General features: G+C 38.9%; 138 protein-coding genes, 1 tRNA gene and 3 pseudogenes (1 of these 142 cut by a window edge). 90 read left to right on the plus strand and 52 right to left on the minus strand.

Going from position 1 to position 163,100, the window contains the following annotated elements:
- The 5 genes in view from mnmE to ME3_RS01075 are tightly spaced (at most 50 nt apart) and all read left to right on the plus strand, a layout consistent with a single transcriptional unit that may run on beyond the window.
- Positions 1 to 876, plus strand: the 3' portion of a protein-coding gene (gene mnmE / locus ME3_RS01055; RefSeq protein ID WP_007476304.1) for a tRNA uridine-5-carboxymethylaminomethyl(34) synthesis GTPase MnmE. The gene continues 432 nt to the left of window position 1, outside the view; 876 of the gene's 1,308 nt are visible here — the last part of the coding sequence; its start codon lies off the left edge, out of view; it ends in the stop codon at positions 874 to 876.
- Positions 877 to 921: 45 nt separating this feature from the next.
- Positions 922 to 2,790 (plus strand): tRNA uridine-5-carboxymethylaminomethyl(34) synthesis enzyme MnmG, encoded by a 1,869-nt coding sequence (mnmG, locus tag ME3_RS01060; protein WP_007476306.1) that lies wholly within the window; start codon positions 922 to 924, stop codon positions 2,788 to 2,790.
- On the plus strand, positions 2,790 to 3,437 hold the full coding sequence (rsmG, locus tag ME3_RS01065; protein ID WP_007476307.1) for a 16S rRNA (guanine(527)-N(7))-methyltransferase RsmG: 648 nt from the start codon (positions 2,790 to 2,792) through the stop codon (positions 3,435 to 3,437). Before mnmG ends, rsmG begins: the two co-directional genes overlap by 1 nt.
- Positions 3,438 to 3,443: 6 nt before the next feature.
- Positions 3,444 to 4,241, plus strand: coding sequence for a ParA family protein (locus tag ME3_RS01070; RefSeq protein WP_007476309.1), 798 nt, complete (start codon positions 3,444 to 3,446; stop codon positions 4,239 to 4,241).
- A gap of 50 nt (positions 4,242 to 4,291) precedes the next feature.
- Positions 4,292 to 5,200: a ParB/RepB/Spo0J family partition protein gene (locus ME3_RS01075; RefSeq protein WP_007476312.1), complete on the plus strand. Its 909-nt coding sequence runs from the start codon at positions 4,292 to 4,294 to the stop codon at positions 5,198 to 5,200.
- Here ME3_RS01075 and ME3_RS01080 read toward each other — a convergent pair whose 3' ends face one another.
- From ME3_RS01080 to dapF, 5 genes are all read right to left on the minus strand, one after another.
- Positions 5,201 to 5,683: a hypothetical protein gene (locus ME3_RS01080; protein ID WP_007476314.1), complete on the minus strand. Its 483-nt coding sequence runs from the start codon at positions 5,681 to 5,683 to the stop codon at positions 5,201 to 5,203. It lies immediately after the preceding gene.
- A gap of 527 nt (positions 5,684 to 6,210) precedes the next feature.
- Entirely contained in the window at positions 6,211 to 6,894 is a 684-nt protein-coding gene (locus ME3_RS01085; RefSeq protein WP_007476316.1) for a septation protein A, read from the minus strand.
- Positions 6,891 to 8,111, minus strand: coding sequence for a signal recognition particle-docking protein FtsY (gene ftsY / locus ME3_RS01090; RefSeq protein ID WP_007476318.1), 1,221 nt, complete (start codon positions 8,109 to 8,111; stop codon positions 6,891 to 6,893). The genes ME3_RS01085 and ftsY overlap by 4 nt, the downstream gene beginning before the upstream one ends.
- Positions 8,112 to 8,125: 14 nt before the next feature.
- Positions 8,126 to 9,412, minus strand: coding sequence for a tRNA (N(6)-L-threonylcarbamoyladenosine(37)-C(2))-methylthiotransferase MtaB (mtaB, locus tag ME3_RS01095; protein ID WP_007476320.1), 1,287 nt, complete (start codon positions 9,410 to 9,412; stop codon positions 8,126 to 8,128).
- The gene (gene dapF, locus ME3_RS01100; protein ID WP_007476322.1) at positions 9,412 to 10,263 is read right to left on the minus strand and encodes a diaminopimelate epimerase; all 852 of its coding nucleotides are present in this window, start codon (positions 10,261 to 10,263) and stop codon (positions 9,412 to 9,414) included. Before dapF ends, mtaB begins: the two co-directional genes overlap by 1 nt.
- Before the next feature lie 308 nt (positions 10,264 to 10,571).
- Here dapF and ME3_RS01105 point away from each other — a divergent pair, with 308 nt between their 5' ends.
- From ME3_RS01105 to lpdA, 8 genes are all read left to right on the plus strand, one after another.
- Entirely contained in the window at positions 10,572 to 11,099 is a 528-nt protein-coding gene (locus ME3_RS01105) for an AprI/Inh family metalloprotease inhibitor (RefSeq protein WP_007476324.1), read from the plus strand.
- A 76-nt stretch (positions 11,100 to 11,175) separates the two neighbouring features.
- The gene (gene zapE, locus ME3_RS01110) at positions 11,176 to 12,354 is read left to right on the plus strand and encodes a cell division protein ZapE (protein ID WP_039952434.1); all 1,179 of its coding nucleotides are present in this window, start codon (positions 11,176 to 11,178) and stop codon (positions 12,352 to 12,354) included.
- A gap of 273 nt (positions 12,355 to 12,627) precedes the next feature.
- On the plus strand, positions 12,628 to 13,593 hold the full coding sequence (mdh, locus tag ME3_RS01115; protein ID WP_007476328.1) for a malate dehydrogenase: 966 nt from the start codon (positions 12,628 to 12,630) through the stop codon (positions 13,591 to 13,593).
- 82 nt (positions 13,594 to 13,675) lie between these two features.
- Positions 13,676 to 14,872 carry an ADP-forming succinate--CoA ligase subunit beta gene (sucC, locus tag ME3_RS01120; protein WP_007476330.1) on the plus strand — a complete coding sequence of 399 codons (1,197 nt, stop codon included), beginning with the start codon at positions 13,676 to 13,678 and terminating at the stop codon, positions 14,870 to 14,872.
- A 3-nt stretch (positions 14,873 to 14,875) separates the two neighbouring features.
- On the plus strand, positions 14,876 to 15,778 hold the full coding sequence (sucD, locus tag ME3_RS01125) for a succinate--CoA ligase subunit alpha (protein WP_007476332.1): 903 nt from the start codon (positions 14,876 to 14,878) through the stop codon (positions 15,776 to 15,778).
- A gap of 142 nt (positions 15,779 to 15,920) precedes the next feature.
- The gene (locus ME3_RS01130; protein WP_007476334.1) at positions 15,921 to 18,911 is read left to right on the plus strand and encodes a 2-oxoglutarate dehydrogenase E1 component; all 2,991 of its coding nucleotides are present in this window, start codon (positions 15,921 to 15,923) and stop codon (positions 18,909 to 18,911) included.
- A 33-nt stretch (positions 18,912 to 18,944) separates the two neighbouring features.
- Positions 18,945 to 20,141: a 2-oxoglutarate dehydrogenase complex dihydrolipoyllysine-residue succinyltransferase gene (gene odhB / locus ME3_RS01135; protein ID WP_007476337.1), complete on the plus strand. Its 1,197-nt coding sequence runs from the start codon at positions 18,945 to 18,947 to the stop codon at positions 20,139 to 20,141.
- A gap of 32 nt (positions 20,142 to 20,173) precedes the next feature.
- Positions 20,174 to 21,580 carry a dihydrolipoyl dehydrogenase gene (gene lpdA, locus ME3_RS01140; RefSeq protein ID WP_007476339.1) on the plus strand — a complete coding sequence of 469 codons (1,407 nt, stop codon included), beginning with the start codon at positions 20,174 to 20,176 and terminating at the stop codon, positions 21,578 to 21,580.
- Positions 21,581 to 21,671: 91 nt separating this feature from the next.
- On the opposite strand, the gene ME3_RS01145 is transcribed toward lpdA, so the two are convergent.
- Together ME3_RS01145 and nspC are read right to left on the minus strand one after the other, a co-directional pair.
- A complete protein-coding gene (locus ME3_RS01145) occupies positions 21,672 to 22,910 on the minus strand; it encodes a saccharopine dehydrogenase family protein (RefSeq protein ID WP_007476340.1) in 1,239 nt (412 codons plus the stop codon).
- Between the two features lie 58 nt (positions 22,911 to 22,968).
- On the minus strand, positions 22,969 to 24,066 hold the full coding sequence (nspC, locus tag ME3_RS01150; protein ID WP_007476342.1) for a carboxynorspermidine decarboxylase: 1,098 nt from the start codon (positions 24,064 to 24,066) through the stop codon (positions 22,969 to 22,971).
- 822 nt (positions 24,067 to 24,888) lie between these two features.
- Here nspC and ME3_RS01155 point away from each other — a divergent pair.
- Genes ME3_RS01155 through mnhG form a run of 6 tightly spaced genes read left to right on the plus strand, consistent with a single transcriptional unit; the run spans position 24,889 to position 30,922 of the window.
- A complete protein-coding gene (locus ME3_RS01155) occupies positions 24,889 to 27,810 on the plus strand; it encodes a monovalent cation/H+ antiporter subunit A (RefSeq protein ID WP_007476344.1) in 2,922 nt (973 codons plus the stop codon).
- On the plus strand, positions 27,810 to 28,151 hold the full coding sequence (locus tag ME3_RS01160) for a Na+/H+ antiporter subunit C (RefSeq protein WP_007476346.1): 342 nt from the start codon (positions 27,810 to 27,812) through the stop codon (positions 28,149 to 28,151). The genes ME3_RS01155 and ME3_RS01160 overlap by 1 nt, the downstream gene beginning before the upstream one ends.
- Complete coding sequence (locus tag ME3_RS01165) at positions 28,148 to 29,773, plus strand: monovalent cation/H+ antiporter subunit D (protein ID WP_007476348.1); 1,626 nt, start codon at positions 28,148 to 28,150, stop codon at positions 29,771 to 29,773. The genes ME3_RS01160 and ME3_RS01165 overlap by 4 nt, the downstream gene beginning before the upstream one ends.
- Positions 29,770 to 30,252, plus strand: a complete 483-nt coding sequence (locus tag ME3_RS01170) for a Na+/H+ antiporter subunit E (RefSeq protein ID WP_007476350.1) — start codon at positions 29,770 to 29,772, stop codon at positions 30,250 to 30,252. Before ME3_RS01165 ends, ME3_RS01170 begins: the two co-directional genes overlap by 4 nt.
- Positions 30,252 to 30,533: a K+/H+ antiporter subunit F gene (locus ME3_RS01175; RefSeq protein ID WP_007476351.1), complete on the plus strand. Its 282-nt coding sequence runs from the start codon at positions 30,252 to 30,254 to the stop codon at positions 30,531 to 30,533. The genes ME3_RS01170 and ME3_RS01175 overlap by 1 nt, the downstream gene beginning before the upstream one ends.
- Positions 30,530 to 30,922: a monovalent cation/H(+) antiporter subunit G gene (gene mnhG / locus ME3_RS01180; RefSeq protein WP_007476352.1), complete on the plus strand. Its 393-nt coding sequence runs from the start codon at positions 30,530 to 30,532 to the stop codon at positions 30,920 to 30,922. The genes ME3_RS01175 and mnhG overlap by 4 nt, the downstream gene beginning before the upstream one ends.
- A gap of 26 nt (positions 30,923 to 30,948) precedes the next feature.
- On the opposite strand, the gene ME3_RS01185 is transcribed toward mnhG, so the two are convergent.
- The 3 genes and pseudogenes from ME3_RS01185 to ME3_RS01195 all read right to left on the minus strand — a co-directional run bounded on the left by ME3_RS01185 (position 30,949) and on the right by ME3_RS01195 (position 33,509).
- Complete coding sequence (locus tag ME3_RS01185) at positions 30,949 to 31,353, minus strand: MliC family protein (RefSeq protein WP_007476353.1); 405 nt, start codon at positions 31,351 to 31,353, stop codon at positions 30,949 to 30,951.
- Positions 31,354 to 31,767: 414 nt separating this feature from the next.
- Complete coding sequence (aroB, locus tag ME3_RS01190) at positions 31,768 to 32,904, minus strand: 3-dehydroquinate synthase (RefSeq protein WP_007476354.1); 1,137 nt, start codon at positions 32,902 to 32,904, stop codon at positions 31,768 to 31,770.
- Positions 32,870 to 33,509, minus strand: a pseudogene (locus ME3_RS01195) (shikimate kinase). Before ME3_RS01195 ends, aroB begins: the two are co-directional and overlap by 35 nt.
- A gap of 254 nt (positions 33,510 to 33,763) precedes the next feature.
- Here ME3_RS01195 and ME3_RS01200 point away from each other — a divergent pair.
- The 3 genes from ME3_RS01200 to ME3_RS01210 all read left to right on the plus strand — a co-directional run bounded on the left by ME3_RS01200 (position 33,764) and on the right by ME3_RS01210 (position 36,528).
- The gene (locus tag ME3_RS01200; RefSeq protein WP_007476356.1) at positions 33,764 to 34,702 is read left to right on the plus strand and encodes a site-specific tyrosine recombinase XerD; all 939 of its coding nucleotides are present in this window, start codon (positions 33,764 to 33,766) and stop codon (positions 34,700 to 34,702) included.
- 74 nt (positions 34,703 to 34,776) lie between these two features.
- Entirely contained in the window at positions 34,777 to 35,733 is a 957-nt protein-coding gene (locus ME3_RS01205; protein ID WP_007476357.1) for an acetyl-CoA carboxylase carboxyltransferase subunit alpha, read from the plus strand.
- 45 nt (positions 35,734 to 35,778) lie between these two features.
- Positions 35,779 to 36,528 (plus strand): L,D-transpeptidase family protein, encoded by a 750-nt coding sequence (locus ME3_RS01210; RefSeq protein WP_007476358.1) that lies wholly within the window; start codon positions 35,779 to 35,781, stop codon positions 36,526 to 36,528.
- Between the two features lie 222 nt (positions 36,529 to 36,750).
- Here the strand turns inward: ME3_RS01210 and ME3_RS01215 are convergent, their stop codons facing one another.
- The 3 genes from ME3_RS01215 to ME3_RS01225 all read right to left on the minus strand — a co-directional run bounded on the left by ME3_RS01215 (position 36,751) and on the right by ME3_RS01225 (position 39,355).
- Positions 36,751 to 37,830, minus strand: coding sequence for a D-alanyl-D-alanine carboxypeptidase family protein (locus ME3_RS01215; RefSeq protein WP_007476359.1), 1,080 nt, complete (start codon positions 37,828 to 37,830; stop codon positions 36,751 to 36,753).
- 97 nt (positions 37,831 to 37,927) lie between these two features.
- A complete protein-coding gene (locus ME3_RS01220) occupies positions 37,928 to 38,734 on the minus strand; it encodes a lysophospholipid acyltransferase family protein (protein WP_007476361.1) in 807 nt (268 codons plus the stop codon).
- A 546-nt stretch (positions 38,735 to 39,280) separates the two neighbouring features.
- Positions 39,281 to 39,355 (minus strand) — tRNA-Gly (locus ME3_RS01225).
- An 845-nt stretch (positions 39,356 to 40,200) separates the two neighbouring features.
- Here ME3_RS01225 and holA point away from each other — a divergent pair.
- Both holA and ME3_RS01235 read left to right on the plus strand, forming a co-directional pair.
- Positions 40,201 to 41,244 (plus strand): DNA polymerase III subunit delta, encoded by a 1,044-nt coding sequence (holA, locus tag ME3_RS01230; RefSeq protein WP_007476364.1) that lies wholly within the window; start codon positions 40,201 to 40,203, stop codon positions 41,242 to 41,244.
- A 533-nt stretch (positions 41,245 to 41,777) separates the two neighbouring features.
- Complete coding sequence (locus ME3_RS01235) at positions 41,778 to 42,620, plus strand: YihY/virulence factor BrkB family protein (RefSeq protein ID WP_007476365.1); 843 nt, start codon at positions 41,778 to 41,780, stop codon at positions 42,618 to 42,620.
- Between the two features lie 534 nt (positions 42,621 to 43,154).
- Here the strand turns inward: ME3_RS01235 and ME3_RS01240 are convergent.
- On the minus strand, positions 43,155 to 43,844 hold the full coding sequence (locus ME3_RS01240; RefSeq protein ID WP_007476366.1) for a TlpA disulfide reductase family protein: 690 nt from the start codon (positions 43,842 to 43,844) through the stop codon (positions 43,155 to 43,157).
- A 34-nt stretch (positions 43,845 to 43,878) separates the two neighbouring features.
- Here ME3_RS01240 and argH point away from each other — a divergent pair.
- The 5 genes and pseudogenes from argH to ME3_RS01265 all read left to right on the plus strand — a co-directional run bounded on the left by argH (position 43,879) and on the right by ME3_RS01265 (position 50,344).
- Positions 43,879 to 45,246 (plus strand): annotated as a pseudogene (argH, locus tag ME3_RS01245) (argininosuccinate lyase).
- Positions 45,247 to 45,308: 62 nt separating this feature from the next.
- Positions 45,309 to 45,488 (plus strand): LPS translocon maturation chaperone LptM, encoded by a 180-nt coding sequence (gene lptM / locus ME3_RS01250; protein ID WP_007476373.1) that lies wholly within the window; start codon positions 45,309 to 45,311, stop codon positions 45,486 to 45,488.
- An 8-nt stretch (positions 45,489 to 45,496) separates the two neighbouring features.
- Positions 45,497 to 46,771, plus strand: coding sequence for a diaminopimelate decarboxylase (gene lysA, locus ME3_RS01255; protein ID WP_007476374.1), 1,275 nt, complete (start codon positions 45,497 to 45,499; stop codon positions 46,769 to 46,771).
- A 114-nt stretch (positions 46,772 to 46,885) separates the two neighbouring features.
- Entirely contained in the window at positions 46,886 to 49,315 is a 2,430-nt protein-coding gene (locus ME3_RS01260) for a TIGR02302 family protein (RefSeq protein WP_007476376.1), read from the plus strand.
- Between the two features lie 267 nt (positions 49,316 to 49,582).
- The gene (locus ME3_RS01265) at positions 49,583 to 50,344 is read left to right on the plus strand and encodes a class I SAM-dependent methyltransferase (protein ID WP_007476378.1); all 762 of its coding nucleotides are present in this window, start codon (positions 49,583 to 49,585) and stop codon (positions 50,342 to 50,344) included.
- Positions 50,345 to 50,386: 42 nt separating this feature from the next.
- On the opposite strand, the gene ME3_RS01270 is transcribed toward ME3_RS01265, so the two are convergent.
- Complete coding sequence (locus tag ME3_RS01270; RefSeq protein WP_007476380.1) at positions 50,387 to 51,070, minus strand: response regulator transcription factor; 684 nt, start codon at positions 51,068 to 51,070, stop codon at positions 50,387 to 50,389.
- A gap of 66 nt (positions 51,071 to 51,136) precedes the next feature.
- Here ME3_RS01270 and ME3_RS01275 point away from each other — a divergent pair, with 66 nt between their 5' ends.
- Entirely contained in the window at positions 51,137 to 51,700 is a 564-nt protein-coding gene (locus ME3_RS01275) for a L,D-transpeptidase family protein (RefSeq protein ID WP_007476382.1), read from the plus strand.
- Here ME3_RS01275 and ME3_RS01280 read toward each other — a convergent pair.
- A complete protein-coding gene (locus tag ME3_RS01280) occupies positions 51,692 to 52,126 on the minus strand; it encodes an EVE domain-containing protein (protein ID WP_007476384.1) in 435 nt (144 codons plus the stop codon). The two genes, ME3_RS01275 and ME3_RS01280, sit on opposite strands and share 9 nt — an antisense overlap.
- 95 nt (positions 52,127 to 52,221) lie before the next feature.
- Positions 52,222 to 53,316, minus strand: a complete 1,095-nt coding sequence (gene tsaD, locus ME3_RS01285; protein ID WP_007476386.1) for a tRNA (adenosine(37)-N6)-threonylcarbamoyltransferase complex transferase subunit TsaD — start codon at positions 53,314 to 53,316, stop codon at positions 52,222 to 52,224.
- A 649-nt stretch (positions 53,317 to 53,965) separates the two neighbouring features.
- Between tsaD and ME3_RS01290 the strand changes: the two genes are divergently transcribed.
- From ME3_RS01290 to ME3_RS01300, 3 genes are all read left to right on the plus strand, one after another.
- Positions 53,966 to 55,153, plus strand: coding sequence for a COG4223 family protein (locus tag ME3_RS01290; protein ID WP_007476388.1), 1,188 nt, complete (start codon positions 53,966 to 53,968; stop codon positions 55,151 to 55,153).
- Positions 55,154 to 55,165: 12 nt separating this feature from the next.
- A complete protein-coding gene (locus ME3_RS01295) occupies positions 55,166 to 56,698 on the plus strand; it encodes a heme biosynthesis protein HemY (protein WP_007476389.1) in 1,533 nt (510 codons plus the stop codon).
- A gap of 112 nt (positions 56,699 to 56,810) precedes the next feature.
- The gene (locus ME3_RS01300; protein WP_007476391.1) at positions 56,811 to 57,536 is read left to right on the plus strand and encodes a glutamine amidotransferase; all 726 of its coding nucleotides are present in this window, start codon (positions 56,811 to 56,813) and stop codon (positions 57,534 to 57,536) included.
- A gap of 830 nt (positions 57,537 to 58,366) precedes the next feature.
- Here ME3_RS01300 and ME3_RS01305 read toward each other — a convergent pair.
- Entirely contained in the window at positions 58,367 to 63,079 is a 4,713-nt protein-coding gene (locus ME3_RS01305) for an NAD-glutamate dehydrogenase (protein WP_007476393.1), read from the minus strand.
- A gap of 265 nt (positions 63,080 to 63,344) precedes the next feature.
- Between ME3_RS01305 and ME3_RS01310 the strand changes: the two genes are divergently transcribed.
- The 4 genes from ME3_RS01310 to rpsP all read left to right on the plus strand — a co-directional run bounded on the left by ME3_RS01310 (position 63,345) and on the right by rpsP (position 66,559).
- Entirely contained in the window at positions 63,345 to 64,004 is a 660-nt protein-coding gene (locus ME3_RS01310; protein ID WP_007476394.1) for a carbonic anhydrase, read from the plus strand.
- Positions 64,005 to 64,240: 236 nt separating this feature from the next.
- Positions 64,241 to 65,803 (plus strand): signal recognition particle protein, encoded by a 1,563-nt coding sequence (ffh, locus tag ME3_RS01315; RefSeq protein WP_007476396.1) that lies wholly within the window; start codon positions 64,241 to 64,243, stop codon positions 65,801 to 65,803.
- 19 nt (positions 65,804 to 65,822) lie between these two features.
- Complete coding sequence (locus tag ME3_RS01320; protein WP_007476397.1) at positions 65,823 to 66,101, plus strand: chorismate mutase family protein; 279 nt, start codon at positions 65,823 to 65,825, stop codon at positions 66,099 to 66,101.
- Positions 66,102 to 66,160: 59 nt separating this feature from the next.
- Positions 66,161 to 66,559, plus strand: coding sequence for a 30S ribosomal protein S16 (gene rpsP, locus ME3_RS01325; RefSeq protein WP_007476399.1), 399 nt, complete (start codon positions 66,161 to 66,163; stop codon positions 66,557 to 66,559).
- Between the two features lie 135 nt (positions 66,560 to 66,694).
- Here the strand turns inward: rpsP and ME3_RS01330 are convergent, their stop codons facing one another.
- Entirely contained in the window at positions 66,695 to 66,922 is a 228-nt protein-coding gene (locus ME3_RS01330; RefSeq protein ID WP_007476401.1) for a DUF1674 domain-containing protein, read from the minus strand.
- 81 nt (positions 66,923 to 67,003) lie between these two features.
- On the opposite strand from ME3_RS01330, the gene htpX reads away from it, so the two are divergent.
- From htpX to ME3_RS06770, 5 genes are all read left to right on the plus strand, one after another.
- Complete coding sequence (gene htpX, locus ME3_RS01335) at positions 67,004 to 68,059, plus strand: zinc metalloprotease HtpX (protein WP_007476403.1); 1,056 nt, start codon at positions 67,004 to 67,006, stop codon at positions 68,057 to 68,059.
- Positions 68,060 to 68,092: 33 nt separating this feature from the next.
- Complete coding sequence (locus ME3_RS01340; protein ID WP_007476404.1) at positions 68,093 to 69,460, plus strand: RsmB/NOP family class I SAM-dependent RNA methyltransferase; 1,368 nt, start codon at positions 68,093 to 68,095, stop codon at positions 69,458 to 69,460.
- A gap of 78 nt (positions 69,461 to 69,538) precedes the next feature.
- Positions 69,539 to 71,263 carry a heparinase II/III family protein gene (locus tag ME3_RS01345; RefSeq protein ID WP_007476406.1) on the plus strand — a complete coding sequence of 575 codons (1,725 nt, stop codon included), beginning with the start codon at positions 69,539 to 69,541 and terminating at the stop codon, positions 71,261 to 71,263.
- 163 nt (positions 71,264 to 71,426) lie between these two features.
- Positions 71,427 to 73,043, plus strand: a complete 1,617-nt coding sequence (gene purH, locus ME3_RS01350) for a bifunctional phosphoribosylaminoimidazolecarboxamide formyltransferase/IMP cyclohydrolase (protein ID WP_007476409.1) — start codon at positions 71,427 to 71,429, stop codon at positions 73,041 to 73,043.
- A gap of 169 nt (positions 73,044 to 73,212) precedes the next feature.
- Complete coding sequence (locus ME3_RS06770; protein ID WP_007476411.1) at positions 73,213 to 73,365, plus strand: DUF1127 domain-containing protein; 153 nt, start codon at positions 73,213 to 73,215, stop codon at positions 73,363 to 73,365.
- 237 nt (positions 73,366 to 73,602) lie between these two features.
- Here the strand turns inward: ME3_RS06770 and ME3_RS01355 are convergent, their stop codons facing one another.
- Positions 73,603 to 74,376: an SURF1 family protein gene (locus tag ME3_RS01355; RefSeq protein ID WP_007476413.1), complete on the minus strand. Its 774-nt coding sequence runs from the start codon at positions 74,374 to 74,376 to the stop codon at positions 73,603 to 73,605.
- Positions 74,377 to 74,693: 317 nt separating this feature from the next.
- Here ME3_RS01355 and rpmB point away from each other — a divergent pair, with 317 nt between their 5' ends.
- The gene (rpmB, locus tag ME3_RS01360) at positions 74,694 to 74,987 is read left to right on the plus strand and encodes a 50S ribosomal protein L28 (protein ID WP_007476415.1); all 294 of its coding nucleotides are present in this window, start codon (positions 74,694 to 74,696) and stop codon (positions 74,985 to 74,987) included.
- A gap of 120 nt (positions 74,988 to 75,107) precedes the next feature.
- Positions 75,108 to 75,761 carry a VUT family protein gene (locus ME3_RS01365; protein ID WP_007476417.1) on the plus strand — a complete coding sequence of 218 codons (654 nt, stop codon included), beginning with the start codon at positions 75,108 to 75,110 and terminating at the stop codon, positions 75,759 to 75,761.
- A 132-nt stretch (positions 75,762 to 75,893) separates the two neighbouring features.
- On the opposite strand, the gene cobT is transcribed toward ME3_RS01365, so the two are convergent.
- From cobT to ME3_RS01380, 3 genes are all read right to left on the minus strand, one after another.
- Complete coding sequence (cobT, locus tag ME3_RS01370; protein WP_007476419.1) at positions 75,894 to 77,816, minus strand: cobaltochelatase subunit CobT; 1,923 nt, start codon at positions 77,814 to 77,816, stop codon at positions 75,894 to 75,896.
- Between the two features lie 28 nt (positions 77,817 to 77,844).
- Positions 77,845 to 78,816: a cobaltochelatase subunit CobS gene (gene cobS, locus ME3_RS01375; RefSeq protein ID WP_007476421.1), complete on the minus strand. Its 972-nt coding sequence runs from the start codon at positions 78,814 to 78,816 to the stop codon at positions 77,845 to 77,847.
- A gap of 209 nt (positions 78,817 to 79,025) precedes the next feature.
- Positions 79,026 to 79,643: a J domain-containing protein gene (locus ME3_RS01380; protein WP_007476423.1), complete on the minus strand. Its 618-nt coding sequence runs from the start codon at positions 79,641 to 79,643 to the stop codon at positions 79,026 to 79,028.
- Between the two features lie 125 nt (positions 79,644 to 79,768).
- Between ME3_RS01380 and ME3_RS01385 the strand changes: the two genes are divergently transcribed.
- Positions 79,769 to 80,047 (plus strand): BolA family protein, encoded by a 279-nt coding sequence (locus ME3_RS01385; protein ID WP_007476424.1) that lies wholly within the window; start codon positions 79,769 to 79,771, stop codon positions 80,045 to 80,047.
- On the opposite strand, the gene ME3_RS01390 is transcribed toward ME3_RS01385, so the two are convergent.
- Positions 80,014 to 81,042 carry a tyrosine recombinase XerC gene (locus tag ME3_RS01390; RefSeq protein ID WP_007476425.1) on the minus strand — a complete coding sequence of 343 codons (1,029 nt, stop codon included), beginning with the start codon at positions 81,040 to 81,042 and terminating at the stop codon, positions 80,014 to 80,016. The two genes, ME3_RS01385 and ME3_RS01390, sit on opposite strands and share 34 nt — an antisense overlap.
- 2 nt (positions 81,043 to 81,044) lie before the next feature.
- The gene (locus ME3_RS01395) at positions 81,045 to 81,872 is read right to left on the minus strand and encodes a SapC family protein (RefSeq protein ID WP_007476426.1); all 828 of its coding nucleotides are present in this window, start codon (positions 81,870 to 81,872) and stop codon (positions 81,045 to 81,047) included.
- Positions 81,873 to 82,013: 141 nt separating this feature from the next.
- Here ME3_RS01395 and rimM point away from each other — a divergent pair, with 141 nt between their 5' ends.
- The 7 genes from rimM (at position 82,014) to ME3_RS01435 (ending at position 88,451) form a co-directional block, all read left to right on the plus strand.
- Complete coding sequence (rimM, locus tag ME3_RS01400) at positions 82,014 to 82,541, plus strand: ribosome maturation factor RimM (RefSeq protein WP_007476427.1); 528 nt, start codon at positions 82,014 to 82,016, stop codon at positions 82,539 to 82,541.
- Between the two features lie 57 nt (positions 82,542 to 82,598).
- Positions 82,599 to 83,297 (plus strand): tRNA (guanosine(37)-N1)-methyltransferase TrmD, encoded by a 699-nt coding sequence (gene trmD, locus ME3_RS01405; RefSeq protein ID WP_007476428.1) that lies wholly within the window; start codon positions 82,599 to 82,601, stop codon positions 83,295 to 83,297.
- 238 nt (positions 83,298 to 83,535) lie between these two features.
- On the plus strand, positions 83,536 to 83,973 hold the full coding sequence (gene rplS / locus ME3_RS01410) for a 50S ribosomal protein L19 (RefSeq protein ID WP_007476429.1): 438 nt from the start codon (positions 83,536 to 83,538) through the stop codon (positions 83,971 to 83,973).
- Positions 83,974 to 85,000: 1,027 nt separating this feature from the next.
- Complete coding sequence (gene sdhC, locus ME3_RS01420) at positions 85,001 to 85,402, plus strand: succinate dehydrogenase, cytochrome b556 subunit (protein ID WP_007476432.1); 402 nt, start codon at positions 85,001 to 85,003, stop codon at positions 85,400 to 85,402.
- 18 nt (positions 85,403 to 85,420) lie between these two features.
- Entirely contained in the window at positions 85,421 to 85,807 is a 387-nt protein-coding gene (gene sdhD / locus ME3_RS01425) for a succinate dehydrogenase, hydrophobic membrane anchor protein (protein ID WP_007476434.1), read from the plus strand.
- A 5-nt stretch (positions 85,808 to 85,812) separates the two neighbouring features.
- Positions 85,813 to 87,657: a succinate dehydrogenase flavoprotein subunit gene (gene sdhA / locus ME3_RS01430; protein ID WP_007476436.1), complete on the plus strand. Its 1,845-nt coding sequence runs from the start codon at positions 85,813 to 85,815 to the stop codon at positions 87,655 to 87,657.
- A gap of 14 nt (positions 87,658 to 87,671) precedes the next feature.
- Positions 87,672 to 88,451, plus strand: coding sequence for a succinate dehydrogenase iron-sulfur subunit (locus tag ME3_RS01435; protein ID WP_007476438.1), 780 nt, complete (start codon positions 87,672 to 87,674; stop codon positions 88,449 to 88,451).
- Positions 88,452 to 88,727: 276 nt separating this feature from the next.
- Here ME3_RS01435 and ME3_RS01440 read toward each other — a convergent pair whose 3' ends face one another.
- On the minus strand, positions 88,728 to 89,960 hold the full coding sequence (locus tag ME3_RS01440) for a ubiquinone biosynthesis hydroxylase (RefSeq protein WP_007476440.1): 1,233 nt from the start codon (positions 89,958 to 89,960) through the stop codon (positions 88,728 to 88,730).
- 222 nt (positions 89,961 to 90,182) lie between these two features.
- On the opposite strand from ME3_RS01440, the gene ME3_RS01445 reads away from it, so the two are divergent.
- From ME3_RS01445 to ME3_RS01470, 6 genes and pseudogenes are all read left to right on the plus strand, one after another.
- A complete protein-coding gene (locus tag ME3_RS01445) occupies positions 90,183 to 92,669 on the plus strand; it encodes an FtsK/SpoIIIE family DNA translocase (protein WP_007476442.1) in 2,487 nt (828 codons plus the stop codon).
- A gap of 147 nt (positions 92,670 to 92,816) precedes the next feature.
- Positions 92,817 to 93,452 carry a LolA family protein gene (locus tag ME3_RS01450; protein ID WP_007476444.1) on the plus strand — a complete coding sequence of 212 codons (636 nt, stop codon included), beginning with the start codon at positions 92,817 to 92,819 and terminating at the stop codon, positions 93,450 to 93,452.
- Positions 93,452 to 94,268: pseudogene (locus ME3_RS01455) on the plus strand (exodeoxyribonuclease III). The gene ME3_RS01450 and the pseudogene ME3_RS01455 overlap by 1 nt, the downstream one beginning before the upstream one ends.
- Positions 94,269 to 94,324: 56 nt before the next feature.
- Positions 94,325 to 95,827, plus strand: a complete 1,503-nt coding sequence (locus ME3_RS01460; protein ID WP_007476450.1) for an efflux transporter outer membrane subunit — start codon at positions 94,325 to 94,327, stop codon at positions 95,825 to 95,827.
- On the plus strand, positions 95,824 to 97,035 hold the full coding sequence (locus ME3_RS01465; RefSeq protein ID WP_007476453.1) for an efflux RND transporter periplasmic adaptor subunit: 1,212 nt from the start codon (positions 95,824 to 95,826) through the stop codon (positions 97,033 to 97,035). The genes ME3_RS01460 and ME3_RS01465 overlap by 4 nt, the downstream gene beginning before the upstream one ends.
- Positions 97,036 to 97,038: 3 nt before the next feature.
- Complete coding sequence (locus tag ME3_RS01470; protein ID WP_007476455.1) at positions 97,039 to 99,012, plus strand: MacB family efflux pump subunit; 1,974 nt, start codon at positions 97,039 to 97,041, stop codon at positions 99,010 to 99,012.
- Positions 99,013 to 99,516: 504 nt separating this feature from the next.
- Here ME3_RS01470 and ME3_RS01475 read toward each other — a convergent pair.
- From ME3_RS01475 to ME3_RS01495, 5 genes are all read right to left on the minus strand, one after another.
- Positions 99,517 to 100,194, minus strand: coding sequence for a YdcF family protein (locus ME3_RS01475; RefSeq protein WP_007476456.1), 678 nt, complete (start codon positions 100,192 to 100,194; stop codon positions 99,517 to 99,519).
- Positions 100,195 to 100,198: 4 nt separating this feature from the next.
- Positions 100,199 to 101,173: a cell division protein FtsX gene (locus ME3_RS01480; RefSeq protein ID WP_007476459.1), complete on the minus strand. Its 975-nt coding sequence runs from the start codon at positions 101,171 to 101,173 to the stop codon at positions 100,199 to 100,201.
- Complete coding sequence (gene ftsE / locus ME3_RS01485) at positions 101,166 to 101,825, minus strand: cell division ATP-binding protein FtsE (RefSeq protein WP_007476461.1); 660 nt, start codon at positions 101,823 to 101,825, stop codon at positions 101,166 to 101,168. The genes ME3_RS01480 and ftsE overlap by 8 nt, the downstream gene beginning before the upstream one ends.
- 168 nt (positions 101,826 to 101,993) lie before the next feature.
- Entirely contained in the window at positions 101,994 to 103,958 is a 1,965-nt protein-coding gene (gene acs, locus ME3_RS01490; RefSeq protein ID WP_007476463.1) for an acetate--CoA ligase, read from the minus strand.
- A 314-nt stretch (positions 103,959 to 104,272) separates the two neighbouring features.
- Complete coding sequence (locus tag ME3_RS01495; RefSeq protein WP_007476465.1) at positions 104,273 to 104,953, minus strand: YggS family pyridoxal phosphate-dependent enzyme; 681 nt, start codon at positions 104,951 to 104,953, stop codon at positions 104,273 to 104,275.
- 150 nt (positions 104,954 to 105,103) lie between these two features.
- Here ME3_RS01495 and leuS point away from each other — a divergent pair, with 150 nt between their 5' ends.
- From leuS to ME3_RS01550, 12 genes are all read left to right on the plus strand, one after another.
- The gene (gene leuS / locus ME3_RS01500) at positions 105,104 to 107,728 is read left to right on the plus strand and encodes a leucine--tRNA ligase (RefSeq protein ID WP_007476467.1); all 2,625 of its coding nucleotides are present in this window, start codon (positions 105,104 to 105,106) and stop codon (positions 107,726 to 107,728) included.
- Positions 107,715 to 108,311, plus strand: a complete 597-nt coding sequence (gene lptE, locus ME3_RS01505; RefSeq protein WP_007476469.1) for an LPS assembly lipoprotein LptE — start codon at positions 107,715 to 107,717, stop codon at positions 108,309 to 108,311. The genes leuS and lptE overlap by 14 nt, the downstream gene beginning before the upstream one ends.
- A 575-nt stretch (positions 108,312 to 108,886) precedes the next feature.
- On the plus strand, positions 108,887 to 111,088 hold the full coding sequence (locus tag ME3_RS01510; RefSeq protein ID WP_007476471.1) for a primosomal protein N': 2,202 nt from the start codon (positions 108,887 to 108,889) through the stop codon (positions 111,086 to 111,088).
- Positions 111,089 to 111,161: 73 nt separating this feature from the next.
- Positions 111,162 to 111,608, plus strand: a complete 447-nt coding sequence (locus tag ME3_RS01515; protein WP_245256334.1) for a hypothetical protein — start codon at positions 111,162 to 111,164, stop codon at positions 111,606 to 111,608.
- Entirely contained in the window at positions 111,598 to 111,801 is a 204-nt protein-coding gene (locus ME3_RS07125) for a hypothetical protein (RefSeq protein WP_245256335.1), read from the plus strand. The genes ME3_RS01515 and ME3_RS07125 overlap by 11 nt, the downstream gene beginning before the upstream one ends.
- Before the next feature lie 185 nt (positions 111,802 to 111,986).
- A complete protein-coding gene (atpH, locus tag ME3_RS01520; protein WP_007476476.1) occupies positions 111,987 to 112,571 on the plus strand; it encodes an ATP synthase F1 subunit delta in 585 nt (194 codons plus the stop codon).
- Positions 112,571 to 114,106 carry a F0F1 ATP synthase subunit alpha gene (gene atpA, locus ME3_RS01525; protein WP_007476477.1) on the plus strand — a complete coding sequence of 512 codons (1,536 nt, stop codon included), beginning with the start codon at positions 112,571 to 112,573 and terminating at the stop codon, positions 114,104 to 114,106. The genes atpH and atpA overlap by 1 nt, the downstream gene beginning before the upstream one ends.
- 22 nt (positions 114,107 to 114,128) lie before the next feature.
- Positions 114,129 to 115,040: a F0F1 ATP synthase subunit gamma gene (locus tag ME3_RS01530; protein ID WP_007476479.1), complete on the plus strand. Its 912-nt coding sequence runs from the start codon at positions 114,129 to 114,131 to the stop codon at positions 115,038 to 115,040.
- Between the two features lie 19 nt (positions 115,041 to 115,059).
- A complete protein-coding gene (gene atpD, locus ME3_RS01535) occupies positions 115,060 to 116,670 on the plus strand; it encodes a F0F1 ATP synthase subunit beta (RefSeq protein ID WP_007476481.1) in 1,611 nt (536 codons plus the stop codon).
- A gap of 92 nt (positions 116,671 to 116,762) precedes the next feature.
- Positions 116,763 to 117,179 carry a F0F1 ATP synthase subunit epsilon gene (locus ME3_RS01540; RefSeq protein ID WP_007476482.1) on the plus strand — a complete coding sequence of 139 codons (417 nt, stop codon included), beginning with the start codon at positions 116,763 to 116,765 and terminating at the stop codon, positions 117,177 to 117,179.
- 22 nt (positions 117,180 to 117,201) lie between these two features.
- Entirely contained in the window at positions 117,202 to 118,878 is a 1,677-nt protein-coding gene (locus ME3_RS01545) for an MFS transporter (RefSeq protein ID WP_007476484.1), read from the plus strand.
- A complete protein-coding gene (locus ME3_RS01550; RefSeq protein ID WP_007476486.1) occupies positions 118,875 to 119,858 on the plus strand; it encodes an HlyD family secretion protein in 984 nt (327 codons plus the stop codon). The genes ME3_RS01545 and ME3_RS01550 overlap by 4 nt, the downstream gene beginning before the upstream one ends.
- A 193-nt stretch (positions 119,859 to 120,051) precedes the next feature.
- Here ME3_RS01550 and ME3_RS01555 read toward each other — a convergent pair whose 3' ends face one another.
- Positions 120,052 to 120,339: a hypothetical protein gene (locus tag ME3_RS01555; protein ID WP_425338847.1), complete on the minus strand. Its 288-nt coding sequence runs from the start codon at positions 120,337 to 120,339 to the stop codon at positions 120,052 to 120,054.
- A gap of 272 nt (positions 120,340 to 120,611) precedes the next feature.
- Between ME3_RS01555 and ispG the strand changes: the two genes are divergently transcribed.
- Entirely contained in the window at positions 120,612 to 121,853 is a 1,242-nt protein-coding gene (gene ispG / locus ME3_RS01560) for a flavodoxin-dependent (E)-4-hydroxy-3-methylbut-2-enyl-diphosphate synthase (protein ID WP_007476487.1), read from the plus strand.
- A 109-nt stretch (positions 121,854 to 121,962) separates the two neighbouring features.
- On the opposite strand, the gene ME3_RS01565 is transcribed toward ispG, so the two are convergent.
- Complete coding sequence (locus ME3_RS01565) at positions 121,963 to 122,865, minus strand: polyprenyl synthetase family protein (RefSeq protein WP_007476488.1); 903 nt, start codon at positions 122,863 to 122,865, stop codon at positions 121,963 to 121,965.
- Between the two features lie 693 nt (positions 122,866 to 123,558).
- Here ME3_RS01565 and rpmF point away from each other — a divergent pair.
- Positions 123,559 to 123,738: a 50S ribosomal protein L32 gene (rpmF, locus tag ME3_RS01570; protein ID WP_007476489.1), complete on the plus strand. Its 180-nt coding sequence runs from the start codon at positions 123,559 to 123,561 to the stop codon at positions 123,736 to 123,738.
- Positions 123,739 to 124,108: 370 nt separating this feature from the next.
- Here the strand turns inward: rpmF and ME3_RS01575 are convergent, their stop codons facing one another.
- The 3 genes from ME3_RS01575 to ME3_RS01585 all read right to left on the minus strand — a co-directional run bounded on the left by ME3_RS01575 (position 124,109) and on the right by ME3_RS01585 (position 126,910).
- On the minus strand, positions 124,109 to 124,693 hold the full coding sequence (locus ME3_RS01575) for a CarD family transcriptional regulator (RefSeq protein WP_007476490.1): 585 nt from the start codon (positions 124,691 to 124,693) through the stop codon (positions 124,109 to 124,111).
- Between the two features lie 306 nt (positions 124,694 to 124,999).
- On the minus strand, positions 125,000 to 125,338 hold the full coding sequence (gene fdxA, locus ME3_RS01580; RefSeq protein ID WP_007476491.1) for a ferredoxin FdxA: 339 nt from the start codon (positions 125,336 to 125,338) through the stop codon (positions 125,000 to 125,002).
- Between the two features lie 21 nt (positions 125,339 to 125,359).
- Positions 125,360 to 126,910 (minus strand): hypothetical protein, encoded by a 1,551-nt coding sequence (locus ME3_RS01585; RefSeq protein WP_007476492.1) that lies wholly within the window; start codon positions 126,908 to 126,910, stop codon positions 125,360 to 125,362.
- 566 nt (positions 126,911 to 127,476) lie between these two features.
- Between ME3_RS01585 and ME3_RS01590 the strand changes: the two genes are divergently transcribed.
- The gene (locus tag ME3_RS01590) at positions 127,477 to 128,388 is read left to right on the plus strand and encodes an RNA polymerase factor sigma-32 (protein ID WP_007476493.1); all 912 of its coding nucleotides are present in this window, start codon (positions 127,477 to 127,479) and stop codon (positions 128,386 to 128,388) included.
- A gap of 141 nt (positions 128,389 to 128,529) precedes the next feature.
- On the opposite strand, the gene ME3_RS01595 is transcribed toward ME3_RS01590, so the two are convergent.
- Positions 128,530 to 129,936: a M48 family metalloprotease gene (locus ME3_RS01595; RefSeq protein WP_342399227.1), complete on the minus strand. Its 1,407-nt coding sequence runs from the start codon at positions 129,934 to 129,936 to the stop codon at positions 128,530 to 128,532.
- Positions 129,937 to 130,216: 280 nt separating this feature from the next.
- Between ME3_RS01595 and ME3_RS01600 the strand changes: the two genes are divergently transcribed.
- The 4 genes from ME3_RS01600 to ME3_RS01610 all read left to right on the plus strand — a co-directional run bounded on the left by ME3_RS01600 (position 130,217) and on the right by ME3_RS01610 (position 133,968).
- Positions 130,217 to 130,855 carry a thiamine diphosphokinase gene (locus ME3_RS01600; RefSeq protein WP_007476495.1) on the plus strand — a complete coding sequence of 213 codons (639 nt, stop codon included), beginning with the start codon at positions 130,217 to 130,219 and terminating at the stop codon, positions 130,853 to 130,855.
- Between the two features lie 92 nt (positions 130,856 to 130,947).
- Complete coding sequence (locus tag ME3_RS06915) at positions 130,948 to 131,109, plus strand: hypothetical protein (protein ID WP_007476497.1); 162 nt, start codon at positions 130,948 to 130,950, stop codon at positions 131,107 to 131,109.
- 649 nt (positions 131,110 to 131,758) lie between these two features.
- On the plus strand, positions 131,759 to 132,145 hold the full coding sequence (locus tag ME3_RS01605) for a glycine zipper domain-containing protein (RefSeq protein WP_007476499.1): 387 nt from the start codon (positions 131,759 to 131,761) through the stop codon (positions 132,143 to 132,145).
- On the plus strand, positions 132,145 to 133,968 hold the full coding sequence (locus ME3_RS01610) for an ABC-F family ATP-binding cassette domain-containing protein (protein WP_007476501.1): 1,824 nt from the start codon (positions 132,145 to 132,147) through the stop codon (positions 133,966 to 133,968). Before ME3_RS01605 ends, ME3_RS01610 begins: the two co-directional genes overlap by 1 nt.
- Positions 133,969 to 133,981: 13 nt before the next feature.
- Here the strand turns inward: ME3_RS01610 and ME3_RS01615 are convergent, their stop codons facing one another.
- Positions 133,982 to 134,239, minus strand: coding sequence for a DUF2312 domain-containing protein (locus ME3_RS01615; RefSeq protein WP_007476503.1), 258 nt, complete (start codon positions 134,237 to 134,239; stop codon positions 133,982 to 133,984).
- A gap of 270 nt (positions 134,240 to 134,509) precedes the next feature.
- Here ME3_RS01615 and ME3_RS01620 point away from each other — a divergent pair, with 270 nt between their 5' ends.
- Together ME3_RS01620 and pyk are read left to right on the plus strand one after the other, a co-directional pair.
- On the plus strand, positions 134,510 to 135,055 hold the full coding sequence (locus ME3_RS01620) for a DUF1036 domain-containing protein (protein WP_007476504.1): 546 nt from the start codon (positions 134,510 to 134,512) through the stop codon (positions 135,053 to 135,055).
- Complete coding sequence (gene pyk / locus ME3_RS01625) at positions 135,052 to 136,488, plus strand: pyruvate kinase (RefSeq protein WP_007476506.1); 1,437 nt, start codon at positions 135,052 to 135,054, stop codon at positions 136,486 to 136,488. The genes ME3_RS01620 and pyk overlap by 4 nt, the downstream gene beginning before the upstream one ends.
- Positions 136,489 to 136,687: 199 nt before the next feature.
- Here the strand turns inward: pyk and ME3_RS01630 are convergent, their stop codons facing one another.
- Positions 136,688 to 137,053: a cell division protein ZapA gene (locus ME3_RS01630; RefSeq protein ID WP_007476508.1), complete on the minus strand. Its 366-nt coding sequence runs from the start codon at positions 137,051 to 137,053 to the stop codon at positions 136,688 to 136,690.
- Positions 137,054 to 137,064: 11 nt separating this feature from the next.
- Positions 137,065 to 137,340 carry a DUF4164 domain-containing protein gene (locus tag ME3_RS01635; RefSeq protein ID WP_007476510.1) on the minus strand — a complete coding sequence of 92 codons (276 nt, stop codon included), beginning with the start codon at positions 137,338 to 137,340 and terminating at the stop codon, positions 137,065 to 137,067.
- Positions 137,341 to 137,691: 351 nt separating this feature from the next.
- Here ME3_RS01635 and tkt point away from each other — a divergent pair, with 351 nt between their 5' ends.
- From tkt to ME3_RS01655, 4 genes are all read left to right on the plus strand, one after another.
- The gene (tkt, locus tag ME3_RS01640; RefSeq protein WP_007476513.1) at positions 137,692 to 139,698 is read left to right on the plus strand and encodes a transketolase; all 2,007 of its coding nucleotides are present in this window, start codon (positions 137,692 to 137,694) and stop codon (positions 139,696 to 139,698) included.
- Entirely contained in the window at positions 139,695 to 140,702 is a 1,008-nt protein-coding gene (gene gap / locus ME3_RS01645; protein WP_007476514.1) for a type I glyceraldehyde-3-phosphate dehydrogenase, read from the plus strand. Before tkt ends, gap begins: the two co-directional genes overlap by 4 nt.
- A gap of 277 nt (positions 140,703 to 140,979) precedes the next feature.
- Positions 140,980 to 142,173, plus strand: coding sequence for a phosphoglycerate kinase (locus ME3_RS01650; RefSeq protein WP_007476516.1), 1,194 nt, complete (start codon positions 140,980 to 140,982; stop codon positions 142,171 to 142,173).
- 84 nt (positions 142,174 to 142,257) lie between these two features.
- A complete protein-coding gene (locus tag ME3_RS01655; RefSeq protein WP_007476518.1) occupies positions 142,258 to 143,289 on the plus strand; it encodes a class I fructose-bisphosphate aldolase in 1,032 nt (343 codons plus the stop codon).
- Positions 143,290 to 143,758: 469 nt separating this feature from the next.
- On the opposite strand, the gene tolB is transcribed toward ME3_RS01655, so the two are convergent.
- The 10 genes from tolB to ME3_RS01705 all read right to left on the minus strand — a co-directional run bounded on the left by tolB (position 143,759) and on the right by ME3_RS01705 (position 153,053).
- Positions 143,759 to 145,093 (minus strand): Tol-Pal system beta propeller repeat protein TolB, encoded by a 1,335-nt coding sequence (tolB, locus tag ME3_RS01660; protein WP_007476520.1) that lies wholly within the window; start codon positions 145,091 to 145,093, stop codon positions 143,759 to 143,761.
- Between the two features lie 96 nt (positions 145,094 to 145,189).
- Positions 145,190 to 146,266 (minus strand): hypothetical protein, encoded by a 1,077-nt coding sequence (locus tag ME3_RS01665; RefSeq protein ID WP_007476522.1) that lies wholly within the window; start codon positions 146,264 to 146,266, stop codon positions 145,190 to 145,192.
- 91 nt (positions 146,267 to 146,357) lie between these two features.
- A complete protein-coding gene (gene tolR, locus ME3_RS01670) occupies positions 146,358 to 146,810 on the minus strand; it encodes a protein TolR (protein WP_007476524.1) in 453 nt (150 codons plus the stop codon).
- A gap of 10 nt (positions 146,811 to 146,820) precedes the next feature.
- Positions 146,821 to 147,534: a protein TolQ gene (gene tolQ / locus ME3_RS01675; protein WP_007476525.1), complete on the minus strand. Its 714-nt coding sequence runs from the start codon at positions 147,532 to 147,534 to the stop codon at positions 146,821 to 146,823.
- A gap of 172 nt (positions 147,535 to 147,706) precedes the next feature.
- Positions 147,707 to 148,186, minus strand: coding sequence for a YbgC/FadM family acyl-CoA thioesterase (locus tag ME3_RS01680; protein WP_039952442.1), 480 nt, complete (start codon positions 148,184 to 148,186; stop codon positions 147,707 to 147,709).
- Positions 148,187 to 148,304: 118 nt separating this feature from the next.
- Positions 148,305 to 149,393, minus strand: coding sequence for a Holliday junction branch migration DNA helicase RuvB (gene ruvB, locus ME3_RS01685; protein ID WP_007476529.1), 1,089 nt, complete (start codon positions 149,391 to 149,393; stop codon positions 148,305 to 148,307).
- A 62-nt stretch (positions 149,394 to 149,455) separates the two neighbouring features.
- The gene (ruvA, locus tag ME3_RS01690; RefSeq protein ID WP_007476532.1) at positions 149,456 to 150,091 is read right to left on the minus strand and encodes a Holliday junction branch migration protein RuvA; all 636 of its coding nucleotides are present in this window, start codon (positions 150,089 to 150,091) and stop codon (positions 149,456 to 149,458) included.
- A gap of 3 nt (positions 150,092 to 150,094) precedes the next feature.
- A complete protein-coding gene (gene ruvC, locus ME3_RS01695) occupies positions 150,095 to 150,598 on the minus strand; it encodes a crossover junction endodeoxyribonuclease RuvC (RefSeq protein WP_007476534.1) in 504 nt (167 codons plus the stop codon).
- Between the two features lie 608 nt (positions 150,599 to 151,206).
- Positions 151,207 to 151,725 (minus strand): DUF1465 family protein, encoded by a 519-nt coding sequence (locus tag ME3_RS01700; RefSeq protein ID WP_007476537.1) that lies wholly within the window; start codon positions 151,723 to 151,725, stop codon positions 151,207 to 151,209.
- 167 nt (positions 151,726 to 151,892) lie between these two features.
- Positions 151,893 to 153,053, minus strand: coding sequence for an OpgC family protein (locus tag ME3_RS01705; RefSeq protein ID WP_007476539.1), 1,161 nt, complete (start codon positions 153,051 to 153,053; stop codon positions 151,893 to 151,895).
- Between the two features lie 98 nt (positions 153,054 to 153,151).
- On the opposite strand from ME3_RS01705, the gene ME3_RS01710 reads away from it, so the two are divergent.
- From ME3_RS01710 to ME3_RS01725, 4 genes are all read left to right on the plus strand, one after another.
- Positions 153,152 to 153,814 (plus strand): thiamine phosphate synthase, encoded by a 663-nt coding sequence (locus ME3_RS01710; RefSeq protein WP_007476541.1) that lies wholly within the window; start codon positions 153,152 to 153,154, stop codon positions 153,812 to 153,814.
- Positions 153,815 to 153,858: 44 nt separating this feature from the next.
- Positions 153,859 to 154,941: a tetratricopeptide repeat protein gene (locus ME3_RS01715; protein WP_007476543.1), complete on the plus strand. Its 1,083-nt coding sequence runs from the start codon at positions 153,859 to 153,861 to the stop codon at positions 154,939 to 154,941.
- Positions 154,942 to 155,326: 385 nt separating this feature from the next.
- Positions 155,327 to 155,899, plus strand: coding sequence for an elongation factor P (gene efp / locus ME3_RS01720; RefSeq protein WP_007476545.1), 573 nt, complete (start codon positions 155,327 to 155,329; stop codon positions 155,897 to 155,899).
- A gap of 3 nt (positions 155,900 to 155,902) precedes the next feature.
- Positions 155,903 to 156,694 carry an inositol monophosphatase family protein gene (locus tag ME3_RS01725; RefSeq protein WP_007476547.1) on the plus strand — a complete coding sequence of 264 codons (792 nt, stop codon included), beginning with the start codon at positions 155,903 to 155,905 and terminating at the stop codon, positions 156,692 to 156,694.
- Positions 156,695 to 156,953: 259 nt separating this feature from the next.
- Here the strand turns inward: ME3_RS01725 and ME3_RS01730 are convergent, their stop codons facing one another.
- A complete protein-coding gene (locus ME3_RS01730) occupies positions 156,954 to 158,771 on the minus strand; it encodes an ABC transporter transmembrane domain-containing protein (RefSeq protein WP_007476550.1) in 1,818 nt (605 codons plus the stop codon).
- A gap of 202 nt (positions 158,772 to 158,973) precedes the next feature.
- Between ME3_RS01730 and rpmE the strand changes: the two genes are divergently transcribed.
- Complete coding sequence (rpmE, locus tag ME3_RS01735) at positions 158,974 to 159,195, plus strand: 50S ribosomal protein L31 (protein WP_007476551.1); 222 nt, start codon at positions 158,974 to 158,976, stop codon at positions 159,193 to 159,195.
- A gap of 415 nt (positions 159,196 to 159,610) precedes the next feature.
- On the opposite strand, the gene ME3_RS01740 is transcribed toward rpmE, so the two are convergent.
- Positions 159,611 to 160,357, minus strand: a complete 747-nt coding sequence (locus ME3_RS01740) for a YebC/PmpR family DNA-binding transcriptional regulator (protein ID WP_007476552.1) — start codon at positions 160,355 to 160,357, stop codon at positions 159,611 to 159,613.
- 397 nt (positions 160,358 to 160,754) lie between these two features.
- On the opposite strand from ME3_RS01740, the gene ME3_RS01745 reads away from it, so the two are divergent.
- Both ME3_RS01745 and pal read left to right on the plus strand, forming a co-directional pair.
- Positions 160,755 to 161,471, plus strand: coding sequence for a DUF1013 domain-containing protein (locus ME3_RS01745; protein ID WP_007476553.1), 717 nt, complete (start codon positions 160,755 to 160,757; stop codon positions 161,469 to 161,471).
- A gap of 555 nt (positions 161,472 to 162,026) precedes the next feature.
- Complete coding sequence (pal, locus tag ME3_RS01750) at positions 162,027 to 162,545, plus strand: peptidoglycan-associated lipoprotein Pal (RefSeq protein ID WP_007476554.1); 519 nt, start codon at positions 162,027 to 162,029, stop codon at positions 162,543 to 162,545.
- The last annotated feature ends 555 nt before the right edge of the window (positions 162,546 to 163,100 follow it).

The raw sequence follows: 163,100 nt of genomic DNA on the forward strand, positions 1-163,100 counted from the left end.
ACAAGTGGACATTTAACAAAACTTTATCGTAGTTGGCGTGATGAGCTTATAACAGCACGTGCTTTAATAGAAGCAGAAATTGATTTTTCTGATGAAGACGATATTCCAGATTCTATATCTGATAAAATTTGGAAAAATATGAAAAAACTTAGCTGTTCTCTTTGTGAACATATTGCTGCAGGAGAACGTGCAAATATTTTACGTGATGGATTGCGAGTTGTTATTGTAGGTGCTCCAAATTCTGGAAAATCAAGTATTATTAATCGTTTGGCTGGAAGACCTGTTGCTATTGTGACAGAAGAAGCAGGAACAACTCGTGATGCTTTAGAAATTAGATTAATACTTGGCGGTTTACCAGTTTTTTTAACAGATACTGCTGGTTTTAGAAAAACAGAAAGTAAAGTTGAACAATTAGGTATAGAAACTGCAAAACAACATATTATAGATGCTGATTTAGTTATTTTGGTTGATGATATGAATAATCCTCAAGAAATTCATTTACCAAAAACATCAGCTGAAATATGGCGTGTTGGTAATAAACTTGATCTTTATAAAGGAGATAAAACACGTTGGTTTATACAGTTTTCAGCATTAAGTGGCTTAAATTTTGATTATTTTGTAAAGGAAATAGAATCATTTTGTCTGCATCGTGTTGCTGAAATTGGTAATGTTGTTTCAGCACAAAAAAGACAACTCCAATTATTAAAAGAAGCTGTTAAAGAAATTGATGCTTCAATAAATCATATTTCTCTTGATTTAAGTTTACGTGCAGAACATCTTCGTCGTGCAAGTGATGCACTTGGACGAGTCACTGGTGATATTAATGTTGAAGATTTACTTGATGTTATTTTTTCACAATTTTGTGTTGGTAAATAAATGATTCACGTGAAACTTTAGATAGTTTGATATGGAATAAAACAAATGCAGTTGTATGATGTTATTGTTGTTGGAGGGGGTCATGCCGGTTGTGAGGCTGCTTCAGCTTCAGCACGTGTTGGAGCAAAAACAGCACTTGTTACTTATCAAATATTAGAACTTGGCACAATGTCATGCAACCCTGCTATTGGCGGACTTGGAAAAGGACATCTCGTTCGTGAAATAGATTCTTTGGGCGGTTTAATGGGGCAGGCTGCGGATGCTGCTGGAATACAATTTCGACTTCTTAATCGACGTAAAGGACCAGCAGTCAGAGGACCACGCACACAAGCTGATCGACAATTATATAAAAAAGCAATTCAAGGTTTTCTACAAAAGCAAGAAAATTTAAAGCTCATTGAAGATGAAGTTATTAATCTAATTGTTGAGAATGGTCATGTTTCAGGTGTTTGTTTAAAAAAACAAGGGAATATTTTTTCTAAAGCTGTGGTTTTAACAACAGGTACATTTCTACGTGGTCTTATTCATATTGGTGATAAAACGTGGCATGCCGGTCGTATGGGTGAACAATCAAGTATGCAACTTGCTGAGTGCTTGAAAGAATATGATATAAAGCTTGGACGATTAAAAACAGGAACTCCCCCTCGTCTTAGTAAAAAGACAATTCGTTGGGAGATACTTCCCAAACAACAAGCTGATGAATATCCAGTACCTTTTTCTTTTTTAACAGAAAAAATAAAGCAACCTCAGATTGAATGTGCAATCACACGTACAAATGCGCAAACACATCAAATTATTAATGAAAATATACATCGGTCTGCCTTATATTCAGGAGCTATTGAAGGGCTTGGACCACGTTATTGTCCTTCAATTGAGGATAAAATTATTAAATTTGGTGAAAGAGATGGACATCAGATTTTTTTAGAACCAGAAGGATTAGATAGTAATGTTATCTATCCAAATGGTGTTTCTACCTCTCTTCCTGAGGATATACAGATTTCTTTTTTAAAAACTATTGAAGGGTTGGAAAATGTAACAATTTTACAGCCGGGCTATGCTATTGAATACGATTTTGTTGATCCAAAACAACTTACCAGAGCTTTAGAATTAAAATCTTTACCAGGATTATTTTTAGCAGGTCAGATTAATGGTACAACAGGATATGAAGAAGCTGCAGCACAAGGACTTTTGGCAGGGCTTAATGCTGCCCGTCAAGTAGCTGGTTTAAAGGAAATTATTTTAAGCCGTTCAATAGCTTATATTGGTGTTATGATCGATGATTTAGTTTCACGCGGGGTTTGCGAACCTTATCGAATGTTTACATCACGGGCAGAATTTCGTTTATCTCTACGCGCTGATAATGCTGATACTCGTTTAACTCCTTTAGCACAACAATGGGGTATTATTAGTAATACTCGATGGAACTTCTATCAGCATAAACAAAAATGTCTTGATCAAGCACGATCACTTTGCCAAAAACTCTTTTTGACTCCTAACGAAGCATCTACTCATGGGTTACATATAAATCATGATGGAATTCGACGATCGGCTTATGATCTTTTAGCTCATCCTGGTATGAGTATAGCACGTCTTTCGTCTTTTTGGCCACAATTGCAATCAATCGATACTAAAACCGTTGAAGCCCTAGAAATTGAAGCGCAATATGCAGTTTATTTAGAAAGACAGGCACAAGATATTGCTGCTCTTCAACGAGATGAATGTTTAGAAATTCCTACTTCTCTTGATATTCAAGCAATTTCTGGTCTTTCAAATGAATTAAAAACAAAAATTCAACAAGTATCGCCACGTTCAATTGCTGATGCACAAAAAATTGACGGTATGACACCAGCAGCATTATCATTAATTATTACATCTATTCAGCGTCAAAAACGTGAAAAGGCAAAATCAGCTTAATGACTTTCTTGATAGAACAAAAATATCAGGATCTCTTAAATCTAGTTCCTTCTGTTTCACGTGAAACGATAGAAAATTTAATGAGATTCGAATCTCTTGTAATTCAATGGAATAAACGCATTAATTTAATATCTACTGCGACAGTACCAGTTTTATGGACGCGTCATATTTTAGATTCTGCTCAGATTTATCCTTTACATAATCAGTGTTTGCATTGGTGTGATTTTGGATCAGGAGGGGGTTTTCCCGCAATTGTTATTGCTATTCTTCTCAAAAATAAGGAAGGAGGACATATTGATTTGATTGAAAGCAATGGAAAAAAAGTAGCTTTTTTACGAACAGTCATTGCTCATCTGGATCTTCCAGCAACAGTTCATCATTGTAGAATTGAAGATGTATATCAGAAAATAAAAAAGCCAGAAGTTATAACTGCGAGAGGTTTGGCTTCGTTGGATGTTCTTTTACAACTTTTATCTCCTTTGTTAACGCAAAAAACAATTGCTCTTTTTCAAAAAGGTCGGGATTATATGACAGAAATAAAAAATGCCTCTGCCAATTGGCATTTTGATCTGCTAAAACATAAAAGTAAAATTGATACAAGCTCTGTTATCTTAGAAATTTCTCATGTTCGATCATGTAAAGGGTAAAGCAAAATGAGCGAAACACGAATTATCGCTATTGCAAACCAAAAAGGTGGGGTGGGTAAGACAACGACAGCTATTAACCTTGCAACAGCTTTGGCAGCTATAGGTGAAAATATTCTTATTATGGATATTGATCCACAAGGTAATGCAAGTACAGGACTTGGAATTGATCGTAATAGTCGTCCTTTATCTTCTTACGATGTTTTAATTTCTGGAATCTCTGTGGTAGATGCTGCTTTAAAAACAGTTGTACCTAATTTGTATATTGTACCTTCTACACTCGATCTTTTAGGTGTTGAAATGGAAATTGCTTCATCGCAAGATCGTATTCAGCGGTTACGCAAAGCTCTGTGTGATGATCAGATGGTGTCTCAAAAATTCAGTTATATTTTAATTGATTGTCCTCCTTCACTTAATCTTTTAACATTAAATGCTATGGGGGCGGCAGATTCTGTTTTGGTGCCAATGCAATGCGAATTTTTAGCACTTGAAGGTTTAAGCCAATTGCTTGAAACAGTAAAACAAGTACGGTATGCTCTAAATCCATCTCTAGAAATTCAAGGTATTGTTTTAACGATGTACGATGGACGTAATAACCTTTCAAATCAAGTTGCTGAAGATGTACGCTCTTTTATGGGAGAAAAGGTTTACCGTACTGTTATTCCACGTAATGTACGTGTTTCTGAAGCTCCTTCTTTTGGTAAACCGGTATTACTTTATGATCTTAAATGTGCTGGTAGTCAGGCCTATTTACGACTGGCAACAGAGGTTATTCAACGCGAAAAACAAGCAAAAACTGCTGCTTAAAAAGCGTGAGAAAAGTAATTTATTGTGAAGTTAGTTCAAAGAGTAAAATCATGAATGATGATCAATCAAAAAAAAGACTAGGTCGTGGATTGGCAGCATTAATCGGAGATGTCAGTTTAAATAATGATCCTGCACATCTATTAAATTCTGCAAGATTCACAATGAAGTCAAATATGGATTCTATCGTTTCTGAACGATTGGTATCTATTGAACTTATTTCACGTAATCCCAATAATCCACGACGTCACTTTACGGATTTAGAACTTGAAAATTTAGCTCAATCAATTCGTCAACATGGTGTTGTTCAACCTGTTCTTGTAAGGCCTTCACCTCATCATCCCGGTCGGTTTGAATTAATCGCTGGTGAGCGACGGTGGCGTGCTGCACAACGAGCCAATTTAAATCAATTACCCGTTATTATTCGCGATGTAGATGATAAGACAGCTTTAGAATTAGCTATTATTGAGAATATTCAACGTGCTGACCTTAATCCTATTGAAGAAGCAATGGGATATGAAATGTTGCTTAATGAACATGGTTATACTCAGGCAGATTTGGCACAAGTTATTGGAAAAAGCCGAAGTTATGTTACAAATATTCTTCGTTTGTTAAAACTTCCACCAGAAGTACAGAAATTTTTGATTGATGGCCAACTTTCAGCTAGTCATGCACGTTGCCTCATTACCGTCAACAATCCACAAGATTTAGCTGAAAAGATTATTCATGAAGGACTCTCTGTTCGTCAGGCAGAAGTGCTTACACATGAACAGGCAAGTCCTAAATTTAAAAAACGAACTTTAGTGGAAAAAGATACGGAAACAAAATCTTTAGAAAAATTATTGACTGATATGATCGGAATGAAAGTAGCCATTCGACACGGTAAAGATGGTGGTGATTTAAAAATACATTATTCTTCACTAGAAGAATTAGATGATATTTGTCGGCGTTTACAAAGCTAATCAGTAAATAGTCCACAAAAGAGCACGAATTCGATTGATATGTTTTTGACCAAATTCTAGATTACTTTGAGATAAAGTAATTTTTTCATCAAAATTATCGTTGTCGTCAAGTGCTGATACTGCAGCTAATGTTGCTTGAAGTGCCATAAAACCAATAACATACTCTCTTGGTGTAATATTATGTTTTTCTAAAACGCCAACAAATTTTGGTCGACCAGATACAGAAGCGACAAGCCCTTCGATACTATTATCATTTCCAGTACCAGGTGCATCTGGTTCTGCGGGTAAATCCGCAACTTCTATTTTAATTTGTTCCATTTTTACAAGAAAATCTTCTGTTAAAGGATAATTAGCAACGATATTTAAGGGAAGAGTAGATGTTATAATAGAATGATAATCTGTTTCATTTGTTATTGTTTTTTGAGCATATGTTGCAAAAGGAGAGAGTAAAATAAAAAACGCATACAATGCAAATTTCAACATGGTTAGAACTATTCCCTTCTTTTACAGTTTTCAGCAAAAACTTTTTTTTATTTGCTTTTTTTGTTGGTAAAATTTTTCTCCAAAATATTATTCATTCCAGTAATGAAAGGAATTTATAATTTTTCTTGTTCTAAAATCGCTAGTAGGATTATAGCATTGTTGCATTGTGACAAAAAAGATTTTTCCATTCTTTAGATAATAAGTATGGATCAGTAATTAATGCAAAAAGGGCATTAATTTTAATATCTTTATGACTATAATAAAAAAATGTTTCAGCAAAGAAGCTGCCGAATCTTTCTTAGATTCTAATATTTATAACGCCTTTTTGAAAGAATATATACCAATGATAAGTTGGTATTGTGGATTTCTTTGTCTTCAGAAAATCAAGTTAAATTATATTTTTATGAATGAATAAGCTTATCAAAAATTTTTCCTATAAATAAATTGCTCGATTAACATAAACTTTCTTTATAAATAATACTGGGCAAGAATTTATAAAATCATTCAATGATAATAGGTATTTCTGCTTAAGAATTAGATTTATCCTTTTTTATCAAAGGGGCTGTTGAATGTTTCATAATGATAGTTATTTGTGATAGCATAAATATGAGAGTTATGGACATAACACCAAATACTTTAAAACTAGCCCAAAAATTATCACTGAAATTACGCCAAATTATTTCATTTAGAACAGCAAGAAAAACGAAAAAAAATGCCCACCGATAGGTCAATTTTTGCCATCCTGTATCGTTCATTTTAAGAGTAGAATCAAAAACATAACGCAATAGTGGTTTTTTGAACAATAGGCCACCAAAGAGAATAAGCGCAAATAAGCTATTGATGATTGTGGGTTTCATTTTGATAAAAGTGTCATTATGAAGCCAAAGAGTTAAAAATCCAAAGACCAAAACGAATATCCCTGAAATAAGTGGCACTATGGGAATTTTGCGCATAATGAACCATGATAAGCTTAAAGCAATAATAATCGCTATCATAAAAACAGCAGTTGCAGGAAAAATAGGTTTGTTAAAGTTTTTAAAGAGTCCAATATTATTAATCAGCCATTGCCCTTTATAATTGGCAAGAAAAAAAACAACTAATGGACCCATTTCTAAGAGAAGTTTAAGTGTTGGTGAACAGGATATTTCTCGACTGTTTTTGATATTCTTCAGATCGGGGTTATTGGATGAATTAGATTTAGAGTGTTTCATGAAGATTTTCCTACAATAGCTTTAGCAAAATCAGAGGCAGAAAAAGGTTCAAGATCCTCAATCTTTTCTCCTATACCGATAAAATAAACGGGTAATTTATATTTATTTGCAATGGCGACTAGAATTCCTCCTCGTGCAGTACCATCAAGTTTTGTCATAACTAAACCATTAACATTAGCAACATTATGGAAAATATCTACTTGATTGAGTGCATTTTGCCCGGTTGTTGCATCAAGTGTTTGAAGGACTGTGTGGGGTGCTTGAGGATTATGTTTCTTTAAAACACGAATAATTTTTGCTAATTCATCCATTAATTCACTTTTATTTTGTAAGCGTCCAGCTGTGTCGATAATTAAAATATCACTTTCTTCCTTTTTTGCTTTTTCATAAGCATCAAAAGCTAAACTAGCAGCATCTGCACCAAGTTTAGTTGAAATAACATTAGCTCCTGTACGTTCACCCCAAATATGTAATTGTTCAATGGCTGCAGCACGAAATGTATCACCAGCAGCCAACGTAATTTTCAGCCCGCCTTCTGCTAATTTAGCAGCTAATTTTCCAATAGTTGTTGTTTTTCCTGTTCCATTGACACCTACCAGCAAAATAACATGAGGTTTATGACTAAGATCAAGTTCCAGCGGGATAGCAACAGGTTCAAGAACTTTTTTGATTTCATCAGCCATGATAGTATAAAGATCATTTAGAGATAAATCTTTCTCGTAACGACTGGATGCTAAGATGTCGGTAATGTGTGTGGCTGTTTCTACACCAAGATCTGCTTGGATAAGAATATTTTCTAATTCTTGCAATGTGTCTTCATCAAGTTTTTTTTTAACAAAAAATGCACCAAGGGAATCACTTAATTGCTGAGAAGAAAGAGATAATCCTTTTTTAAGACGCTCAAACCATGCTTCTTTTTTTTCAATAGGTAAGGGAGGTAAGTGTTCTTCAATTGTCTTTTCTTTAATTGTATCAGTGACAATTACTTTTCCAGAAAGAGATTCAAAAGATGAAAATTTTTCACTGTTCTGTGTTGGTGTTTCCTTTTCTTTTTCAATATGGGTATTTTCAGATGTAAAAGCGTGATTATTTTTTGTGGTTTGTTCAGCTGTATCAGCTGTATAAATTTCATGAAGGGCAGGAGCTTGTTTTTGTTTGGTAGTTTGCTCTCTAGGTTTACGGAAAGAGAATATTTTTTTGATAAAAGACTGTGTCATAAGAGCTTTCCTATTTAATAAGCTGCATTCCATTTAGTATGTTCAGCGATTAATTTATTGCCATCATGGCCAATAATAAGGGCTTTAATGATTGTTCCAGCTTTAGTACCTTTGATGTGTGTGAGTGTGTAATCTTCAATTCGTCCAATCTCGTTTTTTTCAACAAGGATTATTTGTTGACTGTTTTTTAAATGAGCAAGATGTTTTTGATAGGCTTTTTTTCCTGCATTACGGAGCTTTTCTGCACGAATCTTTATTATTTCGCGGTTAACTTGAGGCATACGGGCAGCAGGTGTTCCTTTTCTTGGGCTAAAGGGAAAGACATGAAGATGCGTTAAATTACACTCATCGATCAAAGCTAAACTGTTTTGAAACATTTCTTCTGTTTCGGTTGGAAAACCAGCAATTAGATCGGCACCATAAACCATTGTAGGGCGTTTAGCACGTAAGTCTTGACAAAACTGGATTGCGTTTTCACGCAAATGTCGCCGTTTCATTCGTTTTAGAATCATATTACTGCCAGCTTGTAAAGATAAATGCAGGTAGGGCATTATTCTTTTTTCATAAGCTAGGAGATCGATTAATTCTTGATCTATTTCAATAGAATCGATTGATGAAAGACGTAGTCGTGGTAAATCAGGTACATGATGCAAGATGGCTGAAACTAATTTTCCTAACGAGGCTTTTCCTGGCAAATCGGCACCATAACTTGTAAGGTCAACACCTGTGAGAACTACTTCTTGAACACCATTGCCTATAAACTTTTTAATTTGTTCAATGATAGTACCCATAGGAACTGAGCGTGATGGTCCACGGCTATAAGGAATAATGCAAAATGTACAGCGATGATCGCATCCATTTTGCACTTGTACAAAAACACGCGTACGTCCTTCTATTGCACCAACCATGTGTGGGGCAATGTTGCGCACCTCCATAATGTCATTAACACGCAATTTTTCATCGTGATTTATGCCAAAATCAGGAAATTGACGATAGGAATGGGTATGGAGTTTTTCTTCATTCCCTAAAACAAAATCCACTTCTGTCATAAGAGCAAAATTTTCTGCTTCTGTTTGAGCTGCACATCCTGTTACAACAATACGGGCATAAGGATTTTCACGTTTAGCTTTACGGATAGCCTGTTTAGCTTGTCGCACCGCTTCAGCAGTGACAGCACAAGTGTTAAAGATAATGGCATCACCTTTGAGCTTATCAAGACCAGCAGAAGCGCTTTTTTCACGAATGACTTCTGATTCATAACTATTAAGTCGACAACCAAATGTTACAATTTTTATAGCCATCAGGAATAATCCTTTTCATAAGCTCCTGTTAAAGGATCAAAAAGACCGTTGAATTCATATTCTGCTTGACCTGTCATGACAATATGGTTATCTTCTCGATAATGAATAGCAAGTGTTCCTCCTGGTAGATTTACATCAATATGGCGTTCAGTTAATCCACGTCGGTAAGCGGCTACAGCACTAGCACAAGCAGCACTCCCACATGCTTTTGTTAATCCAGCTCCCCGCTCCCATGTGCGTAAGGTTAGACTTTTTTGTGATGTTACAAAAGCAGTAGAAATATTACACCGTTCTGGAAAAAGTGGGTCATGTTCAAGCTTTGGTCCATATTTTTCTAATGGAATAGATTGAATATTGTGATCAACGAAAAAAATAGCATGCAGATTTCCGACAGATACAAGGCAGGCATCTTGTAGGGGGCCGGCAGTTATTTTTACATGATTAGTATCGGCTATTTCGCGTGAAACAGGCATATCTTTTGCATTAAGATGTGGACACCCCATATCAACGCAAATAAGACCATTACTTTGGCGTTCACCTTCAACAATTCCGGCAGGTGTTTCTAATCGAAAGCTTTTATTAAGGGTGTGATTTGAGAGCCATTCGATAACACAACGTGTACCATTACCGCAGGCTTTTGCTATTGAACCATCAGCATTCCATATTTCGATGCGAAAGTCTGTATCATTTTGAATTGGTGGATGAATAGCCATAATTTGATCAAAATGTGTTTGGGGATCTACAGCTAAGGTAAAAATTGCTTGTGGTGTTATGTTATGTGCGCTTTCACGCATATCAGCAACAATGATTTGATTTCCAAGACCATTCATTTTGCTGAAAGGTATCTTCATAAGGTTTCTCTATTTTAAGTGGTAAATGATAAGCACAATAAGGCAATATATGACTGAAAATCTTTCAGATTACTAGTATTTGTTCAAGATAAAACTAAATAAGAAGAGGCATTATTATTAGAGATTGATGATTTTCATCGCACTTCCATGTTTTTTGCCTTTATTTCACGAGTTTTTTTTATTTATTAATTTATCTTAATATAATGGTACATATAAATGGTAGTACATATAAGAGTGCTTTCACGTCTTTTGAGTACGTCCATTTATTATTACTTATGGGAGGTTATTATTATGGGAAGGAGTAAAATATGATCTTTTCAAGAATTTCAGCTTTCATTGCATTATCAGCTATAACTATTTTAAGTGGTTGTTCAACATCCCGATTTGGGAATAATGGTAACGCACGAGAAGTTGTTTATCCTGTTCAGCAGATGTCGGAATCTGTAATAGAATCTGATCTCCCAGAAATTGAAACGCCTGTTTCTTCAATAAGTGAGAGTGAATATCCTAGTAGTGAAATACAAGAAGCGAATATTGAGCTACCAGGTAATACTGTTGATTTGTTTCCTGCCAGTATTGCTGGTGTGTGGAACTTGTCTGTAAACGGTAAGGTTTGCCGAATTGCAACCCCACAGACGAAATTTGGTCAAGGGTACCGTGCTGGTCCTTTACTTTGTCCAAAAATATTTTCCGGAGTTAAATCATGGGCTGTCAAGGGAAAGAGATTGTATTTCTATGATGACTCAGGGCACGCTGTAGCTGCTTTTTATTCCACCAATGAGAATTATTTTGAGGGGCGTACATTTGATAACCAGCCAGTTTTTTTAAGCCGTTGATAAAAAAGAAAAATTATTCATAAATATGTGTGTGAATTTTTCTTTTACTGAAAATGATTTCAAAGGAGATGCTTGGATGGTTTTAGTTTCGACGCGCTATGAAAGTTTAGTTTCCAAAGGAGAAATTAATTCGGATCCAGCTCAATTAGCTTTAATAAAATATTTTGATTGTTTGCTGCAAGAAATTTCGGCGCAAAATACTTTTCAGTTCTGGACATTCTGGCGTTACTTTAAAAGCAAAAAACAACCCCGTTTGTGTATTTCAGAACAAGATGGTAATCATGGTCGCATTCAAGGGTTATATATTTATGGTGAAGTAGGGCGTGGCAAAACCATGTTGATGGATTTGTTTTTCTCTTGTTTACCGCAAGGCAGTAAAAAGCGCACCCATTTCAATGATTTTATGGCTGATGTCCATGAACGTACCAAAATACATCGTCAGATGTTTAAATGTACAAAAACTAAACAAGATGATCCTATTTTAGCTGTTGCAAAAGATCTTGCACAAGAAGCATGCGTGTTTTGCTTTGATGAATTTAGTGTAACAGATATTGCAGATGCTATGGTACTCTACCGCCTTATTACAGCTTTGTTTGATCATGGGGTTATTTTTGTTGCCACTTCGAATGTTGCTCCTGATGAGCTTTATCGTAATGGTTTGAATCGAGAGCTTTTTTTGCCTTTTATTCAAATTTTAAAGACCCATGTTAACGTTGTTAATCTTAATGCAAAAACAGATTATCGTCTTGAAAAGTCAAATCTACACCATGTGTATATAACACCATTAGGGCCTGCGGCAGATGCAAGCATGGATCAAGCATGGGAGTTTGTGCTGCAAGGTCAAAAAGAAGTGTCTGATACTCTATCTGTAAGGGGGCGCTTTATTCATATTGCACGTTCTGGTGCAGGGTGTGTACGCTTTGATTATCAAGATCTGTGTGCAAAACCTTTGGCAGCGGCTGAGTATTTAGCGTTAGGAGAGCGTTATCATACAGTTTTTATTGATAATGTTCCGGTGATGGATGATACACATCGCAATGAAACAAAACGATTTATTTTACTTATTGATACCCTTTATGAACGCCACATAAGACTGTTTATGTCGATGGCAGCAGAACTTGAAGATTTATATCAAGGGTACTGGCAAACAACAGAAACATTTGAGTTTCAAAGAATACAATCACGTCTTTTTGAAATGCAAAGCCAAGACTATCTAGATGTTTGGAAAAAACAGTTTTTGGATAAAATAAAATGATTATTACCTTGTCTTTAGGTAAACTATAAAAATAATAGTTCTTTGAATTTAAAAGTATTGTAATAATCTATTGTATTTTTTTAAGATTCATCTTATCGGTAAAATGCAATAAATTTCTAATTTTTGATTTATAGAGGGATTTTATGTCAATGAAGAGAGAAATGTGATTAATTTCATACTTTCCCATTTTTGATAAATCTAGAGGAAATATTCAATCTTATTGGCGTTGGGAATTTTGCGCTTGGTTATCTGATAAAAATTGAGAAAGAAAAAATGGCACGAAAGAAAATAGCTCTTATTGGCTCCGGTATGATTGGGGGTACTTTAGCACATATGATTGGGCTTAAAGAACTTGGTGACGCCGTCTTATTTGATATTATGGAAGGGATGCCACAGGGTAAAGCTCTCGATGTAGCTGAATCCTCTCCAGTTGATGGTTTTGATGTTAATTTAACAGGCTCTAATGCTTATGAGGCAATTAAAGGAGCTGATGTTATTATCGTAACTGCAGGTGTTGCGCGCAAGCCTGGTATGAGTCGTGATGATCTTTTGGGAGTTAACTTAAAAGTCATGGAACAGGTTGGTGCAGGAATTAAAAAATATGCATCTTCAGCATTTGTTATCTGTATTACTAATCCTCTTGATGTAATGGTTTGGGCATTACAGAAATTTTCAGGTCTTCCGGTGCAAAAAGTTGTTGGTATGGCTGGTGTTCTTGATTCAGCACGGTTTCGTTATTTCTTGTCTGAAGAATTTAACGTTTCTGTTAAAGATGTAACAGCGTTTGTTTTAGGGGGACATGGTGATTCAATGGTGCCTTTGGTGCGCTATTCGACTGTTGGTGGTATTCCTTTGCCTGATCTTGTTAAGATGGGTTGGACAACTCAAGAAAAACTTGATCAAATTGTTCAACGTACACGTGATGGCGGTGCGGAAATTGTAAATTTGCTCAAAACAGGTTCTGCTTTTTATGCGCCAGCTTCTTCTGCCGTTTCTATGGCCGAAGCTTATTTGAAAGATACTAAGCGTGTTGTTCCTGTTGCTGCTTATCTTTCAGGTGAATATGGCATTAAAGATATGTATGTTGGTGTTCCTGTTGTTATTGGTGCTGGTGGTGTTGAAAGAGTAATTGAAATTGATCTTAATGGAGGTGAAAAAGATGCTTTCGAAAAGTCAGTCGATGCAGTGCAAAAGCTTTGTGAGATTTGCATTTCTATTGCACCTAATCTTAAAAAATAAAGCTCAATTCTACGCTTAAAATTAATATGCTTTAAGTGTTTGAGGGTTGATTTAGTAGTCCATAAAAGAAAAGGGAAAACGAATGAATATTCATGAGTATCAAGCCAAACGTATACTTCACGAATATGGTGCACCAATTGCAAACGGTGTGGCTGTTTATTCTGTAGAGCAGGCTGAAAAGTGGGCGAAGAAATTACCGGGGCCACTCTATGTGGTAAAAAGTCAAATTCACGCTGGAGGTCGTGGTAAGGGGAAGTTTAAAGAACTTGGCTCTGACGCAAAGGGTGGTGTTCGGCTTGCACAATCGGTTGAAGAAGTTGTTGCTAATGTAAAAGAAATGCTTGGTAAGACTTTGGTAACCAAACAAACAGGTGCAGAAGGCAAGCAAGTTAACCGCCTTTATATTGAAGATGGTGCTAACATTGAACGAGAACTTTACCTTTCACTTTTGATTGACCGTACAGTTGGTCGAGTTGTTTTTGTTGTGTCAACAGAAGGGGGCATGGACATTGAAACGGTTGCTGAGGAAACACCAGAAAAGATACTCACTCTTCCCATTGATTATGTAAAGGGTGTTACTTCTGTGGATTGTGCGAAGCTTTGTGATGCATTAGATTTGCATGATAGTGCGCGTGAAGATGGCGAAAAACTCTTTCCTATTCTTTATAAAGCTTTTTGTGAAAAGGATATGAGTCTTCTTGAAATCAATCCACTTATTGTCATGAAAGATGGTCATTTGCGTGTTCTTGATGCGAAAGTTTCTTTTGATAATAATGCTTTGTTTCGTCATCCAGATATTTTAGAGTTACGTGATATTTCAGAGGAGGATCCAAAAGAGATCGAAGCATCGAAACATGACCTTGCTTATATCGCTCTTGATGGTACGATTGGCTGCATGGTAAATGGTGCGGGCCTTGCTATGGCAACGATGGATATCATCAAACTTTATGGAGCTGAGCCAGCCAATTTCCTTGATGTTGGTGGTGGTGCTTCAAAAGAAAAGGTTACTTCTGCTTTTAAAATTATTACGGCTGATCCGAATGTTAAAGGCATTTTGGTCAATATTTTTGGTGGAATTATGCGTTGTGATGTTATCGCTGAAGGTGTCGTTGCTGCTGTTAAGGATGTTGGTTTGAAAGTTCCTTTAGTTGTTCGTCTTGAAGGCACCAATGTTGAGCATGGTAAAGAGATTATCAATAGTAGTGGTTTGAATGTTATTTCTGCTGATGATTTGGATGATGCTGCTCAGAAGATTGTTACAGCCGTGAAGGAAGCTTAAGTTATGTCGATTCTTGTCAATAAAAATACAAAAGTTTTAGTTCAAGGGCTTACAGGAAAAACGGGAACGTTTCACACAGAACAGGCGCTTGCTTATCATGGTACACAAATGGTTGGTGGTATTAACCCTAAAAAAGGGGGTGAAACATGGGAAGGATCAAAGGGAGAAACTCTCCCTATTTTTGCTAGTGTTGCAGAAGGTAAAGAAAAAACAGGTGCTGACGCTTCTGTTATTTATGTGCCCCCTACAGGAGCTGCTGCAGCTATTATAGAGGCTATTGAGGCCAAAATCGGTTTAATTGTCTGTGTTACAGAAGGTATACCGGTTATGGATATGGTTAGGGTTAAGGCTAAATTAGAGCAGTCACAATCTCGCTTAATTGGTCCTAATTGCCCGGGTATTCTCACACCTAATGAATGTAAAATAGGTATTATGCCTGGTTCTATTTTTAAGAAGGGTTCTGTTGGTATTGTTTCGCGGTCGGGAACTTTAACCTATGAAGCAGTATTTCAAACAAGTCGTGAAAATCTTGGGCAAACAACTGCTATTGGTATTGGAGGTGACCCTGTTAAGGGAACTGAATTTATTGATGTATTGGAACTGTTTTTGACTGATGATGAAACCGAGTCTATTGTTATGATCGGAGAAATTGGTGGTTCCGCTGAAGAAGAGGCGGCACAATTTATCAAAGATGAAGCTAAAAAAGGTCGTAAAAAACCGATGGTTGGTTTTATTGCTGGTCGTACAGCTCCTCCTGGTCGTACAATGGGTCATGCTGGTGCAGTAATTTCCGGTGGTAAAGGTGGTGCAGAAGATAAAATTTCTGCAATGGAATCTGCTGGAATTCGTGTTTCTCCTTCACCATCACAAATTGGTAAGACTTTGGTTTCAGTTTTGAAGGGATAAAAGAAAGTTTTATCTGGGTGAGTCTTCGTATCTATCCAGATAAACCAAAAAGTAAAAAATTTTTTTTACAATATCTCGACTCTTAAGTTAAAAGTAATGTGGATATATTAAGGAGACGGAACGGGATGTTCCGGGAAGATATATGACAAGGCAGAATGAGATAAATAGTCTTTTTGCGCAAACGTCGTTTCTGTATGGTGGAAATGCAGATTATATAGATCAGCTTTATGCCGAATATGAAAAAAATCCCACTAATGTGGATGAACAATGGCGTACTTTTTTTGAGAGTTTTCAGGACAATAAAGAAGATGTTATTAAAAATGCTGAAGGGGCAACATGGCGACGTAGTCATTGGCCGTTAAAGGCAAGTGGGGAGTTGGTTTGTGCTTTAGATGGCGATTGGTCTGCTCTTGAAAAGCATTTAGGTGATAAATTAAAGCAAAAAGCCGCTGTACAAAAAGGGGCGGCTTCTAGCAAACAAGATATTATTCAGGCGACTCGAGATTCTATTCAGGCGCTTATAATGATCCGTGCTTATCGGACACATGGGCATCTTCGTGCACGGCTTGATCCACTCCAACTAGCAGAAAAATCTGAGGATTATAAAGAACTGTCTCCAGAGACTTATGGTTTTAGTTCTGCAGATTATGAGCGCCCGATTTTTATTGATAATGTGTTAGGGTTAGAGTACGCAACTATTCCCCAGATACTTGAGATTCTCAATCGTGTTTATTGTTCAACAATTGGTGTGGAATATATGCATATTTCTGATCCTGCTCAGAAAGCGTGGATTCAAGAGCGTATTGAGGGGCAAGATAAACAGAGTGCTTTCACAAAGGAAGACAAAAAAGCTATTCTTAGCAAGCTCATAGAAGCGGAAGGTTTTGAGCAGTTTTTGGATACAAAATATAAAGGAGCAAAGCGTTTCGGTCTTGATGGTGGTGAGGCGCTTATTCCTGCTCTTGAGCAAATTATTAAGTGTGGAAATGCTTTAGGTGTGCAGGAAATTCTTATTGGAATGGCTCACCGTGGCCGTTTAAATGTTCTTTCACAAGTTCTGGCAAAACCGCACCGGGCTATTTTTCATGAATTTAAAGGTGGCTCTTATAAGCCTGATGATGTGGCAGGATCGGGTGATGTAAAATATCACCTAGGAGCTTCAGTTGACCGTGAAATTAATGGTCAAAAGGTTCATTTATCGCTTTTATCCAATCCATCTCATCTTGAAATTATTGATCCGGTTGTTATTGGGAAAGCGCGCGCTAAACAAGATAAACTTATTGGTCCTACACGCACTGATGTTGTTCCATTAAGTGAACGTTCAAAAGTAATGCCTGTGTTAATTCATGGTGATGCAGCTTTTGCGGGGCAAGGAGTTCTTCAGGAAACTTTTGGTCTTTCAGGTTTAAAAGGTTATAGTGTTGCGGGTTCTGTCCATGTAATTGTCAATAATCAGATTGGATTTACAACTAATCCGCGCTTTTCGCGCTCTTCATCTTATTCATCGGATATTGCAAAGATGATTGGTGCACCAATTTTTCATGTGAATGGTGATGATCCTGAAGCGGTTGTTTTTGCGGCAAAAATAGCAACAGAGTTCCGTCAAACCTTTCATAAGCCGGTGGTGATTGATATGTTCTGTTATCGCCGTTATGGACATAATGAGGGCGATGAGCCTTCTTTCACGCAACCTCTTATGTATAAAGCAATTCGTAACCACAAGACAACAGTTCAACTTTATAGTGACCAGTTGGTAGAGCAAGGAGTTGTTGGTTTAGAAGAAATTGAGCAACAAAAGAAAAAATGGCGTGATAAGCTTGAGGTTGAATTTGAAGCAGGTGCTTCTTATAATCCTGATAAAGCTGATTGGCTTGATGGAAATTGGTCAGGCTTGAAAGCGGCTAGTGATACTGAAGAACAGTGTTGTGGTGCAACAGGCGTTGAGTTAAAAACTTTAAAGGAAATTGGACAAAAGCTTGTCGAGGTTCCATCAAGTTTTCATGTTCATAAAACTATTCAGCGTTTTTTAAACAATCGTGCTAAAATGTTTGAGACCGGTGAGGGAATTGATTGGGCAACAGCCGAAGCTTTAGCTTTTGGTTCACTTTGTTTAGAGGGAACACCAATTCGTCTTTCTGGTGAAGATGTTGAACGTGGGACCTTTTCGCAACGTCATTCAGTTCTTTATGACCAAGAAAATGAAACACGTTATATTCCTTTGAACAATTTACAAAAAGAGCAAGCACTTTATGAAGTTGTAAATTCCATGCTCTCTGAAGAAGCGGTTCTTGGTTTTGAGTATGGATATTCACTTGCTGAACCACGTGGTTTAACGCTTTGGGAAGCACAATTTGGTGATTTTGCTAATGGTGCACAGGTCATTTTTGATCAATTTATTTCATCTGCAGAGCATAAATGGCTTCGTATGTCTGGTCTTGTTTGTTTGTTACCTCATGGTTTTGAGGGTCAAGGACCAGAGCATTCTTCGGCACGTTTGGAGCGTTATCTTCAACTTTGTGCGGAAGATAATATGCAGGTTGCTAATTGTACAACTCCTGCAAATTATTTTCATATTTTACGGAGACAAATTAAACGCGATTTCCGGAAACCATTGATTTTGATGACGCCTAAATCACTTTTGCGTCATAAGCGAGCGGTTTCTTCTTTAAGCGAAATAGGGCCAAAGACAAATTTCCACTATTTATTGCTTGATGATGCGCAATGTCTTAAAGATTCTGCGATTAAATTACAAAAAGATGATAAGATCCACCGTGTTGTTCTTTGTACGGGTAAGGTTTATTATGATCTTTATGAGGAGCGTGAAAAAAGGGGAATTGATAATGTTTATTTGCTTCGCGTTGAGCAGCTTTATCCTTTTCCAGCGAAAGCTTTAATGGATGTGCTATCACGCTTTTTACAAGCTGAGATTGTTTGGTGCCAGGAAGAGCCCAAAAATATGGGAGCGTGGTCATTTATTGAGCCTTACTTAGAACAGGTTTTAACCCATATTAATGCAAAATATTCGCGTGCGCGTTATACTGGGCGCCCTGCGAGTGCATCGCCAGCTGCTGGATTAATGTCTAAACATCTTGAACAACTTGCCGCGTTTCTTGAAGACGCGTTGGGTTCTTAACTTAATTATTACTCTGACGTATGGAAAAATATTATGGCTAGTGAAATCCGTGTTCCTACTTTGGGCGAATCGGTTACTGAAGCAACAATTGGCAAATGGTTTAAACAGTGTGGTGAAGCTGTCGCTGTAGATGAGCCTTTGGTTGAATTAGAAACTGATAAAGTAACGGTTGAAGTTCCTGCACCTGTTACGGGGAAATTATTAGAAATTCTTGCAAAAGAAGGCGATACAGTTGAAGTGAATGCTCTTTTAGGGTTGATTGAAGCGGGAACTGTTGGTGCTTCGTCATTATCTGCATCTTCTCTTTCTGCACCAAGCCCGGTTGCAGCGTCTGGACCAGCTTCATCTTCTTTGGGTAGTGCAACGCCTCCTGCTCCTTCGGCAGCAAAATTGATGGCTGAAAATAATATTGAAAAAGATAAAATTTCAGGTTCTGGAAAACGTGGACAGATTCTCAAAGGAGATGTTCTTGATGCGTTAATGCAAAAAACAGGAGCAGATGCTTTTGTGCCGGTTTCTTCATCCAATGAAATGCGTGAAGAGCGTGTTCGTATGACAAAATTACGTCAAACAATTGCTCGTCGTCTTAAGGATGCACAAAATACAGCAGCTATGTTAACGACATTTAATGAAGTTGATATGTCTGCAGTAATGGATTTGCGTAAGCGTTATAAAGATCTTTTTGAAAAGAAACACAATGTTAAGCTTGGCTTTATGGGCTTTTTTACCAAAGCCGTTTGCCACGCATTAAAAGAACTTCCTGCAGTTAACGCTGAGATTGATGGGTCGGATATTGTTTATAAAAACTATGTCAATGCTGGAATTGCAGTTGGAACAGATAAAGGGCTTGTTGTTCCGGTGGTTCGTGACGCAGACCAAATGTCAATTTCAGAGATTGAAAAAGAAATTGGCCGTTTAGGGCGCCTTGCTCGTGAGGGAAAATTGGCTGTTTCTGATATGCAGGGTGGGACATTCACTATTACCAATGGTGGTGTTTATGGGTCATTAATGTCGACGCCAATTTTAAATGCACCACAGTCTGGCATTTTAGGAATGCATGCGATTAAAGAGCGTGCAATGGTTATTGGGGGACAAATTGTGATCCGCCCAATGATGTATTTAGCGCTTTCTTATGATCACCGTATTGTCGATGGGCAAGAGGCTGTAACTTTCCTTGTACGTGTCAAGGAAAGTTTAGAAGATCCGGAACGTCTTGTTCTTGATTTGTAGAAGTGCAGTTTTGGGGATGAAAGGAAAAACGAATGTCTTATGATGTTGTTGTGATTGGAGCGGGCCCAGGTGGTTATGTTGCGGCGATTAAAGCGGCACAATTAGGTCTTAAAGTCGCGATTGCTGAAAAGCGTGCGACGTTGGGTGGTACCTGTCTCAATGTTGGTTGTATCCCTTCTAAGGCATTGTTACATGCTTCGGAGGTGTTTGCTGAAACGCAGCATGGTTTTGAAGAACTTGGTGTTTCTGTCTCCAAACCTAAGCTTAATCTTAAAAAGATGATGGAGCATAAAGAAACCGTTATAACGGCTAATACGAGTGGTATTTCTTTTTTGATGAAGAAAAATAAAATTGATACTTTTTTTGGTACAGCAAAGATTTTAAATGCAGGCCAAATTGAGATTACCGCTAAGAATGGTAGCCAACAAACAATTGCAACAAAAAATATTGTTATTGCTACAGGTTCAGATAGCTCGAGTATTCCAGGTGTCAATGTTGAAATTGATGAAAAGGTTATTGTATCTTCCACAGGAGCACTTGCGCTTGAAAAAGTTCCAACATGTATGGTTGTTGTGGGTGCAGGTGTTATTGGTTCAGAACTTGGTTCAGTGTGGAGCCGTTTGGGTGCAAAGGTTACTGTTGTTGAATTTCTTGATAAAGTTTTAGGATCAATGGATGGTGAAATTTCGCGTCAGTTCCAAAAATTGATGGAAAAACAAGGAATTGAATATAAACTTGGTGCGAAAGTTAAGACTGTTACTAAATCTAAATCAACTGCTAAAGTGATTTTTGAGCCTGTTAAAGGTGGTACAGAAGAAGTTCTGGAAGCAGATGTTGTTTTGATTGCAACTGGGCGTCATCCGTATGTTGAGGGTCTTGGTTTAGCAGAGGTAGGTGTTCAGTTAGATGAACGTGGTTGTATTGTAACTGATCAGCACTGGCAAACCAATATTCCAGGAATTTATGCAATTGGTGATGTCATTAAAGGCCCGATGTTAGCACATAAGGCTGAGGAAGAAGGCATTGCTGTGGCTGAAATTTTGGCTGGTCAAAAAGGTCATGTTAATTTTGATGTTATTCCCGGTGTTGTTTATACGCAACCAGAAATTGCCAGTGTAGGTAAAACAGAAGAGGAGCTTAAGGCTGCCGGAATTGACTATAATGTTGGGAAATTTCCTTTTATGGCTAATGGACGTGCACGCGCGATGCAGAAAAGTGATGGTTTTGTTAAGATTCTTGCTGATAAAAAGACAGACCGAGTATTGGGTGGACACATTCTCGGATTTGGTGCGGGTGAGATGATTCATGAAATTGCGGTTTTGATGGAATTTGGTGGTTCATCAGAAGATTTGGGCCGTTGTTGCCATGCACACCCCACTTTATCAGAAGCGGTACGAGAAGCAGCTTTAGCGACATTTTCTAAGCCACTTCATACTTAAGAAAATTTTTGTAAAAGAGTTTTATAAAGACATCTGTTTTACAGACTAATCTATATTCTTGTGGTTTTTTATATTTTAGCATATTGATGGATTAAAATTGTAATTGTTTATCTTCTTGTTTCTCTCTTATACAGGTTGGAAGCCCCATATGATCAAGTTGTTTAAGAAAGGGGAGTGGTGGTAATTCTTCTACATTAACCATTGTTTTCATATCCCATATTCCTGTGGCGATAAGAATGGCGGTAGCAGCTGCAGGTACACCGGCTGTATAGGAAATTCCCTGTGCGCCTGTTTCATTAAAAGCTTGTTTATGATCAGCTATATTATAGATAAAAACTTCTCTTGGGCTTCCGTTTTTTATGCCTTTAATGAAGTCTCCAATACAGGTTTTTCCTGTATAGTTTGGCGCCAGAGAAGCTGGGTCAGGTAAGACAGCTTTTACGACTTTCAAAGGAACAACTTCCTGGCCTTCTGCTGTTTTAATAACTTGTTCTGATAAAAGTCCAAGGTTTTTTAAAACGGTAAAAACAGTAATATAGAGCTCACTAAAACCCATCCAAAAGCGGATATTTTGGACATCGAGATTTTTAGATAATGAATGAATTTCATCATGTCCTGTCATGTAAGCTTTTTGTTTTCCAACAACTGGTAAATCCCATTCATGGTTGATTTCAAACATTTGATTGGAAACCCACTTTTTATTTTGCCATGACCATACTTGCCCTGTAAATTCTCGAAAATTGATTTCTGGATCAAAATTGGTTGCAAACCAACGTCCATGTTTTCCAGCGTTAATATCAATAATATCAATGTCAGAAATTGTATCAAAATAAGTATCATGTGCTAACGCTGCATAAGCATTAACGACACCAGGGTCAAAACCTGCGCCTAAAATAGCCGTTATACCAGCTTGTTCACATTCTTTACGTCTGGGCCATTCATAATTGTTATACCAAGGTGGTGTTTCACAAATTTTTAAAGGGTCTTCATGAATCGCTGTATCAATATAAGCGCATTTTGTTTTGATACAGGCTGAAAGAACAGACATATTCAAAAAAGGAGAACCAACATTGATGACGATCTCACATTTGGTCTGTTGGATAAGCTTTACAGTTTCTTCGATGTTCATTGCATTAAGCATATGGCTTTTAAGAACACCTGCTACTTTCATTGCTTTTTTATCTTTAATGGAAGCAATTATTGCTTCACATTTTTTGAGTGTTCGTGAAGCGATATGAATTTCTCCAAGTATATCATTGTTTTGAGCGCATTTATGCGCGACAACTTGTGCAACACCGCCAGCACCAATAATGAGAACATTTTTTTTCATTGTAATTGATCTCCTTTTTAATATCGCTGCATAATAATTTTTTTGTATGTTGTTTTGATTATGAAAGACTGTTTTTATAGTCATTATAGTTGAATTGGCGTTGAATGGTTAGATTTCCATTGTATTCTTTAATAACAATGGCTGGCATCGCAACGCCATTAAACCAGTTTTTCTTAACCATTGTATAGCCTGCGGCATCTTGAAAAGACAATCTGTCACCTATTTTAAGTAATTCAGGAAATTGGAATGTTCCAAAAATATCGCCAGCAAGGCAGGATTTTCCGCAAACCATAATTTCATATGATCCTTGATTTGGTTCTAATTTTGCATTTTCATGATAAATGAGAAGATCAAGCATATGTGCTTCAATTGAGCTATCAACAATAGCGAGGTTTTTTTCATTATACAGTGTATCAAGAACACTAACTTCTAATGTGGTACTTTTTGTGACAGCAGCTTCCCCTGGTTCCAGAAAAACGGTTACATTGTAAGTTTGAGAAAAGCGTTTTAAACGTTCTGCAAGAGCTTCTAGAGGATAATTATCAGCAGTAAAATGAATTCCACCACCAAGGCTAATCCAATCAACAGCGATGAAGAGTTTTTTAAATTTTTCTTCAATATGGTTAAGCATTTGGTTGAAGAGATTAAAATCAGCATTTTCACAATTATTGTGGATCATTAAGCCATTTATAAGGGGTAAGACTTCTTCGATCGCATTTTGGTTGGTTTCACCCAAACGGCTAAAAGGACGAGAGGGGTTTGCAAGATCAAAATTTGATGCACTAATACCTGGATTTAGCCTTAATCCTCGTTGAATAGTTTTGGTAGTACTCGCAAAACGTTGGAGTTGTTGAATGGAATTAAAGATAATTTTGTCTGCATAAGTACATACTTCATCAATTTCATGATCTGCCCAAGCAACCGAATAGGCGTGAGTTTCTTTCCCAAATTTTTCTCTTCCTAAGCGTAATTCATAAAGAGATGATGAGGTACTTCCATCCATATATTCAGACATGAAATCAAACACGCTCCACGTTGCAAAACATTTCAAAGCCAGCAAGACCTTTATTCCCGACATTTCTCGTAAACGAGCAATAATTTCCATATTCTTTATGAGTTTGGATTTATCTATAAGATAATAGGGAGTTTTAATCATTGCTCATCCATTCTCTTTTGAAGAATCTTAATTATTTCTACCGATGTTTAGTACCTATAGAAATAGGATGTCTCAAGGGAAAAAGTATCATAAAGGAAAATCTGCTATATCTAGTTATAAAAAGACATCTGTTATCTCATATTGTTTTAAGTTATTTTGAGATTTGTGCTATGTACATTGCTTTTAAAATTTGTACTATTTTTAAAGCTTCTATATCTATGGTAAGTGTTATTCATAATAACAAAAAATGCCGCTGATTTAGCATAAAAACGATATTGAAATGGGAAAGTTTCATTAGCTATTTTTATTTTTCTCCAGAAATTTTAATAGTTACAAGATGTTAGGAGCTCAAGAATTTTAAGATTATCGTCATTATTAGTGTTGTTATTGTAAATGTAGTGATAATATTTCGGCATCATATTTATTGTGTCTGCACATTCAGATGTTAAATAGGTGAGATTATAAAGGCATTATTAATTCAAAGAAAGATTTATGATCTTTCTTTTAGAAATTTTAGAAAAGAAGATTATAGCCTTTAAGATGTATATGATTTTTGTTTTGATCATTTATGATCCAAATAATCGTTTATTCATTGTGTCGTCAGTTTTATTGTATCGTCAGCTTTATAGGTAAATGCTTTTAAAAAAGTCACAAAAGGCTAAGACGGTGTGGTGTGTATAGTTTTCTTTCAAAAAATAGTTATTTTCTGAAAATCTGCGACATTTTTTTAATTTTGTTTAAATTTTATTATCATAATTGCGAAATAAAGAAGTTTTTATTTTACTAATACCAAAGCGTTAAAGATAGGGTGGAGCTTGGATAATGACAATACGGGAAGCAATGTTGATATTACTAGTTTTGCTTCCCCTTGGTGGTAGCGCTATCATCGGTTTTTTTGGTTCAACTGCCAAAAATAATGAAGCATGGTTTGCTGGAGCGATAGCGTTTTTTAGCCTTCTTTCCACATTGATACTTTACCCAACGCTTTATGGAAATCATGTGGTCCGTTTAGATATTGCTTGGTTACCTGAGTGGGGTGTTAATTTAACTTTGCGCATGGACGGTTTATCGTGGCTTTTTTGCCTTTTAATTACAGGGATAGGCCTGCTTGTTGTTGTTTATGCACGTTACTATATGAACCCGGCAGATCCGGTTCCACGGTTTTTTTCTTTTTTTCTAGCTTTCATGGGATCAATGACAGGAGTAATCTTATCAGGAAATCTCGTCTTTTTAGTCATTTTCTGGGAATTGACCAGTATTTTTTCCTTTTTATTGATTGGTTATTGGTATCATAATGCTAGTGCGCGTGATGGGGCCCGTGTGGCTTTAATCGTTACGGGTTTTGGGGGCTTTGCGCTACTTTTGGGAGTTTTACTCATTGGTCATATTGTTGGCAGTTTTGATTTAGATGAGGTATTGCAATCTGGGAATCTCATCCGGTCGAATTCTCTTTATACACCCGTACTTATTTGCATTTTATTGGGAGGGCTAACAAAGAGTACACAGTTTCCCTTTCATTTTTGGCTGCCAAAAGCCATGGCTGCCCCAACGCCTGTATCATCTTATTTGCATTCAGCAACAATGGTAAAAGCAGGGTTGTTTTTGCTTATTCGTTTATGGCCAGTTTTATCGGGAACAGAATCTTGGTTTTTTTTAATAGGTTTTGCAGGTCTCACAACGTTGCTTCTTGGGGCCTATTTTTCAATGTTTCAGCAGGATTTGAAAGGTCTTCTTGCTTATTCAACTATTAGTCATCTTGGTTTAATTACAACACTTTTAAGTCTTGGCAGTCCACTTGCATGTGTTGCAGCAATTTTTCATATTGTTAATCATGCTACCTTTAAAGCGTCTTTATTTATGGCAGTGGGTATTGTTGATCATGAAACAGGAACGCGTGACATACGCAAATTAACGGGTCTTTTTCGTTATATGCCTATTACAGGAACTCTCGCTTTAGTCGCGGGTGCGGCTATGGCTGGTGTTCCTTTATTGAATGGTTTTTTATCAAAAGAGATGTTCTTTGCACAAGCGGTTGAAACGCATATGGAATCGTGGTTGGATTGGATTGCACCTTACGTGGCAACGCTTGCTAGCTTGTTTAGCGTGACTTATTCTGTACGTTTTATTCATGGTGTCTTTTTTGGGCCAAAACCTATCAATTTACCCAAAATACCGTGTGAACCACCACGTTTTATGCGCTTTCCGATAGAGTTTTTGGTTTTTATTTGTTTGGCAGTTGGTATTTTCCCCAGTTTAACAATGGGATTCATTTTAGATAATGCGGTTATGGCTGTTTTAGGACCTGCGAGAGTTTCTTATAATTTAGCTGTCTGGCATGGCTTTAATACCCCTTTGATGATGAGTTTGGTCGCTTTATCAGGAGGGGTACTGCTTTATATTTTAGGGCGTCGTTATTTTCTATTTTGTGATGAAGGTCCTCCTTTTTTTCGTTATTTAAAGAGGCAGCATATTTTCAAACGAATTCTCATGATGATTTCTTGGAAATGGGCGCGTGCGGCAGAAGTTTTTTTGTCAACACGTCGTTTACAAGTTCAATTGCATTGGGTGCTTTTGGTTTGTTTTGCGTTTGTTGGTTTTTTATTATGGCATGATGGTTTGATTTCAGCTGGTCCATTATTGCTTTTTCCGCTTGATTTACCCTTCATAGCCATTTGGCTGATTGGTGGGGTTTGTGCTCTTTTAGTTGCTTTGTATGCAAAATTTCATCGTTTTGCATCATTAATGTTCTTAGGCGGCGCTGGTTTGATGACCTGTGCGTCTTTTTTATGGCTTTCTGCACCCGATTTGGCGCTGACACAATTGGTTGTTGAAGTTGTAACAGCAATTCTTTTACTTCTTGGTTTGCGGTGGTTGCCTAAGCGTTTGTATGATTCTGCGCCACTGCCTGTTGGTTTTGTAGTGCGTTTGCGCCGTATGAGTGATTTTATCATAGCGTTTGTGGGAGGAGCAGGTATGGCGTGGTTATCATTTGCGATGATGACGCGTCCCCAAGGGGTAACAATTTCTGATTTTTTTCTTACTCATGCTTATTCTGAGGCTGGTGGTCGCAATGTTGTGAATGTGTTATTGGTTGATTTTCGTGGCTTTGATACAATGGGAGAAATTGTTGTTTTGGGTATCGTTTCGCTCACTGTTTTTGCTCTTTTACGGCGTTTTCGCCCTGCTCCTGAAAGTGTTAATGCGCCTTTTCAACAACGCATTCAAACAGCTTTTGATGCAGCGCAACCTGATCGTGAAGTTGGGGATACTTTATCGGATTATTTAACTATTCCTTCTGTTATTATGCATTGGCTTTTTCCTGTTATTATTGCTATTGCGGTTTATTTATTAATGCGTGGGCATGATTTTCCAGGAGGTGGGTTTGCTGGTGGTATTACTTTAGCAGTGGGGTTTATTTTACAGTATCTTGCTACTAATATTCGTTGGGTGGAAAGCCATTTACGTGTTTTACCTGTACGTTGGATTGGTTTTGGCTTATTATTATCAGTGGTAACTGGGGCAAGTTCTTGGTTTTTTGGATATCCTTTTTTGACATCGTTTTTTCAGTATATTCATCTGCCTTTAATTGAAAACATTCCAATAGCATCTGCTTTGTTGTTTGATTTTGGCGTGTTTTCTGTGGTTTTGGGAGCGAGCGTTCTTATTTTAATTGCGCTTGCACATCAATCAATTCGCTTTTACCGAATTAGTAAGAAATCTATTGCAAAGAAAAAGGAAAGTTAATGGAAGTTGTTCTTTCTTTAGGCATTGGTGTTTTTATTGGATCAGGCATTTGGCTTCTTTTGCGTCCACGAACTTTTCAAGTTATTCTTGGTTTATCGTTGCTCTCTTATGGGGTTAATCTTTTTATATTTTCAATGAGCAGACCACGCAACAATGCAGCGCCTATTATTGATCCTTCTATTGTGATTAATCCTGCAAATTATGTTGATCCTTTACCTCAGGCTTTAGTTTTGACAGCAATTGTGATTGGTTTTGCAACGACAGCGCTATTTTTAGTCATCCTTTTGGTTTCACGCGGTTTAACAAATTCAGACCACGTTGATGGACATGAAGTAAGATGACAGAAATTTGGCTGCGTCATTTACTTATTTTACCTGTTCTTGTGCCATTAAGCATTGGAGCAATTCTTCTGTTTTATGATGAACGTCGTTCACAGCTTAAATCACGCATTAGCCTTTTTTCCGCGGGTTTATTGGTTGTTATTTCTGTTATTTTGCTTATGCGTACTCTTGAAATAGCTCCAGCTTCAGATGTATATCGGCTTGGCAATTGGCCTTCTCCTTTCGGCATAGTTTTGGTTCTTGATCGCTTAAGTGCTATGATGCTTTTGCTTTCAAATGTGTTAATTGCTGCTGGTTTGATTTTTTCACAAGCTTATTGGTGTAAAGCGGGCCCTCATTTTCAGTCGCTGATGCAATTTTTGATAGTGGGGATAAATGGTGCTTTCTTAACGGGTGATTTATTCAATTTATTTGTATTTTTTGAAGTTATGTTAACCGCCTCTTATGGGCTTGCATTACATGGTTTGGGTCAATCACGGGTGCGTGCAGGTATGCATTATGTGGTCATTAACCTTGTTGCTTCATTGTTTTTCTTAATTGGTGCAGCGCTCATTTATGGGGTTGTTGGTACACTTAATATGGCTGATTTAGCTATCAAGATAAAACATATAACTGATGGGGATATTGTTTTATTTAAGGTAGGTGCAACATTTTTAGGTATTGCGTTTTTGCTCAAAGCCGGTATGTGGCCACTTAATTTTTGGTTGGTGCCAGCTTATAGTGCAGCAGCAGCACCTGTTGGTGCTTCTTTTGTGATTTTAAGTAAAGTGGGTATTTATGTTATTTTGCGTTTAACGCTATTATGTTTTAGCTCTGAAAGCGAATATTTGACTCATTTTGGTCATACGGTTTTATTTTATGGTGGGCTTGTCACACTAACTTTTGGTGTTGTTGGGGTATTAGCTAGTCAAGTTTTGAGGCGTTTGGCATCTTACAGTATTCTTGTGTCTTCTGGTACAGTGTTAACAGCAATTGGAACAGGTAATGTGGTGCTAACTGCAGGGATACTTTTTTATATTGTTTCTTCAACTTTAGCGCTTGGAGCTTTTTTTCTTTTGGTTGAATTGGTTGAGCGCAGTCGAGATATGGCTACTAATGTTTTGGCTGTTACAATGGAATTGTATGGTGAGGATGAAGAGGAGCAAGAAGATGAAATTGGTACTTATTTACCAATAACTTTAGCTGTTCTTGGAGCTTGTTTTAGTATCTGTGCAATTTTGATTATTGGATTGCCTCCTTTTTCTGGTTTTGTTGCAAAATTTATGATGCTTACAGCTATTTTAAATGCAGACGAGGGAAATTTTTCTACTTATGTGCCAGTTTTGCGTGATTGGTTTTTTATAGTTTTTGTTATTCTATCTAGTTTTGCGACTTTGGTTGCAATGATACGCATGGGCATTCGAACTTTTTGGGTTTCTTTTGAGAGTAAAGTTCCACCTATACAAATGACCGAATTTGCACCTATCGCTGTTCTTTTTTCTTTATGTTTTATGATAACGATTATGGCTAGCCCTGTGAGTCATTATATGTCTGAAACCGCTAAGACTTTGCATGATCCTAAAAATTATGTTGAGAGTGTTTTATTTAATTTTTCTCTTAAAAAAACTGAGAGGAATCAATGAAACGCTTTTTTCCTCATCCTTTTCTAAGTGGTGCGATTGTTTTTATGTGGTTTGTTTTAAATGGTTTCACTTTAGGCCAGCTCCTTTTAGGAGGTGTAGTCTCTTTATTTGGTGGTTGGATGATGCAGTTGCTTGAGCCGGAAAAAATCACAATTAAAAGTTGGAATGCAATTTTCCGGTTAGCTTTTCGGGTATTAATAGATTCTATTTGTGCAAATATTACGATGGCTTGGTTTATTTTAACAAAAAAGCGCAAAGAACAGCACTCTGGTTTTATTATTGTGCCTCTTGCACTTAAGAGCCGTACGGCTTTAGCTGTTTTGGCATGTATTTTTTCAGCAATTCCAGGCACTGTTTGGATTGCGTATAATAGCAAAAATAGTGAACTTTTAGTTCATGTGTTCAATTTAACGGATGGAAATGATTATCAACAGTTGATCAAACAACGATATGAGCAATTGCTTTTGGAGATTTTCTAATGAGTATGGTGATTCTTTATTGGGGAATTTTCCTCTCACAAATTTTCTTAAGTTTGGCGATGATTTTAGCGTTTTTTCGATTAATTTATGGTCCAAGGGTACAGGATCGAGTTGTGGGGTTGGATACTCTTTATATGACGACTGTTCTTTTATTTCTTATATTTGATATTCGTTCAGGGACAAATATTTATTTTGATGTTGCTCTTATGATTGGGTTTTTAGGTCCTATCTCAAGTGTTGCTTTAGCAAAATTTTTAATGCGTGGAGAAATTATTGAATGAAAGATGATGTTTCGCTTTGGATTGCCATTGTTATTACTATTTTTTTAGTGCTGGGATCCGGTCTTACACTTATTGGAGCAATAGGGCTTATGCGTTTTTCTTGCTTTTATGAGCGTCTCCATATGCCTTCATTAGGTGCAAGCTTGGGAACTGGAAGCATTGTTATTGCTGCAATCCTTTATGCGATATTTGTAGATGGTCATTTTGTTGTGCATGAAGCTTTGTTAGCAATTTTCACACTTATAACAATACCCGTTACGACTATGCTTCTTTCACAGGCTGCGGCTCATCGAGATCACTCAGAAGATTGGCTGCAAAAGCCGCCAACCTTTTTGGTAAATCAGACAGAAGAAAAATTGCCTACATTAGAAGATAAAACATCACATTGAGGCCAGTATGATTTTTAATCTAGAACCTATTTTATGTTTCTTTCTTCTTCACACATAATGGGTTTTTCTTCATTGGGATCATTAATATGGTCATAAAGTATGGCTTCATTTTTAGTTGTCCACCAAATATATTGAGCTCCCGCATATTTTGAACCTGAAGCTGAAATTACATTTGCTCCAACAATGCGTTCACCTTTCCATGTAAAATCGACTAACGAAATATTACCAGCGTTGAGATAAGTAACTTCAATGCGTTCTCTATTGGTTTGAGTGCCACATTGATAGACAACTGTTTCTTTAGTGGGGGTTGAATTGCTTGGTACTTCAATGACTAAAGAACTGGAAAAAATATTGGTTTTATTGAACAAGAAATAAAAAATAACAAAAGCTCCTAAAGTAAAAAGTCCTAAAATAGGTAGAATTTTTTTCATTGACGCTTCCTTCTTACTCATAAATGATAACCTTAATTGATGAAATGGTGTCTACGGCGGGATTCGAACCCACGACCCCAGGATTCATACCACTTCGATTTTCATCGCCAGTCTTATTATTGTAAGCTGTTTGTGGTCTGGACTGTCTCTTCACCTTGAAGTATACACTTTTTAGGCGCTGCCCGTTCAGTCTCTACACCTTCCTTGTTTTTTTAAAACAGGCTTGGCTCGGGATTGGCATACAGTCTCCTGTGAAGCTTTCCCCGAATTTGAGCAGATCCACTTTAAAGATTTCTCCTCAAAGCGCCCAATTTATTTAGGAATCCTGTGCTCTATCCTACTGAGCTACGCAGACTCAAATCACACCTACTCTTTTAACTAAAGTATAAAAATTAATCAATTAATAAATAGAAATTAATCGGATTTCATTAATTTTTGTTTCAGGAAAGTCAAGACTGCATTTGGTGAAACATTTTTAGCTATAAATGATTGGCCCAGTGCGCGTGTTAGGATAAAAGTTAAGTTATTTTGCGAAACTTTTTTATCTTGGGCAATAAAAGTCATAAGTGTTTCGGCATTTGGAAGTTTGCCGGGGATATCTTGTAGTTGTGTTGGTAAACCAACGGTTTTAAAATGTGCTTTAATACGTTGTGTCACTGTGGGACTGATTAAATTTAATTGTTCAGAAAACTGGTGGGCTAAAATTATTCCAATAGCTACAGCTTCACCATGGATTAAACGATTTGAATCGTAAATAGTTGCTGTTTCAAGCATATGTCCAAATGTATGACCAAGATTTAGCAATGTGCGTTGGCCTGTTTCATATTCATCGTGCGTTATAATATCAGCTTTAAATTGACATGAGCGAGCAATAGCTTCTATTTGTATTGGGCCCTTGGAAAAGACTTTTTGCCAATTTTTTTCAAGCCATTCAAAAAAATGAGGCTGATTAATGAGGCCATATTTAACCATTTCTGCATAGCCAGCGCGAAATTCGCGTGAGGGTAATGTACCAAGAACATCAATGTCAGTAATAACGCATTGGGGTTGATAGAAGGTACCGATGAGATTCTTACCATAGGGACTATTGATTCCGGTTTTTCCACCAACGGATGAATCAATTTGTGCTAGAAGTGTTGTAGGCATTTGAATGAAATGCATACCTCGGCGTATGATGCTTGCAGCAAATCCTGCAAGATCACCAATAACACCGCCCCCCAAAGCAATAATGCTATCGCCTCTTTCTAAACGAGCAGAGAGAATTTTATCGATCACATTTTGCAAAATTGGAAACGACTTTGATTGTTCTCCTGCTTCTACGATGATGGGGAGAGTGTAGATTTCATTTTCTGCTAATTTTGTCTGCAATGTGTTCAAATGAAAAGCAGCAACATTTTTATCTGTAACAATAGCTAAACGTATTTTTTGATGAGAACTCTTTTGATACAAATAATGCTTAATCTTTGAAACTGCTTGTGCAATTAAACCTGAGCCGATAACGATATCATAACAATGTTTATTCAGTTTGACAGTAACAATTTTGGTTTGCATGCTTTTTATCTCTATCGTTATTTTATGGATAAATAGCGTTGTACAGACCGTATCACGTTATGCGCTACTACATGATAATGTTCTTCATGATTGTTAATTGTTAAATTTGCTTGTGCGTAAATAGGATAGCGTTGCTCCATGAGTTTTTGCATCGTTTCTTTAGGATTTTCTGTTTGAAGCAATGGTCGCGCAAAACACCTTGAAACGCGCTCTATGAGGACATGAAGATCTGCTTTAAGCCATATGGATATACCATTTTGATGAATGGCTTTTCGGATGTTTTCATTTATATAAGCACCTCCACCTGTCGCTAAAATGAGAGGACCTTTTTTAATGATGTTTAGAATAACTTTCTGTTCAAGAGCGCGGAATTTTGATTCGCCATACATTTCAAATAATTGGGTGATTGTCATCTGTGCAGCTTTTTCGATTTCTTGATCAGAATCATAAAATGGCAAACTGAGCATAGTAGCGACGTGTTTTCCAATAACGGATTTTCCTGAACCCATAAGACCGACGAATACAAGTGTTTGTTGGTTAAGATGTGATAATAGTTGGTTTTTTATTTGTATTATTGAAATATTTTGAAGTTGCTTATTTTTCATGATTTTATTTCGATATTTATCTGCTTTAAAATCAATTTCTGTTAATCTTTGTCAGGCATAATAAAGTTAAGAGTGTTTTTGGGATAATTTATTTTCTTATGCCAATATTAACCGATTTTGATAAATTTCTTCATTATAATCAGCTATTTTCCAGTCTTATGATAATGTTTATAATTTGGGTTGAATTCATAACAAAAAAATATGTGTAACAATGTTCCTTTTAATTTATACAATGTGTTTTTAAAAGCAAATCCATGAAAAGTAATGCTGTGATAGATCGTTTTCTTGAAATGATGAGTGCTGAACGAGGGGCTTGTGCTCATACACTTTCTGCTTATCAGAATGATTTACAATGGGTACATGACCAGTTGTGTTCACGCTCTGTTTCACTTTTTTCGGCACAAAGAGAGGATTTAATCAATCTTTTGTCGCTTATGCATACTGCTGGTTTTGCAGCTACTTCGCAAGCACGTCGTTTATCGACTTTGCGTCAGTTTTATCAATTTCTTTATGCTGAGGGATTAAGAACAGATGACCCTTCTCATGATATTGATACGCCTCGTCAAAGACGTCTTTTACCAAAAACCATGAATGAAGATACGGTGACAAAATTACTTGATCGTGCGCAACTAGAGGTAGATCAAGCAGATCATGGATCGAAAAATTATCTGCGCGCGTTGCGTCTTCAGCTATTGGTTGAAATGCTTTATGCAACAGGATTACGCATTAGTGAGTTGGTAAGTCTTCCGGTTCAAGCAGTACGCGGAAAGGAACAATTTATTATTGTTCGTGGTAAGGGAGAAAAAGAACGTATGGTCCTCTTATCAGTTAAGGCGTGCCAAGTTATTTCTCAGTGGTTAGTTTTGCGTGATCAGGGCAAGGATGCGGCAAGCTTTTATCTTTTTCCTGCTCGCTCATCAACAGGATATGTTGCCCGCCAGTTTGTTGCACGAGGATTAAAAGACCTCGCCAAAAGAGCAGGAGTGAAAAGCAGCAACTTTTCTCCCCATGTATTGCGCCATGCTTTTGCTAGTCATCTTTTGCAAAATGGTGCTGACTTACGTGTGGTTCAGCATTTATTGGGGCATTGTGATATTTCTACTACCCAGATTTATACACATGTATTGGAAGAAAGGCTGTATTGTTTGGTTAATGAGCATCACCCACTTGCTGATCAGCAGAAGGCCGGGTAAAGAAAAAGTAATATTTTGAAAAATACTTAAAAAGATTATAGATATATAAGTTATACACGAGTAAGTTAGGAAGAATGTATAATTATCTTGATTTTGAAAAACCTGTTGCTGATCTAGATGTGCAAATTCTTGAATTAAAAAAGATTGCTCAAGAAAAGGGTAGTCTTGACATGAAGGATGAGATTGCGCGTCTTGAGATGCGTTCTCAGATAGCTTTGCGCGATCTTTATAAAAAATTGTCACCGTGGCAAAAAACACAAGTGGCACGCCACCCTAATCGACCTCATTTTATGGATTATTCAGCATATTTATTGAGTGATGTTACACCTTTGGCAGGTGACCGTAAATTTGCCGAAGATGAAGCTATTCAAGCTGGCTTTGCACGCTTTAAGGGTGAAGCGATTGCTTATATAGGTCAAGAAAAAGGCCATGATACACAAACTCGTTTACGGCATAATTTTGGTTCTGCTCGCCCAGAGGGGTATCGCAAAGCTGTGCGGGTTATGGAAATGGCGGATCGTTTTGATTTGCCATTATTAACTTTTGTTGACACAGCTGGTGCTTATCCTGGTGTGAGTGCTGAAGAACGTGGACAGGCAGAGGCAATTGCACAATCAACAGCGGCAACTTTACGTCTACGTGTTCCTGTTGTTTCAGTCATTATTGGAGAAGGTGGTTCTGGAGGGGCAATAGCGATTGCTGCGGCTAATAAGGTTTATATGCTGGAGCATTCAATTTATTCGGTTATTTCACCAGAAGGGGCGGCTTCTATTTTATGGCGTGATCCAACTCGTGCGAAAGATGCAGCAACCAATATGCGTATTACTGCTCAAGACCTTTATAAACTAAAGGTTATTGATGGCATTATTCCTGAACCTTTGGGGGGGGCACATCGGGGGAAGGAAGCTGTTATGGAAACAACAGGCAATATTATTTCTGTTGCTTTACACTCTATGGCTAATAAAGATGGTGAAACTATAAGACGGGAGCGCTGGGAAAAATATCTTCAAATTGGCCGTTCTTTGGCTTAATTGAGGTGGTTTGTGTGAGACTTTATAGATTAGAGTTTTATTTCAATGAAGTTAAATCGGTATTTTTCATTGTTTTTTTTGTTGGCGATTGGAATGTTGATAGCGTGTCAAAAGCAATTACCTCCTTCTGTTCAAGTTAAAGTTAAGCAGCCATTACCAAAAGAGATTCACCATAAAATGGTTACACATAATGTCGATCCGTATGCACCGATTATGATGCGTTTTTTTAAGGAAGAAAATGTTGCTGAAGTTTGGAAGCAAGATCGTACCGGGCGTTTTGTGCTTGTGGCAAGTTATGACATTTGCAAATGGTCAGGCCAACTTGGACCTAAATATAAAGAAGGGGATTATCAAACACCAGAAGGCTTTTATACCATTAATGCAAACCAAATGAACCCTTATTCGAGTTATTATCTTTCTTTTAATATTGGTTTTCCTAATCTTTATGATCAAGCACATGGCCGTACAGGTAGTTATCTTATGGTTCATGGGGGATGCACTTCTGTAGGCTGTTATGCAATGACTGATAGTAATATGGGACAAATTTATGCTTTTGCACGAGATGCTTTTAAGGGTGGGCAGAAAGAATTTCAGTTACATACCTTCCCCTTTCGCATGACCGATGCTAATATGAAACGTCATCGTGACAACCCTCATTATCAATTTTGGGAGATGCTCAAAGAAGGTTATGATCTCTTTGAGACCAAGCGTGCGCTTTCAAAAATTGATGTTTATGAAAAACGCTATGTTTTCGATCGTCTTACCAAAAAAGATTTAAGTGTGGTAAAACCATAAAATATAGATTTTGTTGTGAAAAATACCGTGTCTTTTATAATTTTTCAAAACCAGTTTGCTAAATTCATTAAAGATGATCAGTATTCATTACGATGATAATATTATCGTACTTTAGTAGAAAGTTTGAGCAGAATTACCGAAAAACGTAGAAAATTGATTATAAAGGTAATAGAAATATAGGCTATTTTCCTATGTTCCACGTGAATCATCAACAATAATTTATTATATATAGGCAGGTCGTTTATGCGGGATGGGGATTTTGCGCGGTATTCTTGTATTAATTTTATATGTCTGTGGTGCGGCAATGAGTTGTACTGTCAAAGGAAGAATGGAAGAAGGTAAAGCAGTGATTAAAGGAGAGGTAAGGATAACATTTCCTTCCTTATCAAAGGTGTCTTCTATGCGTTTTTTTACAACTTCAGGATCACACATTTGTTCTTCCATATCGGTGATTTGCGTCATTTTAGTACCGTAAGGTTTTAAAGTGGCTAATGTTGATTGTGGAGAACCTTGAAGAGAAAATCCTGTTTCAAGCAATTGTGCTGCTTTTCCTTCTCTTGCATCAATGGTATCTAACCCTAAAACGACAGCAATAATCGTACGTTTATTGCGGGTTGCTGAAGCAACAAGATTGAAACCAGAAGCGCAAGTAAAGCCAGTTTTCATCCCATCTATTCCATTAAAATGGTTAATGAGGTTGTTTGAATTGAATTTGATTTTTCGCCCATCACCAAAATCAATAGCTGGAATAGAAAAATAATGAGCATATTGGGGAAATTCCCGACGGATTTGAACAGCGAGAAGAGCAATATCGCGTGCTGTGGTGTAATTGTCTGGATGTGGTAGACCACTTGCATTAGCAAAATGAGTTCCAAACATGCCTAAACGTTGGGCTTGGACATTCATTTGTTGCACAAAAGCTTCTTGTGAACCAGAAACAGCTTCACTTAAAGCAATGGCCAAATCATTGGCTGATTTAACTAACGTGATGCTTAAAGCTGTTTCCAGTGTAAGGATGGAACCTGTTTCATAACCTGAATGGATGGGAGAAGCTTGTGATGCGTTTTGGCTGATGATGATGTGTTTTTGTGGTGAAATTTCTCCTATACTCATGGCACGAAAAATAACGTAAGTAGTCATTAATTTTGTTAAAGAAGCAGGGTACCATCGTTCAAAAGCTTGGTTATGTTCTAATATTCGTCCAGTTGTAGCGTCAACAGAGATAAAGGGATAAGATAGAGTTAGAGTGCTTGTCATACTTAAAATAAAAGACAAACAGAGGCTGTATAAGAGTCGACGCATATAATTTAAGCCTAATTATTGTCCAGTTTAAGTAACTTAGAACTGTTTTAGCTTTAAATACAATAGATTTGAATGTATAAAATAAAGAAAGGAGCGTTTAATTACATATAGGTCCTTTCCAATGATGACCGAGCGCTTGAAGCCTTTTAACAGCAAAGGGTGGCATAGGTGGGGGAGTGGGGTCTTGAGCGGCCAATAAGAGCAATTCATCACAGGCTTTTTCTGTTTTTTCGATTAGTTGGTCTAAAAAGTCACGTTTATTTAAGCCAGTTTCTATAGGAGGAAGAATACGCACACGAATTTTTCCTGGATAACGGCGAAAATTATCACGTGGCCAATATAAACCAGCGTTGTGGGCAATGGGTACAACTTGGAGTTTTAATTCGTTATAAAGGGCAGTAATACCTGGTTTATAATTTGGCTCTTGACCGGGTTGTCGGCGTGTTCCTTCGGGGAAGATCAAAATTTGGCGCCCTTGTTTTGCTTTTTGTTTTGCTTTTTGTATGATGATTTTAAGGGTTTGAATAGGGGTTGCTCGGTTAATTGGGATAACTTGTGTTTTGGCCATATACCAGCCAAAAAAAGGGATCCACATTAGTTCACGTTTTAAAATAAGGGCAGGATCATCAAAATAGGGTACAAGGCTAAAGGTTTCCCACGCAGATTGATGTTTTATAGCAATAATATATGCACCCTTTGGTAGGTTTTCTATACCTTCAATTTCATAATGTGTTCCAGCAATGTATTTTTGTAAAAATAATGTAACACGTGCCCATGTTTTAGGGATAACCCACGCTTTCTTACGGGGCATTAAAAAATAAAAGGGGGCATAAAGAATCATTTGCACAAAAGTGGTTGTATAAAAAGCAAACGTAAAGAGAAGAGAACGAAGGATAAGTACCATATTTATTTAATATTTTCTGAAACTCTAGTTGTTCCACTCTATGTGCGGAAAATATCGTCATTATAATATACTTATTTTATGTATTTAAAACTATAAAACAAGAGAATAAGAATATCACAAGTTGTCAGAAGCAAATTTTGCTCAACAAATTTTATCTATTAGTTGATCTTGATCTTTTTTGTCAGATTGGAATCCAAAGAAATTTAGAGTTTTTATTAGAAATAAAAACTTAAAATATTAAGTACGGTAGTTAGTTATGACTGTATTAAATACGTAAGATAGTCTTATGTTTTTTACGCAGACGATGCCTCTTTTATAACTGATCGAATTAAATTCAATTTGATATAATCAATTTAAGTAAATATATGACTTAAGATGCCTAGATAACATAACTTATTACAGAGTGGTTTGCTTAATTATCAAATTTACTTCATTATTTTTGTAAATACTTAAATCAAGAAACAATTCTTACAAAAAATAAAAAATCACTTGAAGAAGTGCTTTGCATTATAAAGTGAATTTTAGTGGAAGTAAAACATATTTTATTGGAGCGGGCGATGGGATTCGAACCCACGACCCCAACCTTGGCAAGGTTGTGCTCTACCCCTGAGCTACACCCGCTCACATATTCTCAAACGCCTTTTGTATGGCTTAGCCTTGTTTGAATTGCAACAAAAAAATAACGTTTCAGTGAAATTTATTTTCAATGTTAAAAAAGTATTATTCAACTGGTGATTTAAATAGTGCTAGATAATTGATTTATATTTAACAAATATGCCCTTCTCAAGGGAGGGTAAGTGATTATAAACTTCAGCAAAACACTTTTTGTCCATCAATAAGTTAAAAAGATTGGCAACATTGTTTGCGTTTTTCAAGATTGATTAGCCGATTAGGGTGGTCTTTTTAACGATTGAAAAAATTGATGCTTGTGACTCTTCGGGAGAAGTATTGAAAATTTTATTCGATTTTAAATCATAAGAAGCGGCAGTTTTTGTCAAATAGAGTTACTCAATAAGATTTTGAGTTTGCTAAAGTTTTTCATAATCGTGTGGATAGTTTATTAAATAAGCAGTATCATAAGGTTTATCTTATTTATGATCGCTGTTTTAGTGCAAGTGGATGTTTTGGATTTAAATAAATATATTCTCCGCATTAAGATCTAGTAAGTATTTGATTTTGTAGTATATTTAACTGAAAAGATTATTAAAGAGAATAAACTAATCACAATTATAGTGATGCATTCTATATATCAAGTTTTGAATGTGAGGGATCGGTGTATAGATAGTGTATGGAGAGAGTGCGTAGTAGAACAATGATCTTGGACATACACTAAAAAGAACGTAAATTACATGTTAGGATTTTTTGGCATGATTGGCATGCTTTAAAATTTTCACGATGAAGTTTTTGAAATGATATACTAATGATACACTATAATGGATTTGATATTTTGGTAGTGGATTAATATTTTGGCTGTAAAAAAAGCACATGAAGTTGATCATTTTCTAACGCATTTTTCGCGTTCTTTTCCCATTATTTTAATTTATGGTCCTGATCGTGGTCTTGTTTGTGAACGTGTGCAGCGTTTTGCTAAGCTAACGCAAGTGGCAATAAAGGATCCTTTTTCTACGATTCGTCTCAATGCAGCTGAGATTGATAAAGATCCTGTACGATTGCAAGATGAAGCACACACTTTATCACTTTTTGGTGGTGATCGTTTGATATGGATATCCAATGGTGCGAATCAAAAAGGTTTTCTTACTGCTCTTAAGCTTTTAATTAAAGAACCACCCAAAGCATGTTTCATTTTAATTGAAGCAGGGGATCTAAGAAAGGGTGTGGGGTTGCGCAATATTGTTGAAACGGCATCAACAGCTCTGGCTTTACCCTGTTATACGGATGATATCCGTTCCCTTGATAGAGTGATTGATGAGGTTTTGAATAATTTTAAAATGACTCTTTCTTTGGAAGCGCGCAAGTGGTTATACGAAAATTTAGGGGCGGACCGTCTTGTTTCGCGTGGTGAATTGGAAAAGCTTTGTCTTTATGCTCTAAAGAAAGATCAGGTTACGCTTGAAGATGTGAAGGCTGTGGTAAGTGAGGCTAGCGCTCTTTCTCAAGATGAAGTCATTGATGCTATTTTATTGGGAGATGTGGCAGGTTTTGAAATGCATTTTAGTCGATATGCGACTATGCAAAATACACTTTTCTTTGTTTTGAGTACAGCGCAAAGGCATTTTCAACAATTACAATTGTTGCGCTATCAAGTGGAAGTTGAAAGGAAAGCCCCTTTTGCAGTCATATCTCAAGCACGGCCACCGATTTTTTTTCGTAGAGAAAAAACAGTTGAAAAAGCTCTAAAATATTGGGGGTTGGAACAAATTGCTTATGCTATGGAAAAAATTCAATGCGCTATTTTAGATAGCCGTAAAAATCCATTTTTAGGTACAGCTATTGTTCATCAAGTTTTATTAGGATTGGCAGTTAGTGCACAAAAACGCATCTCTTCTTAAAAATTAGCTCCATCGGCATTGATGTGTTTTTGTGACTTGATAAATTTATAAGATATGTTTTTCCTTTATGGTAATTTTTTGTCAAAAGGCAAAAAACGATAATGCATAAAAGCTTTTGATCATGAAATTGTAGTATTACGTGTAATACTAGCGAACATTGTTTGTTTTGAGTAATTAGCAAATTTGCATCAAGATCAAAAAGGTCATTGTTCAACATGATTTAAGTATTAAGTATAAAGTACAAGGTTACTTAATATTTTGGGGTACGGTATATGAAGAAGTACTCCTTTATTAATGATAATATGGGAGTTAAGCAGTGATCTTAACAAGATGAGATATCAATGAAATTTGTTGATTTATCATTGTTGGTTTTAGTATAGTTTTTTAAATTTGGCTATCATAATTGTTATCCTTAAAAAGGTATCTGTTTTATACGAGAACAACTTTCATTTATGAAGTTTAGATCATTTTTATAAAGCTTAAAGAGACTTAAGAGAAAAATCATCAAAGAGTGTGAAGATTTGATAAGAAATATGTTGTGCTATAGTTGTCGTATTCTCATTAATGCAGTAAGTCATTATGCACGTGATAATGGTAGTGCTTTTGCAAGTCATATCGTACTTTCAGGGCTTTTAGCATTTTTTCCTTTTTGTATTTTTGGAGCATCTCTGGCCAGTTTTTTTTGGAATTTTGCGTATACACCACAAAAAATTGAAGCGCTTATGCACTTGTTGCCAGATGCAATTGCAGAACCTTTTTCTAAAGAAATCGTCAATGTTTTGGTAACACAACGAAGAGGTTTGTTAACGCTTTCTTTTGTTGGGGCAGCTTATTTTGCTTCAAATGGGGTAGAAGCTTTACGTGCAGCTTTGAATAAGGCTTATCGTGTTGTTGATCAGCGAAGTTTGTTTTTTTGTCGTTTTCAAAGTTTGTTTTTTGTGATCATTGGAACAATCGGTATTAGTGTTATCAGTTTTTTATTAGTTTTAGCACCTTTGCTGATAAAAATTACACAAAATCATTTTCCTTTTATTGTTGAATATATTGGTATTATTCGTTTATGGCGTTACACGATTGCGGTGGTTGTTTTATTTATCAGTCTTTTGATTGTTCATAAATGGTTGCCAGCAAAGCGCAGGAAATTGATAGATATTTTACCAGGAATTATCGTGACACTATTTTTGTGGTTTGCGGCATCGATTACTTTTGCACATTATTTAACAATGTTTAATTATGTGTCCACTTACGCTGGGTTAGCATCTATTATGATTGCTATTATTTTTCTTTATATGTTGAGTGCGATTTTTATTTTGGGGGGTGAAATAAACGCAGCAATTATGTTTTATCGCACTCGTTTACAACATTCAGATTCGTGAAAGAACTTTTTATTAAATATAAGGAATAAAGGTGCACATTCTACTATCGCTTTTTAGTGATTGATAAGGATACTTTGTGCCTAAAGCTAAAATTGATTATATTATGCGTCATTATCAGTTTCAAATATGTATTATGGCAAGTTAAGTTGCTTTTGTTTATTCTCAATTCTTAGAATATTTATTTAGTGAAACGCTTATTAAACAAAGGCTTTTTCTAAGGAGTTTGACGGTACAAGACTTGGAATGTAAATTGTAAGGTGTGAGGTGTCGTGTATTATGAAGACAGGTTAAAGCCATTGAAATGGATAATGCAGGTGGGAATAGCAGAGTGAAGCTTACCTTATACTTAATACTTAGTAGTGCGTATTTTTATTCAACAAGCTCAATCGACTAAACTTTAGTGATAGGTGTTTTAATAGGAGGTTTGTGAGGGTAGGGCAATTTGCAAATGGACTTTACCTTTTTTATTGTTAATGATCATTTCTATCTTTGAGCGGTTTTGTAAGGCGTAGTTATTTGTAGTCATTGAGAGCGTTATTTTGTTTCTTTAATGATAGCTTTTATGAGTGCTTTGGCATCGTTATTGGCCCATGGAGCTATACCATTAAATGAAGCAATAAGGTCACCATCTTGATCAACCAGGAGTGTAATGGGTAGCCCTAAAGCTAGTCCTTGTTTGCGGATATTGGTAAAAATGTTCATTTTTTCGTCGCGGTAATAGATCAAATTATCAGCATGCACTTCACGTAAAAATTGTTGAATTTTTTCAGGAGAAGCAACTTTATCGATGTTAATGGCTATGACATCAAAATTCTCTCCTTTCATATCGCGTTTTAATTGTGCAAGTTCTGGCATTTCTACACGGCAAGGTGCACACCAAATGGCCCATAGATTAATAAGCAGTGGTTTTCCAGTAAATTCGGAGAATTTATGCTCTTTTCCCTGAATATCTTTAAAAGAAAACTGGCTTACATTATAAAATGTATCGGCAAATCGGAGATGCTTAAAAGAGCCTTTGGCTTCTTTTTTGATCGCTGTTATCTTTTCCGCTTTTATTTTGTTGGCGTTTGTTTCTTGTGCTTTTGCAACTGAAATAAAGTGAGGAAAAAAAGATACTTTATGATTATGGTTTATTGTTGCGTATAAACTTAAGGCAATGATAAAAGATGTAAGCAAGTGTTGTGTTTTTTTATTTTTCCAGTTGATAAAAGTTTGAGAAATCATAATTTTGTCCTTTGAATGGGCGCTTTTAAGGGGTATGACAGATAATAAATTGAGCAATAAAATAGGGTGGGCTATTTTGCACAAGACCCTGCTCGGTTATAGAAGATATTAATGCTTCCATTGATTGTGATCAAAAACTTTATCGGCAAAATATTGAAGATTCACTTTCTCATGTGGCGATGCTAGCACAAACGAAAATTATTTCACACTCTGATTATGAAAAAATTGTGCATGGTTTAAAGTTTATTTGCCAAGAAATTGAAGAAGGTACATTTACTTTTTCATGAAAGCTTGAAGATATTCATATAAATATTGAAATGCGATTTGAGCCAATTGATTGGTCCTGTAGCATGCCGTTTGCACACAGCGCGTATCACGTAATGATCAGGTTGTAGTTGATTTTCATTTATGGGTGCGCGACGAAACGCAAAAAATAGCGCAAGTATAAAAAGAGCTCATAGAACAATTGCTCATTCAAACAGAACAGTATGTCGATACTTTTATGCCAGGTTTTACACATTTACAAACTGCTCAGCCAGTGATGTTTGGTCGCGATTTATCACGTATGCGTGATGCGTTTGAGCGAATGAATGAGTCTCCTCTAGGGGCTGATGCATTGGCGAGAACGGGCTTTCCAATCGATTGCTTTATGACAGCACAAGCTACTGGGGTTTCATGAGCCGATGCGCAATTAATAGATAGTTTTTAGATCATGATTTTGCGTTGGAATTTTTAAGCGCTGGTGCGCTTTGTGCAATGCATCTTTCACGTTTAGTAGGAGAGATTATTCTGTGGTCGGGTGCACAATTTTAGTTTATTCATTTATCCGGTGCTTTTTCAGCAGGTTTATCTATTATACCACAAAAGAGAAATCTTAATGCTGCTGAAATTATAAGGGCCAAATCGGGACGGTTGAGTGGTGCGTTTATTGGATTTCAACAGTGATGAAAGGCTTACTTCTTGCTTATTTAAAGGGTATGCAGGAGGATAAAACTTATATGTTTGGTGGGGCTTTGAGTTTGGAATTATCGGCTGGCAGCAATGACGAGGATTATTGGTGATCTGGAGGTGAATAAAAAAGTCATGAAACAAGCAACAGATTCTGGTTATGCAATAGCAACAGATTTAGCTGATTAGCTTGTACGCAAATTGAGGCTTTTCTTTCGTGGGGCTTATCATATTACTGGGCGCATTGTAGTATTGGCGAAAAAAAAAGAAATGTCGTCTTAATGATTTATCATTGGCTGAACTTCAAACGATCTATCCTGATATAAGTGCAGCTGTTTTTGATGTTTTAACAGTTGAAAAATCAGTTGAAAGTCGTAAAAGTTTTGATAGAACAGCACCTTTAGAAGTACTTCACCAAATTGCTTATTGGAAAAGGCATCTTGTGAGTGCATGAATAGATTTTAATTGTAAATACAAAAGATGCAGCAAAATATCGATATAAGAAGAAAAGGGCGTATGAGAACCATTTTAAAAAATTTAATAATTGTCCTTTTTTCTAATGTTGTTATAGTTGGGTGCGGGCGTAAAGGGGCATTAGAATTACCTTCTTCAACAACGGTGGAGTCTTCGCAAGGAGCTTTTGTTTCTGAAAGAAAAACGGATAAACCTTTTATTCTCGATCGATTGATACAATAGAGGTTTTTATGCGTTTTTTCCCTTATCATCAAGACATGCTCTATGCTGAGGGTCTTTCACTTTCTGCACTTGCAGATAAGGTTGGAACACCTTTTTATTGTTATTCAGCCAGTGCACTTGTTACTCATTTTCAAGACTATCAAAATGCATTTCATGATATACCTAGCCTTATTGCTTATGCGGTCAAAGCAAATTCCAATCAGGCTATTTTACGGCTTTTAGCACGCAATGGGGCGGGAGCTGATGTGGTGTCAGAAGGTGAATTACGACGTGCTTTAGCTGTTGGTATTCCTGCGCATTGTATTGTTTATGCTGGGGTTGGTAAAACGGTTAGAGAGATAGATTTTGCTCTTGCACATGATATTTGCTGTTTTAATGTCGAATCAGAGCAGGAACTTGAACAATTATCAGCACGGGCTGTTGCACTTTCAAAAAATGCACGCATTTCGTTGCGTCTTACTCCAGATGTAGATGCAAAGACCCATCAGAAAATTACAACTGGTAAGTCTGAAAATAAATTTGGTATTCCATTGGTATTGGCATATGATGCATATAAAAAAGCAGCCCAATTGCCTGGTCTTCAAGTGTGTGGCGTGGCTATGCATATTGGCAGCCAGATTTGTGATTTAAAACCATTTGAAGAGGCATTTATAATTGCTGCAGATTTTGTGCGCCACTTACGCAATGATGGTTATGCCATAACCCATGTAGATATTGGAGGTGGGCTTGGGGTTTCTTATGGTCGTGAGTCGTGTTTAGTGCCTTCTCCTTTTGATTATGCGGCACTGGTAAAGAAACATATTGCACCTTTAGGGATTACTGTAATTTTAGAGCCTGGGCGCAGTATTGTAGGCAATGCTGGGGTGTTAGTAACATCCGTTGTGTATTTCAAAAGAGGAAAGGGGCGCAATTTTGTTATTGTTGATGCAGCAATGAATGATTTTATGCGTCCAACACTTTATGATGCTTGGCATGGTGTGATGCCAGTGAAAAAAAAACCATTAAATGGTGTGATGATCAATGCAGATATTGTTGGCCCTGTTTGTGAAGCTGGTGATTATTTGGCATTGGATCGTTGTCTGCCAGTGTTAGAGGCGGGTGATCTTTTGGCAATTACTGGAGCGGGTGCTTATGGTGCGGTGATGGCAAATACCTATAATAGCCGACTTTTGGCACCGGAAGTTTTAGTTCAAGATACGCGTTATGCTGTTGTTCACCCACGTCTTGATTATGCGCAATTGATTGGCTTTGATCATATTCCAGATTGGGTTGAGAATTTTTAAATGTCTTTGACATTGTTTCCAATAAACTTTTATGGAACGATTTATATGGTACAAATTATTTTGTATAAGTTTTATGATTCTTAAACTTATTTTAAAAAGGACAAATGATTGTCTATGAAAAATGAAAACATCAAAGGTTTTCTGAAAATAAAGCTTTTATTTGCGCACCTTCTCGCTTGGTGTTTCTTATTTTTTGAGCGGATATGGCCGCGACTGTTACCATTTTTTTTAGCGTTAAGTCTTTTATGTTCACTTAGTTGGTTTGGTGTTTTTAATCTCTTAAGTTATTGGTGGCATTTATTTTTTCTTTGGCTTGTACTTTTTGCTATTTTGGGAAGTTTGTTTCTACTATTTGGCTTTCGCTTTCCAACTGCAAGGGATGTTGATTGTTATATTGAACAGACAAATGGGTTTAAAAACCAGCCTTTAAGTGTTCAAAAAGATCGTTTGTGTGTTGAAGATGATGATGGTTCTAGTGTGGTTATTTGGCGTGAACATCAACGTCGCATGGCAGAACAGTTGCATCATGTTCAAATCGGGTTTGCTTACCCCAATAGTGCTGCCTATGACCCTATAGCTCTTAGGGCACTATTTATTTTGTTGTGTGTATGTGCTTTTAGTTTTTCTTTTGGCTCATCTGGGGGGCGTTTATCAGATGCGTTTGATCTACGCCCTGTAGTTGATGAATCATCAATACGTATTGATGCTTGGGTAACACCACCTGCTTACACAGGTATTGCACCTATTTATTTAACACAAGGTGAGACAACAAAGCTTACTGTTCCTGAAGGTAGTGATGTCGTTGTGCGTGTTGTTGATGGTGCTGGTGTTAAGGTTAATGCTGTGTCTGAAGACGGTGGACACAAAATTTTACTTACTGAAAAAAGTGAGCAAACGGCTTTAAATGATCCAATGACTCGTTTTGAAACACGTTTAGATCGTTCAATGCGTTTGTCTGTGTCATTGCGTTATAGGCAACAACAATGGCATTTGCACATGATTAAGGATAAAGGGCCGACAATTCATTGGCTTGCAAAACCAGAGCGGATTTTGACTGGTTCATTAGAGTTACGCTACGAAATGGATGATGATTATGGTGTAACAAAGGCTTTTGTTGCAATAGAACCTCTTCTTAATCAGAATAAAAATGCTTCTCCTCTTTATAAAGCACCTGAGATAAAGCTTCTTTTAGCGCGTGGTGGAAAAGGTAAAATGCGAACAGTCCAAGATATATCTGGTCATCCATGGGCTGGTAGCGAGGTTAAAATCACTTTGGTAGCAGAAGATGGGGCTGGTCAGCAGGGGCGTAGCAAAACTTTTATTATGATGTTACCACAGCGTATTTTTGCCAACCCTATTGCTCGTGCAGTAGATGAGCAGCGTCGTTTGTTAGCACTTGATGCACATGCACGAGAACGTGTACTTGATATGCTTTCTGCTTTGCTTGTGCGCCCGGAAGATGGCCTTCAAAATGTGACACATTTTCTGGCATTGCAGAGTGCATGGATAAGACTTTCTGCTGCAAAAACAGATGATCAATTGCGTGATGTGGCTCATTATTTATGGCAAATTGCTTTAGGTATTGAAGGAGATCAGTTTGAGTCTGCTCAGCAAAGATTAAAACAAGCACAAGCTGCTTTGCGTGATGCATTGCGCCATGGCACTTCAAGTGAGGAAATTGAGCGACTAATGGCAAATTTACGCCAAGCTGTGAATGATTATATTAGTGCTTTGCCTGAAAAAGAATTAAAAAGTAGCAATGAGCGTAGAGCTACACTTTCTGAAGATTCATTATCCCAAAAGTTAGATTCGATTGAAGAAATGGCTAAGTTGGGTTCTTCTTCTGCAGCTGAACAGCTTTTAGCTGAAATTGAGCAGACACTTGATCATTTGCAGAATCGAAAAAGTAATCAAACTAAAAAGGAAAACAATCATCAAGAAACACAAATGAAAAAAAAGCTAGATCAACTTGGTGATTTGATGCGTCGACAGCAGGAAATTCTTAATGATACGCACAATTTAGAAAAGAAACAACGTTATAATGAAAAAGATGTCACAAGCAATGAGGAAAAGCAAAGCAAAGCTTTGGAAGATCGTCTAATTGAATTGCAGTCTGAGTTATCAGAGTTAGAAAAAGGACTCTCAGCACAAGGTCTTAAACAAAATGATGCATTGAAAGAGGCAGAAAAGAAAATAAACTTAGCAAAGACCGCTCTTGATAATGGGGACTATGAAACGTCAATGCAAAATCAGTCAGAGGCTTTAGAATCCTTGCGACAAGGCGCGCAAAGTGTTCTACAAGAAATGCGTGAGATATTGAAAAAAGAAGGGGATAGTCACAATGATATCCATGGCCCTCAAGATCCATTAGGACGTCCACTTTCTTCACAGACAGGTCAAGGTCAAGAAGGTATGGGGGGAGCACAGCAAAATGATCAAATGCGTGCACGACAGATTTTGGAAGAAATTCGCAAACGCCTTAATAATGGTCGTATTCCTGAGGCAGAAAAAAGCTATCTTGAAAGATTACTTCACTTTCGTTAGTCAAATTTAAATCAATATTAGAAAAAGCGCATTAAAAATTTTTATAAAGTAAGATGCATTCAAAATAAAGAACACAGCAAAGTAACCATGCTTTTGATGAAGTGATAATACCGTGGTGTCCCTTACTTATGTTACTTTGTTTTGAATTATTTTGGTTAAAAGTGGAAGGTGAAAGTTTTTGCTCTTGAGGGGAAGGGGTGCAAACCCATATAAGTTGATTATAAAGGGCTGCAACGTTTGATATTTGTTTCTACATGGTAATGTAAATTGGATATAGTTACACTCAAAGATTTTTATGCTTCTGCACTTGGTCTTCGGGTGCAAACGACGATTTGTGACCAATTGAATTTCTATTGGCCAAATCTTGCTGATAAGCGAGTAATGGGTTTTGGTTATGCAGTTCCTTACCTTTCTGTGTTGTGTACGCGTGCCCAACACTGTTTTGCTTTTATGCCTGCTAGTCAGGGTGCTTTACCTTGGCCTTGTGCTGATAGGGTTGCTACAGCACTTGTTTTTGAAGAAGATTTACCTCTTCCTGATGCTTCGATTGATTGTGTTTTATTGGTACATGCACTTGAATATACAGAAAATTCACGCGAAACTCTTAAAGAAATATGGCGTGTTTTAGCACCTAATGGCCATTTGATTGTTATTGTTCCCAATCGCAGCGGTTTTTGGGCACGCAATGATCGTACACCTTTTGGTTATGGTGAACCTTATAGTCGCCAACAAATTGTTCGGTTATTTGAGGAAACAAATTTTATATCCGGACCTGTGCAAGAAATTGTATATTATACACCTTCCTTAAATTATACAGCACAGTTGTTTTCGTTTTTCTATAGACCATTTGTACGCCACCTTTTTCCTTATTTTGGTGGGCTTTTAATGTGTCAGGCGCACAAACGTATTTATCAAGGCATAAGTATACAACGCCGTCAATCACGACGTGTATTCATTCCTACATTATCACCACAGGCTCGCGAGAGATATGTCTTGTCTGGATCTGATTTTGTTTCAGAGAAAAATTGATGATGTTAGAATTATTTTAAAGGTAATCATTGCTCATAAAATTTAAAGATTAAGGCGATAGCCGTTGTGATCTGTAACGAGGATCTGAGCATTAGAGGGGTCTTTTTCAATTTTTTTGCGTAAACGATAAATATGGGTTTCTAATGTGTGGGTGACAATGTTTTTATTATAGCCCCAAATATGTTCCAGCAATGTTTCACGGTTTACAACTTTGTTACGCGTATTATAAAGATATTTAAGAATTGCCGCTTCTTTTTCGGTAAGGCGGATTTTATTACCATGGCAATCAATTAGAAGTTTTTGCCCAGGTTTAAAAGTGTAAGAACCAATACGAAAAATCGCATCTTCATGGTGTTCGTATTGATGTAATTGAGTTCGAATACGCGCTAACAATACCGCAAAACGAAAGGGTTTTGTTACATAATCATTGGCACCTGCTTCAAGGTTTAAAAAAGTATCACAATCTGTGTCATGGTCAGTTATCATAATAATAGGAGCACGAAATTTTTGATCACGTAGTTTTTTAACAGCTTCACGACCATCTAGATCAGGCAGTTTAATATCAAAAATAGCAAGATCGACTTTTTCTTTATGAGCTATTGCGATTCCTTCTTTGGCTGTTTTTGCTTGGAACACTTCAAATTCTTCATGGATTTGCAATTGTTCTAGCAGAATAGAGCGCAGGTCATCCTCTTCCTCAACAATTAAAAGGGTGTAGCTGTTCATTTTTTTTCCTTATAAGCCTATGTGCGCTATACTTTGTGGAAAGTAGTTTCATGAAAATAAAATCTTATGCAAGTAGAATTAAAAAAGAAATGCTATAAAAAACAAACTTTTGTTGCTTTTATGGTCATCCGTCGACAAGCAGGTGTCCATACACGGGGTATTCTTTGTGCTGGTCAGCATCGTTTTTTTTGTGCTTTAGGGCGAGGCGGTATTTCCCCTTATAAGCGCGAAGGTGACGGTGCTACGCCTTTAGCAAATATGCGGTGTTTAGGAGGATTTCGCGATAATTTTTATCGTCCTTTTCCACGTTCAGTTTTGCCTTTTCATCGTATTCGTGCACAAGATGGTTGGTGTGATGCTAGTGGTGATGCTAATTATAATCGTTTGGTACGCCTTCCTTACCCTAAAAGTGCTGAAAAAATGCACCGTGAAGATGGTCTTTACGCGATTGGCCTTATTCTAGATTGGAATAGCACACAGCGCAAAATGGAAAGAGGAAGCGCTATTTTTATGCATTTAGCACGGGACAATTATGCCCCAACAGAAGGATGTATTGCACTTTCCCGCCGTGATATGGAACGTCTTTTGCCCTATATTAATTGGCGGACAAGAATTGTTGTTTTAGGTTAAAAGCATTTCTGGTTTAAGCCCACCCATAGAGCAAACTTCTTTCCACTCATCTTCTGTGACAGGTTGTACTGATAAGCGTATGGTTTTAACCAGTGCCATGTTTTTCAATTTTGGATTAGCTTTAATTTGTTTTAACGAAACAGGATTTGGCATATCACAAAGAGCACGAATATCTACACATTCCCAGCGTGGATCAGAAGTTGTCGAATCAGGATGTGCTTGTGCACATACTTCTACAATGCCTACTATTTCTAACCCTTTGTTGGAATGATAAAAAAATCCTTTATCACCATATTTCATGGCACGCATATTATTGCGTGCTTGATAGTTGCGTACACCATCCCATTGTTCGCCGTGTGCGCCTTTTTGTTTTTGCATGGCCCATGACCATTTTTGAGGTTCAGATTTAAAAAGCCAATAAGCCATTTAGTCTCCTTTTATATGCACTGTGTTTGGTTTTTGCGTCTAATTTTATAAAAAATAAGTGTTGGAAGAATTTTAGCCATAGGGATTTTATGTTCTCATACTTTTACTCCTCGCCGTCCTGTACCGATTAAGGGAGGTGCTTTTTCATCCAACGGCCAGCGTGAGCGAGGGGCAATGTCAAGGGAGCTTGTTTGCCCCTGTTCTATGCGTTTTGCACCGGCAAAAGCAATCATTGCAGCGTTGTCTGTGCACAAAGAAGGAGGGGGAGCAATAAATTCAAAACCATGTTGGCAAGCCAGTTCTTGCAAACTTAAACGAATAGCTTGATTGGCTGATACTCCACCTGCAACAACCAAGGCAGGGGGGCGACATTCTTTCTGATGAGAAAGGGGATAGTGGTGGGTAAAATATTGCAAAGCTAAACTAATACGATCTTGCAATGTATCAATGACTGCTGCTTGAAAACTTGCAGCGATATCAGCAATATCGCGCTGTGTTAAAGGAGCCATTGTTGTTGCGGCTTTGCGAACAGCAGTTTTTAGGCCGGAAAAAGAAAAATCTAACCGTTTTTCACCCTTTAAAGGTCGTGGGAGAGAGATGCGATTTTTATCTCCTAATAAAGCGGCTTTTTCAAGAGCTGGACCACCAGGGTAAGGAAGACCTAAAAGATTTGCAGTTTTATCAAAGGCTTCTCCCAAAGCATCGTCAATGGTTGTTCCTAAGCGTTGGTAATTTCCTATCCCGTGGACAAGAATGATTTGTGTATGACCACCTGAGACTAGGAGCAATAAATAGGGAAAATTTATATCGTGAGTCATGAGTGCTGTTAAAGCGTGCCCTTCTAGATGATTGACAGCAATAAAAGGTTTTCTGGTGGCAAGAGCTAATGCTTTTGCAGTCATAAGTCCCACTAAAAGCCCCCCAATCAGACCAGGGCCACTTGTGGCTGCGATAGCATCAATATCTTTCAACTTTATGTTAGCTTGTGTAAGCGCTTTAAGAATCAAGCTATCAAGAATTTCAACATGAGCACGAGCAGCAATTTCGGGAACAACGCCACCATAAGGTGCGTGATGTTCAATTTGGCTCCAAACGATATTGGAAAGAATACGACTTTTTCCATTACTGTTGTGCTCAATAATAGCAGCAGCAGTTTCATCACAGCTTGTTTCTATTCCCAATAGACGCATTGCAGGATAACCTTATATTGAAAGATTTTTTCATGCAGTGGGTATCACGGATTAAGAGGGATGCAAAGAGTTCTCTTAAAATATAAGGTATATGAGAGACAATGCATCTGGATATGGTCTATGGGTGTAGTCAATGATGGATTATGGTTCCATTTGAAAATTCAACAAAAAAGTAAAATGTTTAGTATAGGATGCATTTTAAAATGTATTAAGTCATGTTTGGTGACCAGTTCTTGGAAATTTTTGTAGTCAAGCCATATGACATGCAGGTGTGAGGGGTTGGCAGCGTTAGACCTAGAAAGTTTTTTACAATTAGGTTTTTTAGCACACTTGGTGTGTTTATCCCAAAATTGATATGTTTTTTTATTTTTTGACAATGAGTTACTGCATTATTAGGGTCGTTGCATTTACTGTTTATAATCAACAATTTTTAAGGATTTTTTTTAACGTCAGTTTTGATGTGCTTCTAAGATTTTAATATTAAGTGTACTTGAGAGAGGATAGGCTATTAAAATATCTGGCTTGTGAGTTAAGAGGAATTGAGTAAAAATACTTAAAAAGCAAAATATTCAATCAATGCTTAGCTTTTTTAAAGTTTCTTTCATTTTGTTATTTTATAATAAAAATGAGCGGGAGAAAAGAGACATTTATGGCAAAATTTTCAAAACCCAAAGCAAAACCACATTATACCGGTACTAACCGTAAAACATCTGTAATTGAATGTGATGTGATAGATTGTGATTTAGAGCAAGAAACACAAAACTCAGCAGAATCAATAACAAAAGAAACACAAAGCAAACAAAAAGCAAAAGAGAGAGAAGCATCTGGTATTGCTTGGTTTCATTCGTTGATTTTAGTAATTGTTGGCAGTTTTATCACCTTAAGTTTTTGGATAGGAATGCAATGGGCGGGTTTTCTTTCTCCTTTTTTGAGAAGCGAGCATATTAGGGGAGAACAAGCTTTACAGATTGCTGAAATTGCAAAAAGCCAAGCTGAAGAAACAACGGGACAATTACATCATATTATCCAAGAACTTGATGCATTAAAGACGGCTTTTTCTATTTTTTCATCACAAGATGATAAGTCTCTTCAAAGAGGTGAGGTATCGCAAGAAGAAAGTAAGGAAATTTTTGCGGCTTTAGAGAAAAAGGTTAATGCTCTTGAAGAGAATGTACAAAGTTTAGTTGCAATCTCACACGGTATCCATGAAGCTTTATTAGCTGGGCAGGGCAATACAAATGATTTTGCTGCGTTAAAGCAACAAATAGACACTCTACGAGAAGAAATTGCTGCTAAAAGTGATGTAAAAGGGGGAATAAACCCTGCATTTTTAATGGCGATTAATGCCTTAAAAAATGCCGTCGATCGGGGTAAACCTTATGCCAATGAATTGGAAATAATACAACGTTTTTCACCTTCAGTTTCAGGGCTTGATCTTTTGCAAGAAACGGCAAATACAGGTCTTCCAAGCCCTGTTAAGCTTGCAGCTGATTTTTCTAGTATTGCAGATACGATTGTTGGGCAACAAAATATGGTTGTACCAGATGCTGGTTTTTTTGCACACATTTGGGGCTGGATAAAAAGTTTATTTGTTTTACGGCCAGTTGGAAATGTGGAAGGTGTGACGGTAGGTGCGATTGTAGCGCGGATGGAAATGGCCATTCAAGTTGGAGATTACGAAAAGGCTTTAGCAGAGTGGCAAACATTACCCCAAAGTGCTCAGGATATTTCAGTAGATTTTATGCAGCAGTTAAAACGGCATTTAACTGTTCAACGTGTTTTTCAGCAATTACTGATTTTTGTGCAACAAGGATCTTCTAAGGCTATAAAAATGTAAATGGAGCTAAGAATGATACGTGTTTTTATTTATATTTTTGTTGTTTGTGTTCTTGGTGCAGCTTTTGGGTGGGTTATTAGTCATAATAGTGTTGTGACCATAACATTTATGCACACGCGATTATCTATTTCATTGTTAGCTTTTTTCAGTATATTTATTGTATTTTTGGGGATTTTATGGGGACTTTTGTATGTTGTTTGTTTTGCACCTGGGGCTTTCTACAATTATTTTTATACACGCCGTCAAAGACGCGGTCGTGAAGCCCTTTCACAAGGCCTTCTTGCAGCCTTTATTGGTGACCATCTAACAGCACAAAAAATGGAGACACGGGCGTTAAAATATCTTGAAGAAAATTGTGAACCGTTGATAAAACTTTTACAAGCTCAAACTCTAGTTTTGCAAAAAGATTCTGTTCGTGCCATTCACCTCTATGAGGAGATGAGACAAAAAAAATCAACAAAACTTGCTGGGCTTTATGGTTTGTTTTGTGAGGCTATGAATACAAAAACTTATGAAGCAGCACAACACTATGCACAAGAGGCGTTTACTTTATCACCATCACTTGTGTGGGCTCATCAGGCTGTGCTTGATCGATTGAGCGCTGAGGGGCAATGGGATGAAGCACTGGATGTTTTTGAAAAAGTGCAAAAAGCTTTACCACGCTCTGCCCGTTTGACTGCAGAGCACAATCATACACATGCTCTGTTATTGAGTGGAAAGGCGCTTCATGTTTTTAAAATCCATCCTGTAAAAGCACGTAGCGCCATTTTAAAAGCACATAAGTTGGTACCTGATTTTGGGCCGATAACGGTTATAACGGCCGGTATTCTTTATAAATTAAATGAAACCCGCAAGGCTGATAAAATAATCATTGAAGCTTGGAAGAAGGATCCTCATCCTGATTTTGGAGCACTTTATCTTGGGAGAGAAGAGAGGGCTGTTGGACATTTGAAAAAAGCTAAAAAACTGGCTTCTTATAATAAAAATACTTTTGAATCAGCCTTTCTTATTGCTAAAGCTGCTTTAGATGCAGGTGAGTTAACATTAGCAAGAGAACAAGCAAAAAAAGCACTAAATTATCATCCCCGTGAAAGTGTGTATTTATTATTAGCAAATATTGAAGAAGTGCAAGGAAATGATCAGGGGTTAGTGCATAAGTGGCTCTCTCTGGCACGCAATGCAGAACGTGATCCTACATGGATTTGTGATAATACTCTCTTTTCTTCTTGGTCAGCGGTTTCTCCAATAAGTGGGCGATTGGGCTGTTTTGAATGGAAAGCACCTCCTCGTCGGTTTCCTTTAACATTAGAAGCTGATGACATTGTACTGAAAAAAGAAGACAAACAAAATGTTGCTGAAATAGCTTTTAAGGATAATCTCTTAAGCAAATGTCCACCTAAAGAAAATGATAGCCCCTTTGAGGTTTACACAAATAAGCAAGATGAAAAAACACTCAATCAGGTCTATTTAGATGTTGATGACTCAAACATTAAAACAACGAAAAAAGAGGTTTCTACATCAAAAAAGAAATTTCAATTATTTTAAAGAGAAGAATTTAGAGTAAACTTTGTTGACAGAAATCATTTTCTTATGCTTTAGAAGCGCGTAACTAAACTATATTGCTGCAATAATAACTAAAAAGAAATTTTTGGCAAAAATGTATCTTGGTAAAAAACAGAAAAATAAAAAACCAAGAATTGCGGTGGTCTTACATCGTCAATCTCCATGCACTGGCCGCTTGGGACAATTTCTGCAACAAAACGGTTTTGTTCTTGATACTTATTGCCCTATTGTAGGACAAAAGCTTCCCGATACATTGGAACATTACGCAGGTGTTGTCATTTTAGGTGGCCCGATGAGTGTCAATGACAGGGAAGCATATATTCGTGAAGAAATTAATTGGATTTCTTTGTCCATGAAAAAGAATAAACCTTTTTTAGGTATTTGTCTTGGAGCACAAATGTTAGCGCAAAATCTTGGTGGGCGTGTTTGTGCGAGAAGTGATAAAATTGTTGAAGTTGGTTGGTATCCACTAGAAGCAACACTTCAAGGTAGAGCGATTATGGATTGGCCTGAAATGGTTTATCATTTTCATGATGAAGGTATTTATGATTTACCTAAAGAAGCAGTTCTTTTAGCAAGTGGTCAAACATACCCTGTACAAGCTTTTCGTTATGGAAATAATGCGTGGGGTTTACAATTTCATGCCGAATTAACACGGGCTATGATGCAGCATTGGGTAGTGCGTTCAGCTAAGAAATTGACTAAAAAAGGTGCCCAACCTGCCTATACACATTTACAAGGCCGCTTAATGTATGACAAAGCTTTGCGCCAGTGGTTTAAAAATGCATTGCAACAAATTTTTGGTGTTCCTGCCACTTAAATAAATTTAAAAATTATGTTTATTTTGAAAATGATCTTTGAAAAAGAAAATTTTCGTTTTGTTGGTATTCTATTATGAATATCAAAATAAGAGCTTTTTGATATTACATTGGCGCATTTGGCTCTTCAAAACAGATTTTCATGAGGAAGGGAAAGGGAGAAAAAGAAGCTTATAATTGAAGGGTTTGGAAAATTGCTATCGTTTCATTGTTTTTAAAAATCAGAGGTTTAAAGAAATATCTGTGCACAAGACAATAGGGGAAAATCTTAAAATTTAGATATTTTTTAGGTGATGCTGATAACAAGATTTCGCATCTATTGGGCCCAAAAAGTATAATAATAGTATTTTAAATTAAGCGTGAGGATAATAATTTATTAGGGTATATTACTTTTGATTTTTCTATTTTTACGACATTCTTATTTTGTTGATCTTCTCAAAGTTGATAGGGCTTTATGAGTGAAGCTTCAATGATATGCTTCATTTCTTGGAAGCAGATGCGATAGTAGATGATAGAATTGATTGGAAACGGTATTTGTAGAGAAGAGATGTTTTTTCAGTATTTTCATACAGATGGAGTCTCTGGTGTAAATGGCTTGTTTCTTTCGACAATTAAGGATATTTAACAAGTAAAATTTAAGTTTCTGTTTCTTTACATGCAAAATCCTTCTCCACTGTGCAGTGTTTGTTTTCTTGTACACAGCCCATTTTTTAAGCTTTATTTTTTAATTGATAGCTCGAAGAGTTGCAAGCAGCCAGCTTATTATCATTGTTATAGGTCACGTAAGAGTGAGTAAAACTGTGTTTTCAGCTTGGCTGCTTTGCACACTGCTTTAAGTAAGGAAAGTAGTGTTTTTGAGTTGTGCAATCATGTTGGCTGCAAAGGTAAAGCGAGAAATATTGAGATCATTTTCAATGAGAGCACTAATTCGGTTAGTTACATCGCAAATTTGATCTTCTTCTGTTTTGACCCATGCTGCAAGCGGATCATTTTTATCACCATAGTTTTTTAAGATTTTTATAACAATTTGCCGCACATTTTCAGCAATATTTTCTTTAGTTTGGCTTAAGACCATACCATCATAATAATCAAGAACAGGAATTGTTTGACTGGCTTCATTAATGCGATTTATGCGAATAATTTGAGTCAATGAAAAATAGATTTTTGCAGTTTTAGTAAGGTCACTTTGGCTTTGTTTTGCGATTAAAGAAATATCACAAATCATTGGAGCAGCTTCAAGGAGAGCTAATTGTTTTGCTAAAGTGCTTGGTATTCCTTCTTCGCTATATAATGCTACTTTTTCTGCAATTTTTTCATGTATATCTTTATTGTTAGAGTGTGTAAGCTGTTTTTCAATGGTTTTACGTGCTTGTTGAATTGTTGTCACAAGTTCTTCTAATGGCACAGATAAATCGATATTGAGCAATCCCCAATTGGTTGTTTCAAAGAGCATTGAGGTGATTGCTGCATAGAATTTATTTTGGATAAGGCCGGGTATTTTATTGTCAAGATTATCAATTTGGTCAGAAAGCTGAGGAATTTCAAATCCATCACGAATAGCAATGAAAACACGAATAATATTTTCAACCTTTTGTCCCGTTTTATCTTGCAGGCGACTAACAAAAGTAGGCCCTCCACGATTAACAATATCATTGGCAATGAGAGTGGCAATAATATCACGACGCAATTGGTGGTTAATAATTTCGTTCTTAAAACTTTTTTGGAGTTGAGTTGGAAAATAGTTTAACAAGGTTGTATCGAAATAATGATTGTCAACAATGGAATTGTTAATGATTTCTTCTTGCAACGTTAATTTAGCATAAGCCAAAATAACAGCCAGTTCTGGGCGTGTAAGACTTTGACCTTGGGCCATTCTTTGGCGCAAAGTTTGATCATCAGGCAGAATTTCAACTCTGCGATCGAGCAGTTTTTTCTGTTCTAAATCGTGTATAAAGCGCGCTTGATAAGGCAGGTCAATAATGCCACGACTTTCAGCCAAAGAAAGGGCAAGAGTTTGCAGATAATTGTTGCGTAGAACTAATTGTTCAACTTGTGGTGTCATTTGTTTTAAAAATGTATCACGTGCTTTACGCGTAAGCATTTGAGCACGCATTGCTGATGCAAGAACAATTTTGATATTCACTTCAAGGTCGGAACAATTGACCCCTGCGGAATTGTCAATGGCATCGGTATTACACCGCCCACCATTTAAGACATATTCAATGCGACCACGTTGGGTAAGGCCAAGATTGGCTCCCTCACCAATGACTTTGGCGCGTATTTGTTCGCCGGTAATGCGAAGTACGTCATTAGTACGATCGCCCACTTGAGCATCGGTTTCTGTTATTGCACGTATGTAGGTACCAATGCCACCAAACCATAAAAGATCAACAGGAGCTTTTAAAATGGCTGTAATAATTTCAAAGGGTGTTCCTGTTTGTTTTTCAAAACCAATGGCTTGTGCAGCTTCAGGGGAAAGAGTAATAGTTTTGGCTGTGCGTGAGAAAATACCACCACCTTTTGACAATTTCGTTTTATCGTAATCTTGCCAACTTGAGCAGGGGAGTTGAAATAGACGCATACGCTCTGCATAACTTTCAGCTATATTGGGTTCTGGATCAATGAAAATATCGCGATGATCAAAAGCAGCGATAAGTTTTGTTTGTTTGGACAGTAACATTCCGTTACCAAAGACATCTCCCGACATATCGCCAACGCCGACACAACTAAAGGGGGTTGTTTGAATGTCATGATCAAACAATTCCCGAAAATGTCTTTTAACAGCTTCCCACGCACCTTTAGCCGTGATTCCGATAGCTTTGTGGTCATAACCTGCTGATCCTCCAGAAGCAAAGGCATCATCAAGCCAAAAGTTACCTGCTTGGCTGATTGCGTTTGCAGTATCGGAAAAAGTTGCTGTGCCTTTGTCTGCAGCAACAACAAAATAAGGATCGTCACCATCATGGCGAATCACATTTTTGGGGGCACTTATTTTGCCATTGACGAGATTATCAGTAATGGAAAGCAAAGCTGTGATATAATCAATATAAGCTTGCCTGGCCGCTTCTGCTACCACAGCGCGGTCGTTGGTTTGGGGAAGGTGGTGAGGATAGAAGCCACCTTTTGCACCCACAGGGACAATAACTGCATTTTTAACCTGTTGGGCTTTGACTAAATCTAATACTTCAGTACGGTAATCTAATGCGCGGTCAGACCAACGGATGCCGCCACGAGCAATAGGACCAAAGCGCAAATGGACTCCTTCTACTTCTGGTCCGTACACAAAAATTTCTCGATAAGGGCGTGGTTCAGGTAAGCCTTCAATTTGGCGTGGGTCCAGCTTGGTTGCCAAAATACGGCGCGGATTGCCATTTGGAAGGGGGACAAAAGCATTAGTCCGTAAACTTGCAGCAATGAGATTGCGATAGCGGCGTAAAATGAGGTCATCATCCAAATTGGGGACCATCTGCAATTTTTCTTCGATACGCTGTTGAATAATTTGTTCGTTGTTTTGGCGTTCTTTTTCTTTGTGGCTTGGATGAAACTTCAAATGAAACAAAGCATAAAGATCTTTGGTAATATCGGGATAAGCATTTAAGGTTTGAGCGAGACGTTTTTGTGAATAGGGAATGCCAGCTTGTTGGAGATAGCGTCCGTAATGGCGCAAAATAACAATTTCACGCCAATCAAGTTGAGCCGTTTGTGTTAAGGCATTAAAAGCATCATCAGCAGCATTTTTAGCCCAAATGGCTTCAAAGGTTTCAGCGTGTTTTTGACCATTTTTATTAAGATCAATATAGGTTTGGAAAGCACTTTCCAGTTGCATGTCATGAAGATATACATATTTCCCATGCCCATCGGGTAATTCAAGTGTTTGTTCAGCGATGACACGAAAGCCCATATTTTCAAGAAGTGGTACACGTATAGAAAGGGCAAGTGCTTTGTGGCGGTGAAAGAGTCTAAGAGCAATATTGTGTTTTTCTTTATGATGGGTGTGATAAAAAATGACAAAAAGAGGCTTTTCATCATTAAGACTTAAAATATGATCTGCGTCTGCAATGGCATCTTCAGCTGAAAATAAATCGCGATAGCTGTTGGGAAATTGACTTGCTAGAAGTGTTTGTTGTTCTGTTGCTTTATAGGCAAGAGCCACAGCTTGGACATTATCTTCCCAATTTCTTGTTATCGAGCGAACATGTTGTTCAAGTGTAGTGCGTTCAATGGAGGGAACGCTGTTGTTTCCTTTGCGGTGAATGATATAATGAATGCGAATGAGTGTGCTTTCTAGGAAGAGTGGGTAAGATTCAAAAAAATCACCTTCATAAATATCAACAAAATATGCACCAATTTTTTCAGGAATATTACTGCTGTATTGGTCACGCGGGACGTAAACAAGTATAGAAACAAAACGTCCAAAAGAATCAGTGTGCGCAAGTACGCGCAAACGTGGACGTTCATCTAATTGCAGAATAAGTTCGGCATTTTCTGTTAGCGTATCAATATCAGAGCGAAACATTTCATCTCTTGGGTAAGTTTCTAAAACATTGATAAGTGCTTTTCCAGAATAGTCAGTCTGATTATATCCAAGACGTTGAATAATGGTTTGTGCTTTTTCTTTTAAGAAAGGAATTTGCAAAACAGAACGGGTATAAGCAGAGGATGTGAATAGCCCTACAATGCGTAATTCCCCACATACACGCCCTTTTTTATCAAAAATTTTAATTCCAATATAATCTAACCAAATGGGACGGTGGATTTTTGAGCGGCTATTGGCTTTTGTTACAATAAGAAGGTCATCGCTTTCCATAAAGGATAAGACTTCTTGGGGGCGTTCTTCTACGTGTGTATCGCCAATAATGCGAATGGAGGCATCTGTGAGAATACCCAATTCAATATTGCCAGCTTTCAAACTGTTTTGGGGTTCTTTGTTTTTAATGAAGTCATAAGTGCGCATTCCAAGGAAGATAAAATTATTATCTGTAAGCCAATTGAGAAACTCAATGGTTTTTTCACCTTCTTTTTGGTAATTTTGCGGGAGGTTTGTTTGATAGGCGTGGATGTGCTTTTTAAGTTCCTCCAACATAGGTTTCCAGTCTTGCACAGCGGCATTGACTTGTTCAAGAACTAAGGTGAGCTCATCTTTGAGTGTTATGGCCTTTTGTTTGCTTAATGCTTCAATGTGGATTTGTATAAGGCTAATGCGTTGTCCAGAAGAGCAATCAAGAACAGGATGTGCAATCAAATAAATATGGTTTGCTTGTTGATTAAAGACATTTAAAACAGAATCAAGCAGGAAAGGCTTGTTGTCATTGACAAGTGTGATAGCTGTTATAGGTTTACCACTACGTGTCAGTTCTTTTTGTTCAAAGCAAATGGTGCTTTTTCCTGCTTGATGTAAGCTGAGTGCTTGAGCAGCGATAGCTATAGCTTTTTCGAGTTCATCTTTTTTATAACAAGCAATATCTTCTTTATCGGTATGGGCGAAAAGGATCTTTGTTAATTGTTTTTGATTGTTTTTGATATCTAATGCTTCTTGTTTTGACATAGTCATACTCCCCTTTTTGCTCTTGGTGACCTTTTCTCCTCACAAGAGCAGGTCGTTTATGTCATCTTTTACTGTATCACTTTATTTTTGAATGAATAGTTACTTATTTAAATAATTATAAAATTTTTTTATGCAGTTTAGAGTAATGCTATAAATTTTGGATAAACATTTGGTGTAGGTGGATGGATGTTTTTATTGATATTGTTGCCATGACAAAGTAACATAGTGTGGGAATGTGCTCTAACAGTAAATATTAGCTATAAAGATGACAGATTTACCAGAAAGACTTTTAAATGGTTATCGGTCCTTTATGACCAATAATTTTTCGCAGCAGGCAGCACGTTATCGGCAATTGGCAGAAGAAGGGCAAAGGCCTGAAATTTTGATGATTGCGTGTTGTGATTCGCGTGCAGCGCCAGAAACAATTTTTGATGCTAGTCCTGGTGAAATTTTTGTTGTGCGCAATGTGGCAAATTTTGTTCCGCCTTTTTCTCCTGGTGATCAATATGATGCAACAGCAGCAGCAATTGAATTTGCAGTGCAGTCGCTCAAAGTTAAGCATGTTGTTATTTTAGGTCATGGACGTTGTGGGGGGATTAATATTGTTCTTGGAGAGGTGTGTAAGCCTTTGTCATCTAATAATTGTATGGGACTATGGATGGATCTTTTGGTCTCAGTGGGAAAAGGAGCTTGCTGTCGTGAATCAATGACTGAGACAGAGCGACAAGCTGCGTTGGAACATTTTTCTATTCGTTATTCGTTGAAGAATTTAGAGACATTTCCATGGTTAAAAGAACGTAAAGATCAAGGTCTTTTGACAGTGCATGGTGCTTGGTTTGATATTTCAAACGGTGAATTATGGAGCTTAGAGCAAGAAACAGGGTGTTTTATGCGCGTTGAAGAAAAATTGCTCACCCAGTCATAAATATCTTTTTGTTTTGTGTGATCTTTGCGTGAAAAGGTGCTGTAATGATCAATCTTGACAAAGAGTGGTTTTTGTTGTTTGAAGAAAAAACATTCAGTGACAAGGATTAACTTGGAGCCACCGACTGGGACCCCACTTATAAGGGTATAAAAGATCCCAGAGGTCAACATCCGATAACGCGTTGCGTCCTCGGATGTCATTTTGATTTGTTTGTTATGTGGTCGATGAGGTAGATGATGTTTGAATCCTTGCAGGAACGTCTTGGTTCCATTCTGTCCAATTTGACAGGGCGTGGTGCTTTGTCGGATCAGGATGTTGCAACAGCGCTGCGTGAGATTCGTCGTGCTTTGTTGGAAGCTGACGTTGCACTGGATGTGGTGCGTTCTTTCACGGATAGGGTTCGTGAAAAAGCTGTTGGTTCTGCTATTGTTAAATCTATTAAACCCGGACAAATGGTTGTTAAGATTGTTCATGATGAACTTGTGAGCATGCTGGGAGATGAAGCTGTCCTTAGTGATCTAAACGCACCAGCACCGGTTGTTATTATGCTGATTGGTTTGCAAGGTTCGGGAAAAACAACCACGACAGCAAAACTTGCAAAGCGCTTAACCGACAAGCACAATAAAAAAGTTTTGATGGCATCACTGGATACGCGTCGCCCCGCAGCGCAAGAGCAGCTTCGTCAATTAGGAGAGCAGGCGCAGCTTGCAAGTTTACCCATTGTTTCAGGTCAATCTCCTGCCGATATTACTGCACGGGCAGTGCAAGCAGCAAAGTTGGGCGCTTATGATGTTTTGCTTCTTGATACGGCAGGGCGTAATCATCTTGATGATGCTTTGATGATTGAATTGGCTGAAATCAAGGCATTGTCGCTTCCTCATGAAATTATGTTGGTTGCTGATAGTCTTACCGGTCAAGATGCTGTGCATCTTGCGCGTTCTTTTGATGAGCGTGTAGGCCTTACAGGGATTATCTTAACACGAATGGATAGTGATGGTCGTGGTGGTGCAGCTCTTTCAATGCGCGCTATTACAGGCAAGCCGATCAAAGCGATTGGAGTTGGTGAAAAAATAGATGCTTTGGAAGAGTTTCACCCTCGTCGTATTGCAGATCGTATCCTTGGCATGGGGGATATTGTTTCTTTAGTTGAAAAGACTGCTGAAGCGATTGATCATGAAAAGGCGATGAATTTTGCAAAAAAGATGCAGGCTGGAAAATTCGACCTTAATGATCTTGCAGAGCAATTACAGAAAATGAAAAAACTTGGAGGTATGGGCAGCATTATGGGAATGATGCCGGGTCTGGGGAAGATGAAAGATCAAATAGCAGCTGCAGGTCTTAGTGATAATCTTTTGAATCGCCAATTGGCTATTATTTCATCAATGACATTTGTAGAGCGTGCTAATCCTGAAATTTTGAAACATAGTCGTAAACAAAGGATTGCTAAAGGGTCTGGTACGAGTGCGGCTGATATTAATAAGCTTTTGAAAATGCACCGTCAAATGGCTGATATGGTGAAAGCTATGGGGGGAAAAGGCAAAGGCGGTTTGATGGGAAAGATGTTAGGGGAGCTTGGTTCCAAACTAGGATTTGGGGCTGGAGGTGTTCCTGGTAATATGCCTAATTTATCGGGAATTGATCCGGTTCAATTATCGGCGTTACAAAAGCAGATTAAAAATGGTAATATAGAAGAGAAATTACCTGGTCTTCCTCAAAGTGGATTGCCATTTCCCGGCCTTCCCAGTGGTCTTTCTGGGAATGGGGGAAAATTGCCTCCGCTTCCTAAGAAGAAATCGTAAAGCAAAAAAAGGAAGTGTGATGCAGAAGAAAATACCAGATGATTTGACGCGTTTACGAGCATCTATTGATGATTTTGGTACGGCGCTGGTTCGTATTTTAACAAAATGCTTTTACTGTATACAAACAGCTGGGGAGTTAAAAGCTCGTTATAATTTGCCTATAACTTATGTGACGTGTGAGCAAAGTAAGGTTGCAGGTTTGCGACAATTGGTTATGGACAATTGTCTTAACCGCGGTTTTACTAAAAAATTTTTAAATTTCGCCCTAGAAATGATTCACCATAATAATCATTGCTGAAAGGCAAAGAAACAAAGCAAATTAATTTAGATAAAAGTTAAAGTTGATCGGAGAAAAAGATGGCATTAAAAATTCGTTTGTCTCGTGGGGGTTCAAAGAAGCGTCCTTATTACCATATTGTTGTTGCGGATGTGCGTAGTCCGCGTGATGGGCGTTTTCTTGAGCGTGTTGGTGCGTGGAACCCCATGTTGCCTAAAGATCAACAGCGCGTAAAGCTAAATGAAGAACGTATTCAATATTGGCTTGGTCAGGGTGCTCAACCGACAGATCGTGTTTTTCGATTTTTGGATGCTGCTGGTTTAAAAAAACGCCCAGTACGTAACAACCCACACAAAGGTGAGCCTGGTAAAAAGGCACAAGAACGTGCTGCAGCAGAAAAGCAAGCTGCTGAAGAGGCGTCAGCTTCAATTGCTGAGGAAGCTGTATCAGAAAAGGTTGCTGCATCAGAAGAAGTATGAGTGCTTTAAATCTCATCAAGAAAAGCATTGTGAAAGCTTATTTTTAAGCAGGCAATCGCTGCTTGTTTTTATCTGAAAGATGTTTGCTTGTCTTTAAAAGATGGTTTGGTTTTTTAAGCTATCAATTTGAGCTTTTTAAAAGTCAATAGCGCGGCCTTTAATTTCCCAGTCTCCATAGCGTGCTGGGTCTTTCCCACCGCGCCCACCATTTTCTAAAGGTATATTTTCATGGAGTGCTTGTTTACGTCTTTGCGCAGCCTCTTTGAGGGCACGTTGTGCTTCTGGGAGAAGGGAGCGTTGCTTAAGGAAAGCTGCATTTTGTTTTGTTGCATCTTGTTTTATTGTTTTATCTTTTTGGTTCATTTTATACCTTTTTTCCATTGAAGAATCAAAAAATCCTTATCATATAGATATTATTACGCATTATCATGGAGTTTTAAAGCAATGAATATCCTGCGCACAACAATGCTTGTGGCTTTTATGACGGCTCTTTTTATGGGGGTTGGTTATCTTATCGCAGGAAGCAATGGTATGGTTATTGCGCTTTTGATAGCAGGGGGCTTAAACTTTTTTTCTTATTGGAATTCAGATAAAGTAGTTTTGCGTATGTATGGTGCGCGTGAAGTGGATCAGCATTCAGCACCCGTTTATTATAAGATTGTGCGTGAATTGGCAAAAAAAGCTTCTCTTCCACAGCCGAAGGTCTATATCATGGACAGTGGGCAACCCAATGCTTTTGCTACAGGACGCAATCCGCATAATGCAGCTGTTGTTGCGAGTACGGGACTGTTAAAAAGGTTAAATCCAGAAGAAATTGCTGGGGTCATGGCTCATGAGTTAGCGCATATTCAAAATCGTGATACATTGATCATGACTCTTAGTGCAACAATTGCAGGGGCCATTTCTATGCTTGGTAATTTTACTTTGTTGATGGGAGGGCAGCGTTCTTCTTCAGAGCATTCGCATGGTGCTGGGGTGCTTGGTGGCCTTATTACTCTATTTGTGGCGCCTTTTGCGGCTATGTTGGTGCAAATGGCTATTAGCCGCACACGTGAATATACTGCTGATCGGCGTGGAGCTGAAATATGCGGTAATCCCCTATGGTTGGCTTCGGCTTTGAGTAAAATTGCAGGTGGGGGACATATGGTGTATAATAAAGAGGCAGAGCATAATCCGGCAACAGCTCATATGTTTATTATTAATCCTTTGAAAGGTGAGGGAGCAGATAGCCTTTTTTCTACTCATCCAGCGACTGCAAATCGTATTGCTGCTCTTTATAAACAAGCCGAGGATATGAATATATTGAAGGCTAAGAATGCAGAAGAAAATAAAAAGGGTATATTTGGTGAAAAGGCAAATGGTTTAGATTTAGAGAATGAAGATTTAATTTTTAGCGCTCAAAACAATACTCTTAATCGTCAGGAAAAAGGTGCTCTTCGGCGTACAACAAATCGTCCTTCTTGGCTTCGCCATCAGAATTTTAAAAAGCCTCGGTTATAGTGTTTTTAAAGGGGGAGATGTAGAGGTGTTATTGTGCAAAATAAAAAAGCGGGATGTATGTCTAAAAAGAATATTCCGGGATTGGTTGTTCGCCAAGTTTGTACCCGTCTTTTAGGTGTGGTGCTTGATAAGCATAAATCTCTTTCTGGTTTGACCGATCATGAATATGGACATCCACATTATTTAAAGCTTTCATACCGTGATCGTCTATTATGTCGGGCTATTTTAATAGCGGCTTTGCGTCATCGAGGTCAGATTACAGCTGCTTTATCACGTTTTTTAAAACGGCCTTTGCCGCTTCAAGCATTGTCACTTCAGCATCTTTTACATATCAGTGCAGCACAAATTCTTTATCTTGATATTCCTGATCATGCGGCGATTGATTTGGCGGTGCAAATGGCTAAAATTGATCCGCGTACACGCCGTTTTTCAGGGTTAGTGAATGCTATTTTACGCAATTTTGCACATGAGGCGGTGTGTTTGCGTGTGCAAGAGCCAACCATTAAAGATGTTCCAGCTTGGTTTGGGCAGCTTTTGGTGTCAACATATGGGGTTGATAAGGCGCATCAGATTTTAGCGATACAAAATAATGTACCATCGCTTGATTTGACTGTAAAATCAGACAGTATTGGTTGGGCAAAGCGGCTTGGGGGTGTTGTTTTGCCTAATGGTTCAATTCGGCTTGGCGCTTTGGATGGTTCTGTGGTTAATTTACCAGGATATGCGCAAGGGGCTTGGTGGGTTCAAGATTTTGCAGCAGCGTTACCTGCTTGTTTGTTAGGAGATATTCGTGGCAAACGGGTTGTTGATTTTTGTGCAAGCCCTGGTGGAAAAACGGCTCAATTGGCTTTGCAAGGGGCAGATGTGACAGCTGTTGAGAGTTCGGCTAATCGATTAGAGCGTTTAAAAGAAAATATGGAACGTCTTCATTTGTCAGCCCATTATTGGACTGGTGATATGCGAGATTTTTATTCTGAGCAGCTTTTTGATGCGGTTCTTCTTGATGCACCTTGTTCTTCTACGGGAACGATACGCCGTCATCCAGATATCTTATGGACTAAATCGCCTGACGATATCGTCAAATTAGTGGCTCTGCAGTATGATCTGCTTTTGGCAGCAATTGCTTTTGTAAAGAAGGGTGGACGCATTATTTTTTCTAATTGTTCATTGGCAAGACAAGAAGGGGAAGACCTTATTAAAAAGATTTTGTCTACGCGTAATGATATTATTTTAGAACCTATTTTAGCAGAGGAGATGGGTTCTATGAAGCATTTGCTATCTTCTGATGGTACTTTGCGCACGACGCCTTCTGAGTGTTGCTATGATAATTATGATATTGAGGACCCACTGTTATTTGGAATGGATGGTTTTTTTGCAGCACGTTTACGCAAGGTGGCTTAATTAACGTTTCATTTACGTAAATCGCCGACATTCATTTTATTTGATAAAGAAGTGGTTGGACATTTTGTTTGATAAAGAATGGCTGGAGAGATAAGTGTGGCGATTGCGGTGGGAAGTCATCAGGTAAAAACATCAGTTTTTGTGTGTAAGGTGTTACAATTTCTACGGCGTTTATGGGTGGGGCCTTTATTTCGTTGGCGATTTTTGGGTTTTTACCCGCAAAAAATTTTAGCGCATCCCATTGATTTGCACTTAGCTGATTCAAAAGTAGCACATGAATTTTATCATGGCCGTTTTGCTTTTGCTGGTCGAGTCGTTCAGTCTGGTTCTTTTTCGCCTTTTGCAGTAGTTCCACCAACGTCAGAATGGGAAGCAGCACTTCATGACTTTCATTGGCTGCGACATATGACGCCAGCACGCAATCCATTAGCTATAGCACATGCGCGCTCTTTATTAGAAGATTGGCTTGATCATAGTGGTAAGAAAATAAAAGGGCTTTCTTGGAGTGGGGGGGTTGTTGCACGACGTTTGATTTCATGGATTTGTCATTCGCAAATATTGTTGGAAGGTGCAAGTGAACAGTTTAAAAAGCGTTTTTTGCATTCGCTTGGTTTTCAATTTCGTTATTTGCGTATATCGATTCACAGTATGGAAGAAAATGATCGACGCTTACAAGCGGTGATCGCTTTGGTATTTGCTTCTTTGGCTTTGCCTGTTTGTGCTGCGATAAAGAAGAAAGTTCAAACTTATCTTATCCGTGAGCTTTCGCGTCAAATTCTTATCGATGGGGGGCATATTTCGCGTAGTCCTGCTATTTTGCTTAATTTACTGCCATATTTATTATCTTTGCGTGATCTTTATAAGCGTAGCAATGAAACGGTGCCGCGTGTTTTAATTGACTCAGTTGAGCGTATGTTACCAGCTTTGCGGTTTTTTATCCATGAGGATCGAACACTTGCACATTTTAATGGGGTTGGTCCTGTTATGTCGGGGCACCTATCAGCTATTTTAGATTTTGATGAAACAGGGGGAAATCCTTTTAGTCATGCACGTTATTCTGGTTTTCAGCGTTTACAGGCCAATCAAACAACTGTACTTGCAGATACGGGAAAATTTCCACCACATTTTGCTTCAGAATATGCCTGTTCGGGATGTTTATCATTTGAGATGTCTTCTCAAGGAAACCGCTTTATTATCAATGCGGGGATTGCTTCTTATGAGGATGAAGAGTATCGGCATTTCGGGCGTATCACAGCGGCACATTCAACGGCAACAGTTAATGATTGTTCAGTGGGCATTTTTCGCAAAAAAAAGAACAGAAATACTTCCCTGTTGCTTGAAGGACCGGCGAGTATTAAAGTGCAACGTATAGAAGAAGCAGAGAAGATTGGTTTTATTGCATGCCATGATGGGTATGTGCGACCTTTTAATCTTATTCATGAGCGCGGTCTTACTTTAACGACAAACGGGGCGATTATTGAAGGGTTTGATCGCTTTTTCATGCCGCATACTGCTCGCTCAAATGAACATAAGGCTAATTGCAATGAGTCTAGTTGTGTTGCAGTTCGATTTCATCTTCATTCCAAAGTTGAGGTTATCCATAATGGAGACAGTGTGCATTTGGCTGTGAAAGGTAAGGAGGTGTGGCATTTTATGTCACCTGATACGGATATTTCTTTAGAAGATTCGATTGATTTTACTGAATTAATGGGCCCACAACGTACGCAGCAAATTGTTTTATATTTCCGCCCTGCGTTGACAGAAAAAATTCATTGGCGTTTTGTCCGCCTTGAATCAGAGTAGGAATATGCTTAACTGATGGTGGAATGAAAGTGGTTTTATTATTTATGAATTTCAGAATTTTAAGCATTATGTTCTTTCAGTTTTTTGGAAAAGACATATATTCTATAATAATACATTATAAATTTGCTTGAATTTTAATCCTTTTATTTTTAAAATCTTCCTTATGGCTGCTATTTTAAAGAATTATTCTGCGCCTGATCTTCATCAGGTTCGTCGTGCTCTTCTTTCTGTTTCTGATAAAACTGGTTTGGTGGAGTTTGCGCAAGCGCTTCACGCTTATGGGATTGAGTTGATTTCAACGGGGGGAACATCCAAAGCATTAAAAGATGCTGGTTTACCGGTAAAGGATGTTGCTGAAGTAACAGGATTTCCGGAAATCATGGATGGGCGTGTTAAAACACTCCACCCATTGATTCATGGTGCTTTATTAGGTATTAGAAAAGACCCAGACCATGCAGCTGCTATGAAAGAACATGGTATTTGTGGAATTGATCTTGTTGTGGTTAATTTATATCCTTTTGAAGCAACAATTCAATCTGGAGCAGATTCACAAACGATTCTTGAAAATATTGATATTGGTGGCCCAGCGATGATTCGTGCGGCAGCTAAGAACCATGCTTATACTGGTGTTGTGACAGCAGTTTGTGATTATGATTTGGTTTTGGATGAATTAAAGAAACATAATGGGTGTTTAAGTTTTTTATTGCGTCGCCAATTAGCAGTACGTGCTTATGAGCACACAGCTTCCTATGATGCAGTAATAGCGGCTTGGTTTGCACAAGATTTAAAAGTTGAAATGCCATCTTGGCAGAGTTTTTCCGGTCATCTTGATAGTGTGATGCGTTATGGGGAAAATCCGCATCAGCGGGCAGCATTTTATCACACTCGTGATAAACGTTTTGGGGTTGCAACCGCAACACTTTTACAAGGTAAAGAACTTTCTTATAATAATATGAATGATGCAGATGCAGCATTTGAGCTTGTGGCAGAATTTGATCCTTATAGAACCGCTGCTGTTGCTATTATTAAACATGCCAATCCTTGTGGTGTTGCGGAAGGGCAGAATTTAAAAGAAGCTTATTTAAATGCTTTAAGATGTGATAACATATCAGCGTTTGGTGGGATTGTTGCTTTAAATCGCCCTTTAGATGAAGAGTGTGCAGGAGAGATTGTTAAGTTTTTTACGGAAGTGATTATTGCTCCTGATGCGACAATGGGGGCACGTGAAATCATTGCACAGAAAAAAAATCTCCGCTTATTGATAACAGGGGGTTTGCCTAATCCACGTTCTGAAGGGCTGATTTTTAAAACGCTTGCAGGGGGGGTTTTAGTACAGTCGCGTGATAATGCGGTGGTTGAGGATTTGAAGCTCCAGGTGGTAACGAAACGGGCGCCCAGCCAAGATGAGATGCGTGACCTTCAGTTTGCGTTTCGTGTTGTTAAACATGTCAAGTCAAACGCTATTGTTTATGCAAAAAACAGTGCAACAGTGGGTATTGGTGCTGGCCAAATGAGTCGTCTTGATGCAGCTAAAATTGCAGTTCATAAGGCTGAAGAAAACGCAAAAGGAATGGGTTTAACAGAGCCTTTAACCAAGGGATCTGTTGTTGCATCAGATGCGTTTTTTCCCTTTGCCGATGGTTTATTGTCAGCTGCTGAAGCTGGTGTGACTGCAGTTATTCAACCAGGTGGGTCAATGCGCGATAAGGAAGTTATTGCAGCGGCTGATACGCATGACTTAGCAATGGTTTTTACAGGTGTGCGCCATTTTCGCCATTAAAGCGTATGGTTTTTTATTTATTTTTGTTTACCAGTCGAATGAAGGAAATTTGGCAACACTCTCCTATGCTATAAACGCACGCCAGTTATGTGATTATAGCACAACTTATTTGTGAAATTTGCTCTATCTTATGGATCTCAAGAATTTAACGTAAGGTTTGGGTAAAAACATGAACATTCTGCAGTCTTTTGGTTCTTGGCGCCGTTATCGTCGGACAGTTAAGGTATTAAATAATCTTTCAACATATGAACTCAATGATCTTGGTATTAATCGGGGTGATATTCGTTCAATTGCGTGGCATTTTTCGCGCAAATCTCTTTGATGTTTGTTTTTGATAAGCACTACTTACACGTGATCACGTGGGTGTGAAATTTAAGGGGGTATTTTGGTGAGGGGTTTGTATTTTCCTCTATTGTAGAAATAGGGGAAGAGAGCGAAAAGAGTCTATAATTTTCAGCACAATATTTGATGATATCTTAAATGATGCATGCTCTTCTTAAAAGAGGGGCTGTTTAAGTATTTATTTCATGAGATAGTGATATTTGAGGGTGTGTCTTCTTTAGTTATTATATTTTGAAAGCAGAAAAAAAGATGCACCCAAAACACCAGCTGCTAAAATGAACCATGTTAGAGCATAGCTAAGGTGATTATTGTTAAAATGCACAACTGTTAGACCGACAATAGGAAGATTTCCTTGTATGGCTATTTTTTGTGTGACATCAATAAAATAAGGGGCCACATTAGAGAGCCCTAGCTTTTGGGCCATGGCGGGGAGTTGGCGTGTATACCAGAGATTTTGATCAGGATTATTTTTGCGTGGAAATATTCCCTCTCCTTCGCTCATACGTAAAAAACCGGTGATCGTAGTCTGCTCTGTATTAGTGGAAAAATGGGAATGAGGTGGGGTGTTTTCTTGCTCAAAGTGATGGCGTGCATCCATAGGAATGAAACCACGGTTTACAAAGGTTAGAGTGTTATCGGCTGTTTGTAAAGGGGTTAAAACCCAATAACCAGTGGTATCTTGAGTGAGGGCTGTTATAAGAATATTTTTGTCTGTTAAGAACTTTCCGGTAAGTGTGATAGGGCGATATTCATCTTTATCAAAAGTAACATGTTCCCATTGATCTTGGGGGGGGGCTTTGATGGGGGGTAAATGAATGCGCTGATTAACACTGGCAATAAGATTCGTTTTCCAGTTTAGCCGTTGCATTTGCCAGATGCCTAGTGCACTGAAAAGCAAAAAAAAGCTTATACATAAAATACCAAGCAGAATAGAAAAAAAACTTATATTTTTGTTCTGTGATTCTGTTGGAGATTGTTTCATTTTAATCATCAACTCTCTTTTAACATGTTCAACGTTTAAAGAAAGTATTTTATGTACTTTTTTCGAAAATGAGTAACATATCTGTCAAAAAGGCAGTAATATTGGTAATCGAGCGAAAAAAATATGGTTGATATTGGTGGTGGAAATGCAAAATTGACAAAATAAGTATCAATAAATATCAAAATGCTTGACCTTTTAGTACTAACACCTTATAAACCCGACATTTCCAATGATGCTTGTTCAAGGCTGAATTTGGTGTGCTTGGCGCCCGTTTTGTATTGCTGGATTGGAATTTAAAAGTTTCTTAAAGTTTAAAGGTGAAGTCTATGTCTCGTGCCTGCGAATTAACAGGAAAAGCAGTCCAGTATGGGAATAATGTTAGCCATGCCAATAATAAAACGCGTCGTCGTTTTTTGCCAAATCTTTGCAATGTGACATTAATTTCGGAAGTGCTTCAGCAAAGTTACCGTTTACGCATTTCAGCGCATGCTTTACGTTCAGTTGAGCACCGTGGTGGTCTTGATTGTTTTTTAGTGAAAGCTGATGATAAAGAATTGTCACAACGTGCGCGTTTATTAAAACGTCAGATCATGAAGAAAAAGGCTGAACAAGCAGCTTGATTGATTTTGGTTCAAAGCCAAATTAAAATATTTTCTCTTGTTTTTTAAGGGTGTGTTTTAAATTTTGGTTATTTAGCCAAAGTGTTGGTTGATTCGAAATTATTACTCAGGTTACAAAGGATGTTTTCAACCTGTAAATTTTTAGTATCACAGCAAAGAAAAAAGCGTATTGTTTTTGCAAGTTTTGCCATGTGTTTGGCGGTGACTGCTTCCAATATTTTGGTTCAATATCCTATCTATTGGTTTGGTTTGAATGAGATCTTAACCTATGGGGCTTTTACCTATCCAATTGCTTTTCTGATTAATGATTTAACGAATCGTTTTTATGGTCCAACTGCAGCACGGCGTGTGGTGTATGCTGGTTTTATAACGGCTTTTTTTGTTTCTTGGGTATTAGTTACGCCACGGCTTGCAATTGCTTCTAGTATGGCATTTTTATTTGCGCAATTACTGGATATTTTAGTTTTTACACCTTTGCGACGTAAAACATGGTGGAAAGCACCTTTAGCAGCAGCATTGGCTGGCTCAGCTTTGGATACGGTATTATTTTTTGCTATTGCTTTTTCTAGTTATTTTAGCTTTGTCGATCACATGACAGGTTATGTTGATGGTTCTATCATGGATAACGCAATATTTTTTGAGTTTGACGTTCCAGTTTGGTTCTCACTTGCTTGTGGTGATTTTTCTGTCAAAATAGTGATGAGTCTGATTATGCTTGTGCCTTATGGTACAATTTTGAGAAGTTTTAGGGCTTCATTTTTATCAGAACAGTAAAAAGAAAGCTTCTCTTTAGCTTTTTAAGTTTATTGTCAATCCATAAACATGATCAGATTTTGTAGTGTACTTGTGGAAATAAGAGGCATTCAAAATGTACGCTTGTTCAAATATTTGGTGCATGCAAATCATTTATCGTGGATGTTTACCTTTTAGAATATTGTATGAGCGATTAGGTTTTTTAGGGTCAAAGAGTGTTGTTAATTGTTTTGTCATGGCATCTGCTAGTTCTTCAGCGTTGACGATTGTCACGGCGCGTTGGTAATAACGTGTGACATCATGACCAATGCCAATGGCAATTAATTCTATAGGTGAATGTATTTGGATTTCTTGAATGACAGCGTGTAAATGCTTTTCAAGATAAGAACTAGGATTAACAGAAAGTGTCGAATCGTCAATTGGTGCACCATCAGAAATGACCATGAGGATACGGCGAGATTCGTGTCGTGATAGAAGGCGCTGATGCGCCCAAATGAGTGCTTCACCATCGATATTTTCTTTGAGCAATCCTTCTTGCATCATTAGGCCTAAATTACGTCGAGCACGACGCCATGATGTATCGGCACTTTTGTAGATGATATGGAGCAAATCATTCAAACGCCCTGGATTATCAGGTTTATTTTGGTTGTTCCATTCTTCCCGGGCTTGACCGCCTTTCCAAGCTTTAGTGGTGAAGCCTAAAATTTCAACTTTGACTTTGCAGCGTTCAAGTGTTTGCGCTAAAATATCAGCACAACTTGCTGCAACGGTAATTGGTCGTCCTCGCATTGATCCTGAATTATCAATGAGCAATGAGACAACTGTATCATGAAAGTGTGTATCGTGTTCTCTTTTAAAAGAAAGCGATTGCATTGGATCGATAATGAGTCGTGCGAGTTGTGCTGTATCAAGATGTCCTTCTTCAAGATCAAAATGCCAAGAACGATTTTGTTGTACCATAAGACGGCGTTGCAGGCGGTTTGCTAAGCGTCCGACAATGTTTTGGAGATGATTTAATTGTTTATCAAGGCAGCAGCGTAAATGATCTAATTCGCTTTCCGAACAAAAATGAGTTGCTTCTGAAATTTCATCAAATTGACGCGTGAAAATTTTATAATCAGCAAGTTTCTCCATTGGCTGAGAAACACCGGAAGAGCATTTGAATTTCCTTTGTTCTTTCTGCCAAGTATTTTCTTGTTTTTTTTGAGTTGTATCATCATCGCTTAATTGGGCAGTTTGTGTGTTTTCCTTATTGTATTTATCATTGTTTTGGTCAGTTGTTTTTTGTTCTTTATTTTGAGAGTATTTTGCGCTTTCACTTTCTTCTTTATCTGGGCTTTTTGTTTCAAGATCATTGTTTGGTTCTCTATTGTACGCCCCCTTGGAATTTTCATTCAATTGGTTGGCAATTTTCAATGCAATAAGCATTTGATGAACAATACGTGCAAAAGCTTTTTGGTTATAAATATGATATGTAAGCTCACGCAGTTCTATTGCAGCTTTTTGTTCAATTAATTGACGCCATAATTCCAATATGGATTCAGCTTCTTGCGGAAGGGGGCGTTTTGTTATCTTTTCACGCAGTAAAAGTGCAAGTGCATCTTCTAGGGGAGCTTCACTTTGATGGAGCACCATTTGGTAATGGGTTTTTTGGTATTTATCGGCGAGCATTGTATCAAGATTTTGAGCAATTCCTTCCATTGCTAAGGTGCCGATTGCTTCAACGCGTGTTTGCTCAAGAGTGTCAAAAATAGCACGTGCTTCTGGTTGTGTTGGAGCGAACTGGGCATGAATATGAGGATCATGCCATGCTTTGTACAGTGCTATACAATCCCCCCGTGCGCGGATAATGGCGACATCTTTTTGTGTTATGTATGATGATAATGTTGTTGGTGGGCGAGCATAATTGTCGTCTATAGATGATTTGTTTTTGTTAAAAGTAACTTCAAAGTTGTGTGTACTAGAAAGTGTGCGAATACATATGGAAAGAGCTTTTTTAAAAGTAGTGATGTCAAAGTTATCATTGGGAAGGTAGTTTATCAGATGTTTGCTGTGGTTGCCAACTTCTGCCGCCATAATTGACGCATTCCTTAAAGATCAGACATTATAAATTGAGTGATTTGGTGAGCTCTTTTCCAAAAGCACGTTGGTAAAATTCTGCAACGATTGAGTATTCGAGTTCATCACATTTGTTAAGAAAGGTTAAGCGAAAAGCCAAGTCAACATTTTGAAAAATTTCCGTATTTTCTGCCCAAGTGATTACGCTGCGCGGGCTCATGACCGTTGAAAGGTCACCATTGATAAAGGCTTGGCGTACCATGTTGGCTACATGCACCATTTGTGAAACTATTTTTTTTCTTTGAGGTGTTTGGAAATGTTTGACCTTTAAACAGACAATGTCAACTTCATGGTCATGGGGTAAATAATTTAATATCGCCACAATAGACCACCGGTCCATTTGGGCTTGGTTAATTTGTTGTGTGCCATGATAAAGCCCTGTTGTATCGCCAAGGCCAATGGTATTTGCAGTCGCAAAAAGGCGAAATGCTGGATGAGGAGCGATAACGCGGCTTTGATCGAGTAAGCTCAACCGTCCAGAAGCTTCAAGTACCCGTTGAATGACAAACATAACATCAGGTCTGCCTGCATCATATTCATCAAAGACAAGAGCAATGTTATTTTGATAAGCCCAGGGTAAAATGCCATCTTTAAATTCAGTAATTTGTAAGCCATCTTTCAAAACGATAGCATCTTTTCCGACAAGATCAATGCGACTGACGTGACTGTCAAGATTAATTCGAATACAAGGCCAGTTAAGGCGTGCAGCGACTTGTTCAATATGTGTTGATTTACCAGTGCCATGATAGCCAGAAACCATAACACGACGATTAAAAGCAAAGCCTGCCAAAATGGCTAAAGTTGTTTGCTGGTCAAAAAGATAATCGGGATCTAAGTCAGGGACATGTAGGCTTTTTGCGCTAAAAGCGGGTACTTTCATGTCTGTATCAATATGAAATACATTACGAGCGCAGACTGTGATATCAGGAACATCGATAGCGTGATTTGGTTTTGTCATTGTTTTTCTGGAAGGGTGTCCATTCTTTATTATTTGAGTTAAAAACAATACAAGACATCAATTGCTGATGCAATGCTCTGTAGAAAGAGAGGGAATGGGGGATAAGCAGATCTATCACTTTAATATTTCATGGTGCTTTTTAAACAAATAAATTAAACAAGTAAACAGCTTGCACTAAAGTGGATTGCTTTGAGCACGGTTCCCCTCTTTTAGCACAGGCCGGATTTCTTGAGTAAATTATAGGCGTGTAAAACATCGCGGAAACGTTCTTCTGAAGAACGGTTACCACCATTGGCATCAGGGTGATGTTTTTTGACCAGTTCTTTATATTTTATTTTAATATCCTCAGCTGAGGCATTTGCTTGTAACCCTAAAGTATCAAAAGCTTTGGCTTCCAAAGGTTTTAATTTTCTTGAGGTTGTACCGGCTGAGTGACGTTTGGTGAAAAATGAAAAAGGATCACGCATACGGTTTTGATAAGCTGCTGTTCCAGAGCGAATTGTTGCGTAGTGAGGGGATGTTTTTTTTGATGCACTATTACTCCCAACAGACCACGTAGGGCGGTGCCCTGTGAGAGCGTCTTTCTGAAAATTGGCGATATCTTTATCGTTAAGGCCTGAGAAATAGTTAAAATCTTTATTGTAAGCACGTACATGATCAAGGCAAAAGTAAAAATACTGTCCTTCACGATTACGGCCTGCTGGTGCTTTGTGCACCCCTGTTTTTTCACACCCTTCCCATTGACACTGTCGGGTTTGTGCTTCACCTTGTTTTCTTTTATTGGAGCTGATACGAATTGAATCAAATAATTTGGATGTTGTAGCCATGTTTTTGGTTTATGCAAAATCGGTGTGGTTGACAAGGATTGACTTTTGAAAATTTATTTTCATACTTAATGTAGTGTCGAAGATGGCTAATTACACTATCCATTTTAGTGGAGAGTAAAGAAAAAATGTCTACTCTGATTCAAACAGTCATTGAAACAAAGCTTTGTGATGCTTTTTGTCCGCAAAAGCTTGAAGTGATTAATGAAAGCAGCCTTCATGCAGGGCATCATCATAAAGGTGGTGTTTTTGATAGCCACGGGGAAACGCATTTTCGAGTGAAAATTCTTTCTTCTTCTTTTTCAGGTATGTCGCGGATAGAAAGACACCGAGCGATTTATAAAGTTTTACAGCAAGAATTAGCAACACATGTTCATGCTTTGGCTCTTGAGGTTGAAGCTGCTTGAGATGGTTTTTCCGATTCAATAACTTTTAAAGCACGAGGATGTGCTTTTTGATAAACTTCTAATAAGCGATCTGTATCAATATGGGTGTAAACCTGTGTTGTGGATAAACAGGCGTGGCCAAGTAATTCCTGAATGGTACGCAAATCTCCTCCACGCGACAAAAGGTGAGTTGCAAAAGAATGACGCAATGCATGCGGTGTAGTCGTTTCTGGTAAACCAAGACGAGCACGTAAATTTTGAACAAGACGTTGAATAATAGCTGGTTGTAGCGGGCCACCTCGAACGCCACGAAACATTGGTTGGGTGCTCACTAAAGGGTAAGGGCAGCATTTAAGATAAGTCTCTACCATTTCGTAAACAGTTTTAATCAATGGAACTAGACGTGTTTTCCCCCCTTTTCCTATTACAGACAGACTTGTTATCTCTGGATCAGAAAATTGCTCTGGTGTAAGTGCTAAAGCTTCTGATATTCGCATTCCGCAGCCGTAAAGGAGTGCTAAAACAGCAACGTTACGGGCAATAATCCATGGTTCAGCTTCTTGTTGATTTTCTGGTTTGATTATATGCAATGCTGCTTGTATGTTCAAAGGCTTAGGTAAAAGCTTTGGGTGTTTTGGTGTGCGAATAAGTTTAGCAGCTAGGGTATCAACGATTCCCTCACGCGATAAGTAATTGAAAAAAGAGCGCAAACTCGCCGCATTTCGGCTTAAAGAGCGTGTACTTATTTTTAACGTACGACGATAAGCCAAATAAGAACGCAAATCAGCTACACGCAAATCAGCAAGGTCTTTGCAAGTTACTTCATGTCCGAGGTGATTACACAAAAAAATCAAAAATTGTCGTGTATCGCGCTCATAAGCTTGTGCTGTGCGTATAGCCATACGACGCGTTTTTACAAGAGTTTCCAACCATTTTTTTCTTGCAACTAAAAGATTACGCTCCGCTGGAATCAGAGGAGCATTTTGACCTTTTTTGTTGTCATTATTGGGAAACATTCCTAGTTAAGGGTATTTTTTTCTTTTTTAGGTTTTTCAGGACTAGCCTGCCCATTTGTTTTTTCTTTCTGTTCCACAGAATTGGCAGTGGCTTGACTTGCACCTTTTAAAGAGAGCACCTTTAGAAGATTATTCATTGATAAAAGATGTGCAAAAATTCGCCCTAAAAAGCCATTTTTATGCAATTTAGCAAGTTGATGAGCAGGTAATTTATGAAGTTTTTCTTCATCAACAATCCAGAAGTCTTCTAATTGAGCTGAAAGACCTTTGTCGTTTTTGACATTAATTGACTTTTGACTAAGAAGGTCCATCTTAACAAGGGTATCAATAAATTCAGCTGTTCTTTCCATACCAATTTTAAAGTGCTCAAGGAAATTGATACGCTCTTCCATGAAGGGAGAAATAGATCCATCAGAATTGAAAAGTTCTATGCCTGTAACGTCATTAAACATACCGGATTGTTGGTCAAAACAAACGGAAAGCTCTTTTTGATCTTGTATTTGTGCAAGAACAAAAGGATAACGACGAATAAAAGCGGGGATATAAGTGTCACGTTGCCAACTTTTATCAGCAGTAATGTAATTATTTACATCATTAGAAAGACCTACAAGAGCGATGGATGTGTAATGGCGCTTTTTTTGTTCATCTTCTGCACTCATAAACAAGATAGGGTAGTCGAGAGCAGCTTGAAAATATTCATCACTTGCTAAGGGAACCCAATGAGTATCTTTTGCAAAGGACATATCTTGTGAGGGATTGAATTTAAGACTTCTATGAAAGGTCTTGTTGATTGGAGTAACATTTTTATAAAAAAGCATAATATTCGCCATCAGACTTCTCCTTTTTCATTCACTATATGCCACAAAATACGCTTTTATAGGATTTTTGTATGGCAACAAGCTCTAATGGACAATAATTAAGTATGTTAAGTATATAATGATTCTTTCTTTTTAGAAGAGATAATATTATACATGAAACGAAAGAGAAAAAAACTTAAAAAGACAATTTGTCTTGCCATTATTGGTGCTGCCCATGGAATTAGGGGGGATGTTTGGGTTAAGGTATTGGGAGGTGAGCCCCAGCGCTTAAAGACTTACGGTGTTCTTTATGATGAAGGAGGACGCTGTTATGAAATTGCGACATTTCGGGTGCAAAAAAACGATGCAATTGTGCGTTTTAAAGGGGTGGAGGAGCGAAGTGCTGCCGAAGCTTTAAAGGGAATTAACCTTTATATTAAGCGAGATCAATTGCTTGATGATTTGGCTGAGGATGAATTTTATCAAATCGATTTGATTGGGCTTTGTGTTTATGATGATACAAATAAGCTTCTTGGTGAAGTGAGCGGTTTTTTTAATTTTGGTGCTGGTGATTTGCTTGAAATCTGTTTAAATGGTGGCAAGAGAGAACTCATTCCATTTAGCAAGACGGCTGTACCGGAAATTTATGTTGCTTCTGGTTTTGTTGTGATCAATCCAGTGGCAGCTGGTTTGGCTACATGAAAGAAGAATAATAAACAAGGGAGATTTGAACGAAAAGAGTGGGATGAGGGAATAAGCATGGGATTTCAAGCACATATTTTAACACTTTATCCTGAAATGTTTCCAGGATTATTGGGTTATTCTTTAGCAGGGCAGGCTCTAGAACGAGGGATATGGTCGCTCAATACAGTACAGATTAGAGACTTTGCTTTTGACAAACACCACAGTGTTGATGATACAACGGCTGGTGGTGGTGCTGGTATGGTGATGCGGGCAGATGTGTTAGCTGCTGCAATTGATAGTTGCCCCCCTGATTTGCCAAGGTTTTTGTTAAGCCCACGGGGACGCCCTTTTAATCAAAGCTATGCTCGTTCTTTGGCACGTGGTTTAGGCGCAATATTGGTGTGTGGTCGTTTTGAAGGGGTTGATGAACGCGTGATAAAAGCGCGAAAATTAGAAGAAATTTCAATTGGTGATTATATTCTTTCAGGTGGAGAGGTGGCTGCATTGGTTCTTATGGATGCAATTGTGCGGCTGTTACCCGGTGTTATGGGCAATCAAGCTTCTGGAGAATGTGAAAGTTTTGAGAATAATTTGCTTGAGTATCCCCATTATACGCGTCCTTCAGTTTTTGAAGGGCTTACTATTCCGCCGGTATTGACATCAGGTCATCACAAAGCTATTGCAAATTGGCGTCAAGAGCAGGCCGAATGCTTAACACGTCAACGTCGACCTGACCTTTATGCTCTTTATACCAAAAATCTTCGAAAAGCTTGATTCATCTTTAAAGATGGTGTATTGCACAACGCACTTTTAAAAGAGTTTTCTGAAAAGAGCTTTCTATGGATTTAAAGAAATAAATTCTAAAAGAAAAAATAGTGTATTCGCTCTTGTTTAAAGCAGAGCCCAGGTGTTTAAAGCAGAGCCCAAAGAATATCCTTTTTGTATGAAAGGCATCTTTGTGGTAAGAGTTGAACGCTCTGACTGTTCGAAAAGAACATGAAGGATGAAAGAAATGAATATTATAGCGCAGCTTGAAGCTGAACAATGCGCAAAAATTGAAGAAAAACGCCAATTTCCAACGTTTCATGTGGGAGATACGTTGCGCGTTTTGGTCCGTGTGACGGAAGGTACGCGCACACGTGTTCAGGCTTATGAAGGAATTTGCATTGCACGTTCGGGCGGTGGTTTGAATGAGAGCTTTACAGTGCGCAAAATTTCTTATGGTGAAGGTGTTGAGCGTGTGTTTCCAATGTATTCTCCTTTGGTTGAGGGTGTTGAAATTGTCCGCCGGGGTAAGGTTCGTCGTGCAAAGCTTTATTACCTTCGTGGTTTAAGAGGAAAGGCTGCACGTATCGCTGAAAAAAGAGATTACCGTAAGAATGCTAAAGTTTCTGAGGGAGGAGAAAAAGCAGTCATTGCAGAAAAAGTTGAAGACAAGACTGCTGAATAAATATTTCTTGCTCAAGTTTAAAAAAGCGGCTTTTATGCCACTTTTTTGCTTTGTGAGGGATAATGGCGATTAAAAAACTTCTTTATAAGGAATTTTATACAAAATATAAGAGAGATCCCTATAGAGATGCTTATAAAGAATGCTTGGTGATCAAATTTTAGAGAATCATTTTGTTTTTCATGGAAAATGAAAGGTGTCTTTTAATATTTTATTTGCTTTGTATTGATCTTACAAAATGTGTGTAGTGGTTAATTTTAACAATATTTTTTGTAATGAATTGTTTGTTATTTTTTTGATGCAGAAATTTGCTTGCAAAAAAACTACCAAGAAATCGATATGCTCTTATAAAAATGAGTACATTGAAGGGGATGTAGAGATGGCTCCTCCTTGGTCGTATGAATTAAAAGTTGTTCCAATAATTTTCGTTATAATGAGTGTTTCAATGTATTTTTATGAAGAAAATGCTGGTTTGATGAAGGAGCAAATATAAGCAAAAAGCTGTAACACTGTTATTGAAGTTGAATCTGGTATGTGTGGATTATTGGGCATTCAATTTATTGATCTCTTAAAAGAGAGTGGTTTGTCTTTAAAAGAGAAGCTTATTTTAATAAGGGGAAGTTTATTTTAATGTTAAGCGTGATTTGAAAGTTCTCTATAAAGAAGAGCGGTTTCGTTTTTTCATAATGATTTAAGTTATAGCTAATGATTTAAACTGTAAATATTGTGAAGTATTTCGTTACTATTTAACGGGTGGGATTGGGGTGCGTTTGAAAAAAATACATGTTTGCGTTGAAGAAACAATGTTTAAGCCTTTGACGTGAAGATAAAATTGTACTAAACAAAACAGGCTTTATAGTTTATCGCTATAAGCTAATCGGTTTTTTTATGCGCGACCTTTAATCCGTTATTTGAGATAACCGACCTGTAATGTGCGCCTTTAGGTATCAAAATTAGAATGTGCTTGATCGTTTATTATGAGTTTTCTCATTTGCGATAAAGTTGCAATGAAAGTCAGGTCAGAGTTTTTATGATAGAGACATCTAGGATAAAAGATCGCCCTTATTCTCCCCATTTGAGTATTTATCGTTGGTCGATTACTATGGCGATGTCGATTGCACATCGTATCACTGGTGTAGCGCTTTATTTTGGAATGATATGTTTTGCCATTTGGTTGGGGGCAATCGCTTGCGGGGGTGATGCGTTTAAAACGGTTAATGAGATTTATGGATCTTTCCCGGGGCTGTGTGTGTTATTTCTTTTTACGCTTGCTGGGGTTCACCATATGGTTGGCTGTATTCGCCATCTTGTTTGGAATATGAAGCCTTGTCTTTTAGCGAAAGAAAAAGCAACTGCGACTGCTTGGGCAACTGTATTTATTACCCTTATTGTAACATGCGCAATTTGGGTTATTGGATATGGGTTGTCTTGAAGGGGATGGAGAAAGGTCATGAAAAAAGATTTTCGAACAGAATTTGGAAAAGTGCGCGGTTTTGGAAGTGCGCATGAGGGAACGGGGCATTTTTGGCTAGAAAATCTGACAAGTTTTACCAGTGTGCTGCTTTGGATATTTTTTATTGTTCTTATCATTTCGCTTGTGGGGGAGGGTTATGATGTTATTTATACACGACTTTCGCATCCTATTGTAGCGGTTTTAATGGGCGTGATGACTTTTTCAAGTCTTTATTATATGAAACTTGGAATGCAAGTTGTTATTGAAGATTATATTCCACATGGAAATTTGCGGATATTATTTTTAGTATTAAACACCTTATTTTGTTGTGTTTTGGGTGGTTTCATTATTTTTGCTCTTTTAAAAATCGTATTGGGAGTTTAACCAACATGGTGGCTACAGTATCGTCTTTGGGCCCTAAAGTGGGTCATGCTCCTTATCATTATGTAGATCATAAATTTGACGTTGTTGTTATTGGCGCTGGCGGTTCGGGTTTGCGTGCAACCCTTGGTATGGCTGAACAGGGGTTGAGAACAGCATGTATTACAAAAGTTTTTCCCACTCGTTCACACACAGTTGCAGCACAAGGCGGTATTGCAGCATCTCTTGCAAATATGGGGCCTGACAATTGGCAGTGGCATTTGTATGATACGGTGAAAGGCTCTGATTGGCTTGGCGACACTGATGCGATGGAATATTTGGTACGCAATGCTCCTGCTGCTGTCTATGAATTAGAGCATTATGGGGTTCCTTTTTCACGTACACAGGAGGGTAAAATTTACCAACGGCCTTTTGGTGGGCATACGACGCAATTTGGAGAAGGGCCGCCAGTTCAACGTACTTGTGCGGCGGCTGATCGTACTGGGCATGCTATTTTGCATGCGCTTTATGGGCAAAGCTTAAAGCATAATGCGCAATTTTTTATTGAATATTTTGCGCTTGATTTAATCATGACCGATGGTGTGTGTACAGGTGTTGTGGCGTGGAATTTAGATGACGGTACAATTCACCGTTTTTCTGCTAAAATGGTTGTTTTGGCAACAGGTGGTTATGGACGTGCTTATTTTTCCGCTACATCAGCCCATACATGTACAGGTGATGGCGGTGGAATGATTGCACGTGCTGGGTTGCCGCTTCAGGATATGGAGTTTGTTCAATTTCATCCCACAGGTATTTATGGTTCTGGCTGCTTAATCACAGAAGGAGCGCGTGGAGAAGGTGGTTATTTGATTAATTCTGAAGGTGAACGCTTTATGGAGCGTTATGCGCCTTCTTTTAAAGATTTGGCTTCACGTGATTTGGTTTCACGTTGTATTACGCTTGAAATTCGTGAAGGGCGTGGGGTTGGTGCAAAGAAGGACCATATTCATTTGGTTCTCAATCATATTGATCCTGCTATATTGCATGAGCGTTTACCGGGGATTTCTGAATCAGCACGAATTTTTGCAGGCGTTGATGTGACAAAAGATCCTATCCCAGTTTTACCAACAGTCCATTATAATATGGGCGGTATTCCCACCAATTACTATGGGGAAGTTTTAAACCCAACAAGTGATTCGCCTGATTGTGTTCAACCGGGGTTGATGGCTGTGGGTGAGGCAGGGTGTGCATCTGTTCATGGTGCCAATCGTTTGGGTTCCAATTCATTGATTGATCTTGTGGTATTTGGGCGTGCGGCTGCAATTCGTGCAGGAAAAGTAATTGACCGCAATGCAGAGATTCCGGCAATTAATGAAACAGCTGTTGATGAAATTATGGCACGTTTTGATCGTTTGCGTTTTGCTCAAGGGCATACACCAACGGCGGTGTTGCGTGAAAAAATGCAGCGGACTATGCAGGAAGATGCTGCGGTATTCCGTACGGCAGATTCTTTAGAACAAGGATGTCAGCGTGTAAGTAAACTCTGGAATGAACTTTCTGATCTTAAAGTGACAGATCGTTCGTTGATTTGGAATTCTGATTTGGTTGAAACATTAGAGCTTGAGAATTTGATGGCAAATGCGATTATGACAGTTCATTCTGCGGCTGCACGTTTAGAAAGCCGTGGGGCACATGCACGTGAAGATTATCCAGAGCGTGACGATAAAAATTGGCGTCGCCATACACTTTCGCATTTATCAAAAAATGGGAAAGTAACATTATCCTATCGGCCTGTTCATGTGGATCCATTAACATCTGAGGCAGATGGCGGTATAGATTTAAAACGTATTGTGCCTAAAAAACGTGTTTACTAAGGGGAGAATGAGTCATGGTTCAAATTAGGCTTCCCAAAAATTCTCGTGTGAAGGCTGGAAAGATTTGGCCTAAACCTGAGGGTGCGACACAGCTGACAGAATTTCACATTTATCGTTGGTCCCCCGATGATGAGGATAATCCTCGTCTTGATACCTATTATGTGGATCGCTCAGTATGTGGTCCGATGATTCTTGATGGTCTTTTGTTTATTAAGAATCATATTGATCCAACTTTGGCGCTTCGTCGGTCGTGTCGTGAAGGCATTTGTGGTTCATGTGCGATGAATATTGATGGGGTCAATACACTGGCTTGTACTAAAGGGATGGATGATGTGAAACATCCCATCAAGGTATATCCTCTTCCTTCTATGCCGGTTGTTAAAGATTTGATTCCTGATTTGAAGCGTTTTTATGCGCAGCATCGTGCTATTGAGCCTTGGTTGCAAACTGTTTCACCTGAGCCTGCAAAAGAGTGGTTGCAAAGCTATTCTGATCGTCAAAAAATTGATGGTCTTTATGAATGTATTCTTTGTGCGTGTTGTCAAACATCGTGTCCAAGTTATTGGTGGAATGGTGATCGTTATTTAGGGCCTGCTGTTTTGCTTCAGGCTTATCGTTGGATTGCTGATTCGCGTGATGAAATGGGTGGGGAGCGTCTTGATAATCTGGAGGATCCTTTCCGGCTTTATCGATGCCATACGATTATGAATTGTACGCAAACTTGCCCAAAGGGTTTAAATCCGGCTAAAGCGATTGCTGAGATTAAAAAACTTATGATTGAACGCCGTCTTTAAAAATTTGTTAGCTTAGAAAGTTTTAGCTAAAAACAAAAGCAATAGAGGGAAGCAGAGGCGCATATGCTCCTGTCTTTTTTGTATGCTTTATAAGACGTGGTTATTGAATTTTTTATTGGTACTTGCTTTGTATTGTGCATCTTGGAGTCTATTGGCATCTTAAAATATGTTTGTGTTTTTTAAATATATTGTATTCATGAAAGATGCGATAGGTATGGTTGTGTAAATAAGGGCTTTTACGGTTTAAACGAGAGGGGAGGGGGTGCTTTGGTTCATCTAGAGCGGGAGTCCACGTAAGAGGCGTGGGGCATTTGGAGTAAGGCCGGAAGCTTCTTGAATGAAATATTTTTTTATTTTTGGCCTCTGATTAACAAGTCCAAGACCAATATCACGCAATACTCTCAAAAATAGAGTATCATTAGAAAAAAGTTTGTTGATCCAGTCATTACTCAAGGCCATACGCACGGTTTCGAAACGTCGCCATTTTTGGTAGTGCTCAAGAGCGATAATTGATCCAATATCAAGACCTAACCGTGCTGTTTTAATGATAACTTCAGCCAAAGCTGCACTATCACGAAGCCCTAAGTTAAGGCCTTGACCTGCAATGGGGTGAATTGTGTGGGCAGCGTCTCCCACGAGAGCAAAACGGGGTTTAATGCAAGAATATGCTAGCGAAAGGGTTAAGGAAAATCCTTGGCGTTCGCCATCCCAAGTTAGTTTTCCAAATCGGTGACCGATACGTTTTTCAAGTTCTGTTTCAAAAATAAGAGGATCAGCTTTAAGGTAGTATTGAGCGGTTTGATGGTCTTCATTCCATACAATGGCTGATCGATTGCCTTTAAGAGGCAAAAGAGCAAAAGGCCCGGCAGGCAAAAAATGTTGAATTGCTTGACCATGATGGGGTTTTTCATGTTCGATAGTGCATGTGATTGCTGTTTGTTTATAGGGGTGCACAAAGTTTTTAAGGTTTGCTTTCTCGCGTAGTTTGGAATGTGTTCCATCGGCTGCGATCAGCAATTGTGTTTGCCAAATTTTTTTATTGCTCAAAATAACAGTTGTGTAGTGGTCTTCTTGGTGAAAATCAACAACACGTGCAGTTTTGATGAAAGGGATATTCAGTTCTTTTACACGTTTTTTTAAAGCAGCAGTAAGCTCTTTATTTTCAATCATAGCGGCAAAGGGCTCGCCAGGGGTGATATCTCCTTCAAAGGTTAAAAGGATCGGTTTGAAAGAATCATTAACGCGCGCATCGGTAATGAGCATTGAATGAATAGGTTGAGCATGAGGCTTGATATGTTCCCAGCATTGCAATTGCTTTAACATACGAATAGAAGCAGCGGAAATAGCTAGCGCTTGTCTTTTTTTACTAGGTGTATTCTCCTGAGGAGGGGCATCGACAATATTTATTCTCAATTCAGGTGCGGCCTGTTTGAGTGCTAGCGCAAGTGTTAAACCAACAATTGCTCCCCCTGCAATGATGAGATCACATTGTTTTATATTTTGATTCATATTAAAAGACACTACATTTCTTTCTACTTTTGTGTAGTTTATTAGCTCTTAAATGAAAATAATACTCTTTTTTAAAATTATTTTTACAGTCTTAATTAAGAAATTGTTGTAATAAGAATGGTTAAAATGGCATTAATATTTTAAAACTATAAGCTGTAATATTTTTAACTATAAGCTGTGAAACCAGTTTTTTATGAAAAGTTTTATATTTGGAATTGATTGATGCGCCAAGATTTGTCTTCTGATCATTTATCAGAAAGGCTTGATTATCAAAGTCCACGTCTTGTGAATTTATTTTTGCGTCAGATTGGTGCCTTCATTGGGCTTGGGCTTTTGGGTCTTATTATTTTTTGTGTTTTAGCTTTGGCAACATGGAATGTTGGAGACCCATCATTGACTTACGCCAATGCTCATGAGGTTGCAAATCTTATGGGGTGGCCTGGTGCGATTTTTTCAGATTTTGCTATACAGTTTTTTGGTTTGGCGAGTTTGTGCATTTTATTACCTCCGTTTTTTTGGTCACTTTTATTGCTAGCACAAAAGGATATTCGTAATTTTATATTTCGTCTTTTTTTGTGGGTGGTATCAGCGATTTATTTTTCAGCTGTTTTTGCTTTGTTGACACATTTTGCGTCTTTTACGCGTTGGCCATTGCCAATTGGTTTTGGAGGCGTTGTGGGGGATAAGATTTTAAATACTGCTTATTTATTTTTTCCTTCCTTTTTTGCTTCTTTTTCTTCCTTACAAATTGCTTTTATGGGCGTTTTTCTTGCTCCTTTAGGTTTTGTTATGGCTGCTATTGCTGGCAATGTAGCGTGGCGTTGCAAGAATGATGACAAAAAGAAACGAAACAATAAAAAGGTTAAAATAACAGATTCAGTCATGGATGATGTGGAAGAGGCACATCACTCTATCTATGAAGTTCTGCTTGGTTTTTTTGTTACAGTTTTTGGAGCAGTTTTGCATTTTCTTTATTTTTTACAAGCGCGTTTGGGGCATCTTTTTTCATGGAGTAAGAATTTTAAGAAACGAGATGATTCTTCTGAGCAGCAAAGTTGGCTCTCTGAGAGGGAAGAAAATGTATTTGGTCGGGTTGAGCCGGTTTTTTTTGAAGAAGAAGGAAAGCAGGAGTCTTACTCCCATAAAAAATCTGTTTCGTCCTCCAAGGGCCGTGTTTTCAAACCGTCAAAAGTTGTTTCAAAAAATGGTTTTACACTTCCGCTTTTGGATTATCTTTCTGTTTTTCCACCGGCTGAGAAAGATGCGAGATTATCTCCTACTTCTTTAAAAGAAAATTCTCGTGAACTTGAGACAATCTTATTAGATTTTGGTGTTAAGGGTAAAATGATTAATGCACACCCTGGGCCAGTTGTGACTTTATATGAATTTGAGCCAGCAGCTGGTATTAAATCTTCGCGTGTTATTGGATTGGCTGATGATATTGCTCGTTCAATGCGTGCAATTTCAGCACGTGTTGCTGTTGTTCCAGGGCGCAATGTAATTGGAATAGAGTTGCCCAATGCAACGCGTGAAACGGTTTATTTGCGGGAAATTTTGCAAGCTCAGGAGTTTGTTCGCAGTAAAGCAAACTTAGCACTTGCTTTAGGTAAAACAATAGGCGGTGAAACGGTGATTGCAGATTTAGCAAAGATGCCGCATCTTTTGGTAGCAGGTACCACTGGATCGGGTAAATCTGTTGCTATTAATACAATGATTTTGTCACTTCTTTATCGTATGACACCTGAGCAATGTCGTTTGATTATGATAGATCCTAAGATGCTTGAACTTTCGATTTATGACGGTATTCCACATTTATTAACGCCGGTGGTAACAGATTCTAAAAAAGCAGTGATTGCTCTTAAATGGGCTGTTCGTGAAATGGAAGAGCGCTATAGTAAAATGTCAAAAGTTGGTGTTCGTAATATTGATGGGTTTAATGCGCGTTTAAAAGAGGCACAAAGTCAGGGCGAGACATTGACACGAACGGTCCAAGTGGGATTTGATCGCACGACTGGTGAGCCCCTTTATGAATCAGAAACTCTCGATTTAAATCCTATGCCCTATATTGTTGTTATTATTGATGAAATGGCAGATTTAATGCTTGTTGCGGGGAAAGATATTGAAGGAGCAGTTCAACGTTTAGCACAAATGGCGCGTGCTGCTGGAATTCATGTGATTATGGCCACGCAGCGTCCTTCGGTGGATGTTATTACGGGTACGATTAAAGCTAATTTTCCTACACGTATTTCTTTTTCTGTTAGTTCAAAGATTGATAGTCGGACAATTCTTGGTGAACAAGGAGCTGAACAATTGCTAGGGCAAGGGGATATGCTTTTTATGATGGGAGGGGGTCGTATTCAGCGTGTACATGGTCCTTTTGTTGCTGATAATGAAGTTGAACAAGTTGTTGCTCATCTGAAAGCTCAAGCGCAGCCTGATTATTTAGAGGCTGTTACACAAGAAACGGCAGATCATAGTGTTGATGTTTCGCTTGTCTCTCCTGTGGAAAATGATCCTTATAGTCAAGCTGTTGCAGTTGTTTTGCGTGATCGTAGGGTTTCAACTTCTTATATTCAGCGTCGTTTAGGGATTGGATATAACCGCGCGGCTTCACTGATTGAGCGAATGGAAGAAGAAGGAATCATTAGCTCTGCTAATCACGCGGGAAAACGAGAAATTTTAGTACCTGCTGAAGAAGAGCCGTGCTAAAGTAAAGCCTTTAAATGAATTTTTTAAACAATGCTTTAATGAATATTTACGAGTTAAAGGCGTTGTTTGATACTTATTTTTGAAGTTTGCTGCTTATACTCTCAAATGAGCATGTGTTGCTTTAAGCGATTAGGAGCGTTGTCTGTGATGACATATTATTTATCATCAAGAAGAGCATTTATTGTTTTTGGTTTTATTATTTGTGTGCTGTTGGCTGTGCCTTCTTTTGCGCAATCATCTCATCAGGTAGTGCGGGCTCAGGCTATTGCTGATCATTTTTCCAAGATTAAAACAATGACAGGGGATTTTATTCAGTTTAGCCCAAAGGGCAAAATGAGTGAAGGAACATTTTATTTAGAGCGTCCTGGTAAGATTCGTTTTGGTTATAAAGGGGTGCCTTTGCAGATTATAGCAGATGGCCAAATGGTGGGCGTGAACAATCGTGCGCTCAATACTTGGAACCTTTATCAACTTTCTCAAACACCGATGAAATTTCTATTGGACGATAAAATTAATATATCATCGAAGAATTTATTAGCGCTTCGTGAAGATCCTGGGGTGATAACAATTGTTTTGCATGATAAGAGCATTGGCAAAGGGCAGATAAGAATGATTTTTGATTCTAAAGACTATGGTTTACGCCAGTGGACGATTGTTGATCAGCAGAATTTGGAAACAACGGTTCAAATTATGAACGTGCGCACAGGGATTCGGTTTGTTGATGGAATGTTTACGATTCCTTATAAAAATATTGCAATATCGCGCAATCGGAATGGAAATTGATGTTTTTTCGTATTGCTACTTGGAATATTAATTCTATTCGTTTACGCCTTGCGCAAGTCCTTCAATATTTGGATTTCTTTGCGCCCGATATTTTGTGTTTACAAGAAACTAAATGTCCAGATCATTTATTTCCACGTGAGCCTTTTCAAGCGGTAGGTTATGAGCATATTGCACTAAGTGGTCAAAAATCTTACCATGGCGTGGCGGTTGTTTCACGTTTGCCTTTGTTAGGTGTTGAAAAGCGTTTTTTTTTGTCAAAAAAAAGAATGTCGCTATCTCTTAGTGGTTGTTCAACCCTGTGGTAGGACAATTCGGATTCATAATTTTTATGTTCCTGCTGGGGGTGATGAGCCTGATGTTAATGTGAATGAAAAATTTCGTCATAAACTTGATTTTTTAGAAGAAATGTCTTCTATCCGAGCTGATCAGGGTGATGGTTTGTCTTCTCTTTTGCTGGGTGATTTAAATATTGCTCCTTTGGAAGATGATGTGTGGTCTCATAAGAAATTATTGAACGTTGTTAGTCATACGCCAGTTGAAACTGAGCGTTTACAAACATTATGCCGTGAAGGGGGCTGGATTGATTTGATGCGCATTAAATTTCCAGTTCCTGCTAAACTTTATACCTGGTGGAGTTATCGCGCACGCGATTTTGCTCTTTCTGACCGTGGACGGCGGCTTGATCATATTTGGTCTTCACCAGATTTAGCGCCTTTTATGGATGATCTTTCGATTTTTCGTGCTGCACGGGGGGAACCTCAAGCTTCCGATCACGTTCCAGTGCAGACAGTGTTTGATTTTTCACGTAAAGTTTGAAATAAATGTTTGAAGAAACATAGCTAGGTTGATTTGAAGACCACGCAGGAGGGTAGATGCGGATGAATATTTTAAAGTGGATTGCTTCAGAAAGCTTTTACTATGGTTTCCTTTGTGTGTTTTTGATGTTGTCAGGATGTGCTGTTGGCCCTGATTATCATAAGACATCTTTCAGTGTTCCAGTAGATTGGGGGAGGCAATCTGCTCAAATATCTGACCACTCAGTTGCACTTGCGGGATGGTGGCGGCGTTTCAATGATCCTGTTTTAAATGAGCTAATCGATGATGCAATATCTGGCAATAATAACGTTGCTGTTGCAAAAGCACGCGTTCGTGAAGCGCGTGCCAGTGTGGGGCAAGTAGCGGGGTATCTTGCACCAAGTGTTTCTGGTTCAATTTCGGGCAATCGTTTTTCTGAACAGCCTGATGTGTCTTTAAGTCAATATCGTGGTGGTTTTGATGCTAGCTGGGAGCTTGATCTTTTTGGAGGTCATAAGCGAGCGGTTGAGGCAGCCCGTTATGGTCTTGATAGTGCTGTAGAAGATATGCGAGCGACCATGGTAACATTGTTGGGAGATGTGACAACAAATTATGTTGAAATGCGTGGTTGGCAACAAAAATTGTTGATTGCACATCGGATTGTTGTGTCGCAGCGTAAAACTTTTGAACTTATGCGTACCAAATTGGCTGCTGGTGAGGCTTCAGAACTTGATTTTTTAAATGCGCAAGCACAAATGACTAACACAGAGGCTGATATATTCCAGATGGAAGCTAATTTAGCGATGAGCATTCATCGTCTTTCTGTGTTGACGGGTCGTGTTCCTACGGCTTTGGAGGCTTTTTTACAAAAGAGTACTAAAAAAGAAGGGGCAATTCCACAACCACAATGGCCGATACCTGCAGGAATTCCAGCTGATATTTTGTTAACGCGTCCAGATTTACGGCGTGCAGAGCGCCAATATGCGCAAGCTACAGCACGTATTGGCCAACGTGAGGCAGATCTTTACCCATCGCTCACCTTAACGGGTCGTATTTCAACAGCGGCAACACAGATTGGCCATTTGGGAAAAAATTCAACCATTGGGTGGTCTTTTGGGCCTGGTATTCAATTTCCTTTTTTTGATGGGGGGCAGAGAGCTGCATCGGTTGAAGTGGCACGTGCACAGCGTGATCAAGCGTTTATTACTTACCGGGCAGAAGTGCTAGGTGCTTTAGAAGATATAGAAAATGCGCTGGTGAGACTTTATAAGGAACATCAGCGTTTAGAAAAGCTGATAGTTGCAAATGCAGCTGTTTTGCGTTCATTAAAGCTTTCCCAGCTCCTTTTTGAGAGTGGGGATATTAGTTTCTTTGAGTTTTTAGATGCGCGTCGTTCATATTATTCTGCGCAAATGGCGCTTAAAAATAACTGTGTTAGTGTGGCTTTACAGTATATTGCTTTGATGAAAGCATTAGGTGGTGGTTGGGATGGTGTGGTTGATGTTTCACGCCCGGAAATAGTGGATAATGTGGCGGGTTTTCACGTGAAAGTAAATGAGGGAGAAAAAGTTCAATCATGATGAAATATAACATGAAACGCAAAAAGCTTGTTTTATTATGCATTGTGGCTTTTCTTGTCGTTTTTTTAGGGTTGGTTCGTACTCTTTTTTTTGGAAATTCGACACAGGCTTATATCACAGCGGTGGTGAAACGTGGTGATATTGAAGAAAGTGTTTTAGCTTCTGGTATTGTGCGTCCTTATCGGCTTGTTGCTGTTGGTGCGCGCGCAACGGGGCGTGTCATTGCAATGCATGTTTCACCTGGCAGTGTTGTGAAAGAAGGAGATTTATTGGCAGAGATTGATCCCACAGATCAGGAAAATGATCTAAAAAGGAAAAAAGCTGTTTTATCTCATTATTATGCGAGTTTAGTGGAAAAAGAAGCCCACCTTACTTTAGCGCAGAAAAATTTGGCACGTCAAAAAGAGATGGTCAAAGCACATGCAGTTTCACGTGCTAACTTTGATGAAGCGGTGATACAAGTAAAAATACGTGAAGCTCAAATTGCTCAACTTCAGGAGCAAATTGTGCAAGCACAAATTGATGTTGAAAGTGCAGAAGTTAATTTAAGCTACACACGGATAACAGCACCTTCAGCAGGAACAGTTTTAGCAACGGTTGTTGAGGAAGGACAAAATGTTAATGCAGTTCAGTCGGTGCCAACAATTGTTATTTTAGGGGATTTGTCAAAAATGACAGTAAAAGCGCAAATTTCAGAAGCTGATATTTTGAAAGTTCACGCTGGACAAGCACTTTATTTTACGATTTTTGGTGATTCACAACGCCGTTATGATGGGATATTAGAAACGATAGAGCCTGCACCTGAAACTATTCGTAATGATATTAGCATTCATCCTGAGATGTCTGGAGGGGGGAGTGCTTTGGCATCATCGGCTATCTATTATAATGGGCTTGTGCATGTTGACAATAAAGACAATTTTTTACGCACTTATATGACAGCTCAAGTTCATATTATCTTAGGTCGTGCTCATAATGTATTGTTAGTGCCAAACGATGCTTTACATAATGAGACAAAAGAGCATAAAGCGTGGGTTCGGCTTTTGATTGGCAAAAATAAGGTGGTTGCAAAACAGATAACTATTGGGCTCAATAATAAAGTGATGGCTGAGGTTGTTTCAGGATTAAATGAGGGTGATGTGGTGATTACCGGCTCAAACGATGGACTGATATTAGCAGATACTGATTGGCAAAGCGAAGACGAGATTTAAAACATGGAAATAAAGCAAACAGATGCTCTCCTTGTCTTGGAAAATATCACACGTGAATTTCGCGCAGGTGATCCTGTTTTAAAAAATATTAATTTAACCATTAAACGTGGTGAAATGGTGGCTATTGTAGGGGCTTCTGGTTCAGGAAAATCTACGTTAATGAATATTTTAGGCTGCCTTGATCGGCCAAGTAGAGGGCGCTATTGGGTTTCAGGAAAAGAGATAGCTTTACTTTCAGCAGATGACTTATCAGCTTTACGGCGTAATCATTTTGGATTTATTTTTCAGCGTTATCATTTGTTGCATGAATTGACAGCCCTTGGGAATGTTGAAATACCAGCCATTTATGCACGGTGTGCATCAGCAATACGAAAAAAACGTGCACAAAGTCTTTTAACACGCTTAGGGATGGGTGATCGCATGGACTATCGCCCCAATCAACTTTCGGGGGGGCAACAACAACGTGTGTCGATTGCTCGTGCCTTAATGAATGATGCTGATGTTATTCTTGCAGATGAACCAACAGGTGCGTTAGATAAACACAGTGGTCAAGAAGTCTTGCGTATTTTAGACGAGCTTCATCAGGAAGGACGCACCATTGTTATGGTGACCCATGATATCCATGTGGCTAAGAGAGCACAACGCATTATTGAGATCAGTGATGGGGAAATTATTTCCGATAATGTGTCGAAAGTTAAAAAGGTAAGAAATGATATTCAGTTTCTTCGTGAAGAGAAAAATTTAAAAGATCATCAACAGCTTGGGTTTTTTCGTTCTTTTATGGATCATTTGTATGAAGCGTTTGCTATGGCTTTGTTTGCGATGAATGCGCACCGGATGCGGACTTTTTTAACAATGCTTGGGGTGATTATCGGTATTGCGTCAGTTATTGCGATGGTGTCTTTGGGCAATGGGACTCAAGAGAAAATTCTTGAAAATTTTAAAAGTTTAGGTACAAATATATTAACAATTTTACCTGGTAAGAATTTTTCTGATCCACTCGCAGACAAGATAACAAGTTTGGTTGAAGATGATGCACAAGCGTTATCGGGACTGCTTTATGTTGATGGTGTGACACCTCAGATTTCAGTGAGCTCAACAGTTTATTATGAGGGTATTGAAGCCAATGCTGTGATTGTTGGCGTGGGAGAACAATTTTTTCAGACACATGGGCTTGCAGTTGTTGAAGGACAATTGTTTAATCGACAAAGTGTGCGTGATCGAGCAGTTGATTTGGTAATTGAAAAAGAAGCCATTGCTTCTCTTTTTCCTCATAGTCATGAAAGTCCTGTTGGGAAAGTTGTGCGTGTAGGTAAGGTGCCTGCGCGTATTATTGGTATTGTGGATTCAAATAATGAGAAAGGTGCGTCAAATACACTCCAAGTTTATTTGCCTTATACAGCCGTACAAACCCGTTTTCTTGGAACTACAATTGTTCGAGCAATTACTGTGAAAATTGCTGATGATGTCGATTCAAAGTTGGCAGAAAATGAAGTACGGCGTTTTTTAATTATGCGCCATGGTCAGGAAGATTTTTTCATTAGGAATTCGGAATCGTTTCGTCAACGTTTGATGCAGAGTACACAGATTTTAACGCTTTTAGTGACTTCAATTGCGGTAATTTCATTGATTGTTGGGGGTATTGGGGTGATGAATATTATGCTTGTGACTGTGTCTGAGCGGATCAGTGAAATTGGGGTGCGCATGGCAGTTGGTGCACGTCAAAGTGATATTTTACAGCAATTTCTAATCGAAGCAGTTTTGATGTGTGCGATTGGTGGGAGTTTAGGGATTCTTTTTGGGCTTTCTATTGGGAGTTTGTTTTCGCTGTTTTCTCTACCTATTCAATTGGTTTATACGATAAATTCAGTCATTATAGCCTTTATTTTTTCAGCCTTTATTGGGGTGTGTTTTGGTTTTTTTCCAGCACGCAAGGCTTCACAGCTTGATCCTGTGGTTGCTCTGACACGTAATTGACAGATCTGTCTAAAGAAGAATCATGGTTGTCATCGTAGGTTTGCCACAGCGTTGATGGTTGTGTTTTGGTGAACATATACATTGATGATGATGTGTTGAGTTTTATAATTTAGCTTTTTGCATATGATCAAGGAATAATGGGATTAAATTAATACTGTTATGGTTGAGAGTTCATTATTTTCGCGGATCTTTAAGTGACTTCGAAATTTGGAGAGGTTTCTTCATTTTGCAAGATTTGTAACAGAAAAATATGATTGTGCATAAAGGGCATGACTATACGGGTTAATTTATGAAGATCTTTGAACTGGATTAATGAGGGAGGGATGTTTTTATGTTTGTCAAAAAATCAAGATGTGAAACCGTACTTATATTTATAGTACAAAGGTGTAATGTGGCCGTAAGAAGAAAAATCTATGTGACCTGAGGGTGATAAAAATAAGAGCTTAAGTGTTTTAATTAAGAAAATTTATGGCAAGTGAAATCAAGTGAAATGGTGTGTGAAAATTAAAATGCGGTTCTGATATATACTCCAATACTTTTAATATATTCAGAAGCAAGAATGCGCATTTGATTGACTTGTTTGATCCAACTGCCTGAAGCATTCTCTTTAATGGGATATGCAATAAAATGTATATGGGGCATTAAATGTTTAAGTTCGAGCAAAGAGCGCACCATATGATAATCATGCGTGACAATATAAACTGTCTTATAGTTGTGTTGTTTAATCCAGGCAGCGCTTTCTTGAGCATTGCCTTTAGTATTTGTTGCTTCATATCCAAAATCAACACGAGAAGCCAAAAGATGCGGATTGATATGCGCGGTGTCAATCAGTTTATTAAGGTCAATTGTCGTATTGACTCCGCTGATCAATAGTCGAGAGCCAAGCCCTTTTTGCAAGAGGTCAAACCCTGTTTTTATTCGATTTTCTCCACCTGTAAGAACAACAATTGCATCTGCTTGTGGCAAGGGGATTGGGGGGGTTAAGTGCTCAATTTTTTCCGAGAAAGTAACGAATGTGGCACCAATGAACAAAATTATAATAAAAAGAGCAACTACTGTTAATGGTACATAGCGTGAAAAGCGTTTATAGAACCGTAAGACACTTATGGTGGACTTTGCAATGCAACACTTGGGCGGATTATTGTGTGCTGATGATTGAAGATGGGGTGAAAGGTTTGTCATGAAACTAAAATAAACCGTTTTCGTGCTGATCAATTTTTTTAAGTTGTGCTAAAATAGTAATCCGACTTGTTAGTGTGGTGAGAAGGGATACAAAAAGAATAAGGCTAAGAATTTTCCCATAGGTAGAGAGATTTATCGAAAAATGTCCAAACAAAGCGGTAATTTGGCTGCTTTGTGCTGTGCCCAAGTTATTATTTGTCCAGAAGAAAAAGGCGCTAAAGAGAAATGCGCCCGCAACACCACCATACAATGCACCACGTAGTGCTGTTTTAAAAAAATGCCAGTCAAATTGTTTAGCAATGAAATGGGGGTCAGTGCCAAGGAAATGTAAGACATTGATAATATGAGAATTTTCTGCAAGTGCGTTGCGTGTTGCAAAGATAATCGTAAACATAAGCGAGCTTAAAACCAGTGCTAAAATTGAAAAGCCGATAAGAACAGTTGTTTTTGCCATTGTCACAAAACGATTGACCCAAAAGCGATGATCATCAAACTGGCCGCCTGGGATATGTGTTTTAATGGCTTGGTTGATGGCATGAAAGTCGGTTTTTTCATCCTTGTTTAAAGTGACAATAATAAGCCGGGGAATAGGCAATTTGCTCAAGGTTAAGCCTGTTCCAAGCCATGGTTCAAGCAATTTTTCAGTGGCTGCTTGATCAACAATTTTAGCTTCTTTTACACCGTGAAATGTTGTGACTAATTGAACTGCATTGTGCAGAGCTTGTTCAATATCGACATTTTCAACGGGGTGTATGTGAATTGTTGCTTCATTGCTAATTTGAGTATTCCAATTGTGAGCAGCTTGGTGCACTAAATCAACACCGCTTAATGTTAAACTTGCAAGAAATGTCATAATAGCAATCACAACAACCAAAGCTTTTCCAGAAATATTATCACTGGGAATAATAGCAGTTTTAGTTGTTTTATTGCGTGTAAAAATTGATTTTTGAATGCGAAAGATGGGGAAAGACTTAGTCATAAATTGTCATCCGTCCATTATGAAGAATCATACGTCGTGCTGCGACTTGTTCCATCAATGTGACATCATGGGTGGCAATGACAACAGCTGTTCCAAAACGATTTAATTCAATAAATAAGCGCAAAAGGCGTTTTGCTAAAGGCGGATCAACATTTCCTGTTGGTTCATCAGCAAGAAGAATTTCAGGTTGATCGATGAGAGCGCGTGCAATTGCCACTCTTTGTTTTTCTCCACCTGAAAGAACAGGCGGTAAAGCGTGAATATGGTTTCCAAGACCAACCCATTGTAAGAGATCTTCTACTTCACTGCGATATGTTGCTTCTTCTTGCCCTTTAATGCGTAGAGGCAACGCAACATTTTCGTAAGTTGTCATATGATCAAGCAAGCGAAAATCTTGAAAGACAACACCAATGCGTTGTCGTAAAGCAGGAAGTTCTTGTCGTTTAAGTAAGGCTGTATCATTTCCAAATAGATCAATATGACCACGGGTTGGTCTGATAGACAAAAACATCATACGCATCAAGGATGTTTTACCCGCCCCAGACGCTCCAGTTAAAAATTGAAATGATCCATGCGGAATATGAAAGCTTACGTCATGGAGGATTTCAGACCCCATCCCATAGCGCAAACCGACATTTTCAAAACGAATCACTCTAAGTTACCACTTTTGCTTTTAAATTTAAGTCATTATCATTGACTTTTTTTATAGTAGTTTCAAGTTTTTACACTCGATGTTCTTTGGATGTTCCTTTTGCCATTTTTCCTATTTGAAGTTGTATTGATGATTTAAAATGGGGTGTTGGTGGTGTATTTGTGTATTTTACGCTAAGCACCGATCTTCTGTATTTTGGCGGTTAGCGATAAGTTCGTCAACAACCTGTGGTTCAGACAGGGGTGAAATGTCTCCTAGATTATCAAAATTATTTTCAGCGATTTTACGCAAAATACGTCTCATAATTTTTCCTGATCGTGTTTTGGGCAATTGAGGAGCAAATTGAATTTTATCTACTGTGGCGATAGGCCCAATTTTTTTTCTAACGTGTTGAATCAATTTTTGACGTAATTCTTCATCCGCTGGTGTGTTATGCATTAAAGTGACAAAACTATAGATTCCCTGCCCTTTGATAGGATGAGGATATCCCACAACAGCTGCTTCTAAAACAGTAGGATGTGAAACAAGTGCTGATTCAATTTCAGCGGTTCCTAGTCTGTGTCCAGAGACATTGAGAATATCATCCACCCGCCCTGTAATCCAATAGTAGCCATCACTGTCGCGTTTACAGCTATCACCTGTAAAATATTTTCCTTTATAAGAAGAAAAATACGTTTGAATAAAACGCTGGTGATCATTATAGAGAGTACGCATTTGGCCAGGCCATGAATCTATAATACAAAGATTACCTTCACCTTCGCCTTCCAGAACATTGCCTTGAGAGTCAATGATTTGAGGTTGAATGCCAAAAAAAGGATGTGTAGCTGACCCAGCTTTAAGTTCTGTAGCTCCGGGTAATGGAGTAATCATATGACCCCCTGTTTCCGTTTGCCACCATGTGTCAAGAATGGGACAGCGGCTGTTCCCAACCGTATGGTAAAACCATTTCCATGCTTCTGGATTAATGGGTTCGCCTACAGTGCCTAAAAGACGTAGAGATGTTCTTTTAGAGCGTTTGATGAATGAAGTTCCTGCGCCCATTAAAGTACGAATAGCGGTTGGTGCGGTATAAAGCGTATTCACTTTATGCTTATCAACAATTTCCCAGAATCTCCCCTGATCGGGAAAAGTTGGAGAGCCTTCAAAGATTAAAGTTGTAGCGCCGTTACATAAAGGCCCATAAACAAGATAAGAATGGCCAGTAATCCAGCCAATATCAGCAGTACACCAATAAATTTCACCAGGATGGTAATCAAAAACATATTGATGCGTCATTGATACATAGATGAGATAACCAGCTGTGGTATGCACGACGCCTTTTGGTGTTCCTGTTGATCCTGAGGTATAAAGGATAAAAAGTGGATCTTCAGCATTCATTTTTTCTGGAGGGCAATCGGTTTTGGTGTGTTGCACTTCTTTATGGTACCAGAAATCACGTCCTTTGACCCAATCAATTGGTTCATTTGTGCGCTGTATGACCATAACTTGTTTTACATGCACATTGTGGTGTGCTGCAAGATTAATGGCACAATCAATATTATTTTTTAGATCGATCCGTTTGCCTCCCCGCACAGCTTGATCAGAAGTGATAACAAAAGTTGATTTACAATCAATCATACGTTTTGCTATAGCTTCAGGGGAAAAACCAGCGAAGATAACCGAATGAATAGCGCCAATACGGGCACATGCCAGCATTGCGTACACTGCTTCAGGAATCATTGGTAGATAGATGATGACTCTATCGCCTTTTTGAACGCCTCTGTTTTTTAAGATATTGGCAACACAGCAGACCTTCTCATACAATTTATTATAGGTTATTTTTTTATCAAAATAAGGGTTATCACCTTCCCAAATGAGTGCAATTTGGTTTCCATGTTTTTTTAAATGGCGGTCAATGCAATTATAGGCAACATTTGTGACTCCATCTTCGTACCATTGAATTGATACATTGCCATTAAAGCATGTATTTTTTGCTTTTGTGTAGGGTTTAAACCAGTCAATACGCTGACCATGTTTTGCCCAGAAAGCTTCGGGATCATAAATGCTTTCTTGATACCATTGCAGATAAGTGTCGTTATCAATCAAGGTATTTTTTTGGATACTAGCTGGTATTGAATAGATTTTATCAGACATAATTCTCCTCCCCATGTGTTTTATAGAAAAAACGACCATGTGTTCTAATAATTATTTAAACTTATTCCTCCATAAGCTTTATAGTCAGAATAAAAGCTTATTTTTAAAATAAACTATTTGGTAGGACTTTGAAAGTATTATTTTTTTGGGTTTGTTGTCGTTATGTTAAGAGAAGTGTTTCTATGCTCAAAAAAGCGTTTTAATAAAGAAACATTTTGGAATTTTTGGAGGGATGAGGAAATATATGAACTGCCTTTTAGAAAGGGAGGGGTATAATTTTGAGAGAGGGGTATATAATTTAAGCAAAAGAGCACTTAGAGTGGACGTTGTCCAAACAAAGCTGTACCAATACGAAGGGTATTTGCACCAAATTGAAGAGCGGTTTTAAAGTCATTTGACATACCCATAGACAGTTTTGAAACACCAGCTCTTTTTGCAAGTTTAGCTAAAAGGGCAAAATAGGGGCCAGAATTTTCTTCAACTGGGGGAATTGCCATGAGGCCTATAATATCAAGCCCATATTGATTTTTACATAGGGTTACAAAATCAGCCACTTCTTGCGGTGCAATGCCACTTTTTTGTGGTTCTAATCCGATATTGACTTGAACATAACAAGGAAGATATTTTTTTTGTTTGTGCATTTCTTCGGATAATTTTTGGGCTATTTTTTCTCGATCGACGGTTTGAATAATATCAAAAATTTTGACAGCTTCTGCTGTTTTGTTAGATTGTAAGGGGCCGATAAGATGGAGTTTTATGGCTTCAAATTGCTGTCGTAGGAAAGGCCATTTTTGTGCTGCTTCTTGTACACGGTTTTCAGCAAAGAGTCGTTGACCTGCTTGCAGTAGTGGAACAATATGTTGTGCAGCAACGGTTTTTGAAACAGCAATTAACTCAACACTCTCTAATGAGCAGTGGTATTCTTTGCACGTTGCAGCAATGTCTTGTTGAAGGTTTTTCCACGCTTCAATGGAGGAGGTATTGAGTGTGCCCATGTTTTGTTGTGCCTGTTTTTTGTTTAAAGTTTTGAGTCATTGTTTATAAAAGCTTTTAAAATTTCTATTGAAGAGGTTGACGGTAGCTTTAATCCATGGTGAAGCATTTACAAAGCTTTTTGGTTCAATTTTGTAAAGAGTATAATGGGAATGACAATTGAGCGCTATAATCCACGTGCACGTGAACAACAATGGCAAGCGGTTTGGGATGAAAGACAAATTTTTCAAACCTCTCATGATGATGGGCGTGAAAAATATTACGTTTTGGAGATGTTTCCCTATCCTTCAGGGCGCATTCATATGGGGCATGTGCGCAATTATACCATGGGAGATGTTGTTGCACGTTATAAACGTGCCAAAGGGTTTAATGTGCTGCATCCCATGGGGTGGGATGCTTTTGGTATGCCAGCTGAAAATGCTGCCATGCAAAATAAGGTGCATCCAAAAGTTTGGACTTATCAAAATATTGCAGTGATGCGTGGGCAATTAAAGCAATTGGGGCTTTCTTTAGATTGGTCACGTGAATTTGCAACTTGCGATGTGGAATATTATCATCGTCAACAAATGCTCTTTCTTGACTTTTATGAAAAGGGACTGATTGCACGTAAAGTGGCCAAGGTGAATTGGGACCCTGTTGACCACACAGTTTTAGCCAATGAGCAGGTTGTTGATGGAAGAGGTTGGCGTTCAGGTGCCTTGGTTGAACAGCGAGAATTGATTCAGTGGTTTTTCAAAATCAGTGATTTTAGTGAAGATTTATTAAAAGGACTTGAGAAGCTTGATAAGTGGCCAGAAAAAGTCCGCATTATGCAAAAGAACTGGATTGGTAAATCACAAGGCCTTTTGATTGGTTGGGCTTTAGATAAGACAAATGTTGCTGATGATATATGCCAAGCATTTGATGAAGTTGTCTGTTATTCAACCCGCCCAGATACTTTATTTGGAGCATCTTTTTTAGCTCTTTCTATAGATCATCCGATTGCGCAGGCTTTGGCGCAAAAAGACAACGAGCTTGCTGCTTTTATTGAAAATTGCCGCTGTGGTAGCATGACAACTGAAGCACTTGAAACAGCTGAAAAACAAGGATTTCGCACGAAGCTTTTAGCTGTTCATCCATTTGATTCAATGGTGCGTATTCCTATCTATATCGCTAATTTTGTATTCATGGATTATGGGACGGGTGCTATTTTTGGGTGTCCTGCCCATGACCAAAGGGATTTAGATTTTGCGCGTAAATATGGTCTTCCTGTACGAGCGGTGGTTTTGCCAAAAGGTGCTGATGCCAAGGATTTTATGATTTCTGAAACGGCTTACAGCGGTGAAGGCGTGATGATTAATTCAGATTTTTTGAATGGTCTTACGGTGAGGAAAGCTTTTGAAGCAGTTGCTAAACGCCTTGAAAAACAGATCTTAAATGGTAAACCTCAGGGGAAAAGAACTGTGCAATTTCGATTGCGTGATTGGGGAATTTCGCGTCAACGTTATTGGGGGTGCCCGATACCTATAGTTCATTGTGCTACTTGCGGGGTGGTTCCTGTGGCACGCACTGATTTGCCAGTTGTCTTGCCTGATGATGTGACTTTTGATAAGCCTGGCAATCCTCTTGCACGCCATGAAAAGTGGCAAGAAGTCACTTGCCCTTCTTGTGGGCAGTTGGCAAAGCGCGAAACCGATACAATGGATACATTTGTGGATTCTTCTTGGTATTATGCGCGTTTTATCTCACCTAGAGCACAAGAACCAACGGACCAGAAAAAAACGGCACAGTGGTTGCCTGTTCAACAATATATTGGTGGTATTGAACATGCGATTTTACATCTTTTATATGCACGTTTTTTTATGCGTGCGATGAAGATTTCTGGCCATGTTAGTGTGGATGAGCCCTTTGAGGGGTTGTTTACGCAAGGCATGGTTGTTCATGAAACCTACCGTAATGAACAAGGGTGGGTTGCACCAACGGAGGTTTCCATTGTTGAAAAAGACGGGAAACGCCAGGCTTATAAATTAACCGATCAAAGTCATGTGACGATTGGTTCAATTGAAAAAATGTCGAAATCAAAAAAGAATATTATTGATCCTGATGATATTATTGCTTCTTACGGGGCAGATACGGTGCGCTGGTTTATGTTGTCTGATTCTCCTCCTGAGCGTGATGTCATTTGGACAGAAGCAGGAATTGAAGGAGCACATCGCTTTGTGCAACGCATTTGGCGCTGTGTGGCTTTGAGTGCTTCAGTTTTGAAGGAAGTTGAACCGTGCACAGGCTGTCACGGTGAAGCTTTTGAGCTGTCAAAAGCAGCACATCGCACACTTTGTGCTGTGGAGGATGATTTAGAAAAACTTGCCTTTAATCGGGCAGTTGCACGCCTTTATGAATTATTAAATACGATGATGCCATTTTTAAATAGGGTGGAAAATATTGATGATGAAATGAAATCTGCTTTGCGCCAAGCAATGGATTTTTTCTTTGCAATGATTGCACCTATAATGCCGCATTTGGCAGAAGAATGTCATGCTGCTTTTGGGGGGAAAACACTAATTTGTGAACTTTCTTGGCCTGTTTTTGACCCTGCATTGACAATTGAAGAGTTTATTACTTTGCCGGTGCAGATTAATGGTAAAAAACGCGGTGATATCACCCTTTGTGTGACAGCCAATAAAGAGGAAATTGAAAAGGCAGTTTTGGCTCTTGAATGTGTTAAAGCGCAGCTGGTAGAAAAGTCGGTGAAGAAAGTTATTATTGTTCCACAAAGGATCATCAATGTCGTTATTTAAGTGGGTATTTTGTGCTGGTTTTACTTGTTTGTTCATGTTTCTTTATGGGTGTAGTGTTGAGCCTCTTTATCGTCAAAAGGTTCAAGGGGGGGGGCAGGTGGCATCACAACCGGGTGGTGCTGCCTTGCATGGGAAGCATTCAAAAGCGGTTTCTTCAGATCTTGCTGCAAAATTTGCTACAGTTGTTGTTGAGGAACCTTCAGATCGTTTTGGTCAGATGGTCCGCAATCATTTATTGTTTCTTATGTATGGGAATGGAAGCAAGCCTTCAGTTCCGGTTTATCAATTATCACTGCACACATCAGTTGCTACGCACACATCTGTGCAAGTAGAAATTTATGAAGATCCAGATGGAATAGGGCGTTCTTCTGTTGGGACAGTGATAAGCAGGGCTTCTTATATATTAAGAGATATGAATAATGTTGTTGTTGCTAAAGGTAAAGGAGCTATGAGTGCATCTTTTGACCGGCTTCGTCAAGAATATGCAACAGTGCAAGCTGAAGAAAATGCGCAAAAGCGTGTAGCTGAAGAGTTGGCTGAACAAATTTTTATGTTACTTTCAAAAGATTTGGTAAAACTTTAAGCGCTTTTTATGCAATAGCTTATTCATAATTAAAGTTTGGTTGGTTTTTGTACAAAAGAGGCGTCAAAATACCAATTGATTGGAAATATTTGTAATCTTTTTATCAATGATAAGGTGTTTATCAATTACAAGATATTTTGAACATAAAATTATTTCTGACAAAAAGGCTTTACGTCTGCACTGTTTAATATTGCCTTTTTGACATGGTGAGTGATGTTAGAAATAGTGCAAATGGGGAGGGTTTAAGTTTGTATTATTTATCTATGTGTGATGCAAATTTCATAAAAGCTTCTGTAGCATTAATTGTACGCTCATTGAGTGTTCTGTAAAGGGGGGGGTAGAAATAAACGGGAGAATGATTTGCGAGATTTAAGTGAAGTGGTGAGGTTGGTAATCTTAAGAGTTTTTTTTAAGTGGCAAGGCTGGTTGATTGGAGTGAGAATAAAATAGGAATATTGGTTGATTATTGTTGATATGGAGTGGGGGAGCGACAAGGAAGAATAGTAAGGTAAGATTAAGAGTTGTTAAACTCAATGCAATGCCAAGAAATGCTCGTATAAAAGGGGAAATCAAACGTGACAGAGATAAAAATTGTTTCGGTTTTGGTGCCACTTCCTGTTCCCCATGCTTATAGCTATGAGGTTCCTCCTTCTATGGGGGTAGAGATTGGATCTTTTGTTCGTGTTCCTGTGATGGGGCGTGAGGTTTGCGGTTTTGTGGTGGCCATTGATGAGCAGACAGAGGATAAAGATGGGCAGGGACCTGTTCCTATAGCACGTGAAAAACTGCGCTTGATTACGCATGTTTTTGATTGTCCACCATTAAAGGCTGAAATGATTGCGTTTTTGCGTTTTGTCAGTCACTATACAATGACGCCTTTTGGCTTTGTTGCACGGTTAGTTTTGCGTGTACCAACAGCATTAGAGCCGGAAGCACAGACTTTAGGTTTGCGTTATTGTGGGGGAGATGTTGGCCGTTTAACACCAGCGCGTTCACGGGTTTTAGAGGTGGCGCGTGAGGGACTAGTGTGGACACACTCTGGTCTTGCCCGTGCAGCGGGGACTTCTGTCTCGGTTGTTGAGGGTTTAAAAGGGCTTGGGGTTTTTGAAGAAGTGATGATGCCAACTCTTCCGCTTGTGGCAATGCCGGATCCTGATTTTTGTGTGCCTGTTTTGGAGGAGGAACAAAAATCGGCAGCAGCTCTTCTGCGCAAAGGTGTTTTGTCTTCTCAATTTCAAGTTTTTTTGCTTGATGGGGTTACTGGGGCAGGTAAGACGGAAGTGTATTTTGAAGCTGTCGCTCAAGCACTAACGTGTGGTAAGCAGGTTTTGATTTTATTGCCAGAAATTGCTTTGACACAGCAGTTTTTAGATCGTTTTCATGCGCGTTTTGGAACACCAGCGGTTGAGTGGCATTCAGATTTAACACCACGTCGTCGTGAACGTGTGTGGCGCCAAGTTGCAGAGGGGCAGGTGCGGGTTGTTGCGGGTGCGCGTTCAGCACTTTTTTTGCCATTTCAAGACCTTGGTTTGATTGTTGTTGATGAAGAGCATGATGGTTCTTACAAACAGGAAGAACGTGTTTTTTACCATGCGCGTGATATGGCTGTTGCACGGGGTTCTTTTGAAAAGTGTCCTATTATTTTATCTTCGGCCACACCTTCAATTGAAAGCCAGGTTAATGTTTTATGGGGGCGTTATCAGCGGGTTGCTTTATCATCGCGTTTCCAGGCTGTTGCACTACCACACTTACAAGTGGTGGATATGCGCAAAGGAGGGGTGGAGAAGGGGCGTTTTATTTCTTCTGTTCTCGAACATGCTTTAAGACAAACCGTAGACAAAGGAGAGCAAGCTCTTCTTTTTCTCAACAGACGAGGTTATGCACCTTTAACACTGTGTCGGATTTGTGGGCATCGTTTTCATTGTGTCAATTGCTCAAGTTGGTTGGTTGAACACCGTTTGTATGGTCAACTTAAATGTCATCATTGTGGTTATCACGAGCCTAGTCCAGAGGCGTGCCCTGAATGTGGTACGCTTGATCATCTTGTTGCTTGTGGCCCGGGGGTGGAAAGGATTGCAGAGGAAACACGCGAACTTTTCCCACAGGCACGTTTGCTGATTTTGTCAACGGATTTAAAAAGTGGAATAGGTCAGTTGCGACGGGAATTGGAAGCAATTACAAACAAGGATGTGGATATTATTATTGGAACACAGTTGGTGGCTAAGGGGCATCATTTCCCTGGTCTTTCTTTGGTTGGGGTGATTGATGCTGATCTTGGTCTTGCGAATGGTGATTTGCGGGCAAGTGAACGCACTTTTCAGCTTTTATCACAGGTTACAGGAAGGGCTGGACGTATGGGTTTGGAAAGTTTAGGATTGTTGCAAACTTATCAGCCAGATCATCCGGTCATACAAGCATTGCTTTCGCAACAGCGCGAGAATTTTTATACGCGTGAGATTGCCACACGTCAGCATTATCATTTACCGCCTTATGGACGGCTTGCATCTTTAATTGTATCTTCAAAAGAGCGCAAAGCTGCAGAAAATTATGCACGTGTCTTACGCCGGGTTACGCCAACGGTGCAGGGTGTTTCGGTGATGGGGCCAGCAGAAGCACAACTGGCACTTGTGCGTGGGCGATATCGTTTTCGGCTTTTGCTGCATGGGCAGCGCTCGTTTGATATGCAAGGGTTTATTCGTGCAATGATTGCAAATGCACCCAAAAGACCTGGTTCAGTTCAAGTTCAAATTGATATTGATCCGCAGAGTTTTCTTTAAAAAATAAAGTAATAAAAAATAAATGCGTTTGTTTTAAAAAAATATTGTTTAAGAGAGGATAGTTTTGAGCAAGATGATGAGGTTTGTGGTTTTTATTGTTGCTTGGCTTTTAGGAGGAGTAGAAGCACAGTCATCGGTTACAGATGTGATTAAAAGCAATGAAGCAAAAGAAATGCAAAGCATTGATACAACAGTTTTTGTTTTTGCTTATCGCTTGATGAAAGAAAGCGAAAAAATTTTTCAACCAATGATGACTTCTCCACAACAAACGATGCAGTCTCTTTGTGGTTTTCCCGTGGCGCATTCACGCCAATTGATTTATCAATATGCAACCTTTTATGACACGGTGCTTGAGCAAAATATTATGGCTTTTAATAAGGAGTTGAGCCTTAATGGAACAAAGAGGGAGGGTGTGATGACAACACAAATTTTACAGCATTTACACACCCATCGCAAATTGATGGAAAAGGCTCATATACTCAATCTTTCTGCAGATGTGGTGGAATTTTTTGACAGATGAGAATTTAAAAATAGATGTATTGTTGTCTAAGTTTGGGGCTGATATTGCTGCTTTAGTGTTTGATACTTTTCATGATGCAGATATGAATCATATGAACCAGTTGAAAAATATGTCTGAAGATATCAAACAGAGGCTGAGAGAAAAATGTGGACCTGATAGCGAGTTGGAAGAGCAATTTTCAGGGGCATTGTAAATATTTCATTTAAAATTTTCAAAAAGCGTTGCTTTGTGGTGTTGCGAGTCGATTGTGTCTATGCTAGGAGTGAAGAAATTTGTTCATTCTGAATTTCAAGAAGAAGATTCTTAAAATTTGAGATATTTGATCCATTTTATTTGATCAAGATTAAAGAATCGCTAAAAGGAAAGAGGCGAAGTTTCGTGTCGGATTCATTTTCTCGTATGCCGTTGCCATTAGCGAGCCGACGTTATGCGCAAGCGCTTTTTGATTTGGTTCAAGAAGCAGGCTATGTAAAAGATTTCGAAGAGGCATTTACATCTTTTTTGGATATTTTGGATCGCAATACAGATTTAAAGCGCTTAATACAAAGCCCATTTTTTTCAACAAAAGAACAGGTTCAAACGCTTGATTCTATTTGTGAGAGTTTTAGGTTTTCTGACAAAGGGGCGGGTCAGATTATGCGCAATTTTTTGCGTGTTATTGTAGAAAATCATCGACTTTTTGCTTTGTCTGATATTTTACGTGCTTTTCAGTGTTGTGTTGCTTCATTTCGTGGGGAAGCATCGGTACATATTATTTCTGCACATCCGTTGGATGTTCATCAACAAGAGGAGTTGCGCGTGGTTTTGGCAGATGTTGTTGGGAGAAAAATTTTGCTACGCTTATCTGTCGATTCGACGATTTTGGGTGGGCTTATTGTCCGCTTGGGGTCATGTCAGATTGATGCCTCTCTTGAGGGGAAATTGTCTTCGCTTAAGCTTGCATTAAAAAAAGAGGTCAGCTGATGGATATTAGACCATCTGAAATTTCAAAAATCCTAAAAGAGCAAATCAAGAACTTTGACCAAAAAGCTGAAGTTTCAGAAATTGGGTGGGTTTTGTCTGTAGGTAATGGTATCGCTCGCGTTTATGGTTTGGATAATGTCCAAGCGGGTGAAATGGTTTCCTTTTCAAATGGTGTGCGTGGTATGGCACTTAATTTGGAAATGGATAATGTCGGGGTGGTGATTTTTGGGTCAGATCGCGATATCCGTGAAGGAGATTGTGTTAAACGGCTTGGGGCTATTATTGATGTTCCTGTTGGGCCAGCTTTGCTCGGACGTGTTGTGGACGCATTGGGTAACCCCCTTGATGGAAAGGGGCCTATTCAGACCCCGCATCGTCGCCGGGTGGATGTAAAGGCCCCGGGTATTATTTCGCGCCAGTCCGTGCATGAACCGATGGTAACAGGGTTGAAAGCTATTGATGCGTTAGTTCCTATTGGACGTGGTCAGCGTGAGCTGGTGATTGGTGATCGTCAAACAGGTAAAACAGCAATTTTGCTTGATGCGTTTTTGAACCAAAAGCCTTTCCATGAAAAAGGCGCTGAGCATGATCAGGATAAAGTTTATTGTATTTATGTGGCTGTTGGTCAAAAGCGTTCAACGGTTGCGCAATTTGTTAAAGTTTTAGAAGAGCGTGGGGCTCTTGACTATTCGATTATTGTGGCAGCTACAGCTTCTGATCCGGCGCCGATGCAGTTTATTGCACCTCTTGCAGGTTGTGCTATGGGGGAATACTTCCGGGATAATGGCCAACATGCTTTGATTGGCTATGATGATCTTTCAAAACAGGCTGTGGCTTACCGCCAAATGTCTCTTTTGCTTCGCCGCCCACCTGGTCGTGAAGCATACCCGGGGGATGTTTTCTATCTTCACTCTCGTCTTTTAGAGCGGGCTGCAAAGCTTAATGCTGACCATGGGTCTGGATCTTTGACTGCTTTGCCAGTGATTGAGACACAGGCCAATGACGTTTCTGCCTATATTCCGACGAATGTTATTTCGATTACAGATGGTCAGATTTTTTTAGAAACTAATTTATTTTATCAGGGAATACGCCCTGCTATTAATGTTGGTCTTTCTGTGTCACGTGTTGGTTCTGCTGCGCAAATTAAGGCGATGAAACAAGTTGCTGGCTCGATCAAGGGTGAATTAGCGCAATATCGTGAAATGGCAGCTTTTGCGCAGTTTGGTTCAGATTTAGATGCATCAACACAACGTCTTTTAAATCGTGGTGCTCGTTTGGTTGAGCTTTTAAAGCAAAAGCAATTTTCGCCACTTAAAATGCAAGAGCAGGTTGTTGTGATTTTTGCTGGTGTGAATGGTTACCTTGATTCATTAGCTGTTTGTGATGTTGGCCGATTTGAGCAGGGGCTGTTGGCGCTTTTACGTAGAGATTATCCAAATCTTTTGGATGCGATTGGAAATCAAAAGCAACTTACAGATGCTCTGAAGAGTAAATTGGTTGATGTTCTTGATGCTTACAAAAAGAATTTTTCTTAAAACGGATTGATGGAATGTTTGGATGGCATCGCTGAAGACTTTAAGAGACCGTATCGCCTCGGTTAAGGCAACGCAAAAGATTACTAAAGCCATGCAAATGGTTGCAGCCACAAAATTGCATCGTGCACAAGAGGCGGCTGAGGCTGCGCGCCCTTATGCTCAGCGTATGGCTCATGTTTTGGCAAATGTTGCTGCTAATGTTGATGGGGTTGATGCACCGCTTTTAATGCGTGGTACTGGCCTGGATAATGTGCATCTTTTGGTAGTTTGCACGGCTGAGCGCGGTTTGTGTGGTGTTTTTAATACGCATATTGCTCGTTGTGCACATGAGCATATTCACGCTCTTCTCTCTAAGGGTAAAGAAGTTAAAATTTTAACTGTGGGCAAAAAAGGTGCTGATATTTTGCGCCGTGATTTTAAAGCTCTGATGATTGACCATATTGATTTACGTTGTGTAAAATCTATAGGTTTTGCAGATGCAAAAAGAATTGGTGGGCGCATTATTGATTTATTCAATGAGGGTGCTTTTGATGTATGCACACTTTTTTACTCTGAATTTATTTCTGTGATTAACCAGCGTCCAACGGCTTTGGGTTTAATTCCATCTGTTGTTCAAGAATGTTCTGTTGGAAAAATTGGTGTTACTGAGAAGGGGGATAAGGGGGAAGCTTTGCAATCAGCTGTTTATAGTTATGAGCCTGATGCGGCTTCTCTTTTAGAGACACTTGTTTTACGTAATCTTTCTGCACAAATTTTTCGTGCTTTGCTTGAAAATATTGCTGGTGAAATGGGTGCAAAGATGAGTGCTATGGATAATGCATCGCGCAATGCCGGTGAGATGATTAATAAATTGACAGTGACTTATAATCGTCAGCGTCAGGCGCAGATTACCACAGAGTTAGTTGAAATTATTGCGGGCGCTGAAGCTCTTTAAATTGAGAAGGTAGGGATTGATGGTAAAAGCAGTGACGTCAAAAAAAGGAGCACCAAAAGCTGAAGAAAAGAAATCAGCCGCTCGTTCAGGCGTAAAAAAAACCGCCTCGAAGTCTCAAGGGAGTTCTAAGAGTTCTGGTAATCTTACGCGCACTTCTTCTAAATCTGTTAGTGCTTCTAAGCCTGTTCGTGGCAAGGGGTCAGTTGGTGAAATTAGGCAGGTGATTGGGGCTGTTGTTGATGTGCAGTTTGAAGGAGAATTGCCGAATATTCTTAATGCATTAGAAACTGAGAATATGGGCAACCAGCTTGTTTTGGAAGTGGCACAACATTTAGGTGAAAACACTGTTCGTACCATTGCGATGGACACGACAGATGGTCTTGTGCGCGGGCAAAAGGTTTTTGATACAGGAACACAGATTTGCGTTCCTGTTGGAGAGGCCACACTTGGGCGTATTATGAATGTGGTTGGGGAGCCTGTTGATAATGCTGGTCCAATTGTTGCGACTAAAACGCGTTCAATTCACCAAGAAGCTCCTGAGTATGTTGAGCAATCAACGGAGTCAGAGATTCTTGTTACGGGTATTAAAGTTGTTGATCTTTTAGCGCCTTATGCCAAGGGTGGTAAAATTGGTTTGTTTGGTGGTGCTGGTGTTGGTAAAACCGTGTTGATTATGGAATTAATCAACAATATTGCAAAAGCACATGGCGGTTATTCCGTGTTTGCAGGTGTAGGGGAGCGTACACGTGAGGGTAATGATCTTTATTATGAAATGATCGAAAGTCGTGTGAATGTGAATCCTAAAGACAATAAGGGTTCTGCTGCGGGGTCAAAATGTGCACTTGTTTATGGGCAGATGAATGAACCACCGGGAGCACGTGCACGTGTTGCGCTTTCAGGTTTAACGATTGCGGAAAGTTTTCGCGATGAAGGTCAAGATGTTCTTTTCTTTGTGGATAATATGTTCCGTTTTACACAGGCAGGTTCAGAAGTTTCGGCTCTTTTAGGGCGTATTCCTTCTGCTGTGGGGTATCAGCCAACTTTGGCAACAGAGATGGGAGCTTTGCAAGAACGTATTACCAGTACTAAAACAGGTTCTATTACGTCTGTTCAGGCTATTTATGTTCCTGCTGATGATTTGACTGATCCGGCACCTGCGACATCTTTTGCGCACTTGGATGCAACAACAGTTCTTTCTCGTGCAATTGCTGAAAAAGGTATTTATCCAGCGGTGGATCCGCTCGATTCTTCTTCACGCATGTTGGATCCAATGGTGGTTGGTGAGGAGCATTATGCTGTTGCTTGTCAAGTTCAAACGATTTTGCAGCGTTATAAATCTTTGCAAGATATTATTGCTATCCTTGGAATGGATGAGCTTTCTGAAGAAGATAAGGCTTTGGTAGGGCGGGCACGTAAAATTGAGCGTTTCCTTTCACAGCCTTTCCATGTAGCTGAAGTTTTTACTGGTTCTCCTGGAAAGCTTGTGCCTTTACAAGATACCATCAAGGGGTTTAAAGGTCTTTGTGCTGGTGATTATGATGATTTACCAGAGGCGGCTTTTTATATGGTTGGTTCAATTGATGAAGCAATTGAAAAGGGTAAGCGTTTAATCGCAGAAGTTTCTTCATAAAAGAAGTTTTGTGGTAAATAAAGGAATTACTGCGACGAATGTCAGAGGAATTGTGTAAGGGATATTTGTCGTAGGAATGACAAGAGGTTGCTGTGGAAAACAATAGAGCAAAGCGTTTTTTGTTTGAGCTTATATCGCCTGAGAAACTTATTTTTTCAGATGAAGTGACATCGGTTGTTCTTCCTTCAGCTTCAGGCTATTTGACAGTTATGGCCAATCATGCACCTTTAATGGTTCGCCTTATGCCGGGAAGTATTCGCGTTTTATCATCTTCAGGTGAAAAATTGTTTGCTCTTTGTGGAGGGGTTGCGGATATTACACCTTCAAGATGTTCTCTTTTGGCTGAGGCTGTTGTTGCTGTTGATCATCTTTCTTTTGATGATCTTGAACAGCGGATTTTGAAAGTTCGTGCAGCGTTAGAAGAGGGTTTAAGTGACAGGGTCAATGATCCAGTGGAGGAATTTTTGCATCAACTAACGACTGTTGGCGGTGTGTTAACAGCGGTGTAGCGCGAATGTAGGGAGTGCAGACATGAACGGCAAAAAAAGCGCGATTATGTCTGCTAAAGAAGGTGAAGGGGGGCTTTTCCAGTCTGGTCCTATTTTTGCAGGGCCTTTACCGAAATGTTTTGTTTATATTTTTGCCTCTTTTATTTTGCAATGGGCTTATGGCTTAGGGGCAAATATGGTTCAATCCAACATTCTTCAACTTTCTGGTAATTTTCGTGCGACACTTACTGAAACGACATGGTTGGTTGCTGTTTATATGGCGCCCAATGTCAGTGTTGCGATTATGTTGATTAAAATTCGTTATCAATTTGGGTTGCGTTCTTTTGCTGAGTTATCGATCCTTGGATTTGTTTTGGTCTGTGTTTTGCAATTATTTGTCACAGATTTGCGTTCAGCTCTGATTATTCGTTTTTTTGCTGGTATTGCTGCAGCACCAATGGCTTCATTGGCGCTTTTATATATGTTAGAGGCTTTTGCACCGGAGAAAAAATTCACAATTGGTCTTAGTTTAAATTATATGAATGCAGCTTTAGCGGTTCCTTTATCACGTTTGATTTCACCTTATTTGCTGGAAAATAATGGGGGTTTTTCGAGTCTTTCAGCAATGGAAATGGGGCTTGTTTTAATTAGTTTGGGGTGTATTTTTTCTCTTCCGCTTGCACCTGTTGCATGTAACAAGGTAATTAGAAAGTTCGATTGGGTGAGTTATAGTTTGATTGCATTTGGGCTTGGTTTAAATGCAATGATTATGTCTGTTGGTAAGCTTTACTGGTGGCATGAGGCACCATGGATTGGTTGGGGGCTTACTCTTGCAATTTTGTCGTTAGTGATTGCAACCATTTTTGAATTGAATAGAGAGCACCCATTAATCGATTTACGCTGGCTTTTTAGTAAAGAAATGGTGCAAGTTGTTTTGGTGTTGCTAATCTTTAGGATTCTTTTATCGGAGCAATCGACTTTAGCGGCAGATTTTTTTGGTCTTTTTGGTTTGTTAAATGGTGATATGGCGCCGATGTATTTTGCCGTTACCATTGGGACGCTTTTAGGGGGCGGGATTTGTGTTTGTTTTTTACGAGCTGGCCGTGAAGACTATTTTTATTTTATGTCTTTAAGCTGTTTGGCGCTTGGGTCTTATTTAGATAGTTATGTAAATCACTTAACGCGCCCAGAGGATCTGATGTTGAGTCAAGGTTTGATAGGTTTTGGCTATGCACTTTTTTTACCTCCTGCTTTATTTAATGGGTTTGTAAGAGCAAATATACGAGGCCCCAGTTATGTTTTAAGTTTTATTGCTATTTTTCTTTTGACTCAGGTGACGGGAGGGTTAATGAGTGCGGCTTTTTTTGGGAGTTTGCAATTTATTTTCGCCTATAAGCATTTTGAGTGTTTAAAGCAAGATGTTGTTATTACAGATCCTCTTATTTTAAATGAGATAAATGCCTTATTATCGTCTTCTTATAATGCTTTAAGTCCTGGCAGTTCTGGGGATGGGCAGTTCATATCTGATCTGATTGGGCAGCTAAAGTTGACAGCAAATATTTTGGCTTATGATGATGTTTTTCGACTTTATTTTTATATTGCAGCGGTTGTATTAATTGTTTTTCTTGTCAAAATTATTTATCAATTACGCCCTTTTATTCTTGTGGAGCTGAACTGGAAAGATAAGGCAGTTTTAGTGAAGAAAAGTGAAAAAAGATGATAAGGGCATTGCGGTCGAAAGCGACAATTGTTGCATTTATATCGGGAATTGCTGGAATTTTATTAATTTTATGGGCTTGGAAGCTTCCACCATTTGTAAGCACTATTCAAATAACCGATAATGCTTCAGTTAAGGGGAATGTCACTTTAGTAAGCCCACAGATTTCTGGTGTAGTTACACAAATTTATATTCAAGATTATCAAAGAGTTGAAAAGGGAACTGTTTTATTTGAGCTGGATGATACTCTTTTTCGGCAACAACTTTCTCAAGCGCAAGCGATTTTTGATTCAAAGAATGCAAAGCTTGCAAGTATTTTACTACAAACTCAGCTTTTGCAGGAAGAAATTGATGCGGCAGAGTCAGAATTGGCCCATTTACAAAAGCTATCGAATGTTACTTCTGAAATGAAGAATTTAAGAGCTGATGAGGCTTTGCGTCCATCTTCTTCTCTTTCACAATTATTAGCGGCACTTGAAGTAAAGCGCCGATTGCAAAAGCAATTGGATCTTGAACGGCAAAGTTTACAGTCAGATGTTGCTGGGGCAAAGGTAGGGGTTGAATTGGCAGAGCTTAATTTGGCACATACCAAAATTGTCTCTCCTTGTGCTGGGCAGGTTGGGCTTGTTGGAGCGCGAGTGGGACAATATGTTTTACCTGGAACGCAATTGGTGGCTGTTATTTCTGATGATATTTGGATTGTTGCTAATTATAAAGAAACACAGCTTGCTCATATGCGCGTTGGACAACCTGTTGTTTTTTTTGTTGATGCGCTAAATAATCAAAAATTAACAGGTCGTGTAGTATGTTTTGCCCCTGCGACAGGTTCGGAGTTTTCATTGTTGAAGACAAACACTGCGATTGGTAATTTTACTAAAATTGCACAACGTATTTCAGTTCGTATTGCTTTAGATCCAGGGCAAATAGGGGCTGAACGACTTATTCCTGGTATGTCAGTGGTTACATATGTGGATACTTCGTGACATATTGTTAAAGGTTAAAGGATATTTATTTTGGGTTTGATTTTTATATTGCTTGTTTATAGCAAATGGTTGTTGATATTAGAGGATGTCGTTGGGTTTATAATATTTGCGTTATGGTATATAGGTTGTAAGTTATTTTTAGGATTTGGAGAAGGGGGGTGCCCGCTTTTTGGGCGGGCTTTAGAGAATCTGATTATTTGATTTTACGTGTCAACAGCCACTTGCTAGAACAACACTGGCGATAAGTATGATTGTTGTTTGAGGGTTTTCTTTTGCTTTTTTTCAGATCTTCAGTATGGTTGTTAATGCGATAAAGAGCGTGACGGCCTTTTTGTTTCCATGTATCAAAGAGGTCAAAAATGGTATTTGAAGTATTGTTATCATGACGCCAACGGCTGATTGTTACCAGTTCATCTTTTAATTGTGCTATATGTTTTTTTAATTTTAGTATCTCTGCAACAGGGGGGGCTAAAATGTGCACATAGATTGACTTCTTCGTGTTGTTAGCGTCTTCTAAATTAGAATTTTGTTGAAAGACTGACTTGTTAAACGACTTGAAAATTGAAAAGTTGCATGAGAAAAACGCTGTTTGTTGGTTTATGTTGATCATTGCGCGAGTGTTGGCTTGTTTTAAGTCAATTTTTGACTCATTTGTTTGTTCGAATTGTTTTATGATACGGGTAGTATTGTGGTCGTATAATGATGATCGTGTAATGAAAAAAGATAAAGTGGATTTTAAAAATTGGGGAGTTGATGAGCATACCATGTTATTTATCTAAGCCTTTAGAGCGTCGCCGATCTGTTGGAGTAAAAGTTGGTGATGTGATTGTTGGTGGTGATAACCCAATTGTTGTTCAATCTATGACGAATACAGATACTGCCGATATTGATGCGACAGTTATGCAAATTAGTGCTCTTTGGCGTGCAGGTTCGCAATTGGTACGGATAACTGTTGATCGGGATGAGGCAGCAGCGACTGTCCCTAAAATACGCGAACGATTGGAACAGTTAGGCATTTTTGTGCCGTTGGTGGGGGATTTTCATTATATTGGGCACAAACTTTTAACAGCGCACCCTGCGTGTGCTGAGGCTCTTTCAAAATATCGGATTAATCCTGGGAATGTTGGTTTTGGTTCAAAAAAGGATCAGCAGTTTAGTGAAATTATAGAGATGGCTTGCCGTTATCATAAACCCATACGCATTGGAGTAAATTGGGGGTCACTTGATGAGGGGTTATTAACCCGGCTTATGGATGAAAATGCAAAGCAAGAAAAGCCTTTATCAACTGTTGAAGTGATGCGGGAATCTGTAGTCCAGTCGGCATTGCATTCAGCTTTTTTTGCTGAGGCGTTGGGATTGGGGCGTGATCAAATTATTCTTTCGGCTAAAGTGAGTGATGTACAAGATTTAATTGCTGTGTATGGCCTTTTAGCAAAGCGTTGTGATCATGCACTTCATTTGGGTTTAACAGAAGCGGGAATGGGAACAAAAGGGATTGTTGCTTCTTCAGTGGCTTTGGGGATTTTGTTACAGCAAGGGATTGGTGATACCATTCGTATTTCACTCACACCTGAGCCAGGAGGTGATAGGACTCAAGAAGTGAAGGTGTGCCAAGAGCTTTTGCAAGTTATGGGATTTCGGCAATTTATGCCTGTGGTTGCTGCATGTCCTGGATGCGGGCGTACAACTTCAACGGTTTTTCAGACATTGGCGCAAAAAATTGAGGCTGATTTATGCAAGAATATGCCAGTTTGGCGTCAAAAATACCCTGGGGTTGAAGGTTTGAAAGTGGCTGTTATGGGATGTATTGTCAATGGGCCGGGGGAATCAAAACATGCTGATATTGGCATTTCTCTGCCTGGAACAGGTGAACAACCAGCAGCACCAGTTTTTATTGAGGGTAAAAAGGTGAAGGTTTTGCGTGGGCCCAATATTGCTAAAGAGTTCGAGGATATATTGGGTGATTATATCCACACGCGTTTTGGGCAGAACTAGATAAATTGGGTAGAACTAGACACAAGTGGTTTATTCTGCTCTTCTTTTGTTGTTTAAGTGGTGTAACGCACTTTAAAATAAGTGACAATTTTAAGATAAGGAGAGGCATTTAATTATTGCGTGTAGTAATAAAGTGTGCTGCTTGTTTGAGTGGTTTAGCTTTATCACCAAAGGGGTGCAGAAGATCTTCTGCTTGAGTAATGAGTGTATCTCGTTTTTTTTGTGTTTTTTCAATCCCGTGGAGACTGACCAAAGTGGCTTTATTGGCTTCTTTATCTTTTCCAGCAGTTTTGCCAAGCGTTTTTGTACTTATGGTGACATCAAGAAGGTCGTCTGTTAATTGAAAAGCCAGTCCAAGATGTGTCCCAAAGGTGGAAAGTTGCTCAATCTGAGTTTTAGAAGCATTGCCAATTATAGCACCTGCTTGGCAAGCAAAGCTTATAAGAGCAGCTGTTTTCATGTGTTGTAGCGTGATGATTGCATGATGATCTTGCGGTTTGTTTTCGGCTTCAAGGTCAAGCATTTGGCCACCGAGCATGCCACCAAGCCCTGCTGCTTGCGTAAGAGCTGTGATAAGGTCAATTCTTGTTTTTAGGCTCAGATCACAGGCTTTGTGGGCAATAATTTCAAAAGCAAGAGTCAAAAGGGCATTGCCTGCTAAAATGGCTGTTGCTTCATTAAATTCTTTATGAACGGTGGGTTTTCCACGCCGGAGTGTATCATTATCCATGACGGGAAGATCATCGTGAATCAGCGAATAGCAATGAACACATTCCAATGCGACGCCAATATCGAGAGATTGTTCAAAGGGAATATCAAAAAGTGCAGCGCTTTGGATAACTAAAAAAGGACGCAAACGTTTGCCGCCATTGAGTGTGCCATGGCGCATGGCTTTAATTAAGATTTCAGGACGAGCAATTTCATTGTCTTGGACTTCATTGCTTAAAAGCGTATCGAGTCTTTTTTCAATATTGTGGGTATGTTTTGCAAGAAGGGCGGTGAATTCATGCATCATTTCTTCCTTTATTTTTGCAAAATAAGTGAGCTCTTTTTAGGATAGGAAGACGAAGAATGAAACGGTTTTTTAATGATCTTTAAGTTCTATCAGACAAAAATAATGCAAGATTGGTTTTTAAATCTTAGCCTTTGAGAATGCTTCAAGTTTAGTATGATCTTTGTTTTTGTTGTAATCTTTGCCTTTTTGTCTGGCTGTTTGGATATTTTCATGTTGTGATACCTGAGTTGCAGTTTGATGATATATGATTTGATAAAGTAGGTGGCTGTAAGCGGGAAGAAGATTGTGCTATTTTAATGTATGTTTAATTCTTTAGGGGGATTATGGTTGATCTATCTTGTTTGAGGGAGGTTACAATTCTTGCGATCAGTTTAAGAGACTTTTATTGGGGCTAGCTGCCATTAGTGTACAGATTGTTTTTTGGTTTTAACCTGACTTGTTAAAAAATGAATTTCTCTTTTTGATGCTTAACCGATATTGTTTTCATTAAAAATATTTAAATAGGTTCGTATAATCGGATAAAAAATTAAACGAAAGTCTGGTCAAAAGATTTTAATCAGTGTATAGGAAGCTATAACATTGTTGTCAAAAGTGACATTACTGTTGTCAAAAATGACATAAAAGTAACAACAAATGTTATTGTTTAAGTGTTATTTGTTTCTTTTTCGAGTCTATTTGGAGTATCTCTTTATGGCTGTACCTAAACGAAAAACTTCTCCATCGAAGCGGGGTATGCGCCGTTCGGCTGATGCCTTGAAAACACCAACTTATATTGAAGATAAAAATTCTGGTGAATTGCGCCGCCCTCATCATATTGATTTAAAAACAGGTATGTATCGCGGGCGTTCAGTTTTACCCCCTAAAGATTAGATGCTGAAATTCCACCTCCTGTGATCTAATAGAGTGGATAAGTAAACGGGGAGCCTTTTAATGTTTCTTGTATGAGCAAACCCCATTGTTGAGGTGTAAGACTTTTTAAGTGGGGTGTAAAATTACCGATAAATTAGATTATTATGAAGCTAAAAGGCTTTTGCAGTAACGCATGCGGTGTGTATGGAGCTCTTCGTATATGGAAAGGCGCTTGAAAAAACTATTTGTGCTCTCTTGTTTAAGAAGTACTTTTTACGAGTGCTTTTATTTGCTAACCGGCTTTGAGTTAAGCGAAAAAAGTTAAACCCGTGTTCACATAAATAGTGCACGGGTTTTAGTATATTTTTTTATATATAGTGCTTATAGTTTATTACGCAGCATAGACAGCACTGCTGTCATCTTTTTCTTCATCGATTCCAGCTTTAAATTTGCGCTTAGATTCTTTGGTAAGATGCGTTTCTATCAAATTGATAGCTTCTGTTTCAGAAAGATTATTAATGATAGCAATTTCACGCGCCATTCGATCAAGTGCAGCAGTATACAGTTGGCGTTCGGAATAAGATTGCTCAGATTGCAATTCTGAACGAAAAAGATCGCGCACTACTTCAGCAATAAAAACGAGATTTCCTGAATTGATTTTCGTGTCATATTCTTGAGCACGGCGTGACCACATAGCCCGTTTAACACGTGCTTTTCCCTGTAGAGTTTTTAATGCGCGCTCAACTAAATCAGACTCAGATAATTTACGCATTCCAATGGAAAGTGCTTTTGCAACTGGCACTTTTACGTCCATTTTATCTTTAGCAAAGTGGATGACAAAAAGCTTTAATTTATGCCCTGCAACCTCCTGTTCTTCAATTGCTATAATTTGCCCCACTCCATGTGTGGGGTAGACGATATATTCAGAGGTTGAAAACCCTTTAACACTAGAGGTTTTCTTTTGCTGGGACGCCATATTAATTTACTCCCTTTATAACCAACAATGATGTCGGAGAACAAGTTGAAACGCCTGAAAACTGAGTCTTCTGCAACTTATGCATATTATACTCGTCGATATAGCATAAAAGTTGAGTGTTTCCAGTTACAAATAAAAAAACACTTCGCTTTATAAAAAAGCGAAACAAAATACTTAGCAAAATGACTTTATTAGGACATTGTTAACATTTAAAATGAAAAAAATCAATCATTTCACTCAAGATTTTTGTTATTACATGAAATAATCTAAGTTTTTTAAAAAAGAGAACAATACATTATGGAGTTATTATTCACCACTTCCTGGATTTTCTGAAAAATACTTTTCTAATTTATTGGAAACACCATCCATTTCTTTTGCTTGGGGAAGAGGACTTTTTTGGGTGGTTAAATTAGGCCATTTAGTTGCATACTCACGATTGAGTTCTAACCATGTTTCTAGCCCTGGTTCTGTATCAGGCTTAATGGCTTCGGCAGGGCATTCTGGTTCGCATACACCACAGTCGATGCATTCATCAGGGTGAATGACAAGCATATTTTCACCTTCATAAAAACAATCAACAGGGCAAACTTCAACACAATCAGTGTACTTACACTGGATACAATTATCGGTTACAACGTAGGCCAAGATTAAACTCCATTTCCCATTTTAATGACCTTTAAAGGGAATGATATGTACATCCTTATCGCTTTGAAGTTGGTCACGAAGCGCTGCTAATTTTGCAAAAGGTGAATTAGGATCGAGGTGTTTTCGTGTCAGAGATGGTTTGTTCTTTGCGTATTGAGTGGATGTTTTAGTGTATTTATGGGTAGAGGTGGTTTGTGATGCCTCTTTTTTGAAGGGGGCTTTACTTGTATTGGCTTCTTTTTTGAAAGTTTTTCTATGTTTGTTTTGTCGTTTTTGCTCAGATTTACCGCGATTGCTATAAAGGCGATTGTGCTGATAATTATTATAACGCCATAATAAAATAATTTTATCTTCTGCTGCTAGGCAGTTTTGGTGTGCAAAAGCACCAACGGGTTCAGCAGCTGGTAAATGATCTTTTGGACAAGATGGTTCTTTAATACAAGAAGATGAAGCCTTTTTTTCTTCCTGTGTTGTGTCTAATGCTAGGATGTCTTGCCATTGATTGCCCACAAATTCTGCTGGAGGATAGTTCTCTTTTGTTATCAAATCGCTTGCAAAGGATTCTTTGTGTGTGAGCTCTTTTTGAAGTTTAGCGCTACTTTTGGGTTGTGATTGATAACCAAGACCTTTGAGAATTTCTTCCATGTCTGTACTATTGGCACCAAGAATGGACATCATCGTTGGTGTGACAAAAAAACTTTTGCCATCATAGGCACCTTCAGGTCTGGGATCTATGCCTGGCTTCCAATGAAGTGCAGGGCGAATAAGGTTGGCAAGACGTTCTAAAATATCAATACGTACAGCACGCTGCCCTAAAATTTGATAACCAACAAGATGATAAATTTGAGGATTATATGTTGGATCAATAATCAGTGAAGTTCGCCCAGCAGTTAAAGCGGCTAAAATTTCACTTAAACCAATTTGGTCACGCTCTTCTTTATGAAGGCTCCAAAGAAGTGTAATCGCTTGGGCTGCAGTGGGTTTGAGCACTCCTGTGAGGTAGATATGAAAAGCGCCAAAACGAACCCCTAGTTGTCGTAACACTGCACGTGATTCTTGATCAAGATTCTTAACAGTTTTAGCCACTTTTCGACGCGGTAAAATACCCAAATTGTCTACAAGTTGTAGAGCAAGAGTCTGTGTTAGTCCACTCAAAGTATCAGCATTGCGTAAATCAAAAAGTGGTTTTAAGGCTGTTTCAAAATGGAAAGTTACAAAACGCTCCAATCGTGCGACCACTTTATCGCGTTCTTCGCCAGTTAATTGTGCATCTGCTAAGAGAATGAGCTTGGGCTTTAAAATATTATCAGTTGAGGTCAGTTGTGCCACTGCTTGGCCAATCCAGCGTACAATTCCATCACAGCTAAGGGTAAAATCTCCATTAGCTGAAGCACAAAAACGTGTAACACGTTGAGCAAAAGCGGTGGCTAAATCTTCATTATTTATTGTATTGTGTGTTTCAGCTTCTGTATCTGTACCACTTTTATGGGCATAAAAACGCAATCCCTCAAATCTGCCATTTTCAGGGTTTTCGACACGAATATCATTTTTGTGAACAGTTTCGCTATCCATCGTTGTTTTCTTTCTCGGCTTTTTATGGGCAAGAAGATGTGTTTTCGGCACTTTAATATCTGTGCCGTTTCTCTAGCACATTTGTTGCGCTTTCTTCAATCATTCTTGTGGTTTTAATGTTTCTTTGCATCATTTTTGCTTGAAAATTTCTTTTTTGCTTTATTCAATTAGACCTTTTGCATGTATATATTCACAAGTATAAGTTGTGTTTAAAAAGCGCCAGCATAAAGATGGATCTTCCAACATAAAGAACAATTCATTGACCTTTCAACAAAAAGAATCTGTGTTTTTTGTATGCTTCATGGCCTTGTTTTGTGATGGTAAAGATGTGAGGGGAGAGCACTTTGCTTTACTGTTGAGGGCAAGGTTTTCTCTATTTTTTATTGCACTTTACCTCTTAAACTTTCATCGCATAAATTGGGTTCTTACAACAAAAACAATTATAAGTTGCAAAATACACGTTAAAGTAGTATAGACGCAATAAACAATTTTTACGTTCTTTTATATAAGAGAGCAAGTGGGTCGTTATCAAACCAAATTTGATAACTTTAATCGCAGGGGTTGTAATGCGTAATCTTTCAAATGCAGTTTACAAAAGTAGCAAAAATTATAGCGATGCTGACAAAAGTCTGGGACGCAATATGATGCGTTCTGCAATGCAAGCGCCTTATCTTGAGAAAAAGAAGGAGCATGATTTAGCTTTACGCTGGAAGGACAAGCGTGATGATAAAGCTATGCACCAAATTGCAGCAGCTCATATGCGTTTGGTTATTTCAATTGCTAGTCGTTTTAAGCGCTTTAAAATGCCGTTAAGCGACTTGGTTCAAGAAGGATATGTGGGGCTTTTAGAGGCAGCTGCGCGTTTTGAACCGGACCGGGATGTGCGTTTTTCAACCTATGCAACATGGTGGATTCGTGCTTCTATTCAAGATTATATTTTGCGCAATTGGTCGATTGTTCGAGGGGGAACGAGTTCTTCCCAAAAAGCTCTTTTCTTTAATCTTCGTCGTTTGCGGGCTCAATTGGTGCAAGATGATAACACCATGAGCAAACAAGATATTTTTCGCGTTATTTCTGAAAAGCTTGGTGTTTCAGTGAGCGATGTTGAAACGATGGACTTCCGCTTTTCTGGTACTGATAATTCATTGAGTATGTCTGTTTCTGAAAATGATGATAGTTCAGTTACTAAACTCGATACTTTAGTGGATGAACAGCCTCTTCCTGATTCTTTAATTGAAAAAGTGATTGATGGTCAAAGACGCACACAGTGGCTTTATGATGCTTTACAAATTTTAAATGAGCGAGAGCTTGAAATTATTCGTTTTCGCCGCTTAAATGAAGAAAGTGCCACTTTAGAATTTTTAGGTGAGAAATTAGGAATTTCAAAAGAGCGGGTGCGCCAGATTGAAGCGCGCGCTTTGCAAAAGCTGCGTTGTGCTTTGCTTAATGTTAACCCAGCTGATGCTTATGAAGTGTAAGTATTTAAAGTGTGATGAATCTCGAGTATAAGCGTTTGAAGTGAGCCATTAAGTTTACAGTATAAGTCATTTGAAGTGCTCAAACCAGTGAAACGCTCAAATTAGCCTTAAAAGTTGTTTTAAGAATTGAGCTGTTTGCATCTACTCAGCAATGATTTTGACACGTTCTCCTTCATGTAAAATTTGGGTTGGAGAAAGTGCATTTATAATGCGGAACAGTTTTTCTTTATGGACAGTATCTTGCATTTTTTCAGCAAGGTCTGCGACGCTTTCTCCTTTTTTTATGCGTATAACACGAAGCCTTAGAGGTTTGAGTTTATTTAACACCCGCGATGAAAGTAAATGAAAACTTTCTATGGTGCGTTTGGTAATATGGTTAAAGTTTTGAGGGTGATGAGGGGCAGCAGTGAGAAAACGCAAGACCTGGTCTTTAATGGGAATGACAACCACATCAAATTGCCAATGTTCATTGGATGCGTGAGCATAAGCTGCGGCTAAACCTTGGATGGTGGTGGACTTAACAGAGGCTTGATCAAGCCCTGCGACCCATCCACTTTTTAGATAATCACTAGCAGACATGTTTTCAGGCAGGGGTACTGCATCAAAACGAATGGCGGTTTTGTCTGGGCCACTGGCAACAACAGCATATCCTGACGTATTTATGGTAAAATTATTGGGGACAGAAAAAGCTATATGTAATTGTGGATGAATAAATTGGTTTCCTCGGATATATCCTTTGTGAAGGTTTCCACCAAAAATCATACCATCAATATATTTTAAAAAACTGTCACGATCGGTTTCTCCAATGTTAGGTGCACTGATTTCGTGAGCTTTTTTTATAGCAAGTTGGATTCGCTGTGGAGTGGTTGGATGGGTTGCCAAAAAATCAAGTGAAACATTTGTGGATGATGAGCTATTGCGAAAGGCACTATAAGCTTCCATTGATTTTAGAAAGCGTGGAAATGCAAATGGATCATAGCCAGCTTGGTTAAGCATTTCGATCCCAATTGAATCGGCTTGGAGTTCTTGACTACGGGTAAATTGCGCCAGTTGTTTTTTATCTTTCAAAATGTTGGGCGATTTGGTGCTGGAATGCTCTAGTATGTTTGTAGCAGCATGCTCTGCAAGTTTTAGCTCAATTTCTTTTTGAAGACGCAAGATGCCATGATTGGCTGTAATGTGTGCTATTTCATGGGCTAAGATTGCCGCAACTTCTGAAGTATCATTTGCTAATGCCAACATGCCACGGGTGACATAAATATAGCTACCAGGAAGGGCAAATGCGTTGATATTTTCTGTGTCTAAAATAGTGACATGATAGGTTTGGTCAGGATTTTGTGAAGCAGCTGTCAGTCTGTTTACGATTTTTGCTAACATGTGTTCAAGTTTTGGATTGTAATATTGACCGCCATATGTTTGCAAAATACGTGAATGGTATGTAGCACCTAGTGTCGTATAGAGATTATTTTTGTTGTTGGTTTGGTCGACTATTTCACCAGTGTGCCCTTTTGTAACAGGAGAGCGGGAAGAATGAAGCTTATTGTTCACTTGGAAAGCAGTGTGACATGCAGACAATAAAAACAAGAAGCTTATGATTGCTATTGACCAGATTTTGCTAAAAACGTCTATTTGCTGAAAAAATTTGATGCTTTGGATCAGAAATCTGATGCCTTGGATCATTGCGCACCTTGTTTGTTGAATATTTTTCTTTAAAAACTTCATGTGTATTTTGTTTGTTTTGTTACAATCGAGGATCCTTTTGGCTTCTTTATGATGATAGCTTATAGAAATAATAATAAAAGAAGCTTCATGAAAGGCATAATATGTTATGACAACATTTACAATATTGTTAAATGGAGATATTTTTGTTACTGATCGTTTGCTCAACCAAATTTGCAAAAGCCGAGTCATTGCTGCTGATGGGGGGATGCGCCATGCTGCAGCATTAAATGTGGTGCCTGAACTTTGGTTAGGGGATTTTGATTCTTGTGATCAAGCTTTACTACACACATATAGTGATGTTCCCCGTAAAGCTTTTCCTGCCGATAAAGATGTAACAGATGGTGCATTAGCATGTCAAAGAGCTTTAAGCGAGGGAGCTCAACGGCTTATTTTATGCGGTGCTTTTGGAAGTGAGCGTAGTGATCATAGTCTTTCTCATATGACACAAGCAATAGCCATGGAAGAGCAAGGTATTTCAGTTTTGTTGACGAGTGGTCGTGAAGAAGGGTGGCCGATTGTATCAAAGCCTTTTTCGTGTGATTTACCTGACGGTTGTCTATTAAGTATTATCGGATTTTCTGATTTACAAGGTTTAACGGTGTCAGGTGTTCAATGGCCCATTTTGAACCAAAACGTGTCTTTTGGGTCTTCTTTAACACTTTCTAACCGTGTGTGTGGAACTTTTTATGGTCATTTATACTGTGGCAAAGCTATAATATTAGCATCTATACCTGCTTATTCTTAATGTGTAAGAGTAAAGAAGCAAGAATACAAGAGATATAAGGACTGATAAAACATATAAATTCATTTTGTTTTTAGCAAAGAAAGGGTTTTGATATGTTAAAACCAATTTTAACAATGGTAATTGTTTTAGTTGTTAGTTTAAGTTCAATGGCTTTTAGACACGTTGATCCGGAATTGTTCGATGCTCTTTTTAGTGATTTGCCAGTTGATCATGCGTTAGGGATGTGTGACAGGAAAGATAATTCTTGGAGATAACTTAAGAAAATTTGCGATAACTGTGAGTACAGCAGTGCAATTGCCGCTGAATGCTAAATATTTATGCAACTCTTTGTTGCTATTTATAATGTGGAGACTATATTACTTATATTATAAGCATCTATACTTAATTCCATAAAGCTCTTTTTAATGCATAAATAAAATAGCGGGGGCAGAGAGATATGTGCTAATAAGGCATATGGTTTTATTTTTACAAGGAGGGAGTTTTAATATGCCTAAGATCAGTTTTAACAAAAGGCGATTGTTTCAATCATTAAGTTGAACTGAGTAGTTTATAAAACAACTAAGCAATAAATTGCAGATTATAGTGTTTATGGTGCCCTATTAATGTTTTGGTTGAGGGTGCTTTAAGTAGATACAGAAATTTCAGGAGTTTTTTAAAAAGTAGCTCCTGGTACAATATTCATAATTCATATTATTATGATTCATACCATGATAAACTCATTGTATTTGTAGAACTTTTTATTGCCATTTATGGTATGTATAGCAAAGGTATATTGTGAATATCTATACTTATTCTACGAAGCTCTTTTTAATGTATAAGAATAAAATAGTGAGAGCAAAAAGGATAAGGGTTGATAGATACATGTAACTTTATTTTGTTTTTAACAAAGGAAAGGGTTTTGATATGTTAAAGTCAATTTTAACAATGACGATTATTGCAATCGTTGGGTTAGGCTCAGTAGCTTGCACAACAACTGAGCAAACAGTTGCAGGATATGGTGTTGGTGGTGCTGCATTAGGTGCTTTAGCCGGAACAGCGATTAGTGGAAGCAGTTCTGGAGCGGTTCCAGGTGCAGCAATTGGTGCTATTGCAGGTACAGTAACAGGTGCTGCTGCTGCTCAGAAAAAACAGCAAATGTCTCAGCAAGTACCATTGTGCACCTATCGTGATGTGAGAGGTCAACTTTATCAAGCTCCTTGCCCACAACCTGTGCCACAATTATGCACCTATCGTAACACGAGAGGTCAGCTTTATCAGGCTCCTTGCCCGCAACTCGTACAGCCTTATTAATGGGCGTACCACTTTTACGACTTGATCGTATTGTTTTAACTTTTGGAACAACCCCTTTGCTCAATCGGGCTTGCTTATCGGTTGGGCAGGGGGAACGTATTGCACTTGTTGGCCGCAATGGGTGTGGAAAGTCAACACTCTTAAAAATTGCAGCTGGTCTATTAGAACCCAATGAAGGTGAAATTTTTCACCACCCTCGTGCTTGTGTGCGTTATGTATCACAAAGCTCTGATTTTTCAGGGGGTGATGATGTTTATACTTGTGTAGAGGCTGGTTTAAACGATGGGCATGATGTTCAATGGGTGCAGACCCTTCTTAGAGATCTTGGTTTTGTTGGGACTGAGAAATTAGCAACGCTTTCTGGTGGAGAAAAGCGGCGCGTATCCTTACTGCAGGCGATTGCAGCAAAGCCAGATATTCTTTTATTAGATGAACCGACCAATCATCTTGATGTATCAACTATTGAGTGGCTTGAAGGTGTTTTGTGTTCTTTACGTTCAGCTATTGTTGTCATTTCGCATGATCGGCGATTTTTAGAAACAGTGGCGCATTCAACAGTGTGGCTTGATCGGGGTGTGACTAAAAGGGTTGAAAAGCGTTTTTCTGCATTTGAAAGTTGGCGTGATAAAGAGCTGGAAAAAGAGGCTCGTGATCATCATAAATTGGAGCGTCAGATTGTTCGTGAAGAGCAATGGGTGCGCTATGGAGTAAGCGCAAGGCGCAAGCGTAATGAACGGCGTTTGAGTGCATTAAAGGAGATGCGAAAACTTCATCGAACCTATAAAGGGCCTGCAGAGCGTGCGCTTTTTGCGGTATCTGAACGCCAAGATTGTGGTCAGTTGGTGCTTGAAGCAAAACGGATTTCTAAGTCTTATGGTGAGTGCGTTATTGTTAAAGATTTTTCATTGCGTTTGCAGCGTGGTGACAAGATTGGCATTGTAGGTCCCAATGGTATCGGAAAAACAACGCTTCTTTCTGTTTTGATTGGCCGCGAGTCGGCAGACAGTGGGGTGATTAAGCATGGGGTTAATGTGGTGATGGCTCTACTTGATCAACAGCGGATTTTAAATGGGGAAGAAACTTTAGCACATTATTTGACAGGTGGCAGGGGTGATAGTGTGCTCATTAATGGGCAGCAGCGCCATGTTGTTTCTTATCTTAAAGATTGTTTGTTTTTACCCGAGCAAGCTTACACCCCTATTAAAGAATTATCAGGGGGAGAAAGAGCTCGTTTAATGTTAGCGCGGCTTTTATTACAACCTGCAAATTGTTTGATTTTAGATGAACCAACCAATGATCTTGATATGGAAACATTGGATTTGCTTCAAGAACTTATTTCTGATTTTGCAGGAACAGTGATAGTGGTCAGCCATGATAGGGATTTTTTAGATCGGACTGTGTCTCATATTTTAGCACCTGAAGGCAATGGACGCTGGACACTTTATGCTGGTGGCTATAGCGATATGATGGCACAAAGAAAGCGGGTTGAACTTGCGCAGCATCAAGAATTGCAAAAGCCTATTGCATGTGATAGTCGAAAAAAAACAGCTTCTTCCTCAAAAATAAAGCCACGCAGATTGTCTTATAAGCAGGTCTACGCGCTGGAGAACTTGCCTGAACACATAACGCTTTTACAAAATGAGATCAGAAACCTTGAAAAAGAATTGTCTGATCCTGCACTTTATAGCTGTGATCAGGCTCGTTTTGAGTGTTTATCTGCAGCATTGGAAGAGAAAAAGAGCTTGTGCACGCAAAAAGAAGAAGAGTGGTTAGATCTTGAGCTTTTGCGTGAAGCTATCGAAAAAGACAATTATTTAAATTAATCCATTGTTTAAATTAATCCATGCCGAGTGCATTTTTATAAAGTTGGATGACTGCTTCTTCTTCACTGCGTTCATGATCTTCTTTTTTGCGCAGTCGTATAATGTATCGCACGGCTTTACTGTCAAAACCAGATCCTTTAAGTTCAGTATAAACGTCTTTAATATCGTCGGAAATCGCTTTTTTTTCTTCTTCTAATCGCTCAATACGTTCGATAAAAGCGCGTAGTTGGTTAGCGGATACAGCTTGTGTTTCATCAGTTAGAGTGCGCATTATATTGTTCTCCAAGGTATGTACTGTAAATTGGCTCTTTTTGAATTAATAAACTTTTACATTAGGGATGCCTGAGAAGTGGAAAAAAAATCAATCGTTTCGCTTTTTTTACAAATTAGCTTTAAATAGTGTGAATGAAGAAATCTATGCGTGAATAAAGAGAAGATAAGTCTATGTATGGATAAAGGAAAGATAAAAAGAAGACAAAATAAAAATATAATAAATTATGCTTTAAAGTTGCAATATTTTGAAGAAAAAAAGAAGGGATGAATGTTTTATTGTAAGGACCGTTTTTGTAAGATTGAGCTTGGAAGTGTTAAAAAGCACAAAGGTGTGTTTCAACAGGGAAAACAGAAAAAATTGAGGTTTTTTTTATTGAGTGTTCTTCTTTTGTTCTTATTTACTGGATATGTAAAAGCTGATTTTCGGGTTTGTAATATGACTCAAAAAACACTGGGTATTGCTCTTGGCTATCGCACACTTTCAGACTGGGTGAGTGAAGGCTGGTGGGTTATTCCACCTACAGTGTGTAAATCTCTGGTCGATGGGCCCCTTTCATCACGGTTTTATTATTTATATGCAGAAGATGCACAAAAAAAGGGAAATTGGGTTGGTTCTATAACAATGTGTGTAAAGGATAGCAAATTTATTATTGAAGGTGTTCATGATTGTTTTGCTAGGGGATTTCAAAAGGCTACATTTGAAGAAATTGATACGGGTGATCAAACTAGTTGGATGGTCCAGTTAACTGATAAGCCTTTTTTGAATAATTCAATTTCAAAGTCTCCTAATACTTCAGGGGAGGGTTCACCATGAAACGTGCACGTAAGATTAAAATCATTGCTACACTTGGTCCTTCTTCTTTTTCAATATCAATGATTGAAAAGCTTTTTAAAGCTGGAGCGGATGTTTTTCGAATTAATATGAGCCACACAGATCATGCGACAATGCGTGATGTGGTTGAGCATATACGGGTTGTTGAAAAGACGCTTTGTCGGCCTATTGGCATTTTAGCAGATTTGCAAGGGCCGAAATTACGAATCGGACGTTTTAAAAATAGCAAAGAGGATTTGGTTATTGGGCAGAGTTTTACATTAGATAATAAAGATATGCTTGGTGATGCACGGCGTGTTTTTTTACCCCATAAGGAAGTTTTAGCGGCTGTTAAACCAGGTGATCGTTTGTTGCTAGATGATGGGAAGCTTGAACTTTTGGCTGAAACTTGTGATGATACTTCTATTGAGTGCCGTGTGATTGCTGGAACACATATTTCTGATCACAAGGGGATCAACCTTCCTGATACAGTTTTGTCTTGTGGGGTGATGACATCAAAGGATCGTGCTGATCTTATGGCTGTTTTAGAACAGTCAGTTGATTGGGTGGCGCTTTCTTTTATCCAACATCCGGAAGATATTTTATTGGTTCGCAAGCTGACACAAGGCAAAGTATCCTTGATGGCTAAGATCGAAAAACCTCAGGCTTTAGAGCATATAGAAGACATTATTGATGTGTCTGATAGTCTTATGATTGCGCGGGGAGACCTTGGGGTGGAAGTACCTTTAGAACAAGTGCCATCTCTTCAGATGGAAATTATCAAAACATGTCGTTTGGCAGGAAAACCTGTGGTTGTTGCAACACAGATGCTTGAATCAATGATTACAGCGCCTGTACCAACACGGGCAGAAGTTTCTGATGTGGCTACGGCTGTTTATGCTGGTGTTGATGCGGTGATGTTATCGGCAGAATCAGCTTCTGGTCTTTACCCTGAAGAGGCTGTGGGCATGATGGATCGTATTGCAAAGCAGGTGGAGCGCGATCACACCTATACTACAATGGTTAATGCACAGCGCCCCAAACCAGAGGCAACAGAGCCAGATGCTATTTCTTTTGCAGCGCGTCAGATAGCTGAAACGCTACAGTTGGAAGCTATTGTTGCCTATACTGCTTCAGGTGCGACGGGTGTGCGTACATCACGTGAACGCCCAAACATACCCATCATTGCTTTATCGCCGATTATTAAAACAGCGCGGCGGTTGGCTTTGGTTTGGGGGCTTCATTGTGTGGTTAGTGAGGATGCGCATGATTTAGATGATATGGTTCATCGTGCGGCTGCAATCGCTTTTCAGGGAGGCTTTTGTAAGGCAGGTGATCGGTTTATTGTGATTGCTGGGGTTCCCTTTGGAACGCCTGGTGCAACAAATTTATTGCGTATTGCTTCTTGTTGTTCAAACGTTTCAAAGAGCGTTTGACGATTTTAAAGGGTGTTTTAAAAAAGGTACTCAAAGAAGCCTGTTGAACAGGTGCATACTCTTAACTTTTAGCAAAAAGCTTGCAAGGTATAAGGCTTAAAAAATGTGTGGTTTGTGCTTTGAGTGTTTGCAAGCTTTGACATTTAAGTGATTATTTGGACGCATGAGAACCTTATGCTTTATGCTTTTTTCTGTTATTTTAAGAGGGTGTGAGATTAGTCTCATCGTCTTGCAGCAGTAATTGATTAGTCAGCTTTTCAATACGCTTGGTTGTTTCGTGCACAATTTGGCTTAAGGTTTGGTCTCGTTTAGAGTTTTGTTGTAAGAGAGTTGCATAGCTTTCTTGCAATTTTTTATTTTCTCGTTTTATTTCTTCCATTTCATCGATAATCATAATGCCAGCCATAACGGATAAACGATGATCACCGATTTCCCCAAAATCATTTTTCAGGTGTGTGATATATTGATCTAATTGGGCAGCAAGCTGCTGAAGGTGGCTTTCTTGCCCTTTATCGCAAGCCATACGATAAATTTTACCATCAATAGTGACAGAAACAGTTTCCATGGTTTAAACCTTCACCTGTCAAGTACAATACGAATTGTTTCCATAGCACGAATCAACCGTTTGGAAACCTCTTTATTGGTTATCTCTAGCCGTTCTGCATGGGCTTCTGATTTATCAAGTTCTTGAGCAAGGCGGCTACGATCAGCGTTCATTTGTTGAATTTCTGCTTCCCATTCATTGTGTTTATCGATAATAGTATGCTGATTGGTAATGGCAGCTTCTAAGTTTCTGAGTGCTTTTTCTAGTTGCTTTAAAGCTTGTGGCAGAATATCAGTCTCTTGGTTCATAGTGATTATATCCTTTAACTTAAGCCTTTTTATAAAGACGAATCACTCATTCTCTTTTGTTGCGTAGATTTTATTGTGAAAGATAAAGAATATTTTGGCAAGAAAAACAGGATGTTGATATTAATTAAAAACTGGATTTTTAAACACTGTTGGCATAAATGTTATAAGTATAATTGGCATCATATTAAGGGCATAGTTTAAGGGCGTAAAAACGTAAAATTAGAGGCATAAAAAGTGTAAGAAAGAAAATAGAAAGACGTAATTACAAGACATATACAGCAAAGTATATACGTATTATGAAATGTCTTCAAGTTGTGGAAAAATAACAAATTAAAAAATGGTCGATCATTCATGACAAATACTGAACAACAGAATCAAATGGCCAATGCTATTCGCTTTCTTGCTATTGATGCGATTGAAAAAGCACAGTCTGGTCACCCTGGCTTGCCAATGGGGGCGGCTGATATTGCGACAGTTCTTTACACAAAATTTTTAGTTCATGACCCCAAAAAACCTCGTTGGCCCAACCGCGATCGCTTTATTTTGTCGGCCGGGCATGGGTCAATGTTGCTTTATGCTTTAATGTATCTTTCAGGCTATGAAGATGTCTCTCTTGATGATATCCGCAATTTTCGCCAAATGGGTTCTAAAATCGCTGGGCATCCAGAATATGGTCATGGTGCAGGAGTTGAGACAACCACCGGACCACTTGGACAGGGGCTGGCCAATGCTGTGGGGATGGCATTGGGTGAGCGTTTATTAAACGCACGTTTTGGTGATTTGATCAACCATTATACTTATGTTTTGGTCGGCGATGGATGTTTAATGGAAGGCATAGCTCAAGAAGCAATTTCACTTGCTGGTCATTTAAAACTAAATAAGCTGATTGTATTTTGGGATGATAATGATATATCGATCGATGGGGCTATCTCTCTTACAGATAGTACAGACCAAGTGGCGCGTTTTAAAGCGTGTGGTTGGAATACCATTAAGGTCAATGGGCATAATCAAAGTGCATTGACACGAGCCATTGAGACAGCACAAATTTCTGATAAACCCACTCTCATTGCGTGTAAAACAATTATTGGTTTTGGGGCACCTCGTAAAGGGGGGACTAATAAGATTCATGGGTCACCTTTGGGGGCAGAAGAAATTGCTGCAACCCGTAAAGCTTTAGGTTGGGCACAAGAGCCTTTTGTTGTTCCTGCTGATATTCTTGATAGTTGGCGTTTGGCAGGTCTTAGTGCTGCAAAAAAACGAAAAAAGTGGGAAGCACAGCTTTCTGCTTTACCTGTGTCAAAGCGGGCTGAATTTGAACGGTTGATGCGTGGCGATCTTGTAAGTAGCTTTGAGAATGTACTTGATGAATATAAAAAACAATTGGTTCTAGATTGTCCGCATGTTGCAACGCGTAAAGCTTCTGAAATGGCTCTTGAAGTCATTAACGGAGTGGTTGTTGAAACCATTGGTGGTTCTGCTGATTTAACCGGTTCCAACTGTACAAAAACAAGTCAGATGAAAAGCATTACTGCTGAGAATTTTTCAGGCCGTTATTTGCACTATGGTATTCGCGAGCATGCAATGGGTGCAGTGATGAATGGCCTTGCTCTTTATGGAGGGTTCATTCCTTATGGTGGGACTTTTTTATGTTTTTCTGACTATATGCGCCCTGCCATGCGTTTGTCTTCCTTAATGGGGTTGCGGGTGATTTATGTAATGACCCATGATTCCATCGGTCTTGGTGAGGATGGGCCGACTCATCAGCCAGTAGAGCATTTGGCTTCTTTGCGCGCACTTCCTAATCATTTTGTTTTCAGGCCTGCTGATGCTATGGAAACGGTGGAATGTTGGCAATTGGCTTTGAAAGCATGTAAGACGCCTTCTACTTTGGCTTTGAGCAGGCAAAATTTACCGCTTTTGCGCCGGGATTATAAAGAGGACAATTTGTGTATGCTTGGTGCTTATGAATTACTGATGGCAAGTGATACGGCTCGAGTTACCCTTTTTGCTTCAGGTTCAGAAGTGGAAATTGTTGTAAAAGCTCATGCTATTTTAGAAGAGAAGGGTATTCCAACGCGTGTGGTTTCGGTCCCTTGTTTTGAGCTGTTTTTTGAACAATCTGCTGCCTATCAAAATGCTTTAATTGGCAATGCACCCCTTAAAATTGCTGTTGAGGCAGCCATTCGGCAAGGGTGGGATTATTTTATTGGCAGTGATGGTGTATTTATTGGTATGGAAGGATTTGGTGCAAGTGCACCGATGGACGATCTTTATATGCATTTTGGGATTACATGTGAAAATGTAGTTGCTGTTGTTGAAGAAAGATTGAAACAAATCAATGAGGGAAAAATCAAATGAGTATTCGCGTTGCAATTAATGGATTTGGTCGTATTGGGCGTTCTATTTTGCGTGCTATTGTTGAAAGTGGACGCAAAGATATTGAGGTTGTTGCGATCAATGATTTAGGTCCTGTAGAAACCAATGCCCATTTATTACGCTATGATTCGGTGCACGGGCGTTTTGGTGCATCTGTTAAGGTGGTAGGTGATGCACTTGATATTGGGCGTGGTTTGATTCAGGTAACAGCACAACGTGACCCGGCGCATTTACCTTGGAGGGATTTGGGTATTGATGTTGCCCTAGAATGTACAGGTTTTTTTACCGAGCGCGATAAAGCCAGTGCTCACTTGGTGGCGGGTGCAAAGCGTGTTCTTATTTCTGCACCTTCTAATGATGCTGATTTGACTGTGGTGTATGGGGTTAACCACCAGACTTTAAGTAAAGAACACCAGGTGGTGTCGAATGCTTCTTGCACAACCAATTGTTTGGCACCTGTTGCGCAAGTGCTTCACAAGGTTGTTGGCATTGAAAAGGGCTTTATGACGACAATCCATTCCTATACGGGTGATCAACCTGTTTTAGATACAATGCATCGTGATCTTTACCGTTCTCGTGCTGCTGCTCTTTCTATGATCCCTACATCAACAGGGGCTGCTAAGGCAGTAGGATTGGTTTTGCCGGAATTAAAAGGTCTGTTAGATGGGGTAGCCATTCGTGTTCCAACGCCTAATGTTTCTGTTGTTGATTTGACATTTACGGCTCAGCGTTCCACAACTGTTGAAGAAATTAATGCTGCCATTTGTAATGCTGCGCAAGGTCAGCTTAAGGGGATTTTAGACTATACAGAAGAAAAGCTTGTCAGCAGTGATTTTAATCATAATCCACATTCGGCCATTGTCCAAGCTGAGCAAACCAAAGTTGTCGATGGTAGGCTTTGTCGGGTTCTTGTTTGGTACGATAATGAGTGGGGTTTTTCAAACCGCATGGCTGATACTGCTGTAGCTTTTGCTAAAACCTTGTAAAAAAAAGGAGGGCTGAAAGAGGGCCGTTTGTTCTTTTTTGATGGGCATGCTAGCGAGAGTTTTCTTTGTGGCAGTAAGCTTGATGAAATTTCTTTTAAAGAAAAGGGTCTTTTTTCAAAAGGATGGAAGTGAGGACTGTTTTTAGTCTTGGACTAAAAGGAGGTATTGCTGTTTGATTAAGAGGTTTCAATAAGAGGCATGTGGGTTGCGAGAACTTTTTGGGTAAAAGAGTTAAGCTAAACAATTGATGAGCAAAAATAAAAAAGAGGGAGTAGTGATGGGGTTTCGGACAATTGATGAGGTCGATGTTGCAGGAAAATGTGTGCTGGTGCGGGTGGATTTTAATGTCCCGATGTTACATGGAAGAGTATGTGATGAAACGCGTCTTAAGCGGCATAAAGAAACACTGGTTGAACTGCAAAAGCGTGGTGCTAAGATTATACTGATTTCCCATTGTGGTCGCCCTAAAGGGCAGAAGGTTCCAGAGCTTTCGCTTCGTCCTGTTGCACAGGCTCTTTCCAAAATCATGGGTCAGGAAGTTTCTTTTTTGGACAAATGTTTTGGTCTTGAAGTGCGTTTTACTATTCAAGCCTTAAAAGAGGGTGAGATTCTGCTTCTTGAAAATTTGCGTTTTCATCAAGATGAAGAGGACAATGATGATGCTTTTGCTGAAGCTTTAGCATGTAGTGCTGACATTTATGTGAATGATGCTTTTTCTGTTTCTCATCGTGCTCATGCCTCAACAGAGGGAATTACGCATTTTTTGCCTTCTTATGCGGGGCGTTCTTTGCAACGCGAATTGCATGCTTTAGAACAAGGGCTTGGTGATCCGGCGTATCCGTTGGCAGCTGTTGTGGGTGGTGCTAAGGTTTCAAGTAAGCTTTTTGTGCTCAATCATTTGGTTCAAAAGGTCAATGTTTTGGTGATTGGTGGTGGTATGGCTAATAGTTTTTTAGTGGCACAAGGCTATGCTATTGGTAAATCACTCTATGAGCATACTTTGATGGAAACAGTTGAAGAAATCATTGAAAAAGCAAACGAACATCAGTGTGAGCTTGTTTTACCGATGGATGTGGTGGTGGGATTGCGTTGTAAGAAAAATACTCCCCATCGTCAGTGTGATCTTGAAGATATTTCTGAAGATGAGATGATTTTGGATATTGGTCCCCATTCTATTGCTCGGATTAATGAGATGATTGATACTGTTGCGACTGTTGTATGGAATGGGCCACTTGGTGTTTTTGAGGTTCCTCCCTTTGATCAGGGGACGATTACAGTTGCGCGTCACGTTGCAAAACGTACTCAGCAAGGTAAATTAGTATCGATTGCTGGGGGTGGTGATACAGTTTTTGCACTCAATCATGCGGGTGTTGCGAATGATTTTACTTATCTTTCAACGGCAGGGGGTGCTTTTTTGGAATGGATGGAAGGCAAGAGCCTTCCTGGTGTTTTGGCTTTAATGCAGGCTTGAATAAGTTATGGTGTATGATGGTTGGTGAGAAATTTTCTGATGGGCCATTTTTGTTAAAAAATTGGGAAAAAAGAGGAGCTTTTTATGGAAGAACGTCTTGAAGATATAGCGCTTTCTTTGATGAGTGCAGGAAAAGGCATTTTGGCGGCAGATGAAAGCAATGCGACAATTGGTAAACGGTTTGAATCAATTGGTTTAGAGGCAAATGAGGATCATCGCCGGGCTTATCGTGAAATGCTTTTTACTGCAAAGGATGCTATGAAATGCGCTATTTCTGGTGTGATTTTATTTGATGAAACCATTCGTCAAAAAGCATCCTCTGGTCGAATGTTGACCGATCTGATTCGAGATGTTGGTGTGCTGCCAGGTATTAAGGTTGACACGGGCGCTAAGCCGTTGGCAGCTTTTTCTCATGAGACGATTACAGAAGGGTTAGATGGCCTTCGGGAACGTTTAAAGGACTATTTTACTTTGGGAGCACGTTTTGCCAAATGGCGTGCGGTGATTACTATTGATGAGTGTTCTTTGCCAACAAGAGGAGCTATACGTCAAAATGCACAAGCTTTGGCACGTTATGCTGCTTTATGCCAGGAGGCAGGCCTTGTGCCGATTGTGGAGCCAGAGGTGCTAATGGATGGCCAGTCGCGCCAGCATTCAATTGCGCGCTGCTTTGAGGTGACACAAGCGGTTTTAAAGACAGTATTTACAGAATTATTTGAGGCACGGGTCGTACTTGAGGGTATGATTTTAAAACCCAATATGGTGATTGATGGGAAAGATGCGCGCAAAGCTTGTGTTGAAGAAGTGGCTGAAAAAACTCTTTGTGTGCTCAAACAGACTGTTCCTGCTGCTGTTCCAGGAATTGCTTTTCTTTCAGGGGGCCAGTCAGATGAGGAAGCCACGGCTCATTTATCAGCTATGAATGCTTCAGGCCCATGGCCTTGGACATTGACTTTTTCTTACGGTCGTGCGTTGCAATCTGCTGCTTTGAAGACATGGTATGGAAAACAGGACAATGTTGCAGCTGCACAAAAGGCTTTTTATCACCGTGCACGGATGAACCATCTGGCAGCTTTAGGACAATGGACAAAAGAGCACGAACATTCTTGTGCTTGACCATTTATGTGGGTAAAGCACGATTATCGTGAGAGTGGCCAGTCGTTGTTGACGCGTTGATTGTGTGCATTATCATGATTGGAGTTATGTTTTGCCCTTAAGTGCATCTGCTTGTGTCTGCTGTGGTGTGGTAGAAGCTATGGTTGATGGTATTAAAGTGAAGGCTTTTTTCAAGCATGCCCACGGGTGGGGATGCGTGCATAGGACGGATGTATGGGGTGTGGAAGCCTACGTAGGGTAGAAGCTATGGCCATGGTGTGGAAATGTGCGGTAGATGGTATATAAGAGATGCGATATGTAGGGTGGTTATAGTGTATTGGGTAGGGGTGTAGTGTATAGAGTGGGTGTGGTGATAGGTAGATACGGTGATTATGAGAGTGGCAGTATTTAGAGTCGGGACGGTTTCATTATAATTGCCGAAGATTAATAAAGCGCCATTGCAAGATACGTGTGTGTTGGTTGGTTTTGTTTATTTGCTATATGAATGCACAGTGAGCAAGGCTGACCATGCTGGGTCAGAGGCATCATGGGGGGTTGGTAATTGGCGTTCATTGCGCCCAGTAATATCGATTGTGTAAATTTTTGTTCCTACACCCGCGTTTTGACGAAAGAACATGAGCACACGACCATTGGGTGCCCAAGTGGGCCCTTCATTATGAAAACCTGTGGTTAAAAGTCGTTCGTTTTGCCCATCGGGGTGCATAACGCCAATGGAGAATTGTCCCTGAAATTGTTTTGTAAAAGCAATATAGTCACCGCGTGGTGACCAAACAGGGGTGGAATAGCTGCCCTCATTAAAAGAAATACGGTGAGGGTTAGTGCCATCGGCATTCATGACATAAATTTGTGGTGTACCATCGCGGTCGGATGAAAAGACGATCTGTTTGCCATCAGGTGAATAAGAAGCTGAAGTATCAATAGCTTTAGTTGTGGTTAAGCGCGTCATGGTGCGTGTGTGCAGATCCATCGTGTAAAGGTTTGCACTGCCATTATTTTGTAATAAACTCATAATTACTTTTTGCCCATCTGGCGAAAAGCGAGGGGCAATTGTCATATTGTCAAAAGTTCCAATTAATTCTCTTTGCCCCATTTCAATTTGCTGAAGATACACATGAGGTGTTTTATTCTTATCATATGCCATATAGGTAATTTCTTGCCTATTGGGTGAGAAACGAGGTGTGAGAACTAATTCGCTCCCATCGGAAAGATAGGTTAGATTTGCGCCATCTTGATCCATAATAGCTAAGCGTTTAATCCGTGCATCGCGCGGGCCTGTTTCATCAACAAAAACAATGCGTGTATCAAAATAGCCACGTTCGCCTGTCATTTTACTGTAGATTTCATCTGCAACCATATGCGCAACGCGTCGCCAGTGTTCTGGAGCTGTATAAAATCGCCGCCCTTTGATTTGGCGGTTACCAAAGACATCCCATAAACGAAAGTCAATTCTTAGTCGTCCGTTTGCTTCTCTGTTGACATGTCCGCTAACCAACCCCTGGATATTTGTGTGTTGCCATTCAAGAAAACGTGGCTGGCTGTCGGGGTTGATGATTGTTTCAGGAAAGGATGTTTTGTTTAGTGGTAAAAAAAGTCCAGACCGTTCAAGATCTGCTGCAACAACAGCAGCAATTTTCAGCCCTATTGAATCATTGGATATAAAATCTGTGATTGCGATCGAGATGGGGTTAAAATCAGCACTAGAGATAGTCCCCTTCAGTTGTGCATGGGCTGATGAAAAACTGGAAAGCCATACACTTATGGTAACAATCAACCAAGAAAAAAGAGTGTATCTCATTCCTGTCATGCTGGTTTATCCTTTCTTTTAAGAGAGATAATATCTCATATTATATGGGTTTTCTCTTTTTAAGAGTTTTCTCTTGGATTATAGAGTTTTTTCTTGTTATAGAACTTTCTCTTGAAGGGGATCAACATTAAAATCAAAACCTTGCCCCCATAAGTTATATTGGTCACGTGGGAGATCTGGGTAGGGTTGGCATGCAAAAACGGCCGCATATACTTGTTGAATCATAACAGCTTGTTGGTTTTCATCACCTTTTAGGGGTTCAATGATTGGTGTGCCTATAATCATTCCATTACGGTTTAATTGAAACTGCAGACGCACAACTGGACGGTTATTTAAATTTCCACCAATAGCAACAAGTTTAAGCTTTTTTTGAATACATGCGCCCACAAGATTGACGAGGGTTTGTGCTATTTTTGTGGTATCGCCAATATCTTTTCGCGCTCCTTGAGATTGTTGTTCTTTAGAGCGTTTTGCGCCACCTCCTTGCGTGCGTGCACGATTGATTAGATTGCTTTCATCCATCGCTAGAATATCTTCAATTGTTTGTTCACCTTTTTTCTGAGAAGATTGTGCGCTTTGGGAAGAAGCGTGTTTGGTGGGTTTTGGTTTCATTTTTGTCGTTGGATGAGGGACATTTGTTGGTAGCTGAACGGTGGTTGGCTGTAGTTTATTTTCAGGTTCTGTTGGAACAGGTATTTCTGGTGTTTGTGGTTCTTCTGGCAGGGTTATATTTTCGTTTTTTGGTGTTTCTTCAGTGATTTTTGAGGTGATTTCTGGTGTTGTAAGGGATTGTGCTTGTATTCCAGATGCATCTTTTTCACCAAAAGAGAGAGGCGTTGTCTCAACATTTTTATTTTGTAGTTTTTCTTTTGGCTTTAAGGGAGTTTGACTGTCGAGTTTTCCATCACCTATGTGGTGTGCATTTTCTTTTTCTTGTGGTTGTGTGGTTGGTTTTGGTGCTGGGCGTTCGTTAAATGGTGCATTTTCTGAGCCTTGTGTACTTGCAAGCTCTTGATCAAGAGGGGCTAAGGTGATGGGAATGGCCTCTAATTGGTGTTGAGGAAAAGAGGTGGGATGTATCAGGTGTATTTCACCCCAGATGAGAATGACTATATGGGCTGCAAGTGAGAAAGCTAAGCTTTTTTTCATGCTATGATGAGAACTTGTATTCATCTTCTTTAAGCCTTAGCTTTTTTACTGTTGCTCGACTGTTGTATGGTTTTGTGTGCGCCTTTTGCCGATTATCTAGTTCTTTATGATTTTATTATTGCGCTAAACTGGCTAAAGCGACTTGCGAAAAACCGGCCTTTTGAATATCAACAAGAAGTTGTAAAACTTTTTCATATTCAATAGTTTTGGCAGCACGCACAAAAATGCGTTGGTTTTGCAATGTTTGATCGACTGATAGCTGCTCTTTTAATTTTGTAATCAATGCCTGTGATGTGGAATAATAGTCTTGATTGATTGCCAAACGCCCTTGCGCATCAAGTGAAACCGTTAAAGGAGGACGCTGTGTTTGCACTGGTCCTGCTTGGCTTTGGGGTAAATCAAGAGGAACACCATTGACCAAAAGGGGAGCAGAAACCATAAAAATAATCAATAAAACGAGCATTACATCCACAAAAGGCGTGATATTAATTTCGCTGATTAAACGATTTTGCAAGCGACGGCGTTTTCGTGTGTTTTTCTGAGAAGGAGAAGCAAGAGAAAGTGCCATTGAAAGCCACCTATTGTAATGAGTTTGAGGTTATTTTCTCATCAATTTGCCGTGACATAATCGTTGAAAATTCATCAGCAAAGCCTTCTATATGCGTTATGATTTGAGTGCTTTCATGCATGAGTTTGTTGTAAGCAATCACAGCTGGGATGGCAGCTAACAGGCCAATTGCTGTTGCTAAAAGAGCTTCTGCAATGCCTGGTGCTACTACTGCAAGGGATGTATTTTGAGAAGCCGAAATTGAAAGAAATGAATTCATAATTCCGACAACCGTTCCAAATAAGCCGATAAAGGGAGCTGCTGATCCAAGTGTGGCTAAAAAGCCTAATTTTGATTCTATTTTTGCACTTTCACGCCCTAAGGCTAGATCCATGGCTTTTTCAATTCTGCTTTGTAAATTCAACGATGGTTGAACCCCTTTGGTAAGAGATTTTTTCCATTCCGTCATTGCTGCTATAAAAACAACGCAGATGCTGTTAGTATGCTGGTTTTGATAGGTTACATAAAGCTCTTCTAAAGATTTACCTGACCAAAAAATTTGCTCAAACTGTTTAATGTTATAACGTATTTTTCGGTAAATGAATATTTTATCGATAATGATCGCCCAGCTCCATATTGACGCGAGAATAAGCCCAATCATGACAGCTTTGACAACCCAATTGGCTTGCATAAACAAACTCCACATTCCAAGGGTATCTGGAGAGCCAAGTCCTATGTGCGCCATGATAGTCGTTCCTTTAAATGAAAGATTTATTTTAAAATCCCATTAAAGCATATTGTTTTATAGTTTCTAAATTTGACAAAACAAAGTTTCAAGTTTCTAAACAAAAAGAATACTTAAGTAAAAAAATACTCAAAATTACTTGTTTTCTTTGTTATTTTAAAATAAGTCAGTTTCATTTTGAAACAAGTGTGGAAGAAAAAAGATCTTTAGGTAAACGGCGGGGTTTTCCTGCTTGATTCATAATAGCAAGTGTCACTTTTGCTTCAACCAACAAGGTGTTACCCCGCATGATTTGTTGATTCATAAAAAAGCGTGCTCCTTGAACACACTCTAGTCGTGTTTTAACCGTTAAAAGATTATCGATATGTGCAGGGCGGGAATAAGTAATGTTTATGCGATGCACGACAAAAAATAGTTTTTCTCCTGTGCCTGATGCAAATCGTGCGCCTGATGCTAGCTCTACGTTATTACACCCTATGTTTCGCAAGAATTCTGAGCGCCCTCGCTCAAAAAATTCCAAATAACGCGCATGATATACGACGCCAGAAAAGTCGGTATCTGCAACATAGACTCTTGTGGGGAGGTCATGAACATAAGTTAAACTATCCCCACTATAATCGGTTAAAGTGTCGTTGACACAAGTATTGTTGATACAAGTGTCATTGGCGAGAGAGTTATTGGTATGGGGATTGTTAGGGGGCGTGTTATGAGCGTGAGAGGTGTTGTTGGTGCAAGAGTTGGTTGTGTGTGTATTATTGTTGGGGGGTATCTTAGTCATCTTCTTTTTCCCATAGAGTGGGTTGTATTGAGGAATGATCTGTGTCAGCTGATGGCGCAGATTTTTGTGAGGCTGCTGGTTCAGGGGCACAAAGCCCTAGATGCGCCCAAGCTTTTTCTGTAATAATTCGTCCGCGAGCTGTACGCTGGATAAAGCCTTGTTGGAGGAGATAGGGTTCAATAATATCTTCAATGGCATCACGTGGTTCTGAGAGAGCAGCCGCAATTGTTTCAATGCCAACGGGGCCACCTAGGAAAGTTTCTGCAATGAGGATCAGATAGCGTCGGTCTAAAGGGTCAAGACCGAGGTGGTCGACCTCAAGGCGCGAAAGGGCTTCATCTGCAATGAAGCGGTCAATTTTTTCTGCACCTTTAACCAGAGCAAAGTCACAAACCCGGCGCAACAGTCTTCCTGCAATTCGTGGAGTGCCACGTGCACGACATGCAATTTCATGGGCACCATCATCGCTTATCTGGACTGAAAAAAGGCGGGCATTACGCTGAACGATATATTCTAATTCTTCTATGGTATAAAAACTTAACCGGATGGGGATGCCAAAACGATCTCGTAAGGGGGTGGTCAATAACCCTAAACGTGTGGTTGCTGCCACTAAGGTGAATTTAGCAAGGTCAATTTTGACTGAACGTGCTGCTGGGCCTTCACCAATGATTAAATCAAGTTGATAATCTTCCATTGCTGGGTAAAGAATTTCTTCAATAGCTGGATTTAAACGGTGAATTTCATCAATAAACAAAACATCACGTTCTTCTAGGTTGGTTAAAAGAGCTGCTAAATCACCTGCTTTGGCGATGACTGGCCCTGATGTTGAACGAAAATTAACGCCTAATTCCTTAGCCATAATTTGCGAAAGTGTTGTTTTTCCTAAACCTGGCGGCCCTACAAATAAAACGTGATCTAAAGCTTCTTTACGTGCTTTTGCTGCTTCAATAAATATTTTTAAATTTGCACGCGCTGCTTCTTGACCAATAAAATCATCAAGAACTTGTGGTCTTAAGGAACGGTCTGGGTCATTGGGGAGGGGTATGGCACCAAGAAGGCGTTGGCTTTCATCTTTACGCATTGTTACCTTGTATATATGTTACCTTATATTGTCTGAGCAGAAAAATGTTGTATTTTTAAAAGTTACCTTGTGTTGGATGAATTGGACAGCAGTTTGAGACTATAGCGAATGAGAAGTGCTGAAGAAACAGTTTCTTCTTCAAGGCTAGAGAGTGCTGAAGCTAAAGCTTGTGCTGCTTGATCACGCTCAAAACCAAGTTTGATCAAGGCCGATAGTGCATCGTTGACTGGTTGATTGGTTTCTTGTGTCTGAAGGTTTGAAGCAAGATGTGCGGTGTTTTTGCTCTCTTCATTAAAAGGCAGTGCTTTGTTTTTAAATTCGCTTATAATTCTTTCACTGACTTTTTGACCAATTCCAGGAGCACGTTTGATCATTGCCACGTCGTTTAATGCAATTGCTTGGGCAAGTTCACCAGGTGATAAAGTTCCTAAAATAGCCAAGGCAACTTTTGCACCTACCCCTGGTACATTTTGCAAAAGGCAAAACCAATCTCGTTCAACTTTTGTGGTAAAACCAAAAAGGCGAATGGCTTCTGCACGAACATGCGTTTCAATAAACAGGTTTAAGTGTTCACCAAGGGTTGGTAAAGAAGATAAAAGTTTGTTTGACACAAAAACGCTATACCCTACACCTTGCACATCAAGAATAATGTGATCGTCACAGATGCTGTCGAGTATGCCTTTTAATTTGCCGATCATGTATTAACCTTGTGAGCTGTATGATAAGTTAGTACGGTGGGTACTGTGGCAAAGTGCCAGTGCCAGTGCATCAGCTGCATCACTGCTATCAAATTCAGCACGTGGAAGAAGGGTTTTAACCATCATGTGGATTTGTTCTTTTGCACCATGGCCCACACCAATAACAGATTTTTTGATGGTATTTGGAGCATATTCAGAAACTGAAAGGCCTGCTTGGGCTGGTACGAGAAGTGCAATAGCACGTGCTTGACCAAGTTTTAAAGTGGCAGTAGCATCCTTGTTAACAAAAACATGCTCAACAGCTGCTTCATGAGGCATAAAACGATGCACAACATCAGAAAGCCCTTGGTGAAGTTGGCACAGCCTGGAAGAAAGATGGCTTTTTGCATCAGAGCGTAGTGTGCCTGATGCGATAAAGCGTAGATGATTGCCTAATAAATCAACAACGCCCCACCCTGTTCGTTGTAGTCCAGGATCGATGCCTATAATACGAATCGCTTTTACCATATGATTGAGCCTATGTTATTTCTTTGTTTTTGAATAGATGCAATACACAAAAAGAACATAGAAACATTAATACAGTCCAAAAGAATACAGTAAAAACGCTAAAAGAATACAATGAAATGCCAAAAGAGCGTAATGAAAATGATTTGTAAAAAAGAATTGGGCTTCCTTAATGAAGGGAAATGTGTAGCGCTGAAAGCGCCGGTAACGGTGGTGAGAAGTTGGTTTTTTAAAGTGGTGGCAAGATTTTGAAGAGGTGATGGGAAAGGGCAGGAGGTTAAGAATGGATAGAGGGAATGGAGAGCTTAAAGTAGTGAGGGTTGGGAGCATTGGTGGAGGCGTTTTTAGCAAGGGCGTGGAGGAGCATGAAGCTTGATTGATAGGAGGAAGGTTCAGAGCAAGATTGAGCTGTGTCGGTGGAGGGGAGGTATTAGTGTGAGAGTGGGGGGTGGGAGATTGGGGAGATGGCTTGGGAGAAGAGGTCAGGAGTTTGAGGGGAGCGTTGGTGGAAGAGGAATGGCATTTAAGAGGTGAGGGAAGGGGGAAGTGTAAGGTTGAAAGTGCTTGTAGCGGTGATGAGGAGCTGGTTTTTAAAATGGTGGCAAGGTTTTTTAAGAGCGTCGAAAAGCACGTTTGAGCAATTGAATTTGTTTGCTTACAGGATTGTTCTTTTTTAAGGTTTTGCAAGAGGCTTGATCGATATCATAACTGACATGGCGCATACGTTCTTCTAAACGCAGAGAACGTGCTACAAAGTAGCGGAAAATTTCTGGCAATTCTGTCCAATGAGCGGTTTCTGGCCCTAGTGATGGTGTATGAAGAGAAATTTTTGCAATCTCTTTTTGTATTTGTTCAGAAGACATCTCCCCTTCACGTCCTGCACGAAAAAGCAAAAGTCGAGAGGCGATTTGCATTAGCCGTGTACTTAAATACATCGCTTCTTTTGCATAAAGTGCAGAAGTTTCGACTGAAAAATGACGAGCAGCACATTTACCTTCTTTATCGATATAATCTGCTGTTTTTTCAATAAGGTCCATCGTTTCTTCATAGAGGCGGTTAAAAACACTTTCAAAAGCATCGTGTTCCATCATGATAATGGTTTTATCTTTTGAAGGTTCATGTGCATTCACGTCTTTATACTCCAAACTGTGATATGAGAAAAATAATGACACTAAAGACCGATTTAAAGACTCATTGTTATAGAAGATGCCTTTTTAAAGACAATTGCGCAATACACTTCTTATGCTAAGGTTAATGAGCAAGATAGACAGTATTTATAAATATTTATAAATTTGTTTTATCTTTTGGAAGGTGCAGGACGATGCGTTTTTTGATTTTCATAATAGTATGCTACAGCAAATTGTATTGCAATACCGCTTATCATCAAAAGAGTGTCGGAAAAAAATGTGCTTGTTGTTAGTATTTTGAAAATTTGTCCGCACATTGCAAAAATGGTGCCTGTGACAAAAACTGGTAAGCTCTGTTTTCCTAAAATGGCTAAGGGGTTTCTTGTGGAGACGTGAAATTGCTCATGCAAACAGGGAAGGCAAAGGATCAAAGACGCTAAGGCCAGAATATGCACTAAACGAGGAAGGCTTAAGAACGTTTTATTAAAATTCGTAAGCGGTGAAGACCAGTCAGACGATCCAAAACTTCCCCACCATGTTAAGCGCACCCATAACAATGCAAATACAAGATAACTTACTGAGGAAATCACAATCAGAGGACGAAAGACGATTTTCCCTCCTTGTTTGAGATATACAGCGCTTGTTAATCCGATAATGAAAAGAAACTGCCACGATAAAGGATTTAAAAACCATTGCCCTTGGAGTGGATAAGAGGGTGGTGCAATGCTATAAAAGCCACATATAAGGTATATCATCAATGATATAAAAAGGAGAAGACCTTTATGTTTTTCTGTAAGATAAAGGGCAAAAGGAGCAAATAACATACAAACAATATAAAGAGAAAGAATGTTATTATAGCCTAGTTGGTGGCCAAGGCTTAAAATGCTTAAAAATGTGATGAAAGGTTGTGTTAGAAATATACCCACATTATTCTGAGATGAAAGTTGTTCTGAGTGCCATAGGACAGAGGCTCCCAAAAAGAGGGCTAATGTGGTAAAGGTGGTAAAAAGATGTGCTTTATAGAGCACAAAAGCTCTCTTCCAAAGTTTGTGCATATATGAAGTAAAACAGCTTTTGAGGGCGTGAGTATGAAAGCTTAATCCAAGAGCAACGCCTGAAAGCAAAACAAATATTTCTGCCGAATCAGAAAAACCAAAGTTTTTGTGTGTGAGATGCTCATAAAATGTTCCAGGAATATGGTTGATGAAAATCATCAACAGAGCTAAAGAACGCAATACATCAATACGGGTATCACGGTAAGATAAAGGGGGGCTATGCTTTTCATAATTTGAAGGAAGTGTATCGTAAGGGGAAGTGCTATGATGCGCCATCGAAAAATCCTTCTTCATGATCAAAGGGATAATCTGCCTTTAACAAAGCGTGATGATAAAATAAATCTTTATTTAATTTAATTTTTAAGGGAGGCTGTATGGTCCATCAGAAAAATAAACCAATTGAACATTGTTCTTTTCCTCAGTTGGTTCTAACATTGGATGTTCGGCGTGTTATTGAGCCTGCATTTTTACGCCAGCTTTTTCAAACAAAGTCCTTTGCTTGCATTATTTTATATGACTCATTTGTTGATCAGGGCGATGGTGCTTTTTTACAAAATAGTGCCAAGATGTATGCTGATGATATTCAACACAATGGTGCTGCCCTTATTATTGCTGAAGATAGCCGTATTGCTGGCAGAATTAAAGCTGATGGGGTGCATTTGGAGGGTGGTTTTGATGTTTTTGACGTGTTGGAGAATCAGAAAAAAAACCAAAAAATAGTTGGTTTTGGGAATTTACGAACACGTCATTGTGCTATGAGTGTTGCTGAGGCTGGGGTTGATTATGTGTTTTTTGGGAAATTAGGTGCTGATAAAAAACCATCCTCCCATCCTCGAAATATTGCATTAGCAAAATGGTGGGCTGAGATTATGGAAGTGCCTGCTATTATTCAAGCAGGCAGTGATCTTGCAACTATTGATGAAGCTTTAGAGACGGCATGCGAATTTATTGCCATTGAAGAGATGATTTTTGCTCATGATCACCCCTTTATTATACTTGATAAGGTTAAAGAAAAATGCAAAAATCGCCCTTTATAGGGAAGGGATAAGGATATCCATAATTAGCGGGCAGAGGGCATCTCATGAGTAAAGTGTTTGCGTGTGTGTTGATTTTTACAGCTTTTTTGTCTTTATCTGCTGTTGCAGACCCTGTTGGAGAAGAAGCACAGGATATTGAAGTTGAATCTAGTGAGACAGAAGAATCACCAGATAAATCCACTCTAAAGGTGCCTGAAAACACTGTAAAGAGCCAAGATCGTGAGAGTTCTGCTCAAATATTAAAAGCAGGCCAATATGATGAAGCCTATGATTATTATATGCAAGGCGATTATTTAAAAGCTTTCCATAGAGCACTCAAACGTGCTGAATACAATGATCCAGCTGCGCAAACTTTGATTGGTCAAATGTATATGGAAGGATATGCTGTTCCCTTTGATGGTGAGCGTGCTGCTTTATGGTTTGGAAGCGCTGCAAAACACGGGGACCCACAAGCACAACTGCGCTATGGTCTTATGTTGTTTAATGGGACCTTTGTCACAAAAGACAAAGAGTGTGGCGTAGAATTTGTTCAAAAAGCACTGCATGCTGGTGTGAGGGAAGCCTATTTCTATTATGGGCAAATTCTTCTTCATAAAGCTTTCGATGAAAAAAACAATCTTAAGGGTGTGACTTTACAAAACCAACAAGATGAAGCAAAAGAACAGGCTTTGAGGTTGTTTTTAAAAGGTGCTGCTCTTGGTGATCCTGAGGCTGCTTTTGCTGCTGCAAAAATTTTGTCTGAGGGAACTTTAACAAAACCAAAAGATGATTATAACGCACGAAGATTGATTGAGGTTGCAGCCCAAAATAAGCACCTTATGGCTCAAATGCTGTTGGCAGAATGGTTGATTGAAGGTCGTGGTGGGGAAACCGATTTTAAACGGGCTTTTTATTTGCTGTTTGACAATGCCGTTAAAATGGTTGCGGTGGCACAGGTTAATCTAGCAAGGCTTTATCGCGATGCAATAGGGGTAGAAGGTGATATTGTTACTGCTGCTGCATGGTATATGGTGGCAAAGAAGGCGAAAGTGCAGGCTTCTGATCTTGAAGTGATGCTCGAAGGGATGGATGAGGTTCAATTGAAGGAAGCAGAACAAAAAGCGATCGCATTCATACCTGTTCTTTAAGCGCATTTTGGGTGAAGATCGATTGATGGTTTTAAGAGATTATTTTCACCAAATCATTTTTGAGTAATTTTCATAAAAGTGGTTTTTGCAAATCCTATAAGGTGATTGTTTGTATAAGGGTGTTTTTTTGCAAAATTATTCAAGGTTTTTTGCCAAGGTGCTTTATAGCCTTGCAAAAAGCTGAAAAGCTAAGGTACACAACGATTCTTATTTGAAAAAACCAAATGAGGCTTTAAAAACCATGATGGTTTGAGAAAATAATAATGATTTGAAAAAATAAAATGAAGCTTAATGAAGCTTTAAAAGATGCAATGGCTTGAAAAAGTCAGATAAAATCTAGAAAGATTAATGGGTTTCTTTAAAGGGATCAAATGGAATATACACGATGAAAATTAATGGTAATGAAATTCGCCCTGGAAATGTTATCGAACATCAAGGAGGTTTGTGGGTTGCTGTTAAATGCAATGCTGTCAAGCCAGGAAAAGGTGGTGCATTTAACCAGGTTGAGATGAAAAACTTGATTGATGGGACAAAACTTAATGAACGGTTTCGTGCTGCTGAGACTGTTGAGAGAGTGCGGCTTGAACAAAAGGATTTCACATTCCTTTATGAGCAAGGTGATATGTTGATTTTTATGGATTCAAGTTCTTATGAACAGCTTGAATTACACAAAGACTTTGTCGGTGATCGCGCTGCTTTTTTACAAGATGGAATGGTTGTCACTGTTGAGCTTTATCAAGAAAAACCAATTGGCATATCGCTGCCTGATCAGGTTGTTGTGACAATTGCTGAGGCTGAACCTGCAATTAAAGGGCAAACTGTTACCTCATCTTATAAGCCCGCGATTTTAGAAAATGGTATTCGTATTCTCGTGCCACCTTTCATTCAGGTTGGGGAACGTGTTGTTGTTGACACCAATGAATTAATTTATGTGCGTCGCACGAATGAAAAGGGATAAAATATGGCACGTTCTGCGATCATGAATATCATGGTTCAAGCTGCCCTTAAGGCTGGCCGCTCTTTGGTGCGTGATTATGGTGAGGTTCAAAACTTACAAGTATCTTTAAAGGGGCCGGCTGATTATGTGAGCCAGGCAGATCGCAAAGCTGAGAAGATTATTTTTTCTGAATTGATAAAGGCACGGCCTAAATTTAGTTTTCTAATGGAAGAATCAGAAGAAATTATTGGAGAAGATTCCCAACACCGTTTTATTGTTGATCCTTTAGATGGTACAACAAATTTTTTACATGGTATTCCTTTTTTTGCTATTTCTATTGCTTTGGAACGTCAAGGGCAGATCGTTGCTGGTGTGATTTATAATCCTATTTTAGATGAGCTTTTTACAGCTGAACGCGGGTGTGGAGCTTTTTTAAACGATCGGCGCTGCCGTGTAGCGGCACGGCGTAAATTGGGGGAATGTGTAATTGCAACAGGAATGCCCCATTTTGGAGGGTGCAATCATGAACACTATCTTGTTGAGTTGCGCAATGTGATGAGTGAAGTTTCTGGTGTTCGTCGTTTTGGTGCGGCTTCCCTTGATTTGGCGTATGTGGCTGCAGGAAGAACAGATGGGTTCTGGGAAGATAATCTTCAAATTTGGGATATGGCTGCTGGAATCATCATCATTCGTGAAGCGGGTGGTTTTGTCAGCGACAAAAATGGTGGGAGTGCTATGTTTGGCACAAAAAACATCATCGCTGGTAATGAATTTATTCATGCCCAATTAAGTCAAACCCTTAAAAAAGGTGTGTGAAAAGTCAGATTATAACTGGCAATTGAGATGTGCGTCAAGCGTGTGAGTTCATAAGATGAGAGGGGAAGAGCTTATCCATTTTTGTGCGAGATGATGGTAGGGGGTGCCTAGTTTTCAGCGTTGGTTGGAATTCGTAAGGGGTATTTGTTGATAGAGCCTATGGTGGGCGGATATGGTTGATAGCACTCTAAATGTTTTGAGATTATTTGAGTGCTATGTTTTGACGTGCTTTAAGACTTCTGGATATTTAAAAAATCTTTTATGATTGTTGGTCTGGTGAAAATTGCAGTTGAGCCCAATGTGCATAAACCCCATTTTGCTCAATCAATTGGGTATGGGTTCCTTCTTCAATGATGGTTCCTTTATCGAGCACGAGGATGCGGTCTGCTTTTAAAACTGTTGCTAAACGGTGTGCTATCACCAATGTTGTTCGGTTGTGCATGAGCCCTTCTAAGGCTTCTTGCACGAGTCTTTCGTTATGTGCATCTAAAGCTGATGTGGCTTCATCAAGGAGTAATAGCGGGGCATTTCTTAAAATCGCTCGTGCGATGCCGATGCGTTGTTTTTGCCCACCAGAGAGCATAATTCCACGTTCTCCAACTTGGCTGTTAAAACCTTCTGGAAGAGATTCGATAAATTCGAGTGCGTTTGCTGCTTTTGCTGCGGCGATGACTTGTGCTTCATCAGTATCTTTTGTACCAAAGATAATGTTATCGCGCAGTGTGCCTTCAAAAATAACAACCTCTTGCGGGACATAAGCAATTGATGAGCGTAAATCATAAAGAGAAAGGCGGTTAAGGTCAACGCCATCAAATTGGATTTGCCCCTTTAGGGGGTCGTAAAAACGCAAAATAAGAGAAAAAAGAGTACTTTTTCCTGCTCCTGAGGAACCTACAAAAGCAACAGTTTCACCGGCTTTGATGGAAAAGGATAAATTTTGCAAAACCTTTTCTTGGGGTCTGGAGGAGTAGTTGAAATCAATCTGATTGAAAACAATAGCTCCTTGAACGGGGTGAGCTAAGGGCAAAGGGGAATCTGGTGTTGTGATGGTTGGTTTTTCTTGCAACAATTCGGCAATTCGTTCTGTTGCACCTGCTGCTTGTACTAATTCTGCACCAAGTTCAGATAATTGTGCAAAGGTCATGGCGCCGAAAATTGCATAAAGAACAAATTGACCAAGTGTACCGCCAGACATGGTGCCATTTAAAACATCACGTGAGCCGATCCATAAGACGGCAACAATGCTTCCAAAAACTAGGAAAATCGCACAACCGGTGAAAAAAGAACGCAAAACCACAGACAATTGCGCTGTTTGAAAAGCACGTTCAATAAGAGATGTGAAACGAGCAGAAATAAAGTTCTCGGATGTAAAGGCTTGTACAGTTCGAATAGCGTTTATCTGTTCAGAGGCAAGAGCGTTTGCATCTGCTAAACAATCTTGCGCGGTGCGTGTGCGCTGGCGGACTTTACGTCCTAAGATAATCAATGGAATGGCAACAAGGGGGATGGCAAGAACAACAAGAAGAGATAGTTTAAGATTGGTGATGACCATCATCACAATTGCGCCGATTACCACAATGAGATGACGCAGAGCTGTCGAGGTTGTTGACCCAACAGCTGTTTTAATTTGTGTTGTGTCTGTGGAAAGCCTAGACATAATTTCACCAGAGCGAGAATGGTCGAAAAAAGCAGGTGAAAGTTGTGTGATGTGGACAAAAAGATCACGGCGTAAATCAGCAACAATGCGCTCGCCCAATGTGATGACACAATAATAACGGCATGCTGAAGCAAGTGCTAAAAGTAAGGCTAATACAAATAAAATGCCAAAATAAAAATTAATATTACCGTGACTTGAAACGGAAAAACCGTGATCAAGCATTTGACGAATAGCAAGAGGCAAGGCCAATGTGACAGAAGCGGCAATAAATAAAGCTACAAAGGAATAAAGAACAAGCCAATGGTGGCGTTTAATATAAGGAGCAAAAGTTGCAAGCAAAGCAAAAGAAACTCTTTTTTTAGGAGGTTGTGCAAATTTGTCAGAATGATTTGATGGCTTTGTGGGGGCGTGCTTGTTCATTTTATTCCTTTTTATCTTGTTCTTTATAAGGCTTTATGGTCTTTATAAGGCTTTATGGATTGATAGGCTTTGCACACTTGTTTTTTTATATACGCTCAGCTATAAGAATTGCAATTCAATTAATGTATCAAAAAGACGAAGCGAGCGCACTTAAAAAAGTAAAACAACGCTTTTTCTTTATATAAAAACGAAAGTATGCCGTATGAAAGCGAATATTCATCCTGATTATCATATGATTTATGTTGCTATGACTGATGGAACTAAATATGAGACTCGCTCAACATGGGGAAAAGAAGGAGATACCCTTTCTTTGGATATTGATCCTACAACCCACCCAGCGTGGACTGGTGGTTCTCAGACATTGGTTGATCGTGGTGGTCGGGTTTCTAAATTCAAAAATCGCTTTGGTAATCTCGGCGTTTAAAATATTCAACTTCTAAAAACAGTATTTGTGAAGTTTGCAAGGTGAGGATTGAGTGCATTTGAGCACGTGGATTTGACGTGTAATATGGGAGGGGCATTCGAGATTTCAAGAGGTGAAATCCGTTTTCAAGAGCACGGGTGTGTGAAGTTTGAGGCGATTTGCGAGAGTTGAAATCACGTGGGAAGAGTTGAATGTTTGAAGGAGGAATGAACAGTTAAAATTCTATGCATGTGGTGAATATGCGTGTGATGAGAGATTTTTGTATACTGAATGTTTAATATCATGCATTGGAAATTCTCAATTTAAAATGCTCAAGTGTGTAAATTACAAAAATTTAAAAAATTCCTTACTACTTTCAAAGAGATACTCTTTGATGCATTCAATCAAACTTCGTGGTAGTGGAGCAGGTGATGATTTATGGAGATAGCTTGGCTAAAATTTCATCACTGACATCGAAATTGGCATAAACATTTTGCACGTCGTCATCGTCTTCTAATGTAGTGAGAAGGCGTAAGATAGACAGAGCTTTTTCTTCATCTACGGGTGCAAGGGTGGTTGCTTTCCAAACGGTTTTAATGGACTGTGCTTCACCAAGTGTTGCTTCCAATATTTTTGAAACTTCACCAATATTTTCAAAGGCACATAGAATATGGTAGCCAGCCTCTTCTGTTTGGACATCTTCAGCACCAGCTTCAATGGCTGCTTCCATGATAGTATCTGGTGTGCCGGCTTCAAGATTATAGATAATTTCACCGATTCGGTTGAACATGAAACTGACAGATCCTGTTTCCCCTAAAGCCCCGCCTGATTTGGTAAAGGCAGCACGCACATTGGAAGCGGTGCGGTTACGGTTATCGGTTAAAGCTTCAACAATGATTGCAACACCGCCTGGACCATAGCCTTCATAGCGCACTTCATCATAATTTTCGACATCACCGCCTGAGGCTTTTTTAATGGCGCGTTCAATATTATCCTTTGGCATGGATTGCGATTTAGCGTTTTGGATAGCCAGTCTTAAACGTGGGTTCATTGCTGGATCAGGTGCACCTTGTTTGGCTGCAACTGTGATTTCACGCGCAAGCTTAGAGAACATTTTGGAGCGTATTGCATCTTGACGCCCTTTACGGTGCATAATGTTTTTAAATTGTGAGTGACCTGCCATGGCTTCCCTTTCAGTTTGGACGATCACACACCTTGTCTGGCAAAATATACCTTGTTTGAAAATAATATATGGATATATATTATTTTGCAAAATATATTGCGTTGCAGCATAGGGTGCGCAGATTGAAAAAAACCTTATAAGAAGATTCATGACAAAGGTAAATACACTCTTGTTATGATCATCCAAAGACAAGATGTCTTGTCGTGGTAAAAAAATCACGCTATAAAGGCAGTTTCATGAAAGAGGAGATTTCGTGGAAAAATGGTTTACTCTATGGCTCTTCATTAGAAGCCGTGATAAGCCATTGTATATTTCAAAGATAAACGCCCAGAGTTCCTAAAGTGGGCAGTAACTTGCCTTTAGTCTTAAAAAAGGCAAACAAAAGGATAGTAAAAGTATGGCAACAAAACTTTTGATGCCCAAAGCGACAGCTGTGTGGTTGGTTGATAACACGGCACTTTCTTTTGATCAGATTGCAGAATTTTGTCAGTTGCATGTTTTGGAAGTAAAAGCTATTGCTGATGGTGAATCTGCTCATGGGGTTAGAGGTCTTGATCCCATTAGTTCTGGACAATTGACACGCAGTGAAATTGCTCGTGTGGAGGCTGATCCAAAAGCACGTTTAAAGGTTTGCGAATCAAGGGTGCGTATTCCAACACCAAAACGCAAACGCGCTCACTACATCCCTTTGTCTCGACGCCAAGATCGCCCCAATGGAATCTTATGGTTAGTGCTTAATCATCCTGAGTTAAAAGACGCACAGATTTCACGATTGATTGGAACAACAAAAACAACCATTGAACAAATTCGCAATCGGACACATTGGAACAGTGCTAATTTAGTTCCTCTTGATCCTGTGGGACTTGGTTTGTGCTTGCAAATTGATTTGGATATTGAGCTCCAACGGGTTGCAAAAAATCGTTCTCTGCCTACACAACAGAAAGGTGAAACTTTGCTTCCTGCATCAGTGACAGAAAATTTTGCTCTTGATGGTGAGTCTCAATCGGCTGCCAATGTTGAGGATGAACCAATTGTGGACAACAATCTTGATGCTGATAAGGTTTTTGCCAAACTAAATGCGCTTAAAAAAGATCATTCCGGTAGCGAACATTAGCGTTATTTGGCATTATAGTGGTTTATTTTTATGCAAAGGGGTTTTAAGATTTCGCATCTCAAGTGATCACTAATTTCGAGTGAGACGGTTATCAAATGATCGTGCATTTTCAGGTAATAACATATTTCAAATGATGGCGTATCTTAAAGGAGGGTAATTTTAAATGTTGGTGAGGTTGAAATTAATTGCCAATGTTGAGTGAATCAAGGGTTAATCAATTGTAGGCAAAAACTTGATGTTAATAATTTTTGCCAAACTCAATATGCTTTTAAGAAGCCATTCAGATCACTAAAATGAGTGTGTAGAATATTGCAGCTTGAAAGGGCCTTGGGCTTTAAGGGGTTAAAGCACTAAAGGTGCGCGAAAAGAGTAAAGAGCAGGTTGAAAAGGCTTGAAAAGGGTTGCGAAAAGGGAGAAAATGCAAAAAAAAGATATGCAAATGACAAAGGGAGTGTTGCTTTAAATCAAATATTTACTTTTTTGTGATGAAAATTTCTAGGGGATAATGTGTAAAAATCCTTAACTTTGGTGCTTTTTATTAAGGAGAATCAGCATATGGGGTTTATCCAGAACATGTTTCGTCGTCCACTGGTTGTGGTCTTTTTTGTCTTGTTGAGTGTTGTTGGTTGTGCCAAAAAGAATTTCAATGAGGCTGGTGGCATGCATTCTTCTATGGGGGATGCAAATTTTAGTAGTGCTGTAAGTGGCTCAACACAAGATTTTATGGTGAATGTGGGAGACCGTGTTTTCTTTAGTCTTAATTCTTCTTCTATTGAGCCTGATGCTGAGCATGTTTTGAAGCGTCAAGCCGAGTGGTTGTTGCGTTATCCTCATTATTTTGTTACTGTTGAAGGGCATGCTGATGACCGTGGAACACGCGAATATAACTTAGCCCTTGGGCAGCGCCGTTCTGTTGCTGTTCGCGATTATCTCGTTTCTCTTGGGGTTTCTTCACAGCGGATGAGAACAATTTCTTATGGAAAAGAAAGACCTGTTGCTGTATGTGATGATAATTCATGTTGGAATCAAAATCGGCGTGTTGTTTTGACAATCAATTCCGTAAAGGGGGGTTAAATCCATAAGCGGTGGATTAAAGCCGTAGGTGGATGGTGGTCAAAGAAGTGAAATCAATGGTCTGTTAGAGATCATTAACAAGTATTTAGGGGAGAAAAGATTTTGCATGCTGGGCGCAAAAAGAGCTGGAAAGTTGGTTTTTTATATCAATTATCATTCTGGCATGCTTGCGTTTTTACATTAATTATGGTGGTTTGTTTTTTGGGGCCTGTTCAAAGTACACCTCAAAATGCTATTCAATTTTCTGATCACAATTTAAATTCATATTATGGTCACAGTTTGGGCGCATGGGTTGCCCAGAGCATGGATCCATCTCTCCCTCAGAGTATGGGTTCAGCTTTTGATCAGAGTTTGGGCATATTGAGTGCCCAAAGTGTGGGTTCATCTCCCTCCCCTTCGAGTATGGATCCATTTTCTGATCTCAGTTTGGGCACATTGAATGCCCAAAGCATGGGTCCATCTCTTCCCCCGAGTATGGACCCGTCTTCTGGTCAGAGTCTGGGCATATCGTCCGCCCACAGTATGGACCCGCCTCTCCCCCCGAGCAGGGGTCCA

It is taken from the genome of Bartonella melophagi K-2C (assembly GCF_000278255.1).
Classification (GTDB): domain Bacteria; phylum Pseudomonadota; class Alphaproteobacteria; order Rhizobiales; family Rhizobiaceae; genus Bartonella; species Bartonella melophagi.

Excerpts from the sequence above, each read along its gene's own strand:
- mnmG (WP_007476306.1), top strand. The coding sequence starts at position 922 with ATGCAGTTGTATGATGTTATTGTTGTTGGAGGGGGTCATGCCGGTTGT.
- rsmG (WP_007476307.1), top strand. The coding sequence starts at position 2,790 with ATGACTTTCTTGATAGAACAAAAATATCAGGATCTCTTAAATCTAGTT.
- ME3_RS01070 (WP_007476309.1), top strand. The coding sequence starts at position 3,444 with ATGAGCGAAACACGAATTATCGCTATTGCAAACCAAAAAGGTGGGGTG.
- ME3_RS01075 (WP_007476312.1), top strand. The coding sequence starts at position 4,292 with ATGAATGATGATCAATCAAAAAAAAGACTAGGTCGTGGATTGGCAGCA.
- ME3_RS01080 (WP_007476314.1), bottom strand. The coding sequence starts at position 5,683 with ATGTTGAAATTTGCATTGTATGCGTTTTTTATTTTACTCTCTCCTTTT.
- ME3_RS01085 (WP_007476316.1), bottom strand. The coding sequence starts at position 6,894 with ATGAAACACTCTAAATCTAATTCATCCAATAACCCCGATCTGAAGAAT.
- ftsY (WP_007476318.1), bottom strand. The coding sequence starts at position 8,111 with ATGACACAGTCTTTTATCAAAAAAATATTCTCTTTCCGTAAACCTAGA.
- mtaB (WP_007476320.1), bottom strand. The coding sequence starts at position 9,412 with ATGGCTATAAAAATTGTAACATTTGGTTGTCGACTTAATAGTTATGAA.
- dapF (WP_007476322.1), bottom strand. The coding sequence starts at position 10,263 with ATGAAGATACCTTTCAGCAAAATGAATGGTCTTGGAAATCAAATCATT.
- ME3_RS01105 (WP_007476324.1), top strand. The coding sequence starts at position 10,572 with ATGATCTTTTCAAGAATTTCAGCTTTCATTGCATTATCAGCTATAACT.
- zapE (WP_039952434.1), top strand. The coding sequence starts at position 11,176 with ATGGTTTTAGTTTCGACGCGCTATGAAAGTTTAGTTTCCAAAGGAGAA.
- mdh (WP_007476328.1), top strand. The coding sequence starts at position 12,628 with ATGGCACGAAAGAAAATAGCTCTTATTGGCTCCGGTATGATTGGGGGT.
- sucC (WP_007476330.1), top strand. The coding sequence starts at position 13,676 with ATGAATATTCATGAGTATCAAGCCAAACGTATACTTCACGAATATGGT.
- sucD (WP_007476332.1), top strand. The coding sequence starts at position 14,876 with ATGTCGATTCTTGTCAATAAAAATACAAAAGTTTTAGTTCAAGGGCTT.
- ME3_RS01130 (WP_007476334.1), top strand. The coding sequence starts at position 15,921 with ATGACAAGGCAGAATGAGATAAATAGTCTTTTTGCGCAAACGTCGTTT.
- odhB (WP_007476337.1), top strand. The coding sequence starts at position 18,945 with ATGGCTAGTGAAATCCGTGTTCCTACTTTGGGCGAATCGGTTACTGAA.
- lpdA (WP_007476339.1), top strand. The coding sequence starts at position 20,174 with ATGTCTTATGATGTTGTTGTGATTGGAGCGGGCCCAGGTGGTTATGTT.
- ME3_RS01145 (WP_007476340.1), bottom strand. The coding sequence starts at position 22,910 with ATGAAAAAAAATGTTCTCATTATTGGTGCTGGCGGTGTTGCACAAGTT.
- nspC (WP_007476342.1), bottom strand. The coding sequence starts at position 24,066 with ATGATTAAAACTCCCTATTATCTTATAGATAAATCCAAACTCATAAAG.
- ME3_RS01155 (WP_007476344.1), top strand. The coding sequence starts at position 24,889 with ATGACAATACGGGAAGCAATGTTGATATTACTAGTTTTGCTTCCCCTT.
- ME3_RS01160 (WP_007476346.1), top strand. The coding sequence starts at position 27,810 with ATGGAAGTTGTTCTTTCTTTAGGCATTGGTGTTTTTATTGGATCAGGC.
- ME3_RS01165 (WP_007476348.1), top strand. The coding sequence starts at position 28,148 with ATGACAGAAATTTGGCTGCGTCATTTACTTATTTTACCTGTTCTTGTG.
- ME3_RS01170 (WP_007476350.1), top strand. The coding sequence starts at position 29,770 with ATGAAACGCTTTTTTCCTCATCCTTTTCTAAGTGGTGCGATTGTTTTT.
- ME3_RS01175 (WP_007476351.1), top strand. The coding sequence starts at position 30,252 with ATGAGTATGGTGATTCTTTATTGGGGAATTTTCCTCTCACAAATTTTC.
- mnhG (WP_007476352.1), top strand. The coding sequence starts at position 30,530 with ATGAAAGATGATGTTTCGCTTTGGATTGCCATTGTTATTACTATTTTT.
- ME3_RS01185 (WP_007476353.1), bottom strand. The coding sequence starts at position 31,353 with ATGAAAAAAATTCTACCTATTTTAGGACTTTTTACTTTAGGAGCTTTT.
- aroB (WP_007476354.1), bottom strand. The coding sequence starts at position 32,904 with ATGCAAACCAAAATTGTTACTGTCAAACTGAATAAACATTGTTATGAT.
- ME3_RS01200 (WP_007476356.1), top strand. The coding sequence starts at position 33,764 with ATGAAAAGTAATGCTGTGATAGATCGTTTTCTTGAAATGATGAGTGCT.
- ME3_RS01205 (WP_007476357.1), top strand. The coding sequence starts at position 34,777 with ATGTATAATTATCTTGATTTTGAAAAACCTGTTGCTGATCTAGATGTG.
- ME3_RS01210 (WP_007476358.1), top strand. The coding sequence starts at position 35,779 with ATGAAGTTAAATCGGTATTTTTCATTGTTTTTTTTGTTGGCGATTGGA.
- ME3_RS01215 (WP_007476359.1), bottom strand. The coding sequence starts at position 37,830 with ATGCGTCGACTCTTATACAGCCTCTGTTTGTCTTTTATTTTAAGTATG.
- ME3_RS01220 (WP_007476361.1), bottom strand. The coding sequence starts at position 38,734 with ATGGTACTTATCCTTCGTTCTCTTCTCTTTACGTTTGCTTTTTATACA.
- ME3_RS01235 (WP_007476365.1), top strand. The coding sequence starts at position 41,778 with ATGTTGTGCTATAGTTGTCGTATTCTCATTAATGCAGTAAGTCATTAT.
- ME3_RS01240 (WP_007476366.1), bottom strand. The coding sequence starts at position 43,844 with ATGATTTCTCAAACTTTTATCAACTGGAAAAATAAAAAAACACAACAC.
- lptM (WP_007476373.1), top strand. The coding sequence starts at position 45,309 with ATGAGAACCATTTTAAAAAATTTAATAATTGTCCTTTTTTCTAATGTT.
- lysA (WP_007476374.1), top strand. The coding sequence starts at position 45,497 with ATGCGTTTTTTCCCTTATCATCAAGACATGCTCTATGCTGAGGGTCTT.
- ME3_RS01260 (WP_007476376.1), top strand. The coding sequence starts at position 46,886 with ATGAAAAATGAAAACATCAAAGGTTTTCTGAAAATAAAGCTTTTATTT.
- ME3_RS01270 (WP_007476380.1), bottom strand. The coding sequence starts at position 51,070 with ATGAACAGCTACACCCTTTTAATTGTTGAGGAAGAGGATGACCTGCGC.
- ME3_RS01275 (WP_007476382.1), top strand. The coding sequence starts at position 51,137 with ATGCAAGTAGAATTAAAAAAGAAATGCTATAAAAAACAAACTTTTGTT.
- ME3_RS01280 (WP_007476384.1), bottom strand. The coding sequence starts at position 52,126 with ATGGCTTATTGGCTTTTTAAATCTGAACCTCAAAAATGGTCATGGGCC.
- tsaD (WP_007476386.1), bottom strand. The coding sequence starts at position 53,316 with ATGCGTCTATTGGGAATAGAAACAAGCTGTGATGAAACTGCTGCTGCT.
- ME3_RS01290 (WP_007476388.1), top strand. The coding sequence starts at position 53,966 with ATGGCAAAATTTTCAAAACCCAAAGCAAAACCACATTATACCGGTACT.
- ME3_RS01295 (WP_007476389.1), top strand. The coding sequence starts at position 55,166 with ATGATACGTGTTTTTATTTATATTTTTGTTGTTTGTGTTCTTGGTGCA.
- ME3_RS01300 (WP_007476391.1), top strand. The coding sequence starts at position 56,811 with ATGTATCTTGGTAAAAAACAGAAAAATAAAAAACCAAGAATTGCGGTG.
- ME3_RS01305 (WP_007476393.1), bottom strand. The coding sequence starts at position 63,079 with ATGTCAAAACAAGAAGCATTAGATATCAAAAACAATCAAAAACAATTA.
- ME3_RS01310 (WP_007476394.1), top strand. The coding sequence starts at position 63,345 with ATGACAGATTTACCAGAAAGACTTTTAAATGGTTATCGGTCCTTTATG.
- ffh (WP_007476396.1), top strand. The coding sequence starts at position 64,241 with ATGTTTGAATCCTTGCAGGAACGTCTTGGTTCCATTCTGTCCAATTTG.
- ME3_RS01320 (WP_007476397.1), top strand. The coding sequence starts at position 65,823 with ATGCAGAAGAAAATACCAGATGATTTGACGCGTTTACGAGCATCTATT.
- rpsP (WP_007476399.1), top strand. The coding sequence starts at position 66,161 with ATGGCATTAAAAATTCGTTTGTCTCGTGGGGGTTCAAAGAAGCGTCCT.
- ME3_RS01330 (WP_007476401.1), bottom strand. The coding sequence starts at position 66,922 with ATGAACCAAAAAGATAAAACAATAAAACAAGATGCAACAAAACAAAAT.
- htpX (WP_007476403.1), top strand. The coding sequence starts at position 67,004 with ATGAATATCCTGCGCACAACAATGCTTGTGGCTTTTATGACGGCTCTT.
- ME3_RS01345 (WP_007476406.1), top strand. The coding sequence starts at position 69,539 with ATGGCTGGAGAGATAAGTGTGGCGATTGCGGTGGGAAGTCATCAGGTA.
- purH (WP_007476409.1), top strand. The coding sequence starts at position 71,427 with ATGGCTGCTATTTTAAAGAATTATTCTGCGCCTGATCTTCATCAGGTT.
- ME3_RS06770 (WP_007476411.1), top strand. The coding sequence starts at position 73,213 with ATGAACATTCTGCAGTCTTTTGGTTCTTGGCGCCGTTATCGTCGGACA.
- ME3_RS01355 (WP_007476413.1), bottom strand. The coding sequence starts at position 74,376 with ATGATTAAAATGAAACAATCTCCAACAGAATCACAGAACAAAAATATA.
- rpmB (WP_007476415.1), top strand. The coding sequence starts at position 74,694 with ATGTCTCGTGCCTGCGAATTAACAGGAAAAGCAGTCCAGTATGGGAAT.
- ME3_RS01365 (WP_007476417.1), top strand. The coding sequence starts at position 75,108 with ATGTTTTCAACCTGTAAATTTTTAGTATCACAGCAAAGAAAAAAGCGT.
- cobT (WP_007476419.1), bottom strand. The coding sequence starts at position 77,816 with ATGGCGGCAGAAGTTGGCAACCACAGCAAACATCTGATAAACTACCTT.
- cobS (WP_007476421.1), bottom strand. The coding sequence starts at position 78,816 with ATGACAAAACCAAATCACGCTATCGATGTTCCTGATATCACAGTCTGC.
- ME3_RS01380 (WP_007476423.1), bottom strand. The coding sequence starts at position 79,643 with ATGGCTACAACATCCAAATTATTTGATTCAATTCGTATCAGCTCCAAT.
- ME3_RS01385 (WP_007476424.1), top strand. The coding sequence starts at position 79,769 with ATGTCTACTCTGATTCAAACAGTCATTGAAACAAAGCTTTGTGATGCT.
- ME3_RS01390 (WP_007476425.1), bottom strand. The coding sequence starts at position 81,042 with ATGTTTCCCAATAATGACAACAAAAAAGGTCAAAATGCTCCTCTGATT.
- ME3_RS01395 (WP_007476426.1), bottom strand. The coding sequence starts at position 81,872 with ATGGCGAATATTATGCTTTTTTATAAAAATGTTACTCCAATCAACAAG.
- rimM (WP_007476427.1), top strand. The coding sequence starts at position 82,014 with ATGAAACGAAAGAGAAAAAAACTTAAAAAGACAATTTGTCTTGCCATT.
- trmD (WP_007476428.1), top strand. The coding sequence starts at position 82,599 with ATGGGATTTCAAGCACATATTTTAACACTTTATCCTGAAATGTTTCCA.
- rplS (WP_007476429.1), top strand. The coding sequence starts at position 83,536 with ATGAATATTATAGCGCAGCTTGAAGCTGAACAATGCGCAAAAATTGAA.
- sdhC (WP_007476432.1), top strand. The coding sequence starts at position 85,001 with ATGATAGAGACATCTAGGATAAAAGATCGCCCTTATTCTCCCCATTTG.
- sdhD (WP_007476434.1), top strand. The coding sequence starts at position 85,421 with ATGAAAAAAGATTTTCGAACAGAATTTGGAAAAGTGCGCGGTTTTGGA.
- sdhA (WP_007476436.1), top strand. The coding sequence starts at position 85,813 with ATGGTGGCTACAGTATCGTCTTTGGGCCCTAAAGTGGGTCATGCTCCT.
- ME3_RS01435 (WP_007476438.1), top strand. The coding sequence starts at position 87,672 with ATGGTTCAAATTAGGCTTCCCAAAAATTCTCGTGTGAAGGCTGGAAAG.
- ME3_RS01440 (WP_007476440.1), bottom strand. The coding sequence starts at position 89,960 with ATGAATCAAAATATAAAACAATGTGATCTCATCATTGCAGGGGGAGCA.
- ME3_RS01445 (WP_007476442.1), top strand. The coding sequence starts at position 90,183 with ATGCGCCAAGATTTGTCTTCTGATCATTTATCAGAAAGGCTTGATTAT.
- ME3_RS01450 (WP_007476444.1), top strand. The coding sequence starts at position 92,817 with ATGACATATTATTTATCATCAAGAAGAGCATTTATTGTTTTTGGTTTT.
- ME3_RS01460 (WP_007476450.1), top strand. The coding sequence starts at position 94,325 with ATGCGGATGAATATTTTAAAGTGGATTGCTTCAGAAAGCTTTTACTAT.
- ME3_RS01465 (WP_007476453.1), top strand. The coding sequence starts at position 95,824 with ATGATGAAATATAACATGAAACGCAAAAAGCTTGTTTTATTATGCATT.
- ME3_RS01470 (WP_007476455.1), top strand. The coding sequence starts at position 97,039 with ATGGAAATAAAGCAAACAGATGCTCTCCTTGTCTTGGAAAATATCACA.
- ME3_RS01475 (WP_007476456.1), bottom strand. The coding sequence starts at position 100,194 with ATGACAAACCTTTCACCCCATCTTCAATCATCAGCACACAATAATCCG.
- ME3_RS01480 (WP_007476459.1), bottom strand. The coding sequence starts at position 101,173 with ATGACTAAGTCTTTCCCCATCTTTCGCATTCAAAAATCAATTTTTACA.
- acs (WP_007476463.1), bottom strand. The coding sequence starts at position 103,958 with ATGTCTGATAAAATCTATTCAATACCAGCTAGTATCCAAAAAAATACC.
- ME3_RS01495 (WP_007476465.1), bottom strand. The coding sequence starts at position 104,953 with ATGGGCACACTCAATACCTCCTCCATTGAAGCGTGGAAAAACCTTCAA.
- leuS (WP_007476467.1), top strand. The coding sequence starts at position 105,104 with ATGACAATTGAGCGCTATAATCCACGTGCACGTGAACAACAATGGCAA.
- lptE (WP_007476469.1), top strand. The coding sequence starts at position 107,715 with ATGTCGTTATTTAAGTGGGTATTTTGTGCTGGTTTTACTTGTTTGTTC.
- ME3_RS01515 (WP_245256334.1), top strand. The coding sequence starts at position 111,162 with ATGATGAGGTTTGTGGTTTTTATTGTTGCTTGGCTTTTAGGAGGAGTA.
- atpA (WP_007476477.1), top strand. The coding sequence starts at position 112,571 with ATGGATATTAGACCATCTGAAATTTCAAAAATCCTAAAAGAGCAAATC.
- ME3_RS01530 (WP_007476479.1), top strand. The coding sequence starts at position 114,129 with ATGGCATCGCTGAAGACTTTAAGAGACCGTATCGCCTCGGTTAAGGCA.
- atpD (WP_007476481.1), top strand. The coding sequence starts at position 115,060 with ATGGTAAAAGCAGTGACGTCAAAAAAAGGAGCACCAAAAGCTGAAGAA.
- ME3_RS01545 (WP_007476484.1), top strand. The coding sequence starts at position 117,202 with ATGAACGGCAAAAAAAGCGCGATTATGTCTGCTAAAGAAGGTGAAGGG.
- ME3_RS01550 (WP_007476486.1), top strand. The coding sequence starts at position 118,875 with ATGATAAGGGCATTGCGGTCGAAAGCGACAATTGTTGCATTTATATCG.
- ispG (WP_007476487.1), top strand. The coding sequence starts at position 120,612 with ATGAGCATACCATGTTATTTATCTAAGCCTTTAGAGCGTCGCCGATCT.
- ME3_RS01565 (WP_007476488.1), bottom strand. The coding sequence starts at position 122,865 with ATGCATGAATTCACCGCCCTTCTTGCAAAACATACCCACAATATTGAA.
- rpmF (WP_007476489.1), top strand. The coding sequence starts at position 123,559 with ATGGCTGTACCTAAACGAAAAACTTCTCCATCGAAGCGGGGTATGCGC.
- ME3_RS01575 (WP_007476490.1), bottom strand. The coding sequence starts at position 124,693 with ATGGCGTCCCAGCAAAAGAAAACCTCTAGTGTTAAAGGGTTTTCAACC.
- ME3_RS01585 (WP_007476492.1), bottom strand. The coding sequence starts at position 126,910 with ATGGATAGCGAAACTGTTCACAAAAATGATATTCGTGTCGAAAACCCT.
- ME3_RS01590 (WP_007476493.1), top strand. The coding sequence starts at position 127,477 with ATGCGTAATCTTTCAAATGCAGTTTACAAAAGTAGCAAAAATTATAGC.
- ME3_RS01600 (WP_007476495.1), top strand. The coding sequence starts at position 130,217 with ATGACAACATTTACAATATTGTTAAATGGAGATATTTTTGTTACTGAT.
- ME3_RS06915 (WP_007476497.1), top strand. The coding sequence starts at position 130,948 with ATGTTAAAACCAATTTTAACAATGGTAATTGTTTTAGTTGTTAGTTTA.
- ME3_RS01605 (WP_007476499.1), top strand. The coding sequence starts at position 131,759 with ATGTTAAAGTCAATTTTAACAATGACGATTATTGCAATCGTTGGGTTA.
- ME3_RS01610 (WP_007476501.1), top strand. The coding sequence starts at position 132,145 with ATGGGCGTACCACTTTTACGACTTGATCGTATTGTTTTAACTTTTGGA.
- ME3_RS01615 (WP_007476503.1), bottom strand. The coding sequence starts at position 134,239 with ATGCGCACTCTAACTGATGAAACACAAGCTGTATCCGCTAACCAACTA.
- ME3_RS01620 (WP_007476504.1), top strand. The coding sequence starts at position 134,510 with ATGTTTTATTGTAAGGACCGTTTTTGTAAGATTGAGCTTGGAAGTGTT.
- pyk (WP_007476506.1), top strand. The coding sequence starts at position 135,052 with ATGAAACGTGCACGTAAGATTAAAATCATTGCTACACTTGGTCCTTCT.
- ME3_RS01630 (WP_007476508.1), bottom strand. The coding sequence starts at position 137,053 with ATGGAAACTGTTTCTGTCACTATTGATGGTAAAATTTATCGTATGGCT.
- ME3_RS01635 (WP_007476510.1), bottom strand. The coding sequence starts at position 137,340 with ATGAACCAAGAGACTGATATTCTGCCACAAGCTTTAAAGCAACTAGAA.
- tkt (WP_007476513.1), top strand. The coding sequence starts at position 137,692 with ATGACAAATACTGAACAACAGAATCAAATGGCCAATGCTATTCGCTTT.
- gap (WP_007476514.1), top strand. The coding sequence starts at position 139,695 with ATGAGTATTCGCGTTGCAATTAATGGATTTGGTCGTATTGGGCGTTCT.
- ME3_RS01650 (WP_007476516.1), top strand. The coding sequence starts at position 140,980 with ATGGGGTTTCGGACAATTGATGAGGTCGATGTTGCAGGAAAATGTGTG.
- ME3_RS01655 (WP_007476518.1), top strand. The coding sequence starts at position 142,258 with ATGGAAGAACGTCTTGAAGATATAGCGCTTTCTTTGATGAGTGCAGGA.
- tolB (WP_007476520.1), bottom strand. The coding sequence starts at position 145,093 with ATGACAGGAATGAGATACACTCTTTTTTCTTGGTTGATTGTTACCATA.
- ME3_RS01665 (WP_007476522.1), bottom strand. The coding sequence starts at position 146,266 with ATGAATACAAGTTCTCATCATAGCATGAAAAAAAGCTTAGCTTTCTCA.
- tolR (WP_007476524.1), bottom strand. The coding sequence starts at position 146,810 with ATGGCACTTTCTCTTGCTTCTCCTTCTCAGAAAAACACACGAAAACGC.
- tolQ (WP_007476525.1), bottom strand. The coding sequence starts at position 147,534 with ATGGCGCACATAGGACTTGGCTCTCCAGATACCCTTGGAATGTGGAGT.
- ruvB (WP_007476529.1), bottom strand. The coding sequence starts at position 149,393 with ATGCGTAAAGATGAAAGCCAACGCCTTCTTGGTGCCATACCCCTCCCC.
- ruvA (WP_007476532.1), bottom strand. The coding sequence starts at position 150,091 with ATGATCGGCAAATTAAAAGGCATACTCGACAGCATCTGTGACGATCAC.
- ruvC (WP_007476534.1), bottom strand. The coding sequence starts at position 150,598 with ATGGTAAAAGCGATTCGTATTATAGGCATCGATCCTGGACTACAACGA.
- ME3_RS01705 (WP_007476539.1), bottom strand. The coding sequence starts at position 153,053 with ATGGCGCATCATAGCACTTCCCCTTACGATACACTTCCTTCAAATTAT.
- ME3_RS01710 (WP_007476541.1), top strand. The coding sequence starts at position 153,152 with ATGGTCCATCAGAAAAATAAACCAATTGAACATTGTTCTTTTCCTCAG.
- ME3_RS01715 (WP_007476543.1), top strand. The coding sequence starts at position 153,859 with ATGAGTAAAGTGTTTGCGTGTGTGTTGATTTTTACAGCTTTTTTGTCT.
- efp (WP_007476545.1), top strand. The coding sequence starts at position 155,327 with ATGAAAATTAATGGTAATGAAATTCGCCCTGGAAATGTTATCGAACAT.
- ME3_RS01725 (WP_007476547.1), top strand. The coding sequence starts at position 155,903 with ATGGCACGTTCTGCGATCATGAATATCATGGTTCAAGCTGCCCTTAAG.
- ME3_RS01730 (WP_007476550.1), bottom strand. The coding sequence starts at position 158,771 with ATGAACAAGCACGCCCCCACAAAGCCATCAAATCATTCTGACAAATTT.
- rpmE (WP_007476551.1), top strand. The coding sequence starts at position 158,974 with ATGAAAGCGAATATTCATCCTGATTATCATATGATTTATGTTGCTATG.
- ME3_RS01740 (WP_007476552.1), bottom strand. The coding sequence starts at position 160,357 with ATGGCAGGTCACTCACAATTTAAAAACATTATGCACCGTAAAGGGCGT.
- ME3_RS01745 (WP_007476553.1), top strand. The coding sequence starts at position 160,755 with ATGGCAACAAAACTTTTGATGCCCAAAGCGACAGCTGTGTGGTTGGTT.
- pal (WP_007476554.1), top strand. The coding sequence starts at position 162,027 with ATGGGGTTTATCCAGAACATGTTTCGTCGTCCACTGGTTGTGGTCTTT.